A 224367-nucleotide genomic window follows, 5' to 3' on the forward strand; every position below is an offset into this window, starting at 1 on the left:
AACGTCAGCGTGGCGGCGCCAATGCCGACCGGGTCCATGTTCATGAAGAGCCCGAGGAGCGGCGCGGCGATCACCAGCGGCAGGACGCTCGCCGTCCAGTGCGCGAGGCATTTCACCAGCACCGCCAGCGCGAGCAGATGCCGTCCGCCGCTCATGATCAGGAGATCGAGGGAACCATCGTCGCGGTCTGCCTGGAACAGGCGGTCGAGCCCGAGCAGGCTGGCGAGCAGCGCGCCGATCCACAGGATCGCCGGGCCGATGCGCGCGAGTAGGTTCAGGTCCGGCCCCACGCCGAAAGGGATGACCGCCACGACCGCGAGGAAGAACAGGATGCCGACCAAGGCCCCGCCGCCGGCGCGGATACCGAGCCGCACGTCGCGGACGTAGAGGGCCAGCATCTCAGGCCCCCATCCTCAGCTCGTGCGTCCACTCCAGCCCGAGCGGCAGGTGGGTGGCGGCGAGAATCATGCCGCCGTCTTCGAGATGCGCCCGCATCAGATCCGCGAACTGCTTCTCGGAAGCCCGGTCGAGGCCGGCCGTCGGCTCGTCGAGCAGCCAGACCGGACGATAGCTCACCAGAAGCCGGGCGATGGCGATGCGCCGCTTCTGGCCGGTCGACAGGTAGCCGAGCGGCAGGTGGCCGATCTCGTCCAACCCCACCATCTCGAGCGCCTCGGTGACCGCAAGGTGCGGCTCTCCCATGTAGTCGCGCCAGAAGCCGAGGTTCTCGCGCACACTCAGCGCCGGCTTCAGCGCGTTCTGGTGGCCAAGATAGTGGCAGGCCGAGGCGATATCGGGCCATCGGGCGTCCGCGTCCTCGATCTCGATTCTCCCACCCGCCGACGGGAGCAGGCCAGCCACGATGCGGAGCAGCGTCGACTTGCCGGAACCGTTGGGGCCCGTGACGAGCAATCCCTCGCCATCGGCCACTCCGAAGGAGATGCCGGAAAACACCGGTTCGCCGCCGCGTTCGCCCGATAGATCGTTCGCCACGAGGCGCATGCCAGATCCGTTCCTCGCCCGCTGAAAGTCGCATTGCGATGCAGCATTATTCCCGCCCGCGACACTGGAACTCTCTTTAGAAATTCTCTAAGAGATCAGCAACCGTGCCAGCGGTCAGCATGGAAGCCAATTACGCCGAACGGCGCCACCTCCCCGCAAGGGGCGCGGTACCCAGGAGCGGATAGCGGAAATGACCGTACCCGCACCTTTGCTCACCTTGCACTGGCGTCCGTTTCCAATTCGGCAACAGACAGTTAGGGATCGCACGTGTCTAAATCTCTCGACAGCTTCAATTGCCGCCGCACCCTCAAGGTGGGAGACAGGGAGTACGTCTATTTCGACCTGACGGAGGCCGAGAAGAACGGGCTCGAGGGCGTGTCGCGCCTGCCCTTCTCGATGAAGGTGCTTCTGGAGAACCTGTTGCGCAATGAGGATGGCCGCTCGGTCACCAAGGCCGACATCGAGGCGCTCAAGGGGTGGCTGGACGACAAGGGTTCGGCCGGCCACGAGATCGCCTATCGCCCGGCGCGCGTGCTGATGCAGGATTTCACCGGCGTTCCCGCCGTCGTCGACCTCGCTGCCATGCGCGACGGCATCAAGGCGCTCGGCGGCGATCCCCAGAAGATCAACCCGCTGGTGCCGGTCGACCTCGTCATCGACCATTCGGTGATCGTCGACGAGTTCGGAACGCCGATGGCCTTTGCCCGCAATGTCGAGCTCGAATACGAGCGTAACGGCGAGCGCTACCGCTTCCTGAAATGGGGCCAGCAGGCGTTCCAGAATTTCCGCGTCGTGCCGCCCGGCACCGGCATCTGCCACCAGGTGAACCTCGAATATCTCGGCCAGACCGTCTGGACGAAGGACGAGGACGGCGCCACCGTCGCCTATCCCGACACCTGCGTGGGCACCGATTCGCACACCACCATGATCAACGGCCTGGGCGTACTCGGTTGGGGCGTCGGCGGCATCGAGGCGGAAGCCGCCATGCTCGGCCAGCCGGTGTCGATGCTCCTGCCCGAGGTCGTCGGCTTCAAGCTGACCGGCTCGATGAAGGAAGGCGTGACCGCGACCGATCTCGTGCTGACCGTCGTCCAGATGCTGCGCAAGAAGGGCGTCGTGGGCAAGTTCGTCGAGTTCTTCGGCGAGGGCCTCGCCTCGATGACGCTGGCCGACCGCGCCACGATCGGCAACATGGGTCCCGAGTATGGCGCGACCTGCGGGTTCTTCCCGGTCGACAAGGAGACGCTGAAGTATCTCACCATCTCCGGCCGCGATAAGGATCGCATCGCGCTGGTCGAGGCCTACTCCAAGGCGCAGGGCATGTTCTGGCAGCCGGGTGCCGCCGAGCCGGTGTTCACCGATACGCTGGAACTCGACCTCGGCGACGTGGTTCCCTCGATGGCCGGCCCCAAGCGCCCCGAGGGTCGCATACCGCTTCCGGGCATCGCCGCCGGTTTCGAGGAGGCACTGGTCAAGGAATACAAGAAGGACGCGTCCGAAGCCGACAAGCGCTGGAAGGTCGAGGGCGAGGATTTCGATCTCGGCCATGGCGACGTGGCGATCGCCGCCATCACGTCCTGCACCAACACGTCGAACCCGTCGGTGCTGATCGGAGCCGGGCTTCTGGCACGCAACGCCAACCGCCTCGGCCTGAAGCAGAAGCCGTGGGTGAAGACCTCGCTGGCGCCCGGTTCGCAGGTGGTCGCCGAATACCTGGAGAAGGCCGGCCTGCAGAAGGAGCTCGACCAGATCGGCTTCAATCTCGTCGGCTTCGGTTGCACGACCTGTATCGGTAATTCCGGCCCGCTGCCGCCGGCGGTGTCCAAGACCATCAACGACAAGGGCCTGATCGCGGCCGGTGTGCTGTCCGGCAACCGCAACTTCGAAGGCCGCATCTCGCCGGACGTCCAAGCCAACTATCTCGCCTCGCCGCCGCTGGTCGTCGCCTATGCGCTCGCCGGAACGGTCACCAAGGACTTGACCAAGGAGCCGATCGGCCAGGGCAAGGACGGCAAGGACGTCTTCCTGAAGGACATCTGGCCCTCCAACCAGGAGATCCAGGAGTTCATCCACAAGCACGTCACGCGCGATCTTTTCGTACAGAAATATGCCGAGGTGTTCACCGGCGACGAGAACTGGCAGGCCGTGCAGATCCCGGCCGGCGAGACCTACGCGTGGGACGACGATTCCACCTACGTCCAGAACCCGCCCTATTTCGCCGGCATGCCGAAGAAGGCGGGCGACGTCGGCAAGATCCAGGGTGCGCGCATCCTTGGCCTGTTCGGCGACAAGATCACCACCGATCACATCTCGCCGGCCGGCTCCATCAAGGCCGCTTCCCCGGCGGGACAGTACCTCACCGACCACGGCGTGGGCGTCGCCGACTTCAACCAGTACGGCACGCGGCGCGGCAACCATGAAGTGATGATGCGCGGTACCTTCGCCAACATCCGCATCCGCAACTTCATGCTGGGCGAAAACGGACGCGAGGGTGGCTACACGATCCACTATCCCTCGAAGGAGGAGATGTCGATCTACGACGCCGCCATGCAGTATAAGCAGGAGGGCGTGCCGCTGGTCGTCTTCGCCGGTGTCGAGTACGGCAATGGCTCCTCGCGCGACTGGGCGGCCAAGGGCACCAACCTGCTCGGCGTGAAGGCGGTCGTCGCGCAGTCCTTCGAGCGCATCCACCGCTCGAACCTCGTCGGCATGGGCGTCGTCCCCTTCGTCTTCGAGGAAGGCACGTCATGGGCCTCTCTCGGCCTCAAGGGCGACGAGAAGGTCACCATTGACGGGATAGACAACATCAAGCCGCGCCAGAAGATGAGCGCGAAGATCGAGTACGCGGATGGATCGACGGTGGACGTACCGATCATCTGCCGCATCGATACGCTGGACGAACTCGACTACTTCAAGAACGGCGGCATCCTGCAATACGTGCTGCGCGACCTCGCCGCCTGAGACTGGCGGCGCTGAAAAAAAAACGACCGGCGGGAGCGATCCCGGCGGTCGTTTTCATTTCATGGGCGGGAAGGCGAACCCGGCCGCCAAACCTGCGGTCGGGCGGCTCAGCGGCCGCGGCGTGCGACGTGCGGGATGTCCGCGCGCGTGATGCCGATGTCGTCGAGCTCGCGGGAGCTCAGGCGGCTGAGTTCGTCGATGGCGCTGCGATAGCGGCGCCAGTTGCGATAGTTCTGGAAAATGTTCATCTCTGCGTCTTTCTACGGCAAATGCGATTTCACAATGCGCAGATAGGTGTTTTTGTGCAGTGCGAGAAGGGACGAAAACGCATGGATCGCCTGCGTTTTTTGCAGATCGCTCATTAATTAATCAGAAACTCTTCGCGCTAGCGAAAGAGGCGCACCTGGTCAGAAGAGCGACCCTTGGCCGGCCGGCGGAGTTTTGGAAGATGGCGCTGCCTTGGGACGCGGCTTCGCGGGACCGCCTTCCCCGACGATCACCGCGCCGGTCGAGGCGTCGGCGAACTGCAGGGAGACCTGGTCCCCGGCCCCGAGCGTGGCGGCCCGTTTGACCGGCGCGCCGGAGGCGTCGTGGACAACCACGAAGCCGCGCTCCAGCACCGCCTTGTAGGAAAGCGAGGAATTGAGGCGCGCCGCCTGCGAGAGCCGGTCGGAAAGGCGTGCGAGCCGCACGTCCGCGGCCCGGTCGGCCCGGCGGCCGAGATTGGCCACGCGATCCTCGCAGGCCGACATGCGCCGCAGCAGCGGCTCCAGCCCCAGCCGCGCCGCGGAGCGGGCGAGCCGGTGGGAGCGGTCGCGCAGCAGCGCGGAATGCGCGCCGGGAATGCGCGCGCCGAGACGGACGAGGTGGCGGCCGGCCTCGGCCATGCGCCGCTCCAGCGTGGCAGGGGTCAGGCGCAGGCCGGCGAAGCGGGCGCGCTTGCGCTCGATACCGACGTCGAGGCAGCGGTCGAGCCGGGCCGAGGCCTCGTCGAAGCGGCGGCGCGGCAGGGCGAGCAGCTGGTCGGCCGAGGGCAGGGCGCGCGCGGCGGCGCGCAGTGCCTGGTGCTTGCGGTCGAAATTGCGCGAGGAGCAGTTCTTCAGCCGCGCGCCGAGGCTGGCGAGCGTTGCTTCGAGATCGGCCTTGACCGGCACCGCCATCTCGGCCGCGCCGGTCGGCGTCGGTGCGCGAACGTCGGCGGCGAGATCGATCAGTGTCCAGTCGGTCTCGTGGCCGACGGCGGAGATGACCGGGATGCCGGAGGCCGCGACCGCGCGCACGATCGCCTCGTCGTTGAACCCCCAGAGATCCTCCAGGCTGCCGCCGCCACGCGCCACGATCAGGACGTCCGGCCGGGGGATCGCGCCGCCGGGCGCCAGCGCGTTGAAGCCGGCGACCGCGTTGGACACCTCCATTCCAGTCGTCTCCCCCTGCACGCGCACCGGCCACACCAGCACATGAAGTGGATAGCGGTCCGAGATCCGATGGATGATGTCGCGGATCACCGCGCCGGTGGGGGAGGTGACGACGCCGATCACCCTCGGCATGAAGGGCAGCAGCTGCTTTCGCGCCTGCTCGAACAGGCCTTCCGCCGCCAGCCGGCGCTTGCGTTCCTCCAGCAGCGCCATCAGCGCGCCCGCGCCGGCGGGCTCGATGCTGTCGATGACGATCTGGTACTTCGACGACCCCGGGTAGGTGGTGAGCTTGCCCTGCGCGATCACCTCCATGCCTTCCTCGGGACGGAACTTCAGGCGCGCGAAGGTGCCTTTCCAGATCACCGCCTCCAGCCGGGCGCGGTCGTCCTTCAGCGCGAAATAGGCATGGCCGGAGGAGTGCGGCCCGCGATAGCCGGAAATCTCCCCGCGCACCCGCACGTTGCCGAAGGCGTCCTCGACGGTGCGCTTCAGCGCGCCGGAAAGCTCCGAAACGGTGAACTCGGCGGCATTGGTGGGAGAATCGGGAGAGAGGAGATCGGACATGGTAGCCGTTCTACCCCGGTGCGCGGGGAGGGGAAAGTGCAGGGGAGGCGCCGCGCCAGGCTGGTGCCGCCCCTACCAGTCGACGATCGTGCCGTCCGGGAGGACCGCGTTGGTCGTGTGGTAGACTTCCGGCGCGAAGGGATGCTTCGCGCATTCTTCCTCGTTCACCTCGATGCCGAGACCCGGCGTCTCCGGCACCTGCCAGTGGCCGTCCACCATGCGGATCGGGCCCTGCACCACGTCGAAGTACCAGGGCACGGCGCCGACCATCTCCTCCTGGATGATGTGGGATGGGGTCGAGACGGCGAAGTGCAGCGCCGCGGCGCCCGCGATCGGCCCGAGAGGGTTGTGCGGCGCCACCCCCATTCCGGCGGTCTCGGCCATGGCGGCGATCTTCTTGGCCTCCAGCAGCCCGCCGCAATGGCAGATGTCGGGCTGGACGATGTCCATAGCGCGCGCGTGGAAGTGGTCCTCGAATTCGCTGCGCTCGACGAGGCGCTCGCCGGTCGCGATCGGAACGGTCGACTTCTCGGTGATCATGCGCATGCCGCGCACGTCTCCCGGCTGGATCGGCTCCTCGACGAACATCGGATGGAACGGCGCGACGGCCTCGATGAAGGAGAGCGCGGTGGCGACGGAGCCGGGCTTGCCGTGGAAGTCGAGCATGATCTCGATATCCGGCCCCACCGCCTCGCGCAGGCGGCCCATCAGCCGTTCGACGTGGGCGACGGCTTTGCGCGGCGCATAAGCGTAGACATAGGGCAGGATGACGACCTTGAAGGCGGTGTAGCCGCGCGCGAGCACTTCATGCGCACGCTCGACCAGCGGATCGACGCTGTCGGTCTCATAGACGGCGCGCATGTCGCCGAAGCCGAGATGGGTGTAGACGTGGACCCTGTCGCGGGTCCGACCGCCTGCGAGCTGCCAGACCGGCACGCCGAAGTGCTTGCCAATGATGTCCCAGAGCGCCAGCTCGATGCCGGAGACGGCGCTCATGCCGATGGCGCCGAGGCGCCAGAAGGACTGCTTGCGCATCGCCCTGACCGCCTGCTCAATGTCAAGCGGATTGCGGCCGACGACCAGCGGTGCGAGGTCCTCGACGGCGCCCGCGACGCTCCTGGTCTTCCATTCCAGCGTCGCCTCGCCCCAGCCGTGCAGGCCGGGCACGTCCGTCTGGACCTTGACGAAGATCCAGTTGCGCATCTCGGCGTTGACGACGTGGGCGGTGACGGCGGTGATCTTCACGGCGGATGTCCGGTAGAGATCGCTACAGCGGCCAAATGGCGATTTGCGGGAAGAACAGGAGCAGCGCCAGCACCAGGAGTTGCAGCCCGATGAAGGGCAGCAGTGCGGTATAGATGTGCTTCAGCGTGATGTCGGGCGGCGCGACGCTCTTCAGGTAGAAGGCGGCCGGTCCGAAGGGTGGCGTCAGGTAGGACACCTGCATGTTGACCGCGAACAGGATGCCGAACCAGATCGGGTCGAAGCCGAGTTCCGTAATGATCGGCACGAAGATCGGCAGCGTCAGCAGCGCGATGCCGATCCAGTCGAGGAACATGCCGAGCACAAGCAGGATGAGCATCATCACCATGATGATGACGACCGGCGAGGCGTCGAGGCCCAGGATCGCGGCCGAGACGAAGCGGTTGCCGCCCATCAGGTTGTAGACGCCCACCAGCACGGCCGCCGCGATGCCGATCCAGATGATCATGCCGCAGGTTTCGAGCGTGTGGACCAGGCTCTCCTGCATCATGGCGAAGGTGAGTTCGCGCCTCAGCGCAGAGATGACGATCACCGACGAGACGCCGAGCGCGGCGGCTTCGGTGATGGAGGCGATGCCGCCATAGATCGAGCCAAGCACGACCAAGACGATGAAAAGCGGCGCGACGAGGGATTTCAGCGCGCTGCCGAGCGATTCCTCCGCATGTTCCTCTGCGCTCATTGGCGGGCCGAGCGAGGGATCGCGAAGGCAGCGGATCAAAACGTAGGCGATGTAGCAGCCGAGCAGGAGCAGCGCCGGCGTGATGGCGGCGACGAAGAGGTCCGCGATCGAGACGCCGGCGACGAGGCCGTAGATGATCAGGACGATCGATGGCGGCATCATGGTGCCAAGCGATCCACCCGCGCAGACCACGCCGATCGACAGGCTGCGATCGTATCCGAGCCGCAGCATCTGCGGCAGCGCCAGGATGCCGAGCAGCACGATCTCGCCGCCGATCACGCCCGACATGGCGGCCATCAGGATGGCGACGATCAGCGTCTGCACCGCCACGCCGCCTGGCAGCCTCCCGGCGAGCACGCGCATGCCGTTGAAGAGGTCCTTCGCTATCCCCGACCGGTCGAGAAGCGCCGCCATAAGGATGAACATCGGTATCGCGACCAGCGAATATTCGGTGATGAAGCCGAATATGCGCGAGGTGACGAGTGGTAGCGCGTTCCCACCGAACCATCCGAAGGTGAAGAGCAGGGCGACCAGACCGGTAACCCAGGCGAGCGGCAGGCCGGTCAAGAGCAGGAGGAAGATCAGGGCGACGAGCAGATACGTGCCGTTCTCGATGCCGAGCGCGCTGAGGCCCATGTCAGCGGTCTCCACGCGGTTCTTGCGGCAGGTCGCGCCGTAGCGCCTTGACGAGGTGAAGCGCCGACTGGACAAACATCAGTACCACGCAACCCAGGATGAGGATCTTCAGCAGCGCCGGTGTCGGCGGGTTCCAGGCCGTACCGGTGCCCTCGAAATGAATGTCGCCGGTGGGCGTGTGGGTCGCCTTCCATGCCATGATCCAGCCGGCATAGCCGAGCCCGGCGAAGAAGATCATCGCGATGATTGAATTGACCACGTCGAGCCAGCGCCGCGTCGCGGGCGAGACCGCGTCGTAGATCATGCGCACGCGGATATGCTTGTCGCGGGAGAGCGCGATGGGCCCGCCTACGAGGAAGATGGCGGCGATCAGGAAGGTCGTCGACTCGTGTGCCCAGTAGGTCGGGCTGTCGAAAACGTACCGGGCGATGACCTCGTAGACGCTGACGGCGAAGGCGACGAAGATCGCCCATGACAACGGCCTGGCCGAGGCGGCGACGACGCGGTCGAGCCGCGAGCGGATCTCGACGTCGCCGGTATCGGCCGGGCCGCGGGGTTGCGAACTATCCGACATGAAATTCCTCCCGTCGCAGACGACTGCGCCCGGCTGAAAGACCGGCCGGGCGCGGGTGATCGGTGGCGTCAGACGCTGGCGATCAGAGCAGGTTGCGTCCCTTCAGATAGGCCACGACCGCGTCGTAGTAGCGCTGGGTCATGGCGGTCTTTCCGGCCCAGGTCTCCCACTCCTGCTGGGCGATGCGGCGGAACTTGGCGCGCTCGTCGCCCGACCAGTTGATGATCTCGATTTCGGGGTTCGCCTTGGCCTTGGCGACGGCCTCCGCGTCGAGCTTGCGCACCGAATAGACGTGCTGGAAGATGAATGCGTCGACCGAGGCGTCGAGGATCGCCTTCAAATCGTCCGGCAGTTCGTCCCAGATCGACTTGGTCATCGAGATGTCGATCAGCGGCAGCGAGTGGAAACCGGGATAGAGCGGGTAGTGCGCGATGTCGTTCATGCCCTGCGCCTGGTTGGTGGCGAAGACGGTGTAGTCGGCGGCGTCGACGACGCCCTTGTCGAGGGCGGTGAAGACTTCCGAGCCCGGCAGCGCCACGGGCGAGGCGCCGGCCTTGGAGAAGATCTCGTAGACCATGCCTTCCGGCGCACGTAGCTTGATGCCCTTCAGGTCTTCGACGGTGCGGATAGGCTTGGAGGAGACGAAGGCCTCCGGCTCGGTCGCAGCCGCGCCGATGAAGTGCACGCCATAGGGCTCGACCAGTTCCGAATAGAGTTCGTGCCCGCCGCCGGACTGCATGAAGCCGAGCAGTTCGAACGGATCGCTCCAGGCGCCGACGAGATTGCCCATCATGGCGAAGGCAGGGTCCTTGCCGGCGAAGTAGCTCGGGTCGGTCAGGTGGCCCTGCAGGATGCCGCCGCCGACGGCTTCCAGCGTGTCGGTGTGCGGAACGACCGCGCCGATGGGCACGATCTCGATCTCGATGCGGCCGCCGGACAATGCCTTGACGGTCTCGGCCCACTTCTGCTTGTTGACGAACCCGGGTTCACCGGCGGTCTCCGACGTCTGGAACGTCCAGTTGTAGTCCGCAGCGTAGGCCACGCCGGACAGGACCAGCGTCGACACCGCGACGGCAGCGGTTGCGAGCAATTTTCTCATCATGAAGTCTCTCCTCCTCAAATCGATTAGATCACGGCACGTGATCCGGACGGCCAGCCAGTTTCCTCCGCGGCCGGTTCGCCCACATGTGCATGAATGGCAGCCGGGATCAACCGGATAGCGCGGTACGCGGCCGCGTCCCGAATGCCGAAACCGCCGGTCTCACGCGATCGTGGCAGGGCTTGCCCGCCGTCTGTGGAAAACCGGCTCCGCCCGCGTTGGCGACACGGAAATGCCGGCAAGCGGTGCGTGCATGGGTCCGTTCGACGGATTCCACGCTGTGACGGTCTTTCGCTCATACTTAGCCAAATGACGAAGTTTTTGCTTGCGCCGACGCCCGTAGAGCGATAGTTAGACACATGGCTAAGCATGATACCGATCTCTCGCTTCTGTTCCATGCGCTGGCGGATCCGACCCGTCGGTCGATTCTCACCCGGCTCGCGGAGGGACCCGCGCCGGTCACGGAGTTGGCGAACCCCACGGGATTGCGCCTGCCGACCGTGATGCGGCACCTCTCCGTGCTTGAGGAGGCAGGATTGATCGCGACGTCGAAGGACGGGCGTGTCCGCACCTGCGCGGTCGTGCCGGAGGCCCTGGTCCCGATCCGGACATGGCTCGACGAACAGCGGGCCATCTGGGAAGCGCGGCTCGACAGGCTGGATGCCTATGTGATGACGTTGATGAAGGAAACCGACGAATGACACTGGATATCGATCCGAGCGCCGACCCGAGTCTCTCCCATACACGGGCCGTTGCAGCGAATGGCCGTTTCGCGACCCTGACCTTCGATCGGGACGTCGCTGCGCCGCCGTCGACGCTGTGGGAAGCCTGGACGGCGCCCGCCGCCCGCGCGGTCTGGTCGGCGCCGACACCGGCCGTGACCGTCGAGTACCTGGAGGCCGACACGCGCATCGGCGGCCGCGAGGTCTCGCTCTGCAAGGTCGAGGGAGAGCCCGACGTGTGCTGCCAGATTGGCTGGCTGGACCTGCGGCCGCCCCTTCGCAGCGTAAACTACGAAGTGATCTCCCGCGAAGGCGAGAGTCTGTCGGTCGCGCTGGTAACCGCGGCGATAGAAGGGAACGGCGAGCGCAGCCGTATCGAGGTGACCGTGCAACTCACATCGCTGGCCGAAGACATGGAGGAGGGCTACCGGCAGGGCTTCGGCGCGGGGCTCGACAATCTTTCGGCCGTGGCCGGACGGACGATGATCCTGCAGCGCGTGATCGCGGCGCCGCGCAACCTTGTCTGGAAGGCCTGGATGAACGAGGAAACCCTGCCGCAATGGTGGGGGCCGGACGGGTTTTCCTGCCGGACGAAAAGGATCGACCTGCGGCAGGGCGGCGAATGGGTCTTCGACATGATCGGTCCCGACGGCACGGTATACCCCAACCACCACCGCTACGGCGAAGTCCGGACGGAAGAGAGGATGGCCTACGAGCTCCTGTGGGGCGAGAACGGGCCGAAACATGCCGATGCCTGGGCCATGTTCGATGACATGGGAGGCACGACGAAGGTGACACTCGGCATGGTCTTCAGCACCGCGGCCGAATACCAGACGGCGAAGGGTTTTGGGGCAGTGGAACTGGGGCTGCAGACGCTCGGCAAGCTGGAGCGGTTTTTGCTTTCCCGTTGACGAGATGCATGCCGCCCGAGACCTGGCGGCCTGTCGTCAGGCCTGGCCGCCCTTCATTCGCACGGCACCGAGCGCCTTTTCCAGCACCGCTTCCGCGCGGCGGCGGGCTTCGCCGTCCAGCTTGGTAATGTCGAGGAAGATCGAGAGGCCGTTGCCGCTTTCGTTGATGGTCTCGGCCGGCTGGCCCGTGGTCTCGTGGATGCCCTCAACCGCATAGGGTACGATCTCGCCCGAGATGCCCTTGAGTGTGATCGGATCGAGCCGGTGCACGCGTACGCGGTCCTGCACGTGTGCCCAGGTCTCGTAGGAGATGACGATGCCGCCCGGCTCGGCGACATGCTGGAGGCGGGCGGCGAGGTTCGCCTCGGCGCCGATGATCGTGTAGTCCATGCGGTCGGCCGACCCGAAATTGCCGACGTTGCAGTAGCCCGTATTGATGCCCATGCGCACCTCGAAGGGCTTTTCGATGCCGCGCCTGCGCCACTCCGATTTCAGCTCCACCATGCGCCGCTGCATGGCGATGGCCATGTCGAGGCAGGCATTGGCGTCCTCGCGCGCGCCCCTGGTCTCGGGGTCGCCGAAGAAGGCGAGGATGGCATCGCCGATGAACTTGTCGACGGTGGCGCCGTGCTCGTGCGCGATCTTCGACATTTCTGTGAAGTACTCGTTGAGCAGGCTGGTCAGTTCCTCCGGCTGCAGGTGCTCGGCCGTCTCGGTGAAATCCTTGATGTCGGAGAAGAAGATGGTGAGCTTCTTGCGCTCGGTGGAGATGACGACGTCCTTCTCGCCCGAGAAGATCGACTTGTAGATCTGCGGCGAGAGGTACTTCGAGATTTTCATGGAGATCGCGGCGAGGAAGCCGTTGGCGTCCTCGAGTTCGCGGTTCATGTGGCGGAAGGCGTTGGCCTGGCGCCACTGAAGGCCGGCGAACGCGATGCCGAAAGCGCCGGCGCCGGCGAAGTAGAGGAACAGGTACTTGAAGGAGAACAGGTTCTTGGCGATCGGCTGATGCACGGTGATGGCCTGGATGCCGCGCACGTCGCCGACCTGCCAGTCGCGCTTGGGGCTCTCGGGGTGGATGTTGTGGCAGGACACGCAGGCCTGGCCGAGCATGACCGGCACTGCCATTCGGATCTGGCGCTCGAACAGCGAACCGGTGATCTCGGTCGCCACCTGTTCCGGATCGCGCGAAGCGCGGAAATCGGCGAGCGCCTTGGTCTCGAAGCCGTCGAGATTGTGCGGCGCTCGGTTAGCAAAGGGGAAGTCCGAAACAAACCGGTAGGCGATGTCCTCGACGCCGCGCCCGGCGATCACGCTGCCAAGTTCGAGCGAAAGCGTGGCGGGAATGGGGATGGCGCCAGGCACGTCCTCGTAATTGTGCACGGCGACGGAATCGCCGTCGAAGCCCTGGACGCGGCCCACGACGTTGGCGGCGTAATAGCCGCGGATGTCGTTGAACATGCCGTTGAAGGTGCGTGCCTGGGTGGTCAGCGCGTTGTCGGACAGGTTCTTCAGGTCGAGCCAGACCGCCACGGGAAGGAGCGCGAGCGCCAGCACGATCAGCGAGGCAAACAGCCAAGGCTGCTCGGCGATCCTGAGCCAGAGGCGGTCGCCCGGACGCGTATGCTCCGAAAAGGGGGACAAGGCGATCTCCGGCTCCGCAAGGTCGACGGCGGAACTTTAGCGGAAACGGAAGCGGCTGACGAGCATCAACGAAGTGCCGTGGCGCGGATTCGGGATGGAGGTCCCGGAGCGCACGCTCGCCTACGAATTGAAAGGCCGGACCAGCCTGTCCTTGGAACCGACCGGCCTGCGCTGCCGCATCGAAATCCCGGTGACGGAACTGCGCATGCGCGGCAAGGCCTGGCCGGCGTCTTCCGCTACCAGCCCGCCATCGTACCAGGTTTCTGGCGCCGCCCGCGCATGGAGAACCCGATCGCCGCGAAGTCGAAACTGGCTCCGTCCTCTGGCACCGGAAGCGAGATGTTGTCGAGGCTCTCGGTTATGTGGCGCGCCAGTGCGTCGACGATTGCCGGCTGGGAGGAGTGGCCGCGCATGATGCCGATGCGGCAGTCGGGCAGGGCACCGAAGCCGTCGCTCTCGGTGAGTACCCGCATTCCGGGGCGAAGCGCGCATTCCGGCAGGACTGACACCGCCAGTCCCGACATGACCGCCGCGATGATGACGGTCGCCGACCAGCTGGTGAACAGGACGCGGTAGTCGCGCTCCATCTGGTCGAGCATGTCGGTGGCAGACCGCCGCCACACGCAGGTCGGGCGGCCGACGGCGAGCGGCAGGACATCCTCCTCGTGGACCGTGTGGTTCGCCGAGGCGACCCACAGCAGGGGTTCGCGTCGCACGATCTCCGAGGCGCCTTTCTCGTCGTCATGGGTGACGAGCGCGATGTCCAGCAGGCCGCGGCGGATCTGCTCGACGAGATTGACCGTCGGCTCGCAGATGACAGACATCTCGACGCGCGGATTGGAGCGGGCGAAACGTGCCATGATCTCCGGCAGGAAGCGATCGGCGTAGTCGTCTGGCGTGCCGATGCGGACCTGCCCTTCCAGGCGGTTGTCCTCGAAGGCGGCCAGCGTCTCGCGGTTCAGCCGGATCATGCGTCGCGCATAGGCGAGCAGGCGCTCCCCGTCCTCGGTCAGGCGGTTGGTGCGGCCGTCCTTCTCGAACAGTGCCCGGCCGATCCGTTCCTCCAGCCGCCGCATCTGCATGGAGACCGCCGACTGTGTGCGGAACACCTCCTCGGCGGCGCGCGTGAAGGAACCGGTGTCGGCGATCGCGACGAAGGTTTGGAGCTGGTCGAGGTCGAGCTGCGCGGCCATGGGGATCACACCTATCATGATCTTTGATGCTTAAGATTAAAAACATTCGTTCGACTTATCAATTGGGGTTTGAGATAAGAAAATCGTTCAACGACTGGACGCCACGAAGCAGCCGTCGGCCGGAATACTTTTTCGGCCGGAGGGCTTTGCGCGTCCTCGACAAAGCGAAGGAGAGCGACATGACCGCCCTGGAACACAGCGCCATCGAGAGGCCCGCCCGCGTGCGCCCGGCACTCGGGCTGCGTATCGTGAACGGGGTGGCGAAACTCATCCGTGCCTGGCGGAACCGCCGCGAGATCTACCAGCTCGGAGAGATGAGCGATGCGCAGCTTGCCGACATCGGGCTCGTGCGTGGCGATCTCCACGTCGCCTGGAACGCGCCGCTCGGCATCGACCCGACGGAACAACTGGGCTGGATCGCGCAGGCGCGGCTTCGCGCCGACGAAGCCGCCGCCCGGCGCATGATCTGACCCGCGTCCGCAGCGGACCGATACGGTTTCCCGCAGGCCGATACTCCCGCCGGCTCCCCCCGGCACGCCTGCCGACTGCCCGGCCTCATAACGAGGCCGGGCTTTTTCGTCAGGTGCCGGCCACGACCTGGCGCCCGTGCCGCGCATCCCGTCCCGGCGTGCCGTGCCAGGCGACGGATGCCAGGAGCACGGCGAGCATGGCGCCGTTGAGTGTGTGCCAGAGGAAATGGGTGCCGATCGGGAAGGCCTCGCAGATATCGGGATCGATCGTGCGGAAAAAGGCCGAGGCTACCAGCATTGCCGCGGCGACAAGATCGTACCACCCGGCAGGGTGGCCGCGCCAGATGAGGACAAGCCCCCAGAACGCGAGCGACAGGAGCGCCGGCAGGTAGCCAGACGTGCCGTTGGTGGCGACCCTGATCCAGTCGGGCAGCATTGCGGTGATCGCGCCCGCGATGGCGAAGAATCCGACCAGTGCCGCGAGCGAGAGGCCCCAGCCGAAACCGACCCAGCGGCGGATGTTGAACAGCGTCAGCGCCAGCGTGAAGGTGGCGATCGGCACCACATCGAACCAGATCGTCAGCCCGTTGGCGAAGGTGTGGAACAGCGCCGAGCCGATGCCGATGGCGATGACCCACCAGGCGAGCGCCACGGCAAAGGCGTCGCCGTTGCGTCTCCTGATCTCCAGCAGCCCCCAGATGCCCGCAAGGATGAACGCGAGGTTCGTCACCGCATTCAGCGGCTCGGACCAGAACTCGGGACCGGTGCGTTCGCAGTAGTTGTCGATGCTGGCAAGAATCGAATCATTCACGCTCCGCCCTCCTTTTTCCGGACGAGTATGCGGGAGAATCGTCTCACCGCAACGTGACTTCGGGTTGACCTGAGCATGCGCTTAATGTCGAAGCTGCATGAGAAGGCGGACCGGCAGCGTCCGCATTTCAGTCAGGATCGGACATGGGCATTTTCCGAAAGATCGGATTCCTGCTGGCGATGATCGCCTCGCCGGCCCTCCCGGCAGCCGCCCAGTCCGTCGACGGAAAGCCGCGCGCGGTGGTCGAACTGTTCACCAGCCAGGGCTGCAGTTCCTGTCCTCCCGCCGATGCCTACTTCGCCGATCTCGCGCGGCGCGGCGACGTCGTCGCGCTTGCCTATCACGTCGACTACTGGGACTATCTCGGCTGGGGCGATACGCTCGCTGATCCCGAGAACACCGCGCGACAGCGTGACTACGCGCGCGCGCTCGGGCAGCGGTCGGTCTATACTCCGCAGGTCGTGGTGAACGGGCGCGAGCACATGAACGGCGCCAACCGCGACAAGATCGAAGGCGCGGTCGCCGACATGGATGCCGCAGGCAAGGGCCTTGTGATCGACGTGAGCATCCGCCAGACCCCGGAGAGCATCATCATCGACACGGGCGCGGGCACGCACCGCAAGGGCAAGGCGAACGTCGTGCTGGTTTTCTTCGAACCGGCGACGCAGGTGGAGATCGCCCGCGGCGAGAATGCGGGCAAGTCCATCAGCTACTGGAATGCCGTTTCGGCGATCCAGTCCGCAGGCATGTGGCACGGCCGCGAGATGCGGCTGGAGATCCCGTCGAGCGAATTGAAGAAGAAGGGTGCCGGCGGCTGCGCCGTGCTGCTCCAGGCCATGGGCAAGGACGGTGCTCCGGGGCCTATCATCGGGGCCGCGATCCTCGACCACCCGATCATGTAACCCGCCGCCCGTATCGGGTCGGTCTTGGAAAAAGGTGTTGCCGAGGTTGGTTCGGCCCAGCGAAGACACCGTGGGCGGGGGGCTTGGGGTTACGGGGCCAGCGCCAGACCGAACCGTCTCAGGCAACGATTGGATGTTCGCCGCGCAATGGGGCGGCAAGCGGGATAATTCACGGCCGGAATGTGGCGGGCCATCACCAATTCGATCATCCTGTGCCGCTTCGTGACCGCCGGGTTAACCGGGCGTTAACAAACCGAAGCGCCGGCGGAGACCCTGCGTTCTTCGCAAAGGCGCTCTCCCATCTCCGCGCGCGGGGATCGCACCGCGTGGGCCTGCCCACCGCAGGCGATTGCATTCGCTGTCCTTGGTTCTCGCTTATCCGCCGGGGGCGGGGGTTGCAAAACCGGGCCGGAAAGACGACCTTTGAACCGTCGTGAAACTGTCACGGAAGGTGAGCTCATGGCCGAGCGTTCCAACGGTGCGGAGGATGGGGACAGCTCCGCAATATTGATCCCGCTTCACGAGGCACGGCGGGATCGTGAACGATTACCGGTCAGGTTCGACCGACGCGAACTCGATCAAATCCTGAGAATCTACGGGCGCATGGTCGCCGCCAACGAATGGCGGGACTACGCGATCGACCATCTGCAGGATCGTGCCGTCTTCTCCGTATTCCGGCGAACGAGCGAAGTGCCCCTGTTCCAGATCGTCAAGGACCCGAAGCTGGCTCGCAAGCAAGGCGCCTACTCGGTGGTGGCGGCGACGGGACACATCCTGAAGCGCGGCCACGAACTCGCGCGGGTGCTCAACGTCTTCGACAGGCACCTGAAGCTGGTCCACGCCTGACCGGCCAAGCAGGCACGGTCAGTTGCCGGCACGGAAGTTCTGCTCGGGCAGCGAGTTCGCATCGGGATCGGTGGCGGTTCCGCCGTTCATCGATAGCTGCATGAACACGGTGTCCAGCCAGCGGCCGTGCTTGAATCCGGACCCTTCGAGGATGCCGGTGTGGCGAAAGCCGACCAGGGCATGCAGACGCACCGAGGCGACGTTGCGGGTGCCGTCGCCGATGACGGCCGCCATCTGCCGGAAGCCCAGCTTGGCCGTTTCCTCGATCAGCATGGCGAGCAGCAGGCGGCCGATGCCCTTCCCGCGCGCTTCCGGTGCCATATAGATCGAATCCTCCACCATGAAGCGGTAGGCCGGCCGTGGCCGGAAGGGACCGGCATAGGCGTAACCTAAAACGCCCGACGGGTCTTCGGCCACGAGGTACGGATAGGCCCGCGCGGTCAACGCATCGAAGCGCGCCGCCATCTCGGCCTCGCCGGGCGGCTCGAGTTCATAGCTCGCCGTACCGTTGCGAACCGCATCGGCATAGATCGCCGTGATCGCGGCGATATCGGCACTCGTGGCAGATCGAAGGGCGACGACGCTCATTTTTCGTGCAGGGAATGGAGTTGCACGAACATTACGCGGAGTGCGCCGAAAAAGAAAAGGGCGGCCGTATTGGCCGCCCCGAAGGATCGATTGGTCCAGTCCGGCTATTCGCGGTTGCCCAGGAACTGCAGCAGGAACATGAACAGGTTGATGAAGTCGAGGTACAGGCGCAGCGCACCCATGATGGCCTTGCGGCCGGCCACGGTGGCGTCGTCGCCTTCGTAGTACATCTCCTTGATGTTCTGCGTGTCGTAGGCGGTGAGGCCCGAGAAGATCAGCACGCCGATCGCCGAGATGGCGAACTGCATCGCGGACGACTGCAGGAAGATGTTGACGATCATCGCGATGATCAGGCCGAACAGACCCATCACCAGGAAGGAGCCCATCGCCGACAGGTCGCGCTTGGTCGTGTAGCCATAGAGCGACAGGCCGCCGAAGGCGGTCGCGGTGATGAAGAAGGTCCGCACGATGCTCTCGCCGGTGTAGACGAGGAAGATCGTCGACAGGGAGAGGCCGACGAGGCCCGAATAGACCCAGAAGGCCGTCTGTGCCGCGGGAACGCTCATCTTGTTGATGCGGAACGACAGGAAGAACACCATCGCGAGCGGCGCGAGGATCACGACCCAGCGGAACGCGCTGGCGTAGATCAACTGCCCAAACGCGGTCAGCTGGCCATCGGCGACGGCGAAGTTGAAGCTACCCCAGGCGGCCAGGCCGGTGATGGCGAGGCCGAGCGCCATGAGGTTGTAGACCTTGAGCATATATGCGCGAAGGCCCTCGTCGATTCCGGTATCGGCACGGGTGCCGACGCCGGCGACGCGCGCATTGTAGTTGCGGATGTCAGCCATGATTTCCTCTTACAGCTTCTGTCCCGTCCGGTGTCGGGCGACATCGAACCCGATTCGCCCAGGCGCCGCTGGCGGGACTCCAGCATGCCTGACGGCGAATATGATGTGCCTTATCGCCAAGAACAAGAGCGCTTGTCCGCACGAAGGTTTGTGATCGCACGAAATTTATCGCTCCGGAACCTTGCTCCCGACATGGTTAACGTGGGCTCAAAGATTCCTGAGCACCGGCGCGGCCTTGTGGCCGAGCACCCGCCAGGTGCCGAGCAGGCCGAAACCGACCGTCAGGACCAGGGCGATGACGATCGTCGACACCGCCACTTCGGGCAGGAAGATCGCAGGAAGCCCCATGAGCCGGGATATGACGAACCACGCCGCGACGCCGCCCGCCGCGAGCGCGAAAATGGCCGTCGCGAGGCCGATCAGCATGTATTCGAGCGTGAACGCGGCCATCAGCGTGCGCCGTGTCGCGCCCAGCGTCTTCAACACCACCGCGTCGTGAATGCGCGCGCGATTGCCCGCCGCGAGCGCGCCGGAAAGGACCAGCACGGACGCGATCAGCGCGACGCCGGCCGCCGCGCGGATGGCGGTGGCGAGCTGCCCGATGAGGCGGTTGACGATGTCGAGCGCGTCCTTGACCCGCACCGTCGTCACCGCCGGGAAGGCCCGGGTGACCTCGTTCAGGATGCGGGCTTCCTCGGGCGCGGTCGATGAGCGGTCGAGCAGCGTGGCAAGCCATGCGTGCGGCGCACCGGCAAAGGTGTTGGGCGAGAACACCATGACAAAATTGATGCCGAGCGATTCCCACTCGACGTTGCGGAAGTTGGCGATCCGGGCGGTCACGTTGCGGCCGAGCACGTTGACGGTGATCGTGTCGCCGAGCTTCAGGCCGATTTCGCGGCCTTCCTCGGCGGAAAAGGAAACCAGCGGCTCGCCGGAGTAATCAACCGGCCACCATTCGCCTCCCGCGAGCGTGGCGTTTTCGGGGATGTTCTTTGCGTAGGTTATGCCGCGGTCGCCCCGCAGCACCCAGCGGCCTTCCGGCGGCACCTCGATCTCGCGCACGTCAACGCCGTTGATTTCCATCATGCGGCCGCGCAGCATGGGAACCCGCACGAGTTTACCGTCCGGCGCGAGGTCCTGGACGAGCGTGGCGAAATCCTCGACCTCGGTGTTTTGGATGTCGACGAAGAAGAAGTTCGGCGCGCGCTCGGTGAGGCTGCCGGCGATCTGGCTGCGCATGTTGCCGTCGACGAGCGCCAGCGTGACGAGCAGCGTCAGGCCGAGGCCGAGCGACAGGACCACCGACGGCGTCAGCGCGCCGGGACGGTGGATATTGCCGAGCGCCAGCCGCAGCGCCGTGGACCGCACGCGCGGGCTCCTGCGCGCCAGATACTGGACCAGCCGGCCGACCAGCCGCAACACGGCGAAGGAGAACGCGGTCGCGCCGACGAAGATCGCGGCGATCGACCGGTCGGTCGAGAACCACACCGCGAGGCCGGCCAGAAGCAGCCCGATCGCCGCCGCCGCCGCGACATAGGGCAGCCGGGGCAGGCCGGTCGTGTCGAAGCCCATCTCGCGGAACAGCGCGGTGGCGGGCACGTCGCGGGCCCGGCCGAGCGGTAGCAGCGCGAAGGCGAAGGTTACCAGCAGGCCGAACAGCGCGCCGATGCCGAGCGCGTCCCAGTAGATCGCCCCCCTCGTCGGCACGGGAAGCACGCCGGACAGGGCCGCGCTCGCGGCGAATGGCATCAGCGCGGCAAGTACCAGCCCGGCGACGATCCCGATCACGGAGATGATGGCGATCTGGACGAGATAGACGGCGAAAACGAAGCCTCCGGATGCGCCGAGGCTCTTGAACGTGGCGATCACCGCGCGCTTGCCTTCGAGATAGGCCCGCACGGCGTTTGCCACGCCCACCCCGCCAACCACGAGCGAGGTCAGGCCGACGAGGGTGAGGAACTGCGAAAAGCGTTCGATGTTGGCCGACAGGGACGGCGCGGCGTTGGCGCGCGAGCGGATGCTCCATCCGGCCTCGGGGAAATCGCTTCCCGCGCGCTCCTGGATTCTGGCGATATCGGCTTCGGAGGAGCCGGCAGGCAGGCGAACCTTGTAGGCGTACTCCACGAGACTGCCGGGCTGCACGAGGCCGGAAGCCTCGAGCGCCGGCATCGAGACCATCAGCCGGGGCGCGAAGCCGAATCCATCCGACACGAGGTCGGGTTCGTCATCGATCACCGCGCGCAGTTCGAACACCTCGCCGCCGAGCTTCAGGCGCGAGCCCGGTTCCAGCCCGAGCCGGTCGAACAGGAGCTGCGGCGCGGCGGCGCCGAAGGCACCGTCGCGCCGGCCAAACAACGCCTCGTGATTGAGCGAAGGCGTCGTCGCCAGCGTGCCGTAGAGCGGATACAATCCGTCGACGGCCTTCACCTCTACCAGCGTCTGGTCGGACCCGTCCTCCAGGCGGGCCATCGAACGCATGTTGGCGCTCTGCGCCACCGTACCGAGGCTCTGGAGGAAAGTTGCCTCGGCATCGCTCGTCTGGCGGTGGACCAGTTCGAAGCGGATGTCGCCGCCAAGCAGCGTCTGTCCTTCGTTCGCCACTCCCGAGGTTATGGAGCGCGCGACCGAGTTGACGCCGCCGATGGCCGCGACGCCGAGCGCGATGCAGGTGAGAAAGATCAGGAACCCCGAAAGGCCGCCACGCATCTCGCGCAGGGAGAATCGCACGGCGAGGTCGAGCATTCGTCCGGTTCGCACGGGCGGTCCCTCAGGCCGAGACGGCGGCGTGCAGCCGTCCGCTCTCGATACGGCCCGAGCGCATCGCTATCTGCCGGTCGCAGCGGCCGGCAAGCGAGACGTCGTGGGTGACGAGCACCAGCGTCATGCCGCGCTCGGCTGCCTTGGAGAACAACAGGTCGGAGATCTGACGGCCCGTCGCTTGGTCGAGATTGCCGGTCGGCTCGTCGGCAATGAGTATCTTCGGCTCGGGGGCGAGCGCGCGGGCGATCGCGACTCGCTGCTGTTCGCCGCCCGACAGTTCGCCTGGATAGTGGGTCACGCGGTCCCTGAGGCCGACGGCCTCCAGTTCGCGGGCAGCGACACCGAAGGGATCGCTGCGCCCGGCGAGTTCCAGCGGCACCGCGACGTTCTCCAGCGCGGTCATGTTCGGGATCAGGTGGAAGGACTGGAAGACGATGCCGATGTTGCTGCCGCGGAAGGCGGCGACTTCGTCCTCGCTGCGCCCGTCGAGGCGCTTGCCGGCGATCGTCACGGAACCGGCATCGACGCCTTCCAGTCCGGCGATCACCATCAGCAGCGTCGATTTTCCCGATCCCGACGGCCCGACGATGCCGGTCGCCTCGCCGGCGAAGATCTCAAGGCTGAGATCCTTCAGGACGTGGACCGACGTGGCCCCCTGTCCCAGTGTCAGCGAAACATTCTTGAGGTCGATCACTGTTTCTGTCACCGGGATTGGACCCTATATGGTTCGGGAATTGATGGGATGGACGGCGGCAGGCTGCTTTCGGTCCGGGTTCATATGGGTTCTGCAAGATGGGTTTCAAACCACGGATACGTGCAATCTCGGTCGCCGGATTGGTCATCTTCGCCTTTCTGGACCAGGCGATCGCAGAGAAGATCGACATAGTCGGGTTCGGCGACAGCCTCATGGCGGGCTATCAGCTCGAACCGGGGCAGTCTTTCCCGGAAAAGCTCCAGGCAGCTTTGCGGGCCAGAGGGCATGACGTGTCCGTCGCCAATGCCGGCGTCTCGGGGGACACCACCAGCGGCGGGCTCGGCCGGCTCGACTGGTCCGTTCCCGACGGGACGGACCTCGTCATCCTGGAACTCGGCGCCAACGACATGCTGCGCGGCGTCGCGCCGGCGATTGCCGAGAGGAACCTGGATGCGATGCTGGCGCGGCTGACGGAGCGCGGCATCGACGTCGTTCTTGCAGGGATGCTGGCCGCGCCCAACCTCGGGGCGGACTACGCGAAGGCCTTCAACGGCATCTTCCCGCGGCTTGCGGGGAAATACGACGTCACCTTCTTCCCGTTCTTCATGGAAGGGGTGGCGACGAACGGGCAGTTGCTGCTCGCCGATGGCCTGCACCCCAATGCCGAAGGGGTCGACCGCATGGTCTCGGAGGCCCTGCCATATGTCGAGGAGGCGATTTCCGGGCTCGACTGAGAGCGCGCAGGGTGTGGACGCCGCGCCGCACCCTGTCGTGAAAGGTCGAACGCGGACATATCGGACTTGCCGCAGGCAAGGATCGATGGTTCGCTGGGAAGGACGGAGCGATTCGAGGAGGTAGCCATGCCGCGACTTTTCACCGCCCTCGAGGTACCGCGTGATGCCACGCTCTCCCTGTCCCTGCTTCGGGGCGGCCTGCCCGGAGCGCGCTGGATCGACGTCGAGAACTACCACATCACCCTGCGCTTCATTGGCGACGTCGAAGGGCGGGTCGCCGATGACATCGTCAGCGGCCTCGACCGGGTCCGCAAGCCGGGCTTCGAGATCCGCCTCTCTAGCGTAGGCGCCTTCGGCACCAAGAAGCCGCACGCGCTCTGGGCCGGCGTCTCGCCTTCCCCGGAACTCACTGCACTGCAAGGCGAGATCGACCGCATCTGCTCGCGCAACGGCGCACCCTACGATCCGCGCAAGTTCGTGCCGCACGTCACGATCGCGCGGCTGCGCAACGCGAGCCCGCTTGATCTGGCATCCTATCTTTCCGGTCACGGCGGCTTCTCAACCGCGCCCTTCCGCGTCGGCCGCTTCGTCCTGATGTCGTCGCGCGATTCGGTTGGCGGCGGACCCTATATCGTCGAGGAAGCATGGCCGCTTGACGCGGAAAGGACGGGGCAGACCGGCGCATCGACGGCGGCCGCGGACGCGTTCCGCATGCCGCGCTAGGCTGCATCGGCCGGACCTCTGACGGTCGCGGTGTCCCGCGGCCGGCTCGATTTTTTCGGGCCGTGTCCTAAATCCAGCGGTGAGGCCAATCCAAAAGGGGGACGTCGCATGGCGAGACAGAAGCTCGACGCACAGGCGGTTCGGGACGCCCTGGCGGAACTCGAGGGGTGGGAATTGCAGGAGGGTCGCGAGGCGATCTGCAAGACCTATGTCTTCCGCAACTTCAGTGAAGCCTTCGGCTTCATGACGAGGGTCGCGCTCGCCGCCGAGAAGCTCGACCATCATCCGGAATGGTTCAACGTCTACAAGACCGTCAAGGTGACCTTGTCGACGCACGACGCGGACGGGCTGACCGAACTCGACTTCAATCTGGCCAGAAAGATGGACGCCTGCGCCCGCTGAACGGGACTTGCGACCAGCCATCGCGCCACCCAGATAAACCACATGAAGAAGACAGTTGACGCCGCCGCGATCGAGGAAGTGCTTGCCCCCGTCCCGTCCGACGAGAACCGGCGCAGGGAACATCGCGTGCGCCGCGACTTCTGGCGCACGGCGCGGCGCGCGGCCGGTCGTGTCCCCTTCATGGACGAGGTGGTCGCCGCCTACTTCTGCGCGCTCGACGAGAAGACGCCGGCGCGCGTGCGCGGCATCCTCCTTGCCGCGCTGGCCTATTTCGTCGTTCCCCTGGACATGATCCCGGATTTTCTCGTGGGTCTCGGCTTCACCGACGACGTCGCCGTCCTGACCGCCGCCCTCGGTGCCATCCGGTCGCACATTACGCCCGCCCACCGGGCCGCGGCGCGCAGCTTCCTGGACCAATAGGCGTCACGGCCTTTCCGTTGCCGATCAGGCTCGATGCGGCGTCGCCGCCTGCCGCCGACAAACTCTTGCCGCTTTCGTGACGTTGAGAATTGATCTGTGATGTGCCCGGTTGATGAGCAACACAGTGCCTGGTCGGGCCGGCCGGAGTGCAAAGCGCATCGGGGCGTGGGGTCAAAGCGGATTCATCCTTTGGTAACCCCGATTAACTTAAATTGAAGCGAATCCCGGTTCATCGCAACCGGTATCGATCTTCGATCAGGACACACAAGAACGGCAGGAAGAAATGCGTGCACTGATTCTACTCCTGGCAAGCGCCATCGCGGTGACGATCGCCGGCCCCGCCGCCGCGCAATCGGCCACAAAGATCAATCAGTTCAACGCCTGGGGGACCTATTCCTACCAGGGCGATTCCGGGAAGGTCTGCTACGTTCTGTCGGTGCCGACCGAAAAGCAGCCGCAGCAGCTCGATCACGGAGATATCTTCTTCTTCGTCAGCCAGAAGCCAGGCCAGAACGTCGCGTTCGAGCCGCAGTTCATCGCTTCGTACCCCTTCCAGGAAAACTCCAAGGTGGCTGTGAAGGTCGGCGACCGGTCCTTCTCGCTGTTCACCAAGGGCAAGTCGGCGTGGCTGGAGAACGCCGCCGAGGAGCCGCAGCTCGTCGCCGCGATGAAGGCCGGCTCGGTGATGTCCGTCGCCGCCAAATCCGGCCGCGGCAACGACACGAGCTACAACTTCTCCCTGCGCGGAATATCCGCCGCGCTCGATTCGATCTCGGCCTGCAAGTAGCCCGATCCGATCCGAGAAATTGCTCGGCGCGGCCGATGGCCGGGCCGGCACTCGCGACACGCGGGGGTGTCGAAACACGAGGCGTGCTTTCGCCTTTTGCCAAGCCATCGCGTGACTGACGCGCAAACTTCTGGTATGTCGCGCGAAAGATTGGAAATCGGCCGCGGCCGATAATATTTCCCCGACCATGGCACTATCGTTCGACATCACCTCCGCCGAAACGCGGAACGCGCTCCGTCCCGCGGTCAGGGAAAAGCCGCCGCTGGTCGGGCTTTCGCGCGCCGCGCTCGCCGAGTGGCTGGTTGAATCCGGTATCGTTCCCGAACGCCAGGCGAAGATGCGCGCCAGCCAGCTCTGGCACTGGCTCTACGTTCGCGGCGTCTCCGACTTCTCGGAGATGTTCAACATCTCCAAGGAGCTTCGCGCCGAGCTTGACCGGACCTTTTCTATCGCGCGACCGGAGATCGTCGAGGAGCAGGTTTCGTCCGACGGCACCCGCAAATGGCTGTTCCGCTTTCCGCCGCGCGGCGCGGGGCGCCCGGTCGAGGTGGAGACGGTCTACATTCCCGAGGAAGGGCGCGGCACGCTCTGCATCTCCAGCCAGGTCGGCTGCACGCTCACATGCTCCTTCTGCCACACCGGTACGCAGAAGCTGGTGCGCAACCTGACGGCAGAGGAAATCCTCGCGCAGCTGATGACCGCGCGCGATCGGCTCGGCGACTTTCCCGACCGCGATACCCCGGCCGGCGCTATCGTTCCGGCTGAAGGCCGCCGCATCACCAACATCGTCATGATGGGGATGGGCGAGCCGCTCTACAATTTCGAGGAAGTCAAGAAGGCACTGCTGATCGCGGCGGACGGCGACGGGCTGTCGCTGTCGAAGCGGCGCATCACGCTTTCGACCTCCGGCGTCGTGCCCGAAATCCACCGGACCGGCGAGGAGATAGGCGTCATGCTGGCGATCTCGCTGCATGCCGTGCGCGACGATCTGCGCGACATGCTGGTGCCGATCAACAAGAAGTATCCGCTGAAGGACCTGATGGCCGCCTGTCGCGCCTATCCGGGCTTGTCCAACGCGCGGCGCATCACCTTCGAATACGTGATGCTGAAGGACGTCAACGACAGCCTCGCGGACGCGAAGGAACTGGTACGGCTTCTCAAGGGAATTCCCGCCAAGATCAATCTGATCCCGTTCAACCCATGGCCGGGCACCAATTACCAGTGCTCCGACTGGGAAACGATCGAGAAGTTCGCCGATGCCGTCAACGCGGCCGGCTATGCCTCGCCGATCCGCACGCCGCGCGGTCGCGACATCCTTGCCGCCTGCGGGCAGCTCAAGTCGGAATCGGAGCGCATGAAGAAGAGCGACCGCCTGGCGCTCGAGGCCATGATGATCGCGGGGCACGGCGAGGCTTGAGCCGCGTCGGACTGATCCTCCTCAGGCTCTTTCTCATCGTCATCGGCTACGGGGTGGCGGCGCTCGTAGCGAGCGGCTTCCTGCATTTTGTCGCCTGGCCGATGTTCGCGGTGCCGGGCGAGGAAGCGCCGTGGCTGCTGATGGGCGGGCTGTTCATCTCGGTGCCACTGGTCGGGCTGTTCGTCGCCTATTTCGCGTTCGTCCCTTCCGCCGTGCTTGCCGGCCTCTCCGAAATTTTAGGCTATCGGAGCTGGCTCTATCACGCGCTCTCCGGCGGCGTGGCGGGTTTCGTTGCAATCATGATCGCGCGCCGCACGCAGGGACCGGCAGCCTATCCAGGCGAGGTCGGCCATTTCGATGCCGGGCTGCCGCTGATCTGGATGCCGGAGATCGCGACTGCCGCGATCGCGGCAGGTATCGTCGGCGGCACGGCATACTGGCTGGTCGCCGGCCGCTCCGCCGGGTTGGCGGACCGGCGCCCGCCGGACGACGGTCTACCCGGTTGACGGCTGGCCCGCCGAAGCGGGCCGCTCTCTCACCTCAGATGAAGTACTGGCCGCCGTTTGCCGTGATCGTCGATCCGGTGATGAAGCCGGCATCGTCCGACGCGAGAAAGACCACGCAACGCGCGATCTCGGCGGCCTCGCCGAGCCGTCCGACGGGGATCTGGGCGATGATGCCTTCCCGCACCTTTTCCGGCACCGCCATGACCATGTCGGTGGCGATGTAGCCGGGGCAGATCGCGTTGACGGTGATGCCGGCGCGCGCGCCTTCCTGGGCCAGCGCCTTGGTGAAGCCGAGATCGCCGGCCTTGGCCGCCGAATAGTTCGCCTGGGCGAACTGGCCCTTCTGGCCGTTGATCGAGGAGATGGTGATGACGCGGCCGAACTTGCGCTCGCGCATGCCGTTCCACAGCGGATGCGTCATGTTGAAGACGCCGTCGAGATTGGTCCGCATCACGTCGGTCCACTGCTCGCGGGTCATGCGATGGAAGGGCGCGTCGCGGGTGATACCCGCATTGTTGACGAGCACCTCGACCGGTCCGAGATCGGCCTCGACCTGTGCGATGCCGGCTGCGCAGGCGTCGTAATCCGCCACCGACCATTTGTAGACCGGGATGCCCGTCTCCGCGTTGAAGCCGCGCGCGGCATCGTCATTGCCGGCATAGTTGGCGGCGACCTTGTAGCCGGCATCTTTGAGCGCCATCGAGATGGCTGCCCCGATCCCGCGCGTTCCCCCCGTGACGAGTGCTGTTCTTGGCATGAATACTCCTCCCAGATTGTGGGAGTAGGGCAGTAGGGCAGTAGGGCAGTAGGTGCGGCTGCCGATCTGCCCTTTTTTGTTCCCTACTGCCTTACTGCCCTATTCCCCTACTGCCTATCAGAGCGCTTCCACGCACATGGCCACGCCCATGCCGCCGCCGATGCACAGCGTCGCGAGACCTTTCTTCGCGCCGCGGCGGTTCATCTCGAAGACCAGCGTGTTGAAGATGCGGGCGCCCGAGGCGCCGATCGGGTGGCCGATGGCGATGGCGCCGCCGTTGACGTTCACGATATCCGGGTTCCAGCCCATGTCCTTGTTGACGGCGCAGGCCTGTGCGGCGAAAGCCTCGTTGGCTTCCACGAGGTCGAGGTCGGCGGCGCTCCAGCCGGCCTTCTCCAGCGCTTTGCGCGAGGCGGGGATCGGGCCGGTGCCCATGATCTTGGGGTCGACGCCGGCGGTCGCCCAGGAGACGATCCGCGCCAGGGGCTTGATGCCCCGGCGCTCGGCCTCCGCCTCGGTCATGAGAAGGACGGCGGCCGCGCCGTCGTTGATGCCGGAAGCGTTGGCCGCCGTTACCGAGCCGTCCTTGTCGAAGGCCGGACGGAGCTTCTGCATGGCGTCGATCGTGGCGCCGTGGCGGATGTACTCGTCCTGGTCGACCACCGTGTCGCCCTTGCGGCCTTTGATGGTAACGGCGACGATCTCGTCCTTGAACCTGCCGGCCTTCTGGGCGGCCTCGGCCTTGTTCTGCGATGCGAGCGCGAAGGCATCCTGCGTCTCGCGCGTGATCTGGAACTGCCGTGCCACGTTCTCGGCCGTATTGCCCATGTGATAGCCGTTGAAGGCGTCCCACAACCCGTCCTTGATCATGGTGTCGACCATCTTGTAGTCGCCCATCTTCACACCCTGGCGCAGATGCGCGCAGTGCGTCGACATGGACATGGACTCCTGGCCGCCGGCGACGATGACGCGCGCGTCGCCCGTAGCGATCTGCTGCATGCCGATGGCGATCGAGCGAAGGCCGGAACCGCAGACCTGGTTGAGGCCCCAAGCCGTGGCGCCCTCCGGAATGCCGGCAGCGATGGCCGCCTGCCGCGCCGGGTTCTGGCCCTCACCGGCCGTGAGCACCTGCCCGAGAATGACCTCGTCGACCTCGGCCGCTTCGACGCCTGCGCGAGCCAGCACTTCCCTGACCACGACCGCGCCCAGTTCGTGCGCTGGCGTGGTGGCGAAGGCCCCGTTGAAGGAACCGACCGCGGTCCGCGCGGCGCTGGCGACGACGATGCTGTTGGAAGCGGCCATGTGTATCTCCCTGGAAGACGGATCGCTCGAACCGGCTCTCGGGCCGGATGTCGGCGACTTTTCTTGCCCTTTCCATGACCTGTGTCAAACCGGAATCGGCGGCGGCGGCTTTGCCTTTCGCAGGCGCATGGCCGGGCTCCGCGCCATCTTGGCGAGAAAGGCTGTCCGTCCGGCCCGGTCTCGTGCACTGCACAAACCGCTTTCAATCGGCGATGATTTAGGCATATCCTCATCGCCGGGCATGGCGCGTTCGACCGATCGCGCTTCATATTCCAAAGTCTGGGAGGGTCGCGTGCCTGTCAAAGACGATCCGGTGGTCATAAAAAAATATGCAAACCGCCGCCTCTACAACACCGGCACATCAACCTACGTCACGCTCGAAGACCTGGCCGAAATGGTCAAGAAGGGCGAGGACTTCAAGGTTCAGGATGCCAAGTCCGGGGACGACATCACCCACCCGGTGCTGACGCAGATCATCTTCGAACTGGAGAACAAGGACGGGCAGAACATGCTACCCGTGCCCTTCCTGCGCCAGCTCATCTCGTTCTACGGCGACCAGATGCAGATGGTCGTGCCGAGCTTCCTGGAACAGTCGATGATCGCCTTCGCCAAGGAGCAGGAGCGGTTCCGCGAGCAGATGAAGTCGACGATGGCGAAATCGCCGATGGAGATGATGAACGTCGCGACACCGATCAAGGCGCTCGAGGAACAGACCAGACGCAACATCGAGATGTTCCAGAACGCCATGCGCCTGTTCACGCCCTTTCCGCCTCAGGGCGGGCCGGCCGCCGGAGCGGAGCCGGAGGAACAGCCCGAACCGGCCGCCCAGAGCGGCGACGAGTTGAAGGAGCTGAAGGAACAGATCGCAGCCATGCAGCGCAAGATCGACCGGATGGGGTGAGGGCTGCTGGCTTAGCTGGAAGTACCTGAGACGGCCTTGTCCCGCCGGAGCAGGGACATCGGCCGCGCCGACAATATGGCCTGTCGTGCAGGCACTTCTACAAGCCGCCAGATTGCATAAGATGTAATGTAGATTACCAACAGGAGCATGATCGCCGCCGCAGACTGGTTCCATGTGGCGATCATCTTTGCCTGCGTTGCGTGTTTGAGCAGCAGCGAATGGACCATGTAAGTGGCGAAGCTGATTTCCCCAAGCCGTATAAGGATAGGATGCTCAAGGCTGCGGCGGATCACACCATTTCCCGCAGCGAGAACATAGATCAGGAAGGCAAAAGCCAGAAAACTTCCCGTTTGGCTGAACCAGGCCCCGTATGCCCCCGTGATGAAACCCATCAGGGCGACTGAGCCGATCACAGCGGCGATCGCACCGCATTCCAGCCACGTCGTGTCGTAGGAAATACTGCCGCGCGCTAGAAAAAGTCTGGCGGTTGCCATCCCGGTGAGGAACTCGAACAACCGCATTGGCGGGAAGTGAAGCATAATGTGATGCCATGTCCAGCTTCCCGGCGACGTCATGCCGAGCGGCGCACCCGTGATATGGATATAGGTCACGACGGCAAGGCTGACCGCGAATGCGAGCGCAGCGAGTAGGTAAATCCTGCGACAGAGAAGTGCTATCGGGAATGCGGCATAGAAGAACATTTCGGTCGAAATGCTCCACGAGACGCCGTTGAACGAGAAGACGAAGCCGTTCTTTGGTACCCACGACTGAAGCAGGAAGATATTGGCGAAGAGGAGCTTCAACCCGTTTTCGGTCATGGCCCCGGTCCCCAAGCTCGGCAGCAGGAACATGGCTAGGCCCAGTGTGAATATGTGGACCGGCCAGAGACGGGCGAAACGGGCGAGATAAAACCGACCGATCTTGTCATGCAGGACTGGGTAGTTATAGGTCAGGATAAAACCTGACAGAACGAAGAACAGCGATACTCCGTTTGCGAGACCGAACACATAACCGAACGGCATCAAGCCGCCCAGGTGGAAAAGCACGATCGCTCCCGCGGCGAAGAACCGAAGCGACGTCAGGGCATGAAGTGGCGGACGTTGCATGCTTTTTCTAATTCTGTACCGTGTTCAGTGTCACAGTCTCAGACAAATGAAACACGTCCCGATGGTGGACCATCTTCGTCCGGCACGCTTTGGCATCTGGTCGCTGTGACAATGTCTGCGATCTGGCCAATGAGCCAACCATCCCCGCCACGACGGCCAGTGAAGAAGAGTGCCGAGACTACAATCTCGACCGGTGCCGTCTTGGCAGGATACCGCACTGTAGGCAAGTACCAGTCATCGGAAAGCCGTGGAAGTAAGGACAACCTGGTCGGCGCGTCGTTCCGACAGTCACGCGAGAGAAAGGCATGTATGATGAACTGATCGTTTGAGCAGGCAAGCCTCTTTTCCTCATCGAGCGGGAACTACCACCCCAATGCACACCCATCCTTGCGTGGATCCGATCCGCCGATCAGGAATCCGCTTTCGTAGTCGATGGCTATGATTTGGGCGCCGCCCCAGGGGCCGAGGGCATCGCGTAGCGTGTGTCCCCTTGCGGCGAGTTCGGAGCGGACGCCGGCCGGTATGCCCGTCTCCGCTTCCAGCGTGCCGTCCTCGCCCCAGAACAGCCGCGGGAAGTCGACCGCCTGCTGCGGGTCCATGCCGAAATCGAGCATGTTCGACAGGACCAGCGCATGGCCCATCGGCTGGTAGGCGCCGCCCATGACGCCAAAGGCGCACGAGGGCTTCCCGTCCTTCGTCGCCATGCCCGGGATGATGGTGTGCATCGGACGCTTGGCCGGCGAGAGCTCGTTGGGGTGGCCTTCCTCCAGCGTGAAGCAGGCGCCGCGGTTCTGGAGCGCGATGCCGGAGGCAGGCGTGACGATCTTGGAACCGAAGCCGGAATAGAGCGAATTGATGAAGGAGACCGCGCGGCGGTCGCCGTCGACGACGCAGAGGTAAATCGTGTCTGAATTCGGGATCGGAGGAAGCGCGATGTTCCCGTTTCGGCGCCCGGGCATGTAGCCGCCTGCGAGCGCCTCCGTGTAGGCCGCGTCGAGCAGGTCCTTGGTTTCGCAGGTCATGGAGGCCGGATCGGCGATGTGGCGATCCCGCACCGCATAAGCGAGGCGCGCCGCCTCGATCATCAGGTGCCAGCGGTCGGGGCCGTCGACCGAGGTCCGCTCGACGCGCAGTTCGTTCATGAGGTTCAGCATGATAAGGGCAGTCAGGCCCTGTCCGTTCGGCGGTATCTCGAAGACGTCGTATCCGCGATAGCCCGTCGTGATCGGCTCGACCCAATCGGCGGAAACCTTCGCCAGATCCTCCTCGCTAAGGAAGCCGCCCTTCTCGCGTATTGTCCTTGCGATCTCGGACGCGACCTCGCCCTCGTAGAAGGCGGCCGAGCCCTTTCCGGCGATCCGGCGTAGCGTGGCGCCGAGTGCCGGCAGCCGGTGCCGCGAAAAGACCGCAGGTGTCCGTCCGTTCGACAGATAGTGGATCCGGCCGCCCTCGTCGGCGGCGAGTTCCGCCGCGTATCGCGCCCAGTCGCGGGCCACGCGCGGGTGGATCGCGAAACCCTCCTCCGCGTATCGGATAGCGTCGGTGAAAAGCGCCTCGAAGCCTCTGGTTCCGAAGCGCTGCGACAGCACCTCCCAGGCCTTGATCGCGCCGGGAACGGTCACGCTGTGCGGGCCGGTGGCGGGAATTTCCGTGAAGCCGCGTTCGCGATACCACGCCGCGTGCGCTCCAGCGGGCGCGCGGCCGGAGCCGTTCAGGCCATGCAGCGTGCCGTCCGGCTCGGCCACAATGACGAAGCAGTCTCCGCCGATGCCCGTCATGTGGGGCTCCACCACCGCCAGCGTCGCGGCGGCCGCGATCGCGGCGTCGACCGCGTTGCCGCCGTCCCTCAGGACCGAAATGGCGCTTGCGGTTGCCAGCGGGTGCGACGTCGCCGCCATCCCGTTCTCGGCGACGACGGGCGAACGGCCCGGCATATCGAATTTGCGCATAGCCGCGCCTCTTGTTCGTGACACAGGCAGTCGCAATAGTGCCGCCGACCGACTCACCGCGACTTTCTGGCACGGTTTGGCGGTGTGATCCATGGACGGAAGGACAGGTAGATGACCTCACTGACACTCGCCACTGCCAACGCCATCATCGAGGGGGCGTTCGCCCGGGGCGCGGAACTGGGGCTCAAGCCCCTCGGCGTTTCTGTGCTGGATGCGGGCGGGCACCTCGTCGCGTTCCAGCGTCAGGATGGTGCGTCCTTCCTCAGGCCGCAAATGTCGGCAGGAAAGGCCTACGGGGCGCTTTCGATCGGTGCGGGTTCGCGCCGGCTGGAAGCGTTCGCCAAGGAACGCCCGCACCTCATGGCTGGCGTGTCAGATGTTTCGGGCGGACGGATCGTCGCGGTTGCGGGGGGCGTGCTCATCCTGAACCGCGACGGAGAGATCGTGGGCGCGGTCGGAATATCAGGCGATACGTCGGACAACGACGAGGCTGCGGCGGTCGCCGGCATCGAAGCCGCGGGATTCGCGGCGGACGGAGGTTGAGCCGGCGGCCTCAGTTGAAGCTGACGTCGCGTCCCGCCGAGCGGATCGAGACGGAAAAGCCGGCCACGAGATCGACCAGGGCGATGACGAGCAGGATGAAGAAGACCGAATGCGCAGCGCCGCGCACCAGGAGGAATTCGACGAGATAGGCGACGAAGACGAAGGTCGAGAGGAGGTGGTCGATGACCGAGGCGTTCGACGTCCGCGTCGATTTCATGATCTCGACGAAGAGCAGGATGAGTGCGATCAGGATGGTCAGGTCGCCGAGCGTCATCGACCAGTCGCCACCCGACATCATCGGGATGGTGAAGAGCACCTGCTCCCACGGCCCGGCCGCTCCGCCTCCGAGCATTCCGGCAAGGCCGAGATTGAAAATGATGAACGGGACGATCAGCAGCGGGATGGAGGCCATTGCGCACTCGCTTTGTAAGGTCCGCACCGGTGTAGCGGGCCGGAACGCAGCGTCAAGATGATGCCCGGCCACAAACGCAAAAGACCGGCGCGAAGCCGGTCGATGCGCTACGGGAAAGAAGCCTGAAGGAGGCTCAGCTTTCCTTGGATTCGAGAACCTGACGGCCGCGATACATGCCGGTCTTCAAGTCGATGTGGTGCGGACGGCGAAGTTCGCCCGAATTCTTGTCCTCGACGTAGGTCGGGGCCTTCAACGCATCGGCGGCGCGACGCATGCCGCGCTTGGACGGCGAGGTTTTTCTTTTCGGTACAGCCATGGAACCTGCTCCATCGATCGGTCAAAGCCCGCCGCGCCCTCGTTTCGAAGAGCCAGTCGCGACAGGCTGTTTTTTGAAAGTCGCGTGCCTATACACGCTGGAGCCCGCTTTGGCCAGCGGGGTCGCCAAATTTTTGTCGCACCGTCGCGCTTGGCGACCTATTTGACGCAACGGATGTGGGAGCCGGCCTGTTGCGCCCGTTTCTCGATGACGCTGGCGAGCCTGTTCAGTCCGGGCGTCGGGCGTCCGGGCGTCCGGGCGATCGGGTTGGGAAGCGTCACCGCGAGAAGGGCCGCCTGCCGGCGCGACAGCTTGGCCGCCGATACTCCGAAATGGTGCTGCGCCGCGGCTTCGGCGCCATAGATGCCGGGTCCCCACTCCACGATGTTGAGGTAGATTTCCATCGTGCGCTTCTTGGAGACCGCCGCATCGAAGGCGAGCGCCATCGGGGCTTCCAGCGCCTTGCGCACGAAGGAGCGCCCCTGCCAGAGGAACAGGTTCTTGACCGTCTGCATGGGTATCGTCGAGGCGCCGCGGGTCTCCTCGCCCGCCAGCGCGCCGTCGATCACCTCGTTCAGCGCGCCCCAGTCGATGCCCCTGTGTGAGCAGAACTGGCCGTCCTCCGACATGATCACGGAGTGGACGAGGACCGGCGCGATTTCCTCCAGGGGAACCCATTCGCGCTCGTAGCCCTCGAGGGTGACGAGGTTCTTCGCCATCAGGGTCGAGATCGGATGGACGAAGGGCAGCAGATAGAGGAGCGTCAGGGCTACCGGTATGAGGGCGAGCGCGACCAGCGCCACCACGACGAGGCCCAGCCACCTGCGCAGCCTGGAACGGGATTGTCTCTGTTTCGCCGCGCGGCGCGCCATTGGGCCCTCCGCGGGCTCTGGGTCAATTTCGGGTGTTTCCAAAACGGGCATACTGTCGCTTCACCTGCCGTGGACATAAAGCGCGCGAACTCCCGGCGCAACGCCCGCACGCCGTGCTTGACCCCCGAAGAATTTGCGGCCATCGCTCGCCGCCATGCAAGCCGATGTCGAAACCCTCTTCGAAGCGACGCGCATGGCACATGCCGATGCCGTGGAATCCATGCTGCGCTCCCTTCTCGATGATCGCCCGCGCGACGGCGAAGTGGCGCGGCCGTCCGGCCTGATGCAGGCTATTCGCCATGGCGCCCTGAGCGGGGGAAAGCGGCTGCGGCCGTTCCTGTTGCTGGAGAGCGCCGCCCTGTTCGGCGCGACCGGTCCGGCCCCCCTGCGGGTCGCCGCGGCGCTCGAATGCGTCCATTGCTATTCGTTGATCCACGACGACCTTCCCGCCATGGACGACGACGACCTGCGGCGGGGACAGCCGACCGTGCACCGGGCCTTCGACGAGGCGACGGCGATCTTGGCCGGCGACAGCCTGCTGACATACGCTTTCGACATCATCGCCAGCGACGAGACGGAACTTCCGGCGGAACGACGTATCGAACTCGTCACCCGACTCGCGCGGGCGGCGGGCCTGGGCGGCATGGCCGGTGGACAGTTCCTCGACCTCACGGCCGAGCGGCAGACGCCCGGTGAGGAGGGCATTCTCCGGCTCCAGGCCATGAAGACCGGGGCGCTCATCCGCTTCGCCTGCGAGGCCGGCGCGATCGTCGGGCAGGCAAGCCCCGCCGATCGCGAGCGGCTGGCCGAATTCGGCTCCGCAGTCGGCCTCGCCTTCCAGCTTGCCGACGACCTTCTCGACCTGACGTCCGACGCCGCCACGCTCGGCAAGGCGGCGGGCAAGGACGCGGCGGCGGGAAAGGCGACACTCGCAGGCCTGCACGGCATCGATTGGACACGCCGGCAGCTGTCCGGCCTGATGGATCAGGCCAGCGACCTGCTGCGCCCGTTCGGCGCCGCGGGTACAATGCTTCGCACCGCCGCGCGTTTCGTCGTCGAGCGAAACCACTGATCCCGGTAGGGCGAAAAAGCCGAACGTTAAGCCCGGTTTAAGACGATTGCTCGATGTTTACGGACATTCGGGCGAGTTCAGTTTTCGGGTACGCCATGTCTTCAGTCATCACGCGTTCCTACATGCGCGGTCGGATCTACGCGATTCTCGCGGGGTTCATCCTGGCCGTTTCCGCAGGAACGGGCTTCATGATGTGGCAGTCCGAACTGGCCAAGACGAACGTGAAGTTCGGGGCGGTGATCGCCTCGATGGCCGACGCCACGAGCGACGTGCTCTACCAGACGATCCGGCTCGACAACACGCGCATCGGCAAATCGGCTTCCGTCGAGACGACCGGCCTCGGTTCCTCCGGCCAGGTGCAGGCCCTAGGCACTCCGGCCGAAATTTCGCTGATCCGCGCCGATTTGCGCGATGCGCTCGATCGTCTCCAGGCAGCCTACGAGGCACTGGAGCATGCGATCGAAGGGGATGTCATGGTCGGCGAAAGCCGTTCGATAACGGCGGGTGAAGAGTCTGGAAGTGTGCCCGCCGGCGAGGGACCGGACAAACACGCGCTTCTCAACACCATCATCGGCGTAGAAGCACCGAAGGCCGTCCGCGAGATCTGGGAGGGAGACGGCGCCGCATCCCTGAAACGCGACATTCGCGAGGTGCTCACCCATGCCGACCGGCTGGACATCTTCCGGGATTATTCGCAACCCGCCGCGCAGCGGGTCTTCCTGCAACTGAAGCAGCTCGCCAACGATCGCCTTCGCCCGAACCTGTCGCGGTCCCTCGACCAGCTCAACGAGGAGATGATCTCGCGATACGGGACGTTGCAGCTGTCGCTGCTCGTCGTGGCAATCGTCATGGTCGTGGCAGGCGGCCTGGTGGGGCTGCGCATCTTCGAACCGATGATGCGCAATATCTATCATGCGCACGAGGATCTGCGCCTGGCCAAGGAGACAGTGGAAGGCGCGAAGCTGAAGGCGGAGGCCGCCGATCGCGCCAAGTCGGAATTCCTGGCGAACATGAGCCATGAGATCCGTACTCCGATGAACGGGGTGATGGGCATGGCGGAACTGCTGGAGCGTACGGAACTCGATAAGCGGCAGTCGATGTTCGTCGACGTCATCCTGAAGTCGGGCAATTCGCTGCTGACGATCATCAACGACATCCTCGACTTCTCCAAGATCGATGCCGGGCAGCTGGAACTCGATCCCGCGCCGTTCCGCATCGGCGAGGCGATCGAGGACGTCGCGACGCTGGTTTCGGCAAAGGTCGCGGAGAAGGACCTCGAACTCATCGTCCGGGTCGATCCAGCGCTGCCGGTTTCCGTGGTCGGAGACGTCGGCCGCTTCCGCCAGATCGCCACCAACCTGGTCGGCAACGCCGTGAAGTTTACCGAGAAGGGACACGTCCTGGTCGATATCTCCGGCACGGTGCGCGGAGAGACCGTGGACATCACGCTGCGCGTCGAGGACACCGGCATCGGCATTCCGCAGGACAAGCTGTCCGCGGTATTCGACAAGTTCGCACAGGTCGATGCCTCGTCGACCCGCCGGCACGAGGGAACCGGGCTGGGGCTCGCCATCGCCTCGCGGCTGGTGGAACTGATGGGCGGGAAGATCGCGGTGGAGAGCTCGGTCGGGGAGGGATCGACCTTCTCGTTCACCATTTCGCTGCGGGTCGACAATTCGGGTGTCGCGTCCAGACCGGTCGTCCCGGTCGACGTCACAGGTGCGCGGGTGCTTGCGATCGACGACAATCCGGTCAACCGCGACATCCTCGTCGAACAGTTGAAGAGTTGGGGCTTCGACTGCGCCGCCGTCGAGAGCGGAGCGGTCGGCATCGCCTTCCTGGAGCGGGCGCGGCAGCTCGGCATTCCGGTCGACTGCGTCGTCCTGGACTACCAGATGCCGGGCATGAACGGTGGGGAGGTGGCAAAGTCCATCCGGGACAATCCGAAGATCGCCCCGGTTCCGGTCGTGCTTCTCACGTCGGTGGACCAGGCACAGACGGCGCGCCTGGCGATCGAGTTCGGCATCGCCGCGCACCTCCACAAGCCGGCACGCTCCTCGGCGCTGCTCGAAACGCTGGTGTCGGTCATGCAAAGGGCGAGGACGGCGATCCGGCCGGTGCGGACGTCGGAGACTGTTCCCTTCCCCACCCGCGTCCGTGTGGTCGAGCCGACCGAGCGCCGGATCTCTGCCCAGACCATCAACAAGCCGGGACCGCTGGACGTCCTCGTCGCCGAGGACAACGAGGTCAACCAGCTGGTTCTTCGCCAGATCCTCGAGGGCCTGGGGCTGAGCTACCGCATCGCCGGCAACGGCCGGTCGGCAGTCGAGATGCATCGGCTGCTCAAGCCGAGGATCATCCTCATGGACGTCTCGATGCCGGAGATGAACGGACTGGAAGCGACCCGCGCGATCCGCGAGGCGGAGCGCGGAACGGGCGTCCATACCCCGGTCATCGGCATCACGGCCCATGCGCTGAAGGGCGACAGGGAGAAATGCCTGGAGGCGGGGATGGACGACTATCTCTCCAAGCCGGTCTCGCCGAACAAGCTGTCGCTGAAGGTGGAGACCTGGATCGGCGGCGGCGAGATGGCGCGCACGGCCTGATCCCAACCGGATCACCTATTGCGCAGCACCACGCAGGAACCGCCCACGCCGCGCAGCTGGCGGCAGATGGCGTCGGCCTCGGCGCGATCGTCGGCGCCGATCCTCACGGCATAGATGCCGCGCCGGCCGATCGGGCTGCGTATACGGCTCACCACCGGCTCGTGGTCGGAAAGCAGCGCCGGGAAACGTGCCTTCACCCGCTGATACTGCCTCACTGCCGCCGCGCGGCGGAAGTTCCCGGCGACCTGGATTCCCCATGGCTTCACATGCACCGAAGCCATCGGCACGGTGGCGCTCATGGTGACCGGAAGCGCCTCGCAGGATTCCTCGAAATTCTTTTCCTCCTGGAGCGGCGGGACGACCACCGGAACGGAGCGGTCGATGAAGTTCTCGGCGGGCTCGCCCAGGATATCGAGGACGTAGTTTTCCGTTTCGAGCGGCAGGAAACCGCCTTGGCGCAGCCAGCGCCCCACGCGGCCTTCGCCAGCATTGTAAGCGGCCGCGGCCAGGCCGAGATTGCCGAACCCTGTTCGAAGCTCGCCAAGATAGGCGGCGGAAGCGGGAATTGCCTGCTCGACGTCGAAACTGTCGGCCAGGCCGCGCAGTTTCGCGGTGCCCGGCATGAATTGCGCGATGCCTTCCGCGCCGGCGGGGCTGACCGCGTTCGGATCGAAGCGGCTCTCCTTCCAGATCAGCCGCGCGAGGAACTCCGGGGGAAGCTCGTTGCTCTTCGCGTGCGTTTCGATCAGATCGCAGATGCGCTCGACGGTGACGGGTTGGGGCTTTTTCGGGCGCGGCCCCGGAGGATCGGCCGATGCTGGCGGAGAGGCAACAGCCGCAGCGGCCAGGATGATCCCCGCCAGCGCGCCCCGCGGCCGCACGGCTCTACTCCGCTGCGTGCCGCCCGCCCGCGCCGAAGCGCTGCTCGATGTAGTCGGCAACCATCTGCTGGAACTCCGCAGCGATCGCCGGACCGCGGAGGGTCGCGGCCTTGCGGCCGTCGACGAAGACCGGAGCGGTGGGCGTCTCGCCGGTTCCCGGAAGCGAGATGCCGATGTCGGCGTGCTTGGATTCGCCGGGACCGTTGACGATGCAGCCCATCACCGCGACCTTGAGTTCCTCGACGCCCGGATACTTCTCGCGCCAGACCGGCATGTTGCGGCGAAGGTCGTCCTGGATGGCTTGGGCGAGTTCTTGGAACACGGTGGATGTGGTGCGCCCGCAACCCGGGCAGGCTGCGACGATCGGCACGAACTGGCGGAATCCCATGGTCTGGAGCAGTTCCTGCGCCACCTGCACCTCGCGGGTGCGATCACCGCCGGGTTCGGGGGTAAGCGATATGCGGATCGTGTCGCCGATGCCTTGCTGCAGCAGGATGCCCATGGCTGCGGACGAGGCGACGATGCCCTTGGTGCCCATGCCGGCCTCGGTCAGACCGAGATGCAGCGCGTGGTCCGAGCGGCGCGCCAGTTCGGCATAGACGGCGATCAGGTCCTGCACCTGGCTGACCTTGGCCGACAGGATGATGCGGTTGCGCGGCAGCCCGATCTCCTCGGCGAGTTCGGCCGACAAGAGCGCCGACTGGACGATCGCCTCTCGCATCACCTCCACCGCGGTCAGCGGCGAGCCGGCGTTCTGGTTCTCGTCCATCAAGCGTGTCAGCAGGTCCTGGTCGAGCGACCCCCAGTTCACGCCGATCCGCACCGGCTTGTCGTGCCGGATCGCGGTTTCGACGATCGCCGCGAACTGGCGGTCCTTCTTCTCCTTGAAGCCGACGTTCCCCGGGTTGATGCGGTACTTGGCCAGAGCCTCGGCGCAGGCCGGATGATCGGCGAGGAGCTTGTGGCCGATATAGTGGAAGTCGCCGACCAGCGGCACGTCGACGCCGAGCCGCGCCAGGCGGTCGCGGATGCGGGGCACGGCCGCCGCGCTCTCGTCGCGGTCGACGGTGATGCGCACGATCTCCGATCCGGCACGGTGGAGGGCGGCGACCTGTGCGACCGTCGCGTCGATGTCGGCCGTGTCGGTGTTGGTCATCGACTGCACGACGACCGGCGCCGAGCCGCCGACCAGGACGCCGCCGACGTCGACGCCGACGGACTGGCGGCGCGGCGCGGGACCTTGCCCGGCGGCCTTCTGGATCGGCGCAATGGCGTTCATCTGTCGGCTCCGCGACGGTTCGGGATGCAATTCAGGTGGCGGAGCACCTCCGCCATGTCAAGCGTGAAGCAAAATGGCGACGATCCTGTGTCGGCAGGGGCCATCATAGGCATCAGGACCCGCCCCCCGCGACCGCCCGTGCCCTTTCGATGATAAGGCGGCGGTCCTCGGCGTCGAGCAGCTCGTCGTCGAAGAGCTTCATGCACAGAAGGCCTTCCATGGCGAAGAAGGCGACGAGGACGCCTGCGAGATCGTGCGTCTCCGCGCGCAGGCGCGCCAGCAGCCGGCGCCGGAACTGGTTGATCGGCGCCAAGAACTCCGGATCCTCGGCGATGGCTGAAAAGATCCAGGATGCGGGCGGGCGCTCCTCCGCCGAACTGCCCTCCATGAGGCGCATGTATGCGGCAAGCAGCGGCTCCCCGCGGGCCGCCGCGGCATCGAGCGACTGCTCCATTTCTCCGAGATGCTTCTCCACCAGCCCCTGAAGGAGCTTTGCCTTGGTCGGGAAATTGTAGAGCAGCCCTCCCTTCGATACTCCGGCCTGGTGCGCGATGGCGTCGAGCGACAGGCTGCCCGGTCCCGCATTGCGCGCAAGTTCGGCGGCTGCCGCAAGGATCCGTTCACGCGAATTTGCTTTGGTGGTGCTCAACCTGCGTCCTCCCTCAGGCGTGGTCGTGATTGACAATACCGTCCAGACGGTACAGTTATCAAGTGCTTCCTATGTGGGATGATGCCGCACCGACATGCGTCCCGCCGCTCGAACCCCGTCGCGGAGCCCTTCGTGATCAAACGCCTTCTCATCGCAATCGTTCTGCTGGTTATCGTCGTGGGCGGTATCGTCGGCTTCAACATGTTCCGCGACAACGCGATCGATCAGTTCTTCGCCGACATGCCCGTCGCTCCGACGACCGTTTCGACCGTGGAGGTCGAGCCGGCCACGTGGACGCCGGGGATCCAGGCGATCGGGACGGTGGGCGCCTCGCGCGGCGTCGATCTCTCGGTGGAGATCGCGGGCGTCGTCGAGGAGATCAACTTCGAGGCCAACGAGAAGGTGGAGAAGGGCGATCTGCTCGTCCAGCTCGACGACACGCAGCAGGCGGCCGATCTGGCGGCCCAGCGCGCACAGGCCGCGCTGGATGCCCAGAGCCTGACGCGGGCGCAGGAACTCCAGAAGCGCGGCGTGGGTTCCGAGACCACCGTCGAGCAGGCGCAGGCCGCCGCGTCGGCTTCCGCCGCGCAGGTCGACAAGTTGGAGGCGGTCCTCGAACAGAAGCGCCTGGTCGCGCCGTTCGGCGGCACGCTCGGCATTCCGCGGATCGATGTCGGGCAGTACATCGCACCCGGCACGGTCGTGGCCACGCTGCAGAACCTCGACGTGCTGCGCGCGGATTTCTCGGTCCCCGAGCAGAGCCTCGACCAGGTCGAGATCGGACAGCCGGTCCGTTTCGGGGTGACCGAGAATGACATGCCGTTCACCGGCAAGATCACCGGCATCGAACCGAAGGTCGACCCGTCGACCCGGCTGGTGCTGATCCGCGCCGAGATATCGAACCCGGACGGCAAGCTGGCACCCGGCCAGTTCGTGCAGGTTCGCGTGGAATTGCCGCGGGAGGACAATGTCATCGCCGTGCCGCAGACGGCGGTCGTCGTCAGCCTCTACGGCGACTACGTCTATGTCGTGCGCCCCGCCGAGAACGCTTCCGGCGAGGCGAAGGACGGCCTGGTCGCCCGCCAGGTCTTCGTGAAGACCGGGCGGCGCTCGGATGGCCGCGTCGAGATCACAGAGGGCGTGAGCCCCGGAGACCTCGTCGTGACGGCCGGTCAGAACCGCCTCAACAACGGCTCTCCCGTCGTCGTCGACAACACCGTCCGGCCGCAGCTGACGGCTGAGCAGGCGCCCGCGCAATGAACATCTCCACCGTCTTCATCCGCCGCCCGGTCCTGTCGACCGTGCTGGCCTTCCTGATCCTGCTGCTTGGAGCGCAGGGCATGTTCAGCCTGTCGGTCCGGCAATACCCGAAGGTCGAGGAGACGGTGATCACCGTCACGACGACCTATCCGGGCGCAAGCGCCGATCTCATCCAGGGGTTCATCACGGCGCCGGTCTCGGCCGCCGTCTCGACCACCGAGAACATCGACTACGTGACCTCGCAGAGCCGCCCCTCGGCATCGGTGGTCACCGTCCAGATGCAGCTGGGGGCAGATCCCGACGCCGCGCTGACCGAGGTGATCGCCAAGGTCAACCAGGTCCGTGGCCAGCTGCCGTCCGACGCAGACGATCCGGTCATCGTCAAGGGCACGGGCCAGCAGTTCGCCATCATGTACCTGGCGATGCAGAACCCGAACATGACCGCCGAGCAGTTGACCGAGTACATCCAGCGCGTCATCCGCCCGCGCATGTCGACGATCGAAGGCGTCGCCGACGTGCAGGTTCTCGGCGCGAAGGAATACTCGATGCGGGTCTGGGTCGACCCGGTGAAGCTCGCGTCGCGCGGCCTCACCGCGGCCGAGGTTCTGGCTGCGATCCGGGCGTCGAACTTCCTGTCCGCTCCCGGCAAGACGCAGAACACCTTCGTTTCCAACTCGATCACCGTCCGGTCGACCCTGCAGAACCCGCAGGCCTTCGGGCAGCTGCCGCTGAAATCGGACGAAGACGGCATCGTGCGGCTCTTCGACGTGGCGGACGTCGAACTGGCAGCCGAAAGCGAGGATACGGTCGTCAACTTCAACGGCGAGGAAGGCACCTTCATCGGCATCTTCCCCACACCCTCCGCCAATCCGCTCGACACCTCCGCCGACGTGATCGACGAACTGCCTGCGATCAGCGCCAGCCTGCCCGACGGCATGACGATCGAGCTGGTCTACGATTCGACGGAAACCATCAGCGCCTCCATCGAGGAGGTCTTCAAGACGATCGCCGAGGCGGTCGCGATCGTCGTCGTCGTCATCCTCTTGTTCCTGGGATCGTTCCGGTCGGTGGTGATGCCGGTGGTCACCATACCGCTGTCGCTGGTCGGCGTCTGCTTCCTGCTGTTCATGATGGGCTATTCGATCAACCTCCTGTCGCTGCTGGCGATGGTGCTGGCGATCGGCCTCGTCGTTGATGACGCGATCGTGGTCGTGGAAAACATCCACCGCCACATCGAGGAGGGACTGCCGCCTTTCCAGGCCGCCTACAAGGGGATGGCAGAGATCACATCCTCGATCGTGGCCATGACAATCACGCTCGCGGCGGTGTTCGCACCGCTGATGTTCACCGGCGGTCTTACCGGCTCGCTGTTTCGCGAATTCGCCTTCACCCTGGCGGGTTCGGTGATCATCTCCGGCATTGTCGCCCTGACCATCACGCCGATGATGTCCGCGCGCATCCTCAAGGCCGGCAACCACAGCCGCTTCCAGAAGGCGGTCGACCGGTTCTTCGACCGCTTCGCCAATGGCTACGAGCGCTGGGTCGGCGGGTCCCTGAATTACCGGCCGGTCACCTTGCTAATCGTCATCGCCCTCGTCTCGGTCACCGGCTTCATGTTCTTCAAGACCACGACCGAACTGGCACCGGAGGAGGATTCCGGAGCCCTGTTCGCGCTCATCACCGCGCCCCGCTATGCCACCACCGAATACACCCAGCTCTACGTCGACCAGATCCGTGAGCTGACCAGCGACATTCCGGAGGTCAAGGCCAACTTCTCGATCGTCGGCTCGGGCGGACAGACGAATTCCGGCTTCTCCGTCTGGGCGCTGAAGGACTGGTCCGAGCGTGAGCGGTCGCAGAAGGAGATCCAGGCCGACATCCAGGCGCGTCTCTCCAAGGTGGCGGGTGTCCAGGCGCTCGTCTTCGCCCCGCCCTCGCTGCCGGGCACCGGTGGCGGGCTGCCGATCTCCATCGTCATCCGCTCGACGGGCGATCCCGCGCGGGTCTACGAGGTGGCGGAAAAGATTCGCCTTGAGGCGCAGCAGTCCGGCCGGTTCATCGTCGTGCAGAACTCGCTCGCCTTCGACGCGCCGCAGATAACGGTGACGATCGACCGCGACCGCGCCGCCGCTCTTTCGCTGCCGATCAGCGACATCGGCACCACGCTGGCGCTGCTCGTCGGCGGTGGCTCCGTCGCTCAGTTCGACCGCGATTCCAACAGCTACGACATCATCATGCAGGTGCCGCAGGCCTTCCGGAACAATCCCGAGCGGCTCGGCGAGTTCTTCATCCGCTCGGTGTCCGGCGAAATGGTGCCGCTGTCGGCGGTGGTCTCCATCTCCACCAATGCCTCGCCCGCCTCGATAGAGCAGTTCAACCAGCTCAACGCCGCGACAATCTCGGCCCTGCCTATCCCGACCGTATCGAGCGGCGACGGCCTGACGACGATCGAGGAGATCGCCCGGCCGCTGCTGCCGGACGGCTTCTTCATCGACTATTCGGGCCAGTCGCGCATCGAGAGCCAGCAGGGCAACACCATCGTCATCGCCTTTGCGCTCGCCATCGTGGTCATCTACCTCGTACTGGCGGCGCAGTTCGAGAGCTTCCGCGACCCGCTTATCATCCTGATGTCGGTGCCGCTGTCGATCTTCGGCGCGATCCTGCCGCTCAACATCGGGCTCGGCACGCTGAACATCTACACGCAGGTAGGGCTGATTACGCTCGTCGGCCTCATCACCAAGCACGGCATCCTTTTGGTGGAGTTCGCAAACCAGCAGCGGCACCTGCACGGGCTCGGACGCCGCGAGGCGATCGTCGCCTCGGCCAAGACGCGCCTGCGCCCCATCCTGATGACGACCGCGGCTATGGCACTCGGTGTGGTGCCGCTCATCACCGCCTCGGGCGCGGGCGCCGCGGCGCGTTCGGCCATGGGCCTCGTCATCTTCGCCGGCCTGATCGTGGGCACCATGTTCACGCTGTTCGTCGTGCCGATGTTCTACACCTTCCTGGCCGCGCGCGATCTGCCGGCCGAACCGGAGACGCCGTCCTACGGGCCTCGCGCGGCGCCCGCCGAATGAAGCCGGCGGGTGCGTAGCTACTAGGGGCGGGGCGGCCAGTGCCCGTGTCAGTGGAGGTCGTCGTGCGACTTCAGTTCCGTCCCGACGCCCCGGCGCGTCGCGGGACGGACCACCATCCTGTGGACGCGCGGCGGTTCGGCGCCGCTGTGCAACGCGCGGATCGTGTCGCTGACGGACGCGTCGGCCTTGGTGGTGCGCTGGTTGTGGCGCACGTAGTCGAGCCAGGTCGGGACGTGGAAGCTCTCGATCCATTGCTCCGGCTTCTCGGTGTCGCGCATCAGTTCCCACTGGCGCGCGCCGTCGCGGCGGCGGATGCGGCGGCGCTCGGCCATGGCGTCGAGAAAAGCGGGGACATCCGTTTCCCGAATGACGTACTCTATCAGGATCACCATCGGACCGCTGCGTGACTGGAGATCGAGCGCCAGCGGCGGCGCCTTCCAGCGGTTCAGCGGGTCGAGGTCGAGCGACGAGCGATCGGGGAGGGCCAAGCGCAGCCCGACGGCAGCACCCGCGACCATGAAGACGGCCGCCGCCAGCAGCGATGCGGAAATCGAATACTCCTCGGCAACGAGACCCCAGACCCAGCTTCCCAGCGCCATTCCGCCGAAGGTCGCGGTCTGGTAGAGCGCCAGCGCGCGTCCGAGGACCCACCGCGGCGTTGAGAGTTGAACGGTGACGTTGAAGAGCGCCAGTGCCAGGACCCAGCAGGCACCACCGAGCCCGACTGCGAGCCCGGTCAGCCATGCCTGGCCGCTCCATGCGGTCAGCGAAGCCGAGACCGCGAATCCGATGAAGGCCATGCGGGCGATCGTCTCGTTGGACAGGAACTCCCGAAGCCGGCCGCCGAGAAACGCGCCGCCGACCGCGCCGATGCCGTAGCAGCCGAGCATCAGGCCATAGAGCAACGCGCCCCCATCCAGTATGTCGCGCGCCACCAGGGGCAGCAATGCAAGCACGACGACGGCCGTGAAGCCGAAAAGGAAGCCGCGCAGGAGAACCTTCTCGATATGCGGCGACATCGCCACGTAGCGAAGCCCGGCGGTCATCCCTGTCCACATGCGTTCTGGCGGCAGGCTGTTCGGCTGCGCGTCGGGCTTCCATCGCGACAGCACGAAGATCAGCGGCAGGTAGCTGACGGCGTTGACCGCGAAGGCGGCAGCCGCGCCCGCGGTCGCCACGATGAGGCCGCCGATCGCAGGACCGACGCTGCGTGTCAGGTTGAAGTTGACGCTGTTGAGCGCGACCGCCGCCGGAAGCGCGGAACGTGGAACCATGTCGCCCACCGATGCCTGCCAGGACGGGTTGTTGAGAGCCGTCCCGCAGCCGATGAGGAAGGTGAAGCCAAGCAGCAGCCAGGGCGACATCGTTCCTAACCAGGCGAAGAGCGCCAGCGCGATCGAGATCGTCAGCATGAACAACTGCGCCACGATCATGACGCGGCGTCGATCGAAACTGTCCGCGAGAGCGCCGGATGCCAGCGAGAAGATCATGACGGGAAGGGTCGTGGACGCCTGAACCAGCGCGACGAGATCGGCCGAAGCGGCGATCGAGGTCATGAGCCACGCCGCGCCGACCGCCTGGATCAGGGCGCCGAGGTTCGACGCCAGGCTCGCCACCCACACGTCCCGGAAAACGGGATGCGCGAACGGCGCAAGCGAGGATGTCCGCTCTGTCACCGCGACGATGTCCTTCCTGAAGACCCCGGGAATCTCTCCTCCACCATGTCATAGCGGGTTGGAGCGTCCCGCCAAGCCCGACGACGGCATTTCCCGCGCCGTTTCGGAGCAATTGCGAACGGGCGCCGCCGGGGTAAGTGTTTCTGCTGCATTGCGTTGTGACTGTCGCAACGCAATATGGCGCCGCAACGAAAGGAGACTGCCCACCATGAGTGCGTCACGCGAAAGCCGGAGGACCGCCGTCGTCACCGGGTCGACATCCGGGATAGGACTGGCCATCGCCGAGCGCCTCGCTTCCGGCGGCTTCAATATCGTGGTGAATTCCTACACCGATGCCGAAGCGGATCATGCGATCGCCGCCGGTCTCGCCCGTCGCTACGGCGTCGAGGCGATCTATGTCCGCGCCGACATGTCGAAGCCGGCCGAATGCAGGGCACTTGTCGAAGCGAGCGCATCGCGTTTCGGGTCGGTCGACATCCTCGTCAACAACGCTGGCATCCAGTACGTGGCGCCGGTGGAGGAGTTTCCGGTCGAGAGGTGGAACGCAATCATCGCGATCAACCTGTCATCCGCCTTCCACACGGCGGCCGCGGCGATTCCCGGCATGCGCGAGGCCGGATGGGGCCGCATCGTCAACATCGCCTCGGCGCACGGCCTGCGCGCCTCGCCCAACAAGTCCGCATACGTGGCCGCCAAGCATGGCGTCGTCGGGCTTACCAAGACGATCGCGCTGGAACTCGCGGGCAAGGGCGTGACCTGCAACGCCGTCTGTCCCGGCTTCGTACTCACGCCGCTTGTCGAGACCCAGATCCAGGATCGCGCGCGGGAGGCGGGCCTCGACCGGGAGACGACGATCCGCGACATCCTCCTCGAAAAGCAGCCGTCGAAGGAATTCGCGACGGTCGAGCAGATTGCCGGGGCGGCGGCGTTCCTGTGTTCGGAAGACGCCGCGCAGATCACAGGCACGACGCTGTCGGTCGACGGCGGCTGGACCGCGGCCTGACGATTTGCGAAACGCGAAGAAACCGGCTTACCGTACCGGCGCTGGCTTCTTCAGTTCCTTCAGGAGCGCCTTGTGGATCGCCTCGTTGCCGGCGACGATGCCGCCGGTGTCCAGCATGCCGGGGCCGCCGTCCCTGTCGCTGACGAAGCCGCCGGCCTCGCGGACGAGCAGGATGCCGGCCGCCATGTCCCAGGGCGAAAGCCCGTTCTCCCAGAAACCATCCATGCGGCCCGCCGCGACGTAGGCGAGGTCGAGGGCGGCCGAGCCCATGCGGCGGATGCCGGAAACCTCGCCCATGACGTTGCGCAATTCGATCAGCGCGTTGCCGTGGTGGCCGCGGCCGAGATGGGGGATGCCGGTGCCGATGACGCTGTCGGACAGTTTCGCGCGGCCAGCGACGCGCAGCCGGCGGTCGTTCATGAAGGCGCCGCCGCCGCGTTCGGCGGTGTAGAGTTCGTCCATGGCGGGATTGTAGACCAGGCCCGCCGTCAGCTGGCCCTGGCGCTCCAGCGCGATCGAGATCGAGAAGAGCGGAATGCCGTGCAGGAAATTCGTGGTGCCGTCGAGAGGATCGACGATCCAGCGGTGCTGGGCGTCCTCGCCCTCTACCACGCCGCGCTCTTCCATCAGGAAAGAGTAGCCCGGACGCGCACGCGCCAGTTCGGTGTAGATGATCTCTTCGGCCTTGCGGTCGGCCTGGCTGACATAGTCGCCCGGACCCTTCATGGAGACCTGGAGGTTTTGCACCTCGCCGAAATCGCGCGCGAGCGAGCGGCCCGCCTTGCGCGCGGCCTCCACCATGACCCTCATCAGCGCCGAATACGCCATCAGCCGAAACCCGCCTTCCCGATGATGCCGCTACTCGGCGCGGCGGATGTAGGTGATCTCGTTCGTGTCGACGAGGATCTTCTCGCCCGCCTCGATGAAGGGCGGGACCATGACGCGGATGCCGTTCTCGAGGATCGCGGGCTTGTAGGACGAGGCCGCCGTCTGGCCCTTCACGACCGGGTCGGCTTCCGTGATCGTCAGGGCGACCTGGTCGGGCAGCGAGATGCCGATCGGCTTTTCCTCGTAGAGCTCGACAGTCACCATCATGCCGTCCTGCAGGAAGGCCGCGCGGTCGCCGACGAAATCCTTCTGGAGCTCGAGCTGCTCGTAGCTCTCGGTGTCCATGAAGACCAGCGCCTCGCCCTGCTCGTAGAGGTAGGAGAAGTCCTTCTGCTCGAGGCGCACCTTCTCGACCGTCTCGGCGGAGCGGAAGCGCTCGTTGAGCTTGGTCCCGTCGATCAGGTTCTTCAGCTCGACCTGGTTGTAGGCGCCGCCCTTGCCCGGCTTCACCGCGTTCGTCTTAACCGCGACCCACAGGCCGCCATTGTGCTCGATGACGTTGCCGGGACGGATTTCGTTGCCGTTGATCTTGGCCATTGGGGTATTCCGGAAATGGGATTTCGCGCAAGCCGCGCAGTTCGGCGCTCCCAAGACCACAAATCGACTAGAGAGGCAAGGGAGCCTCCGCTATCCGATCGAAGTCTGCGCGGCCAAGCGGGTCATCACGCACGGCACGGCGGGGAGGGCGCGGCCCGCACCTGCCCCGCCGGAGTTCGATCGAACGAACCTACCGCGAGGCGAAGCGCGCCTTGGCCGCATCCGTCTGTGGCATGAATAGGGCCACCGCCGTGCCTTCCGGATCGCGGAACTGGACTGACCGGTTGCCCCACGGCATGGTCTTGGGCGGGTGCACCAGATCCAATCCGTCCTTCAACCGTTCGTAGGCGGCGTCGACGTCGTCGACCATGAACTCGATGATGACGGTCCGGTTGGCGCCGGGTTCGGCGCTGCCCTCGGCGAAGATCGCTACCGTTTCGGAACTGCCGATGGCGAGCGCCGCCGACGGCGTGACGATCTCGGCGAACTGCGGCGCCAGCCATTCGGCGGTCGTCTCCGTTACCCGCTCATAAAAGGCGACCATCTTCTCGATATCGGCGGCGATCAGGCGCACGGAAGCAAATTTCATGATGGGTCCCTCTGTGATGCCGCTGGGTCGCGGCTGGGGGACTTATCGCACGGGGCCTACTGACGCCGTTCTGGCAGCAGGGTTCAGCGCCTGCTCAAGGACCCGCCGCGTCAGCGCAGCCGGTTCGCCCGTTCGATCGCCGTCTTCTGCTGTTCGGGCGTGAGACCCTGGAGAAAATCGTCCATCTCGACGTCGCGAAGGCCTACCCGGCGGGCGATGATGTACCAGGCCGCGGCCAGGATCGGGTCCGGCTCTGTGCCGAGGCCGTAGACGTAGAGCTTTGCGAGACGGTTCTGCGCGGCGACGTTACCGCTTTCGGCGGCGCGCTTCATCCAGGCGAAACCCGCCTCGTAGTCGGGCTTGCCCAGCCGTCCCTCGATCAGCCAGGTCGCGAGGTCGAGTTGGGCGGTGTCGAAGTTCTGACGGGCGGCGAGCGTGAGGTAGGAGAGCGCCTTGGCGTCGTCGTTCAAGCCGCCGACGCCGTTTTCGTAGAGCTGCGCCATGGCGTACTGCGCATCGGCGAGCCCCGCCCTCGCTGCTTTTTCGTAGTAGGGGATCGCCCGTTCGAGGCCGCGCGGCCCCGGCTCGCGATCGATCAGCATCTGGGCGAGATTGAAGGCAGCCAGCCTGTGACCCGTATCGGCCGCGGATTTCATCAGTTCGAAGGCCCTCTCCGGGTCCTTACCCGCATACTTGCCGTCGATCAGGACCAGGGCGAACTGGAAGCGCGCCTCCGGGATGCCGGCCTCCGCGGCCTTGCCGTACCATTCCGCCGCTTCCGCAGGTTTGCGCGCGACGCCAAGGCCCCGCGAGAGAATCTCTGCGACCAGCGTCTGGGCCGCAGGATCGCCTTTTTCTGCGCGCGGGAGCGCCAGGTTGTAGGCGGTGATGTAGAGGCCACGCTGGAAGGCGCCGAAGGCGGCATCGGAGGTCTTTTTGCCGAAGCGGAGCAGATCCACGGCCGAACCGGCTGCGCCGCCGGCCTGTTGTTCCTGTGCTTTCTCCGGCTTGGCTGCCTTCGGCCCAGCCGGTTCCGCCGAAAAGGAGGCGGAAGGCACGATCGCGCAGACCGCCGCAGCCATGAACAGGGCGATCGGCTTCACGTTTCCTTCCCGGGTGCCTGCGCGGCCTCGTCGAGCAGGCGATTGGCCTCCGCGACCGCTGCGGCGGGATCGACGCCTTCGCCGAAGACGGCGCGCGACAGGGCTACGAACTCGGCCCCGGTCTCGGATACCTGGCGCACGGACGCAATCTCGCTCGAGCCCATGACGATGCAGGGGACCTCGATCATCTCGGCCCACCAGCGCCCGAGCGTCAGGTTGCGGGGATGCGGCTGCGGATCCGTGTCGTAGCCGAAGCGGCCGAAAAACAGGTAGTCCGGGCGCAGTTCGCCGAGTTCCAGCGCGTCGTCGCGCGTCTTGGCGCCGCCGGTCCCGACCATCATCTTGTCCTGCAGTCGGTCGATGGCATCGGCCAGCGCGGCGCGGCCGCCCTCGACATGGACGCCGTCGGCCTTGACGCGGGCGGCGACCCGCGTGTCGCCGGCGATCATGACGGCGGCGCCAGCTTCCTGGGCCACCGGCACGATCCGCTCCGCCAGCTTCTGGAACGCCGCGTCGTCGAGCCCGTACTGCGGCAGTATAAGCGATGCGACGTCTCCGCCCGAGAGAGCGGCGCGGATAGCCGCTTCCAGCACGGAGGCATCGTCCTCCTGCGGCGCGATCAGCACGAGCCGGCAGCGGTCGGGGATTATGGGTTGCATCGGGTCCATTCTGCGGCAGGCCTATGGCTCGGGATCGTGGTGGCAATTGGGCATAAAGGAGAGGCCGCCGCTTGGCCAGCGGATGCAGCGAGGTATCCGCGTCCGAGTTTCCCCTCGCAATGCTGTCGGTATGCGGCTAAGCGGGGGTGTCCTCCCACCGCGCGATCCAGAACGCCCTTGCTCTCCGATCCCCTCTTCTATGCCGTTGCGATCCCGGCGGTCGCCCTCGTCGGGCTGGCCAAGGGCGGGCTCGGCGGCGCGATGGCGCTGGTCGGCGTGCCGCTGATGGCGCTCGCCATGTCGCCGGTCCAGGCCGCCGCGATCCTGCTGCCGATCCTCGTCCTGATGGACATGGTCTCGCTCTGGTCGTGGCGAGGCTTCCTCGACCGACGGACACTGGTGATCATGCTTCCGGGCGCGATGGTCGGCATCGGCATCGGCTGGCTGACAGCCGCGATCGTGACGCCGGACATGGTGCGGCTGATCCTTGGCATCGTCACCCTGCTTTTCGTCTCGCGATGGTTCCTGCAGAAGCTGTCGCGCGCCGAGAACGCGCGGCCGCACAGCGTTCCGCGGGGGATCGTCTGGAGCACCGTCAGCGGCTTCACCAGCTTCGTCGCGCATGCCGGCGGCCCGCCCTTCCAGGTCTATGCCCTTCCGCTCAAGCTCGACCCCAAGGTCTATGTCGGCACCAGCGTGATCTACTTCGCCGTGATGAACGCGGTGAAGCTCGTCCCGTACTTCGCGCTCGGGGAGCTCGATACAACCAATCTCTCGGCATCGTTCGTGCTGATGCCCGTGGCCTTCGTCGCCACGCTCGCCGGCGTGTTCATCGTCAAGCGCATGAAGCCGGAATTGTTCTATTCGGTCACCTACGTCACCGTCGGGCTCGTCGCGGTGAAGCTGCTGTGGGACGGGGCGGTGGCAGTGTTCTGAATTGCTCCAACGGGTGCGCACAACTCCCTCGTGCGGGCCTGGCCAGGGCGCTCGGTCCCTGGCGAGCAGGATCTTGAGGACAGCCGGGCGACCATGTCGCACAACCCGCTCTCGAATAGTCCTTTCGATGCCGTCTCTCATTGCATGATCCCGCTTGCGAGGGGGCTGTCGACACGCCACTGTGGCGGAGCACGAAGGTGAGATGCGCGCCGAGATGCGAAATGAAGGGGAGGTTACATGGACAGGGAGCATTCCGGCCGCGCCGCGATGCCGGGCATCTATGACGAGGGGCTGGAGCGCAATCCAGCCAACCACCAGCCGCTGACGCCGCTGACCTATCTGGAGCGTGCGGCGCGAACCTTTCCCGACCAGACCGCTGTCATCCATGGATCGGCGAAGCTCAACTATCGCGATTTCTATGCCCGTACGCGCCAACTCGCTTCCGCACTCGCCGCACAGGGCATCGGCAAGGGCGACACGGTGACGGTGATGCTCTCCAACACGCCAGCGATGCTGGAGGCGCATTTCGGCGTGCCGATGGTAAAGGCGGTTCTGCATTCGCTCAACACCCGGCTCGACGCGGCCATCGTCGCCTTCCAGCTCGACCATGCCGAGACGAAGCTGCTGATCGTCGACCGCGAATTCTCCGGCATCGTCAGGCAGGCGCTGGGCATGGCGAAGGTGAAGCCGCTGGTCATCGACTACGACGATCCGGAACATGGCGCCGATGCGCCCTTTCCGAAGGGCGAGCGCATCGGGACGCTTGACTACGAGGAATTTCTCGGCTCGGGCGACGCCGAATTCGCCTGGGCGATGCCGGACGACGAGTGGGACGCTATCGCGCTCAACTACACGTCCGGCACGACCGGCAATCCCAAGGGCGTGGTCTACCACCACCGCGGCGCAGCTCTGATGACCTACGCCAACACCATCCACGCCGGCATGGGCCGTCATCCGGTCTATCTCTGGACCCTGCCGATGTTCCACTGCAACGGCTGGTGCTTTCCCTGGACGCTCGCCGTTCAGGCGGGCACGCATGTCTGCCTGCGCTGGGTCCGCGCGAAGGCCATGTACGACGCCATCGCCGACCACGGAGTGACCCATCTCTGCGGCGCGCCGATCGTCATGTCGACGCTGATCAACGCGCCCGACGAGGATAAGCGGGAATTCCCGCAGACCGTCACCTTCAACACCGCTGCCGCGCCGCCGCCGGAGAGCGTGCTTTCGGGCATGGCCGACGCCGGCTTTGCGGTGACGCATCTCTACGGCCTCACCGAGACTTACGGTCCGGCCGTGGTCAACGAGTGGAAAGGCGCGTGGGACGATCTCGAGAAGGGCGCGCGCTCGGCCCGGAAGGCACGCCAGGGAGTCCGCTACGCGGCGCTGGAAGGGCTCACGGTCATGGATCCGGAGACGATGGTTGAGACGCCGGCTGACGGCGAGACCATCGGCGAGGTGATGTTCCGCGGCAACATCGTCATGAAGGGCTACCTGAAGAACAGGGCGGCCACCGAGGAAGCGCTGGCCGGCGGCTGGTTCCATTCGGGCGACCTGGGCGTGATGCACCCGGACGGCTACATCCAGCTAAAGGACCGCTCCAAGGACATCATCATCTCGGGCGGGGAGAATATCTCGTCCATCGAGGTGGAGGACGCGCTCTACAAGCATCCGGCCGTCGCCTCCTGCGGCGTGGTGGCCAAGAGCGACGAGAAATGGGGCGAGACGCCGGTCGCCTATGTCGAGCTCAGGCCCGGCCGGACGGCGAGCGAAGCCGAGATCATCGAGCACTGCCGCACGCTGCTTGCCCGGTACAAGGTGCCCAGGCAGGTGGTCTTCGCCGAAATCCCCAAGACCTCCACGGGGAAGATCCAGAAGTTCCGGCTGAGGGAGATGGCAAAGGATCTGTGAGACGGGTCGCGGCGGAATTTTGCGTTGCGTGGAAAATGTAACAGTTTCCGTCACCCTGCCGCGTACAGGTGACACGGGGCGGATGCGACTCCCATGCTAGCAGACCGCCCCAGACGACCGGGCGCCGGACGGCGCCGCACGGTCGCCTGGACCTTCGATCTGGAAAGGAACTTTCGAAATGCAGGGCGCTGCACGCAACTTCTTCACCATTGCCATCGTCTACGGCATCCTCGGCATGTCGCTGGGGCTGCACATGTCGATCACCCACGACCACGGCCAGATGCCGGTTCACGCCCATGCCATGGTGGCGGGCTGGCTGATGTCGGCAGTGTTCGGGTTCTTCTACCATCTCTATCCCGCGGTCGGCCGATCGCTGCTGGCCCGGGTGCACTTCTGGGTCCAGTCGGTGAGCGGAGTATTCCTGCTCGTGGGGCTTTATTTCCTGTTGGCCGGCAACGAGGCCATCGAGCCGGTCGTGGCGGTTGCCTCGCTCGGCTTCTTCGGCGGCATGCTGATGTTCGCCTGGATCGCGCTCCCGGTTGTGTGGGGTCCGGTCGGACAGCGCGACCTGGCGACGGCCGGCGCGCGATGAGAGAAATGAAGATTTCGTTCGAGGCGTTAACCCAGCGTTAAGCTTTACGGCTGTTTACTATGTCCATCCAGTTCTCTGGATTCTGACTGAGCGGCTGGGGCTGCTCTGTTTGACGCCTCCCTGTTAAACTCCTGAGAGCCGCTTTGCGCGGCTCTTTTTTTTCGCCAGCGGCAAAGCGGAAGCCCGCGTTAACCCTTCGTTAAACATCGACTTGCCTACGCCGTGGAGAAATCGCATTTTCGCGCTGCCGGTCGTTGGGCGGGAACAGTGAACGCGTGATAGCGTTCGAGCAATTCGGAAATCCGGCGGCAAAAAGGGGTGGTGTCATGAGTGAGCCTGTCAGACAGAGTGCAACGACGATCAAGCTCGCCGAGCGCCGCGTCTTCTCGGCCTCCTTCAAGCCGCTCTACGACGAGGGCATGGGTCTGGTGGAGCAGACCGCCGAATATCTCGATGGCGACGGACGCGCCGCGGCGAAGGGCTTGTCGCGTATCGGTGCGACCCTCTACGCGGCCGAATCGATGCGGCTGACCACCCGCCTGATGCAGATCGCGTCGTGGCTCCTCCTCCAGCGCGCCGCCAATTCCGGCGAGATGACCCGCGAACAGGTCGCCGCCGAAAAGACCAAGGTGAGGCTCGACACCGCTTCCGCGCGGGACGGCGCGTCGGGCTGGGAGGAACTCCCCGCGGCGTTCAAGGCACTGGTGGAGCGCTCGCTCAGCCTGCAATCGCTGGTTCGACGCATGGACGACGAGATCTACGGCCACGGCGCCGAACCGGTCCAGTCTGCGCCGCGTCCAAACCCCGTTTCCGACCAGATAACGCTCCTGCGCACGGCGTTCGGCCGGAACTAGCCCGCTTCGATGGCGCCGGCGAGGGCGGCGAAGAGCGGCTGGACGGCGGGCAGCGCGAAGATCGCGGCCGCGACGATGAGAAGGAAGGTGACGCGGCGGTAGACCGCATCGCTCGCCCACCCGTACAGGTGCGAGCCGATTGCGAGGCCGGCGAAGTAGAACGGCGCCGCAACGACACCCAGCATCACCGCGTCCGCTTCGAAGAGCCCTGCCAGCCACAGGTTTGCGATGGAGAGGCCCTCGCCGATAAGGAAGAGGGTCAACAGATTCGCGCGCATGATCGCGGCAGGCAGGTTCGCCGCCAGCCAGTAGATGATGACCGGCGGGCCGGGGATGGAGGCGATGCCCGACAGCAGCCCCGCGACGCCGCCGACCGCGAAGGAGACCGGCGCGCCGCGCGGCCCGCGATAGCGCCAACCGCTCCACAGCGCCGCCGCGCAGGCGAGGATCGATAGCGAGATGCACCATCGCAGGGCGACCGGATCGCCGTGCTTCAGCACGTAGACGCCCGCCGGAAGAAGCAACGCCAGGCCGAGCGCCACTGGCAGGACCTCCTTCCACCGCGCGATCTTCAGAGCCGGCAGGGTGATCGGGAGGACCGGCAGCGAGTCCATGATGACGATCACCACCAGCGCGACCCTGGGACCGTAAAGCGCGGCGGCGACCGGAGCGACGATCATTCCGGTGCCGAAGCCCGACATGCCCCGCGCCACGCCGGCGACGGCGACCGTCGCGAGGAGCATGACGAGGGCGGCATCGAGGTCCGGCAGCGGTGGGAGCAGGGGAGGGTCTCCTGAGAAACGGCCGCGGAAGGTGCAGAATAGGCAATCCGGGGAGATCCGGTCGAACGAGCGGCGCAGTTTGTTTCTTATTTGTTCACATCCGGATGGCAATGGTCCTACGTCCGCATAGAGTAGGTCCATGGCTGAAACGATTCGCATCATCGGCATAGATCCCGGCCTGCGCCGCACCGGCTGGGGCATCGTGGAAGCGTGCGGGAATGCGCTTCGCTTCGTTGGCGCCGGTACTGTCGTATCCGATGCCAAGGCCGACCTCGCCTCCCGGTTGTGCGAACTGCATGACGGGCTGTCCGCCATCATCCACGCGCAGATGCCCGACGAAGCGGCAGTGGAACAGACCTTCGTCAACAAGGACGCGGTCGCCACCTTGAAACTCGGCCAGGCGCGCGGAATCGCGATGCTGGTCCCGGCGAAGGCCGGGCTGAGGGTCGCCGAATACGCGCCGAACGCGGTGAAGAAGTCCGTGATCGGGGTCGGTCACGGCGACAAGCGACAGATCCACATGATGGTGAAGGTGCTGATGCCACGCGCCGTCTTCGACACCGACGACGCCGCCGACGCGCTCGCGATCGCGATCTGCCACGCGCACCACCGGCAGAGCGTGACAGGCCGTCTGGCCGCCGCCGCGCGCGTGGCGTGACCGGTTTGTTCTTGACTTGTTCTACTGTACCGCGTAGGTAATACCGCAGAGGTATTACCATGCGCGTTACGTCCAAGGGCCAAGTGACCATCCCCAAGGAAATCCGCGAGCAACTCGGCATCCAGCCGGGCTCGGAGGTGGAATTCGTCAACGACAATGACGGCGAGGTGAAACTTCGCCTGCTGCCCTCTGTCGACAGAGACGTCGAACCGGCTGAATCCATCCGCAAGTGGACCGCCCGCGTGGCTGGCACATTGGACTTGGGAGGAATGACAGCCGACGAGTACTTCGAGTCTATCCGGGGCGAGCGCGATGACCTCGGTTCTCGTTGATTCCAATATCTTCTTCGACGTCATGCTTGGAAGCGATACGGCGGAATGGTCCGCAGGCAAGCTCGTCGAACTGGGGGGCAAGCGGCCGTTGGCGGTCAATCCGATCATCTGGTCCGAGATCGGCGCCAACTTCGCTTCGCCGGAGGCATTGAGCCGAGCACTCTCTGGCCTCGTTCTGGAAAAGCTGTCGCTCTCGTTCGAAGTTGCCTTTCGCGCCGGGCAGGCATATCGCGCCTATCGACGCGCCGGCGGTTTGCGCGAGCGCACTCTGCCCGACTTCCTGGTCGGAGCGCATGCGGAAGTGGAAGGGCACGCGCTTCTCACCCGCGATTCCAGGCGCTACGCCACCTATTTCCCATCCCTCGAGATCATCGCTCCAGAGACATATCCATGATCGGCAAGCTCAAGGGGACGCTGGACGAGATTGCCGAGGATCACTGCGTGGTGGACGTGCACGGGGTCGGCTACGTCGCCTTCTGCCCGACGCGGACCCTGGCCAGTCTTCCGGGCGTCGGCGAGGCGGTGACGCTGTTCATCGAGACCTACGTGCGCGAGGACATGATCCGGCTCTACGGGTTCGCCACCGCGCTCGAGCGCGAGTGGTTCCGGCTGCTGCAGAACAACGTCCCTGGCGTCGGCGCGAAGGTCGCGCTGGCGGTGCTGTCGACGCTGTCGGCATCCGAACTCGCCAACGCGGTCGCGCTGCGCGATGTGGCGATGGTGGCGCGGGCGCCCGGCGTCGGCAAGAAAGTGGCCGAGCGCATTGTCACCGAACTGCGCGACAAGGCGCCGGCCTATTCGGGCCCCGCATCCGGCACGATGGGCCTGAAGCAGGAACTCGGCGATGGCGTGGCGCCGGCCCCGGTGGCCGATGCCGTCTCGGCACTGACCAACCTCGGCTATTCGCGCGACGTTGCGGCGAACGCGATCGCGGCTGCGATGAAGGCGGCGGGTGAAGGGGCGGATTCGGCGAAGCTGATCCGGCTGGGGCTGAAGGAACTGGCGCGATAGCGGTTGTGCGCGGCGCTGGTTCTTACTATTCTCGTTTCGTAGGAAAAGATCCCGGGAGTAAGACATATGGGCGCTTATACTACGATGACGTCCAAGGGTCAGCTTACCATCCCGAAGGATGTGCGCGAGGAACTCGGACTTGGGGCAGGCACTCGATTTTACGTGACCGTTCGCAACGGCGAGGTCGTCGCCATGCCGAAGAACCGGAAGCTCGCCGACCTCGCGGGAATTCTTGGTCGCCCTCCGGCGGGTGCGGGAGCCACCATCGAGGACATGGACGATGCGATCGGCCAGGCCGTCGCGGAAGACGACGTCCGGATCGTGCGAGAATGGAACGAGGCGCACGGTAGAGGGAAATGAAGGCCGTCGATACCAACGTTCTCCTGCGGTTCGTCGTGCGGGATGACCCGAAGCAGTTCGAGGTCGCATCCCGGTTCCTGACCGCGCGCACCGCCGACGACCCGGCCTATGTCAGCCTCATCGTGCTTGCGGAAATGGTTTGGGCACTCGAACGCCGCTATGGATACCCGCGTGACTCGGTGCGCGGCGTCGTGCTCGCGCTGCTGGAGTCGGCTGAGGTCGTATTCGAGGAGGAGGCGTCCCTGTCGATGCTGATCGCCCAGAAGGCGAAAGGCGACATCGCCGATCACCTGATCGCGCTTAGCGCACGGCGAGCGGGATGTGCGACCGTGGCGACTTTCGACAAACGGGCCGCCAGGGCCATTCCGTCCATGGAACTCCTGACATGACCACCGCCCCCCGCCTGATCACGCCGGAAAAGCGCGGCGAGGACGTCGACGTCACGCTGCGCCCGCAGTCGCTGAACGAGTTCGTCGGCCAGGCGGCGGCGCGCGCCAACCTGAAGGTCTTCGTGGAGGCGGCCAAGTCGCGCGGCGAGGCGCTCGACCACGTGCTCTTCGTCGGCCCGCCGGGTCTCGGCAAGACCACGCTGGCGCAGATCATGGCGAAGGAACTCGGGGTGAACTTCCGCTCCACCTCCGGCCCGGTCATCGCCAAGGCCGGCGACCTTGCCGCGCTGCTGACCAATCTCGAAGACCGCGACGTCCTTTTCATCGACGAGATCCACCGGCTGTCGCCCGCCGTGGAGGAAATCCTCTATCCAGCCATGGAGGATTTCCAGCTCGACCTGATCATCGGCGAGGGGCCGGCGGCGCGTTCGGTCAAGATCGACCTCGCCCGCTTCACCCTGGTGGCCGCCACCACCCGCCTCGGCCTCATAACCAATCCCCTGCGCGACCGTTTCGGCATTCCCGTCCGGCTCGATTTCTACACGGTCGAGGAACTGGAACTGATCGTGCGGCGCGGGGCGCGCATCCTGGCGCTGCCGATGAGCGACGACGGCGCGCTGGAGATCGCGCGGCGCGCCCGCGGCACGCCGCGCATCGCCGGCCGGCTGCTCAGGCGCGTTCGCGACTTCGCCTCGGTGGCAGGCGCCGAGAAGGTGACGCGGACCGTGGCCGACGAGGCGCTGCTTCGGCTGGAGGTCGACGCTCTAGGGCTCGACAGCCTCGACCGGCGGTATCTGTCCATGATCGCCAGAAATTTTGGCGGCGGGCCGGTGGGCATCGAGACCATCGCCGCCGGCCTGTCGGAGCCGCGCGACGCCATCGAGGACATCATCGAGCCCTACCTCATCCAGCAGGGCTTCATCCAGCGCACCCCGCGCGGACGGATGCTGACCGGTAACGCCTGGAAGCACATGGGCCTCGAGCCGCCGCGCAATATGGCGGAAGTGCAAGGGCGGCTGTTCGAGGAAGAGTAGGATCTTCGTCTTCCTACCGTTCTAATGACGGGTTTCGGACTACCGCAGCCCCCGCACCACCCCCAGCACATCCTGTTCCGCCGGCCGGCCCTCGAACTCTTCCGCCACCCCGAACGCCCCGCCATAGCCCCACATCGACCACGCAAATCCGTGCGTCTCGGCGAGCGCGATCATGTCGCGGTAGTAGGCGGCGCGCCATTGTGGCGGCATGACGAAGTCGTTCTGCCATTCCTGGCGGATCATGCCGAATTCGCCGAGGATGATGTTCTTCGGATCGATGCCATGTTCGGCGGCCCATGCGGCGGCGGTGTCGAAGGGTTCGGCCATGGCGGCCGCGAGTTCCTCCTTCGTGTCGATCGCCGCGACCTGCTCGTCGAGATAGGCGAGCATGCCCGACTGGCGCAGCCATGGCGCCTCGGCCCGGATTTTTTCGCGTGCCTTCTCGACCGCCGCGTCCAGCTCGGCGCGCGGCACGGCATGGGGCGGGTAGGGAATGCCCGTGACGTAGCGGATGAAGTCGCCCGACCAGGTTGCGCCTTGGTGCGTCAGGAGGAAGGGCGCGTAGGTGTGGAAGGACCAGATGACGTTGTCGTCGGGGATCTGCGCCGGGTCGATGGCGGCGAGACCTTCGGCCGTGCCCCAGCAGGCGCCGGTGAGCACCAGCGTCAGCCGTGTGGCGGAGGCGCGCGCGGCCGCGTAGAGGCGCTGCAGCCGCTCGGGCCAAGCGGCGTCCTGTGGTCCGCATTCGGCCACTGGCTCGTTCATCAGTTCCAGTGCGATCCGTTCGGGATCCTCCGCCTTCAGCGTGCCTGCCATGCGCCGCACCACATCGAGGTAGCGGTCGAACAGCGCCGGATCGTCCATCACCTGGCCCATGCCGACTGATCCGCTGGAACCGGTCGGGAAGAGGTGCAGGTCGACGATGGCCTTCAGTCCCGCGTCTTCCACCAGGCGCACGGCGTCGAGCACCTCGCCGTAGAGCCGGTCGTGGAACCGCGCCGAACGGTCCGACAGGAAGGGTCGCGGATCGATCGGGATGCGCACGAAGTCGAAGCCGTCGGCCTTCAACTTCTCGAGGCCGGCGGCATCGAGCGTGCGGCGCCATTCGGGAAAGGGCAGGAGCACGCCTTCTTCGCCCCAGCGACTCTCGTCGGGCCAGGTGACCCAGATGTCGAGATTGATGCCGCGCTGCGCCTGGAAGGTCGCGGCGTGTGCCGGCAGGGCGATCAGCGCGATCGCGATCGCCAGTACCCAGCCGGCGAGCCGCCGCGCAACGTAGATCCGTCCCGTTCCCGGCCCGGCCTTGATCGAGGCGGGGCGAAATGCCATCGAGGTCGCAAGGTGCCGCATGCGGCGAGACATGGCAGAGCGAACCTTCGAAGGAAAGCGCGATGGCGGATCATGGTGAACGCGAGACCGGACTTTCGGGCGAACTCACCGCGGACGGCCACCGGCTGTCGGCGCGCGTCTACTATGCCGACACGGATTTCTCCGGCTTCGTCTACCACGCCCGCTATCTCGAATTTTTTGAGCGGGGCCGCTCGGATTTCCTGCGGCTCTGCGGCGTGCACCATACCGAACTGGCGGCCGGCGCCGAGGGCGAGAGGATCGTCTGGGTGGTGCGGCGCATGGAGATCGACTTCCGCTCGCCCGCGAGAATGGACGACGTGCTGACCATCGAGACCCGCACCGAAAACATCTCAGGCGCGCGCATCTTCATGGGGCAGCGCATCCTGCGCGGCGGCACCGTGCTGATCGAGGCGAAGGTCGAGGCGGCCATCGTGGGAGAGGACGGCAGGCCGCGCCGCTTCCCCAAGGCGTGGATCACGGCGTTCATGCCGGCCAGCACCGGATGACGGCCAAGCCGTCATCCTAACGCCTCGTTAACCATAATCCTCCATGAATCCGATCGGTAGAATGCCGACGATGCCGCGCGCCTTCGTTTCACCAAGATTCCTGCGGAAAAGGCCGCGATAGCGTCGGGAACGATGGCCGGAGAACCGTGCGGTTCCGGTCGAGCAGGGGCAAGTTGCGTGGGCGACCCGGCCGGCGGTTCACACTAGGACAGGACTTTCATGGAAACTCTCGCTCTCGCAGAGCCGTCAGCAAGCCTATCGGTGTGGGCACTCTTCTGGCAGGCCGGCTGGATCGTGAAGATGGTCATGATCGGACTGCTCGGGGCGTCGATCTGGACCTGGGCGATCATCATCGACAAGATCATCGCCTATGGCCGCATGCGCCTCGCACTCAACCGCTTCGAGCAGACATTCTGGTCCGGGCAGTCGCTGGAAGAACTCTACCGGACGCTTTCGGAGCGCAACACGACCGGGATGGGCTCGATCTTCGTCGCCGCCATGCGCGAATGGAAGAAGAGCTTCGAGAAGGGCGCGCGCGCGCCGCTCGGCCTGCAGACGCGCATCGACAAGGCCATGGACCTCGCTCTGACGCGCGAGATGGAGCGGCTCGAAGGCCGGCTCGGCTTCCTCGCCACCATCGGCTCGGCCGCCCCCTTCATCGGCCTGTTCGGCACCGTCGTCGGCATCATGACCTCGTTCCAGGCGATCGCCGGGTCCAAGTCGACCAGCCTCGCGGTCGTCGCGCCCGGCATCGCCGAGGCGCTGCTCGCCACCGCGATCGGCCTGCTGGCGGCCATTCCCGCGGTCGTGGCCTACAACAAGCTCTCGTCCGACGCCGGCAAGCTGGCGGTGCGGATGGAAGGCTTCGCCGACGAATTCTCGGCCATACTGTCGCGGCAGATCGATGAGAAGGTCGCTCAGCGCGCCTGAGGGAGATAGTTTGCCATGGGCATGTCTGTAGGACAATCCGGCGGACGGGGCAGCCGCGGCCACAGGCGCCGGGGGCGGCACCACAAGCTGATGTCGGAAATCAACGTCACGCCCTTCGTGGACGTGATGCTGGTGCTCCTGATCATCTTCATGGTGGCCGCGCCGCTGCTCACCGTCGGCGTGCCCATCGACCTGCCGGAGACGCAGGCGAAGGCACTGAACGCCGACACCCAGCCGATCACCGTGTCGGTCAACGACAAGGGTCAGATCTATCTCCAGGAGACCGAGATACCGCTCGAGGAAATCGTGGCGAAGCTCGAGGCCATTTCCAAAACCGGCTACGAGGAACGCATCTACGTGCGCGGCGACAAGAGTGCCGACTACGGAACGGTGATGCGCGTGATGGCGCGCATTTCGGCGGCGGGGTTCCACAATCTCGGCCTCGTCACCCTGCAGGAGCAGGACAGCTAGCCGCGATGAAGGCCGGTCTCGTCACATCGACGATCCTGCATGCGTTGCTGCTCTCCGTCGGGCTGTTCACGCTCTCGGCGCCGCGCGCTTTCGAGGTGATGGACGTGGAATCCTTCCCCGTCGAGATCGTGCCGATCGAGGAGATCAGCCAGGTGCAGGTCGGCGAGAGGGAAGCGCCCGTTGCCGAGGCGCCCGCGCCCGTGCCGACGACCCGTCCCGAGGCGGTGGAGAATGCCGAGCAGGTGGGCGACAACACGGTGGACACCCCCGCGCCGCCTACCCCCGATCCCAAGCCGCGTCCTGTCGAGACGGCCGCCTTGCCGGAGCCCGCGCCCGAACCTGCTCCGATCCCCGATCCCATCCCGGAGCCGGAACCGGCGAAGCCGGAGCCGAAGCCCGAACCCGTGCCGGCAACCGAGGTGACACCGCAGCCAGAGCCGCCGCAGGAGGTCGAGCCCGACCCGGCGCCGGAACCGGAGCCGCAGCAGGAAGCCGAACCCGAACCGTCACCGGAGCCCGTTCCCGCCGAAGCGGAGGAGGCGCAGGAGGCCGCGCTGCCCGAAAGCGCCCCGCGTCCCGAAGCGCGCCCGAGGCCGCAGCCGGCGCAGGCGCAGACCGCGAAGGCGCCCGAACGCAAGGATGCCGAGAAGCCGGCGCCGAAGCAGGCCCAGGCGCCCGCGCAGGAGAAGTCGGACGACCTGCTGCAGGACGTCGCCGCGCTTCTGAACAAGGAAAAGGCCTCGGGCGGCGGCGCGAAGCGATCCACGCAGGAGGCGGCCCTCGGCGGCAAGCGCAAGACGACGGGCGAGAAACTCTCGCAGAGCGAACTTGACGCGCTCAGGACCCAGTTCTCCGGATGCTGGAGTATTCCGGCGGGCGCGGAGGAGGCGTCGGACCTGCGCGCCTCCATCCGCTTCAACGTCGCGCCAGGCGGACGGCTGGAAGGCATGCCAGAAGTCATAGCATCCAGCGGCAATCGGCAGTTTGACGAAAGCGCGGTGCGCGCCGTCCAGAAATGCGATCAGAGGGGCTTCATCCTGCCGCAGGGCAAAGAGGATGTCTGGGCCGAGGTCGTGGTGAATTTCGACCCGAGCGACATGTTCTGATCATTGTTCGCGGCTACCGGCAACACACGGGATTTTCGCGGTTTCGGCCGCGACACGGAATGAAGAAGGGCAAGGCATGAAACGTCTCCTTAAACCCCTCCTGATCGCGGCGGCCATGATCGCAGCGATCTCGGGCGCGGCCATCGTCCCGGCGCGCGCCCTGGTCGAGATCGACGTCAACAAGGGCGTGGTCGAACCGCTGCCGATCGCGATCACCGACTTCCTGTCGGCCGACGCGCTCGGCGCCGAGATTTCGGGCATCGTCGCGGCGGACCTGCAGCGCTCGGGCCTGTTCGCGCCCATCGACCGCGCGGCCTTCATCGAGAAGATCTCCAATCCGGACGCCGCCCCCCGTTTCGAGGACTGGAAGGTGATCAACGCGCAGGCGCTGGTCACGGGACGGGTGAGCCAGGAACCGGACGGCCGCATCCGTGCCGAGTACCGTCTGTGGGACACTTTCGCCGGCCAGCAACTGTCGGGCGAGCAGTTCTTCGCCTCGCAGGCCAACAAGAGGAGGATCGCGCACATCATTGCCGACGCGATCTACGAGCGCCTGACCGGAGAAAAGGGCTATTTCGACACGCGCATCGTCTTCATCGACGAATCCGGACCGAAGAACCAGCGCACCAAGCGGCTCGCAATCATGGACCAGGACGGCGCCAACGCCCGGTTCCTGTCCGACGGACGCGCCATTTCGCTGACGCCCCGCTTCTCGCCGAACCGGCAGGAAATCACCTACATGTCCTACGAGAGCGGCCAGCCGCAGGTCTACCTGCTGCAGCTCGAAACGGGACAGCGCGAACTCGTCGGAAACTTTCCGGGCATGACCTTCGCGCCGCGCTTCTCGCCGGACGGCCAGAAGGTGATCATGAGCCTGCTGCGCGACGACGGCAATTCCAACATCTATACCCTCGACCTCAGAAGCCGCACGACGACACGCCTGACGGATTCGAGCGCGATCGACACGTCGCCGTCCTATTCTCCCGACGGCAGCCAGATCGTCTTCACCTCCGACCGTGGCGGACGGGCACAGATCTACGTCATGAACGCCGACGGCACGAACCAGCGGCGCATCTCCTTCGGCGAGGGGACCTACTCCACGCCGGTGTGGTCGCCGCGCGGCGACCTGATCGCCTTTACCAAGCAATCGGGCGGCGAGTTCCAGATCGGCGTCATGCGGATTGACGGATCGGGCGAGCGTATACTTTCCACCGGCTTCAGCCAGGAAGGACCGACCTGGGCGCCGAACGGCCGGGTCCTGATGTTCTTCAAGGAGCCGGCCGGGGCCGGCGGTCCGCGTCTCTATTCGGTCGATCTGACCGGCCGTAACGAACAGCCGATCCAGAGCCCCAATTTCGCCTCCGATCCGGCATGGTCGCCGCTGCTCGAGTGATCGGTGACAATGACGTGAAAGGCTATGTAGCGGCCCCAAATCACGCTGCGGACGCCTTTGCGTCGCGTTTCGGCCGTAATCCCGCATAGGGTGCGGCAAACCGCAGATCGGCCAGGAGGGCGGGGCGGATTCGAGGGGAATAAGCAAGCATTAACCGTGTTTCTTGTTCGCCGGTTAACCGAAAGGTGGTTACTGGAAAGTCAAAGTAACCCCTAGAATGCCAAGGAGTGGCAGTGATGCGCCGTATCGCAACACTTACCAGGAATCCCGCCGTCATCGCGCTCGTGATGGCACTTGCGGTGACCGGATGTGCTTCGAAGAAAATCCCGAACAATGCGGCCGACATAGGTCTCGGGGGCGCAGGCTCGGCCACGCCCGGATCGCAGCAGGATTTCACCGTCAACGTTGGTGACCGGATATTCTTCGACACCGATTCGTCCGCCATCCGCGCCGACGCTCAGGCGACGCTCTCCCGGCAGGCGCAGTGGCTGAGCCAGTACCCGACCTATGCGATCACGATCGAGGGCCATGCCGACGAGCGCGGCACGCGTGAGTACAACCTTGCGCTGGGTGCCCGCCGCGCCGCCGCGACGCGCGACTTCCTCGTCGCCCGCGGCGTTCCGGCGACCCGCCTGAGGACGATCTCCTACGGCAAGGAACGCCCCGTGGCGGTGTGCGACAACATCTCCTGCTGGTCGCAGAACCGCCGCGCGGTGACGGTTCTCGGCGGCGCCGGCAGCTGATTCCATGGCGTGAAGCCGGCGGGCCGACAACGGCCCGCCGAATTCCCGTGCTGTCCATCTCGCTTTGTGCCAAAACAAAATTTGGCCGAAGTCGCAAGGCTTGGTAAATTCGAGATCGAGGCGCGGCTGCGCCTCCGGCATTCGGAATTCCCAAAGCGAGATCGTCGATGAAATCCACCACGATATTTTGCGTTGCCCTGTCGCTGCCGCTTCTCGTCGGAAGCGTGGCGGGCGCGGCGCCGCTCAATGCCCAGTCGCCCGCCGGGACGGGTACGCTGCAGCGTCTCCTGCCGCAGAACTGGCTGCGCCAGCCGGACGAGGCGCCGCGGGTGCAACTCGCCCAGGCCGGCGATCCGCGCGTCGTCCAGCTCGAGGAGCAGATCCGGCAGCTGAACGGCAAGATCGAGGAGCTGAACTTCCTCCTACTTCAGACGCAGGACCAGATCCGCAAGATGCAGGAGGACAACGAGTTCCGTCTCCAGCAGCTTGAGGAAAAGCAGGGCGCCGTGAGGGCCAACCCTTCGCAGGACACGGCGCGCGACGGGCTCGGCGGCACCGATACGCTTGCTGGCGCGAGCGAAGGGTCAACCGCAACGGCGCAGCAGACCGGCGAGCTTCCGAAGACGCTCGGCACGATCACATTCGACGCCGACGGCAAACCGATCGGCGGCGCCGCGGACGCCGGCGAGGAGGACACCGCGTTCGCGGAGGATGCCGGACGTGTCGCGAGTGGCAGCTCGACCGACGGAACCCAGGTCGCGGCACTTCCCGCTACCGACAGCCCGGATGAACTCTACCGGAACGCCTACAACTTCATCCTGTCTGGCGATTACGCGACGGCTGAGGCCGGGTTCCGGGAACACATCGAGCGCTTCCCGAACGATCCGAAGGCCGCGGACGCCAATTACTGGCTGGGCGAAGCGTTGCTCGGCATGCAGGAATACCGGCAGGCGGCGGAAGTGTTCCTGGCGGCAAACCAGAGCTATCCGAATTCGGGCAAGTCGCCAGACATGCTCCTGAAGCTCGGCGTCTCCCTCGCCGCGCTCAATCAGCGAGACGTCGCCTGCGCGACCTATGCCGAGATCGGCAACCGATACCGTGATCTTTCCGCCGCGCTCAAGGAGCGGGTGAAGGCCGAGCAGGCCCTGGCCGGCTGCTGACGAGTTCGGTATCCGCCCGCGTCTCGAGCTTCGACCGGGCGCATGGAACCGATGTCCCGGGCCGCCGTTGTGGCCGGCCAGAGAGGGGAACGTATCCTGGACATCAGCCCAGACAGAGTCTTTTCCGGCATTCGCCTGACGGATGCGGTCCCTGTCATGGTAGCCGTTTCGGGCGGCAGCGACTCTCTCTCACTTCTGATCCTGCTCGACGCGTATCTTCGCGCCACCGGCGGCGAAATCCTCGCCGTGACCGTGGATCATGGCTTGAGGCCGCAGGCGGCGGATGAGGCGGCGATGGTGGCGCGCCTGTGCGCGCAGCGGGGGATCCGCCACCGGACGATAAGATGGGAAGGCGAGAAGCCCGCGACCGGCGTGTCGGCGGCATCCCGCGAAGCCCGGTATCGCCTGCTTGCAGAGGCGGCTGTCGAGGCGGGAACTTCCGTCGTCATGACCGGGCACACGATGAACGACCAGGCAGAGACCATCGCCATGCGGCGGGAGCGTGGCGACGGCCGCGGCCTGGCCGGGATGGCGCCTGCCACGCTCTACGACGGCAAGGTCTGGATCGTGCGGCCCCTCCTCGGTTGGCGCCGGTCCGATCTCAGGGCTTTCCTGGCGGAGGCCGGCGTTTCCTGGGTCGACGACCCCAGCAACGAGATGGCGCAGTACGAGCGGGTCGCGGCACGCCGTGCGCTGGCCGGTCCCGAGGAGGACGAAATCGTTGCCGCCCTCATTGAACAGGGTCGCCTCGCAGCGGAGGATCGGGTCGCCACGGGCGAACATGCAGGCGAAATCATCGCACGCTACGCAAGCCTCGTCTCGCCCGGTCTCGTGCGGCTAGATCCCGCCTTCGCGCAGGTGAACGACCGGCCGGGCGCTCGGCTTGCGCTGCGCATCCTGCTCGCCGCCGTCGGCGGCCGCGAACACCTTCCGGACGCCGCGCGGGCCAGAAAACTCTACGAGCGGCTCGAGGGCGCGGCCTTTCGCGGCACACTGGGCGGTACGGTCGTCGATCTCCGCAAGTCGGGAACGGCCTACCTGCACCGTGAAATGCGCGCAGGCTGGACCGGTGCCATGCCGGCGGCGGCCGGCGGCGTCTGGGATGGCCGCTACCGCATATCGGGCGGCGGACTGCCGGAAAACGCGGTGGTGGAAGCACTAGGCGGTACGCTTGCCGCCGCCCGTGTCCGCGACCGCAACGGAGCGCCGCAAGCCCTGATGCGCGCGGCGATGGCGGCGGAGCCTCTCGTCCATGTACGGCACGCAGAATCGGGCGGCGAAGGAAGCGGTCAGGGCGGTCTGCCCGAGCGGCTCCGGCGGCTGCCGGCGCCGTGGATCCGGTTCCTGCCGAGCTTCGATCTCGCCCCCGCGAGGGCGCTGGCGGAACTGCTCGACGGCGACCGGATTCCAGAGCCGCCATTGCGCAGCCACATTGCCGCATAAGGTCCTTAACCGAATGCCGGGCAAATGCTTGGCAATGGGTGTCGTGAACCCTATGTTAGCCTGAATTCTCCACGATGGACGCGCATCGCCAGCCGGATGCGCATGGGACCCGAAGATGAATCCAAATTACCGCAATCTCGCGCTGTGGGCGATCATCGCCGTTCTCCTGATTGCGCTGTTCAACCTGTTCCAGACGCCGCAACAGCGGGGCAGCGCACGCGAGGTCGCCTATTCGGAATTCATCAGCGACGTCTCGTCCGGCCGGGTCAAGTCGGTGACGATCGCCGGCGAGCGCATCACCGGCACCTATACCGACAACGGCGCCGGTTTCCAGACCTACTCTCCCGGCGATCCCTCGCTGGTAAGCCGGCTTGAGGATCGTGGCGTGACGATCAATGCCCGGCCGGAGAATGACGGCTCCAATTCGATATTCGGATATCTGATTTCCTGGCTGCCCATGATCCTGATCCTGGGCGTGTGGATATTCTTCATGCGCCAGATGCAGTCCGGCTCCGGACGCGCGATGGGCTTCGGCAAGTCGAAGGCGAAACTCCTCACCGAGGCGCATGGCCGCGTCACCTTCCAGGACGTGGCGGGCGTCGACGAGGCCAAGCAGGACCTCGAGGAGATCGTCGAGTTCCTGCGCGACCCGCAGAAGTTCCAGCGCCTGGGCGGCAAGATTCCGCGCGGCGTGCTTCTCGTCGGCCCTCCCGGAACCGGCAAGACGCTGCTTGCGCGCTCGGTGGCGGGCGAGGCGAACGTGCCGTTCTTCACCATTTCCGGCTCGGACTTCGTCGAGATGTTCGTGGGCGTCGGCGCCAGCCGCGTGCGCGACATGTTCGAGCAGGCGAAGAAGAATGCGCCCTGCATCATCTTCATCGACGAAATCGACGCCGTCGGCCGCCATCGCGGCGCGGGTCTCGGCGGCGGCAACGACGAGCGCGAGCAGACGCTCAACCAGCTTCTCGTCGAGATGGACGGTTTCGAGACAAACGAAGGCATCATCCTGATCGCCGCGACCAACCGTCCCGACGTGCTGGATCCCGCGCTGCTGAGGCCTGGCCGGTTCGATCGTCAGGTGGTCGTGCCCAACCCGGACATCACCGGTCGCGAGAAGATTCTCAAGGTGCATGCCCGAAACGTTCCCCTGGCGCCCAACGTCGACCTCAAGGTGCTGGCCCGCGGCACGCCGGGCTTCTCCGGCGCCGACCTTGCCAACCTCGTCAACGAGGCGGCGCTGATGGCGGCGCGGCGCAACAAGCGTCTCGTCACCATGGCCGAGTTCGAGGACGCCAAGGACAAGATCATGATGGGCGCGGAGCGCCGCTCGACCGCGATGACGCAGGCCGAGAAGGAACTCACCGCCTATCACGAAGGCGGCCATGCCATCATGGCGTTGAACGTGCCGGCCTCCGACCCGCTGCACAAGGCGACGATCATCCCGCGCGGCCGCGCGCTCGGCATGGTGATGCAGTTGCCCGAGGGTGACCGCTACTCGATGAGCTACAAGTACATGGTCTCCCGCCTTGCGATCATGATGGGCGGGCGTGTCGCCGAGGAGATCAAGTTCGGCAAGGAGAACATCACCTCGGGCGCGGCCTCCGACATCGATCAGGCGACCAAGCTCGCCCGGGCCATGGTCACGCGCTGGGGCTTCTCCGACAAACTCGGGCAGGTCGCCTACGGAGACAACCAGGAAGAGGTCTTCCTCGGCCATTCGGTGGCGCGCCAGCAGCACATGTCGGAAGAGACGCAGCAGATCATCGACGCCGAGGTTCGCCGGCTGATCGAGGAGGCCTACTCCGAGGCGCGCCGCATCCTGACCGAGAAGAACGACGAATGGATCGCGGTGGCCGAAGCGCTGCTGGAATACGAGACGCTGTCGGGCGACGAAATCCGGCAGGTGATCGCCGGGCAGAAGCCTAACCGCGACCTCGGCGACGATACCCCGCCCTCGCGCGGATCGGCGGTGCCGAAGGCCGGCGTGCATGGCAAGAAGAAGGGCGGTGAAGAGCCCGATGCCGGCATGGAACCGCAGCCGCAGGGCTGAGCGCATCCCCTAACTAGCGATCATGCATTGAGGGCCCGGGCATCGCTCGGGCCTTCGCTTTTGCGGCGACCGCTACTGGCAGAGCCGGTAGCCGCTGCTTCGTTCCGCCAGGTCGAAGTGCAGATGGTCGTCGTGATTCTCGTCCGATCCGGGGCCGAGCACGGTGGTGAAGTGCATGCAGGCGCCGGCGCGGACGGCGCGCTGGAAGGCCTCCTCGATCGTGCCCACGCCTACGCGCGGCACGACCGGAATCGGATCGTGGCCGTCGAATCCGAAGCCGGAGATGTCGATCGCGGAGCCGCGCGCATGTTCCGAAATCTTCGCGTCCGGCCGGTTGTTTCGGTTGCGGCAGACATAGGTGGAGGCGTGAGTGATCTCCGACAGCTCTACACCCATGCCCAGCGCCCTGGTCGCCGGCAGGACCTCGTTTCGCACCCAGCGGACGGTCGCGAGCGCGGAGGCGCAGGTCATCTCCGTTTCGGGTTTCACGGTGACCCCGGGTGCCGCCTCGCGCAGATTGTAGGGCCGGTAGACGCCGCAGGCCCCGTCGCCGTCGATGGTATCGCGTCGCTCGAAGACCGCGCCGAGAGCGCGCAGTTCCGTCTCGCACCGGGCGATCACCGCCTCGTCCACGGGCTCGGGCGGCCGGTCCGGCGCGGAAGCCGGATCGGGAGCCTCGGCCGCGTCTTCCGCGTCGTCGCCTCCGTCCGCCTCTGGTGCTCCATCAGCCGGCGCGTCTTCGGTTGAGAGATCGCCGATGGCGTTGTCGGTATTCCCGGATGCTGCCTCGCCAGCGGTCTCCGGCTGGCTGGAGGATGCTTCCGGCGCCCGAGGATTGTCCGGTGGAGCGGGTGCCGTCTCAGGCAGATCGGCGGAGGCAAGGAGCGCCAGGAGCGCCGGAAAAAGTATGAAGGTTCGCATCAGGCTGCTCCCCGCATCATGGATGGCTTGGAAAAGGATCGGATCAAGGCAATTCGGTGGTCGAATCTGACGGATCGATGTCGGGGAGCGTGAGATCAGAATACCTGGCGATCGAGACGTGCCCACGCCTTCGTTCTAGGGTGCAACTCGGAGAGTGGAAGGGAACAGTCCTGTGGTTCGCACATCGATGCGAGAATGGTACGCCCAAGGGGAATCGAACCCCTGTTTGCGCCGTGAGAGGGCGCCGTCCTGACCGCTAGACGATGGGCGCGTCCAAGAGCCCGCGATATAACCAGAGCCGCCGCGAATTGCAACCGGTGGCGAGGTGGGAAATTCGACCTGTCCTCTCGCGAAATCGTGACTCCGTTCCGCGGCAATAACGTGGCGTAATGGATATACGCCCGCTAACGCGTCGCTGACGGAGAACCTTTCATGTCCCTCTCCCGCGCTGCCGCCAACCTGCTTGCCGTCCTGTCCTGGCCGATCGCCGCGCTGGCGCAGAACGATCCCGTGCCGTCGAAATGCCTGGCGATCGCTCAGGGACTGCCGTCCGTCACCTACGCGAGCTTCACACCGGCGCAGACCGTGAGGGAAGTCTCCGAGGTGACGATCACCTATGCCGGCCATTCTACCTACATCATCGAGAGCCCGGCCGGTGTGCGCATCGCCACCGACTACAGCGGCGTCTACGGACGCGATCCGCTGCCGCGCGTCATCACCATGAACAAGGCACATACGACGCACTTCACCACCACTCCCGATCCGGCAATCGAATATGTCCTGCCGGGCTGGAACCCCGGCGGCGACGGCCCGGCGCGGCATGCCGTCGTCGTCGACGACGTCTATGTCCGCAACGTGCCGACCGACATCCGCCGCTACGGCGCGATGGAGAAGGACGGGAACTCGATCTTCATCTTCGAGGTAGCGGATCTGTGCATCGGCCATCTCGGCCACCTGCATCACGACCTCACCGACGCGCACTATGCCGCGATCGGGCGGCTCGACATCGTCATGGTGCCGGTCGATGGGGGAATGACGCAGTCGCTCACCAACATGAGCGAGATCACCACGCGGCTCTATTCCTCGATCGTTCTGCCGATGCACCGCCACTCGACACCCATGGGCGAGTTCCTGTCGATGATGGGCGAGGGTTACGAGATCGACTATCGCGAGGAACGCGGCTTCACCATTTCGCTGCGTGACCTGCCGAGGCGGCCGACGATCCTCATCCTGCAAGGGGTATGAGGTCCGTCATGGCCGGTCCGGGACGGCTGGTTTTCGCATTCCTGGCGCTGCTCTTGGCGGCCGCCCCCTTGCAGGCCGCGGACCCTGACGAACGAGAGCGGCTCTTCGAGGAACTGCTAAATGCGCCGACCGAGACCGCCGCGCGGACGGCCGAGGACGCCATCTGGCGGATGTGGATGGCGCAAGGACCGACTGCGCAGGTGCGCCGCGACGTCGCCGAAGCCATGCGGGCGCGTGAATCCTACGATTTCGATCAGGCCCTGCGCATCCTCGACGGCGTGGTGGCCGCGGCGCCCGATTACGCGGAAGGCTGGAACCAGCGCGCCTTCGTGCATTTCCTGAAGGAAAATCTCGACGACGCCCTTTCCGACATCGACCGCGCCCTGGAACTGGAGCCGAAACACTTCGCAGCCCTTGCCGGAAAGGCGCTCGTCCTGATGCGGCAGGGTCGCATGGAACTCAGCCAGCAAGCGCTGCGGGAGGCGATCGCGATCGATCCCTGGCTCAGGGAGCGCCACATGCTGATCCCCATGCCGGGGGAAGTTCTTCCCCGGCCCGGAGGCACGCCGATCTGAGGCCGGTCAGTGTCCGCCGCCGTCGCGGCCCGCGGCCTTGTCGGCCGCGCGTTTGCGGCGCGCCAGCATGTTGAGGCCTTCCACCAGGGCGGAAAAACCCATCGCGGCGTAGATGTAGCCCTTGGGGACATGGAAGCCCATGCCGTCGGCGATCAGCGTCATGCCGATCATCAGGAGGAAGCCGAGCGCGAGCATCACGATGGTCGGGTTCTTCGCAATGAACCGCGACAGGGGCTCGGCCGCGACCAGCATGACGGTCACCGCGCAGATCACGGCGATGTACATGATCGCGATCTCGTCGGTCATGCCGACGGCGGTAATGATGGAATCGATCGAGAAGACCAGATCGAGCAGCAGGATCTGGAGGATCGCGGCGCCGATGGACATCGTTACCGCCGACCCGATCATGTTGTCCTTGTGATCCTCCGGATCGACGGAGTGGTGGATCTCCTTCGTCGCTTTCCAGACGAGGAACAGGCCGCCGGCGATCAGGATCAGGTCGCGCCAGGAGAAGCCGTGGTCGAACAGCGTGAAGAGCGGCGAGGTCAGGCTCACGATGAAGGAGATCGTGGCAAGCAGGATGAGGCGCAGCACCAGGGCGGCGCCGATGCCGATGCGCCGCGCGTTCTTCTGCTGCTCGGCCGGAAGCTTGTTGGTCAGGATGGAGATGAAGATCAGATTGTCGATGCCGAGCACGATCTCAAGCACGACCAGCGTCGCCAGCGCGACCCAGGCGGTCGGGTCATCCAGCCATACGAAGTGCGGGGCTATGAACTCTGCGAAAGGCATGGGGAGGGATTTCCAAACGGAGCTGGCTGGATTGCCGGAGACTTAGGTTCTTCAACGCGGCCGGTCAATGACCGTTCCAGAAGGCCGGAACCGTCTCCTCGAGCCGCGGCCCCAGTCGCAGCGGTGCGACCTTTTCGGCGAGCCCGGTGCGGTCGGAAATCTCGACCCCGAGGCCGCAGATGGTCGCGGGACCTGCCGCTGCCTCGAAACGCCCCTTCGGCACCTTGGAGAGAAACCGGTTGAGCGGTTCGCTCTTGTCCATGCCGAGTGAGGAATCGTAATCGCCGCACATGCCGGCATCGGTCAGGTAGGCGGTACCTCCCGACAGGATCTGGTGATCCGCGGTGGGCTGGTGCGTATGGGTCCCCACGACGAGGCTTGCGCGCCCGTCGACGAAATGCGCGAAGCACATCTTCTCGCTCGTCGCCTCGGCATGGAAATCGATCACGACCGCGTCGGCCTGCTCGCCGAGCGGGCAGGCGGCCAGTTCGCGCTCCGCCGCCTGGAACGGATCGTCGAGTTCGGGATGCATGAAGACGCGGCCCATGATGTTGGAGACCATCACGCGGGCTCCGTTCTTCGCCGTGAAGAGGCCCGAGCCATGGCCGGGCGTGCCGGGCGGAAAGTTCGCCGGGCGCAGGAAACGCTCTTCGCGCGGGGCGAATTCGAGCGCCTCGCGCTGGTCCCAGACATGGTTTCCGGTGGTCACGACGTCGGCGCCGGCATCGAGCGTCTGGCGGAATATGTCCTCGGTGATGCCGAAGCCGCCCGCCGCGTTCTCGCCGTTGACGATGACGAAGTCGAGCCGGAAGTCCGAGATCAGGCCGGGCAGCCGGTCCCACACCGCGTTACGGCCCGTGCGGCCCACCATGTCTCCGAGGAAGAGAAGTCTCATGAGGCGAGCCTTACAGTCCGTCGGCGAAACGGCGCAAGCCGCTTTCGGTCAACAGTTCGGAGATGATCATGTCGTGCGGTTCGTCGGGCACGCGCTCGACCTCCTGGCAGTCGAAAGCCATTCCGGCGAGGCGGGGCGACAGACCGTTCGCATGCAGTTTCGAAATAGCGCGGTCGTAGTAGCCGGCGCCGTAGCCAATGCGGTGGCCGCGCGCGTCGAAGGCGGCTAGCGGGACGAGCATGATCGTCGGGTCGAGCACCTCGGCCTCCCCGGAAGGGCCCATGGTGCCGAAGCCCATGTCGACCAACGGTGCGCCGCGCACAAGTTCGCGAAAGACGATGGTGGTCTTGTCGAGGATCGCCGGCAAGCAGAGTCGAGCCCCCTTCTGGCGCAACGCATCCATCAGCGGGCGCGGATCGATCTCCGAACGGATCGGCCAGAAACCGGAGACCACGTCGCCCGGTCCGCACTGGATCGCTTCGGTGCCGGTCTCGGCGACCGAAAGCGAGGCCTCGATGCGGTATTGCGGTGCGAGCGCATCGCGGCGCGCGAGTGCTTCCTCGCGACGCCGTCGCTTCAGTTCCTTGAGGGGCTGCATCCGGTGTTTCCCGTTTTCCGGCGTGCAGGAACCCGAATGGCGGGGAGAAATCAACCTTGGAATCCGGGAGGCGAGGGAGAGCGACGATCCACGACAACCGGTGGAGAGGTTGATCCCGGGTGCCTACAAAGTAGGTGGGCGCCGTATGAGAGGACCCACGGGTCCCCCCAGGGACAGCTCCCTAAGGATCAATAAGGCCCCGGGGAAGTGTTACTCCTGCCGCGAAGCGCAGACCGTCGAACACAATATAGGACGGACCGATCGCGTCCGCTACAGGAAACCCCGCGCCCGGCTCGCGAACCCGCCGGGCGAGGGCCTCGCGCCGGCGCAGGTTACGGCTAGTGCAGGACCAGCTCGCCGTTCACGCTGCGCCATTCGTTCGGCGCGATCAGTTTCCGGTGCGTGTAGGAAACGGAATGCAGCGGTCCCTCGAGCTTCTCGCGCCAGAACTCGACGAACCTGAAGAGCGCCGGAAAGCGGGGAGCGAGATCGTATTCCTGCCAGATGTATGTCTGGAGAAGGTGGGGATGGTCGGGCATGCGGTAGAGGATCTGGGCGGTGGTCAGTCCATACCCGTTGAGGATCAGTTCCATTTCAGAAGCGTCACGCATGGCAGTCCTTCCGGTCGTCCGTTGCCTTGGTCGATTCTCCTCCAAGGAAAAAGTGTCGGACCGGAAGGTTAATCGTCTATTGACATTTTCGTGATGGAAGCCGAATTCTGTCGCTGATTCAATGTGTTGGCAGCCGCGTCAGGTGGCTGCTGACAAGAGGCGGAGCGTTGCGGTGGCCGACAGCGCGACACGTCGACACGCCCAACCCAAGGTCTAATGTTGTGGGGCGCGGCGAATTGATAATAATGCGGCCCGGGTCAGCGGGCCGGCGAGCGCGAGCCGCCATGCCGCCGCGAAATGTCCGAACGGGAGGGAAAGCATGTCCGACGTCCATGTCCATCGTGTCAAAGCCGAGTGGAAGAAGCGGGCGCTGATCGACCGCGACACGTATGACAAGTGGTACAAGGACAGCGTGAAGGACCCGGACAAGTTCTGGGGCAAGCACGGCAAACGCATCCACTGGTTCAAGCCCTACACCAAGGTCAAGAACACCTCCTTCAAGGGCAAGGTGTCGATCAAGTGGTATGAGGACGGCCAGACCAACGTCTCCTACAACTGCATCGACCGCCACCTGAAGAAGCGCGGCGACCAGGTCGCGATCCTCTGGGAGGGCGACAATCCCTACGACGACAAGAAGATCACCTATCGCGAGCTTTACGAGCATGTCTGCCGGCTCGCCAACGTGATGAAGGCGCACGGCGTCAAGAAGGGCGACCGCGTCACCATCTACATGCCGATGATTCCGGAGGCGGCCTACGCGATGCTCGCCTGCGCGCGCATCGGGGCGATCCATTCCGTGGTGTTCGGCGGCTTCTCGCCGGATGCGCTCGCCGGTCGCATCGTCGACTGCGAATCGACCTTCGTCATCACCGCCGACGAGGGGCTGCGCGGCGGCCGCACGATTCCGCTCAAGGAGAACACCGACAAGGCGATCGACATCGCCGCCAAGAACCACGTCATGGTCAAGAACGTGCTGGTCGTGCGCCGCACCGGCGGCAAGGTCGGCTGGGCCAACGGACGCGACCTTTGGTACCACGACGAGATCCGTGGGGTTAGGCCGGAGTGCGAGCCGGAGAAAATGAAGGCGGAGGACCCGCTGTTCATTCTCTACACCTCCGGGTCGACCGGCAAGCCGAAGGGCGTGCTGCACACGACCGGCGGTTATCTGGTCTACGCCTCGATGACGCACGAGTACGTCTTCGACTATCACGAGGGGGACATCTACTGGTGCACGGCCGATGTCGGCTGGGTCACCGGGCACTCCTACATCGTCTACGGGCCTCTGGCCAACGGCGCCACCACGCTGATGTTCGAGGGCGTGCCGAACTATCCCTCCGCTTCGCGCTTCTGGGACGTAATCGACAAGCACAAGGTCAACATCTTCTACACCGCGCCCACCGCCATCCGCGCCCTGATGGGGGCCGGCGATGAGCACGTGAAGAAGTCTTCGCGCAAGTCCCTGCGGGTGCTCGGTTCCGTCGGCGAGCCGATCAATCCGGAAGCCTGGGAGTGGTACTACAACGTGGTCGGCGAGAAGAAGTCGCCGATCGTCGACACCTGGTGGCAGACCGAGACCGGCGGCATCCTGATCACGCCGCTGCCCGGCGCAGTCGACCTGAAAGCCGGCTCCGCGACGCTTCCCTTCTTCGGTGTCCAGCCGCAGCTGGTCGACAATGACGGCAAGGTCCTCGAGGGTGCAGCGGACGGAAACCTCTGCATCACCGATTCCTGGCCCGGACAGATGCGTACGGTCTACGGCGACCACGAGCGCTTCATCCAGACCTACTTCTCGACCTACAAGGGCAAGTACTTCACCGGTGACGGCTGCCGCCGCGACGGCGACGGCTACTACTGGATCACCGGCCGGGTCGACGACGTCATCAACGTGTCGGGCCACCGCATGGGTACGGCGGAGGTGGAATCGGCGCTGGTCAGCCACGACAAGGTCTCGGAAGCAGCCGTCGTGGGCTATCCGCACGACCTGAAGGGGCAGGGCATCTACTGCTACGTGACCCTGATGTCGGGCGTCGAACCCACCGAGGAGCTGCGCAAGGAGCTGGTGGCGCATGTACGCCACGAGATCGGGCCGATCGCCTCGCCCGACAAGATCCAGTTCTCGCCCGGCCTGCCCAAGACACGCTCGGGCAAGATCATGCGCCGCATCCTGAGGAAGATCGCCGAGGACGATTTCGGCGCGCTGGGCGACACGTCGACGCTCGCCGATCCGGCGGTCGTGGACGACCTCGTCTCGAACCGGCAGAACAAGAAGAAGTAGCAGCAGTGGACCTCGCCTCCCTCGCCATCTTCGCCGGCGCGCTGATCGTGGCGGCCGGCTCCCCCGGTCCCAGCATCGCCGCGCTGGTGGCGCGCGTGCTGGCGCGCGGCCCCCGCGACGTGATGCCTTTCCTGGCGGCGATGTGGATCGGCGAGGCGATCTGGCTCTCTTTCGCGATCTTCGGGCTGGCGCTGATCGCGCAGAGCTTCCATGCCGTCTTTCTGGCGATCAAATGGGCCGGCGTCGCCTATCTCGCCTGGCTGGCCTGGAAAATGTGGACGGCACCCGTCGCCGCAGAGGGCGGGCAGGCGCCAGCTTCCGGCTCGCCGTGGAAGATGTTCGCCACGGGCATGGCGGTGACGCTCGGCAACCCCAAGATCATGATGTTCTACATGGCGCTGCTGCCGACCATCATCGACCTGGACTCGGTCACGCTGCTCGGTTGGGCGGAACTGACGTCGACGATGGTCCTGGTGCTGGTGGCGGTCGACCTCGGCTGGGTGTTGGCTGCCGGCGGTGCGCGAAAGCTCCTCCGGAGCGCGCGTGCGATGCGCGTCGCGAATCGTGCCAGCGCCACCATGATGGCAGGCGCGGCGGCGGCCATCGCGGCGCGCTGAGGCTGCCTGGCCTCGGCCGCTCAGCAGCCGATCGCCGTGCGGATCCTGTCGACCTGTTCCTTGGTCCTGCAGACGTTCTCGCAGGGGATCCCATCGCCATCACCGTCGGCGCGCCGGTATCCGCCGCACCACAGCCGCACCGCCTCCTCGCAGGATGACACCTCCTTGCAGGTGCGCGCGGCCACGGGAATCGCGAGAGTACCGGCGACGGGCTTGCTTAGCGGCGGCGAAGCGCTCGCCGGCGTGCAAAGGCCAGCGAAGAGCAGAAGGGTCGCTGTTGCGCGGGCTAGATGAAGTGCAACCCTAAAATCTCCAATCATCCGGAATTCTACCACGGGTAGATAGCCACGAAAACCGGCGGGTGACGCGGTGGCCGGCGTGCGGACCTGTTGCAGCGACGCCACTTGCATTCCAGGCCGGATCACCCCATCCTCTCTCTTGTGTTCAACGAACTGAAAGGAGGTGATCCGATGTCGAGTGGTTTCGTTTCCCAGAGCGTGGCTTCGGCGGATCGCCTTTGCGGGAAGCAGCCTTCCTGATGAAGGGCGTGACGCGCGGCTGACGGCCTTGCCGTCGCCACGAGCCGCGCCGCGGACGGAAACACGGGGGCCGCCTCATCGGGCGGCCCCTTTTCCTTGGTGTCGCCTTGCCGATGCGGGTCGAGGCGTAGCGTCGACTACTTGACGATCGCCAGGCGTTCGATGTTGGCTGCGATGGCCTGGAACGCTGCGTCGAGTTCGGCGCCGCTGCCCGCCTCGAAATAGTGCTTCGACGACGCATCGTCAGTTGACGCGCACTTCGCCATGACCTGCCTGGCGGCGCTCTCCTTGAGCATGAATCCGACGGTGAAGATCTCGATGCCGTCCTTCTTCATCTCCTCGCACAGCCTTTCGGCATGGTTGCGCGAGCGCGTCTGCTGCTGCGTGCGGGGCTGCTCCCAGCGGCCCACGCCGGCAAACGCGGTATTGAACTCCCCGTCGGTCATCAGGATCGCGAACTTGGCCGTCTTGTCGTCGGAAGCCCTGGCCGGCGCCGAGCCAGTGGGGAGGAAATCCTTCCACTCGCGTGACAGCATGTACCAGGTCCACTGGATGCCGATGTGTCCCGCGGTGGCACCGTCGGCCGAGAAGGAATCGATGCGGTTGTCGAGCCGCGCCTTGTCCGCCGTCAGCGGCGAAAGCTGCGCGCCCGGACAGAACTGCAGGCGATAATCGCGGCTCGGCATCGCCTTCCAAGGACTGGCGTCGGAGAACTGATAGCGGCCCTTGCGTTCCGTGGCGCAGGTGTCGGGACGGAAGGAGGACGAGGCGGAGCGCGCACTGTCGATGGCCGGCGGCTCGTCGGTCGTATAGCCGGTCTCCACGTTGACCGTGTTCGCCAGTGCTCCGACGTTGACGGAATCTGCATAGGGAACGATGGCGACGCGCACGCGCGGATCGTCGGGGTCCTGTCCGGTCAGGAACGTCGAAACAGCGCCCTTGGCTGCCTTCTTCAGGTCCTTGATCTTCTGGCCGGCCATCGAGCCGGTCACGTCCAGCATCATCGCCACCTCGATCCGCTTGTCGGAATAGAGCGCGGCGGATTCGACGGCGATACGGCGCGTGGTCGACGAGCGGAAGACCGGGAAGGCGAGATCGAGGACGACGCTCGCATGCGCCGTCACCATCCGGGTCGAGCGGTCGACCTCGACGCGGTCGAGCGTGACGCGGTCGGCCTGGGCGAACCCCCTGATCCCGTTCGCCTGCAGGAAAGCGGATACCATGGCATCTGCGTCCTCTGGGTCGATCTTGTGAGTGGTTAGGTCGCGGGCCGTGGACGTCACCGCCGAATCCAGCGCCTGCTGCAGGTTCGATTTCGTCAGCGTCAACTGGGCAATGTTGATCGCGAAACCGCCTGCCAGCACCAGAACGGAGATCGCCGCGCCGGTCGCGACGGCGAAGTTGCCGCTCCGGTCGCTCCAGAACCACTTCACCCATTCGACAGACGATTTCCTCGACATGACCTGACCCATCCGCGGCAGTCCGCTTCGCACAGGTCAAGCAAGTTCGCTGCCAGTCCCAGGCGCGGCCGGCGCCGGCCCGAGGCAGAGAGGCCAAGCCCTTGAGGAACAGAGGAACTTCTTCGGGGTATGGTTACCGGTTGGTTAACCGGCGCCGCTCGGAAGCAGCGCATAACCAGTGCTGGCTGCTGCCGGAAACCGGTTCGCGAAGGCGCTGTGCCGAATCGGCGCGGCGCAGGCTCAGCACCAGCCGGCCCGCCCGCCGCCCGCGTATGGCCTCACAAGGTCGGCATCGAGAAGCCGTTTTGCGACCAGGTCTCCCGCACCCGTGGTGACGTCGGCGACAACGCGGCCATAGAACTTGTCCGATGCAATGTTGGAGATCGTCACCGGCGCGTCGCCGTGGATCAGATCTTCGAGCGCATCGGTCGCGCGCACTGCCGCCTTGCGCTCTCCGTCGCAGCGGGCGCGCAACTCAGGCGCATCCACCCCGCGCAGACGAACGTTCACCGTCAGCACCTGGCCGGGCCAGATAAGTGCCTCCGCGGTGAAGGTGTCGCCGTCGATGACTTTCAGGACATGTGCCACGACCGGGCCGGGAAAGACGTCCGCCGCACGAGCGCCGTCAAGCGGGAGCGAGACGGAGAAGGCTATGACCGCGGCGGGCAAGAGCCGCGGATGCCACGCCGGGAAAGACCTTGGTCGGGGAATCGCCATAGGAGGAAAATAGTCCTATTTTCTTCTCCCGGCAAGAGTGTTCGGCCCGGGGCCCTAGAAATCGGTGGCCAGCCCCTTCACCTCCCAGTCGCCGTAGCGTCCGGGCTCCTTCCCCCCGCGCCCGCCGAGTTCCTTCGGCATCTCCGCCTCCTTGCGAAGATAGGCCTCACGCCGCGCCTCGGCTTCGGCAAGCGCGCGTCTGGCCGCTTCGCTCAGCGGCTTTTGCCGCGCGGCGTGTTCGTCTCCGCCGGATGCCTCGTCCTTCGCCGCAGTTCTTTCCGTCACGTCCGCACCGTCCCGAATATTGAAGTGGCAATCGCTGCTTCCCATCATATAGAGCGGTTCGGAATCCGGATCGAGCCCATGGCCGGACCGCAGGATCGGAGACGTCGATGAACATGATACGCACTGCGATGCTGCTGGCCGTCCTCACGGCGCTGTTCATGGGCATCGGCTACATGATCGGTGGTTCGGGCGGCATGCTCATCGCCTTCGTCATCGCTGCCAGCATGAACCTCTTCAGCTACTGGAACGCCGACAAGATGGTGCTGAGGATGCACCATGCGGTGGAGGTCGACGAGCGCAGCGCGCCCGAGTACTACGAGATTGTGCGCGGCCTGACGCAGAATGCCGGCTTGCCGATGCCGAAGGTCTACCTCATCCAGAACCCGCAGCCGAATGCCTTCGCCACCGGGCGAAATCCGCAGAACGCCGCGGTGGCGGCCACGACCGGGCTTCTGGAACGGCTTTCCTACGAGGAAGTCGCAGGCGTGATGGCGCATGAGCTCGCCCACGTCCAGAACCGCGACACGCTCACCATGACGATCACCGCCACCCTTGCGGGCGCGATCTCGATGCTGGGCAATTTCGCCTTCTTCTTCGGTGGCAACCGCGACAACAACAATCCGCTCGGCATCGTCGGCGTGCTGGCGGCGATGATCGTCGCGCCACTGGCCGCCATGCTGGTTCAGATGGCGATCAGCCGTACGCGCGAATACTCTGCCGACCGGCTCGGCGCGCAGATCTGCGGCAACCCGCTGTGGCTCGCGTCTGCGCTGGACAAGATCTCGACTGCGGCGAAACGCATCCACAATCCGGACGCCGAACGCAACCCGGCAACGGCCCACATGTTCATCATCAACCCGCTCTCGGGCGAGAGGATGGACAACCTCTTTTCCACGCACCCGAATACCGAGAACCGCATCGCGGCGCTGGAAGAGATGGCCGGCAACGGAATGATGCGGAGCGCACCGGCGCAGGCTGCGCCGGAAGGACCATGGAACGGAGCTGCCCGCGCCAAGACGCCGCGTGCTGCTCCCCGGGAGCCGTCGCGCACGTCCGTTCCCCGCGCCGGGCGTGAACGCCGCAACGACGACGGGCCGAAGGGCCCGTGGTCGTGAGGGCCGGGAACGGCCGCAAGTCCGCCACCCCGAACGAAAGCCATAGGGTTCTCCCCGGATCGGACAATGCCGCGCCGGGCCTGCCGGCGAGGAAGACGGCCGCGAGGCTGCTCGCCGCCGTGATCGACAAGAAGACGCCGCTCGACGGACTGACCGACAACGAGCACGGGCATCCGCAGTATCTGGCGCTGGAGGCGCGCGACCGGGCGCTCGTGCGCGCCATCCTTGCCACCGCGCTGCGCTATCGCAACACCATCGGCGCACTGATCGGAAGCCGCCTCGACCGGCCGCTGCCGGTCAACGCGACCGCGCTGGCGCATGTCCTGCACGTGGCGGCGGCGCAGATCCTGTTTCTCGACATCCCCGACAGCGCGGCGGTGAACCTCGCCGTCCTGCACGCCAAGGGCGACCCCCGCACGGCGCGGTTTTCCGGAGTGGTGAACGGTGTGCTGCGCGAACTCGCCCGGAGAAAGGAGCGCTCGCTTTCCGCCGCGCTTGCGGCAAACCGCGACGCGCCGGAATGGTTCGCGCATCGTCTGGAAGAGGTCTACGGCGCCGAGACGGCCACGGCTATTCTCGCCATGCACCGGGTCGAGGCGCCGGCCGATTTCACCGTCGTTTCCGATCCCGAAGGATGGGCGCGAAAGCTCGGCGGGATAGTCCTGCCGACCGGCGGCGTGCGCGTCGCCTCCCTGGACGGGGCGGTTCCGGACCTGCCCGGCTATGCAGAAGGCGCATGGTGGGTGCAGGACGCGGCGGCGTCGCTGCCGGCCCGCATGCTCGGCGACGTCCGCGGATCGCGCGTTGCCGATCTCTGCGCCGCCCCCGGCGGCAAGACAGCGCAATTGGCGAACGCGGGCGCCCATGTGACTGCGCTCGACGTGTCGGCGAGCCGGCTCAGGCGGCTGCGGCAGAACATGGAGCGGCTCCGGCTCGACGTGGAAATCGTCGAGGCCGACCTCATGAACTGGGAGCCGTCGGCCGCGTTCGACGCCGTGCTTCTCGATGCGCCCTGTTCGTCGACGGGGACGGTGCGCCGCCACCCGGACGTGCCGTGGACCAAGTCGCCGCAGGATATCGAGAAGCTGGCCGGCGTTCAGGCGCGGCTGCTCTCGCGGGCGGCCCTGCTGGTGCGACCGGGCGGGCGCCTCGTCTTCTCGAACTGTTCGCTCGATCCCGCCGAGGGCGAGGCGGTCATCGCCGCATTCCTTGCCGAATCAGCCGGCTACGAGCGCGATCCGCTGAAGCCGGGGGATGTTCCTGGAGCGGAGGATTTCATCAACGAACGGGGCGAACTCCGCACCACGCCGGCCGGGTTTTCCCTCGACGACCCCAGGATTTCCGGTCTCGACGGCTTCTTCGCCGCACGTCTCAGGCGAAAATCCTAGGACATCGCCCGTCGCTTCAAAAACGATGTCGCGCAGCGGTTTGAATCAGATAGACTCTTGCCGGGCGGGACGTTCGAGGGACAGGATCATTGGCGAAGGCGGGGGGGCATTCACCGCGCTTGTGGAGACTTGTCGCGAAGGAGGCATGGCGCCGTCTGCGTCGCCGCCTGCGCACGGGTCCCGCATATCGCTGGCGCTATGCCGGGCGCACGCCCGACCGCGTGCTGATCGCGCCACCCGATCTGCGGCTGGCGGACGCCTATCTCGCCTCGGAAATGTATCACGGCCGGTTTCCGCTCGCCGGACGCATGGTCGAGACTGGCGGAGAATCGCCTTTCGGCGTGGAAGGCGCGGGCGAGGCATGGCTGAAGTCGCTGCACGGCTTCCGCTGGCTGAGACACATGCGCGAGGCGGGCACGGACCTCGCATCGGCGAACGCCCGCGCGCTGATCACCGACTGGATCGACACGGACGGCTCGCGCCTGCGCGGCATTGCGTGGGAGCCCGACGTGACCTCCAAGCGGATCATCGCCTGGCTGCAGCATTCCACGATCGTCCTGCAGGGGGCCGAGTTCCAGTTCTACCGGGCCTTCCTGCGCTCGCTCTCGCTGCAGATCCGCTACCTGCGCGCCATGGTGCGGGAAATGCCGGATGGCGAGGAGCGGCTCAGGGCGCGCATCGCACTGGCCTTCGCCGCGCTGTCGCTGCCCACCGCTTCCACCACGTTGCGCAACGCCACGCGCAATCTGGCCCGCGAGCTCGACCGGCAGATCCTTGCCGACGGCGGCCACATCTCGCGCAACCCGCTGGCGATCCTGGAGCTTCTGGCCGATCTCCTGCCGCTGCGCCAGACCTACGCCAACCAGGCCGAGGCGCCGCCACCGGCCCTGATGGGTGCGATCGACCGGATGCTGCCCGCGCTCCGCTTCTTCCGCCACCATGACGGAAACCTCGCCCGCTTCAACGGAATGGGCGCCACCATTCCCGACAGGATCGTGGCGATCCTGCGGCATGACGATGCGATCGGCCAGCCGCTCCTGCACGCCCCGCATTCCGGCTTCGAACGCCTGACGATGGGCGCGACGACGGTCATCGCCGACACGGGCGCGCCGATCCGTCCCGAGGTGTCGACGCAGGCGCATGCTGGGTGCCTCTCCTTCGAATTCTCGTCGAAGCGAAGGGTTCTAGTTGTCAATTCCGGCGTCGACACTTACGGTCCCAAGGATTTTCTCGCGCTCGCCCGCGCGACGGCCGCGCATTCGACAGCCGTCCTCAACGACACGTCGTCCAGTCGCATTCTTTCGTCGCCGCGCCTGCGCGCGTTTCTTGGCCCGCTCCTGGTGGGCGGTCCGAACCGTGTGCGGTCGCGACGCACGGATGCCGGCGGCACCCAGGGCTTCGTCGCCTCGCACGACGGCTACGTCCCGCTGTTCGGCATCGTGCACGAACGCGAGCTTTCGCTCGGCGCGGAGGGAGCGGTGCTCGACGGCGTCGACCGGTTCCACCGACCGGACGGCTCGGCCCCCCGCGACCGCGACGACGCGGTGGCGATTCGCTTCCACGTCCACCCGGATGTCAACCTGCTGCGCGACAAGGCGCAGCGGCTCGTGCTCTCGGCCGGCGAGGACAATCACTGGCGGTTCGAGTGCGAGGCCGTGAAGCCCTCCGTGGAGGAATCGATCTTCTTTGCCGGTCTCACAGGGCCGCGGCGCAACCTGCAGATCGTCCTCCATTTCCGGGCTTCGCAAAGGCAGGAGGTGCGCTGGCGTTTCGCGCGCCTGCGCGGATAGGATTGCCGCCCGCCGCGCACCGCCCTCCAGCGTTTGTTTTCGTCGGCGCATATGCTAGGGCGCGGCGTCCCCGCATTCACGGAGTACCCCGCGCATGGCCGTCGCCTCCAAGAACATTCCTGCGCCGGATCTCGTCGCAGTTCGCCGCGCCCTCCTGTCCGTCTCGGACAAGACCGGTCTCGTCGAATTCGCCTCCGAACTCGCGCACCGAGGTGTCGAACTGGTCTCCACCGGCGGCACCGCCCGGGCAATCGCGGAGGCGGGGATCGCGGTGATCGACGTCTCGGACGTGACCGGTTTTCCCGAGATCATGGACGGCAGGGTGAAGACGCTGCACCCGCTGGTGCACGGCGCGTTGCTCGGCGTGCGCGACGACCCCGAACACGCAGCGGCCATGGATGAGCACGGCATAAGACCCTTCGACCTCGTAGTGATCAACCTCTATCCCTTCGAGGAGGTGCGGTTTGCCGGCGGAAGCCAGGCCGAGACGGTCGAGAACATCGACATCGGTGGCCCGGCGATGGTGCGCGCGGCGGCGAAGAACCATGCCTATTGCACGGTCGTGACAGATCCGGGCGACTATGCCGCCGTGCTGAATGCGCTGGAGATGAATACGGGCAGCCTGTCGCTCGAATTCCGCAAGAAGATGGCCGCCAAGGCGTTCGCCCGCACCGCCGCCTACGACGCGGCGATCGCCAACTGGTTCGCGGAAGCGCTCGACGTGGAACATCCCGCCTGGCGCTCCTTCGGCGGGCGGCTGGCGGAGGTCACGCGTTATGGCGAGAACCCGCACCAGCAGGCTGCGTTCTACGTGACCGGCGAGAAGCGCCCCGGGGTTGCGACCGCGCGCCAGGTGCAGGGCAAGCAGCTCTCCTACAACAATCTGAACGACACGGATGCCGCCTTCGAACTCGTCGCCGAGTTCGATCCGGCGCGCTCGGCGGCGGTGGCCATTATCAAGCACGCCAACCCCTGCGGCGTGGCGGAGGGCGCGAGCCTGAGACAAGCCTATCTGAAGGCGCTCGCCTGCGATCCGGTCTCGGCCTTCGGCGGCATCGTGGCGCTGAACCGGCCGCTCGACGCCGACGCGGCGGAGGAGATCGCGAAAGTCTTCACCGAGGTGATCATAGCACCCGGTGCCAGCGCTGAGGCGGAGGCGATCATCGCGGCGAAGAAGAACCTGCGGCTGCTCGTCACCGACGGCCTGCCCGATCCGCGCACGCCGGGGCTTGCCGCCAAGACCGTTTCCGGTGGTCTGCTCGTCCAGTCGCGCGACAATGGCGTCGTGGACGATCTCGACCTCAAGGTCGTCACGAAGCGCGCGCCAGGGGAGGCGGAATTGGCCGACCTGAAATTCGCATTCAGGGTGGCCAAGCACGTCAAGTCGAACGCCATCGTCTACGCCAAGGGCGGCGCGACGGTGGGTATCGGCGCCGGGCAGATGAGCCGCGTGGATTCCTCCCGGATCGCCGCGCGCAAGGCGCAGGACGCCGCAGAGGCCGCCGGGCTCCAAGAGCCGGGAACAGCCGGATCGGTCGTTGCCTCGGACGCCTTCTTCCCCTTCGCCGACGGGCTTTTGTCCGCAGTCGAGGCCGGCGCCACCGCCGTCATCCAGCCGGGCGGCTCGATGCGCGACGACGAGGTCATCGCCGCTGCCGACGCGCACGGGATCGCCATGGTGTTCACCGGGATGCGGCATTTCCGGCATTGAGGAAGCTTACGCCTCCGCCGGCACCTGATAGTCGCGCGACCGGACCATCGGCAACAGCACCAGCCCGATTACGAAGAGAAGGATGATCGGCGTGACGCCGAGACGCTGGGCGTCCTGGGCGGAGAAGCCGAAGGCTTCCGAGGCGAAGAAGCCGGTGGCGAGCGCGACGGCGAAAGGTCCGATGAAGGTCGTCGCCTTGCCGGAGAGGGCGTAGAGGCCGAAGGCTTCCGTGACCCGCTCCTTGTCCACCTGATCGACCAGCAACGTGCGCGACGCGGCCTGCAGCGATCCGCCCGCCGCGCCGATCAGCGCGCCGGCGCAGTAGAAGACGATGTCGGGAATGCCCGAGGCGTCTCCCGGAGCGGCCACCGTCACAAAGAGGACCTCCGTGTTCGTCGTCGAGATGACGATCAGGCAGCAGAACGCGAGCAGGGTGGCCGAGACCGCCACGACGAAGCGCGGGCCATACCGCTGGTCCAGGATGCCGCCGTACCATGCGCCGACCGCGCCGGTGAGGTTGGCGAGAATGCCGAAGATGCCGATCTGGATGATCGACCAGCCGAGCACGCCGGCGGCGTAGATGCCGCCGAAGGCGTAGAGCGCGTTCAACGCATCGCGGTAGAACATCGAGGACAGAAGGAAGCTGAAATAGCTACGCTGCGAGGGAAGCTGTTTCAGCGTGTCGCCGAGACGTCTTAGCCCGCGGCTCACCATGCCCTTGGCCGATGCGCGCCGGGCGACGTCGGGGGTGAAGAGGAACATCGGCAGCACGAAGACGACGTACCAGATCGCCGTGAACGGCCCGGCGGCGCGGTCGCCCTCGCGCATAGCGGGATCGAGCCCGAGGATCGGGTCGAGGCCGAGCAGGGTGCGGCCGCTCTCCGGCGATGCCGACATCAGGCCGAGTACGATCACCAGGGAGATCAGGCCGCCGGCATAGCCCAGGCCCCAGGCGGAGCCCGAGAGCCGGCCAAGTTCCGAACGCGGCACGAGCGTCGGCATCATGGCGTTGTTGAAGACGGCGGCGAACTCCATGCCGAAGACGGCGAGCGCGATGAAGAACAGGACCATCGCCATGTTCTCTGCGCCCGGCACGGCGAACCAGAGCATCCAGCAGCCCACGACGCCGAGAATGGAGAAGGCGACGATCCAGGGCTTGCGCGGCCCTGCCGCGTCGGCGATTGCGCCGAGGACAGGCGAGGAGAGCGCGATCAGCAGGCCGCCCGCGCCCGTCGCATAGCCCCAGAGCTCCTGTCCGCGCGCCGCGTCCGGCGCGACGGCGGATGCGAAGTAGGGCGCGAAAACGAAGGTGATGATCAGCGTATGGAAGGGCTGCTGCGCCCAGTCGAAGAGCATCCAGCCCCAGATGCCGCGCCGCGACGCCCGGTCGCCAGTCCCGTCACTCATTTCCGCCCTCCGCCCTGCCGGGCATGGATCGTCAGCCGGCGAGATCCGCCATGATGCCCGCCGCCACGGTGAGGCGCGACACGCTGATGTCGCCGCCCTCCGTCAGCGCCTGGAGCCTGTCGCGGGCACGCGCGAGCCGCTGTCCGCCGGCTTCGATCCAGGCCGCGACCGGATCCTCCTCGTTTCCATAGCCGGTCAGCACTGCCACCGCCATCCCACGCCGGGCGGCGCCGATCATGTCGTTGGCGCGCGAAAGCGCGAGCCCGTCGTAGTAGTCGGCGGGAACGACCGCGCGGGCCGCCTCCTCGATCCGGCCGATGCGGAAGGCTTCGCTGATCCGCAGGTAGATGCCGGCGGCGACCACGAGGTCGGCGCCGGCGTGGCGGGCGACAAGGTCGATATCGGGAATGAGCTCGGCCACATGCAGGAAGGCCAGTCTTTCGGCCAGCGCGGAAGGGGCACCGGCATCGGTCAAGCGTGCCAGCCGCTCGGCCATCCGTTCCTTCAGGAATGCAGGCAGCATGTCCGGCAGTTTCGGCTCCAGTGTCCCCCGAGCGCGGTGAAGTTCGTCGATCCTGCCGCTGACGGAGACGTCCCGGTCGGCGTTCTTCAGGTCCCAGTAGGAGGCGGCGTATATCAGCCGCACGACGGCCTGGTAGAAGGCGAGCTGCGCGGCTCCGTTCACATGGGTGTCGAGGGCGTCGATCTCGGCGAAGAGCGCCGGCAGTTCGAAGCCGTCTCGCACCACCGAGAAGGCCGCGACGACCTCGGAGGCTGGGCAGGCGGTGACGTCCTGCAGGCGGTTCACGAAGGAGGGGCCGCCGCGGTTGATGACGTCGTTGGCGAGCTGCGTGGCGATGATCTCGCGCCGCAGCCGGTGGCCTTCGATCTCGGCGCGATACTCCCTCGCCATCCGATCCGGGAAATAGGACAAAAGATCTTCATCGAAATGCGGCTCATCGGGCAGCTCGCTTTCGACGATGTCGGTGAAGAGCACGATCTTGGCATAGGCGAGCAGCACGCCGATCTCGGCGCGGGTCAGCGGTTCGCCGCGCGCGGAACGCTCGGCAAGGGCCGAGTCGCTCGGCAGGGTCTCCACGACCCGGTCGAGATCGCCGCTCGCCTCCAGTGCCGCCATGAAGCGCTGCTGGTGCGGCAGGTCGGCCATTCCGCGCAGTTGCGACAGCGAGATGGCGAGCGTCTGGTCGTAGTTGTTGCGCAGGACGAGTTCGCCCACCTCGCCCGTCATCTCGGCCAGGAACGCGTTTCGGTCTGGCCTGTTCAGCTTGCCGCTGCGCATGGCGGCGGCGAGCGCGATCTTGATGTTGACCTCGACGTCGGAGGAATTCACCCCGCCAGAATTGTCGATGGCGTCCGAGTTGCAGCGCCCGCCGTGCAGGCCGTATTCAATGCGCGCGCGCTGGGTCATGCCGAGGTTGGCTCCCTCGCCCACCACCTTGGCGCCGATCTCGGGCGCGGTGACGCGGATCGCGTCGTTGGCGCGGTCGCCGACCTCCGGGTTGGATTCGGGAGTGGCGCGCACATAGGTGCCGATGCCGCCGAACCACAGAAGGTCCACCGGCGCCTTCAGGATGGCGTTCATGATCTCTGTCGGCGAGGCGACGGTCTTGGTCATGCCTATCGCGCTCGCGGCGGCCTCCGTCAGGGTGATCGATTTCTGCGACCGCGGAAAGATGCCGCCGCCGGCCGAGATCGTCGACCGGTCGTAGTCCTGCCAACTGGAGCGGGGCAGGGCGAACATCCGCTCCCGCTCCGCGAAGGAGGCGGCCGGGTCCGGATCGGGATCGATGAAGATGTCGCGGTGGTCGAAGGCGGCGATGAGGCGGATTTCCTTCGACAGCAGCATGCCGTTGCCGAAGACGTCGCCCGACATGTCGCCGACGCCGACGACGGTGAAGGGTTCGTTCTGGATATCGCGGTTCATCTCGCGGAAGTGGCGCTTGACCGCTTCCCAGGCGCCGCGCGCGGTGATCCCCATCTTCTTGTGGTCGTAGCCGGCCGAGCCGCCGGATGCGAAGGCGTCGTCGAGCCAGAAATCATGCGCCTGGCTGATTTCGTTGGCGGTATCGGAAAAGGTTGCCGTGCCCTTGTCGGCCGCCACGACGAAATAGGGATCGTCGCCATCGTGCCGGACCACGCCTTCGGGCGGAACCACACTGTCGCCCTTGAGATTGTCGGTGATCGACAGCAGGCTGGAGACGAAGTTGACGTAGGCCGCCTTGCCGGCCTGGAAAATCTCGTCGCGCGTACCGCCCTGCGGCAGTTGCTTGGGGAAGAAGCCGCCCTTGGCGCCCACCGGCACGATGACGGCATTCTTCACCTGCTGCGCCTTGACCAGCCCCAGCACTTCGGTGCGGTAGTCCTGCGCCCGGTCAGACCAGCGCAGACCGCCGCGCGCCACCGGCCCGAAGCGCAGGTGCACGCCCTCCACCTCGGGGCCGTAGACGAAGATCTCGCGCCACGGCTTCGGGTCGGGCAGCCCCGTCAACTGCCGCGAATCGAGCTTGAAGGCAAGCGAACGCGTCTTTCCCGACTCCGGGGGCTTGAAGCTGTTGGTCCGCAGCGTCGACTGGATCAGGTTCAGGATGCGGCGGATGATGGTGTCCTCGTCCAGGACCGGCACGTCGTCGAGCGCCGCCTCGATCCTGCCGGTGAGTTCCTGCTGGTCGTGCGCGGACGTGCCATGGGGAACGGCGGGATCGAAGCGGACCGTGAACAGCCGGAAGAGGTCGGCGGCGATCCGTGGATAGCGATTAAGCACCGCCGCGATGAAGTCCTGGCTCTGCGGAATGCCGGCCTGCTGGAGGTAGCGGCCGTAGGCGCGCAGAATGATGATCTCGCGCGAGCGCAGCCCCGCCGTCTGGACGAGCCCGTTGTAGCCGTCATTGTCGGCCTTGCGGTTCCACACCGCCAGGAAGACGTCCTCGAACAGCGCCCCGTCGATGGCGAGGTTCACCGGCTTGCCGTAGGCGCTTTCGAGTTCCATGTCGTGGATGAAGACCTTGCCGCCGTCCTCCGGACCGGTCTCGAAGGTACGCTCGCTGATCACGCGGAAGCCCATGTTCTCCAGGAGCGGCACGCGTTGCGAGAGCGAGACGGCCGATGCGTGATGGAATATCTTCAGCGCGACCTGCTCCGGCGGCTGGTCGGCGTGGCGATAGAAGTCGATGGCGATCGGATTGGCGGCAGACAGGTCCCAGATGCGGCCCGCGTCGGCCAGGGCCTCCAAGGGCGCGAAGCTGTTGCGGTAGGCTTCGGGAAAGCGCTGCGCGATGGCTGCGAAGCGCGGGTCGGCCCCGGCTTCGACCGCTGCCTCGCGAAGGACGTCGTCCCAGGTGCGGACGATGTCGCGGATCGCGGCCTCGATCGTGGCGGCTTCGATTGCCGGCGTCTTGCCGCCCGAGCGCCCGATGATGAAATGGACGCGTGCGAGGGAGCCTTCCGGGAAGGCCGGGTAGTATGCGGAGAGACGTCCTTCGTAGACGGTCTTCAGATAGTCTCCGATTTCGGCGCGGACGCGGGAATCGTAGCGGTCGCGCGGCACGAACACGATCACTGAGACGAAGCGGTCGAACTGGTCGACGCGGACGAGGACCCGCACGCGTGGCCGCTCGCCGAGCGCCAGCACCGTCATGGCGTGCCGGCGCAACAGGTCCGTGTCCATCTGAAAGAGTTCGTCGCGCGGATAGGATTCCAGCACGTTGATCAGCGCCTTGCCGGAATGGTCGTTCTTGTCGAAGCCGGATGCGGCGATGACGGTCTCGGCCTTCGAGCGCAGATACGGAATTTTCAGGATCGAGCGCGTGTAGGCCGTCGAGGTGAACAGCCCGACGATTCGCAATTCGCCGGTGAGCTTCCCTTCGGGATCGAAGGTCTTGACGCCGACATAGTCGAGATAGGCCCGGCGGTGGACGAGCGAGCGGGCGTTCGCCTTGGTGACGATGAGCGGTTCGGGGCCGTTGAGGAACTCCAGGATCTCCGGCGTGGTCACCGAGGTCTGGGTGTTGCCGCGCAGCACGAGCAGGTTCGGATCCGATAGAATGCCGAGGCCGCGCTGGTCGGTCCTCTCGAGCGTTCCGCTGTTGCCTTCGCCGGTGAAGCTGTAACTGCGCATGCCGAGGAACGTGAAGTTGTCGTCGCGCAGCCATTCCAGGAATGCGACCGCTTCGGTCACGGCGCCCCGGTCGAGCGGGACGGGCATGTAGCGGTAGTCGGAGATCGTGTGTTCCAGCCGGGCCAGCATGGGCTTCCAGTCGCCGACCGCCGCGCGGACCTGGGTCAGGACGCGTCCGATGCGTGTTTCGAGATCCTGCGCCTCCGTCTCGCTCATTGCCGCGACGTGGACGTGGATGACGCTCAGCCGGTCGCTTCCGTCGCTGGCGTCGGCCTCGCCCTCGATCGAACGGACCCCTTGGGCATCATGCGTGACGTAGATGACGGGATGCGTCACCAGCAAGGGCGCCACGCCACCTTCTCCGATCTCGCCCATGATCGAATCGAACAGAAAGGGCATGTTGTCGTTGACGACGGTGATCACCGTCACCGGGCGATCCTCTCGCTCGACGCCGGATTGGTATTCGATCGCGACGATGCTCTCGCCCTTGTGGTGCCGTTCGACCGCCGCCCGGGCGAGTTCGGCGGCACGTTCGAGCATGGCCGCGTCATAGGCCGAGACGTCTTCGCGGGAGGCTCGCGAGAACAGCAGACCGGCGAAGCCGGCGAGCCTGGCAGCGTCGGACATGGTGGGATCGTTGTCGGCGTCAGTGCCGCCGCCGTCATGCGCCGCCATTGCATTTCCTCCGGGCAGTTCTTTTGGCTATCGTAACAGACAAAGTCGTGAATGCGACCCTGACGGCGCGCCGCGCGGCCAAAATGATACGGAGGGATGAAACGAAGATGACGGACATGAAAAGCAGGACTACGGCTCTCGATCTGCAGCCGGCCGCCGACCTGGGAGAGGGGACGAGGGCCTATTTCGCCAAGTGCGAGGAGAAGCTTGGCCTCGTCCCCAACGTTCTCCTCGCTTATGCGTTCGATGAAAAGAAGCTGCGCGCCTTCACCGACATGTACAACGATCTGATGCTCGGTGCCTCGGGGCTCTCGAAGCTCGAGCGCGAGATGATCGCGGTGGCGGTTTCGTCGGTGAACCACTGCTACTACTGCCTGACCGCGCACGGCGCAGCGGTGCGTCTACTGTCCGGTGATCCGAAGCTCGGCGAGATGATGGTGATGAACTATCGCGCCGCCGATCTCTCGCCGCGCCAGAAGGCGATGCTCGATTTCGCCGTGAAGCTCACCGAAACGCCCGACAAGATGGAGGAGGCCGACCGCGCCGCGCTGCGCGAGGCGGGCTTCACGGACCGCGACATCTGGGACATCACCTCCACTGCGGCCTTCTTCAACATGTCGAACCGGGTGGCCGCTGCGGTCGACATGCGCCCGAACGACGAATACCATGCCATGGCAAGGTAACCACAAAATAGAGTATCGTGTATAAGTCGTCGGCTCGCAATGGGCGTTGAGGTTGGGGATATCTGATATGAGGGAAATTATCGCGGCAATGGCAATCCTGTTTGGAGCGCTGACTATGATGTCTCATGCTGCGGCTGCATCTAAGCAATTGCTGAAGCGTTTCAACTTCCAGCAGGGCAGCATAAGCTTCTATGTCGATAAGACTTGGAAAAACGTCCGCAACGGAAAAACCGAGTCTGGCATATGGGAATGGCTCGATGCGAACCACGTATGTCCGGTGGAATGGACGTCAGAAAAGAGCAAGAAGCATTGCCGCTTCTACTACAAAGTTAAGTAGTAGCTATCCTAGATAATCCGAGTAGCATGTGGGCCTCTATGTGCCCTCGGATACTCTCTTGCGCACCCTCCTCCTCGGTAATCAGGTAGAGGTCCACCAAGGTCCCGAGAAGTACGTTGAGAAAGTGCAGCGCGTCGTCGTCGCGGGCGGCACCGATGCCGAAGCGCGCGAGGAAGGGCGAGAGCAGATCCTGCGCGATGCGGTTGCGATTCTCGTCGTCGTCCTGCTCGACCGAGCGGATTCGGCGCATGGCCCGCAGCAAGGCGGCGTGGCCCGGAATGGCGCGCGCGGCGGCGAGATAGACGTCGAGCAGGTGCCGCGCGGCATTTTCCACGCCGATGTCCGGATCGAGTTCGGTGAGCTCTGCGCCGCACGCCTCGACGATCCGCAGGACCGTCGCGTCGTACGCTGCCAGCAGCATGGCGTCCCGGTCGGCGAAGTAGCGATAGATCGTCCCCACTGCCACGCCCGTCTCGGCCGCGATGCGCGAGGTGGTCACCGCGGCCTCGCCTTCGGAGGCGGCCACCGCCTCGGTCGCAGCCAGAAGTGCCGCTTCGGTTCGCAGCGACCGCTTCTGCCGGGGCTTGCCCCGGGTATCCGCCGAAGGTCCGCCGCCGTTCAGCATCGTGCGCATGGAAAATGAAACTCTTTCATCTTTGTTGACTTGGCACCGGATCGGCGGCATCGTCAAGCTTTCTCGCGGAAGTGGAACAGCAAGATGCAATCCGGTTCGATTTTACTGCGCACGACGAAGCCCATCTCCTCTGCGGTGTTTGCCCTGTGCCTCGCCGGTTCCGCCTTCGCGGCCGAAATCACCGTAGAGCACGGCGAAGGAGCCAGCGAGAGGCTGCTCGAGGCGCTGATCATGGCCCAGCCCGGCGATACGGTGATGATCTCGGAAGGCAGGTACGAACTTACCGACGGTCTTTCCCTCGACGTCGACGACGTCACGGTGAGGGGCGCGGGCGCCGACCGGACGGTGCTCTCCTTCAAGGGCCAGACCGGATCGGGCGAGGGATTGCTGGTGACGTCCGACCGTGTGGTTCTGGAGGAATTCGCGGTCGAGGACACCAAGGGCGACGGCGTCAAGTCGAAGGGTTCCGACCAGATCACCTTTCGCAACCTGCGCGTGGAATGGACGGGCGGCCCGAAGGCCGAGAACGGCGCATACGGCGTCTACCCCGTCTCATCGAAGAACGTGCTGATCGAAGGCGTCACCGTACGCGGCGCATCGGACGCCGGCATCTATGTCGGCCAGAGCGAGAACATCATCGTGCGCAACAGCCGCGCCGAGTACAACGTCGCCGGCATCGAGATCGAGAACTCCTTCCGCGCCGACGTTCACCACAACGTCGCGGCCCACAACACCGGGGGTATCCTGGTTTTCGATCTCCCCAATCTGCCGGTACAGGGCGGCCACGACATCCGCGTCTTCGACAACGAGGTGGTGGACAACGACACGCCCAACTTCGCGCCGGAGGGCAACATGGTCGCCATCGTTCCGAAGGGCATGGGCATCATGGTCATGGCCAACCGCAACGTCCACGTCTTCAACAACAGGCTCGACGGTAACGCGACCGCGCACGTGCTCGTCGCCGCCTATCCGAACGAATACGAGGACGAGAACTACGTCTTCGTGCCGCGCGGCGTCTACGTCCACGACAACGTCTACGGCGAGGGCGGCTTCGAGCCGGACGGCGAGGTCGGCAAGACGATCTCGGACGTCTCGGGGACGCCGGTGCCGGACATCGTCTGGGACGGGGTAACCACGATCCCGGAGTATTTCTCCTGGACTGCGAGCGAGAACGGCGTCTACGTCGAGGAAGCCGAAGGAACGACCTTCGTCAATCTGAAGATGATCTCGCAGCTGTTGCTGCCCTGGGGCTGGTGGCCGGACACCGACATCTCGTCCCGGGCCGGCTCCCTGCCCGAACCCGAACCGGTGAAGCTGCCTCAGGATGGCGGTGCGTGAGCGGGCGACGGATGCCTGATACCGACCGCGTCGTCGGCGTCGTCACCGCAGCGCTCGCCGCCTTCCTCCAATTCACCAGCCTCGGCCACGCGGTGTCCGACGAGGCGATCCTTGCGGACAGGCCGCCGCAACTCCTCTCCGGGTTCGAATTCTTCGCCGATGCGGCCGCGCAGGTGCCGGCCGACGGCGTCATCCCCTACGATCTCAACACACCGCTCTTCTCCGACCACGCGCGCAAGCATCGCTTCGTCTACGTGCCGTCCGGCAAGGCCGCGACCTACGACCCGACCGAAGCCTTCGCCTTTCCCGTCGGTTCGGCGCTGGTGAAGACGTTCGCGTTTCCCGCCGCCCTCGATGCGCCGGACGTGGACCTCCGGCTGATCGAGACGCGGGTGCTGTTGCGCCGCGAGGACGGGTGGCAGGCCTGGGCCTATCTGTGGAACGACGAGCAGACTGATGCGGCGCTCAAGATTGCCGGCGCAAAGGTACCCGTCACGCTCTCCGGCATCGCCGACGGCCCGGTTTCCTTCACCTATTCGGTGCCGAACAAGAACCAGTGCAAGGGCTGCCATGCTCTGTCTGGCGAGATCGTCCCGCTCGGGCCCAAGGCGCGCAATCTCAACCGCGACTATGATTATCCAGAGGGAGCGCACAACCAGCTCGCCACCTGGAGCGAATCGGGAGCGCTGTCGGGAGCGCCGGATCCGGGGGATGCCCCGTCGGTGCCCGATTGGCGCGACGAATCAGCACCGCTGGAAGCCCGCGCCCGCGCCTGGCTGGACGTCAACTGCGCCCATTGCCACCGCCGTGAAGGCCCCGCCAGCAATTCGGGCCTCTTCCTCACTTTCGACGAAAGTGATCCGGTTGCGCTCGGCATCGGCAAGCGGCCCGTCGCGGCGGGGCGGGGTTCGGGCGACCGCGCGTTCGACGTGAAGCCGGGCGATCCGGACGGATCGATCCTGATCCACCGCGTCGAAAGCACCGAGCCTGGCGTGATGATGCCGGAACTGGGCCGCGTGCTCGCCGACCACGATGCGGTGAAACTTTTGCGCGAGTGGATTTCGTCGCTGCGTTAACCGGCCGTCAATTGGGTCCGGTCTATGCTCGGAAGCTGAATCTTCGGTTACACAGTCTCACATATTGTGATTCCGCTAGCAAACCGCTCTATGGCACACCGATTCGTGGGGCCGGAAGAAGCGGTGGGGAAACCGACAGGAATGGCAAAGCAGTATTTCGGTACGGATGGTATCCGGGGACGGGCCAATACCTTTCCGATGACCGCCGAGGTGGCGATGAAGGTCGGCATGGCAGCCGGCCTCTCCTTCCAGCGCGGCAAGCACCGGCACCGCGTGGTGATCGGCAAGGATACGCGGCTCTCGGGCTACATGATTGAGAACGCCATGGTCGCGGGCTTCTGCGCCGCCGGCATGGACGTGTTCCTGCTCGGACCGGTGCCGACGCCGGCCGTCGCCATGCTGTCGCGGTCGCTGCGCGCCGACATCGGCGTGATGATCTCGGCTTCCCATAACGCCTTCTACGACAACGGCATCAAGCTCTTCGGGCCTGACGGCTACAAGCTTTCCGACGAGATCGAAACGCGCATCGAGGGGATGCTCGACAAGGATCTCGGGGCGGAACTGGCGAGTTCGGAAGGGCTCGGACGCGCCAAGCGCATCGACGGCGTCCACGACCGCTACATCGAGTTCGCCAAGCGCACGCTGCCGCGTTCCATGTCGCTGGCCGGCATGCGCATCGTCATCGACTGCGCCAACGGTGCCGCCTATAAGGTTGCGCCGGCAGCGCTTTGGGAACTCGGTGCGGAAGTCTTCGCCATTCACGACGAGCCGAACGGCTTCAACATCAACGACGCGTGTGGATCGACCAGCCCCGCCAGCCTTTGCGAGAAGGTGCGCGAGGTGAGGGCCGACATCGGGATCGCGCTCGACGGCGACGCGGACCGGATGATCATCGCCGACGAGAACGGCGAGATCGTCGACGGCGACCAGATCATGGCCGTGATCGCGGAATCCTGGCACCAGGCGGGCCGGCTCGCCGGCGGCGGCGTGGTCGCAACGGTGATGTCGAACCTCGGTCTGGAGCGCCATCTGGGCGACCTCGGCCTGACCCTCCAGCGCACGAAGGTCGGCGACCGCTACGTCGTCGAACACATGCGCGCCCACGGCTTCAACGTCGGCGGCGAGCAGTCCGGGCACATCGTGCTCTCCGATTTCGCCACCACGGGCGACGGGCTTGTCTCGGCCTTGCAGGTGCTCGCCTGCATCAAGCGCTCGAACCGTCCGGCAAGCGAGGTCTGCCGCAAGTTCGAACCCGTTCCGCAGGTCTTGAAGAACGTGCGCTTCGATGGCGGCCGCCCGCTGGAGAGCGATCCGGTGCGCGCCATGATCGACGAGGCCCGCAGCCGTCTCGGCAAGCAGGGGCGTCTGGTGATTCGTCCCTCCGGCACCGAGCCGCTGATCCGCGTCATGGCCGAAGGAGACGATCCCGGGCTGGTCGAAAAGGTGGTCAACGATCTCGTCGGCGTGATCGGAAGCATCAAGACCGCCGCCTGAGCCTGCCGGAATTCCGTAGACCGAGTCCTGCCGAAACCCTTCCTCCGGGGGAGGCTTTCGTGTTTTTGCCGATGCTCAGTGGTAAACGAACACGGTTAAGGCCGCTTTAACTTTTCCCTTCCATTATCCTCGCGAGATTAACGGACCCGGTACGAAATCGTTTCCGGGGAATTGCAAGGATAGTCCTCATGCTGATGTCAGCCAGGCTGATGACCGGCGCGCTGTTCCTCTTGAGCGCGTCCACTCTGCACGCAGCGGATCTCTACGAGCCGCCGGTCGTGGAAATCCCGCCGCCGGTGGTCTACGAGCAGGTCGACCATGGTGCATGGTACATCCGTGGCGACATCGACTACCACTGGTCCAAGTTCAAGGGCTCGGACTACATCACCTATGGCTGCTGCACGCCGGACCCTGGCACGGGCAGCCTGGATGGTGACCTCGACGGGGCATGGTCCTTCGGCGGCGGCGTCGGCTACCAGGCGACACGCTACCTACGCGTCGACACCACGATCGATTACTGGGCCAAGTCGGACTTCGAGGGAACGACTATCGGAACCTGCGGCGGCACGACCTGCACGTCGGTCGACCAGACCAGCTATTCCGCGATCCTCCTGATGGCGAATGCCTACGCCGACCTCGGCACTTACTACGGCGTCACTCCCTATGTCGGCGCAGGCATCGGCGGCGCGCATCTCAAGTGGGACGACCTGCGCAACACGGTCGGCGGCGGCACCATCACGCACAAGGGCGCCAAGGACTGGCGCTTCGCCTGGTCGGTCATGGCCGGCGCCTCCTACTGCCTGACCAGCAACCTCCAGGCCGACGTCGGATACCGCTTCACCCACATCGAAGGTGGCCGGATGTTCGAGGAATTCACGCCCGGCGGTGTCTCGATCGGCGTCGGTCCCGGCTTCGACAGGGGCATAGACGCGCACGAGGTGAAGGCGGGTCTTCGCTGGACCTTCGGCGGCGGCAATCCGAACTGCGCGGCTCCTCAGCAGGTCGCCTACGAGCCCGAGCCGATCATGCCCGTCTACAAGTAACTTCCTGCGACCACCAGGTACTAGGAAGGCCGTCCGGTTCGCCGGGCGGCCTTTCGCTTTTGCGGGGACGCCGCGCCAAGCAATTGATTTCATTGGCGGCAGGCGAGGTCCATGCTTAACCCGCGTTTAACCAATATGGTTAACAATGCCTCTTAACGGTGCACGCGAGTATTGCGCGCCCGGCGGAACAATCCGGAGTGAGGCGATGAGATTGCTGTCCAGAATAGTGCTTTCGACCGTTGCGCTGGCAGGGTGGCCGGCCGCCCACGCGCTCGGCGCCGACTACGATCCGCCGATCTACGTCGAGGAAGCCCCGGAAGTCGTACCGGTGGAGGTAGGGTCGGGCTGGTATCTGCGCGGCGATCTCACCTACAACACCGACAATCCCTTCCGGAACCTGGACTACGGCGGTCCGACGATCGCGAACCCGTCCTGGGACGAATCGCACACCGCCCTCGGCGGCTCGGTCGGCTTCGGCTATCACTGGTCGGACTACTTCCGGACCGACGTCAATTTCGGCTTCCTCGCCAAGAACGACCAGAACCTCTCCTTCAGCAATCCGGGCGTCAGCACGACGACCGTGGGCGTCGAGAACCAGGCCTGGACCGGCATGGCCAACGCCTATGTCGACCTCGGCACCTATGTCGGCCTGACGCCATACATCGGGGCCGGCGTCGGGTTCGTCTACTCCAAGCGCGAGCAGGGGTACTATCAGAACTTCGTCGATCCCGCCGTGCTGGACATCGCGCTGACGGACGACAAGAACCAGTTCAGCTTCGCCTATACGCTGAACGCCGGGGCGGCCTACCGGCTGACCAACAATCTCTCGCTGGACGTCGGCTACCAGTTCCTGTCGGCACCCGACCTTGAATACTCCGAGATCAGCAACGGTTTGCCGGTCGTCCGTGAGGGCGTCGACATCCACCAGGTCAAGGTCGGCCTTCGCTACGACCTCTGGTAGGCGCATCCCGCCAGGATTGGAATTTCGGCGGCGACCTCGGCCGCCGTCTTTCGTTTTTCCGGCAGCGGAACAACTCCGGCCGTCGTTTCCGCAACGAGAACTTTGCCCTTGACGGCGCGGGGGTGAAGGGAATATCGCCGTCCGTGGGCCACCCCTCCCCAACGAGCGGGCTTACTATCTGGAAGGATAGACCACGATGACGATTTCCAAGCCCGGACTCCGTCCGGAATCCCCCAATTTCTCCTCAGGTCCCTGCGCCAAACGTCCCGGCTGGTCGCCCGAGGCGCTGAAGAACGCGCCGCTCGGCCGTTCGCACCGCGCCAAGGTCGGCAAGGCGCGCCTCGAACGGGCCATAGATCTCACCCGCGAAATCCTCCAGGTTCCCGCCGGCTACCGCATCGGCATCGTTCCCGCCTCGGATACCGGCGCGGTCGAGATGGCGATGTGGTCGCTGCTCGGCGAGCGCGGCGTCGACATGGTCGCCTGGGAGAGCTTTGGCGCCGGCTGGGTCACCGACGTGATCAAGCAGCTGAAGCTCAAGGACGCGCGCACCATCGAGGCGCCCTACGGCAAACTGCCCGACCTCTCGACGGTCGATTTCGACCGCGACGTGGTCTTCACCTGGAACGGCACGACCTCCGGCGTGCGGGTTCCCAATGCCGACTTCATTCCTGCCGACCGCAAGGGCCTGACGATCTGCGACGCCACCTCGGCGGCCTTCGCGCAACGGCTCGATTTTTCCAAGCTCGACGTCGTCACCTTCTCCTGGCAGAAGGTTCTCGGCGGCGAAGGCGCGCATGGGATGCTGATCCTCAGCCCCCGCGCGGTCGAACGGCTGGAGACCTACAAGCCGGCCTGGCCGCTACCAAAAATCTTCCGCCTCACCTCGGGCGGCAAGCTCATCGAGGGCATCTTCAAGGGCGAGACGATCAACACGCCCTCCATGCTCTGTGTGGAAGACTACATCGACGCGCTCGAATGGGCGAAGTCGGTCGGCGGGCTCGAAGGGCTGGTCGCCCGCGCCGATGCCAACTTCGGAGTGCTCGACCGGTTCGTCGAAGCTTCGTCCTGGCTCGGCCACCTCGCGGTCGATCCCGCGACGCGGTCCAACACCTCGGTCTGTCTGTCGATCGTCGATCCCGACATCATGGCGCTCGACATCGAAGCGCAAGCGATCTTCGCCAAGAACCTCTCAGCGACTCTCGAGAAGGAGGGGGCGGCCTACGACATCGGCGCCTATCGCGACGCGCCTCCCGGTCTGAGAATCTGGGCCGGCGCGACCGTCGAGACCTCCGACCTTCAGGCGCTGCTCCCCTGGCTCGACTGGGCTTTCGCCACGCAGAAGGCCGCGCTCAAGGCCGCGGCCTAGCCAAGATACCACTCATCCGGCCGCTTCGCGGCCACCTTCTCCCACAAGGGGAGAAGGGGCGCCGGCCTTAATCGTCCCGCCAGTCGCCGATGCAGGTGATTGGCAGAACCGACGGTGCAGCACCCCCCTTCTCCCCTCGTGGGAGAAGGTGCCTGAGCGAAGCGAAGGCGGATGAGGGGTGTTTCGCCACGAAACCCAAAGGATCAGACCCATGCCCCGCGTTCTCGTATCCGATGCCCTTTCCACGACCGCCGTGCAGATCTTCAAGGATCGCGGCGTGGAGGTCGACTACCTGCCGGAGATCGGCAAGGACAAGGACAAGCTCGCCGCCATCATCGGCCAGTATGACGGCCTCGCCATCCGCTCGGCCACCAAGGTGATGGCCAAGCTGATCGAAGCCGCGACCAATCTCAAGGTGATCGGCCGCGCCGGTATCGGCGTCGACAACGTCGACATCCCCGCTGCCTCGCGCAAGGGCATCATCGTGATGAACACGCCCTTCGGCAACTCCATCACCACCGCCGAGCACGCGGTGGCGCTAATGTTCGCCGTCGCCCGGCAGATCCCGGAAGCGAACGCCTCCACCCACGCCGGCAAGTGGGAAAAGAACAAGTTCATGGGCGTCGAGATCACCGGCAAGACGCTGGGCGTGATCGGCTGCGGCAACATCGGCTCGATCGTGGCGACGCGCGCCATCGGGCTCAAGATGCACGTCGTCGGTTTCGATCCGTTCCTGTCGGAGAGCCGCGCGGCCGAACTCGGCATCGAGAAGGTCGAGCTCGACGAACTCTTCGCCCGCGCCGACTTCATCACGCTGCACACGCCGCTGACCGACAAGACCCGCAACATCGTCAACGCCGCCTCGATCGCGAAGATGAAGGACGGCGTGCGCATCATCAACTGCGCCCGCGGCGGCCTGATCGTGGAAGCCGACCTCGTCGAGGCGCTGAAGTCCGGTAAGGTCGCGGGCGCCGGCGTCGACGTGTTCGAGGTCGAGCCGGCGACCGAAAATGCGCTCTTCCATATGCCGAATGTCGTCTGCACGCCGCATCTCGGCGCCTCTACCTCGGAGGCGCAGGAGAACGTTGCGCTGCAGGTCGCCGAGCAGATGTCGGACTACCTCATCAAGGGCGCGGTCTCCAACGCGATCAACATGCCCTCGATCACTGCCGAGGAAGCGCCGCGGCTGAAGCCCTTCGTCAAGCTCGCCGAGGTGCTTGGCGCCTTCGTCGGCCAGGTCACCGAGGATCCGATCAAGGAGGTCGAGATCCTGTTCGACGGCTCGACTGCCTCGATGAACACGAAGGCGCTGACCAGCGCCACGCTCGCCGGTCTGATCCGACCGCAGGTCTCGGACGTCAACATGGTCTCCGCACCGATCATGGTGAAGGAGCGCGGCATCATCCTGTCGGAGGTCCGGCGCGACAAGTCGGGCGTGTTCGACGGCTACATCAAGCTGACGGTCAAAACCGAGCACATGACGCGCTCGATCGCCGGCACCTGCTTTTCGGACGGAAAGCCACGCTTCATCCAGATCAAAGGCATCAATCTCGACGCCGAGGTTGGCCAGCACATGCTCTACACCACCAATGCCGACGTCCCGGGCATCATCGGCCTGCTCGGCACCATCTGCGGTTCGCGCGGCGTCAACATCGCCAACTTCCAGCTCGGCCGCGACCGGCCGGGCGGCGACGCCATCGCGCTGCTCTATCTCGACGAGCCCTTCCCGCAGGACGTGCTGGCCGAGCTGCGCGGCAACCCGAAGATCGATTCGGCGAAACCGCTGCGTTTCGACGTCAACGGGGGCTGAATCCGGGTGGATTCCCCGACTGGCCTGTTAAGGTTAGCCGCTCTTTAACGCTTCTGCGGCATCCTTTCCTATCACAGACCTGTGAAGGGGACGGAGCTGAGCGGGTGAAGAAGCGCGAGGTGGCGGCGGAGGCGAAAATGCCGCCGTCCGGCCAGGAGGACGAGAAGATCGCCGCGACCGCGAGGCTCGGCGGTGGCGGCTTTCCGTCCGGTACCGATCGTGACCGGACCGCGCAGCTCGTCGAGATCGGCAGCGACTGGCTCTGGGAGACTGACGCGGCCCATCGCTGGACCTGGGTCGGCGATGCGTGCATCGAACAGACCGGCATCAAGCGATCGGCCATTGTCGGCCGGTCGCGCATCCAGGCGCTGACGATGCGGGCGCAGGACGATCCGCTCGCGGCGGCGCATCTCTCGGACCTTGCCGCCCGGCGGCCCTTCCGCAGCTTCATCGACGAGGTCAGGGCCAGCCAACCCAACTGCAGATTCGTCGAGCTCTCCGGCGTTCCGCGCTTCGACGCGGCAGGGCACTTTGCCGGATACCAGGGCACCGCGCGCAACGTGACGCCGCTGATGGCGATGTCGGCGGCGCCAACCAGCGCAGCAGACAAACCCGCGGCCACCTTGGGCAGGGAGACCGCCGTCTCCCATGCCGAACGGCTGACGGCGGCGCTCGACCACATGGAAGATGCCTTCACCTATTGCGACGGCGACGATCGCATCGTGCTCTACAACGAAGCGTTCCTGACACTCTTCCGGGGCGTGGAGGACATCGTCCGCCCCGGTCTCCACTTCGACCGGTTCCTCGATGCCTGCCTCGAACGCGGGCTGTTCGACCTCGGCGGGATCGAACCCGACGAATGGCGGAAATCCCTGGCGGAAGCGCACAGGAAGGAGAACGCCGAACCGGCGATATGGCGTCTGGCCGACGGCCGGCAGCTTCTGCGGCGCGAGCACCGCACCGAGGACGGCGGATCCATCGCAATCTGTACCGACATCACCGCGCGGGAGGAAAAGGAGAACCAGACGAGGCAGGCGCTCGCGGCGGCGGAAGCCGTTCGGGAGCGGATGCAGGCGGGGATCGATGCGCTGCCGGACGGTTTCGTTCTGTGGGACAAAGACGACCGGCTCCTCGTCTACAATGATGCCTTCCGACGCGAATATGCGCTGTTGGAGGGTTCCAAACTGGGGCAAAGCTTCGAAGAACTCGTGTCGGAGTATGCACATTCCGGTGCGGTCAGCAGTTTGCGCGGGCGGGAAGCAGAATGGATCCGCGAACAGGTCGAGGCACGGACCAGGGAACTCGACCAGGAGATCCTATACGAAGCACCCGATGGTCGCTGGATGCTGCGCCGCGACCGCCTCACAGCGACCGGAGACCGCGTCGGAACGAGAACCGACGTGACCGAGATGAAGCGGCGGGAGGAGGAACTCGCGCAAGCCAAGAGCTGGGCCGAGCATCTTCTCGCAGACTTCGAGCATACGCTGAACACCATGCGGATGGGCGTCGTCCTTCTCGATCCCGACCTCGAGGCGGAGATAATCAACAAAGCGTTCTACGATCTCTGGAAACTCGATCCCGGCGATGTGAACGTCGGCGATCATTTCCGCGCGCTGATGGACGTGAACCGGCACAACGGGATCTACAACGTGTCGGAATCGCGGTGGGAGGAATACGTCGAGGAGCGCCTTGCAGAGATACGCCGGGGAGACGTGGCGCCGCGTGAGTTCCATCGTGCCGACGGATCGACGCTCATATACTCGGTGACCGCCCTTTCCGGGGGCAAGCGTCTCGTCTGTTACTACGACGTCTCGGAAATGAAGCAGCGGGAGGCGGCCCTCAACGTCGCCGTCGAGCGGATGGGACTTGCCGATGCCGTGATCAACGCGGTCAAGGATCCGATTTTCGTGAAGGACCAGGATCTGCGGTTCGTCTTCGTCAACAAGGCGTTCGCGGCAATGTTCGACAGGATGCCCGGCGAGATGCTTGGTCTGACGGGCGGCGACTTCGTCACGCCGGAAGAAGCCGAACTGTTCGAGGCGAACGAGCGGCGGGTTCTGGAGACCGGCGAACCGTACGAGGTGGAGGAGGATTTCGAGTTCAAGGGTATCGGGCGCTCGAGGGTGGTACGCAAGAACCGGGTGAGCACCGAGAGCGGCAACACCTATGTGAGCGGTTTCGTCTTCGACGTTACCGAAATCCGCCGTCGCGAGAGGGAAGCCGAACAGGCGCGCAACCAGCTTGCGCACGTTCTCGAAACGCTGCCCGCGGGCGTGATCATCTACGACGAGGACGACCGGTTCGTGCTGTCGAACCGGAGCATACACGAATCGCTCCCCGCGATCGCGCATCTCATGCGGCCGGGATGCGCGCTCCGTCCGGCTCTTGAGGAAGGCCATCGGGCCGGCTACTTCAGGCAGTCCGACGATCCCGCGCTCGACGCACTTTACGAGGTCGACCGCGAGGCGTGGATCGAGGGATACCTCCAGCGCTATCATGTCGACCATCACGTCTCGGAAAGGCAGAACGCTGATGGCCGCTGGTTTCAGGTTCACGATACGCGCACCAGGGACGGGCTCTTCGTCGGTGTGCGGGTCGACATCACGGAACTGAAAGAGCGCGAGGCCGCACTCAAGGAGAGCATGCGCGAGAACGAGCTGTTCCGCAGCCTCATCGACAGCGTCCCGGTGGCGATCTACGCCAAGCGCCCGGATCTCCGCATCGTCTACGTGAACCAGGGATGGTCGGACCTGACGGGTATCCCGAAGGAGAACGCGATCGGTCATACCGACGGCGAAGTCTTCGGACCCGACGGCGAAATCTTCATGGAAGGCGACCGCAAAGTCCTTGAAAGTCGCGAACTCCTGGAAATCGAGGAAGTCGCGACCGCGCCCGACGGCAGCATCCGGTACCAGATCGCCCGCAAGGGGCTGATGACCGCGTCCGACGGATCGCTCTATCTGATCGGATCGAGTTCCGACGTGACCGAGATGAAGCGGCGGGAGGAGGAACTTCGCGCCGCGGAACAGCGCGCTGTCCTGGCAGACCGCGCCAAGTCGGAATTTCTTGCCAACATGAGCCATGAGATCCGCACCCCGATGAACGGGGTGCTTGGGATGGCGGAACTGCTGGCGAAGACGGAACTGAACCAGAAGCAGAAGACGTTCACGGACATCATCACAAAGTCCGGCAACGCGCTGCTTACGATCATCAACGACATCCTCGACTTCTCCAAGATCGACGCCGGGCAGCTCGTGCTCGATCCCGCGCCGTTCCACCTGGGCGAGTCCGTCGAGGACGTCGCGACCCTGATGGCTACTCGCGCGAAGGAAAAGGATCTTGAACTCATCGTCCGGGTCGATCCGGAGTTGCCACGCACGGTCGTGGGCGATGCAGGCCGCCTGCGCCAGATCGTGACGAACCTCGTCGGCAATGCGGTCAAGTTCACCGATTCGGGACACGTGCTGGTCGATGTCTCCGGTGATGTCGTCGGCGAGAATGTCAAGCTGCGCTTCCGAGTGACCGATACCGGGATCGGCATTCCCGAGGACAAGCTCGGCCATGTGTTCGAGAAGTTCAGCCAGGTGGACGCCAGTTCCACCCGCCGCCACGAAGGCACCGGCCTTGGGCTGGCGATCACCTCGCGGCTCGTTGCGCTGATGGGCGGAGAGATCGGGGTGGAGAGCGAGTTCGGCAAGGGCTCCACCTTCTGGTTCGACATCCCCCTGCCGCTCGGCGACCTCGAGACCAGGCGCAAGGTTACCCCGCACGACGTGACCGGCGCGCGGGTCCTCATCGTCGACGACAATTCCGTCAACCGGGCGATCCTCATGGAGCAGATGAACGCCTGGGGCTTCGACGCCTGCGCGGCCGAGAACGGTCCAGAGGCGCTGGCCGTGCTCAAGGAGACGGCGCGGCTCGGGGTGCGGGTCGACTGCGTGGTGCTCGACTACCAGATGCCCGGAGTGAGCGGCAGCGACGTCGCCGCCGCCATGCGGACCGTGCCGGCGCTGGTTCACACGCCGATCATCATGCTGACCTCCGTCGACCAGTCCCTGAGCCTGGCGCAGAACCGCGATCTCGGCATCGGCACGCAACTCATAAAGCCGGCGCGTTCGTCGGCGCTTCTGGAAGCGCTCGTGTCGCATATTCAGCGCCACCACGACGACATCGCCATTCCAATCGTGTCCGGCGAACGGTCTCCCGCTGACGAGGAAATAGCTCGTCCCGCGGCGGAGCAGCTGCGGACGGCTCCCCCCGAGACCGCTTCGCCGTCAGGGTATCCGAGCCAGCAATCCCGAAGGCTGGACATCCTGGTCGCCGAGGACAACGAGGTGAATCAGCTGGTCTTCGCGCAGATACTCTCGGACACGCCCTACAGCTTCGAGATCGTCCGCAACGGCCGGCTCGCCGTCGAGGCTCACGCAGAGATGCGGCCGGGCTTGATCCTGATGGACGTCTCCATGCCCGAGATGAACGGGCTGGAGGCAACGAACGCGATCAGGCAGGCGGAGCGGGACACCGAGCACGTACCGATCGTCGGGGTGACCGCCCATGCGCTGAAAGGGGACCGGGAGCGCTGCCTCGCGGCCGGCATGGACGACTACATGTCGAAGCCGATCAGCCCCAACATGCTGCTCGAGAAAATCCAGCGCTGGCTGGAAGCGCCCGAGAGGGCGCTGCACAAGGCAGGCTGAAGCGGCGGAATTCACCTGGCGTCATGGTGTGATCGCACCATACAGCTTCGCGTGGCGGCGCGTTAGGCATAACATACTCATCTCCGGCAACGGGGATACACCGGGCAGATGAGCGACGGCGGGTTGAACACGGCTTCGCGAGCTCCAACCGATCCTGTTCCAAGAAAGACCCGCCGGTGCACGGCTCCTCGCTGTCGCACGGCTCCCCTGCCCGGCTTTTTCTCATCCCGCCACGCAAGCTTCATACGCCGGGATTCTGTCCGGGGATCGGGCCGCCAGCAGAGATCTAAGCTTAGCCGGCTATGAAGATGCCGCCGACGTCTTCCGGTGCGCTTCGGACGACTTCACCCGGGCGACACGAAACTGTCATGCAACTGTAACATGGGAAGGCTAATCGGGCCGCGGCGCTGCTCTCCAGCGCTGAAGGAAGGCGCCGGCAGAGGCGCCGTCGGATTTCCGAACAGGAGTAGGCCCCAATGAAGAAAGTTTTCCTCACGGCGTCGGCTGCGGCCATCGCCCTGACCGCTTCCGCAGGCATCGCTGCCGCGCGTGACCAGATCAAGATCGTCGGCTCGTCGACCGTCTTCCCGTATTCGCAGGCGGCCGCCGAAGAGTATGCGAACAAGACCGGCAACCCGGCTCCCGTCGTCGAATCGACCGGCACCGGTGGCGGCTTCAAGGCGTTCTGCGGCGGCATCGGCCCCGACTTCGCCGACATCACCGGCGCTTCCCGCGCCATCAAGTCGTCGGAAGTCGAACTCTGCGCCGCCAACGGCGTCGACGACATCACCGAAGCCCTCATCGGCTATGACGGCCTCTCGATCGCCCATGCGAGCAGCGCGCCCGACATGGACCTGACCGAGGAGCAGATCTTCAAGGCGCTCGCCGCCGAGCTTCCGGACGGCAATGGCGGCTTCGTCGCCAATCCGAACAAGAAGTGGTCGGACATCGACCCCTCGCTCCCCGACTTCGACATCATCGCCTTCGGCCCCCCGCCCACGTCCGGCACCCGCGACGCCTTCGTCGAACTCGTTATGCATGACGGCTGCAAGGACCTGCCGGGCATGGCCGAACTGAAGAAGTCGGATGCGGACAAGTGGGACGAGGTCTGCTCGCGCATGCGTCAGGACGGCCCCTTCGTCGAAGCCGGCGAGAACGACAACCTGATCGTTCAGCGCCTCGAGGCGGATCCGAACTCCGTCGGCATCTTCGGCTACTCGTTCCTCTACGAGAACTCGGACAAGCTGAAGGCTGTGAAGGTTGCCGGCGTCGAGCCGACTTTCGAAACCATCGCCGACTTCTCCTATCCCGTGGCCCGTCCGATCTTCTTCTATGTGAAGAACGCTCACCGCGACGTGATCCCCGGCATGAACGAGTTCCTCGAGGAGTACGTCTCCGAGGGGGCCCTGGGTGCTGACGGCTACCTGCCGGAGCGCGGCCTGACCCCGCTCTCGGAAGAGAAGCTCATGGAAGTGCAGAAGGCCGTCGCCGACGCCAAGAAGCTCGGCTCCTGATCGAAACCGATACTCCCGGCCGCCTCGAAACGGGGCGGCCGGCTTTCATCGACGAGTAAGGCAGTCCTACGGGGGACGTGATGGCGGGCTATCTGATCGGGCTGATGGCGCTTGCCGCGCTTGCTTCCGCATTTGTCGGCATCTGGCGCGCCCGCAACAAGCGCGACGCCGCGGGCGGAGCGAAATCGCATTCTCGTCCGATCTATCACGGCCTCAACGCGGCCATCTGGACCGGCGTGCCGGCTTTCGTCTTCATCCTGCTTTGGCTTCTGTTCCAGAACAGCGTCATCGATGCCCTCGTTATCGCTTCCTTTCCCGGATCCGATCAGCTCTCCGGTCCGCAACAGGACCTTCTGGTAAGTGAGATCCGCCAGGTCGCTTCCGGCAATATCTTCAAGGAACCATCGCCCGAGGTGCTGGCCGCGGTCGAGCATCTCCGCTCGCTGGAATCCCTCGCGACCTGGGCCATGGTGGCACTCGTCGCCGCCCTCGTCGCGCTTGGGGCTTATTTCGGTTTCCGCGCCATCGAGCATCGGTTCCGGGCGCGTCACAGCGTCGAGCGCTCCGTCACCTGGTTCATGATGTTCTCGTCTCTGGTCGCGATTCTGACCACGGCCGGCATCGTAGCGTCGCTCGTTTACGAGGCACTTCAGTTCTTCGCCCGCGTCCCCGTCACCGAGTTCCTGTTCGGGTTGCGCTGGGAGCCGCAGATCGCGATTCGGGCGGATCAGGTCGCAGGGCAGGGCGCCTTCGGCATGATCCCAGTGCTCTTCGGCACCTTCGTCATTTCGGCCCTTGCCATGGCGGTCGCCGTACCTACTGGCATCCTTTCGGCCGTCTATCTCACCGAATACGCCGGTGAACGCTTCCGAGCCGTCGTCAAACCGCTGCTTGAGATCCTCGCCGGCATTCCCACCATCGTCTACGGCTTCTTCGCTGTCCTGACGGTTGCCCCGGCCGTCCGCAGCCTCGGCCTCGCCATCGGAATCGATGCCGCACCCAACAGCGCGCTTGCTGCCGGCGGCGTCATGGGCGTGATGCTGATCCCCTTCATATCGTCCCTGTCCGACGACGCATTTGCCGCGGTGCCTCGCGCCATGCGCGACGGTTCCTACGCGCTCGGAGCCACCAAGGGCGAGACCATCCGCAAGGTGCTCCTGCCGGCGGCGCTGCCCGGCATCGTCGGCGGCGTGCTGCTCGCGCTCAGCCGGGCCGTCGGCGAAACGATGATCGTCGTCATGGCTGCGGGATTGATCGCCAAGCTGACGCTCAACCCCTTCGATTCCGTCACGACGGTGACCGTCCAGATCGTGACCCTGTTGATCGGCGACAGCGAGTTCGACAACCCGAAGACGCTCGCGGCGTTCGCGCTCGGGCTCATGCTGTTCATCATCACCCTGGGCCTGAACCTGATCGCCTTGCGTACGGTGCGCAAATACCGGGAGAAGTACTGATGGCTCTTTCTGACGGCGCCTCGACTGGATCCGGCGGGGCTGTTGCCTGGAAATCCGACGTCATGGCGGCGCGGCGCAAGGCGCGCTACGCAGCCGACCGGCGGCTGCAGATCTACGGCATGATTGCGATCGCTTTCGCGCTCGGATTCCTCGCGGTTCTCGTCGGTACCCTGGTCTATACCGGCTCCAATGCCTTCAGGCAGTCGATGGTGACCATCGAGATCGATTTCAGTTCGGCCGAACTCGACCGCGAAAACTTGATGGATTCGAACTGGCGCAACGTCTTTCGGGATGCTGTGCGCGACGACATCGGTGAACTCTCGCGGTCGGACGAGCGCGACTACTTCTCCATGTTCACGTCTTCGGCTCCGTTCCTCATCCGGGACCGCATCATGGCCGAACCGTCGCTGCTCGACGGGAGAGCGACCTTTATGGTCCCGCTGTCGGACCCGTTCGATCAGCTGGCCAAAGGTCTCGTGAACACCGATCTTCCGGAAAGCCAGCGCCGCGTGAGCGACCGGCAGATCGCCTTCTACCAAGCGCTCGAACGTAACGGAGCGATCTCGCGGCCGATCAACTGGGGCCTGTTCTTCAATTCCGACAGCCGGTTCCCGGAACTCGCAGGCCTTGCCGGCGCCATCTCCGGGTCCTTCTGGCTTCTCCTGGTATGTTTCCTGATCTCGTTTCCGGCGGGAATCGCCGCGGCGATCTATCTGGAGGAGTTCGCGCCGAAGAACCGCTTCACCGATCTGATCGAGATCAATATCAACAATCTCGCTGCCGTTCCGTCGGTCGTGTTCGGCCTGTTGGGCCTCGCCGTGTTCCTGGGCTGGTTCGGATTGCCGCGCTCTGCCCCTCTGGTTGGCGGCATGGTCCTTGCGCTGATGACGTTGCCAACGATCATTATCGTCACCCGCGCAGCGCTGACGTCTGTGCCTTCCGCAATCAGGGAAGCGGCATTGGGGATCGGAGCCTCGAAGCACGAGGCGATTTTCCATCACATCCTGCCGCTGTCGATGCCGTCCATCATGACCGGAACGATTATCGGTCTCGCACAGGCGCTGGGCGAGACCGCTCCGCTGCTGCTCATCGGCATGAACGCCTTCATCACCAGCCCGCCCGCCGGCGTGTTCGAGGCCTCGACTGCCCTGCCGACCCAGATCTACATCTGGGCCGACAGCCCCGAGCGCGGCTTCGTGGCGCGAACCTCCGCCGCCATTCTCGTGCTGCTCGGGTTCCTCATCGTGATGAACGGCATCGCCATCTTCCTGAGGCAGCGCTTCGAACGCCGCTGGTAATGGAGTAGAAGGACATGAACATGTTGACCGAAGCTGCCGTCGAGAAGAAGCTCATGACCCCGGACGCCGCCACCACGTACAAGATGCGGGGCGAGAAGGTCACCGTGCACTACGGGGAAAAGCAGGCGCTGTTCGACGTCGACCTGAACATTCCCGAAAAGCAGGTGATGGCGCTGATCGGCCCCTCCGGCTGCGGCAAGTCGACCTTCCTGCGCTGCCTGAACCGGATGAACGACACGATCGACATCGCCCGCGTCGGCGGCAAGATCACGCTCGACGGCGAGGACATCTACGACCCCAAGATCGACGTCGTGGAATTGCGCGCCCGCGTCGGCATGGTGTTCCAGAAGCCGAACCCGTTCCCGAAGTCGATCTACGAGAACATCGCCTACGGTCCGCGCATCCATGGCCTGACGAAGAACAAGGCAGAACTCGACGCCGTGGTGGAGTCCAGCCTCCGCAAGGCGGCGATCTGGAACGAGGTCAAGGACAGGCTGCAGGAGCCGGGCACCGGCCTCTCCGGCGGCCAACAGCAGCGGCTCTGCATCGCCCGCGCCATCGCGGTCTCGCCGGAGGTGATCCTCATGGACGAACCCTGCTCGGCGCTCGATCCGATCGCCACCGCCAAGGTCGAGGAACTGATCGACGAGCTTCGCCAGAACTACACGATCGTGATCGTCACGCACTCGATGCAACAGGCGGCCCGCGTCTCGCAGCGCACCGCCATGTTCCACATCGGCTACCTCGTCGAGGAAGGACCGACGGACAAGATGTTCACAAACCCGGACGACAAGCGCACCCAGGACTACATCACCGGCCGCTTCGGCTGATCCGGCACCAGGATACGAGGACAGGACCATGGGCGAGCACACCGTTGCCTCCTTCGACGAGGAACTTCAGAGCATCGATCGCCTCCTTTGCGACATGGGCGAACTCGCCGCCTCGATGGTGGACGACGCCACGCGGGCGCTGCTTTCGACCGACGCGGCACTCGCCCAGCGCATCATCTCCGACGATGCCATCATGGACGCCAAGCAGCGCGAACTCGACGACAAGGCGATCACGCTGATCGCGCGCCGGCAGCCGATGGCGCAGGATCTTCGTGCCGTCGTCAGTGCCATCCGTATGGCAGGCGACCTCGAGCGCATCGGGGACCTGGCCAAGAACATCGCCAAGCGAGTCGGCGCGGTCGGGCTAACATCGACGCCCTCGAGCCTTTCCTACTCGATCGAAACCATGGCGGAACTGGTGTATCACCAGGTCAAGAAGGTGGTCGACCTCTACGTCGCGCGCGAGGCCGAAGCCCTCGTCCCGCTACGCGTCGAGGACGAGAAGATTGACATCAAGTACACTGCGATCTTCCGCGAGCTCCTGACATACATGATGGAAGACCCGCGCAACATCACCGCCTGTACGCATCTCCTGTTCTGCGCCAAGAACCTCGAGCGAATTGGCGATCACGTCACCAACATCGCCGAGAACGCCTACTACGTGATGACTGGCAAACAATTGCCCATGGCGCGGCCAAAGATCGATGAAACGGCGGTAGCCGGCGTAGGTGCCTGAGGAAGACGCGGCATGATTGCGGCAAAGGTCATGGTTGTCGAGGACGAGGAACCGCTCTGCGTCCTCCTAAAGTACAATCTCGAAGCCGAAGGCTATCAGGTCGAGATCGTCACCCGCGGCGACGAGGCCGAGATCCGGCTGCAGGAGAGCGTGCCGGACCTGCTCGTCCTCGACTGGATGGTGCCGGCGATCTCGGGCATCGAACTGTGCAGGCGGCTCAGGATGCGGCCGGAGACGGAACGGCTGCCGATTATCATGCTGACGGCCCGCGGCGAGGAGAGCGATCGCGTGCGCGGCCTCTCGACGGGCGCCGACGACTATCTGGTGAAACCCTTCTCCACGCCGGAATTCATCGCGCGGGTGCGCGCGCTGCTGCGCCGCGCAAAGCCGGAAGTGCTCTCCAGCGTGCTCAAGGTCGGCGATATCGTGCTCGATCGCGAATCGCATCGCGTCTACCGCAAGAAGAGCGAGATCAAGCTCGGACCGACCGAGTTCCGCCTGCTCGAATTCCTGATGCAGCATCCCGGCCGCGTCTTCTCGCGCGGCCAGTTGCTCGACAACGTGTGGGGCGAGACGATCTACATCGACGAACGCACCGTCGACGTCCATGTCGGACGCCTGCGCAAGGCGGTCAACAACGGTCGGATGCCCGACGTCATCCGCACGATCCGCGGTGCGGGTTACGCGATCCGAGAGGCTTGACGTCGTCCGTACCGCGCCTGGAACGGCGCGACCTCGTCCCCGCGCATCCGGCTCCCCTTGCCTGCCAAAGACCGGACATGCTTATTGTGCGGCGTTCGGTGAGCGATTTTTGGGAGGCGCCGATGGGAACGATCCGCAAAATGGCGGCGACGTGCGTTCTTGCAATCGCCGCCTGCTTGTCCATTTCAGGCGGTAGCTTTGCGCAGCCAGCGACAACCTCGGCCGCCGACGTACTGGAGACATGGTACCGTCTGACGCTTGAACTCGTCCGGCACACTCCGACCTATTCTCCGCCGGTGGCAAGCCGCTCTCTCGCCTATCTCGGCGTCACGGCGTTCGAAGTGGTTGCCTCTGGCGATGGGGAATTGCAGTCGCTCGGAGGTCAACTGAACGAATTCGAGCAGCCCGTGCAGCGTGAGCCGGGGGCGGCCTACGATGAAGCGGTTGCGCTCGAATCGGCGATGTCGCATGCCATTCGCACCCTCTTCGCCAACACGGGGCCAACGGGACAGCGTGCGATGGCCGCGGTCGGAAAAAAGCTCTCTTCAGAGGTGTCCCGAGGCCTATCCCAAGAGGTTGTCGCGCGGAGCGAGGCTTACGGCCGAACGGTTGCGGAGCATGTGCTTGCATGGTCTGCCGGCGATGGCGGCGCGGTCGTCGAGAACATGGGCTTCCCGCTTGCATACGTGCTGAAGGAGGGCCCCGCCCACTGGGTGCCCACCAGCCTCGTCTCGCAGCAGCAGACCCCGCTCCTCCCCGACTGGGGCAGGAACCGGCCCCTCGTGATGCCGGACGGAGCCTCGTGCCCGCTTCCCCCGCCGCCGGAATACAGCGAGGAGAAAGACTCGAGGTTCTATGAGGAAGCGCTCGAAGTCTACGAGACCGTGAACGGCCTGAGCGAGGAGCAGCAGGCGATCGCCCGCTTCTGGTCGGACGACCCGATGCTGTCACCGACACCGCCCGGTCACTGGATGTCGATCGCCACACAAATCCTCGATCGGGAAGACGCCGGGCTTGCGCGAAGGGTCGATGTACTCGCCCGTCTCGGGCTCGCGCTTTCGGATTCGTTCATCGCTTGCTGGCACGCCAAGTACGAATTCGATCTGGTCCGCCCGGTTACCTATATCCGCCGGGTCATCGATCCCCGCTGGGTCCCTATCCTGAACACCCCCCCGTTTCCGGAATACCCGAGCGGCCACAGCACGCAGTCGGCCGCCGCCGCGGAGGTTCTTGCCGATCTCTTCGGAGATCCATTTGAATTCGTGGACGCCACCCACGAATCCGACGGTCTGCCGGCTCGACGGTATCGAAGCTTCCGCCACGCGGCGGACGAAGCGGGCATATCCAGACTCTACGGCGGTATTCACTTCCGCGCCGCAATCGAGCGTGGGCTGGAACAGGGCCGGTGCGTGGCGGCCTTTGTGAATGGCTTACGGACGAGGGAAACGAAAGGATGAGATCGTCACTTCTTCTTCGCCCCTTCACGGTTGCGCTCGTGCTTCTTGCGATCTCGCATCCGTCGTATGCCGAGGATGACATCACGATCCCGCACTTCATCGAAGAGACCGCGGCAAGCGGGATCGACAGCATCTATGAGGGTGAGTGGGAGTTCATGGTCGGCGGAGGGGTCGCCACATTCGATTGCAACGCCGATGGTTTCCCCGATGCGCTGCTCGCGGGAGGGGCTTCGCCGGCCAGGTTCTTCAGGAACGTCAGCGCGCAAGGCGGTCCGCTCCGCTTCGTGGCGCAGGAAAGCGGGCTTGAACTGGAGGCGGTCTCGGGCGCCTATCCCCTGGACATCGATTCCGACGGGAACCGGGACGTCGTTCTGCTTCGCGTCGGGGAAAACGTGCTCATGCGCGGCCTTGGCGGTTGCCGTTTCGAGCGTGCCAACGAGGCGTGGGGGTTCGACGGGGGAGACGCGTGGTCCACCGCATTCGCCGCCACATGGGAAAGAGGCGCCGCTTTCCCGACCCTTGCGATCGGCAACTACATCGATCGCGCTCAGGAAGCGTTTCCCTGGGGCTCCTGCACGGACAACTGGCTCCACCGGCCGGCATCCGACGGCGAGCCGCGTTTCGCGGAACCTCTTCCGCTTAGACCGAGCTACTGCGCGCTGTCGATGCTGTTCACCGACTGGAACCGCTCCAGCACGCCGGATCTGCGGGTCTCGAACGACCGCGAGTACTACAAGGGCGGCCAGGAGCAGCTCTGGCGTATTCCTCCCGACGAAGCGCCGGTTCTCTACGGCGAAAAGGACGGATGGAAGCGGCTCCTGATCTGGGGCATGGGGATCGCCAGCTACGACCTCGATTTCGATGGCTATCCCGAGTATTTCCTGACCAGCATGGCCGACAACAAGCTGCAGACGCTTGCCTCGGTCGACGCCGGCAAGCCTCAACCGGTCTATGCCGACATCGCTTTTGCCAAAGGCGCCACCGCGCACCGTCCCTATATCGGGGACGACGTAAAGCCCTCCACCGCTTGGCACACACAGTTCGAGGACGTCGACAATGACGGGCTCGTCGACCTCTTCATCGCCAAAGGCAACGTGGCGGAGATGCCGGATTTCGCGGCGGAGGATCCGAACAACCTCCTGCTTCAGCAAGCCGACGGTCGGTTCAAGGAGGTCGGGGACAAAGCTGGAATGGGCAGCACTGCGATATCGCGCGGCGCCGCACTTGCGGATTTCAACCTCGACGGTCAACTCGACCTTCTGGTCGTGAATCGGTGGAAGCCGGCGCAGCTATGGCGAAACGAAGGTACCGAAGGCAACTGGGTCGGCCTTGAACTCAGGCAAGCCGGTCCCAACCGCGAAGCCATCGGCTCATGGATCGAAACCCGGCGTGGTGACAAGATCATGCGGCGGGAGATAAGCGTGGGGGGTGGGCATGCGTCCGGCCACCTTGGCTGGTGGCATCTGGGGCTGGGTGCAGATCGTCAGGCCGAATTGCGTGTCGTCTGGCCCGATGGCGAAGCCGGCGCCTGGCAGCGGGTCGAGTCTGGCCGCTTCCATATCATCGAACGGGGCCGGCCGACGGTCGTGTGGAACCCATCATAGTTCGACAGTGAGGGAGCACCCCCAGCCGGCGGCATACTTTCCTCAGACGACCTCCTTTCCCGTGCGGTTGGAAACGGTTGTTGCGCCGGCTGCGAAGATCTCGCGGTCGATGAAGGCGAGGGCACGCAGGGCGCAACCCTCCCGGATCAGCGGCATCTCGTCCGGTTCGGTCTCGAAACTGGGGAGGTCGTGGTGCTGGCCGCCGGCGGTCTTGGCGAGTGCCTCCAGCATCGGTCCCTCCACGAGATCGAAGGCGAGCGCACCCTGGCCGACGATGGCGACCGGAGCCGGGTCGATCAGGGAAAAGAGGCTGCCTAGGCCGAAGCCGATCGCCTCGCCGGCACGCCGGAAGGCTTCACGCTCCGGGCCGGGATGGTCGCGGGCGGCCTGCGCGAGCGCGAGCATCTCCTCGTCGCTAATGTCGGTCGCGTAGGCGTCTTCCTCGTTCAAACTCTTGGCGTTGCGCCAGATCGCGTAGTTGCCGGCGTATGCCTCCACGCACCCCCGGCGCCCGCAGCGGCAGAGCGCGCCGTCAGGAATGTGGTTCATGTGGCCGAATTCGGCGCCCGAGGAGGTAGTGCCCGTGAAGAGCTGTCCATTCAGCATCAGCCCCATGCCGATCCCGTGCGACAGGAGGATCGCGATGAAGTTCTCGGAATATCGTTGCGGTCGCCTTGCGCGGAGGGCGACCGCTATCATGTTGCAGTCGTTTTCCACCGTGACGGAAATGCCGAATGCGTCTTCCAGCAGGTCGGCGAAGGCGATGTCCGTGTGGGGGGTGATCGGCGACCACAGGAGCTTGCGCGCACCCGAATCCGTGATGCCCTGCAGGCCGAAAGCGATACGGCGGACCCGCCGTCCGCTCTTGTTCGACCGGGAAACGAGTTCGCCGATCATGATGCTCGCCGCCTCGACGAGTTCCCCCTTCGATAGCCGTAGCGTCTCCAGCCGCTTCTGCTTCGCCTCGACGATCTCGCCAGCATAGTCGATGAGGGCCGCGGAAAGCGAGTTCATCGACAGCACCACCGCCACCACCGTCGCTGCGTCCGGGTTAAGGCCGAGTGCCACCTGCGGCCGGCCCCTGCGCGCCGTGGTCGCCTCGCCGTCGCGGATCTCACGGAGGATGTCCTCCTCGATCAGGTCGGCGGTGATGGCCGAGACCGTCGAAGCGCTGAGACCGGTCTGCGCGCAGATGTCTGTGCGGGAGAGGCGCCCGCCGCTTCGCAGCGTCGCAATCACCACCCTCCGGTTCTGCCGGCGCACGTCGTCCGACCGCGTCACCGCCGTCATCGCGGCGAATCCTCCCTGTCGCCATTAGGTTTGCAGCGCGGCATTTTGTTGTTGCACTGCAATACGTTAGGTCGATCGAGATTCATCTTGACACAGCGCAATGGGTGAGTCACTATTTTTTTCGAGCCTCGAATTAAAGGGGCTGGGCTGGCGAAAATCCCGCGCGCGGGACCGTCGGCATGTCATGTGCAACGATGCACCGGGAGGATAAGCATGAACAAGACGATGCTGGCGCTGAGCTGCGCCGTATTCAGCATTTCTTTCGCCGGCGGAGCGCTCGCCAAGGACAAGACCATCGGTGTTTCGTGGTCGAATTTCCAGGAAGAGCGTTGGAAGACCGACGAAGCTGCCATGAAGGCTGCCATCGAGGCAGCCGGCGACAAATACATCTCCGCCGACGCGCAGTCATCGGCTGCCAAGCAGCTGACGGACGTGGAAGCGCTGATCTCGCAGGGCGCCAACGCGCTCATCATCCTCGCCCAGGACGCCTCGGCGATCGGCCCCGCTGTCGAAAAAGCCGTCAACGAAGGAATTCCGGTGGTCGGCTATGACCGTCTGATCGAGAACGAGAACGCCTTCTACCTCACCTTCGACAACAAGGAAGTCGGCCGCATGCAGGCCCGCGAGGTCTTCAAGGTCCAACCGGAAGGCAACTACGCCTTCATCAAGGGTTCCTCGTCCGATCCGAACGCGGACTTCCTGTTCTCCGGTCAGATGGAAGTGCTCAAGGAAGCCATCGACAGCGGCAAGGTCAAGAACGTCGGCGAAGCCTATACCGACGGCTGGCTCCCGGCCAACGCCCAGAAGAACATGGAGCAGATCCTGACCGCCAACAACAACGACATCGATGCGGTCGTTGCTTCGAATGACGGTACGGCCGGTGGCGTCGTGGCCGCGCTTTCGGCGCAGGGCATGGCGGGCATTCCGGTTTCCGGTCAGGATGGCGACCACGCCGCGCTGAACCGGGTCGCGCTCGGCACCCAGACCGTCTCGGTGTGGAAGGATGCGCGCGAACTCGGCAAGAACGCGGCCGAGATCGCGTCTGCGCTCGCTGACGGAACCGAGATGGGCGCCATTGCCAATGCCGTGAAGTTCACGACGCCCGGCGGCAAGGAAGTCGACGCCGTGTTCCTGACCCCGGTCCCGATCACCAAGGACAATCTGAACGTCGTCGTCGACGCCGGCTGGATCTCCAAGGAAGCCCTTTGCCAGGGCGTTGACGCCGGCAAGGTCGCCGTCTGCGACTGATCTTTGCGTTCCAACGGAATCTGCGCCGCGGTTTGACGAAAGCCGCGGCGCAGGCTTAACTACCTTCAAGAACAATCCGGACCGCCGGAGACAGCCCCAGCGGGGGAGGAAACCATGTCCGAAGCGACCTCGACGGCGCCTGCCGATCGCGCCCGCGCCAATGAACTCGGCCCCGTCGGGAGCTTCCTCAAGGCCACCGAACTCGATACGCGCATGCTCGGCATGGTGGGCGCGTTGCTCATCATCTGGCTCGGTTTCCACATTTTCTCCGGCGGCATCTTCCTGACGCCGCGCAATCTGTGGAACCTCTCGGTTCAGTCCTCTTCCATCGCGGTGATGGCCACGGGCATGGTCCTGGTCATCGTCACGCGCAACATCGACCTGTCCGTGGGTTCGATCCTCGGCTTCGTCGGGATGATCATGGGCGTGACGCAGGCAGAGATCCTGCCGCAATATCTCGACTTCGGAAATCCGGCCATCTGGGTCATCGCCCTGGCTGCGGGCATCGTGGTCGGCGTCGTCATCGGCGGCCTGCAAGGCTACATCATCGCCTATCTCGGCGTTCCGGCATTCATCGTTACGCTCGGCGGCCTCTTGGTCTGGCGCGGTGCGGCATGGTGGGTAACCAGCGGGCGCACGGTGGCGCCGATGGACGAAACCTTCAGGCTGATGGGCGGTGGGCCCGCCGGCTCGATCGGCTCGACGGCGAGCTGGATCGTCGGCATCGTCGCCTGCGTGGCGGTGGTGCTGCTCCTCTATTTCGGTCGCAACCAGCGCAAGCGGTTCCATTTCCCGCTCCGGCCGGTGTGGGCAGAGGTGTTTCTCGGCGCGGTCGCCTGCGTGGTCATTCTGGGAGCGGTGGCGGTTGCCAATTCCTACCCGTGGCCGATCGGGATCGTGCGGCGCTATGCACAGGAGAACGATCTCACCATCCCCGACGGCGGCCTGTTCATTGCCCACGGCATCGCGATTCCGGTGCTGATCGCCATCGGGGTCGGAATCGTCATGACGTTCCTGTCCACGCGCACAAGCTTCGGCCGCTACGTCTTCGCGATCGGCGGCAATCCGGAAGCCGCGGAACTGGCCGGCATCAACACGCGCTGGGTCACCATGAAGATCTTCATGCTGATGGGCGGGCTCGCGGCGATCGGCGCGGCGATCTCGACCGCGCGGCTGAATGCGGCCACCAACGCTCAGGGCACGCTCGACGAACTGCTCGTCATCGCCGCGGCGGTCATCGGCGGCACCTCGCTCGCCGGCGGCTCGGGGACGGTCGCGGGCGCCATGCTGGGGGCGGTGCTCATGCAGTCGCTGGCGACCGGCATGATTCTGCTCGGCGTCGACACGCCGCTGCAGAACATCGTGGTCGGCCTCGTCCTGGTCGTTGCCGTATGGCTCGACACGATCTACCGCCGCACGGTCCAGTAGGACGGGAGAAGCAGGATGGAACAGACCGGAACGCCGCTCGTCGAACTGAAGAACATCTCGATCGCCTTCGGCGGCATCCGCGCCGTGGACGACGCCTCGGTCGATCTCCACGCGGGCGAGGTGGTGGCACTTCTCGGCCACAACGGAGCCGGCAAGTCGACGCTGATCAAGGTCCTGTCGGGCGCCTACAAGCGCGACCATGGGGAAATCAGGGTCAATGGGGAGCCGGCTCAGATCAGCAATCCGCGCGACGCCAAGAACTACGGGATCGAGACGATCTACCAGACGCTTGCGCTGGCCGACAACGTCGATGCGGCGGCCAATCTCTTCCTCGGTCGCGAGCTGAAGACGAGGTGGGGCACGCTCGATGATGCCGCCATGGAGTCGGAGGCGCGCAAGGTCATGGGCCGCCTCAATCCGCGGTTCCAGCGCTTCAAGGATCCGGTCAAGTCGCTCTCGGGCGGGCAAAGGCAATCGGTGGCGATCGCCCGCGCCATCCTGTTCAATGCCCGCATCCTGATCATGGACGAGCCCACCGCCGCGCTCGGACCGCAGGAAACCGCGCAGGTCGGCGAACTGGTGAAACAACTGAAGGCGGACGGCATCGGCATCTTCCTGATCAGCCACGATATCCACGATGTCTTCGATCTCGCGGACCGCGTCTGCGTAATGAAGAACGGCCAGGTGGTCGGCACCGCGAACACGAGCGACCTGACCAAGGACGAGGTGCTCGGAATGATCATTCTCGGTAAGTGCCCACCGGGCGCGGTGCCGGGGCCAGGCGCGATGGAGACGGATCGGGCAGCTTGAGCAGTATCTGGTGTTATGGACGAGCAAAGCGGACCCGGCACCTGGCCGGACCCGCTTCCAATCTGTAACGTCCGCCGATGTCAGTAGCAGCGGTCGTAAACGATCGCTCCGCTTCGCGTGCGATACTGACAGCGTCCGTCCGCCGTGCGGCCGATGAGATAGCCGCCGACACCGCCGGCCACAGCGCCGATGAGCGCGCCTTTTGTGCCACCCGCCGCGCCGCCGATGAGCGCGCCGCCGACGGCGCCGACGGTTCCCGCCTGCTCGGCCGTCGTGCAGGCCGTGCCGGTGAGCGAGATCGCTGCCAACGCCGCAAAAATTGTCTTCCGCATTTTCATTTCTCTCCTGGTTTACTGCTTGGAAGTCCCATCCGGCTTCAGTCTGCCGAATTAGTTGGCCGCAAATGTGTCACGTTCGCCACGATCGTGGCGCGGCCCGGTATCGGCAAGGGCCACCATCACGTCAAGCGCCTCGACCGCGGCATGCAGGGTGCCGTCCGAATTGATGTTCCACGCGAGTTCGGCATCTTCGTTCTCCAACGCCGGATCCACGCCCACGCACTTGAAGAAGGTCGTGTCGTAGCCGTGTCCATAGATGCGCTGGGCCGAAACGAGTTCGGCCGCACAATCCTGCCGCGTCTCGAAGACGGGCACATCGGTCGGAATCTCCTCGCAGGCCTTGAGATCGCCGGAACAGCCGATCACCAGCAGCAGTGCAGCAATGTGTTCCATGACCAACTCCTTCGGATTTCATAACGGATCGAGGCGCCGGTGGTTCCGTTTCCGACGGAAGGGGCGCCCGCCCGTCTCGAAAATACGTTCTAGTCGCGGGCGGTAACGCGCGCGCGTCGCGCCGGAGCGCGATCTGTATCAAACGGAAAGAATTTGCAGCTTCTTCAAGAAAAATTTGGGCGGGATGGAACCCGACCCAGTTTGCCTCGTTTTATCTTGGTAAAGCCCGCTGGCATGCACCCCCCATGCGCCGGCGCGCCGCGGAAGAAGACAGACCCGCCCCCCGCCAATGTCTTCTCCGCTTCATTCAAGCCGGCATCGCGCCGGCTTTCTTTTTCGCCCGGAGCAAACCTGGCTATCGGATGCCGCGCCTAGTCCAGTTCGAAGTTCTCGGCGGGGATGGTCAGACGGTAGGTGAGCCCGCCATCGTCGGTGGACAGCGATGCGGTCCCGTTGAGGGATGCGGGAACGACCTTCTCGAGAGCGACGCTGCCGAAGCGGCGGCCGCCGGAAAGGTCGGGCTTGGCGTGGGACTGCTCCCTCCACACCAGTTCGAGCACGGAGCGGTCGTCGCGGTCGGCCGTCGTCGCGGAAATGGTGACGACGCCATCGCCCCGGGAGAGGGCTCCGTAACTCACGGAATTCACCGCGAGTTCGTGAAGGGCAAGGCCTACGTGCAAGGCGGCATTGGGGTTCAGGTACGGGTTCGTTCCCTCCAGCCGCACGTTTCGGACTGGATCGGCACAGAACCGGACCACCTGACCGGCAATCAGTTCGTGCAGGTCGGCGCCCCGCCAGTTGGACGAGGTCACCAGATCCTGCGAAGCGGCGAGCGACTGCAGCCGGCCGCGGAACCGCACCAGGAAATCTCCCACGGTTCCGGAGTAGCGCCCAGTCTGGGTGGCAATCGACTGGATGATCGCAAGCAGGTTCTTTGAGCGGTGGCTCACCTCCCTCAGCAATGCTCGCAGGGTCTGCTCGCGCCTCTTCTGCTCGGTTATCTCCACGGCCGTGGTGACGATCCCCGCGATGGTTCCGGCCTCGTCGCGATCGGGGTCGATCCACATCTCGAACCAGCGAAAGCCGTCTTCGGCCCGAAGTTTGATCTCGATGCGTGCCTGTTCCCCCGTTTCCACGACGAGTTGCTTGGCTTCATTGAGCCGTTCCGCCTCCTGTTCCGGAAAGAGGTCCGCATCGGTAGTCCCAGGCAGAGGCACGTTCTTCCAGACGCTGGGAACGTTCTTCGACCACAGGTAGCGAAAGTCGCGATCCTGATAGAGAACCGAGATGCTGGTGTTTTCCAGGGCACGCAGCAGGTTGCGATCAAACCCCTCGGTCCCGCTGCTACCGGGACGCGTCGACGTGGCATCGGCACCGCGGGCCACGCCGTTCTCCGCTTTGGGACCCATGTTCGCCCTGTCTTGCTGACGTTGTGACAGGCCAACGAGCGATGCTCGCATTACGTTCCACAAGAAAACGCCGGCTCTCGGGCGGCGCTTGAGAACTCGCGAGCGTCAATAGCGGCGAAGGGGTGCGGCGCTCATCGCATTTCGGCCCAACGGTTCACCGGCCTACGTATGCGACAAGAGGTGTCGCGCGAAATACGAGCAATCCCGAACATCAGTATCTGCGACATCGACGTCGAGGCCAATTTTTCGTTCGTGACGTAATCATAACGAAAAAGCCGCCCGGAGGCGGCTTTCGAAAGTTGAGAGCGTCGCTGCGGCAGATCAGGCCGCAGCCTTTGCCTGCCGGTCGAAGAAGAGCGCCTGGCTGATCAGCGCCTTCACCATCTCCGGGTTGAAGGGCTTGGTCACCAGGAAGGCGGGCTCGGGACGCTCGCCGGTGAGCAGTCGCTCCGGGAAGGCGGTAATGAAGATGACGGGGACCGGGGTGTTGGCCAGAATCTCGTTCACCGCGTCGATCCCAGAGCTGCCGTCCGCCAGTTGGATGTCGGCAAGGACCATGCGCGGCTGGGTCTTGCGGAACAGAGCGGTTGCTTCTGCGTGGGTGCGGGCAGTGCCGACCACTCTGTGGCCCAGGCTTTCCACCATTTCCTCGATGTCCATGGCGATGAGCGGCTCATCCTCGATGATGAGGATGTCGGTCTCGACCTGACGCGAAATTTCCGTCGAGGCCTCTCTGAGTAGGGCGGCGAATTCCTCTTCGTCAACGTCGAGGATCTCGGCGGCCTCGCTGTCGCTGAAGCCTTCCACGGCGACGAGCACGAAGGCCTGCCTCGGCAGGGGCGAAATCGCCGAAAGGTTTGCCGCGGCACGGGCTTCCCATGCAGAAGACGGCGTTCCGGGGGGGACGTGTATGGCGATGGAGGAGAAGAGCTTGGCGAAGACCTTATAGAGCCCGACCTTGGGATTCGTTGCGTCCGGGAATATGCTGATATCGGCGATGATGGCTTCCAGCACCGCGCCGACCAGCGCGTCGCCGCTCGCCTGGGACCCGGAAACCGCTCGCGAGAAGCGGCGCAGATAAGGCAGATGCGGTGCAATACTTGCGGACAGGCTCATTCTCTGTAGTCTCCCTCACTCACGCCCGGACGGGAACGCCGTCACGGCATATCGCGTTTTAAACGGGCCGGCCGGAAAAAAGTTCCCGCCCCGGGGAACTTTTTCAGACATCGTCCATTATGGCCGGATATGGCGCTCGCGGTTTGGAGGGCCTCGTAAAAGAAGGGGTGGCGTAAGCCGCTTGTATCGGCAGGGGTGTTAACAGGCATGACAGAGCAAAAATCGGCAGCGGCTGGGCCGAAGCCGCGCCGCGGGGATGATCCCTTGGGCGCGAATTCGGAAATCGGGAAGAAATTGCGGGAGTATTATGACGGTCTGATGGCCGACGACGTACCGGACCGCTTCACCGACCTGTTGAGTAAGCTGGAACGCGCCGAGGCGTCGAAGGACAAGGATGGGAACGCTCAATGAGCGATGCATCCACATTCAAGACCGGCCTGCTCGGGGCCATCCCGAGCCTGCGCGCTTTCGCCGTATCCCTGTCGCATAACAGCGACAAGGCTGACGACCTCGTGCAGGAAACGCTTGTGAAGGCGTGGGACAAGCAGAGCAGTTTCCAGCCGGGGACCAACCTGAAGGCCTGGCTGTTCACCATTCTGCGCAACGAATTCTATTCGCAGATGCGCAAGAGGGGCCGGGAGGTGCAGGACAGCGAAGGCACGATGACGGCGCGGCTCGCCGTTCATCCCAGCCAGCATGGCACCCTCGACCTGAAGGATTTCCGCGCGGCGCTGGACACGCTTCCGGAAGACCAGCGGGAAGCGATCATCCTGATCGGCGCCTCCGGCTTCTCTTATGAGGAAGCTGCCGAGATCTGCGGTTGCGCCGTCGGCACGATCAAGAGCCGGGTCAGCCGGGCGCGCGTGCGCCTTCAGGAAGTCCTGTCGATCGATGGTGAGGGAGAATTCGGCCCTGACGCGATAGCTTCGCAGGTTCTCGGATCAGGCGCTGCGGCTTAGTTCGCCACTCTCTATGGCGGCGATGAGCGACTGAAGAAGCTCCTCGCCGGAGTAGGGCTTGGAAACGATCGCGACACCCGGAAAGCCCGTGGCGATCTCGTTGTGTTCGCTCATCCCGGTGGCGAACACGAACGGTATGCCCCGTGCATGCAGCCTGTGGGCAAAGTCCACGGTCGAACTGCCGCCCAGCCGCAGATCCAGGATAGCGCTGTCGAACTCGTGCTGGCGAAAAGGGTCCTCTCCCAGCTGGTCGAGTGCGCGGACGATTGTCACCTTGTCCGCGCCCCAATCGAGACAGGTCTGCTCCACGTCCATGGCAATCAGGAACTCATCCTCGAGAATGAGAATCGAACGTCCCGCAAGTTGGCGTTCGGCCAATATCTGTCTCCGATAAATCTTGTGGCGAAGGCGATTTCATGCCACCGGTGGCGCGCAATGTCATTTAAATAAGACGTACAGACCGCCGCGGGGCACCGCAACGCATGCGATGCGGCTCGCATCGTCGGCCAGCGGCGGGATTGTACAGGGGTAAACGCGTGAGCGAGCAGAGGCAGCAGGCGACGAGGAGGCATACGTGCGAGCGCTGCCCGTTGCGTCCACTGCCGATATTCAGGGATTTCGCCGAGAGCGAACTCGATTTCGTCGCTTCCTTCAAGAAGGGTGAACTGACCGCGGAACGCGGCGCCTCCGTGCTGATCGAAGGCAGCCACAACGCGCACCTCTACACCGTTCTTTCGGGATGGGGCTTCCGCTACAAGATGCTGCCGGACGGTCGCCGCCAGATACTGAACTACGTCATGCCTGGCGATCTCATCGGTCTGCAGGGAACCCTGATGGGCGAGATGCAGCATTCGGTGGAGGCGCTTTCGCCGCTCCTGCTGTGCGTGTTCGAACGCAACAAGCTCGAGCAGCTCTATAAATGCCACCCGGGCCTCGCCTTCGACATCACCTGGCTTGCCGCGCGCGAGGAACAGATGCTCGACGAGAATCTGCTCAGCGTCGGCAGGCGCACGGCGCTCGAGCGGGCTGCCTTTCTGATCGCATCGCTGACCATGCGCGCCAAGGCCGTCGGACTGAACGGCAACGGCGCGGTCGGCCTGCCCATCACCCAGCAACTCGTCGCCGACACGCTCGGACTTTCCTTGGTCCACACGAACAAGACCATGCGCAAGCTCGCCGACCGGGGGCTGATCCGCTGGCGCGACCGCGGTTGCGAGGTGCTGGACCTGGAACGTTTGAGGGAAATCGCCCATTCCGAGTTTCCCGAGGAAACCAAGCGGCCGCTGGTCTGATTCCTTCGACGATCCCTCCCGCTAAGACGATCTCTCCCGCTCGAGCTGGAGGCGCAAAATGCGCCAGGCTTAGGCTGGAAGTTTCGGAATGGCGGAAGCGCAGTCGGGCCCTCTACTGGTGTTCCCGTCTCAGCCGATTCTCGCCTCCGCCTTCATCGCGAGGCCGCCCTCCGCGTTCTCCGCCCAGAGCGAGACGTTCCCGTGGGCGTCGGGCGTGGCGCCATTAACCGCCATCCGGCGCCCGTCGAAGAGCGGCGCCATCGCGCGGAAGCAGAAGGCGTCGATCCGGCTCCCCGGGCGTTCCCGGCGCACGAGGTCCAGCAGGAGCGTCGCTATCAGCGGCCCGTGAACCACGAGGCCGGGATAGCCTTCTTCATGCGCGGTGTATTCGCGGTCGTAGTGGATGCGGTGGCCATTGAAGGTAAGCGCCGAGTAACGGAAGAGGAGGACGGGGTCGGGCACGATCTCGCGCCGCCATTCCCCTGAGGCCGGGGCGGCGATGGCGCTTTTCGCGGCAGCCCCGGCGAGGCCGCGGTAGACGATGTCGTGTTCGTCGATCACCAGCGCCGGTCCGCCGGGCTCGCCGATCTCGTGGCGCACCGTCACGAAGACCAGGCTGCCCGTCTCGCCTTCCTTCTGCTTCACGTCTGCGATCAGCGACCTTCGTTCGACCTCCATCCCGACGCGGAGGTCGCCGGGAAACTTGAGCCGGCTGCCCGCCCACATGCGCCGCGGCAGTTCGTGCACGGGGGGAAGGAACCCGCCGCGCCTTGCATGGCCATCGGGGCCTAGCGCAGACTGCGGCTCGCCCGGCAGGAACATGAGCCAGTGGGCGAGGGGAGGCGCCTGATCGCCGGGCTTCAGCGGCGGATCGGTGCGGTCCAGCGTCGCGGCGAGGCGGTCCAGCGGACCGGCGACGACGATGTCGCGTCGCGTCTCAGTCCTGCCTATCCACTGCCCGTAGTCGTCCATGACCCCAGCTCGTGCTCCTGCGTGTATGCTGGCCCTTCATCGCAGCAGCGAATTCGGAAGTCCACCGGCCGCGCAACGACACCGGAGGCTTAGCGGCGGATGTTCCTCAGATCCACCCGGCGCAAGGTGGCGGTGTGTTCCTCCGGCATCCACGGGATTCCGGGGATGATGTTCGCTGCAACCGAATAGAGGACGAGCAGCACGGGGATGGCGATGAAGCCGCCGAGCGGTCCCCAGATCCATATCCAGAAGGCAATCGACAGGATCACCACGAAGGGGTTCATCGTCATGGCGCGCCCGATGACGTGCGGCGTCACGAATTGTGCCTCGACCAGGTTGATCGCGAGGTAGACCAGCGGCGGAAGCAGGCTGCCGCCCAGCGTATCGAACTGCGTGAGGCCGACCGCGAAGAGGATCACCGCCATCACTGCGGGTCCGAGATAGACAACGAAGTTCAGGAGACCGGCCAGCGCGCCCCAGAGTGCCGGCGACGGCATCCCGATCGCCAACATGGCAATCGACACGGCGAAGCCGAGGCCCACGTTGATGATCGAGATCGACAGGAGGTAGCGGGAGACGCTGCGCTCGACGTCGCGGAAGATGTGCGCGACGCGCCAGCGCAGCTTGCGCGAGACGCAGACCTGCAGGATGGAGTGGCGCGTCTGATAGCGGGTGGCGACGAAGAAATAGAGACTGGCGAGGAAGAGCAGGACCTGGCCGATGATTGCCGGCGCAAGGGTAGCGACGCTTTCGACGGTGGAGCTTTCATCCACCGAAACCGTCACCCCGCCGTCGCCGACTGCCGTACGCAACTGGTCGCGGATGTCCTGAAGCGTACCGAGCGGTTCGCGCAACTGCGACAGGTGGATCTGCAACTCCTGCCAGATCTGCGGTGCCCGGTTCATCCAGGTCCCCAGCGGTGCCGCGAGCGCGGTTGCGGCGACTGCGAGAATGACGAGAAAGAGGATGACCACCGCCCCGGCCGAAACGGTGGCCGGCACTCCGTGGCGTTCCAGCCGCGTGGCGACCGGTCCGAGCATCAGGCCGATGACGATCGCAGTCGTTACGGGCGCCAGTACGAATTCCGCCGCGTCGAGTGCGAACACGACAGCGACGATGCCGACCGCGATCGCCGCCAGTTCCGCCGCCTTCGAAATCATGAGATCGATGTTGGATTTCGGCGGAAGCCGCAGGATGGGCGGCTTCTTGGGAAGGCGGGGCTGCATCAGGATATTTCCAGCTGGATTCCCGCCGCGAAACGAATTTTCATGTATACTGGTTCCCCGATCGACATTGCGGAACCCGACGGCGGCAGCCGCGTTTCGCCTTCTGTTTGTTAGAGGAAGAACGTTTTCATGAGCGCGACGCAAGCGAAAAGCGAAAAGCCGAGCAACGATCCGAAGGCGGAGAAGATCGATTCCCGCGAGGATTTCGAGGCGCAGATCGCCCTGCTGCGGGAAGAGATGGCACTCCTGAAGGCCCAGTTGTCGAGTTCCGGCGAGCGTTCGGCGGCGGCGGCCCGCCGTGCTGCAATCAGCGGCGCAGAGCATATTCGCGCCCAGGGCGAGGCTGCTCTGGACGACATTCGCGCCAGCGCGCGCGACATGGAAGCGCAAATCGTCATGACCGTCCGCGAAAAGCCAGTGACGTCGCTAGCCATCGCCGCTGGCGTCGGGTTCCTCTTCGCTCTGATCGCCCGCCGCTAGAGCCGGTTCGTGCTGGGCTCCATCTTTGACATGATCACCAATCTGGATGCGGCGCGCACGGCGCGGCGCATCCGGCGCGCCGTGATCGATTTCGCCTTCGCCGGCGTGGCGTTTCTGATGGGCTTCGGTTTTCTGATCGCGGCGGGCTTCATCTATACTGCCGAGCGCTACGGCGGATTCTACGCTGCCCTCTGGTTCGGATTCGGTTTTCTGGCGATCTCGGCCACGATCCTGATCGCCCATCGCGTGATCGCCGCGATGCGTACCCGGCGCCGCAAGCGCGAAGAACGGTCTGATCAGTTGCGGTCGATGGCGACGGCCGCCGCTGTGGCAGCGGCACCGGCGCTGATTCGCTCCGCCGGCTGGGTTGGAACCGTGGTCATCCCGCTGGCGGCGATCGCCGCTTACGTAATCTACCAGGAAAACCGCAGGCCGACCGGCGAATATCCGGACGAGCTTGACGACGACTACTGATCAGGTCGCGCTTCCGCCTCGGTCCTGCATCGTCGCTTCGGCAGAGGGGACCAGAACGCGCAAGGCCTTCGGGCGGATCTGGAGAACCGTCTCCCTTTCCATCGGCCTCAGTTCGCCGTCCATGACGCAAGGGTGGCGGCGCAAGGGGGACCGGATCTTCAGGATAGCCGTCTCGCACTCGTGGATCTCGACCATTTCCAGATCCTTCCAACGTCCTCTCAGCATGGCCAGGAAGAACCACAGTATCTCCAGCCGGTTCGCCGCGCTGGATATATAGATGCCCAGCACCCCTCCGTCCGGCTTGTCGGCATAAGGCAGATGACCCTCCCCGAAGACGTTGTTGGATATGCCGAGGCCGGTGGTCCGCGTGCGGATCTGGGTGCTGCCGATGTCGAGCGAGATGTCGATTGCCGGCGGGTGGGCCATCACGGCGAATGCCGCGCGCCAGGACGCCAGGATCTTGCCGAACCGTGACCCGTATTCGAAGCGGGATCTGAGCTGCACCATGCGGGCGTGAAGACCGATGGAGTACTGGTGGACGAACGGCTTTCCGTTCGCGGTGGCGATGTCCACGGCCCGTTCCTCGCCATGGGCGTAGCCGTCGATCGCCTCCTCCAATGTCAGGGGTATGTGGAGTCCGCGCGCGAAGAGGTTCATCGTCCCTGCCGGCAGGACGGCAAGAGCCTTGCCGGTGTCCATCAGCATCGCGGCAGCGGCCGAGATCGTTCCATCCCCGCCGCCGGCAAGCACGACGTCCACATCCTCACGTGCAACGGCTTTCTTCAACGCGTCCGAAATTTCGGCTCCGGCTACGATCTCGATCTCGATGCCATGGCCCGCCCGGCTCATGGACTGGCGCATGTAGTCGGACAACGCGTCAAGGTCGGTGGTCCGCAGTGTCCCGCCTTCGCGGTTCAGGATCGCGAGAAAATGCATTCAGGAGTTTCCCGGGTGAACAGGTTCAGAGTCTGGAATCGAACAGGCAGCAACGCAGGCGAGGCTGGCAGGTTCCCCAACGAATGCAGCTTCTGGGCGGCGTCAGAAAATGTACTGGAAGCATTTCGCGGCCGGAACAACTTCCGTGGACCCGCGTTGACCCGGCGTTGTATAGGCCGCGCCCCACCCCTCACAGCGACGATCGGACTGTTGCGCGGCCATGCATGTGAAATGCACAAGGAGAGACTAACATGATCCGCAACCTCTTGGCGACCACCGCGGTCGCAACCCTCATCTCGACTGGCGCGATCGCGCAGACGACCACCCCCGCACAGCCTGTCACGCAGGATCCCGCTGCCACGATGCAGCAGCAGGATGCCCCCATGCAGATCAAGGCTGAAGGCAATCTCGCGTCCAACATCATCGGCGAGGAAGTCTACAACGGCACCGGCGACGATGCCGAGAACATCGGCGAAGTCAACGACCTCGTCATCGGCAAGGACGGCAGCATCCAGGCCGTCGTGATCGGCGTCGGCGGGTTCCTCGGCATCGGCCAGAAGGACGTCGCCATCGAATACAACCTCGTCGAGTGGGTCGACCGCGACGACGACCGTTGGATGGTCGTCGAAACCACTGCCGACGCGCTGAAGGCGCAGCAGGAATTCGACCGTCTCGCCTATCAGCCGATGCCGGCTGACGCGAATGTTGCCGAGACCAAACCGGCCACCGCGGAAGACCTCGCCAACGCTCCGGTCGAAAACGACGACGAGGCCGAAGGCGACGTAGCCACCGTACCGGCTGATGGCGCCACCACGACCGAGACCGAAACCACGGCTGCCGCTCCGGCGAACGACGCTGCGACGGCGGACAACCAGAACATGGCCGCCGCCCCCGCTGAAGAGACCGCGCCGGCCGCCGAAGGCAAGTCCGACGTGGTCGTAGTCGAACCCGCCGAGGGCGAAGCTGCGAAAGAAGAGACCGCTCAGGCTCCGGCCGAGCAGGTGGCTCCGGCTGAGAACGACGCGGACGATATGGAAACCGCTGCGATCGACCGTTCGACGCTGCAGCCGCTCGACGCGACGGGTATGTCCGCCGAGGACTTCATCGGCACAACCGTCTATGGCGCCAATGATGACAACGTCGGCGAGATCGGCGACATCGTGCTCGGCCAGGACGGCAAGGTCGATGCCATCATCGTTGACGTCGGCGGCTTCCTCGGCATGGGCGAAAAGCCGGTCGCTATCGGCATGGACCAGCTCGAGTTCCTGACCGATGAGGACGGCGACAAGTATCTCTACACGAACTTCACGGAAGAGCAGCTCGAGGCCCAGCCGGCCTACGAGGAAGACTCCTACGCTGAGCGTCGCGACGAGATGCGGATGGTCGTTCCGAGGAGCTGATTTCCCTCCATACGTACTAGGCAAAGGACCCGTCGCATTCGCGGCGGGTCCTCTTTTTATCTGCCGCTTGCCAGGGCGTTGACCCCCAGGTCGGTTTCGCTGACCTGAGAATAATGAACGATTCCCATTCTATTGTTCACAAATTTCGAACGATGTATTCTTGTTCCGTGCGCTTTCATTCTGGTGGCAAAATCCGACATTGTGTCGCGAAGGGATCGCCTACCGCGGTCCATGAGTGAACCGGAAAGGAGCAAGACCATGCTCGACCAGATCAGGGGTCTGCATCACGTCACGTCGATGGCGAAGGAAGCGCGGCAGAACAACGCCTTCTTCACCGGAAATCTCGGCCTTCGCCGGGTGAAGAAGACCGTCAATTTCGATGCGCCGGACGTCTATCACCTCTACTATGGCAACGAGGTTGGCACGCCGGGCACGGTGATGACCTATTTCCCGTTCCCGAACATCGCGCGGCGCCACCCTGGTACCGGCGAGGTCGGAACGACGGTGTTTTCCGTCCCGCAAGGCACGCTCGGCTACTGGCAGGAACGTTTCGAAGGTGAAGGCGTAAACGGGCTGGCTCTCGACGAAAGCTTTGGCGAAAAGCGCCTGTCATTCGCCGGTCCGGACGGCGATGGGTTTGCCCTCGTCGAAACGAAGGATGATGCCCGCGCGCCGTGGACGAAGAGCGACGTCCCCGCCGACGAGGCGATACGCGGCTTCCATTCTGTATCGCTGCGGCTGAAGGACGGCGGCGCGACCGAGGAACTGCTGGGTTTCATGGGCTATCAGCCGGTCGATACGTCGGGAAATGTCAAGCGGCTGGCGATCCCCGGCGGCAACGGCGCAGACTTCATCGACATCGAGACGATGCCGGGCGGCAACCGCGCCGGACTTGGCGCCGGATCTGTGCACCACGTGGCCTTCGCCGTCGAGAACCGCGCCAAGCAGCTCGAAGTGCGCAAGGCGCTGATGGATACGGGCTATCAGGTGACGCCGGTGATCGACCGCGACTATTTCTGGGCCATCTACTTCCGCACGCCGGGCGGCGTGCTCTTCGAAGTCGCCACCAACGAGCCCGGTTTCGATCGCGACGAGGATACGGCCCATCTCGGCGAGGCGCTGAAGCTGCCGACCCAGCACGAGCACCTGCGCAAGTCGCTCGAAGCGCATCTGCAGCCGATCACGGATTGAGGACGGCAGCGGCGGCTTCGACCGCCGCCCCGTCAATGGAGCAGAAACATGTCCAGAGACAGTTACATCCACCGCATCGAGGCCGGCGTGCCCGGGCGTCCGCTCGTCTTCGCCCTCCATGGCACCGGCGGCGGCGAAGATCAGCTTCTGGCGCTCGCGCGAGACCTCGTTCCGGGTGGGACGATCGTCTCCCCGCGCGGCGATGTTTCGGAACACGGTGCCGCCCGCTTCTTCCGCCGCACCGGGGAGGGCGTCTACGACATGGACGACCTCGCCCGCGCCACCGGCAAGATGGTCGGCTTCGTGGAAGCGCACCGAGCGGAGGCTAGGGCCAACCGTACTTTCGGTATCGGCTATTCCAACGGTGCGAACATCCTCGCGACCACGATGTTCGCCCGACCTGACCTGTTTGACGCCGCCGTGCTCATGCACCCGCTCATCCCGTTCGAACCTCAGATCGAAGGTTCCCTCGCGGGCAAGCGCATTTTGATCACGGCGGGGCGGCGCGACCCGATCTGCCCGCCGAACCTGACGGCGCGGCTGGAATCCTGGCTCGTCGCGGCCGGCGCCGACGTGACGCTCGACTGGCATCCGGGCGGCCACGAGGTCCGGCCTGAAGAACTTTCCGCCGCGAAGGCATTTTTGGCCCACAGCCTGCCGGCACCCGCGCAAGGAGAACGAGCATGACCGAAGCACCCACGACCATCGAGCACGAGGACAACGGCTCCAAGGGCCGCTACTTCCTGCGCGCGCCCGGTGGCGCTATCGCCGAGACGACCTATACCAATGTCGGCCAGCACCAGATCATCATCGATCATACCGAGGTGCCGGACGCCTTCCGCGGGCAGGGGGCGGGCTTGCGGCTGGTTACCCGCGCCGTGGAGGACGCCCGCGCGGCCGGCAAGAAGATCATCCCGCTCTGCCCCTTCGCGAACGCGCAGTTCAAGAAGCATCCCGAATGGGCCGACGTCCTGAAGAGGTGAAGACATGACGGAGCAAGATATCCAGTTCGAAGCGACCCCGAAGGGCGGTCGCTACTTCATTCCCATGCCGAACGGCGAGGATTCGCGCCTGACTTTCGTGCGGGTGGGCGAAGACCGCGTAATCGCGGATCACACCTTCGTTCCGGTGCCCTATCGCGAGCAGGGGATTGCGGAGCGGATGGTCGAGCGGCTCATTGCCGATGCCCGCGCCGGCGGGTACAGGATCACGCCGACCTGCTGGTTCGTTGCCGACGAGTTCAAGCGCCATTCCCCCGACTGGGACGACGTCCTGGCGCGGTGATTTCCGTCGTTTCAGATTGCTGCGACCGGACCGCATTTGCTCCCTCCGCCGGCATCGGTTAGGAGGGTCGAGAGCCCGCGCGTTTCGCGTCGGCTCTTTCCGGATATTGAAACGCCCTCATGACTGAACGCGACCTCATCCCGGTCTTCGACGGCCACAACGACGTGCTGCTCAAGCTCATGAGCATCGGCGGTGCCGAGCCGGAACGCATGTTCCTGGACGGCACCCCCAAGGGCCATCTCGACCTGCCGCGCGCGCGGCAGGGCGGTTTCGCCGGCGGGTTCTTTGCCGTCTTTCCGCCGCCCGTCGGGAGACCCATGGACATTTCCGGCCCGCCGCCCGGCGCGGGCGAGAACGCAGGGCTTCCCGCGGAGCTTTCCCGCGCCGACGCGAGCCAGTCCACGCTCGCCATGGCCTCGATCCTCTTCCGGCTGGAGCGCGCCTCGGAAGGCGCACTGACGGTCTGCCGGAGCGCGGCCGACATCCGCTCGGCCATGGAGCGGGGTTCCATCGCCGCGCTGTTCCACATCGAGGGCGCGGAAGCGATCGATCCCGATCTCCACATGCTGGAAGTGCTGCACGCCGCGGGGCTGCGCTCGATCGGCCCCGTCTGGAGCCGCCGCAACATCTTCGGCGAGGGTGTCCCCTTCCGCTTCCCGTCCTCCCCGGACACCGGCGACGGGCTGTCGGATGCCGGCAAGGCGCTGGTGAAGGCCTGCAATCGGCTGAGCATCCTGATCGACCTGTCGCACCTCAACGAGAAGGGTTTTCGCGACGTGGCGGCCATCACCGACGCGCCGCTGGTCGCCACCCACTCCAACGTGCACGCCATCTGCCCCTCGGCCCGCAACCTCACGGACTGGCAGCTCGGCGCGATCCGGGAGAGCGGCGGCATGGTCGGGCTCAACTTCGCCACCGGCTTCCTTCGGGAGGACGGGCGCATGGTCTCCAACACCGGCATGGTCATCATGCTGCGCCACATCGATGCCCTGCTGGAAGCGCTCGGAGAGGACAGCGTCGGCTTCGGCTCGGATTTCGACGGCGCGCTGGTATCCGCCTCGATCCGCGATGTTACCGGTCTGCCGAGGCTGATCGACGCGATGCTGGAACACGGCTACGGCCGCGATCTCGTCGAGAAGATCGCCTGGCGGAACTGGGTGGGGTTGCTGGAGAGGACGATCGGGTGAGAAGGCGGGAGTAGGCAGTCGGGAAGAGTGGCAGGATCGGGAGCCGGAGAACGCCGGCCTGCGGGTCGTGGACGGCCATAGGGAATGTTCCTCTCCGACTGCCTACCCGCCCTCCATCTTTTCCAGCCACGCCTTACCCACGCCCCGGTCCCTGATGATAGACAGCGGATCCTGGTGATCGAGCCGCGAGCAGAGGCGGTAGACCTCAAGCGTGTCGGCGTTCATCTCACCTTTCTTGTAGAAGTACATGGCGGCGGCGTAGCGCGTGCGGCCGGACCAGGCTTCGCCGAGCGGCGTGCGGACCAGGTTCCAGTTCTCCGCGTCCTCGCGGGCGGCGTTTTCCGGTTCCTCGGGCATCTCAGAAGTCCGCCGGCGGCGTCGCCGTGCGCCGGTTGAGCTTGAAAAACGGGCGCGGCACCACCTTCGCCCGCTTCATCATCTTGACGTACTGCTGCTCGCGCATGGCATAGATCTCCACCCAGAGATCGTCCTTGCGCGTGTCGCCGGATGGACGCGCCAGGCTGGCGATGGCGATGTTGCGCTTGGCGAGCGGCGACCAGATCGCGGCCGAGACGAGGCCCGCCTCCTTCTTCCTTGCGTGATAGACGATCGCGTGCTCGGCCGGGACGTTCCCCTCGACCTCCAGCCCCACCAGGATGTGCTGCAGCGTGCCTTTCCGCCGCGCGTCGAGAATGGCGCGCCGGCCGTTGAAGAAGGGCTTTTCCGCGTCCACCATCCAGCCCAGGCCAATCTCGTCGGGCATGCGCACGCGGTCGGCGCGCACCGCATGTTCGGCCGTCACGAAGTCGGCATTGGCGACGATGAAGCCCGCCTCGATGCGCGCCCGGTTCAACGCCGCATAGCCGATGGCGCGCAGGCCGCGCAGCCGGCCGGCTTCCCAGAGCCGGTCCCACAGCGACAGCGCCGCTGCGGCGTCGACGAACAGTTCATAGCCCAGATCGCCGGTGAAGCCCGTGCGCGAGATCGTCACCGGGCCGCCCTCATGCGCGAACTCGGAGAGGTCGAACGCCTTCAGCCGCTCGATCCCCTCGAAACCGGCGTCGCGCAGCAGGGCGAACGATGTCGGTCCCTGCAAGGCCAGCCCCGCGATCTCGTCCGTCTCATCCGCGACCGTGACATCGAAGCCCGCCCCACTGCCCAGTAGCCAGGGCAGGTGCCGCTCCTGGCAGCAGAGCCGGAATTTTGTCTCGGAAAGCCGAAACAGCGTGCCGTCGTCGAGCACATGGCCTTCGTCGTCGCACCAGGCGGTGTAGTGCACGCGGCCGGGCTTGAGCTTGGACACGTTGCGCACCATGACGCGTTCCAGACAGGCCTCCGCCTCGGGTCCCTCGATCCGGTACTTGACCATCGGCGAGATGTCGAACAGCGCCGACTGGCTTCGGATGGCGAAGTATTCGAGTTCCTCGTCCCACAGCGAGTGCGGCGCCTTGCAGCCGGCCCAATTGTACCAGTCGTTCGTATGCGCGAGCGCCGCCAGCCGCGGGTGGAACGGGGTCTCGCGGCGAAGGGTGCGCCAGTGGTCCTGGGCGGTGAGGCGGGCGGGGACTCCGGCGTGGGAGTGTACTGTCATGACCGTGATCCTTCGCGCCCCCCTCTGCCCTGTCGGGCATCTCCCCCACGAGGGGGGAGATCGGCAGCTTCAACAGGGTCGCTCCTCTGGCGATTTTGAAGGTTCGCAAGTAGAGCCGCGACGGCTGATCTCCCCCCTCGTGGGGGAGATGCCCGACAGGGCAGAGGGGGGCAACGTAGGGTACCGGCCCTGAACATGGACTCCGACATCACTCTCACCCCCGCATCTCGATGATACGCTTGGCTGCGTTCCAGCCCGGCGCGCCGGAAATGCCACCGCCGGGATGCGAGCCGGCGCCGGCGAGGAAGAGCCCTTCCAGCGGCGTGTCGTATCCGTCGGCGCCGTGGACCGGCCGGTTCATCAGCATCTGGTCGACCTGCAACTCCCCATGGTGCCAGTGTCCGCCCGGCATGCGGAAGCGCGCCTCGATGTCGGTCGGCGTTAGCAGTTCTGCGAGGCGGACGGTCTTGCCGATGCCGGGCGAGTATCGCTCCAGCATGTCGAGAATCGCCGCCTGGAACTTCGGCTTGCCCGTTTCCCACCCTTCCTTCAGCGCATGCGGCGCGAACTGCACAACCGCCGAAAGCACGCAGGCGCCGCTCGGCGCGAGCGAGGCATCCGTCAGGCTGGGCAGGGTGATCTCCATCACCGGCTCGGGCGAGAATTCACCGTACTTGCAGGGATTGAAGGCGCGCTCGACTCGGTCGACGGACGGCGCGATCACCAGCCGCCCACGCAGCGCCTCCGGTCCCACCCCGGCAAACTTGGGCGGCCGGTCCAGCGCCAGATGCAGCTTGGCCGCGTCGCCCTTCATGCGGATGTTCGTCAGCGCCCGCACGAACCCGGTACCGACATGCCGCGCGCCGACGTGATCGAGGAAGGTCGTTCGCGGATTGATAGCCGAGACGATCGTGCGGGCGCGGATCTCCTCGCCGTCGTCGAGGATCACGCCCGCGGAGCGATGGTTCTCGACGATGATCTTCCGGACGTCGGCGCCGCAACGCACGGTGCAACCGGCGGCTCCCGCCGCGCTCGCAAGGGCTGCGGCCACCGCGCCCATGCCGCCCTTCGGCACTACTTGCGCGCCGGGGACACCCGCCATCTCGCCTGCCAACCGGTAGTAGAGCCCGAGCAGCGAGGTGGGCGAGCGCGGTCCCAGATGCGCGCCGAGCGTCGCGTCGAAGGCGATCAGGCCCTTCAGCCGGTCGTCGGCAAGATGCTCGTCGAGAACGTCCGCCACGTTCATCAGCACCATGCGCAGGAATTCGCGCATGTCTTCCTTGCCGAGACGGCGCAGCGAAAGCGCGGCCGACCCGAGGGCGGAAGCCTGCGACAGGTTCATGGAGGCGAGGTCCGGCGGGCGGCGCGACAGAAACGGCTTCAGGATGCCCGCCTGGCGGAAGAGCAGCGCCCGCAATGCGGACCATGCCGCCTTTTCCTTCCCATCCACCTCGCCCGCCAGCGTCTCGCCATAGGCGCCCGCAAGCGTCAGCGGGTTGCCGTCCGGAGAAAGCGCCGTCGTCGGCGCGCCGGGGCCGCTTTCGAATTCCAGGCCGTGGCGCGCGAGGTCGAGCCCCTTCACCATCTCGGGGTGCAGCCGGTTGACGATGTGGGCGAGGCCCGAGACGCGGAACCCGGGCGCGAATTCGCGCGTGCAGGCCCCGCCGCCCGGCGCGTTTGCCGCCTCGAGCACCACCACCCTGCGGCCGCTCCGCCCGAGCGCCGCGGCGCAGGCGAGGCCATTATGTCCGCCGCCGATGACGATCGCGTCCCACTTCGCCGCTTCAGATGACGTCATGGGCCGGGCTCATGTGCGTGGTGCCGCGCTTCAGGTCGCGCAGGATCTCGGCTGCCGCGTTGCGCCCGGGCGCGCCCATCACGCCGCCGCCGGGATGGGTCGACGAGCCGCACATGTAGAGCCCGTCGATGGGCGAGCGGTACTGTGCGTATCCCGGCACCGGGCGGTTGAAGAGCAACTGGTCGAAGGTCAGTTCGCCCTGGAAGATGTTGCCTTCGGTCAGCCCCACCTCGGCCTCCAGTTCGCGCGGCGTGCGCACCTCCATGTGCACGATGCGGTCGCGGAAGCCCGGCGAGTACTCGGCTATCTGCGAGATCACTGTTTCGCCGAAGGCGTCGCGGTCGGCGTCCGTCCAGTCGCGACCCTCCACCTTCGGCGGGCAATACTGCACGAAGCAGCTCATGAAGTGCTTTCCGGGTGGCGCCATGGTGGGGTCGAGCGTGGTGGGAATGACGACGTCGAGGAACGGATCGGCCGACCAGCGCCCGTCCTTCCAGTCGTCATAGGCGCGTTCCATGCGCTCGACGGAATCGGTGAAATGCAGGTCGGCCTGGAGGCAGGGAGATCCCTTGGGCAGGGCGGGGAATTCCGGCATCGAATCCAGCGCGATGTTGACCTTGCCCGACGAGCCCCGGATCTTGAAGTTCTTCACCCGGCGCAGGAAGACTTCGGGAAGGTCGCCCTCGTCCACGAGTTTCAGGAAGGTGCGCTTCACGTCGGCGTTCGACACGACCATCTTCGCGCGAATTTCCTCGCCACCGGTGAGCACCACGCCTTGTGCCTTGCCGTCGCGGACGATGACGCGGTCGACCCCGGCATCGGTGCGAATCGTCCCTCCGGATGCCTTGAAGGAGGACGCGAGCGCGTTGCTGACCGCGCCCATGCCGCCGCGGGCGAAACCCCAGGCGCCGACCGAGCCGTCGACCTCGCCCATGTAGTGGTGCAGCAGGATGTAGGCCGTCCCGGGCGAAATCGGACCGAGCGCCGTACCGATGATGCCCGACAGCGCGAAATAGGCCTTGATGACGTCAGTCTCGAAATACTCGTCGAGGAAATCGGCGATCGACATCGTCCAGAACCGCAGCGTCCTCGCCATCTCGTCGGCCCCGAGGCCCGCAAACTTGCGGCCGAGATACATGAGTTCGCCGAGGTCGCGCGGACGGAAACTGGTCGGATCGGGCGCGGTGCGCATGAGCAGGGGCTGTATGAAGCGACACTGGCGCGTCACGTCGCGCGAGTAGCGGTCGTATGCCTCCGCGTCGCGGACGGAAAAGCGGGCGAACTCGCGCCGGTGGGCATCGTGGTCGCGGTAGTTGGCGAGATAGTCGCCGTCCCGCGTGAACACCGCGCCGCCCTCGTAGGCGATCACCTGCAGCCCATGCCGGGGCAGTTCCAGATCGCGCATGATCTCGGGCCGGAAAAGCGAGCAGACATAGGAGCAGTTCGAGTAGGTGAAGTCGGGCGTGAGCGAGCGGCTAACCGCGGCGCCGCCGATCCAGTCGTTCTTCTCCACCACCAGCACGTCCAGACCGGCACGTTGCAGGTAGCACGCGTTGACGAGGCCGTTATGGCCCGCACCGATGACGATGACGTCCCAGCTCTTCATGCTTCTGCCTGGCGAAACCGGCTCTCCCTTGACAAATCTGGCACGGGCAATCCGCGCCTGTCCAGTCATTTTGAATGAATGTTCAACAAACGAGGTTGCGTTTTGGCCATGGTGCGCTAGGCTTTGCGGGACTTTCGACAGCCGCCGCACGAGATCGCAGACTGGGGAATCGGAGGATGGAAGAACCGCCGGTGAGCGAGCCCGAGTACGACGATGCCGCGATCCGCTTTCTCGAAGCGCTGTGGGGCGAAGGCTACCTGTCGCCAGGCGGTCCCGAGGAAGTCGACCGCGTACTGACCGGCATGTCGCTGATGGGCAAGACCGTTTTCGACATCGGCTGCGGAGCGGGCGGCATTACGATGCACCTGGTGGAGCGCCACGACGCCGCGCACGCGACCGGCTTCGATGTGGAGGAGCCGGTGATCGTGACGGCGCGCGACCGTGCGTGGAGGCGCGGCCTCTCGGGGCGGGTTGATTTCGTCCAGGCGCCGCCTGGACGGCTTCCCTTCCGCGACGCCAGCTTCGACGTGGTGTTTTCCAAGGATGCCCTGCTGCACGTGCCGGACAAGGACGCGCTCTTCGCCGACATCTTCCGCGTGCTGAAGCCGGGCGGCGAGTTCGCCGCCAGCGACTGGATGATCTCGCACGACGGTGAACCGTCCAAGGATATGAAAGCCTACATCGCCGCCGAAGACCTGAGCTTCGCCATGGCCTCTCCGAAGCGCTATCGCGAGGCAATGGAGAAGGCAGGCTTCGTTGCCGTCGCCACCGTCGACCGCAATCCCTGGTACCGCGATGTGGCCCGCGCCGAACTCGAAAAACTGAAGGGTCCGCTCTACGAACGCGCCGCCGCGGCGGTCGGCGAGGCCTATGTCGACAAGAACATCCGGACCTGGGAAGCCATGCAGAAGGTGCTTGACAGCGGCGAGCACCGTCCCACTCATCTGAGAGGGAGGAAGCCGGGCTGATGCTGCTCGCACCCATGGAGAGTGACGCAATCATGCCCGACACGACGGTCAGGGACCGCCGGCCCGATGCCGAGAAGAAGGGCCGCAAGGCCTCGAAGGAGGTCCGCAGGCAGCAGTTGATCGACGCCACGATCGATTCGCTCGCCAGGCGCGGCTACGCGGAGACCACGCTGGCCGATGTCGCCGATGGAGCCGGGCTGTCGCGCGGCATCGTCAACTTCCATTTCGAGAGCAAGGAAAAGCTGCTGGTCGCCACGCTCCAGTTCATGGCGGAGGAATACGCGGCGCACTGGCGCGCGGCGTTCGACAAGGCCGGCGACGACCCGGCGCGCCAGCTCTGGGCGCTCTGCGCGGCGGATTTCGACCGCGCCGTGTGCAGCAGACGAAAACTCGCCGCCTGGTGCGCCTTCTGGGGCGAGGCGAAGTCCCGCCCCACCTATCAGGCGCTCTGTGGCTCGCGCGACCAGACCTACCAGAACGTGCTCGTCGACATCTGCACGCGGCTGCGCGACCAGGGGAACTACGCCATCGAGCCGCGCGCCACCGCGCTTGCCATCAACGCGATGCTGGAGGGGCTCTGGCTTCGCCTGATGATGGGCACCGAAGAGGTTTCCCGCGAAACCGCCTTTGCGGCGGCTGCCGAGATGCTTTCCGCCACCTTCCCGAAACATTTCGCGCGCGAAGCCGGAGGGAAGATCAAGCCAGCATGAAGAGCAAACGAAAAATGGGAGCATGCATCATGAAGACTTTCAGGGAACGATTGAGACATTCCTCGGCGCTGGCGCTCGCCGGTGTCCTGACGCTGCCGCTGATCGGACCGGCCCTCGCGGCCGATGGCGAACTCGTCATCTTCGACTGGTCCGGCTACGAGGACCCCGCCTTCCATCCGCGCTACACCGAGAAGCACGGCGATTCCCCGACCTTCACCTTCTTCGGCGACGAGGACGAGGCGTTCGAGAAGCTGCGCTCCGGCTTCAAGGCGGATCTGTCGCATCCATGCTCGCAGAGCGTGTCGAAGTGGCGCGAGGCGGGCCTGTTGCAGCCGCTCGACACGTCCCGGATCGAAGGTTGGGACGATCTGCTGCCCGGTCTGATGTCGATGAAGGATCTTGCGACCACCGAGGACGGCAAGGCGTGGTTCATGCCGTGGGACTGGGGCAACACTTCCCTCACCTACAATACCGAGAAGGTCGCGCTCGAGGACGTCGGCAGCCTCAAGGCATTCGCCGATCCCAGGTTCCAGGACCGCGTCTCTCTTCCCGACAATGTCGACGACGCCTACGCGCTGGCCTCGCTCGCCATCGGGCTCAAGGACTGGACGCAGATGACGGACGAGCAGTTCAAGCAGGCGTCGGACTTCCTGCGCGAGGTGCACAAGAACGTGCGCATGTACTGGACCGACAACACCGAGATTGTCCAGGCGATGGGCGGCGGCGAGGTGGACCTCGCCTGGGCCTGGAACGACGCTGCGACCCAACTCCAGCTTGACGGCAAGCCCGTGGCCATGAACAAGGAAACCGAGGAAGGCGTGACCACCTGGGTCTGCGGCTACGTTCTCTTGAAGGATGCGCCCGGCAGCCTGGACAAGGCCTATGACTACCTGAGCGCCGTCAACGCCGACCCGGAAGTCGCCAAGTACCTCGTCAACGACTGGGGCTACGGCCACGGCAACGCCAAGTCCATGGCCGCCGTCGATCCCGAAGTGCTTGAGGAGAAGGGCTATGCGAGTGTCGACAAGTTCGTCGACAAGACGTTGTTCCAGTCGCCGCTGCCGCCGGAGCTCAAGCTCCGGATGATCGCCGAGTTCGAGAAGATCAAAGCCGGCTACTGATCTTTCGCGGGCGCCGCTGCCGGTCTTTGCGGGGGCGGATCGCGGCCGGCGCCCGTAGCGGGCCGTCGCATCACGTGTGCGATGGCTCGATCCTCTTGCCTGCCGCGTCGAAGGTGTGGAGCTTCGCCTCCGGCACGGAGATCGGGATGCTGTCGCCCGGCCTGGCGCTCGCGCGGCCTGAGACGCGCACGATCACTGGGCTTCCCGCCGCGTTGCCGTGCAGGAAGCTTTCTGCTCCCACCGGCTCCACCGCGATGGTCTGGAAGTCCAGCAACAGGCAGCCATCGCCCTGGCCGATCGCGACGTCCTCCGGTCGGAAACCGATCTGCGCCGCCTTGCTTCCTGCAAAACCGTTTCCGGCCACAGCGGAGCCGTCCGCGAACGAGAATCCTGACGAATTGACCGTCACCGGGAGCAGGTTCATCGGCGGCGCTCCGATGAAGCTCGCCACGAACGTGCTCGCCGGCTTCTCGTAGACGTCGAGCGGCGCACCAACCTGTTCGACCATGCCGGCATTCATGACCACGAGCTTGTCGGCCAGCGTCATCGCCTCCAGCTGGTCGTGCGTGACGTAGACGGATGTCACGCCGAGCGACCTCTGGAGGTTCTTGATTTCCACCCGCATCTGGCCGCGCAGCTTGGCGTCGAGGTTAGACAGCGGCTCGTCAAACAGGAACACCTTGGGGCTGCGCACGATCGCCCGCCCCATGGCGACGCGCTGGCGCTGGCCGCCGGAGAGTTCGCGGGGGCGCCGCTGCAGGAGGTTCGACAGTTCGAGGATCTTCGCCGTCTCGTTCACCCGCCTGTCGATCTCGTCCCGGGCCATGCCGCGGTTGCGCAAGCCGTAGGCCATGTTGTCGTAGACCTTCATGTGCGGATAGAGCGCGTAGTTCTGGAACACCATGGCGATGTCGCGTTCGGCCGGGCCGATGGCGTTCACCACCTTGCCGTCGATCGAGATGTCGCCGGCGGTGATCGTCTCCAGTCCCGCGATCATCCTGAGCAGCGTCGACTTCCCGCAGCCGGACGGCCCGACCAGCACGCACAGCGCTCCGTCGGCAATATCGATCGAAACGCCTTTGACGGCCTCGAAGCCTCCAGGATAGGTTTTCCTGACGTTCTTCAGTTCGACGGTTGCCATTCTTTCCGATCACTTCTCGGTTTCGACGAGGCCGCGCACGAACCAGCGCTGCATGAGCACCACGACCAGGACCGGCGGAAGGATGGCCAGCATGCAGGTCACCATCACCAGGTGCCATTCGGTATCGGCGTCGGCAAAGGAGATCATCTTGCGCAGTCCGATGACGATCGTGTTCATGTCGTTGCTGTTGGTCACCAGCAGCGGCCACAGATATTGCGTCCATCCGTAGATGAAGAGGATCACGAACAGCGCCGCGATGTTGGTCCGCGACAGGGGAAGCAGGATGTCCTTGAAGAAGCGCCACGGACCCGCCCCATCCACGCGCGCTGCCTCCAGTAGCTCGGCGGGGATCGTCATGAAGAACTGCCGGAACAAGAGCGTCGCGGTCGCCGAGGCGATCAGCGGCAGGATGAGCCCGGTATAGGTGTCGATCAGGTTCAGGTCGACCATCACCTTGTAGGTCGGCAGGATGCGCACCTCGACCGGCAGCATCAGCGTGATGAAGATCGTCCAGAAGAAGAACATTCTGAGCGGAAACCGGAAGAAGACGATCGCGTAGGCGGACAGGATCGAGATCGCGATCTTCCCCACCGCGATGCCCAGCGCCATGATGGTGCTGTTGATCAGCAGCCGGTCGACGCCCACGCCGCCAATCCGCCCTATGCCGCCGAACAGGGCGGCATAGTAGTTGTGGAAGAACTCGCCGCCCGGCAGCAGCGGCAATGGCGGCCGCAGGATCTCGCGCAGCGTCAGCGTCGAGGCGACGAAGGTGTAGTAGATCGGAAAGGCGACGATGAGGATCCCGACGATCATCACCAGATGCGCCACGACGGTGCGGCTGCGCGATTGTCCGATCATGGCGCCAGCCTTCCGCCGTGAAAGATCAGGCCGACGTCAGCCATAGTGAACCCTCTTTTCCACGTAGCGGAACTGCACGGCCGTCAGCGCGATGACGATGATCATCAGGATGACGGATTGCGCCGCCGAACTGCCGAGCTGCAGGTTCACGAAGCCATCGTTGTAGACCTTGTAGACCAGCGTCTCGGTGGCCTTGCCGGGTCCGCCGCCGGTCACGGCATGGATGATGCCGAACGTGTCGAAGAAGGCATAGGTGGTGTTGATGACCAGCAGGAAGAAGGTGATCGGCGCGAGCAGGGGAAAGACGATGGTCCAGAAGCGCTTCGTCTCGCCGGCGCCGTCGATCGCGGCAGCCTCGATGAGCGTCCTCGGAATGGACTGGAGCCCGGCCACGAAGAACAGGAAGTTGTAGCTGATCTGCTTCCAGGCGGCTGCCGCGATGATCAGGACCATGGCCTGGTTTCCGTTGAGCAGCGGATCCCAGTTGTAGCCCGTCGAGCGCAGCATGTAGGCGAAGGTTCCCATGGTCGGGTTGAACAGGAACAGCCACAGCATCCCGGCGATCGCAGGCGCCACGGCATAAGGCCAGATCATCAGGGTGCGATAGAGTCCGCGGCCTTTGACGATCTGGTCGGCCATGGTCGCCAGTAGGAGGGCGATCGCCATGGCGCTGACGGCCGTGGCGACCGAGAAGATCACGGTCACCTCGAGCGAGTTGAGATAGCTCGGCTCGCTGAGTACGCGCCGGAAATTGGCAAGCCCAACGAAACGCGACTTCAGCCCGAACGGATCCTCGCGCAGCAACGACTGATAGAGCGCCTGCGCGGCCGGCCAGTAGAAGAACACGAGCGTGATGGCGAGCTGCGGCGCCAGGAGCAGGTAGGGCAGCAGACGGTGGGGAAACGTGCCGCGTGCCGTCACGGGCTATCCTTCGCAAAAAATCGACGCCCGCCCGCGCGGTTCGAACGCGCGGGCGGGGAGGGATCGGATGCCGGCTTCTGTTAGTTGCCGAGCGCCTGCTGGATGGCCACGTTGCCGCGCTCCACCGCGTTGTCGAGCGCCTGCTGCGCGGTCTGTTCGCCGGCGAGCATCTTCTCGAACTCCTCGTTCTCGATGTCGCGGACCTGCGGCATGTTGACGATGCGGATGCCCTTGGAGTTCGCCGTCGGCTCCTTGCCCATCATCTGCGTGATCGGAGTCTCGCGGCCCGGATTTTTCTCGTAGAAGCCCGAAGCCTTCGTCGCCTCGTAGGCCTCCATGGTCACCGGGAGATATCCCGACGCCTGGTGGAGACGCTGCTGGATCTCGGGCTGCGAGAGGAACTGGAAGAACGCCGAAACGCCTTCATACTCGGCATCGTCATGGCCGGCGAAGACCCAGAGGCTGGCGCCGCCGGGAATGGTGTTCTGCGGCGCGCCTTCGAGGTCGGGATAGTAGGGCAGCTGGCCGATGCCGTAGTTGATGCCCGACTTCACGACGTCGCCCAGGCCGCCGGAGGATTCCGTGAGGATTCCGCATTCGCCCGACAGGAAGAGTTGCTTGGCCTCGGAGGTGCGGCCGCCGTAGCGGAAGACTTCCTCCTTCGCCAGGTCGGCGATGTTCTGGAAGTGCCGCACGAAGGGCTCGGTGTTGAACGTCAGCTCGATGTCGGTGCTCGCCAGACCGTTCTCGTTGGTGGCGTATTGCAGGTTGTTCCACGCCGAGAAGTTCTCGAGCCCGATCCAGGTCAGCCAGGTCGACGTGTAGCCGCACGCCGCCGCGCCGCTTTCCTTGATCTTGCGGGCGGCATCGAACACCTCCGGCCAGGTCTTCGGCGGGTTGGCCGCATCGAGTCCGGCTTTCTCGAAGATGTCCTTGTTGTAGTAGAGGATCGGCGAGGAGGAGTTGTAGGGGAATGAGAGCATCGTGCCGTCGGGCTTGGAGTAGTATGCGACGATGCCCGGCAGGTACTTGCTCTTGTCGAACTCGCCGCCGCCCATGGACAGGATCTCGGCGACCGGCTTCACGGCACCCTCGGCCGCCATCATCACGCCGGTACCGACGTCGAAGACCTGGATGATGTGGGGAGTCTGGTTGGCGCGGAACGCCGCGATGCCGGCGTTCAGTGTCTCGGGATAGGTGCCCTTGAACACGGGCGTGACCTTGTATTCGGACTGGCTCTCGTTGAACTCCTTCGACAGGGTCTCGACGACCTCGTTATTGGCACCCGTCATGGCGTGCCACCAGGAAATGTCCGTTACGGCTAGGGAAGGGACGGCGGAAAAGATCAGAAAGCCGGCTGACAAAGCCGCTGTCGTGGTGCGAAGAGACATGTTTCACTCCCGATGTCTTCATTGGCGGAGGGGAATTCCGCGGATGGGAGTATCGTTCGTGTGCGACGCCGGGACAACAGTTTTGTTTCACTTCGATGACATTCGCCGACTGACGAAAAGGAAGCGAACGCCATAACGATGCTGCGCCGCGCAAAACGTAGGAACGGCCGCTTGCCGTCGGTGCTGGCCAAAATCCCCGTCTGTGGATAAGCCGTACCGGAACGGGAAATCATGATGACGGACGTGATCGTCGTCGGCGCTGGGTTCGCCGGTCTTTCGGCTGCACGCGCGCTGGCGGAAAATGGTCTGCGCACGGTCGTGCTCGAGGCGCGCGGCCGCGTCGGTGGCCGCGTGGAATCGGCGGTGAACGCGCTCGGCGAGCGCTTCGATACGGGTGGCCAGTTCCTGTGCGACGACATGCCGGAGGTGATGGCCCTGGCGCGTCGCTACGGAAAGACGCTGGCGACGACCTCCTTCGAGGGCGAGGACGTCGCGCAGCCGCCGTTGCCGTCGCGGGAACTCGCCACGACCAGGCGGGGAGTGGTGGGACTGCGCGATCGGCTGAACGGAATCGAGCCCGCGGACGCCGCGATCGCCGGCCTCACCGTCGCCGACTGGCTGGCGAGGCAGCCGGAAAGTGCGGTTTTGAAAGCCGGCTTCCGTTCAATGATCGAGGGCCTCTGGTGCTATGCGCTGGAGGATATGCCGCTTTGGCACCTCGTCGAGACCGACCGGCGCATCACCAACGAGCAATCCGAGCTGCAGTACCAGATCGTGGAGACGATGCATTCGCTCGCCGAAGACCTTTCCATTGGCCTCGACATACGGCTGTGGCATGCGGCCGCGGGCGTCGAGCATGTCGGCGAGACGGTAGTGGTTCGGTCCGGGCAGTCGGTCTTCGAGGCTCGCGCCGTGGTGCTTGCCGTGCCGCCGACGGCGGCGGCGCGGATCGCTTTCAGCCCTGCGCCTGCGCCGGATTTGCGCCGAGCGCTCGAAGCCTGGTCCTCGGGCAGCGTCGTCAAGGCGGTGATACGCTACCGCCGCCGCTTCTGGCGCGAGGCGGGAAGGAGCGGCGTCGTGATGTGGCACGCCCCGACCGGGCTGTTCGCCTGCGACAGCAGCCCGGCCGACGACCGGCCGACCCTCTCCTTCTTCGCCGGCGGACCCGCCGCGCGGGGGATGAAGGGGCTGTCGGAAGAGCAGCTGAGAATGGACATTGCCGATCTGCTCGCCGCGGCACTGGGGCCAGAGGCCCACGCCCACGACGCCTTCAGCCTGCGTGGCTGGATGGCACCGGAGGATGGCGGCTATGGCGACGTGATCACGAATGTCGCTGCCCCGATGCCGAGACCGTGTTGCGCGCCGGCCTCCCGCGCATCCAGTTCGCCTTCTCGGAACTCTCGCCCAGCTTTCCCGGATATGTGGAAGGCGCCATCGTGGCGGGTCGGGCTTCGGCCGAGCGGGTGATGGCGCTCCTGGCGACGGCGTAAGCGGGGGTTCCTCCTGTCACTCGCTCATGTCGCGAAGGGTGTGCATCCTGACGATCTTCACCTTGCGCAGGCCGGGAAGGCGCACGATCCCCTTCTCCTTCAACCTGGAGAACACGCGTGACACGGTCTCGATGGTGAGGCCGAGATAGTCGCCGATGTCGCTGCGCGACATCGGCAGGTCGATCTCCTCCAGGTCACCCTGGCGGGCCGCCATGTCGAGCAGGAAGGCCGCCACGCGTTCGGCGGCGTTCTGTCGGCCGAGCACCAGAAGATGCTCCTGGGCCCGAACGAGGCTCTGGAGGGCGAGCGGCAGGAGTTCGCGCGAGAAGTCGATGCCGGCGTGCGGGCGCATCACCCGGATGCCGGTCGCGCCGATCGCCTCGGCGAAGAAGTGGTGCGTCTTGTCGGCCTCGAAGCCGAAGACCTCGCCGGAAAGATGGAAGGCGGAGATCTGGCGGCGTCCGTCGGCCAGGAGGCGGTAGACGCGGACCGCGCCGAACTCGACCTGATAGAGGTCTCCCGCCTTCTCGCCCTGAGCGTAGATTTCAGAACCGGAGGAATAGAGCGTCGCCGGTTGCAAAGGCGATGCCGGCAGCAACGCCTCGAAGCCCGTTCCGGCGCCGGTGCCGAGGAGAGTGGCGCTACGGAATTCCATGGAGGTGTGTATCGTCATCGGTCGCTCCCGTTCTTGGTGTCGGGAGGAAACTCGCCCAATCCGCGCGCGGGCGAAATTCGGTTATGTCCCTACGGATAACTACGTAGTGAGGATCGAAGCCGAGATCTCGGGTACCACGGCGGAGACCGCCTCTATGAGCGCGGGACCGAGGAGTGGCTTGGGCAGCTGCCTGAGGGCGAAGCTTCCAGGCAGCATCGCCATCCTGTCCAGAAGCACCACCACCGGACGGGAGGAACCGGCTATCTCCGCAAGCCGGGAGAGGTTCTGTTCGCCACCTTCGATCGCGTCCTCGTCAACGATCGCGCAGGAGAAGTCTTCAGCTTGCGGTGCTGCGAAAACCGTCTCGAACCCCTTGTGCGAATCGACCTTGAATCCTTCCGCCTCGAGCGTGAACTCGATCGATTTGCGCAGTTCCTCTCCGGGAACGACGACAAGGATCGTCTTGGGCGGCTGCAAGGACATTCTCCCGAACGAGGACGGCGGCCGGAGGATCAGGCCATAACGCTCTCGGGTACGCTTGCAGTGAAAGAGACGCCTTGCGCGAAATCAAACCCGGCGTCGCTGACGGGCTACTTCGATACGAATCCTGCGGCGAGCGCAATCCGCACCAGTTCGGGCAGGCTGCGGGCCTCCATCTTGGCCATGACGTTGGCGCGATGCACCTCGACGGTCCGGGGGCTGATGTCGAGATCGTAGGCGATCGTCTTGTTGGCGTGGCCCGCCACCACCCCCGACAGCACCTCGCGCTCGCGCTCGCTGAGTTGGGCGAGCCGCTCCAGGATCGCGTGGATGTCCTGGTCGCCCGCGTTCCGGTCCAGTTCCCGGGCGGCGCGTTCGATTGCCGCGATCAGGGTGTCGTCCTCGAACGGTTTCTCGATGAAGTCGAGAGCACCGGCTTTCATCGCTTCGACGGCCATCGGTACGTCCCCGTGGCCGGTGATCACGATGGACGGGATCCTGGCCGCAAGTTCCTTCAGCTTCCGGATCAGGTCGACGCCGCTGATGTCCGGCATGCGAAGGTCCGTCACCAGGCATCCGTTGCGGATCGTCGGCGCGGCCGCGAGGAAGGCGGTGGCCGAATCGTGCAGCCGCACCGCGAAGCCGGAAACGGTCAGCATGAAGGCCAGCGACTTGCGCACCGGTTCCTCGTCGTCGACGATGTGGACGATGTAGTCACCTCTCTCCATCGGTAGCCTCGCTTCGGATCGCCGGCAGGGTGAAGCGGAAGGTGGCTCCGCCGTCGGCGTTGCGGCTGGCCACCATCCGGCCGCCATGGGACTCTATGATTCGCTTCGAAATCGAAAGCCCGATGCCCATGCCGCCGGCCTTCGACGTGACGAAGGGCTGGAAAAGCCGCGCCGCGATCTCCTCCGATATGCCTGGCCCGGTGTCCGACACCTCCACGGCTGCCATGTCCCCGTCCGGCAAGGTTCGTATCGTCAGTTCGCGCCTCGTGCTGTCGCGCATGGCCTCCATCGCGTTGCGCATCAGGTTGATGAGCACCTGCTGGATCTGGACCCGGTCCGCAAGCACCATGTCGGCCCCCGGACGATAGTCGAAGACCGTTCGGACACCGCGTTCGCGCGAGCCGACCAGCGCCAGCGCGCCGGCCTCCTCGACCATCTTGCGGATGTCTTCGGCGGTCTTTTCCGTCTCGCCGCGCATCACGAATTCGCGCAGGTGCCGGATGATCTGTCCGGCGCGCAGCGACTGCCGGGAGATCTCCTCCAGGGCCTCGCGCATGCGGGAGGCCGTCTCGTCCCCGACATTGCGCAGCAGCCGGCTGCAACCTTGCGCATAATTGGCGATCGCCGAGAGCGGCTGGTTCAGTTCGTGCGCCAGCGTCGAGGCCATCTCGCCCAGTTCGTTCAGACGTGCCAGCCGCGCGAGTTCGCCCTGCACCTCCTGGAGGCGGGCTTCCGATTCTTCCCGCTCGGTCAGGTCGCGGATGAAGCCGGTGAAGTAGAGCCTGTCCTTGGCCTTCATCTCGCCGACCGCGAGCTTCATGGGGAACGTCGATCCGTCCTTCCTCCGGCCGACGACGACCCGGTCGATGCCGATGATCCGTCTCTCGCCGGTCATGAGGTAGCGATGCATGTAGCCGTCGTGCTCGCCGCGATAGGGTTCCGGCATCAGCACGCGCACGTTCTGGCCGATCACCTCGTCGGACCTGTAGCCGAACTGGCGGACGGCAGCCGAGTTGAACGACACGATCGTGCCGTCCTTCTCGATGACGACGGTGGCGTCGAGCACCGTGTCCAGGATCGACTTCAGATGCGCCTCCCGCTCTTCCAGCATCGCCTGGGTGCGGGCGGCGATGGTGCGGGCGCGGTGCACGCCCTCGCCGATCGCGATCGTCGCGAGACCCACCGCCGCGTAGATGGCGAGCTCGGTGGCGCCGATGGTCCCGGCGAGCGAGCCGAAGTACCAGGCACCGGCCAGCGAGAGCGCGAGCGAAAGGAGTGCCGGGCCGAGACCGCAGATGGTGGAGGCGATCAGAATTGCCGGAACGAACGGCGCGAAGACGGCGCCATGCTGCAGCAACCCATGGAGCAGATAGCGGATCACGAAGAGCGCCAGTACGGCGCCCGCCGCGACGGCGTAGGCGGTCACACCGCGGCATTCGGGGAGGAGCGTTCCGAACCTGTCACGCTCCACCGTGTCGGCGCCGGGGCTACCGTGCATGGACCCGTCCGGCCGCAGGCTCGCCGTGCACGCGCACGGCTTTGCCGCGAACTCCCTCGGGAGACGCTTCGACGAAAGGCAGACTAACGACCGGTATCAATGCGCAACCACTCCTCGATCTGCCAATACTCGCAACTTCCACCCGGCGTGGTCAATGATCCAGCGGGTGATCCCTGAAGAAGGCAGGTGTATCGGAGAAGATCGGTGGCACTGGCCCGGCAACCGCCCCAGTCGGCGGCTCCGGGCGGTGGCCCTAGGCTGCGCTAGGGCTTCTCGACGCGGGCCACCCGATAGGTGTGCATGGCACCGCCGCTGCTGACGGAGATGTATTCGCCGGTCACGAAACGTTCCTCGCCGAGCCGGAAGCCCACCTCGTCGTCGCGGTCGCCCTCGGCATAGTCGAAGTACCACTGGCCGCCCGGCTTGCGGCGGAGCCGGCCGATGCGGTCGTCCGCGCCATGGCGGAAATGCCTCACCCGACAGGCGTCCTGGTGCTTCTTCCATTCGGCGGGGTCGAGGTGGCCTTCGGTTTCGAGAGGAACGAGGATGTCGTAGCCTTCCTCGCGGTCGCCGTCCGGATGTCCCTTTTCCCGCGCGAGCAGGAGGCGCACGTGGCGGAACTTCGGGGTGAGATCCTTCAACTGTGTCATGGGTGGTTTCCTTTCCTGCCGCGACTGTTAGCGCGGGAGCAAAGCCGGGCCTTGATCGGAATCAAGAATCGCCGATCAGCCGGCCGGGAAGAGTGCCCGGACCAGATAGGGCGTGAGAAGAAATGCTCCGTAGCCGACCGCGGCCGCCGCGATGCTCGCCACCCCAAGCGGCATCCAGTATCGAACCGGGCCCGCCACGGCGGCGACGATGAGGCGGCCGAGCGCATTCGCCGCCAGCGCAAGGAGAACCGCGATCGCCACCGTCTCCAGCGAAACCGCCTGTCTTGCGAGTCGCAACGAACTGAGCACCGCGACGTCGACGTCGAACGTACCGGAAATCGCGGAAACCGCGATCAGGCCCCGGTCGTCGATCAGCCCGGCAATAGCGGCGCTTGCGGTGGACACGATCGCGAAGAGGATGGCAAACAGAAGCAGGGGCCCGATGTCGAACGGATTGCGGTTGGCGGGTTCGAGCGCGGCCCCGCTTGCCTCGCGGGTCAAGAGCAACGTGCCCGCCCCGGCGAAGATCGCGGCAGCGGCCAGGATCGGCAGTCCCGTGTGGGCGAGTACGCCCGGTTCTATGATCAGCGTAACGACCGCGACGCGCAGGACCGAGACCATGGCGGCGAAACAGGCCGCCCCCGCATAGCGCCCGGTCTCCGTCCCTGCCTCCGCCTTCGCCGCCCGGCCGAGCGCCAGCGTCACCGCGGTGGACGAGACGATCGCGCCCGTGAGAGCGCTGACGAGGAGGCCGCGGGTCGCGCCGAAGATCCGCGTCGCGGCATAACCGAGGAAGGAAATGGCCGCCGTGAGTACGGTGAAGAACCAGATCTCCCGCGGGTTGAGCCCGCCCCAGGGGTCGATGGTGCGGTCGGGCAGAATGGGAAGCACGATCGCGGTCATGACGGCAAGGACGAGCGCGGACCGAAGCTCGACCCAGGTGAGGCGGCGCAGCAGTCCGTGAAGCACCTCGCGGCTCGCCAGCACGGCGGCAAGGAAGGTACCGCCGGCCGCCGCCGCGACATAGTCGCCGGCCACCGCCAGAGCCCCGAGCGCGAAGACGGCGAGCCCAGCCACGACCCCGGTGACGCTGTAGTCCTTGTCATGGGTCGCCTCGCGCGCCTTGAACCAGGCAAGGACGGCGCCATAGCCGAGAAAGCCCGCGGCGAGAATCAGGCTGCTTTCGAATTCCTGCGCGAGCGCCGCGAAGATGCCGCCGGTGAGCCCCGAAATGCCATAGGTCCGGATGCCCGCCGTGCGGCTGCGGTCCGGCGCCTCTCGCTCGCGCCAGCCGCGTTCGAGGCCGACCAGAAGACCGATCGCCAGCGCCAGCCCGAGCCGCAGGATGAGGGGATCCATCGCCCCGGATGCGTCAGGCGTCCGCCATCGGCAGGCGGTCGCGGGTCCATCGGACGATCTGGGAGGCGTTCATCGCGCCAGAGGTGCGGCCGAGTTCCCTGCCGCCGTGATAGAGGATCATCGTCGGTATGCCACGGATACCCAGGTTGCCGGCGACCGACTGTTCGGCATCGGAGTTGAGCTTGATCAACCGGACCTGCGGCTCCAGTTCACGGGCCGCAGCTTCGAAGGCGGGTGCCATCATGCGGCAGGGGCCGCACCACGGTGCCCACACGTCCACGAGAACCGGCACTGTGCTGCGGCCGATCTGGCGCTCGAAGGTCGTCGCGTCCACGTCCTCGGGATGCCCCGAAAACAGCGGTGCATGGCACTTGCCGCACTTCGCCTCCTCCGCGCGGCGCGACGCCGGTATCCGGTTCACGCCCGCGCAACGGCTGCAGACGATCAGACTTTCACCACGCATCTCCATTTCTCCTTTCGCCCGGGATCAATCCTGGATGCTCTTCATATAGGTGACGAGGTCGTCGGCCTGCGTGGCATCGGGTTCGAAATCCGGCATCACCGCGTGGCGCAGGAACAGGGCGCCGCGCAAGTCCCGTCGAAGCGCCTCCAGCGGCCGCAGTTTGCCAATGTCCCTGAATGCCGGTGCCTTCGGGTTTGCGCTCACGTCGAACTGTGCGATGGCGTGGCAGTCGGCGCAGTTCGCCTCGGCAATGCGTCTGCCCCTGAACGCGCTCTCCGAGTCGCCCGCGCCGACCGGGCTGGACGCAAGCGCCAACGCGATACCCAGGGCAAGCTGCTTCGCCTTCATCGTCCAGTCCTTACCTCGGAAATGGTCACGGAACCTACGCCGGCAACCGAATTCGTCCTTGATTCTCGTCAAAGATCGGCTGCCGATCGGTGCCGCCCCGCAGCGCCCGCAGCGCGTTGACGATCACCGCAACGTCGATTCCCTCCTGCAGCAGGGCACCAGCAACGGGTTCTATGTAGCCGAGCGCGGCGAAGATCATTGCCACGCCCGAAAGACCGAGGCCGGCCAAGACGCTCTGATACGCGATCGCGCGCGTGCGGCGGGCGATGGTGACCGCTTCGGCCACGGGCCTCAGGCTGTCGGTCAGGATCACGATGTCGGCTGCCTGCGAAGATGCGGTCGCGCCGCGCGCTCCCATGGCGATGCCGACCGTGGCGGCGGCCAGTGCCGGCGCGTCGTTGATGCCGTCGCCGACCATCAGCGTGGGAGCCTTCGAGCGCTCCTCGCGCACGACCTCCACCTTGCGGGCGGGGCTTGCGCCGGCATGGACCTGGTCGAGGCCGAGAGGCCCGGCGACACGCTCCGCCACGTTCCTGTCGTCCCCCGTCAGCATCACGATCCGATCGATGCCGTTCCTGCGAAGCGCAGCAACGGTGGCGAGGGCGTCCGCCCGCGCCCCGTCTCCGAACACGAACAGGCCGATCAGCATCCCTTCCGCCGACAGGTATACGGTAAGCACCGGCTGGTCATCGTAGCGTTTGACGGTCCTTTCCGCCCAGAGCGGCAAAGGCTGGATACCGCCAGCGAGCGTTCGGGAGCCCGCGGTCAGCAGAACCCCGTCCACGATCCCCTGTATGCCGGCGCCGCGGTATTCCTTCACGTCCTTCGGCCGCGACAGAACCAGGTCGCGGCATCTGGCGGCTTCGACCGCCGCGACGGCGAGGACATTGCTGGAGGCTTGTTCCAGAGAACCAAGCAGCCGCAGTATGTCTTCCTCGCTCCGCCCGGGTGCGGGCTCGATCTCGATCAGTCCAGCGCCGCCTTGCGTGAGGGTCCCGGTCTTGTCGAAGACGACGGTGCGCGCCTGGGCGAGCGCCTCCAGCGCTGAGCTTCCCTTCATCAGGGCTCCTGCGCGCGCCGCCCGTGAGACGCCGCCGATGAATGCCACCGGGGCGGCGAGGATCAGCGGGCAGGGGGTTGCGACCACCAGCACGGCCAGCGCGCGGATCGGGTCGCCGGAACCCAGCCATGCGAGCGCGGCCACGATGAGAGTTGCCGGAAGAAGCAGGAGCGCGAAACGGTCCGCCATGCGCATGAAGGGAGCCTGGGCGGTCTGGGTGGCCTCGACCATTCGGACGATGCCGGCATAGGTGCTTTCCCGCGAGATGGCGGTCGCCCGCATCCGGAAGGTCTCGCCCGCGTTCACGGTGCCGCTGAAGAGCTCGTCGTTGCGCCGGCACCGCTCGGGGAGTGGTTCGCCCGTGACGGCGGATGCGTCGATCGATGCGCTCTCGTCGAGAAGGACGCCGTCGACGGGAAGCACCTCGCCGGCCCGCACGAGCAGTTCGTCGCCAACGAGCACGGCCTCGGCCGGTATCTCCTCCAGCCTTTCGCCCTCGAGACGCCGTGCGAACCGGGGCGACCGGTCGGTCAGCGCCTTCAGGCTGCGTTCGGCACGGCCCCTGGCATAATTTTCGAGCACGCTTCCGCCGGCATACATGATCGCCACCACCACCGCTGCGAGCGCCTGGTCGAGCAGAAGCGCCGCCGACATGGAGAGGAGGGCGATCAGATCCACGCCGAAACGGCCGATCCAGAAATCCCGCACGATCGAGACCGCGAGCGTCACGACAAGCGGCAGCGTCGCGGCGGTCCAGACAAGTTCGGGAGGAAGCCGATCGCTGCCGCTCGCGGGGAGAAGAAAGCCCGCGAGAAGGCCCGCCACCGCCAGCAGCAGCAACGCCCTGCGCAGGAAGGTCTCGTTGGATGCGCCCACGGCAGCCGATCGCCTCAGAGGCTGTCGACCACGTCGGAAAGCATGCTTCTGACCTTGGTCGCGACCTCCCCCAGGTAAGGGTTGTCGATCGCCTTCATGGACTCGACCGGATCGACGGCGGCGATCTCCACCTGGCCCGGCGCATGTTCGGTGACGATGACGTTGCAGGGCAACATGGTCCCGATCTTGTCCTCCGCCTGCAAGGCGCGCCAGGCGAGGTGCGGATTGCAGGCACCGAGGATCTTGTAGGGCTTGGATTCGACGCCGAGCTTGTTCTTCATCGTCGCCTTCACGTCGATGGTGGTGAGGACTCCGAAACCCTTGTCCGCGAGTGCTTTGGTGACGTGTTCGACCGCGTCGTCGAACGGCATCGCGACGGTCTTGCTGAAATAATAGCTCATGATCGTTTCCTCTGTTTGCGTCGTTCCGCGCCGGGTGACCAGCGCAGGTTCCATCCGCCTCGCACTTGCACGACGGTCACATTCGCTGCCTACATTGCTAGGCAACAAGCGGCTACCGGGCATTGATCCAGGACAACGACGCCCCGCACCGCCTCGCCGAATGAGACGACGCGAAGGAGAGCAGACAGGTGACCATCAGAAATCTCGAGTTCGCGGTGCGTCCCCGATCCGTCGCCATCATCGGTGCTTCCGTCAAGCCGGGGTCGGTTGGCCGTATCGTCACCGACAACGTCATCAACGGCGGCTTCGAGGGCGACATCTGGCCGGTGAACCCCAAATACGCTGAGGTCTCCGGCATTCGCTGCTACCCCGACGCCGCCACGCTCCCGGGTGTGCCCGATCTCGGCGTCGTCGTGACGCCGCCGCAGGTGGTGCCGGAGGTGATCCGCGAACTCGCCGAGAAGGGCACGCGCGCGGCCGTCGTCATCACAGCCGGGCTCACCCGCCAGAACGGGCTCAGGCAGGCGATGCTGGATGCGGCAAGGCCCTATCTCTTCCGCATCATCGGACCGAACACGCTCGGCCTCATGATCCCGCCGCTCAAGCTCAATGCCGGCTTCGCCCACATGGCGCCCCGAGCCGGCAAGATCGCGCTGCTCTCCCAGTCCGGGGCGATTGCGACCGCGCTGATCGACTGGGCCGCCGACAACAATCTCGGCTTTTCGCATCTCGTCTCGCTGGGCGACATGGCCGACGTCGACGTCGGCGACTATCTGGACATGCTGGCGGGCGACGCCGGCACGAAGGCGATCGTCATGTATCTCGAGTCGATCCCCAATCCGCGCAAGTTCATGTCCGCGGCCCGTGCGGCTTCCCGCATCAAGCCGGTCATCGTCGTCAAGTCGGGCCGCCACGAACAGGCTGCGGCCGCGGCCGCGACCCACACCGGCGCGCTTTCGGGCGCCGACCGTGTCGTGGACGCGGCCCTGTCGCGAGCCGGAATTTTGCGCGTCAACGGCCTGGCGGAACTCTTCGACGCCGCCGAGACGACGGCGCGGTTTTCGCCGCTGCAGCGCTCGCGCGTCGGTATCGTCACCAACGGAGGCGGTGCCGGCGTGCTCGCGGTGGACCGGCTGATCGACTGCAACGGCGAACTGGCGGAACTGTCGCCCGGGACGATCGAGAAGCTCAACGGCTCTCTGCCGGCGACATGGTCGCACGCCAATCCGGTCGACATAATCGGCGACGCGCCGCCCGAACGCTACGTCGCGGCGGTCCAGGCCGTGGCGGACGATCCGGGCACGGACGCGATAATGGTGCTCAACTGCCCGACGGGTCTGGCCTCGCCCGTCGATGCCGCCCGGGCGGTCGCGGCGCTGACGACCCGCGGCACGATCAATCGCAAACCGGTGCTCACCTGCTGGCTCGGCGAGCACACGGCGAGGGAAGGACGTCAGATCCTCCACGATGCCGGCGTGGCGAGCTACGCCACCCCGGCCGACACGGCGATGGCGGTCTCCTATCTCAGCGACTGGTCGCGCGCCCAGGAAGCACTCTTGCGCGTGCCGTCGAGCCGAAGCGAGGACGCGCCGAGAGACCGCGAGTCCGTGCTCGCGATCTTCCGCACCGTCGCCCGGGAAGGGCGGCGCATGCTGACCGAGCCGGAGGCGAAGGCGGTCATCGGAGCCTACGGCATTCCGGTACCGGAAACGATCGTCGCGAAGACGCCGGAAGAAGCGAGGGAAGCGGCGCGCAAGCTCCTCAAGGACTGGGACAGGGTCGTCGTGAAGCTCCTCTCAAAGGCGATCTCGCACAAGTCCGACATCGGCGGGGTTATTCTCGACATCGATGGCGAAGAGGCGGCCTTCAAGGCTGCCGAGACCATCCGCACGCGCGTTGCGAAGAAGGCGCCCGGCGCCGACATCGAAGGCTTCGCGGTGCAGCCGATGGTGGCGCGCAAGCAGGCGCAGGAGCTGATACTCGGGATGAGCCGCGACCCGATCTTCGGCCCCATTGTGCTGTTCGGCGCCGGCGGGACCGCCGTCGAGATCATGGACGACACCGCGATCGCGCTTCCGCCGCTGGACGACGTTCTGGCCGGGGACCTGATCGACCGGACGCGCATCGGGCGGCTGCTCGCGGGCTACCGGGACAGGAAGCCGGCGGACCGCGCCGGCATCGCCGCGGCCCTGAACGGCCTGTCGCAACTGATCGTCGACTTTCCCTGCATCGCCTCGCTCGACGTGAACCCGCTGCTCGCCGATCCGCAAGGCGTGATCGCGCTCGACGCGCGTGTCGAGATCGATCCCGGGCGGGTCGAGGAGGACGGCCCCAATCCCGATCTCGCGATCCGCCCCTATCCGGCGAAATGGGAGCAGACCTTTTCGGCGGGTGGAATGGGCTTCCTGATCCGGCCGATCAAGCCGGCCGACATCGCGCTCTATCCCGAATTCCTCGACAAGACATCGCCCGACGACATCCGCTTCCGCTTCCTAGCGCCGCGAAAAGGCTTTCCCGACGAAATGCTGAAGCGCCTGACCCAGCTCGACTACGAACGCGATATGGCGCTCGTGGCCATAAGGCAGGATACCGGCGAGCTTGCCGGCATCGGCCGCCTCTCGAGCGATCCTGACCGCGTCTCGGCGGAGTATGCGCTGCTGGTGCGTACCGACCTTCAGGGGCACGGCCTGGGCTTCGCGCTGCTGCGCCGCATCATCGACTACGCCCGTTCCGAAGGCATCCGTCGGGTGGAGGGCATCGTGCTTTCGGAAAACCGCAAGATGCTCGACATGTGCCGGGACTTCGGTTTCACGCTCGAAAGCAATGCGCAGGAAGCCGGCGTCTGCCACGCGAAGCTCGACCTCGCCTGAACGCCGCCGGATGGCGGGGACGTCAGTTCGGCTCGTGCAGCCGGCAGAGCGACAGGATCGCGTCGGCGATGTCGGCGACGGACCCGCCGGCGTCGATCCGGTGCCACGACATGTCTTCGACCTGCCGCTCCAACTGCCGTGCGAGGACGTCCACCGTCGCGTCCGAGGGGCCGCCTCGACGAGCGCCGACCCGCTGCCACAGCACGGCCGCATCGGCCTCCAGCCATATGCCGGTGAAAGGCACCCGCTCGTCGCTGGCCGCCTTTTCGATCGCCTCGCGATTATCCGTGCGGTCGAAGACGGCGTCGGCGACGACGGACCCGCCCTCGGCGAGGATCAGGGCCGACCGCCACGCCATCTCGCGGTAGACGCGCCTCGACACATCCGGCGTGTAGGACCTTGCCGGCAGGCGGGTCTCTGCCGCAACTCCGTACATGGCCTTGCGGATCCGGTCGCTCTCGATGATGCGCGAGCCCGGCGCAAGGCCGAGCCGCGGCGCGAGCGCTTCGGCGACCGTCGTCTTGCCCGTGCCACTCAGTCCGCCTATCGCGACGAGGCGCGCGGGCTGATTGCCCAGGAGCGTGTGAGCGAGGTCGAAATAAGACCGCGCCTCATCGGCCAGCTTTCCGGAGGTGCCGCCTTCCTCGATGCGCGTGGCCGTGACATGGGCGCGCACGGCGGCGCGAACCGCCATGAAGAACGGCAGCAGTGGGAAGCCGTCCTCGTCGTCCGCCTCGTCCAGATAGCGGTTCATGACGAGGTTGGCGTGTTCGGGAAAGCCCCGATGCCAAAGGTCCATCAGCAGGAAGGCGAGGTCGTAGAGAACGTCGACGGTGGCGATCTGGTCGTTGAATTCGATGCAGTCGAACAGGCGGGGAGCACCGTCCAGCAGGCAGATGTTGCGCAGGTGAAGGTCGCCGTGGCAGCGGCGGACCTTTCCCGCTGCCTCGCGGCGGTCGAGCAGCGGCGCATGGCGCGACAGCGCCTCGCGGAATGCGCGGTTCAGATCCACGACTTCCGCTTCGCCGAAGACATGGCTGCCGGCGAAGGCCGCCTCGTCGATGTCCAGCACGCCGCCGATGTTTTGCGAACCGCTCGTCATGTGGATCACCGGCGCGGTGCGGTGGAACTGCACGATCATGCGCGCGGTGCGGGTCATGAGTTCGTGCGTCAGGAGACCCGCGCCCGCCAGGTGGTCGAAGATGCACTCCTGGCCGAAGCGCTTCATCTCGACCACCGCGTCCACGAGTTCGCCTTGGCCATCGAATTCGCGCCCGCCATCAGCGGAACGGGTGATGCGGCGGACGCCGAGATAGATCTCCGGTGTCGTCGCCCCGTTCAGTTCGACTTCCTTCTCGCAGGCCGCGAGCCGAAGGGCGGGGGTCGAGAAATCGGCATAGGGCAGCTTCACCGCGCGCTTCATCTTGAAGGCATGGTCTCCGGCGAGGAAGACGAAGGAGATATGGGTGTCGATCGTCTCCACGGGCGAGGCCGAACCGAAGGAAGACGGATCCTCCAGAAAGGCCACCGTGGCGCTCTGGTCCTCGACGATCATCTGCGGTTCTCCGGACTGGCTGTCGCTGTCTCGTCTCCATCCGCACGGGCGGATGCGTTCACCTCTGCAGCGTCTCGATATAACTGGTCAGCTCGTGGATTCGTTCGGTGGTGATAAGTTCCCCGCCGTTCGGGCCGTAGGTCTTGGCGTCCTCCTCGATGAACTGCTGTCCCCAGACTGGCATCTCCCGGCCGCCATGTCCGGGAATGAGATAGCGGCCGTCGATGACGGCAAAGACACGATAGTACGGAAAGGCGCCCTTGTTTCCCTCGCTCAGCCGGGTCAGATCGGCCGGAGGCGTGGTCAGGATACTCGCCAGGGGACCGTCGCCCATTCCCCGTTCGCCATGGCATGCGGCGCACGAATTCACGAACTCGGCCTCTCCGTAGGACATCTCCTCCTGAGCGGCTACTTGTCCTCCCAACGCCGCGAGCATCGAAATGGCGACGGCGGTCTGCTTGATCATGAGCTTTTTTCCCGAAGAATGGATGGCCAAAACATATCCCGCGCCGCGCGTGCTGCCTTGACGCCGATCAATCCAGTCTTCGAGGCCGCTTACCGCTTTTGATCCAGCGCAATGAGCCTTTTCGAATGGCGGCCTAGAAACCTGCCCGTGCCGGCCGGATACCGGCGGGAACGGAGCTGTCGACATGAGCATCAAGACCATCCTTTCGGTTACCGGCGTGAACCACCGGGAGGGCGACCTGCGGCTCGCCGCCGGATTATGCGATCAGATGGCGGCACATCTTTCCGTGCTCGTGGTGGCGATCGCCCCGCCACCGCCGGCCGGCGAGTTCGCGGCGATGGTATCGGACGGCTGGATCCAGGAACGCCAGGAGGATCAAGAGCGGCTGCGGGAGAGGGAATCCTCCGTCTCGGCCTTCCTGAGCGGGACGGGGCTTTCGGCCGACGTGAGCACTGGCTATCCGGAGGAAGCATGGACCGACGAGACGGTCGGTCGGCGGGCGCGCTATGCCGACATCACGCTCATCGGACCGGAGACCCTGAAATCGGAGCGGCTGGGACCGAAGGTCGTCGAAGGCTCCCTGTTCTTCTCCGGCAGACCCGTGCTCCTGGTGCCGGAGAACGTCCAGCCCACGCTTTTGCCCAAGCGGGTCATGGTGGCGTGGGACGGCCGGGTCGAGGCCGCTCGCGCCGTCCGCGAGGCCATGGACATGATCGAGGGCGCGGAGGAGGTTCGGGTCGTGCTGGTAGACCCCGCCGAAGGCGAGGATGCCCATGGGGCGGAGCCGGGCGCCGACGTCGCGGCCTATCTCGCGAGGCATGGGGCAAAGGTCACCGTCGACCGGTTGCCCGGTGCCGATCAGCCGGTTGCCGAAGTCCTGCGCCGGCATGCGACCGATACCGCGGCCGAGCTTCTGGTGATGGGTGCATACGGACACTCGCGGTTCCGCGAGCGCATATTCGGAGGGGTGACGCGGGCGATGGTCGAGCGGCCGAGCCTGCCCATCCTGATGGCGCGCTGATCGCCGTCCCTATTCTCCCGCCGCCGGATCGGCCGGTTGATCCCGATCAACACGGCCGATGCGGGATGGGTCCAGAGTGAAATTGCAGGGCGGACGCATGCGACCGACCTCGGTCTTGGAATCGCCCTGCCGACGAAACGATAGAAAACCGAACAGGAGGCTTTCGATGACGAATTCGCTCGACCCGATTGGCGCTATGTTCCTGCAATCCTCTCCGGCGCTCGCCAACGCGCAGAAGTTCTTCTTCGCCGCCGCCCGGCTCCAGGGCAATGCCCTGAAAGCCGGCCTGCGCTACAATATCGAGACGCTGGCCTTCCTGAAGCAGCGGCTCGAGAAGGACATGAAGCTGGTGGACGATCTCGTCGCCTCGGACGGCTTCAAGGACGCCTTCGACATCTATGCCGGTTTCGTCGAGAACGCCGCGGCGGAGTATGCGGCGGAGAGCAGCAAGATCGCCGGCATCGGCTCCAGGATCGCTTCAGAGACCGCCAAGCGCGTGCGCGAGGAGGCCCAGGCCTCGATCGACGACATGGCCGCCCAGACGGTTTCCGCGTGACCGCCACGGCCTGAGCCGGCGCTGTCTGCTACGTAGGGTTCTCGCCTGGTTCGGAGGAAGACACCACATGCATCCCCGCGAGAAGCTCGGCAAGCGGGCGGGCGCCCCGCGCAGGACAAGAGCCGGAGCCCGGCTGACGCAGGTTCTTCCCCAGGTGGCGGATGCGCCGCATCGGGATATCCGCGCCGAATCTCAAACTGGACAGAGCGAGACGGTTGCTGACGACGGCTACAGGGATCTCGACCGTATCTATCATGCCTTGCTCGCCGGACAAGGATTCGGCATTTCGCCCATCAGTCTTGCGAGCGCCTGGCAGGATTGGGCACTTCATCTGGCCCTGTCCCCCGGCAAGCGGCTCGAACTGGCGGCCAAGGGGCTGGAGAAGGTCGAGCGGTTCCGCGGCTTCCTCGCCGCGTGCATGGCCGACGCGGCATCGAAGCCGGCCTGTATCACGCCCTTGCCTCAGGACAGACGGTTCGACCACCCCGGCTGGCAGGCGCCGCCGTTCAGCGCCCTCAGCCAATCCTTCCTGCTCTGGCAGCAATGGTGGCACAATGCGACCACCGGCATGCCGGGCGTGGCGGCCAAGCACGAGCGCCTGGTGGAGTTCTATGGCCGCCAGTTCCTAGACATGGTGGCTCCGTCCAATTTTCCGGCAACGAACCCGGCCGTGATCGAGAAGACCGTCCGGGACCGGGGTGCCAACCTCGTGGCAGGGTTCCAGAATTGGCTCGCGGACTTCTATCGCCTGGCGGCCCAGCTTCCTCCCGAAGGGATCGAGGACTTCCGACCGGGGATCGAGCTCGCCGCCACGCCCGGCGAGGTCGTGTTCCGCAACGAACTGATGGAGCTCATCCAGTACAGCCCGTCGACGGCCACGGTCCGGTCCGAACCCGTGCTCATCGTGCCCGCCTGGATTATGAAATATTACATCCTCGACCTGTCGCCAGGCAATTCGCTGATCCGCTATCTGGTGGGGGAGGGGTTCACGGTGTTCTGCATCTCGTGGCGCAACCCGGGTCGCGAACAGCGCGACGTCGGGTTCGACGACTATCGCAGGCACGGCGTCATGGCCGCCATCGATGCGGTCGAGGCGATTTCGGGCGATGGCCAGATGCACGCCGTCGGCTACTGTCTCGGCGGAACGCTGCTCTCGGTCGCGGCCGCGACCATGGCGCGGGACGGTGACACACGGTTGAAAACGCTGTCGCTGTTTGCCGCCCAGGTGGATTTCGACGAACCGGGCGAACTCGGCCTGTTCATCGACGAGAGCCAAGTCGCCCTCATAGAGGACGTCATGTGGAAAGAGGGCTATCTGGACCAGCGCAGGATGGCCGGCGCCTTCCAGATGCTGCGCTCGCAGGACCTCGTCTGGTCGCGCATGGTGAGCGAATACCTGATGGGCGAGAAGCCGCGGATGAACGACCTGATGGCGTGGAATGCCGATGCCACGCGCATGCCCTATCGCATGCATTCGGAGTATCTGCGCCAGTTGTTCCTGGACAACGATCTTTCGCAGGGCCGCTTCCGCGTCGAGGGGCGTCCCGTTCATGTGGAGGACATCGCGGTTCCCGTCTTCGCCGTGGGCACGCAGACCGACCACGTCGCGCCCTGGCGTTCCGTGTTCAAGATCACCCACCTGTTCGACACCGACGTCGATTTCGTCCTGACGAATGGCGGTCACAATGCCGGCATCGTCGCCGAGCCCGGCCATCCGCACCGGCGTTATCAGCTGCTCCGCTACCGTCACGGCGACCCGCATCCGGACCCTGCGAGCTGGACATCGGACGTGGCGGCCGTCGAGGGCTCATGGTGGCCGGCGTGGGCGACGTGGTTGCACGGACATTCTGGCGAGAACGTCGCGGCGCGGGTGGCGGGTGGCTCGCCGCTCTATCCGGCGATCTGCCACGCGCCGGGCACATACGTCCTCCAGAAGTGAAGGTCGACGACCGGAACTTTCCCCCTGCGTTCGGCCGTTCGCCCCTGAACTTGACCCGCGTCAAGGATCGGCGAAACGTCGAGGCGCTATGGCTCCCCGCATGAACGCCGAGATCTATCCAGCATCGCCGCAACGCGGACTGTCACAAGCCGACGCCGGCGAGCGCCTCCGCGAACACGGACCGAACTCACTTCCCGAAGGCAGGCCGCCGTCGCTGGCCTCCGTGTTCTTACGTCAGTTCCTCAGCCCGCTGATATATATCCTGCTCGCCGCGGCGCTCGTCTCCATCGCTCTGAGCGATGTGAGGGATGCGATCTTCATCGGTATCGTCCTGCTCCTCAACGGTATCATCGGAACAGTTCAGGAATTTTCGGCCGGCCGCGCCGCCGCGGCGCTGCGCAGCCTGGAGCAGCCGCATGCGACGGTCATCAGGGACGGCTTGCAGCGGGAGATCGATGCGCGCGATCTCGTCCCCGGCGATCTCGTGCTTCTCGAAGCCGGCAACCGCGTTCCGGCCGATGTGAGACTGCATTCGGCCGAAAACCTCCAGTGCGACGAATCGCTGCTGACGGGCGAGTCCCTCCCGGTGTCGAAGAAAATCGGCGAAATCGAAGAAAAAGGGGAGGGCACGCGCGCCTTCGCCGGCACCATGGTCACGCGCGGACGGGGACGGGGTGTCGTTTCCGCCACCGGCGCATCCACCGAGATCGGCAAAATTGCGGAGATGATCGCCACGCGATCCATCTCCCGGCCGCCGCTCATGGTTCGCCTGGACCGCTTCTCGCGCACCATCGCGATCACCGTCGGCGTGGCCATCGCCGCGCTCTTCGCGGTCGGCCTGCTGCGCGGCATGGGCTATCACGACCTTTTCCTGATGTCGGTCGGTCTGGCGGTCGCGGCGATCCCCGAAGGCCTGCCCGTCGCGATCTCGATCGCGCTCGCCATCGGCATGCGGCGGATGGCGCGCAGCAACGTGATCGTGCGGCGCATGGCCGCGATCGAGGCGCTGGGCTCCTGTACGATCGTGGCCACGGACAAGACCGGCACGTTGACGATGAACGAGCTGACGGTCACCGAGGTGCGGCTGCCGGACGGTACGATCGTGACCTTCGAGACAGGCGAGGACCTTGAAGCCTGCGCGCTGCGTTCCCCGCATGTCGGAGACGAGCGCGCCGGCGAGCGGGCGGCCGAACTCCTGAAAGCCGCCGTGCTGCCGAATGAAGCCCTTCTCCGGCGCGAGGTGGACGGCTGGAAGGGCATGGGCGACACCGTCGACGTCGCTTTGCTCGCGGCCGCCAGGAAGGGCGGTCTGGCCAAGGAGAACGTGCCGGAGCACGACCGTCTGATCGGGCGCATCCCGTACGAACCGGACCTGAAATACGCCGCCTCCTTTCACCAGGCCGAGGAAGATGTGCGCATCTTCGTCAAGGGTGCGCCCGAAACGCTGATCGACATGGCCAGCCGCATGGATCGCGACGGCGAAGCGGTCGCGATCGACCGAGACTCGCTCCTCGCCCAGAAGGAGGAACTCGCCGCGCGCGGGCTGCGCGTGCTTGCCTTCGCGGAGGGACGGATCGCGCGGCAGCCGAATGGAGACTATGGTCACGGCCATCTGGTCGATCTCGTCTTCCTCGGTCTGGCGGGAATGCAGGATCCGCTTCGCCCCGGCGTCACCGAGGCGATCGCGGCCTGCGCGGGGGCCGGCATCGAGGTCGCCATGGTCACGGGCGACGATCCCAGGACCGCGAGCGCGATCGCGCGGGACGCCGGCATTCCCTTCGAGGACGATCAGGTGGTTACGGGCCATGCCGTGCGCGACGCGGAGGCGAAGGGCGAAAGCGCACTGGACGATCTCACCCGCCGCGCCCGCATCTACGCGCGCGTCGAGCCTGCCCAGAAGCTCGCGATCGTGTTGTCCCTGGCCCGCAACGGCCACTTCGTGGCGGTCACCGGCGACGGTGTCAATGACGCGCCGGCCCTCAAGCACGCCCACGTCGGCGTCGCCATGGGCCGCAAGGGGACGGACGTCGCGAAGGAAAGCGCCGACATCATCGTCACCGACGACAATTTCGCTTCCATCGTCGCGGGCATACGCGAGGGCCGCGTCTCATACGCCAACATCCGCAAGGTCGTGTTCCTGCTGGTCTCCACCGGCGCCGCCGAAATGGTGCTCTTCCTGCTGGCGATCCCGCTCGGCATGCCCCTGCCGCTGACGGCGGTTCAGCTGCTGTGGCTCAACCTCGTCACCAATGGTGTTCAGGACGTCGCCCTCGCCGCGGAGGGCGCGGAGGGTGACGAACTGTCGTATCCACCGCGGAGTCCGCGCGAACCGATCTTCAATCGCGTGATGCTGCGTCGCGTCCTGCATTCGACGATCGTCATGGGCGTCGGCGGCTTCGGCGTCTTCTGGTGGCTGCTCGCAAACGGCCATACCGAGTCGGAAGCGCGCAACCTTCTGCTCCTGTTGTTCGTGCTCTTCGAGAACGTCCAGACGTTCAACAGCCGATCCGAGCATCATTCGATCTTTCGCCAGGGTCTCGTGCGCAACCCGTTCCTGGTCGTCGGTGTCGTCGGCGTACAGGCGCTGCACATCGCGGCCATGCACGTTCCCGTGCTGAGCGACACGCTCGGCATCGCGCCCGTATCGCCGGCCCAGTGGAGCGTCCTCCTGCTGATCGCCGCCTCGCTCATCGTCGTCATGGAAATCGAGAAGCGGTGGGACAAGCGTATGACGAAACTGCCTTAGGGGTTGCAGGGATGGGCAGCGGCTGACCGTGGGAGACGTCAGTTTCTTCAATGGGCGAGGGATCGGTTCGCGGGCCGTCGTCGCGCTGTTGTCCTGCGGTCTCTCGATGGCCGGTTGCACGCACGTCCCGTCGAAAGATGGCCTGACGGCCGCGGCGGAGAAGGGCCCTTGCTGCGTCCACGTGGAACGCTATCCATCCTGGCTCGTCGCCATTGCGGAACCCGTGGCGCCGCTTGTCGGCCGGACCATCGCCCACGTTGTCTGGCGCGAGGGATACCTGGCCGGCGAGGCGGAGAGGGAAATCCTCGCGCAACTGCGGCCGCTCGACGTCTTGCTCGTGAGTTCGAAGGGGCGATTATCCGGACACGTCATTCCCGGGCTCTTCGGCCACATGGCCGTCTATCTCGGCAACGAGGCCGAGTTGCGGGCGATGGGGGTCTGGAACGAGCCGTCCGTGCGCCGCCACCGCGACGCGATCCGCGACGGCGCGACCGTGATCGAGTCCGACCACAAAGGGGTACACCTGTCGCGGCCGTCTCGCGTGCTGAACGGCGACCGGGTGGTGGTCCTTCGGCCGCGGCTTTCTTCTGCCGCCAGACGGCGGGTGCTGGAAGCGTTCTACGACCATCTTGGCGGCCGGTTCGACTTTCATTTCGACAGCGGGGACTCCGAGTGCGTCTACTGCGCGGAACTCATCGACCACGTGGCGCCCGAACTGCACCTGCCGCGTCGGATCGCCTACGGCCGCCAGACGATCATCCCTGACGACGCTGCGATCCGTGCCGCGCGCGGCCTGATACCTTTCCACTTCCTTCTGTACGTCGAAGGAGACGGGAAGGGATCGCGCCGGAGCACACGCAGCAAGCTCATCTCCGACATCGAGGCGGAGTGGTTGGGACGAGCGCTTGACGGAAATCAATCCGGTCCCCGCATTGCGTGGTAGTGTGGGTCATGGTTCATCTTGCGCTAGAGACTCTCGGTCCCCGTTGCTCCGTCATGGGCGCCGTCCTGGCGTTGGCGTGGCTCCTTCCTTCTGCCGCGCTCGCCGAAGACCAGGTGGCTTATGGAAAGGCGCTAGTCGAGACGAACTGCGCCCGCTGCCATGCGGTGGGCACGACCGACGAAAGCACGCATCCCGAGGCTCCGCCCTTCCGAACCCTGTCGGAACGCTACCCGCTCGACGCGCTGGAAGAGGCCTTCGTGGAAGGGGTCTCGACCGGTCACCCCGACATGCCCGAATTCCAGGCATCGCCGGAGCAGATCGGCGCGATCATCGACTACATGGACACGCTCCAGCCCGAGTGAGCCCGGACGACCGCCGCGTCAGCCGTTGCCTGCGCCGGAACGGGTCACGACCTCGCCGTCTTCCTTCTCGAAGCGGCCCACCGGGTCGGGCAGGATTTCGAGCACTTTCTCCGAGGGGCGGCAAAGCGTGGTCCCGAGCGGCGTCACGACGATCGGCCGGTTGATCAGGATCGGGTGCTGCATCATGAAGTCGACGATCTGGTCGTCGCTCCATCTCGGATCGTCGAGCCCGAGTTCGTGATATGGCGTTCCCTTCTCGCGCAGGAGTTGGCGCGGCGTAATCCCCATCGCGGCGATGAGCTCGACCAGCCTCTCGCGCGAGGGCGGCGTCTTCAGGTACTCGATCACCTCCGGCTCCTCGCCCGACTGGCGGATCATGGAGAGCGTGTTGCGGGACGTCCCGCAGGCGGGATTGTGATAGATGGTGATCGTCGTGCCGCTCATGCCTTCGGGAACCAGTGTTGGGTGCGATTTGCGAAGGCGACCAGCGACAGCATCACCGGAACCTCCACCAGGACGCCGACGACGGTGGCGAGCGCGGCGCCCGAGCTCAGTCCGAACAGGCTGATGGCCACCGCGACGGCGAGTTCGAAGAAGTTCGAGGTTCCGATCAGGGCGCAGGGCGCCGCGACGTTGAACGGCACTTTCCATGCCTTCGCCGCCGCATAGGCGATGAAAAAGATGCCGTAGGACTGGATCAGCAGCGGCACCGCGATAAGCACGATCAGCAGCGGATTGCCGGTGATGACGTTTCCCTGGAAGCCGAACAGGAGCACGACCGTCGCCAGCAGGCCGATCACGGACAGGGGCTTCAGGCGCCCGGTGAAGTCCGAGACTGCCGCCTCTGCCTTCGGACCGCCGCCGGCCCGGTCCAGCAGCCGCTTGCGGGTGAGCGCGCCGGCGATGAGCGGGATCACCACGTAGAGGGCGACCGACAGGAGCAGCGTCTCCCAGGGCACGGCGATGTCGGTCACGCCGAGCAGCAGCGCGACGATCGGAGCGAAGGCGAAGATCATGATGATGTCGTTCACCGAAACCTGCACCAGGGTGTAGTTGGGATCCCCCTTCGTCATCTGGCTCCAGACGAACACCATCGCGGTGCAGGGTGCCGCGCCGAGCAGGATGAGACCCGCGATGTACTGCTGCGCATCGGCGGGCGCGATCCACGGCGCGAAGACGTATTCGAAGAACAGCACGCCCAGAGCGGCCATGGTGAACGGCTTGATCAGCCAGTTCACGACGATCGTCAGCACCAGTCCCTTGGGCCGGTCTCCGACATGACTGAGGCTGGCGAAGTCGACGTTGACCATCATCGGGAAGACCATCGCCCAGATGAGCACCGCGACCACGAGGTTGACCGACGCGAACTCCAGGCCAGCCAGGGTGCCGAACAGGCCGGGCAGCAGGTTGCCGAGAACGATGCCGGCCACGATGCACAGCGCCACCCAGGCCGAAAGCCATTTTTCGAAGAAGCCGATCCCGCCGGCCGCGGTCGAAGCGTCGAATGTCCGATCCGTCATGTCGCCGGTCGCCGTCCTGTCGTTGATCATCCCGCCTTCGGCAGGTTCCTACCGATCTCGTCCAGCCGCTTCTGCAGCGCCAGGCGATCCAGCGAATTCATGGGAAGGCTGGTGAAGATCGAGATACGGTTGTTGAGCATGCGGTAGGCGTCGGCGAAGGCGAGGCGCTTCTCCGCCTCGGTCCCTTCCACCGCCGCCGGGTCGGGCACGCCCCAGTGCGCGGTCATGGGCTGGCCCGGCCACACCGGACAGGCCTCGTTGGCGGCGTTGTCGCAGACGGTGAAGACGAAGTTCATCTCCGGGGCGCCCGGCTGCGCGAACTCCTCCCAGTTCTTCGAGCGGGCGAACGAGGTGTCGTGGTTGAGGCTCTTCAGGAGGTCCAGCGAATAGGGATGCACCTCGCCTTTCGGCTGCGAACCAGCCGAGAAGGCCCTGAAGCGGCCCTGTCCGACGCGATTGAGAATTGCCTCGGCGAGAATGGAGCGGGCCGAATTGCCGGTGCAGAGGAATAGCACGTTGTAGACTTGGTCGCTCATTGCGAAACTTTCCCTAACAATCGCAGGTGATGGCGTTGATGACGGGCCGGCAGAGGTCCGGAGAACCGTTGCAGCAGTCCTCCATCAGGTAGGCGAGCAGGTCGCGCAGGCCGGTCATGTCCGCGAGATAGCGGATCGTGCGGCCGTCCCGTTCCGGCCGGATCAGGCCCGCGTGAGCCAGCACCTTCAGGTGCGCCGACATCGTGTTCTGGACGATGTCCAGCCGCGCGGCGATCTCGCCGGCGGGAAGGCCGGCCTCCCCGCTCTTCACCAGAAGGCGGAACACCTCCAGACGGGTGTCCTGACCGAGAGCGGCCAGCGCGGCAAGGGCAGCAGTTTTATCCATATATCCAAGTTTCCAGAATAACGGCTTGGATACCGAGGCCCCATGCCGCGGTCAAGCGGAATCCAAAACGGCGGCCCGGGCGAGGGCCGCCGAATGACATTAAAGTGGTCGCGAAGGTCTACGGTCCTTCGGATCAATCGACGATAACGATCCGCATGTTCGCCGATCCATGGGACTTCACGAGACTGTAGAGGCTCGCCGCATTTTTCGGATGCAGGCGGACGCAGCCATGGGATGCCGGCTGGCCCAGCCGCTTCACGGCGTCGGTTGCATGCACGGCATATCCGCCATGGAAGAAAATCGAATGCGGCATCGGCGCGTTGTCGTATTTGCGCGAATACCACATCTTGTGCATGCGGGTGGGCGAGAATGTCCCGCGCGGCGTGCGGTAGCCGCGTCCGGCGGTCGAGACTTTCCATTCGTAGGTTGGCTGGCCGTCCACAATGACCTGCATCGTCTGGTCGGAGACGTCGATCCTTGCAACGACCGTGGAGGCCGCCGCCGTGCTGGCCGCGGCTGCCATCCACAGGGCTGCGCCACCAATCGTCAAGGCCGCGATGTTGATCAGTCTCGTTGCCAGGTTCTGTTTCATTCCCGCCTCCATCTGTTTTGTTCGTTCGATGTTCGATGGCCGAACAATCTGCCATGGAGGTTTCATGGAAATTTCGTTCACCAGTAGAAATGGTTTCGTTTCTGTTTCCAAATTGGCCTTCGACGAAACAAACAGTCTCATCTGCCTTCACTATTTCTTTCGCACTCTCGGTGGCGCGAATTTCCCATGCGGCTGCAAAGTCTTGAGCCCCGCATGCGCTGCAACCCGGAGCCGGTCCAGCGGCATGGTCCCGATACAGAACCGGTCGATGTTGCATCCAACAGGGTCGCTTCCGCGATCTCCGAAGTTCGAAGGAATGGAAAATGCGTAGCCGGTTTGCGGGAATGGTTCTCAATGCCCTCCTGGCGGGGCAGGTCGCCTTCGGCGCCGCCGCCGTCGCGGCACTTGCGATGAAGGACGAAACGCCGCGGCGCATGGCGGTCGAAAGACAGACCCTCGCCGCCGCCGAAACCGGCGCCGTGGTGCGGTGATGGTCCCGCGCGGGCTATTCTCGCGCCTGACGGACGCTTGGCGCACCGTGCTCGGTGCCGCCTTGATCGCCATGGCGCTTCTCGCGGGTGGATTGCCGGCCGGCGCGGCGGTGGACGATCCCGATGCCATCGACGCGCTGAAGGCAGCGAAGCCTTTCGTCTCCATGGTTATCGTTCAGGACCGGCCCTGGTCGCCCGAGACGCACGTGATGCTGGGAAACAAGATCTCCGGCTACATGCGCTACGCGCTCGGCGGCCAGCTTGTGCGCGACATCCCGGAGGCGTCGGGCATGAAGGTGCGCGTCGTGCTCGTCTCGGATGCTGCGCCGTCCGCGGACGACGTCGTCGTGCTCGAGGAATTCCGCCGGCAGATGGCGGGCGCCAGCGTCGACTTCGTCTGGGGCGGCGAGACTGACCTTCTGTCGCTGGTGGGCGAGTGATGCGTGCGGATGCGGCAGGGGCGGCCGCGTCAGACCGGCGGATCGAACCGATAACCCGCGCCGCGTACCGTCACGATGCTTTCGGTGTCGAGCTTGCGGCGCAGCCGCACGATGCGCGAATCGACGGAGCGGTCGAAGGCGTCGAAGCTCTCCGCCGGTGCCGCAGCCATGATGTCCTCGCGGCCGAGCACCCGGCCCGGATTGCCGACAAACAGGCGCAGCAGGGCGATCTGCCCCGGCGAGAGCTGTTCCTCCTCACCCGAATTGCGCATGACCAGCGCCGCCTTCATGTCGACGCTGGAATTCTCCAGCATCACAAGGTCGCCGATTGGATGTCCGCGCCGGGCAAGCAGTCGGTTGAGGCGGCTCGCCAGTTCGCGCGGCACGACCGGAGCGTCGAGGAAATCGGCCGCGCCGAGTTCCAGCGCCAGGATGCGGTCGACCGGCTCGCAATTCCTGCCGATCATGACGAAGGCCGTCGATCCGCCGCCGGAGAATTTTCGCAACAGGTCGGTTCCGCTGAGACCGTCGAGTTGCAGGTCGACCAGCGCCACGTCGACGTCGTTGGCGCCGAGAAGGGCCATCGCGCTCCATTCCTCGTGCGCGAATCGCACGTCGTAACCGCGCCGGTCGAGATAATCGGCCAGCGCTTCGTCGGTTTCGTTCTTGCTGCAGATACGCGCGACGACCGGTCTTCGACCCACTTGCGGATCCCTGAAACAAACGCCCGATGAACAGGCTGGACAATATGTTTATACCCAATCTACTTATTGCGGGAAACCAGGGGGATACCGCGATGCGGTCGCGTATCGCAGTTGTCGACGACGAGCCCGATCTGCGGGATGCGGTGGCGGAATATCTCGCGGCGAGCGGATACGACGTGATGACCGCAGCGAGCGCGGCGGAGATGCGCGAACTGGTCGCCGTGCACAGTTTCGATCTCGCGATCCTCGACATCGCCATGCCTGGCGAGGACGGGCTGGCGCTCGGGCGATGGCTTCGCTCGCAGATGCCGCTCGGCATCATCTTCGCCACCGCCGCCGGCACCTCAATCGACCGCATCGTCGGCCTCGAACTCGGCGCCGACGACTACATCGTCAAGCCCTACGAACTGCGCGAACTCCTGGCGCGGGTTCGAAGCGTGCTGCGGCGGGTGCCGCCGGCCTCCGCCGCGGCTGCCGCCCCGCCGGCGCCGGCCAAGCGGGTGGCCAACAAGATCATATCCTTCGGTTCCTACAGCGCCGATCTCGACGGAAGGCTGGTCATCGGTCCGGACGGCTCATCCATCGAACTCGCCAAGAGCGAGTTCGATGTGCTGGAAGTTTTCCTGACCCGACCGAATCGCCTGTTGACCCGCTCGGCCATCTCGGAAGCGATCGGCTTCAGCGAGGATCTTGAATCCTCGCGCGCCCTCGACATCCGCATCATGCGCCTGCGCAAGAAGATCGAGCCCGACCCCGCGAGCCCGCGCTTCCTGAAAACAGTCCGCGGGGAAGGCTACGTCTTCTCGCTTCCCGGCGGGGAAAGCCGCTGACGACGTTATCGCCTGGCAGGGAGATCGCGACGGCATGATCGAAGGCGCGGCTGTCCCGGTTCCGACCCGATCGCGCGCGATGAGCCTGCCGGTCGCGATTTCGCGTATCGCACGCCGGCTTCGCGAGGCGAACGAGTGGCTGCAGGAGATCGACGACGTCCTGGCCATCCTGGGTCAGGCGCTGGACTGCCACCGCACCATCGTCTTCCAGCTCAAGCCGATGCCGAAGGCCGGCTTCTCGCAGTCCATCGCCTCCTACTGGGTCGATCTCGCGGTGCTGAAGTCGGCCGAGCGCCCGACATTGATCCGCGAAGCGATCCTGGTGGACGACCCGCTCCTCAAGCGAATCGGTGAGGAGGAGAGGCAAGGCAAGGTCTTCTCGGGCCATACGCGAAACCTCGAAGGCTTCCTGCGTGCCGATTTCGAGAAGAACCTGATCCTGTCGTTCCTGTCGGTCCCGATCTTCGCGCACGGCTATCTTTGGGGCACGCTCGCCATCAACGATTGCGTCAGGGAACGCGAATGGACCGAGGACGAAGCCGCGGCGGTGGAACTGGTCGCATCCGCGATCGGTGACGCGATCGAACATTCCTCCTCCGAACAGCATGTCAGCGAGGTCTTCCGGACCACGATGGTGCAGGCCGCCCTAGACGGCGTCGTCGTCATCGACGAATCGGGCGGCATCATCGAGTTCAATCCGGCCGCCGAAGCCATGTTCGGCTGGTCCAAGGCGGAGTTGCTCGGCAAGAACATCGCCGGGACCCTGATCCCGCAGGAACACCGCAAGGGCCATACGAAGGGCATCCGCCGATATCTGGAGGGCGGGCCCGCGATCATGATCGGCCGCCGCGTCGAGACCCAGGCGATCAATGCCTCGGGAGAATCCTTTCCGATCGAACTGACCATCTCGGAGGTGCGCGCCGCCGACCGGCGCCTGTTCGTCGGGTCGATCCGGGACCTGAGGGAGCGGCAGCGCGCCGAGGAGGAGATCAACCGGCAGCGCGACAGGCTGCACCAGAACGAGAAGATGGCGGCGATGGGATCGCTGCTCGCCGGCGTCTCGCACGAGCTCAACAATCCGCTCGCCGTGGTGGTGGCCCAGTCGACGCTACTTTTTGAGTTCGCCAACGACCCGCAGGTGAAGTCGCGCGCCGAGAAGGTCCGCGCCGCCGCCGAGCGCTGCGGACGCATCGTCAAGAGCTTCCTCGGCATGGTGCGCCTGCACCCCGCGCAACACGAGGAGACGGACCTCAACCAGGTCATCCGCGCGGCCCTCGAAGTGACCGCCTATGGCGCGCGCAGCACCGGCGTGACGGTCGAGACGGACCTCGCTCCCGGACCGCTGACGGTGTTCGTCGATGCCGACCACATCACCCAGGTCGCGGCGAATTTTCTCGTCAACGGCCAGCACGCGCTGACTGCAGCTTCGGGCGAACGGAAGATTCGCGTCCGAACCTGGCGCAACACCGACGCGGTCGGCTTTTCGGTCGAGGATACCGGTCCGGGAATCCCGGCCGAGATCGCGCAGCGCATCTTCGAGCCCTATTTCACCACCAAGCCTGTCGGCGTCGGCACCGGCATCGGTCTGTCGATTTCGCGCTCGATCGTCGAGCGTCACAACGGCCGGATCTGGTTCGATGACGTCGAGCCGCACGGCGTGCGGTTCTGCGTCGAGCTGCCGCTCGCGCAGGCCCATGCGGACGCGGCGCGGACGGTGGCGGCGCGGACCACCGGCATCGCGCGGGCGCTGATCATCGACGACGAGCCGGACGTCGCGAGTTCGCTCGCCGACATCCTGGAGATGATGGGCGTGAAGGCCTCGGTCATCACCCGCTGGACGTCGGTCGACGACGTCCTGGCGGGAGCCATGCCGGACATCATCTTCAGCGACCTGCGCATGCCCGAGGCGAGCGGGATGACGATCTACCAGCAGTTCCGCGACCGCTCGCCCTCACTGGCGCGCCGCTTTGTCATCGTCACGGGTGACATGCTGGGTGCAAAGGGAGAGATCGAGGCGCTGCCGCTCGACTTGCGGCCGCTCGTGCTGGAAAAGCCCTTCAGTACGCTGGAACTGCGCGGAGTGCTGGCCTTGCTGGCTGACCGGACCGGTCAGTGACGGCATAGTGCGGACCGCCTCCGTGCGAGGGAAGGCGATCCGGCTTGACGCGGCTCAGTTGATGGTCATCACGACGACGTCGTCGTCACGGTCGAAACGCGGTTCGCGCGCCGGGAAGGGGAATTCGCAATCCAGATCGGCCAGATCCTGCCGTCGCACGTCGGACGCCTTCATCAGTTCACAGGCCGCACGCGCCGCCTGGAAGGCGCTGTAGGGAATATTCTCGCGAAGCTTAGTCATCTTCGATTCCTCCAACGGCCGCCATTCAAGCGCCAGATATTGTCCTTATTCTGGCAGAGATCGTCTTTCCGCCATCTTTCGAGATCGCGACCAGACATTTCGTCGTTTCGTTGCCCCAGGACTGGCCCGAACAGGCGAGATCGATCTCGCTCGCCGGCATCATCCCGTCCTCCGCCGGAGCGATCCTCTGCTCCTGCGTGCCCGTTCCGGAAGGCGACAGGGCAACCGCGCTGGTCAGGGGGAGCATTATCGAGGCGAGTGCTGCTGTCGCGACGGCCGCGAACATGCCCATTGGATGCCGGGATGCGCCGCGGCGGAGCCGGCCCAGCGAGTAGGCTCGATCGCCAGGGGCGGCTGCCTTGGTCGGGGAGTCCATCATGTCCTGTTCGCGTGTCATCTGAAGCGCCTCGGAATTCATCATCGTTAGGATGGTGTTAACCTCCGGGCGTTTCGCCTGAATGCCGAAAACTTCACACAATTGTTTCGACCGGTAACGCGAGCCACGGCGCCAGCGTCGCAAAGGCTCCGCGGGCGAGGTCGGCTCCTCGGCGGTTCAGGGCTAAGTCGCGGTGCCGCCAGCGCTTTTTCGGGCGGAATGCCAGAGCTTGTAGGGAACCGTGTTGAAATCTCTAACCCATTGCAATTGATCGATAAATGTGTTTATGTTGAATGAACATTCAGCAATGATGGGAGCAATACCGTGAACCGCCCGCTTCGTGACGTGGCGATCCCGAACGATTGGGACCGTAGCGGACTCCCCGGCTGGACCTATCACAGCCCAGCTTTGCTCGAGCTTGAAAAGGAGCAGGTCTTCCGCAGCCACTGGCAGATCATCGGCCACGTGTCGGACGTGCCGGAGGCGGGCGACTATCTCACCATGGACGTCGTCGGCGAGCGCGCGCTGGTGGTTCGCGGCAAGGACGGGGTGGTACGCGGGTTCCACAATCTGTGCCGCCACCGCGGCAGCCGCGTCGTGGCGGACGAGCAGGGAAGCTGTAAGAACGCGCTGGTCTGCCCCTTTCACGGCTGGGTCTACAATCTTGACGGCACGCTACGCGGCGCGGCCCGGCCGCGCTCCTTCCCGGAACTCGACAAGGTGGAGTTCGGGCTGAAGCCGATCGATCTCGAAGTCTGGATGGGCTTCATCTTCATCCGTTTCCGGCAAGGTCCGCAGCCTTCGGTCGCGGAACTGATGCGGCCGGTCGAGGCTGAGATGGCGCATTACCGCGCCGCCGAGATGATGCCGGCGTGGGGGATCTGGACCCAGCAATCGGCGGTGAACTGGAAATCGGTGCGCGACGTCGACAATGAAGGCTACCACGTCGCCATGGCGCACCCGGCGCTCCAGGACCTCTACGGCGCGACCTACTATGACGAGCCATTCATCAACGGCGTGTCGCGGTCCTACGCCACCTACAATCCGCACGCGGGACGGCGCTGGAGCGTACGCAACTACGTCAAGATCGCGCCGGCGCCCGATCACCTGCCGGACAATCTGAAAAGGGCCTGGCTCTACTACGGCATATTCCCCAACACCGTGCTCGCCATGACGCCCGAGACCGTGCAGTTCTATCAGGAGTTTCCCCTGTCGACGGGCGAGACGATCCTGCGCGGCGCGATCTACCGCTATGCGGTCGAGACCCGCGAGCAGGCCGCCGCGCGGTATCTCGCCTTCCGGATCGACCGCGACACGCAGGCCGAGGACGTACAGCTCACGGTCTGGTCGAACGAATCCATGCAGTCGGAGGCCTTTGACGGCTTCTATCTCTCCGACCTCGAATACGGCGTGCGTTCGCACCATGACCATCTGCGCCGCCTCCTTCCGGTCATGAATCTCGAAACTCCGCCCGACGACAAGGACGTCTGGAACCTCAACGAGGCTCTCCTCAGCCGGTCCTGAGCAACGGACTGGGCCGTTCGGCGCCGGACGGGATCAGGTGCGGCCCGGCACTGGCCCGACATAGCGGGCGCGCGGACGGATCAGCGTTCCCGTCGCGAGCTGTTCCATCGCATGCGCCACCCAGCCGGCTGTGCGGGCGATAGCGAAAAGCGCCAGTTCATGCCCGATGGCCAAGCCGAGCGAGCGCATCATCACCGCCAGTGCGAAATCGATGTTGGGATGCAGTCCCGTCGCCTCGGTGATCATCGCGGGTGCATCCACGGCCAGCCGCTGCTGGTCGCCAGATTTCGCGAGTTCGGCCAGGAGGTGTTCGGCGCGCGGATCGCCGCGCTCGTACACGGTGTGGCCGAAGCCGGGCATCGGCTCGCCCAGCGCCACGCGCTCTCGGATGTTCCGCGCCATGTCGCCCTCCGCGAGGTCGGCGACCAAATGGGCGGCGAGCGGTCCGGCGCCGCCATGCTTCGGGCCCTTCAGTGCCACGAGGCCGGCGATGGTGGCATCGTAGAGGTTGAGCCCGGTCGAGGCGGCGCAGCGCACGGTGAAGGACGAGGCGTTGAGCTCGTGGTCGGCCAGAAGCACCAGCGCCCGCCGGAAGAGGTCCTCCGCCTTGCGATCGTCCGGCGTCCAGGCCTGCGCCACTTGGCGGTGCAGCGGGGCACTCCCAGGCGCGCGCTCGAGGATCGCCGAGGTCACCAGCCGCATGACGCGCGCGCCGACCTGCGCGCGGCCGTCACGCGTCCGGTTGAAGGCGCGCGGGTCGCCGTCGCCGGCAAGTGACAGGACCGCCACCGCGCGAGCGATGGGGGAGGGCTTCTCGATGGCGCCGGCGACGATGCGCATGGCGCCGCTCAGTTCGGGCAGGTTGTCGGGCTCGAAGGGATCGATGCTGTCGATGCCCCAGAGCAGCGTCGCCGCCTGCTCCAGCGTGCCCTGTTCCGCCAGCGCTACGGCGGGAACGCCCCGGTAGATAGGCCCGGCCTCGGTGATGGTCGAGATCGACGATTCGATCACGGGCATGTCGCTGGCCGGCTCCCGCGCCGTCCCCGATGGCGCGCGGCGGTTCTTCAGTGCCCGCACGTCGTCGGCCCTGTAGCGCCGGGCGCGCGTGTCCGGCACCGGCTCGGAGCGGATCAACCCCCGACTGACATAGGCGTAGAGGGTGGCGGGCGAGACACCGAGTTCGCCGGCCGCCTCGCGGGCGTTGAGATAGAGCGGCTCTTCGATTTTTTTCATATTGATCATGCTAATCAAGATTGATCAATATAGAAAGGGTCTCCAATCTCTTCGGCACAGCAAAAGGAGATCCCACCATGACCCTGCACTCGAAAACCCCGATCGGGCTGGACGGCGTCGTCGCCGCTGCCACGGCGCTGTCGCACGTGGACGGCGAGCGCGGCGAACTCATCATCGCGGGGCAGCGTCTCGGCGAACTGGCACGGTCGGCTTCTTTCGAAGAGGTGACGACGCGGCTCTGGTCGCTCGCGCATGGCGAGGAGATCGATCCCGATGGGGTGAAGACGGGATTGGGCGTCGCCCGCGAACGCGCCTTCGAGACTCTGCCGCGCATCCTCGCGGCAAGCGACGGCCTGCCGGTGATCGCAGGATCCCGTGCGGGCGTGGCAGCGCTCGGTCCGGTCGACGGTCTGTCGGATGAAACCGCCATCATCGGAGCGATGCCGGTGATCGCGGCCGCACTTGCGAGGCGTGTTAACGGATTGGCGCCGGTGGCTCCCGACCGGTCGCTCGGCCATGCGGCCGACACGCTGCGCATGCTGCGCGGCGAGGCTCCCACGGAGGCCGAGGCGAAGGCGCTCGATGCCTATCTCGTCACCGTCAGCGACCACGGCATGAACGCCTCGACCTTCGCGGCGCGGGTCGTCGCGTCCACCAATGCCGACCTCTTCATGGCGGCGACAGCGGGATACTGCGCCCTGACGGGGCCACTGCACGGCGGGGCGCCGGAGCCCGTGCTCGCCATGCTCGACGCCATCGGATCGCGCGACAACATCGCCGGATGGATCGACGCCGCGCTTGCCCGCGGCGAGCGGCTGATGGGCTTCGGCCATCGCATCTATCGCGTGCGCGATCCCCGTGCGGACGTGCTGAGGACGGCGGTCGGCCTGCTCGGCGGGCGCGGCGTCGATCTCGGCTTCGCGGCCGAAGTCGAGGCCTATGCCCGCGTCGCGCTGGCGAAGGCCAAGCCCGACCGGCCGCTCGATACCAATGTCGAGTTCTACACTGCGATCCTGCTCGATGCCCTGCGCATCCCCCGCGCCGCCTTCACCCCCATCTTCGCGACCGGCAGGGCGGCCGGGTGGACCGCGCACGCGCGCGAACAGCAGCGGACGGGTCGCCTGTTGCGGCCGGCCTCGCTCTACACGGGCGTGGCCCCGGGATAGGTTGAGCGGCCGATCCGATTCCGGCTAGGTCCGTGGCCGTACCGGGCCCTGGCCGTCCCATCCGCGCGCGGCCTCGCGGAATCCGGCGAACATCTTGGCGGTCGCCGGCAGAAACTCGATTACCTCGATCATTGCCGGCAACGCGCCTTTCGTATCGAAGTATCCTACCCGCGCTCCGTTTGCGACTTCGGCTTCGTAAGCCAGTTCGAAACCGGCCGAAGCATAGTGTTCGAGCGCGGCTCCATAGTCCTCCGCGGCCATGCCGAAATGGTGCAGTCCCGGTCCGGTACGGTCGAGTATCTCGCGGTAGACGGACGGCGTATCGTCGAGTTGCTGGATCAGTTCGAACTGCATGTCCCCGGCGTAACCCATGGCGATCGCCAGCGCGGTACTCGTCGGCTTTCCCCGATAGCTCTGACGGGGGAAGACGCCGCGCTCTCGCAGGAACCATGGGCCGACGCCCAGGCGGCGCGTCATCTCCTTCATCGTGGAATGAATGTCGAGCGTGACGAAGGCCGTCTGGACGAGGCGGCCGGCGGAAGCCACGGGGCTGAACGATCCTGCGGGATCCATGAGCAACTCCCCCAATATCAAGCGGCACGAACTCGATAAAAGCGGTTGCGGACCTCCGCAAGCCTCTTGCTCAGTCGTTGCACATTTGGTCGCGTCCTGGCTGCGCACGACGCCCGCCGCAACGTCAGCCCTGCCAGACGCCTTCGGCGCGCAGTTCATCCATCGTGCGCGATATTCCCTCGTGGAGGATGGCGACCATGTGGTCGACCTGCTCGCGCGTGATCGTGAGCGGTGGCGACATCACACACATGTTGATCAGCGGCCGCACCAAGAGGCCGAGTTCGTGGCAATGCCGGTCGATGCGCTTGCCGACGTCGTTGTCGAGTGCCAGCGGGTTGCGGCTCTCGCGGTCGGCCACGCATTCCACGCAGGCCATCAGGCCGGCGCCGCGCACCTCGCCCACCAGCGGCAGGTCCTCCAGCGTCTTCAGGCGCTCCTGGAAGTACGGCCCGACCTGCCGCGCGTGCTCCAGGATGCCGCCTTCCAGCAGGTCGAGGTTCTTCAGCCCCACGGCGCAGCCGATCGGGTGGCTCGAATAGGTATAGCCGTGGCCGAACATGGCCGCGGCATGGTTGGACTTGCGCAGCACCTCGGTCAGGCGCGACGAGATCATCACCCCGCCGAGCGGGAAATAGCCCGACGTGACGCCCTTGGCGAAGGTGATCATGTCAGGTTCGATCCCGAACACCTTCTCCGACGCAAAGACTTCGCCGAGCCGGCCGAAGGCGGTCACGACCTCGTCGGAGATGTAGAGGATGTCGTTCTCGCGGCAGATTTCGCGGATGCGCGGGAGATAGCCGGGCGGCGGAACGATGACGCCGCCGGAGGCCTGCACCGGCTCTCCGACGAAGGCGCCTATCCTGTCGGCGCCGCGACTAGTGACGGTTTCGCGGAACTCGTCGACCAGGAAGTCCGTGAAGCCTTCGATGCTCATCCCCGCCGGCCGGCGGAACGGGTTCGGGCAGGTCAGCTTGATCACCAGGTCGTCGGCGCCGTCCATCCAGTCGCGGTCGCGCGGGCGGCCGTTCAGCGACGCCGAAAGATAGGTGGAGCCGTGGTAGGCGCCGCCGCGCGAGATGATCAGCTTCTTCTCCGGCCGGCCGCGCACGTTGTTGAAAAACTGCATGAAGCGCAGCGCGGTCTCGACCGCCGACGACCCGCCGGTAGTGAAGAAGACGTGGTCGAGATCGCCGGGCGCGTGGGCTGCCAGCCGTTCGGCGAGCTCCGCCGACGGATCGCTCATCGTGTACCAGGGTGTGTTGTAGGAGAGCGTCATCGCCTGATCGTACATGACGCGCGCGAGTTCCTCGCGGCGGTGGCCGACGTTCACGCACCACATGCCGGCCGGTCCGTCGATCAGCCGCCGTCCTTCGCCGTCTGTTATGTAGATGCCGTCGCCGCTGCCGATCGGCGTGCGCGCCTCGTTGCCGATGGAACCCGCATAGGGCCAGGGCTGGATCAGATGTCGCTCGGCGCTTCGCTTCAGCCCGTCGCGATGCTCGGAAGCGGCATCGCCGCGCCTGAATTCTGCCTTCTCGACGGCCGCCATTTCCTTACCTCGATGATCTCTTGCCGTCCCGGCCAAGATGCACGCCGCAAATCACCGGAAAACCGACGGAAATCCGGCACATATTGAATATCCGTTCAATCAATATCGCAGAAATAGCGCTTGATTTCAATCCGCGGATGCGCTCTTGATTGCCGAATGCGCGGTGGCAGGGGAACCGCGTGTCTCGCGACCGGGGAGACAAGTGACGCCGAGTCCCTCGCCCACACAAATCATCGCGCCCGGAGAGCCGCATTGACGACGGCCGCGGAAGGCGCGGGCGGACTCGCCGCCGGGAGGGCGCCGCGCCGCGGCTCCTTCCTGCGATCGGAGGAAGCCCGGGGCTTCGCCCTGATCAGTCCGACCTTCCTGTTCGCGCTCGCCATGCTGGCTGCGCCCATCCTCGTCATCGTCGCGCATTCCTTCTGGACGCAGGATTATCTCACGATCGACCGGACCTTCACGCTCGAGAACTACCGGATCGCGCTGACGGAGCCAATCTACCGCGATCTTCTCGGGCGCTCGCTGGTCCTGTCCTTCACGGTGAGCACGCTCACCGTGCTGCTCGCCTATCCGGTCGCCTACTACATCTCCTTCCACGGCGGGCGGCACAAGGCGCTGCTGCTCTTCCTCGTCACCATCCCGGCCTGGACGAGCTACCTTTTGCGCGTCATGTCCTGGAAGGTCATCCTCGGCTACAACGGCGTGCTCAATTCGGCACTGCTTGGCGTCGGCGTCATCGACGAGCCCTCCACGGCCTTTCTCTACAACACCAACGCGGTGCTGATCGCGCTCACCCATGCCTGGGCGGTGTTCGCCATCCTGCCGATCTACGTCTCCCTGGAGAAAGTCGACCGGACCCTGCTCGAAGCCGCAACCGACCTCGGCGACGGACCGGTCCGCCGCTTCCTGCGCGTGACGCTGCCGCTGACGATGCCGGGCATCATTGCGGCGCTGATCATCGTGATGATCCCGACGGTCGGCGACTACGTCACGCCGCGCCTCGTCGGCGGCAAGGACGGCGTCATGATCGCCAATGCGATCGAGGTGCAGTTCAAGAAGGGGGCGAACTGGCCGCTCGGCTCCGCGCTGTCGGTGACCACGATGGTCGTCATCACTCTCATGGCGGGCGCCTGCGTAGCGGTGCTGCGCTGGGCCGCGAGGCGGATCCGATGAGGGCAGGGCGGATCTTCGGCGGAGCGAACGGGCTCAGGCTCTACGCGGCACTCTACGTCGCCTTCCTCTATCTGCCGGTCCTCCTGCTTCCGCTATTTTCGGTCAACGATTCCGCCGTTCCGAACTTCCCGCTCACGGGCTTCACGTGGAAATGGTACGAGAGCCTCGCCGATACGCCCGTGCTGCTCGACGCGGCCTGGAACAGCGCCATGGTCGGAACCGCCGCAGCCGTCATCGCCACCCTGCTCGGCATCTGCGCCGCCCGCGCGATGACGCGCTACCGTTTCCGCGGCCAGAAGGCGATGAGCGGCCTCATCATGGCGCCGCTGGTGCTGCCGGAGATCATCATCGCGGTAGCGCTGCTGGTCGTGCTTTTGCGCCTCGGCCTCGAACTCTCGCTCCTGTCGGTGGTGCTCGGACATGTGCTGATCTGCGTTCCCTATTCGGTGACGGTGCTCATTGCCGGCTTCGAGGGCTTCGACCGTAGCCTGGAGGAAGCCTCGACCGACCTCGGCGAGACGGCGTTCGGGACCTTCCGGCGCGTGACGCTGCCGATGGTGGCCCCTGCCATCGTCTCCAGCCTGCTCGTCTCCTTCACCATCTCGCTTGACGAATTCATCCTCGCCTTCTTCCTGACCGGCACGGATTCCACGCTGCCGGTCTACATCTGGGGACAGTTGCGCTTCGCAGCGCGCCTTCCCACCGTACTGGCGCTCGGCACGGTCATGCTGGTTGCCTCCTTCATCCTTCTCACCATCGCCGAAATCTTCCGCCGGCGCAGCGCGCGCCGTACCCAAGTCGAGGGAGGCCTGTTTGCCTGAACGGCCGATGATCGACGTCGATCACGTCACCAAGACCTACGGCAATTTTAACGCCCTCGACGACGCCTCGCTCGCCATCCACGCCGGCGAGTTCTTCTCGCTGCTCGGGCCGTCCGGCTGCGGCAAGACCACGCTGCTGCGGATGATCGGCGGTTTCGATTCCCCCACGCGCGGGTCGATTGCGATCGACGGCCAGCCGATGGACGGAATCCCCGCCAACCGGCGCCCCACCAACATGGTGTTCCAAAGCTATGCCATCTTCCCGCATCTCAACGTCGAGCAGAATGTCGGCTACGGCTTGAAGCGGCTGAGGCTCGATGCCGCCGAGGAGAAGCGCCGGGTGGGCGAGGCGCTGGCGCAGGTTTCGCTCGCTGGATACGGCAAGCGCGCCGCGCACGAGCTTTCGGGCGGCCAGCGGCAACGCGTGGCGCTCGCCCGCGCGCTGGTCATGCGCCCCAAGGTTCTGCTTCTCGACGAGCCGCTTTCGGCGCTGGACAAGAAGCTGCGCGAGCAGATGCAGGTGGAGCTCAGGAGCCTCCAGAAGGCGGTCGGCATCACCTTCGTCCTGGTCACCCACGACCAGTACGAGGCGCTCGCCATGTCAGACCGCATCGCCGTGATGTTCGGCGGCAGGATCGCCCAGACGGCGACGCCGAAGGAGATCTACCAGAGGCCGGTGAACCGCCAGGTTGCCGATTTCCTCGGCGGCATGAACTTCATCAAGGCCGAGATCGTCGGTGAGAACGGCAAGTCTATCGTCGTGGAAACGCAGAGCTTCGGCCGCATCACGACGGACCGGCCGGCCCAATGGGCGCCGAACGGCAATGCCGCCACTGTCGGCATCAGACCCGAGCGGCTGCGCGTCCTATGGGACGGCGAGACCGCCGCGCGCGAACTCGCCGGAAAGGTGGTCGACCGACATTATTTCGGCGAGATCACCCATCTCGTGGTCGAGATTCCGGGCATGGAAATGCCCCTTTCGGTGACCGAGACCAACGATTTCGGCGCCGACGACATTCCCGTCGGGGCCGATATCCGGCTCGCCTACGATCCCGACGCGCTGGTGGCGATGGCCGATTGACGGGCTGGTGCGACGCGCTCGAAAAGTGTGATCGCCGACCCGCGCGACACACTGCTGTTACCTTACTTTAGGAGATTGCGGTCGACGCGTTTCATGCCCCCGCGTCGAACCCTCGGCCCGGCTGCTTCGGCAGTCGGGTCTTGTTTTTTCAAGCCCGTTTGCCGCGAGCGATCAAATGGCGCCCGCCGCATCCTCGATCATGCTGACATGCGCCGCCGCGACCTTCCAGCCGTCGGCCGTCCGGATCCAGGTCTGCATCTGCCGCCCCACCTGTCCGGGAAAGTCGTCGCGCCGGAACAGCGTCGAGGCGATTGCCAGGTCGTGCCCGTAGGTGGTGATGAGCGTGCGGGAGAGCGTACGCGTGAAGGGCGACTGGACCGAGCGGAAGCGCCGGATCTCCTCGATCCCGTACTGAATTTCCGCAACGCCATACCGGACCGTGGCATCCGAGTGCAGGAACATGGCATCCAGCGTTGCGGCGTCGTTTTCCAGCAGCGCGGTCTCGTAGGCATGAAACACCGCCGTCACCTGCGCCAGCGTCTCGGGATCGTCGACCACCATCCTCAAACCCCCGCCCGTCGCGCCAGCATCCGGTCGCGCAGGCGCGACAGGAATGGGATTGTCTCGAACTGGTCCTGCCGCACCTTGTCCCACGACACGCCTTGTGGCCGGGGCATCGCGTTACGGGTCTCGATCAACTCCAGCTCCGTGGCGACGAAGTCGAGCGGCGTGTCGTGAGCCTCGATCACCACCCGCTCGTCGGGAACGATCTGGACGGAATGCACCGTCGTCGCCATCGGCGTGTCGGCGGTCACGATGCCGAGTTCGCGAAATATGCCGGTCTCGAGATCGGCGAAGCCGGCACCCTTGCCGGTGCGTCCTCCCGCCCGGCCGACGGCGACCGAGCCGACGACGCAGAAGTCGAGCGGCTCTATGTCCTCGAACTCAATCCGCTCGCCATGCTCCATGAAGCCTTGCGCGGTCGCGGCGAGTTCGTAGGAGATACCGTCGGCGGCGAGCGTCTTCGGGTCGAGCCGCAAATAAGGGAATTCGCGCGTCAGGTACGGCACCGGCGTATAGACCGTCTTGCCTTCGTAAAGCGCCCGGATGCGGATGGGGATCTGCGGGTGGTCCGGGTTCGTCTTGACCGTCTTCGCGTCCTGCCAGGCCTGCGTCTGCGCCAGGCGCCAGGCCGCGACGTCGGCGCCGACGAAGTTCGGGATCATGCTCCAGGCGGGACCGATCGCCACGCCCTCGTCTTCCAGCCTGCGCCAGATGTCGTGGCGCACGGCGTCCTTGCCCGGGTTGCGCCCGGCCCAGCGGCCCTTTTCAGGCATGCGCGATCTCCTGCGAAAGAGCCTGCTCCAGGCTGGCAATCCCCGCCGTCCAGCCGACGATGCCGCCCTGCGCGACGATCATCTCTATTGCCGCCGCCTTGAACTCAGGGAAGTAGCTTTCGGTGGCCTCCTCGATCAGCAGGCATTCGTAGCCGCGGTCGTTGGCCTCGCGCATCGAGGTCTGGACGCAGACCTCCGTCGTCACCCCGGCGAAGACGAGCTGCGCGATGCCCATCTCCTGCAGGCGCTCGTGCAATCCCGTCGCCCAGAACATGCCCTTGCCGGGCTTGTCGATCTCGATCTCGCCGGGTATCGGTGCGAGTTCCGGCACGATCTGGTTGCCAGGTTCTCCCGCGATCAGGATTCGTCCCATCGCGCCGTCGTCCCCGATCCGCAGCCCGGGTTTGCCGCGCAGTCGTTTCGCGGGAGGACAATCCGAGAGATCCGGCCGGTGCGCCTCGCGGGTGTGGATCACGGGCCAGCCCCGGTCGCGGAACAGTTCGAGCAGCCTTGCCACCGCCGGAATGGCCGGCAGCAGGCGCGACACGTCGTTGCCGAGCACGGCGCCGAACCCGCCCGGCTCGATGAAGTCGCGCTGCATGTCGATCACCACCAGCGCGACGCGCTGCGGGTCGAGGCTGAAGTCGTAGGGGCGGGCGGGGATAGAGATGGCCATCCTCAATGCCCCGCCATGTGCTGGCCGATCGTGTTGCGGTCGGTCTCGCCGATTGGCGCGACGTAGCTGATCGTGCCGCCCGACATCACCGCCACCCGGTCGGCGAGTTCCAGGATCTCGTCCAAATCCTCGCTGACCAGCAGCACCGCCGCGCCGCGGTTGCGCTGCTCCATGATCTGGCTGCGGATTTCCGAAACCGAGGCGAAGTCGAGGCCGAAGCACGGATTGGCGACGATCAGGACGTCGACGTCGCCCGACAGTTCGCGCGCCAGCACCGCGCGCTGCACATTGCCTCCCGACAGCGCCTCGATGGGCGAGTCCGGCGAGGTCGTCTTCACGCGGTAGAGCGCGATCAGTTCCTCCGCCTTCTTGCGCATCGGCCCTGGCGACAGCCACCAGCCGAGGCTCGCCACGGGAGGCTTGTCGAAGGAGCGGAAGGCCATGTTCTCGGCAACGCTCATGCGCGGAACCGTGGCGTTCTTCAGCGGCTCCTCGGGCAGGCCGAAGACCTTGAACCGGTCGAAATCGGAACGCTTGGGCTCGAATGGCTTGGCGTGGATGAAGATGCGCCCGTCCGACAGCGGCCGCTGACCGGCCAGCGCCTCCACGAGCGCGCTCTGTCCGTTGCCCGATACGCCCGCGATGCCGACGATCTCACCGGCGCGGACCTTGAGGTTGACGACGTCGATCGCCGGCCGTCCTTCCTCGTCCTGTGCGCAGAGCCCGGCAAGCTCCAGCACCACCGGCTGGTCGTTGTGGATGCGGCGCTCGGCGCGCTCGCGCACCTCGGTGTCGCCGATCATCATGCGGCTCATCTCGGCGACGGTGGCGGAGCGGGCGTCGCCGGTTCCCGTCAGCCGTCCGCGCCGCAGCACGGTGAAGCTGTCGCAGAAGGCCTTCACCTCGCGGAACTTGTGCGAGATCATCAGGACGGTGATCTCGCCGCGCGATGCCATTTCCCCCAGCAGCCCGAGCACCTCGTCCGCCTCGCCGGGAGTCAGCACCGACGTCGGCTCGTCGAGGATCAGGACGCGTTGGTCGAGATAGAGCAGCTTCAGGATTTCCAGCTTCTGCTTTTCGCCGGCCGAGAGCGTCGAGACCTGCGCGTTCAGCGGCACGCGGAACGGCATGCGGTCCATGAAGGCTTCGAGCTTCGGTTTCTCTGACTTCCAGTCGACGATCGCCGGGGCGTCCGCCCGCGAGATGACGAGATTCTCGGCAGCGGTGAGGCAGGGAACGAGAGTAAAATGCTGGTAGACCATGCCGATACCGAGATCGCGCGCGTCGCGGGGGCTGCGGACCGCCGCTTCCTGTCCGTCGAGCAGCACGGATCCGCGCGTGGCGGCGTAAAAGCCCATGATGCATTTGACGAGCGTCGACTTGCCCGCGCCGTTCTCTCCAAGCAGCGCGTGGAACGAGCCGGACTTGACGTCGATGGACACATCGTCGAGCGCCACCAGCGGCCCGAAGATCTTGGTCATGCCGATGGTCTGGAGCGAGGGCGCGCGCCTGGCTTCCGTCGCCATGTCCAACGAGGTCGCGGCGCTCATGGCAGTGCCTCCAGGAATGCACCGGACGTGGCGACGGCGCCGAACACGCCGCCCTGCATCTTGATCATGTCGATCGCCGCGAGGTGGTTTTCGAGCTTCGTCGCCGCGCAGCAGTCCTCCAGCAGAAGGCATTCGTAGCCCCGGTCGTTGGCGTCGCGCATGGTCGTGTGCACGCAGACGTCCGTGGTGACGCCGGACAGCACGATGTTGCGTATGCGCTTGTTCCGCAGCACCAGCTCGAGGTCTGTCGCCAGGAACGAGCCCTTGCCCGGCTTGTCGATGATCGCCTCGCCCGGCTCGGGCTGCAGTTCCGGGATGATCTCCCATCCGGGCTCGCCGCGCACGAGGATGCGCCCGCACGGACCCTGGTCGCCGATGCCGGCGCCGATGCGCTGCGACCGCCAGCGCTTGTTCGCCGGCAGGTCGGAAAGGTCCGGCTTGTGGCCCTCGCGGGTGTGGATGATCGGGTAGCCCTTGGCGCGAAGCGCCTCCAGAACCTTCGCGATCGGCACGATCGGCGCGCGGGTCAGCGAGATGTCGTAGCCCATGGAGTCCACGTAGCCGCCGGGAGCGCAGAAGTCGGTCTGCATGTCGATGACGATGAGGCACGTATTGTGCGGGCCGATGTCGCCGTCGAACGGCCAGGGATAGGGATCGGCGGCAACCGTGACGGCTCCGGCCACCAGGGCTTTTTCGATCCGTTCGTCGACGAGGCTCATGGTGTCTTCCTCACTTCACGATGGAGAGTTCGCCCGGCACTTCACGCGCCGCGCTCTTGGAGCGGGCCGAGGCGATCATGATGAAAAGGGTCAGGATGTAGGGGGCGGCATTGAAGAAGTAGTAGCCCTGGCTGATGCCGACCGATTGCAGCGCGGGCCCGATGGCGCCCGCCGCACCGAACAGGAGTGCGGCGAAGATGCAGCGTATCGGGTCCCACCGCGCGAAGATGACCAGCGCCACGGCCATCAGGCCTTGCCCAGAGGACAGGCCCTCGTTCCAGCTTCCGGGATAGTAGAGCGACAGGAAGGCGCCGCCGACGCCGGCGAGGAAGCCGCCGGCCGAGGTCGCCAGCAGGCGCACGAGATCGACCGAGACGCCCATCGCCTTGGCCGAGGCGGCGCTGTCGCCGGTCATACGTACGATCAGGCCCCAGCGCGTGGTGCGGAACGCCCATGCCATGAAGGCGGCGAGCGCGATGCCGACGAAGAACAGCGGGTTGACCTGGAGCGCCTGCGCGACCAGCGGATCGCCGGACCAGTCGGCCAGATGGATGGCTTCGAGCCGTGGCGCGGTCGGCTGGATGTAGGGCTTGCCGAAGAAGAAGGCGAGGCCGGTGCCGAAGCTCATGAAAGCGATGCCGACAGCGATGTCGTTCACCTTCGGCAGCTTGCAGATATAGCCGTGCATGGCGCCGAGCACGAGGCCGGAGCACCCGGCCATGAGGACGCCGAGCCACGGGCTGCCGGTCGAATAGGAGCCGGCATAGGCCACCATGGCGCCGAGCACGAGATTGCCCTCCAGCCCGAGGTTGATGCGCCCGGATTTCTCGGTCAGGCATTCGCCCAGCGCCACGAACATGAAGGGCGTCGAGACGCGGATCGCGCCGCCCAGCATGGCGATCAGCACGATGAAGAGTTCGCCGCCGCTCATGTCCGGTCTCCCGTGGTGCGCGCCTGCAAGAAGGGGATGCGTCCGTAGAAGGTCTCGCTGACCAGAAGCACCACGAAGATGATGCCCTGCAGCACCAGCACGGTGGCGTCGGGCATTCCCATCCGCCGCTGGATCAACCCGCCCGAGGCGGCGAGCGCGCCGAACATGATGGCCACTGGAACCACCGCCAGCGGGTTCTGCCGGGCGAGGAAGGCGACGAGTATGCCGGTGAAGCCGTAGCCCGCGACCAGCGAGGCATTGGCCTGCCCGTGCACGGCCGCGACCTCGAAATAGCCGGCGAGCCCGGCACAGGCGCCTGCGATGGCGCAGCAGGCGACGACGAGGGGCCCGACCGGCAACCCTTGTGCCTGGGCTGCGCGCACGTTGCCGCCGGTCATCCGCGCGGCGAAGCCGAAGGTGGTGCGCGACATCAGGATATAGAGCACGACCGCGAGCAGGATGCCCGCCGCCAGTCCCCAGTGGACCGAGGTCCCGGGGATGGCGCCGACCCGGTAGGCGTCGCCGATCGGCATGGTGGACGGCTTGTTGGCAGAGGCCGGATCGCGTAGCGCGCCTTCCACGAAGAAGTTCATGATGGCGATGGCGATGTAGGTCAGGAGCAGCGACGATATGGTCTCGTTGACGCCGCGATAGTGCCGCAGCCAGCCTGCGAGGCCGATCCAGACGGCGCCGGCAGCCATGGCCGCGAGCGCCATGATCGGCATGGTCAGTACCGGCGACCAGCCGCCGCCGACCAGCGGGATGGCCACCGCGGCGGCGCAGAAGCCGCCGAGCACGAGCCCGCCTTCCGCGCCGATGATCGTCAGGCCGATGCGGGCGGGAATGGCGAAGGCGAGCCCGGTCAGCACCAGCGGCGCGCTGCGCTGCAAGGTGTTCTGGATCGAAAAGCTGGAGCCGAAGCCGCCGGTCCAGATCAGGCTGAAGAAGGTCGCTGGCGATTTCCCCAGCGCGAGAAGGAAGACCGAGAACAGGATCGCCGAGGCGACGAGCGCCCCGAGCGGGATCACCAGCGCCTCGACGGCGCGCATGGCGCTCGGGCCGAGGCTGATTTGCCGGGTGGCGGGGGGAGAGACGATGGCGGTCATGAGAATACCCCTCGTCTGGCCGTACCTCTACCCCTGACCCCTCCCCACAAGGGGGAGGGGGAGGCGGCGTCGCTCCGCGCTTCCACTGAAGGAGACTTTGCGGTCACAGAGTCCCCTTCCCCCTCGTGGGGATAGGTCAGGGGTGGAGGTATCGACATATCCGCTGCCCTCGAATCTGTTTGCCGGAAAGCGGCGGCGAGAACCGCCGCTCAGTAAGCTCGCATCAGGTGGTCGAGCCCTGGACGCCTTCGAGCAGGTAGCCCATTCCGTCCAGCACCGGGTCGTAGTTGTCCATCGGGCCTTCGATGACGAGTTTGCCCGTGTTGTCCTTGAGGGGGCCGACATAGATCGGCTTGCCGGCCTTGAGGCCTTCGATCGCCGCGTCGGCCGCCTTGATCGCCTCCGGCGTCGCGCCGGCGCCGTAGGGCGTGTTGCGGATCATGTCGTTGTGGTAGCCGCCGACGATGAAGTTCGGCAGTGCCTCGCCCTTGGCCAGTGCGTCCGCGTAGAGCTTGTAGATTGTCTCCCACTTATATTCCGCGCCGGTGATGAAGCCCTTCGGAGCGAGCGGTGCCTGGCTGGCATTGTGGCCGCAGGTCTTCACGCCGCGTCCCTCCGCGGTCTCGACCACCACCTTCGGCCCGTCGACATGGCAGGTGATGACGTCGCAGCCGGCGTCGATCAGCGCGTTCGCGGCTTCCGCCTCGCGCACCGGCAGCGACCATTCGCCGGTGAAGATCACTTGGACCGTCGCCTCCGGATTGACGCTCCTTGCACCGAGCAGCACCGAATTGATGTTGGACAGCACCGACGGTATCGGCTTGGCGGCGACGAAGCCGATCTTGTTCGTGGTGGTGGAGAGGCCGGCAGCGACGCCGTTCACGTAGTGCGCCTGGTTCAGGTAGCAGAAGTAGCTGCCGGCATTCGTCGGATCGCCTTCCTTCCACAGCGGCGCGGCGTGGCGGAACTGGACGTCGGGGTACTTCTTCGCCGACTCGACCACGAAGGGGTTGTAGTAGCCGAAGGAGGTGGCGAGGATCAGGTTCGCGCCGTCGAGGTTGATCATCGATTCCATCGACTGCGAGACCGCGTCGGTCTCGGGAACGTTCTCCTCCTCGATGACCGTGACGCCTGGCACCTGCTTGAGGATGTCCATGGCCACCGCATGGGCCTGGTTCCAGCCGAAGTCGTCGCGCGGTCCGACATAGACGGCGCCGAGCACGATGGGCTGTTGCGCGCGGGCGGCCAGGCCGAGCGGTAGGGCCGATGCGGCGAGGCCGGCGGCGCCGGCCTTGAGGATGGATCGGCGGGAGAGAAATTGCGTCATGAGATGCTCCACGGGTTAGCGGTTGAGTTCGAATTGCCGGTTGCGCGGCGGCCATCCTGCTTCAGGGAGGCAAGCCGTATGCCAGCCGGCGCAGCCATGCCGGGCGCCGGCCAAGTCATTGTCACGAAAGATTCTTTCGCGGCTGCGGCCGGTCTTTCCGGCAGCCTGCAGCACGCCGCTAGCACAAGCTTTGTGCACCGATCGTTTGATGCCTGCGGACTAGGCATGGGTCTTCGATGCCTCCTTTGCGCCTTTGCCGAGCCCGGATGTCTCGTAGGTCGGCGACAGACGGCTGAGCAGGAAGGCGTCGCCGCGGATCGGCACGTATCGCGCCGGCCGGTCGTCGCTGGCACAGTTCGGCAGGCAGGCAATCTCGGCCTCCGGGTTGGGGTCGAGAAAGAAGGCAATCGAGAAGCGTTCGCGCCCGCTCGGGCTAACGACGCGATGCGGCGTGGAGACGTAGATGTCGTTCGTCCAGCGCATCAGGCAGTCGCCGATGTTGCACACGAACGCGCCCGGAACGTGCGGCGCCTTCAGCCATTCGCCCGCCCGGTTGCGCACCTCCAGCCCGCCGACGCCATCGGTGGCGAGCAGGGTCACGCAGCCGTAGTCGGTGTGTTCGCCGGCGCCGAGTTGCCCTTCGTCGAGGCGCTCTGGCGCGGGCGGATAATGCAGCAGCCGCAACACCGCCATCGGCCGGTCGAGCTTGTCCTCGAAGAAGTCCTCGTCGATCCCGATATCGATCGCGAATGCGCGATGGATGGCGCGTCCGAGCCCGTGGCAGGCATCGAAATAGGCGAGCATGGTGTCGCGGAAGCCCGCCATCTCGGGCCAGCGGTTCTCCGCCCGGAACATGCGGCCCTCGACGATCTCGGGATCGTCGGGCGGCAGCTCCAGCCCGATGTTGAAGGCTTCCTTCAGGTCGGCGGGCTTGGTGGGATCGAGTGCCTCCCCCTTCATCGGAACGTAGCCGCGATTGCCGCTGGCCGAATAGACGGACCGCATCTTCTTCGCCTCGTCGCGGGCGAAGAAATCCGCAGACGCTTCGAACGCGCGATCGATCAAACCTGCGGGAACAGAATGGTTCGTCACGTAGAAGAAGCCGATGTCGCGGCAGGCGCGGCCGATTTGTGCCGCCAGCGCCTCGACCGCGGCCGGGCTCCCGCCGTCAAGGGCGGAGACGTCGATCAGGGGGATGTTCCCGCTCATGGAGCCTTCCTCCATGTGATCCCGTCGCGCGATTCCATGCGATGAGCCTGCGGTCTAGACGGCATAGGCCCGCGCCTCCCGTGCCGGCGGCTGCGACTGCATGCGCAGGTAGCCGCGCCAGCCGCCTAGCCGGCTGATGTCCTTGGCACCCTCGAGGCCCGAACTCTCGCAGAGAAAGCCCTTCACGCTGGTGCCGTCCTCAAGGGAAACACTTCCGATGCAGAGCGGCGCGGGGATGCCGGCGATGAAATCCCCGAAACGCTTGCGCGGCAGCGCCCACACTTCCAGCTCGATGGCGGTCGCTTCGCCCGGGCTGCGGACCAAGCCCGGCCGGAATGGCGGGCCGCCGGGCAATGCATGCAGCGTGTAGCCGGGTGCCGTCCTGCATGCGCGCAGGAAGCGCCCATCGCGCGCGGTGAGTTCGCGGTTGAGCGGCAGGCCCGACATGTGTGCTCCGCAGACCGCCACCGCGATCTCGTCCGCCGCGACATCCGAGATCTTCGCCGAGGCGGTGGCACGCGGTCGTCCGGTGGCGCCGAGCAGTCCTTCCTCGACCTTCGCCGCCACGGCCGCGGCCAGCGCATCCCGTCCCTTGCGCGCGAGCATGGTGACGCTGCCTGGACGTCCGTCGGACCGCACTCCGGCGGGCACCGCGATGCCGCACATGTCGAGGAGGTTGACGAAGTTGGTGTAGGTGCCGAGCCGGCTGTTCGGACCGATCGGGTCGGCGGCGATCTCGGCCATCGAGACGAAGGTCGGGATTGTCGGAACGCAGATCACGTCCGCATCCTGGAGCAGTTCCTCGCAGCGGCGCTGCAATTCCTTCAGGCGGTAGAGACCGCCGAACGCATCCACCGCCGTCAGGCCGAGGCCGGGTTCGAGGATGGCGCGCGTGGTCGAATGCAGCGTCTCAGGCGCCTCGACCAGCCGGTCGCCGACAGCCGCCACGCGTTCCGCGAGCCACGCGCCCTCGTAGAGCATCCGCGCGACGGCATAGAACGGCTCGAAATCGATCTCCTTGACGGCGGCGCCACCGGTCTGCAGGCGCGCGATCGTCGCGCGGAAATGATCCGCCTGCGCGGTGTCGCCGAAGGTTTCCAGGCTTGCCGCGTCGGGAACCGCGATGCGGATGGCGGGCGGCGGCGGGGAGGCGACGGGCGCGGGCAGGACGCGCGAATAGGGATCTGCCGCATCGTAGGCGGCGGCTGCCTCAAAGACCTCCCATGCATCGCTGACGGTGAAGGCGAAGACCGAGATCGTGTCGAGCGTCCGGCAGGCCGGCACTACGCCGGTGGACGAAAGCGCCCCCAGCGTCGGCTTCAGCCCGACGATGTTGTTCAGTGCTGCCGGCACGCGGCCGGAGCCGGCCGTGTCGGTGCCGAGAGCGAACGCCGCGATGTCGTGCGCGACGGCGACGGCCGAACCCGACGACGAGCCGCCCGGCACGAGTTCCGGGTCGATGGCGTTGCGCGGAGCCGGGTAGGGCGTGCGCACGCCGACGAGGCCGGTCGCGAACTGGTCGAGATTGGTCTTGCCGAGGCAGATCGCACCCGCCGCCTTCAGCCGCGCGACGGCGAAGGCGTCGCCCTCCGCCCGGTAGGCAAAGTCCGGGCAGGCGGCCGTGGTCGGCATTCCCGCCACGTCGATGTTGTCCTTGACCGCGAAGGGGACGCCCCAGAGCGGGAGATCGGAGAAGGCGCCGAGCGCCCGCGCCGCGGCCAGCGCCGCCTCCCGCGCCTCGTGGATGAAGATACCGGGATCCGCCACCGCATCGAGCCGGCGGAACGCCTCCCGCACGACGTCCTCGGGCCGCATACCGGCGGCATAGGCCTCTCTCAGGGCGGCGAGGGTGAAGGGGAGGTCTTCGAGTTTCAATGCACTGTTTCCGTATGTCTGTCGTTCATGCCCCGCGGCGGCATTGCGCCTGCGGAGTGGGGCCGGACACGAGGAGTTGTCGTCTGGTGATCTGCATCGGCGGAGCCCCTCTCGAACATGAAAAGACGTTCACGGGCAGCTTGCAGCTTTTCCCGTTCGCTCAAACTGCTATGATTTCACCGATGCGGTGCAAAAAATGCACCGGCTGCGTGAAAGGCAAGCCGCATGAGGCACTTGCAGACGTTTCGCCTGATCGAGGCCGTTGCCCGCGCCGGATCGATGCGGAAAGCCGCGCAGGACATGAACATCACCGCCTCGGCGCTCAACCGGCGCATCAACCGTTTCGAGGACGAGTTCGGCGCCGAGATCTTCGAGCGGCTCGCCGGCGGCGTGCGGCTCAATCCCGCGGGCGAGCTCGTCCTGCACCACTACCGCGCCACGCTGTCGGACCTGTCGCGCGTGCAGGGGCAGGTCGCCGACCTCTCGGGCGAGCGGCGCGGCCACGTCTCCATCGCCTGCTCGCAGGCGCTGCTGCCCTATTTCCTGCCGCGGCAGATCGCCCGCTACCGCGCCGAGCACCGGGGCGTCACCTTCAGCGTCAACGTGCGCGACCGCGCCCAGGCCGAGCAGGAACTGGCCACCTATTCGAGCGACCTCGCGCTGGTGTTCGAGCCGGTCTACCTCGTCGATTTCGAGGTCGTGCACGTCGCGCCGCAGGCGGTCAACGTGGTGATGCGGGCCGACCATCCCCTCGCGCGCAAGCCGGAGTTGCGGCTTCGCGATTGCCTCGACACGCCGCACGTGGCGCCCTCGGCCAAGTTCGGCGTGCGACACCTGCTCGATTTCGCCGCCCGCCGCGGCACGCGCCGCGTCTCGCCGGTGGTCGAGACCGAGAGCTTCGAACTCATCCGCCACTACGTGCTGCACGAGGGCGTGATCGGCTTCCAGATCCCCATCGGCCTGCGCGATCCCGGCGACGGCTCGATCGTCTTCCGCCCCATCTCCGAACGCGACCTGCCGCCCGGCAACCTCATCCTCGGCCAGATGCGCGGCCGCACCCTCCCCGTCGCCTCGGCCCGCTTCGCCATGCAGCTGGCAACGGCGCTGAAGGACTATCCGGGGGAAATGCGCTGACGGTGGCAGGAGCGGGAGGCTCCGCGCCCCGCGCATTCGGATCGCATCAGAACCTTTGAAAAAATGGTGATCCCGACAGGATTCGAACCTGTGACCCTCAGATTAGGAATCTGATGCTCTATCCTACTGAGCTACGGGACCCCGGGCGCTTCAATACCCTCTCGCGGCGGATTCGCCAATAGGTTCGCGCCATTTCGGCGGCAATGCGCCGCTATCGGCGACGCATCTTGCGTAAGGCGCCGATGCTGCCGGCGGGCCGCCGGTCAGGCGGCCAGCGACTTCTCCGCAAGCCGCACCCAGTAGGAGATGCCGTGCGGGATTGCCTCGTCGTTGAAGTCGTAGGCGGGGTGGTGGAGGTTGGCCGTGTCGCCGTTGCCAATGAAGATGAAGGCGCCCGGCCGGGCCTCCAGCATGTAGGAGAAATCCTCGCCGCCCATTACCGCCGGCATGTCGTCCTCGACGTTCGGCTCGCCCGCCACTTCCCGGGCCACCGCGACGGCGAAGGCGGTCTCGTCGGCATGGTTGAAGGTGACGGGATAGTTGGCGTCGTACGCGATCTCGGCCACCGCATCGCCGGCCTCGGCGATGTTGGCCACGATCGTGCGGATCCGCTTTTCAGCGAGTGCGGCGACGTCCTTGCGAAGGGTGCGCACGGTGCCGGCGATTTCGGCGGTCTCGGGGATGACGTTGTAGGCGTCGCCGGCGTGGAACTTGGTCACCGATACGACCAGCGCCTCGAGCGGGTCGCTGCTGCGCGACACCACCGTCTGCATGGCGCCGACGATCTGGCTGGTGATCACGATCGGGTCGACCGTCTGGTGCGGGAAGGCGGCATGCCCGCCCTTGCCTCGCACGGTGATGGTGAATTCGGCGGTCGAGGCCATGATCGGGCCGGTGCGGGTCGCGAACTGGCCCACCGGCAGGCCGGGCTCGTTGTGCATGCCGTAGACGCGCTCGATGCCGAAGCGCTCCATCATGCCCTCCTGAACCATGACGTTGCCGCCGCCGCCGCCCTCTTCGGCCGGCTGGAAGATGACCGCCACCCGGCCGGCGAAGTTGCGCGTCTCGGCGAGGTATTTCGCGGCGCCCAGGAGCATGGAGGTGTGGCCGTCATGGCCGCAGGCATGCATGGCCCCGGCATTCTGCGATGTGTGCTCGACGCCGCTGGCCTCCCTGATCGGCAGGGCGTCCATGTCGGCGCGCAGGCCGAGCGTCGGGCCGGAGCCGAGGCGGCCGTTGATGATGGCGACGACGCCGGTCTTCGCTATCCCGGTCACCACCTCGTCGCAGCCGAATTCGCGCAGCTTGTCGGCCACGAAGGCGGAGGTCTTGAAGAGGTCGAAGTTGAGCTCGGGGTTGCGGTGGAGATGGCGGCGCCACTCCGCCACTTCCTTCTGCATCTCGGCGGCCCGGTTCAGGATCGGCATGTTCGGTGATACTCCGTCTGATGCGCGCCGCGTCCGGCCGCCCCGCGATTTCGTGATCGGCGGAGTTTTGCCATTCCGGCGCCACATGCGATAGATACGAGCGCAATGCCCGCGGTTCGGCCTCATGGCCGGATTTGGGCAACCGTATCGCAATTCCCTCACGAGGCGAAAGTGAAATCGACCAGACCGATCGCCCGGCAGTTCGCCGAGAATTTCGCCAAGCATGTCGCCGGAGCGGCAGTGACGGCCATGCTGATCGCCACCGGCCCCGCCATGGCGGGACCTTCAATCCTCGTCGACCTCGACAGCGGCAAGGTGATCGAGCAGGAGGACGCCTTCAAGCGCTGGTATCCGGCCTCGCTGTCGAAGCTGATGACGACCTATGTCGTGTTCCGCGCCATCCAGGCCGGGGAGGTGACGCTGCAATCGCCGGTGCGCATCACCAAGCGCGCGGCCAAGGAACCGCCGAGCAAGATGGGTTATGCGCCGGGCTCGGAACTCACCCTCGACAGCGCGCTCAAGATCATCATGGTCAAGTCGGCAAACGACGTCGCCACCGCCATCGGCGAGAGCATCGCCGGATCGGAAGAAGCCTTCGCCGCGAGGATGAACGCCGAATCGGCCCGCCTCGGAATGACCGGGTCGCATTGGGTGAATGCACACGGCCTGCATTCGGATGAGCAGTATTCCACCGCGCATGATCTCGCGGTCCTTGCGCGGGCGCTGCGCACGGAATTCCCCCAGCATGCGACCTACTTCAAGCTCGAAGGCATCGTCGCCGGCAACGCCAAGATAAAGAATCACAACGACCTGATCCGCCGGTTCGACGGCACCGACGGCATGAAGACCGGCTATACATGCCCGGCGGGCTTCAACCTCGTGGCAACGGCCACGCGCGACGGTCGCACGCTTCTTGCCGTGGTCATCGGCGAGAGGTCGTCGGAGGAACGCGCGGTGAAGGCCGCCGACCTTCTGGCCGCGGGGTTCGGCAGCAGCGTCGCGGACGCCCCGACGCTCTCGGCCATGGAGCCGCGGGGCGAAGGGCTGGACCAGCCGACCAACATGCGCGATCGGATCTGCACGAAGGCTGCCTACAAGGCGCGCCTCGATGCCGGCGAGGTCGACAAGAACGGCAAGGTGATCATCGATTCGCCCCACCTGCACGAGCCGACGCGAGATCCTGTTCTCGTCGCCGTCGGTCTCGGCGGCGCGACGGGGCCGCGCTCTCCCTTCGCCGCCCCGGTCGAGTATGCCGACGTTCCGATCCCGACGCCTCGCCCGGACTACACGCCCGTTCAGGCGAGCGCGGTCCGGTAGTGCGGCGGTGAACACTCCCGGCGCGCCGATACCCGTCACCGTGCTTACCGGCTTTCTCGGGGCCGGCAAGACGACGCTGCTCAACCGCCTGCTCAAGGATCCGGCGCTCACCGACACCGCCGTCATCATCAACGAGTTCGGCGACGTCGCCATCGACCATCTGCTGGTCGAGCAGTCGTCCGATGGCGTCATCGAACTCTCCGACGGGTGCCTGTGCTGCACGGTGCGCGGCGAACTGGTCGATACGCTGGCCGATCTCGCGGACCGCATGCAGACCGGCCGCATCCAGCCGCTCAAGCGCGTGATCGTCGAGACGACCGGGCTCGCCGATCCGGTGCCCGTGCTGCAGTCGATCATGGCCCATCCGGCGATCGTGGCCGCCTATCGCCTCGACGGCGTCGTCGCGGTCGTCGACGCGGTCAACGGTGCCGCGACGCTCGATCGTCACGCGGAGGCGGTGAAACAGGTCGCGGTTGCCGACCGGATCGTGCTCACGAAGACGGATCTCGCGCAGGAAGCGGCGGTCGCGGAACTGAGATCGAGGATTGCAGCGCTGAACCCCGGCGCCCCGGTCCTCGGGCCCGACGCGGGGCCCGGCGCGCTGCTGGACTGCGGCCTCTACGATCCGGCGACCAAGAGCGTCGACGTGGCGCGCTGGCTGCGCGACGAGGCCCTTCACGCCCAGGCGCACGATGGTCACGGCCACGATCACCACGACCATGACCACGAGCACGGCCAACTACACCGGCACGACGCGCGCATCCGGACCGTTTCGCTGGTGCTGGACCGGCCGCTGCCGCTGGCGACGGTGGAAAACTTCCTCGATCTCCTGCGCTCGACCCATGGCGACCAGCTGCTGCGCATGAAGGGCATCATCGAAACGGTCGAATGGCCCGACCGTCCGCTCGTCATCCACGGCGTCCAGAAGGTGCTGCATCCGCCGGTGCGGCTGGAGCGGTGGCCTGAGGGGCCGCGCGGCGTGCGCATCGTGATGATCACGCTCGACATGCCGGAGGATTACGTCAGGCGGCTGTTCGACGCCTTTGCCGGGCAGCCGCGGATCGACGCGCCAGACCGGGCGGCGCTGGAGGACAATCCGCTGGCGATCGCCGGCTTCAGGGGCTGAGCCTAGCTTCCTTTCAACCCCGTTCTATCAGAAACCGGTGCCCCCCGGCCACGCTCAGGCTCTCGACGAGCCGGTGGCCGCTCTCAGTGCAGAAGGCGGGGATGTCGATGACGGCGAGCGGGTCCGTGGTCTCGACCCAGAGGAGGCCGCCCGGCGGCAGGTCGGCGAGACGCCGCCGTGTCTTCAAAACGGGCAGGGGACAGTTGAGCCCCCTGAGGTCGTAGACGTCCTGCGGCCCGGCCACGGGGAAGGCGTCAGCTGCCGAACAGGTTGCCGAACGACCCGACGCGCTTGCGCACCGCGCCGAAGAGGCCGCCTCCCGCCTCGTCGGTCTCGACCGTCTCGGCGGCGGGCGCGGGCTCGGCCGCGGCGGTTTCGGCGGCTTTCGCCGCCTCCTCCGCCTGGGCGGCCGCAATCTTCGCGGCTTCCGCCTCGGCGGCCTTGAGGGCTGCCGCGGCCTTTTTCTGTTCCTCGGCCTTCCTCGCTTCGGCTTCCTTCGCCTCGATCTCGGCCATGCGGCGTCCGGCGGGCGAATCGATGCGTCCCATCTGCGCCGTGGTCAAGACCACGGTGCCGTCGGGGGCGAGCGACGGCGGCTCCATCGGCACGCGTTCGCCGCGGGAACGCTTCTTCGACCATTCGGCGACGAGTTTCGCTTCCTGAAGGCCGCCGATGGTGGGGCGCGGCGGATTGGACGCGCCTCTGGCGGCATGCGAGGCGAAGGCGTTGTCGAACTGGCTCTTGTAGCTCTGGTAGGCCGACATGAGGGCCTCCGGCTGGCTCATCGGCGGGCAGGCCGCCGTCGGCTGGAAGGTCGCGCCGTTTTCCGGGATGCGGTTGAAGACGTAGCGCTTGTCGCAGACGTCGACCTTGGGCGGAACCTTCGTGATCTCGAAGTGGTCGTAGCCTTCCTTCAGCATGCTCCAGAACGCGTAGTTCGGATCGTCTTTGTAGCGCGCCATGTTCTCGGGCGTCATTCGGAAGGGAAAAGCCTGGATCTGGAACTCGGTCTGGCCGCCGCGGAAGGCGTCGCGGGCGAAGGCGTAGATTTCCTCGACCTGCGCGTCGGTCATGGAATAGCAGCCCGAAGACGAGCAGGCGCCGTGCACCATGAGGTTCGAGCCGGTGCGGCCGTGGGCGCGGTCGTAGGCGTTGGGATAGCCCATGTTGAACGCCAGATGATAGCTGGACTGCGGGTTCAACTGGGAAGGCCGCACGTTATAGAAGCCCTCCGGCGCCTGCCGGTCGCCTTCGACGAACTTGGGTCCGAGCTTGCCGGACCATTTGCAGATGTCGTAGGTCGCGATGAGATCGTAGCGGCCGGACTTCTTCTGCTTCCAGATCTCGAGCTTGCCCTCTTCCTTGAAGACACGCGCCATCACCGGCGCGTCCTTCTCCATCCCCTTGGCCTGCATGGAGGCCAGGATTTGCTCGGGAAGCTGCTTGTTGGCCTTGATCCCGGCGGAGTTCAGGGTGGTTTCGGTGCAGCCCGCAACCGCGAGCGCGGCGGCTAGCAAGCTGATCCGGGTGATGCTGGCAATCATGCTCAAGACTTCAAACCTGCGTTCGCGGTAGCGGAGGCCGGGCAGACGCCGCGGCCGATCCGCGGGAACGTTAAGGCCGTTAACCTTGAGAATTGCTTACTGCAAGGTCCGGTCCGCCCCTCTCACGCAAACGTCATAGAGCCATAGGATTGTCGATTTTATGGCGGGAGCGCTGCATGGCCGCATACGGCGGAGGGTTCGTTCCGCCAGAGCGGCTAAATGTCCCGCCCGATCGACAGGAACTTCTCGCGGCGGTGCTCGCGGTAGTCCATGTTCGCGCCAGCGAGTTCGCCGAACGCCTTTTCGATCTGTTCGCCCACGGACTTGATCGCCGTTTCGGGTCCGCGGTGGGCGCCGCCCAGCGGTTCGGCGACAATGCCGTCGATTACCTTCATGTCGAGGAGATCCTTGGCGGTGATCTTCATCGACGTCGCGGCGTCGCGGGCGCGGGTGGAATCGTGCCAGAGGATCGAGGCCGCTCCCTCCGGCGAGATGACCGAATAGATCGAGTGCTCGAGCATGTAGACCTTGTTGGCGGTGGCGATCGCGATGGCGCCGCCCGAGCCGCCTTCGCCGATGACGACCGAGACCACCGGCACCTTGAGGCCCAGCGAGGCCGAGGTCGAGCGGGCGATCGCCTCGGCCTGCCCGCGTTCCTCGGCGCCGATGCCGGGATAGGCACCCGCCGTATCCACCAGCGTCACGAGGCGGACCTTGAACCTGTCGGCGAGTTCCATGATGCGTACGGCCTTGCGATAGCCTTCTGGCCGCGCCATGCCGAAATTGTGTTGCAGGCGGCTCTTCGTATCGGCGCCCTTCTCCTGACCGAGGATCGCCACCGGTTCGCCGCGGAACCGCGCGAAGCCGCCGATGATGGCCTCGTCGTCGCCGTAGAGGCGATCACCGGCAAGCGGTGTGAAGTCGGTGAACAGGGCGCCGACGTAGTCGAGGCAGTGCGGCCGGTCCGGATGACGGGCCACCTGCGCCTTCTGCCAGGGCTGGAGCGCCTTGTAGATGTCGCGCAGCGCGTCGTTCGAACGCTTCTCGAGCCGCGCTATCTCGTCGGCGACATCGACGGACTCGCCGCTCTCCGAGAGCTTCTTCAGCTCCAGGATCTGTCCTTCCAGATCGGCAACGGGTTTTTCGAATTCGAGATAATTATACATTCGCTACTGGACCGACGCCGCCTCGGGCCCGTGAAATCGCATACCGGGACGTTGGCTCAACGTCCCTACGGGCTGAAAAGTTGCCCCCACATAGCGTTCGGGGGCTTAGTCGGCAAGCGGATGGTGGTCATTCACCAGCCTGACCAGCCGTTCCTCCAGCACGTGTGTGTAAATCTGCGTGGTCGAGATGTCGGCGTGGCCGAGCAGCAGCTGCACGGCCCGCAGATCCGCGCCGTTTTGAAGAAGGTGGCTGGCGAACGCATGGCGAATGACGTGCGGCGAGATGGCCGCCACGGGAACGCCCGCGCGCGCGGCAAGCGCCTTCAGGTCGCGCGCGAAAACCTGCCGCGGCAGGTATCCCGTCTCCGAGCGGGCCGGGAAAAGCCAGGGGCTTTCGGCATGAGCCGGATCTTCCGCTCTCACGCGTAGCCAGGCCGACATGGCCGCCCGCGCCTTGGCCGACAGCGGCACCATGCGCTCCTTGTCGCCCTTTCCCCGCACGACGAAGAAGCGGTCGTCCCGCAGCGCCACCCCAAGCGGCAGCCCGACGAGTTCGGTGACGCGCAGGCCGGTGGCGTAGAGCACCTCGACGAGCGCATGCAGCCGGACAGCCGCCTCCCGCGAAATGCCAGGCGGGGGTGCTGCCGCTTCCGCCTCGGCGAGTTCGATGAGACGGCCGGTATCGGCCTCGTTCAGCGTCTTGGGCAGGGACCTCGGCTTCCGCGGACCTTCCGCCGTCCCGGTCGGGTCGTCCGGCCGAATGCCCTCCGAATAGAGGAAGCGGAAGAACTGCCGCAGCGCGGAAAGCTTCCTCGCCTGCGTCGAGGCCGCGAAGCCCTGCGCTGCGATCCCTTCGAGATGCGCCCTGACGTCGAGCACCGAGGCGTGCGCCAGGCCGCGGTCCTTCGGCATCGAGGCATGGGCATCCTCGAGATCACGGCGATAGGCGTCGAGCGTGTTGGCCGCGGCCCCCCGTTCGGCGCTCATCATTTCCAGGAATGCTTCGATCGCGGCGTTGCTGTTCATGGCCGGGGAGTGCGCGTCATTCGCGCGGGTTGAGCCTTTCGGCAGGAATGCGCACGGTCATCTCGCCCTTGTTGGGCTCGACGAAGGTGACGAGCGCGAACATCGCGCCATAAGCGATCCCGACCAGTATTGCGATCGTCACAAGAAACCGAAAAAGGGTCGGCATTTTTTTGTTGTAACCCCATTCACGTCCCGCCGCTTTCCTTATGCGTTGCGGGTCAGGCTATTTCAACCCTCGCAGGGGGTGGCGGCTTGCTTGACGCCGCCGGCCTTTTCATGTGCATACCTCGCTTCGAGGGAAAGAGACCGATGAACGCCGTGGCCGAAGCCGCCGACCTGAAGCTGCGAGAAAAGCTCGGCAGCCGCTCGATCGTCTTCGTGGGGCTGATGGGAGCGGGCAAGACGGCGATCGGGCGCAAGGTCGCGCAGATTCTGGGCATGCCCTTCATCGACAGCGACCACGAGATCGAGACCGTTTCGCGCATGACCATCCCGGAACTGTTCGACCTGTACGGCGAACCGGAGTTCCGGTCCCTGGAGCGCCGCGTGATCGCCCGCTTGATCGAGGAAGGCGGCCGTGTCGTGTCCACGGGCGGCGGCGCCTTCATGAACGAGGAGACGCGCAGCGCGATCGCCGCGAACGGCGTCTCGATCTGGCTGAAGGCGGATCTGGACGTGCTCATGGAGAGGGTCGTCAAGAACCGGAACAGGCCGCTTTTGAGGAATCCGGACCCGAGGGCGGTGATGCAGCGGCTCATGAACGACCGCTATCCCGTCTACGCGCTAGCCGACGTCACCGTCCTCACCCGCGCCGAGTCCAAGGAAGTCATCGCCGACGAGGCGATCGCGGCGCTGGCCGCGTACCTCGATGGTTCGCGAACGGTGAAGGACGACGCGTGATGGGCAATCCTGTCGACGGCGAACCCGTACGGGTGGAGGTGGGGCTCGGGGACCGCGCCTACGACATCCTTATCGGCTCCGGCCTCGCCGGACGGGCGGGACTGGAGATCGCAGCGCGCATGCCCGGCGTGCGCGCGGCAATCGTCACCGACGAGAACGTCGCGGCTGCGCATCTGGACGCGTTTTCGAGCGGTCTCGCATCGGCGGGGATAACTTCCACGCCCATTATTCTCGCTCCTGGCGAACGCACCAAGAGTTTTGAGTGTCTTGAGGAGGTCGTGAACGGTGTCCTGTCCGCCCGGCTGGAGCGCCGTGACATCGTCGTCGCGCTCGGCGGCGGCGTGGTCGGCGACCTCGCCGGTTTCGCCTCCGGCATCGTGCGGCGCGGCATGCGCTTCGTTCAGGTGCCGACCTCGCTGCTCGCCCAGGTGGACTCCTCCGTCGGCGGCAAGACCGGCATCAACACCGCGCAGGGAAAGAACCTCGTCGGGCTCTTCCACCAGCCGCAACTCGTGCTCGCCGATACCGACGTGCTCGACACCTTGCCGGAGCGCGAGTTCCGGGCCGGCTACGCCGAAGTGGCCAAATACGGGCTCATCGACCGGCCGGCCTTCTTCGAGTGGCTGGAGGCGAACTGGCGAGAGGTCTTCGCCGGCGGTCCGGCGCGCACGCGGGCGATCGCCGAATCCTGCCGCGCGAAGGCCGAAGTGGTGGCGCGCGACGAGTTCGAGACCGGCGACCGCGCGCTGCTCAACCTAGGCCACACCTTCGGCCACGCCCTGGAGGCGGCGGTCGGCTACGACGGCTCGCGGCTGGTACACGGGGAGGGCGTGGCAATCGGCATGGCCCTGGCCCACCGCTTCTCCGCGCGGCTCAATCAGTGCAGCCCGGACGACGCCGCGCGGGTTGAAAGACACCTGTCTACCGTGGGACTGCCCACCCGCATGGCAGACATTCCGGGCGGGCTTCCTGACGCCGAGCGCCTCCTGTCCTATATTGCACAGGACAAGAAGGTCACGCGCGGCGCACTGACCTTCATCCTGACCCACGGAGTCGGGCAGTCCTTCATCGCGAAGGACGTGCCGGCTTCCGAAGTCCTATCGTTCCTATGGGAGAACCATCCAGGATGACGACGGAATTATGGGTGGTCGGCGGCATCATTCTCGTGCTGATCATCTTCTCGTTCCTATTCTCGGGGACGGAGACCGGGATGACGGCCGTCTCGCGGGCCCGCCTTCACTCGCTGGCAGCGGGGGGAGATCCCCGCGCCACCGTCGTGGAGCGCCTGATCGAGCGCAAGGACCGGCTCGTCGGGGCGCTGCTGATCGGCAACAACCTCGTCAACATCCTGGCGTCGGCGCTCGCCACCAGCGTGCTCTTGTCGATCTTCGGGGACAGCGGCGTTGTCTATGCCACCATCGGCATGACCGTGCTTCTCGTCATCTTCTCCGAGATCCTGCCGAAATCGCTGGCGCTGTTTCGGCCGGAGCAGTTCGCGCTTTTCGTCTCGCCCTTCGCGCGGGTCATCGTCTTCATCCTCGGCCCGGTCTCCAGCATGGCGAACCTCGTCGTGCGCGGCATCCTGCAGCTCTTCGGCATCAACCTGGGACGGGACGCGCCGATGGTTTCCGCCCACGAGGAACTGCGCGGCACCGTGGAGGTCCTGCACCGCGAGGGCGCCTTCGTGAAGCAGGACCGGGACAGGGTCGGCGGCCTGCTCGACCTCGCCGAGCTCGAGGTCTCCGACATCATGATCCACCGGACGGCCATGCGGATGGTCAATGCCGACTCTCCGGCCGACGTCGTGGTGCGTGACATCCTGCAGAGCCCATACACACGCATGCCGCTCTACAAGGGCGAGACCGACAACATCGTCGGCGTCGTCCACGCCAAGGATCTGCTGCGCGCGCTGCACGAAATCGGCAATGATCCGACGCGGATCGACATCATGGAAGTGGCGAGAAAACCCTGGTTCGTGCCCGACACGACCACCCTGCGGGATCAGCTAAACGCCTTCCTCAGGCGCAAGGCGCACATTGCCATCGTCGTCGACGAATATGGCGAGGTCGAAGGACTGGTCACGCTGGAAGACATCATCGAGGAGATCGTCGGAGAGATCGCCGACGAACACGACATCGACATGCAGGGCGTCAAGCAGGAGGCGGACGGCTCCGTGGTGGTCGATGGCGGGGTACCGATCCGCGACCTGAACCGTGCGCTCGACTGGAACCTGCCTGATGACGAGGCGACCACCATCGCCGGCCTCGTCATCCACGAGGCGCAGATGATCCCGGAGGAAAAGCAGGCCTTCACCTTCCACGGCAAGCGCTTCATCGTCATGAAGCGCAACCGCAACCGCATCGTGAAGCTCAGGATCCGGCCACTGGAAACGAGCCTGGTGAAGGGGGTCTAGCGCGGACTGCTGCGCTGTCCAGTCGTATTTGACCCTGGTCATTGACCATGGTCACTGCTGGTCTTATCCTTTTTGGGACGTAAGGAATGCGGCGATGGCCGAGCATGTCTCAAAGTCCAGGTTCAAGGCAAAGGCGCTCGAGTATTTCAGGCGAGTGGAGGCCAGTGGCGAACCCATCGTAATCACCGAGCGGGGAAAGCCGACGCTCGAGCTACGACGCCTTCAAGCCGATCGACCTGGTCCCAGCGAAGCACTCAAGGGCAGCGTGCTGTGGTATGATGATCCATTCGCTCCTGCCGTGGACGAAGAGGAGTGGGAATCGCTGGGATGATCCTGCTGGATACGCACGTGTTGGTATGGTGGGCGGGAGGCGACATCCAGAAACTGAGCGAACAGGCTTCGCGTGCGTTGGTGGCGGCGCAGGACGACGGGCGAATATATGTCTCGGCGATTTCCGCCTGGGAGATTGCAGCACTTGTGGCACGCGGCCGGATTGGCTTGGCTCTGGAGCCGCAGGCTTGGCTTGATGAGGTTGGTCGGTCGAAGGCCGTCGAATTTGTCCCCTTGGACAATTCGATCGCCGTCCAATCTACGCGCCTGCCCGGCGATTTTCACAAGGATCCGGCCGATCGCTTCATCGTGGCCACCAGCCGCCACATTGGTGTTCCGGTGGTGACGGCCGACGACAAGATCCTTCACTACGAGCATGTGAGGACTATCTGGTAGTCCCGTTCACCACCGCGTGGGTTCGCCCGGCGCGGCGGGTTCCACGGCCAGCGCATGCACGCCGCCTGCCAGTTCGTCGGCCAGAAGTTCGTTGACCGCGCGGTGACGCTCGATGCGGCTCATCCCGGAGAAGGCGGGCGCGACGATGCGGACGCGGAAATGGGTCTCGCCCTTGCCGTCGAATTCCTCGTGGTGGCCGGATTCGACATGATGGTGGCCGGCGTGCAAATGACTTTCGTTCATCACCGCGAGGCGTTCGGGCGAGAACCTGTCCCGGAGCTTGGATTCGATGCGCGACTGTATGGACATGAGGGTGTACTCCCACCATATGCGAAAATCTCTGCGCCGGGGGGCGCAAATCGGGGGTTAGGGGCATCCTTCCCGAAAAGTCAATTCTTGTATCGCGGTGCGAAGCACCCATAATCGGTCCGCCATGAAGCCGAACTCGAAACTCTTCGACCGGATTCGCATCCGCCCCGACCCGGATGCGGAAGTGAAGTCGCGTTCGCCGCAATGCCAGTGGGACGGCTGCGCGGAGGCGGGGCTGCACAAGGCGCCGGTCGGCCGCATGAAGGAAGGGGAGTACTTCCGCTTCTGCCTCGACCACGTGCGCGCCTACAACAAGGGCTACAACTACTTTTCCGGGCTCGGCGACACAGATATCGCGCGCTTCCAGAAAGAAGCCCTGACGGGCCATCGCCCGACCTGGACGATGGGGATCAACAGCAGCGCCAAGAGCAGCCCCGACTTCGCGCAGAAGCGGTCGGGCCGTGCGGCCTACTACAGGAACGTGCGCGATCCCTTCAACCTGTTCGGCGGAGAGGAACGCCTGCAGCCGAAGCCGCGCCGGGCCAAGCCGCTTGAGGCCAAGGCGCTGGAAACGCTTGGTCTTGACGACAAAGCGACTGGCGCCGACATCAAGGCGCGCTATAAGGAACTGGTGAAGCGCCATCATCCCGATGCGAATGGTGGCGACCGGGGTTCGGAAGACCGGTTCCGCGACGTGGTCCAGGCCTACCGTGTGCTCAAACAATCGGGTTTCTGTTGAGCGCGGCGTCTGCTAAGGACAGCCCCCGAAAAGCAAGGACAATATGAACGGCAGCGCCCGTACGGCCGGTGCGCCGGAGGCATGATGAACAAGATCGATCGCGATATCGCCAATCTTCCCGACACCACCGTATCGGTCAAGGAGGTCTTCGGATTCGAATCCAGCATGGTGGTGCCGGCCTACTCGGTCGCCGACCCGCACGTGCCGGACGTCGATCCGGACTACCTGTTCGACCGCGAGACGACCATGGCCATCCTGGCCGGCTTCGCCTTCAACAGGCGCGTCATGATCTCGGGCTACCACGGCACGGGCAAATCGACCCACATCGAGCAGGTGGCCGCGCGGCTCAACTGGCCGATGGTGCGCGTCAACCTCGACAGCCATGTCAGCCGCATCGATCTCGTCGGCAAGGACGCGATCGTGCTCAAGGAAGGCAAGCAGGTCACGGAGTTCCGCGACGGTATCCTGCCCTGGGCCTACCAGCACAACGTGGCGCTCTGCTTCGACGAGTACGACGCCGGACGGCCCGACGTCATGTTCGTGATCCAGCGGGTGCTGGAATCCTCCGGGCGCCTGACGCTGCTCGACCAGAGCCGCGTTATCCGGCCGCACCCCGCCTTCCGCCTGTTCGCCACCGCCAACACGGTGGGCCTCGGCGACACGACCGGCCTCTACCACGGCACCCAGCAGATCAACCAGGCGCAGATGGACCGCTGGTCGATCGTCACGACGCTGAATTACCTGCCGCACGACAACGAGGTGAACATCGTGCTGGCCAAGGCCAAGCACTACCGCAACGACAAAGGCCGTGACATCGTCAACAGGATGGTGCGCGTCGCCGACATGACCCGCTCGGCCTTCATGAACGGCGATCTGGCCACCGTCATGAGCCCGCGCACCGTCATCACCTGGGCCGAGAACGCCGAGATCTTCGGCGACGTCGGCCACGCCTTCCGCCTCACCTTCCTCAACAAGTGCGACGAACTCGAACGCGCGCTGGTCGCCGAGTTCTACCAGCGCGTCTTCGGCGAGGAACTGAAGGAAAGCGCGGCGAACGTGGTGCTGGGGTAGCCAGCCGCGATCATGGCAGGTCCCGGAGACAATCAGCGCGGCGGCAAGCCGAAATCGGGCGGCGAAGGCGAGGCCTTCAAGCGCGCCGTGACCGTTTGCATGCGTGCGATCTCCGGCGACCACGACATGGAAATCTCATTCGCCAAGGACAAGCCGGCGCTCGCGGGTCACCGTGCAAGGCTGCCCGAACTGCCCAAGCGGCCTACGAAAGCCGACATAGCCATCACCCGCGGGCTCGGCGATTCCATGGCCCTGCGCCGCGCCTGCCACGACAGCGCGGTCCACAATCGCCTCGCGCCCGAAGGCAAGCAGGCGCGCGCCATCTTCGACGCCGTCGAACAGGCGCGCGTGGAAGCCATCGGTTCGCGCGCCATGACGGGCGTGGCCGACAACATCGCCTCCATGTTGGAGGACAAGTTCCAGAAGGCAAACCTCGCCGGCGTCACCGAGCAGGCCGACGCGCCGCTCGAGGAGGCGGTCGCCCTCATGGTGCGCGAAAGGTTGACCGGGCGGGCCGCTCCGAAGAGCGGCGAGAAGCTGGTCGGCCTGTGGCGCGACTGGATCGAGGACAAGGCCGGCGAGGACATCGACGGACTTGCCGGCAAGCTGGACGACCAGAACGCGTTCGCCCGCGTCGTGCGCGACATGCTCGCCTCCATGGACATGGCGGAGGAGCTCGGCGACGAGGACCAGTCGGACGATAGCGACGATAGCGACGACCAGCCCGAAGGCGAGGATCAGAGCGAGGAAGGCGGCGAGGAGGACAAGGGCGCGGACCAGTCCGAATCGGAAGAGTCCGACCAGTCGAGCGAGGACCAGGAGGCCGGCGAGAGCGAGGCGAGCGACGCCGACGCCGAGGACGTGGTGGACGAAGAGGACGTCGACGCCGAGACGCCCGGCGAGGCCAAGCGACCCGACTTTCCGTATTCGAACCTGCCGCCCGACTTCGACTACAAGATCTTCACCACCGCCTTCGACGAGATGATCGGCGCCGAGGAGCTCTGCGACGAGGAAGAGCTCGACCGGCTGCGCGCGTTTCTGGACAAGCAGCTGACCAACCTGCAAGGCGTTGTCGGGCGACTGGCTAACCGGCTTCAGCGCCGCCTGATGGCGCAGCAGAACCGCTCCTGGGACTTCGACCTGGAAGAAGGGTATCTCGATCCGGCGCGCCTCGTGCGCGTCGTCATCGACCCGATGCAACCGCTTTCCTTCAAGCAGGAGCGCGACACCAAGTTCCGCGACACCGTTGTTACCCTTCTTCTCGACAATTCGGGCTCGATGCGCGGCCGGCCGATCACGGTCGCCGCCACCTGTGCCGACATCCTGGCGCGCACGCTGGAGCGCTGCGGCGTCTCGGTCGAGATTCTTGGCTTCACCACGCGCGCCTGGAAAGGCGGGCAGGCGCGCGAGAAGTGGCTGAAGGACGGCAAGCCACCCAATCCCGGCCGCCTCAACGACCTGCGCCACATCATCTATAAGTCGGCCGATGCGCCCTGGCGCCGCGCGCGGCGCAATCTCGGCCTGATGATGCGCGAGGGGCTGCTGAAGGAGAACATCGACGGGGAGGCGCTCTTGTGGGCGCATCAGCGCCTCATCGCGCGGCGCGAGCAGCGCAAGATCTTGATGATGATCTCCGACGGTGCCCCGGTCGACGATTCGACGCTGTCGGTGAACCCCGGCAACTACCTCGAACGACACCTGCGCGCCGTCATCGACCTGATCGAGACTCGGTCGCCGGTGGAACTCATCGCCATCGGCATCGGCCACGACGTCACGCGCTACTACCGCAAGGCGGTGACCATCGTCGATGCCGAGGAGCTTGCCGGCGCCATGACCGAGCAGCTCGCTTCCCTGTTTGCCGACGAGGGAGCCGAGGCTCCGCGGCGCGGGGGCGTTCCGATGCGCCGCGCCGGCTGACACCCTTGGCAGCCCGACCGCTTTTCCGCGTCGCAGCGATCTTCCTGGCTTCGGCATGCGCGTTCGGCGCAATGCCAAGGGCGATGGCGGAGCCCGCCGAAGTCGAACGCCTCACGATCAGGGCCTGGCCGATAAAGCAGTTCAGGATCGGTTCTGACGAGACGCGTTTCGGTTCGCTGGAATTCGCCGGTGGCCTTGAGATGACCTCCCGGGACCGGGATTTCGGCGCGCTCTCGGCCTTCCGCTTCCTCGAACCCGGAACCCGCTTCGTCGGCGTGGCCGACACCGGCTTCTGGTTCTTCGGCACCGTCGCGCGGGACGAGACCGGCCGGCCGACCGGTTTCGAGAATTTCACCATGCAGCAGATGGTGGACGACGACGGCGACGTCATCGGAGAAAAGTGGAACACCGACGCGGAGGGCCTGGCGGTGCGCGACGGCATCGCCACCGTCGGTTTCGAGCGGGAGCACCGCGTCTCCGAGTTCCGGCTGGCACCCGAGGACATGAAGGCGCCGCTGCGCGACGTCGATTTCCTCGTTCCCGCCCACGAATTGCGCCGCAACCGAGGCTTCGAGACGATCACCTTCGCCCATCCGCACGGCATCCACGAAGGCGCGCGGGTGGTGGTGTCGGAGAAGAGCCTCGACACGAAGGGCAACATCTTCGCCGCGATCATCGAGGGTCCGGCCAGGGGCGTCTTCACGGTCGCCCGCCGAGGCGAGTTCGACATCACCGACGGGGCATTCCTGCCCGACGGCGACCTCCTGCTCCTCGAGCGAAGCTATTCCGTTGGTAAGGGCGTCGGCCTAAGGCTGCGCCGCATCTATGGCGAGAGCATCATGCCCGGCGAACTTGCCGACGGGCCGATCCTGATGGAAGCTGACATGGGCTACCAGATCGACAATATGGAAGGCATGGACGTCTGGCGCCGCGACGACGGCGCCCTGATGGTGTCGCTCGTCTCGGACGACAACCACTCGCTGCTGCAGAGGAACCTCTACCTGGAGTTTATCCTGCACGAAGATTGAGAGTGGAGTGGCCCCACTGCGTCCGCTCACGCCGGCCTGACCGCCACCCACACCACATGCCGCGCGCCGCGCTTGCCGGTAGCACGCACCTTTTCTTCCGTGACCTCGAAGCCCGCCCGCAACAGTCGGCGCGTGAAACCCGCGTCCGGTCCCGAAGACCAGACCGACAGCACCCCGCCCGGCCGCAGGGCACGGAACGCGGCGCTTAAGCCGGCGGCGGCGTAAAGCGCGTCGTTCGAGCTGCGGCTGAGACCTTCGGGGCCGTTGTCTACGTCGAGAAGGATGGCGTCCCAGGCGCCCGCGGCGGCGCGGATCGGAAGGCCGACATCGGTCTCCTCCACGCTCACGCGCGGATCGTCGAGGCAGCCTTGCAGAACCACCGCCATCGGCCCGCGCGCCCAGGCGACCACGGCCGGCACCAGTTCGGCTACCGTCACGCTCGCGGGGCCGAGTTCCGCGAGGGCCGCTCGGAGCGTAAAGCCCATGCCCAGCCCGCCGATGAGGATCGCCGGTTCCGGGCGGTCGCCGAGCCTTGCCAGCGCGAGCCTCGCCAGCGCCTCCTCCGAGCCGCCCATGCGGCTGTTCATCAGCTCGTTCGTGCCCAGCATAATGGAAAACTCGGCGCCGCGCCGCTTGAGGCGCAATTCCGCTCCGGGCTCGCCGGGCACCGGCGCCGAGTCGAGCTGGACCCAGGGGATCACGGGCTGTTCGGCGCGTAAGCCGCGCAGGCGGCGGACGTCGCTGCTTGCTCGACCGAGGCCCGCGTCATCTACCGCGATGCCGCGTAAGGCTCGGGCCGCAGCACCGAAAGCAGGGCGCCGTAGGGCACCAGCATGGCGAGCCCGATCAGGATCTTGACGCAGAAGTCGCCGATGGCCAGCGACACCCACAGCGGCACCTCGCCGCCCAGGAAGGCCACGGGGAAGGCGAGCGACCCGTCCTCCATGCCGAACACGGCGTCGATGCCGGAGAAGGCGGCCGAAAAGGCGAGACCGAAGAAAAGGACCGTGTCCAGCACCGAGCCGATCAGTGTCGAGATGAACGGCGCCTGCCACCACGCGTTGCCGCGCAGCCGGTCGAAGATCGAGGCGTCGAGCAACTGCGCCGCCAGGAACGCCGTGCCGGAGGCGAACGCGATGCGCGGCGTCGCCAGCCAGACCGAAAGGACGACCGCGATGACGAAGCCGGCCAGCACCACCTTGCGCGCGGCGCGGGGGCCGAAGCGGCGGTTGGTCAGGTCGTTGACGAGGAAGGCGACCGGATAGGTGAAGGCACCCCATGTCAGGATCTCGCCCAGCCCGAAATGCGCGAACGGATACTGGACGAGGAAGTTGGAGGCGGCGACCACGGCCGCCATGGCCACGACGAACGGCAGGATGCGATGCGTGCTTGTCATTTTTTTATCCTGGGTGATGGAACCAGAAAGGCGGGCTACGGCCCGCCTTGCGCGATGAACCGGACGGAAGAGGGCGGATCAGGCCGCCTGCTGTTCCGCCAGCTTCTTGGTGATCTGCTTCTTCAGCAGGCGGGCCCGCTGCGAGAGCTCGGCATTGTCGGCCTTGATCAGGAAGGCGTCGAGGCCGCCGCGATGCTCGACCGAACGCAGCGCGTTGGCGGAGATCCGCAGGCGCACGTTCTGGTTCAGCGCTTCCGAGATCAGCGTCACGTTGACGAGGTTCGGGAGGAAGCGGCGACGCGTCTTGTTGTTGGCGTGGCTCACATTGTTGCCGTACAGGACGGCCTTGGCGGTCAGTTCGCAAGCGCGTGACATGGTTTCTTACCTTCGGTTCTCTGCCGGACCAATCGACCCACCCGCGCCAGACCGGTTGGCGCGCGGGAAATGTCAGGCGGCCTCATTGGAAAAAGTCGCGCCTGCATAGTGGCAAACGGCCGGATCGTCAAGCGAGATGCCGTTCCTTATGTGCCCTACCGAGAACTGGAAGAGTTCAAGAGCAAGCTTGGTTCTCCGTTTCCTCGCCAGTGGCAACGTCCATGACGTGGTCGGCCTTTCCGATCGGCGGCGAGGCGCCTCTCTACTCTAGGGTCCGATCGGCCTCCTGTTCGATGATGACATCGAGTGTGACCATCCCTGCATCCAAATCGGTGGCGGCAGTGTGAATTATGCGCTGTACCCGGTACAAATCGGCAAGAAGCACTCCTGCTTCATCGCGCTTCCCGTCGCGCGAAAACGCGACAAACTCCCCGACACGCGGCACCTCCTGGAACGTTCGCACCACCAGCCATCCCGCTGCGGAAACGCCGTCTCCATCTCCAATCTTGATATGACAGCTTACCGACATGAACACTCCCTCGCTTTCGGCTAAAGTACATGAGAATTCGGAAGCCGTCGCGGCACTCGCGTCCACCACGCATGACCCGACCTGGGTTCCGCCATCGATACGCCATACCAAACCTTTGCCGCATTCGAACCGCTACTGGGTCTCCAAGGGATGAAGTAGCGCCGGTCGCGCCCTATCTCCGGATGATGATCAAGATGACACGACTTCCCTTCGTGGCTGGTGCCGCGTATGCAACCCTGCTCGCAGGCACCGCTTTCCAGGCCGGCGCCGCGGCGCCCTCCACCGTCCAGTCGGAATACGCCGTTTCGCTCTATGGCCTGACGCTGGCGAAATCGAGCTTCCGCAGCACGATCACCTCGGGAGGCTACGAACTCGACG

Annotated in this window: 219 protein-coding genes, 2 tRNA genes and 1 other RNA gene (2 of these 222 cut by a window edge); 113 read left to right on the forward strand and 109 right to left on the reverse strand. The window is 65.5% G+C overall.

Annotation, left to right across the window (positions count from 1 at the left end):
• Together ccmB and ccmA are read right to left on the reverse strand one after the other, a co-directional pair.
• A protein-coding gene (ccmB, locus tag ABGN05_RS11000) for a heme exporter protein CcmB (RefSeq protein ID WP_072607755.1) crosses the window boundary here: on the reverse strand, positions 1–398 show its 5' portion. It extends 268 nt beyond the left edge of the window; only the first 398 of its 666 coding nucleotides appear in the window; it begins with the start codon at positions 396–398; the stop codon falls past the left edge of the window.
• A 1-nt stretch (position 399) separates the two neighbouring features.
• Positions 400–1002: a heme ABC exporter ATP-binding protein CcmA gene (gene ccmA / locus ABGN05_RS11005; RefSeq protein WP_367954053.1), complete on the reverse strand. Its 603-nt coding sequence runs from the start codon at positions 1000–1002 to the stop codon at positions 400–402.
• A 267-nt stretch (positions 1003–1269) separates the two neighbouring features.
• Here ccmA and acnA point away from each other — a divergent pair, with 267 nt between their 5' ends.
• A complete protein-coding gene (gene acnA, locus ABGN05_RS11010) occupies positions 1270–3963 on the forward strand; it encodes an aconitate hydratase AcnA (RefSeq protein ID WP_367954054.1) in 2694 nt (897 codons plus the stop codon).
• A 107-nt stretch (positions 3964–4070) separates the two neighbouring features.
• On the opposite strand, the gene ABGN05_RS11015 is transcribed toward acnA, so the two are convergent.
• The 6 genes from ABGN05_RS11015 to ABGN05_RS11040 form a co-directional block, all read right to left on the reverse strand.
• The gene (locus ABGN05_RS11015; protein ID WP_072607751.1) at positions 4071–4211 is read right to left on the reverse strand and encodes a DUF1127 domain-containing protein; all 141 of its coding nucleotides are present in this window, start codon (positions 4209–4211) and stop codon (positions 4071–4073) included.
• A 159-nt stretch (positions 4212–4370) separates the two neighbouring features.
• Positions 4371–5942 (reverse strand): exodeoxyribonuclease VII large subunit, encoded by a 1572-nt coding sequence (gene xseA / locus ABGN05_RS11020; RefSeq protein WP_367954055.1) that lies wholly within the window; start codon positions 5940–5942, stop codon positions 4371–4373.
• Between the two features lie 72 nt (positions 5943–6014).
• A complete protein-coding gene (dgoD, locus tag ABGN05_RS11025; protein ID WP_367954056.1) occupies positions 6015–7187 on the reverse strand; it encodes a galactonate dehydratase in 1173 nt (390 codons plus the stop codon).
• A 22-nt stretch (positions 7188–7209) separates the two neighbouring features.
• The gene (locus ABGN05_RS11030) at positions 7210–8520 is read right to left on the reverse strand and encodes a TRAP transporter large permease (protein ID WP_367954058.1); all 1311 of its coding nucleotides are present in this window, start codon (positions 8518–8520) and stop codon (positions 7210–7212) included.
• Between the two features lies 1 nt (position 8521).
• Positions 8522–9094 carry a TRAP transporter small permease subunit gene (locus ABGN05_RS11035; RefSeq protein WP_367954059.1) on the reverse strand — a complete coding sequence of 191 codons (573 nt, stop codon included), beginning with the start codon at positions 9092–9094 and terminating at the stop codon, positions 8522–8524.
• 82 nt (positions 9095–9176) lie between these two features.
• The gene (locus tag ABGN05_RS11040) at positions 9177–10196 is read right to left on the reverse strand and encodes a TRAP transporter substrate-binding protein (protein WP_367954060.1); all 1020 of its coding nucleotides are present in this window, start codon (positions 10194–10196) and stop codon (positions 9177–9179) included.
• Positions 10197–10552: 356 nt separating this feature from the next.
• Here ABGN05_RS11040 and ABGN05_RS11045 point away from each other — a divergent pair, with 356 nt between their 5' ends.
• Both ABGN05_RS11045 and ABGN05_RS11050 read left to right on the forward strand, forming a co-directional pair.
• Positions 10553–10894: an ArsR/SmtB family transcription factor gene (locus tag ABGN05_RS11045; protein WP_367954061.1), complete on the forward strand. Its 342-nt coding sequence runs from the start codon at positions 10553–10555 to the stop codon at positions 10892–10894.
• Positions 10891–11826 carry an SRPBCC family protein gene (locus ABGN05_RS11050; RefSeq protein ID WP_367954062.1) on the forward strand — a complete coding sequence of 312 codons (936 nt, stop codon included), beginning with the start codon at positions 10891–10893 and terminating at the stop codon, positions 11824–11826. The genes ABGN05_RS11045 and ABGN05_RS11050 overlap by 4 nt, the downstream gene beginning before the upstream one ends.
• Before the next feature lie 36 nt (positions 11827–11862).
• On the opposite strand, the gene ABGN05_RS11055 is transcribed toward ABGN05_RS11050, so the two are convergent.
• Positions 11863–13401: an adenylate/guanylate cyclase domain-containing protein gene (locus tag ABGN05_RS11055; protein ID WP_373695929.1), complete on the reverse strand. Its 1539-nt coding sequence runs from the start codon at positions 13399–13401 to the stop codon at positions 11863–11865.
• A 305-nt stretch (positions 13402–13706) separates the two neighbouring features.
• Entirely contained in the window at positions 13707–14663 is a 957-nt protein-coding gene (locus tag ABGN05_RS11060; RefSeq protein WP_367954063.1) for a LysR substrate-binding domain-containing protein, read from the reverse strand.
• 179 nt (positions 14664–14842) lie between these two features.
• Here ABGN05_RS11060 and ABGN05_RS11065 point away from each other — a divergent pair, with 179 nt between their 5' ends.
• Positions 14843–15133: a DUF1127 domain-containing protein gene (locus ABGN05_RS11065; protein WP_367954064.1), complete on the forward strand. Its 291-nt coding sequence runs from the start codon at positions 14843–14845 to the stop codon at positions 15131–15133.
• Positions 15134–15242: 109 nt separating this feature from the next.
• On the opposite strand, the gene ABGN05_RS11070 is transcribed toward ABGN05_RS11065, so the two are convergent.
• Positions 15243–15944: a ceramidase domain-containing protein gene (locus ABGN05_RS11070; RefSeq protein WP_367954065.1), complete on the reverse strand. Its 702-nt coding sequence runs from the start codon at positions 15942–15944 to the stop codon at positions 15243–15245.
• A gap of 143 nt (positions 15945–16087) precedes the next feature.
• Between ABGN05_RS11070 and ABGN05_RS11075 the strand changes: the two genes are divergently transcribed.
• Together ABGN05_RS11075 and ABGN05_RS11080 are read left to right on the forward strand one after the other, a co-directional pair.
• The gene (locus ABGN05_RS11075; protein WP_367954066.1) at positions 16088–16846 is read left to right on the forward strand and encodes a DUF1223 domain-containing protein; all 759 of its coding nucleotides are present in this window, start codon (positions 16088–16090) and stop codon (positions 16844–16846) included.
• 459 nt (positions 16847–17305) lie between these two features.
• Positions 17306–17692, forward strand: coding sequence for a DUF2794 domain-containing protein (locus ABGN05_RS11080; RefSeq protein WP_367954067.1), 387 nt, complete (start codon positions 17306–17308; stop codon positions 17690–17692).
• 18 nt (positions 17693–17710) lie between these two features.
• Here ABGN05_RS11080 and ABGN05_RS11085 read toward each other — a convergent pair whose 3' ends face one another.
• The 4 genes from ABGN05_RS11085 to ABGN05_RS11100 all read right to left on the reverse strand — a co-directional run bounded on the left by ABGN05_RS11085 (position 17711) and on the right by ABGN05_RS11100 (position 22594).
• Positions 17711–18280, reverse strand: a complete 570-nt coding sequence (locus ABGN05_RS11085; protein WP_367954068.1) for a GNAT family N-acetyltransferase — start codon at positions 18278–18280, stop codon at positions 17711–17713.
• Positions 18281–18384: 104 nt separating this feature from the next.
• Positions 18385–19128 carry a Bax inhibitor-1/YccA family protein gene (locus tag ABGN05_RS11090; protein WP_367954069.1) on the reverse strand — a complete coding sequence of 248 codons (744 nt, stop codon included), beginning with the start codon at positions 19126–19128 and terminating at the stop codon, positions 18385–18387.
• 207 nt (positions 19129–19335) lie between these two features.
• The gene (locus ABGN05_RS11095; RefSeq protein ID WP_367954070.1) at positions 19336–21870 is read right to left on the reverse strand and encodes an ABC transporter permease; all 2535 of its coding nucleotides are present in this window, start codon (positions 21868–21870) and stop codon (positions 19336–19338) included.
• 25 nt (positions 21871–21895) lie between these two features.
• Positions 21896–22594 (reverse strand): ABC transporter ATP-binding protein, encoded by a 699-nt coding sequence (locus ABGN05_RS11100; RefSeq protein WP_367954071.1) that lies wholly within the window; start codon positions 22592–22594, stop codon positions 21896–21898.
• Between the two features lie 86 nt (positions 22595–22680).
• Between ABGN05_RS11100 and ABGN05_RS11105 the strand changes: the two genes are divergently transcribed.
• From ABGN05_RS11105 to ABGN05_RS11135, 7 genes are all read left to right on the forward strand, one after another.
• A complete protein-coding gene (locus tag ABGN05_RS11105) occupies positions 22681–23316 on the forward strand; it encodes an arylesterase (RefSeq protein ID WP_367954072.1) in 636 nt (211 codons plus the stop codon).
• 126 nt (positions 23317–23442) lie between these two features.
• Positions 23443–24039 (forward strand): RNA 2',3'-cyclic phosphodiesterase, encoded by a 597-nt coding sequence (thpR, locus tag ABGN05_RS11110; protein ID WP_367954073.1) that lies wholly within the window; start codon positions 23443–23445, stop codon positions 24037–24039.
• A 108-nt stretch (positions 24040–24147) separates the two neighbouring features.
• A complete protein-coding gene (locus ABGN05_RS11115; RefSeq protein WP_367954074.1) occupies positions 24148–24441 on the forward strand; it encodes a 4a-hydroxytetrahydrobiopterin dehydratase in 294 nt (97 codons plus the stop codon).
• A 42-nt stretch (positions 24442–24483) separates the two neighbouring features.
• Positions 24484–24861, forward strand: coding sequence for a YkvA family protein (locus ABGN05_RS11120; protein ID WP_367954075.1), 378 nt, complete (start codon positions 24484–24486; stop codon positions 24859–24861).
• Between the two features lie 283 nt (positions 24862–25144).
• A complete protein-coding gene (locus ABGN05_RS11125) occupies positions 25145–25648 on the forward strand; it encodes an invasion associated locus B family protein (protein WP_367954076.1) in 504 nt (167 codons plus the stop codon).
• Between the two features lie 187 nt (positions 25649–25835).
• Positions 25836–27065 carry a dual-specificity RNA methyltransferase RlmN gene (gene rlmN / locus ABGN05_RS11130; protein ID WP_367954077.1) on the forward strand — a complete coding sequence of 410 codons (1230 nt, stop codon included), beginning with the start codon at positions 25836–25838 and terminating at the stop codon, positions 27063–27065.
• On the forward strand, positions 27062–27571 hold the full coding sequence (locus tag ABGN05_RS11135; protein WP_367954078.1) for a hypothetical protein: 510 nt from the start codon (positions 27062–27064) through the stop codon (positions 27569–27571). The genes rlmN and ABGN05_RS11135 overlap by 4 nt, the downstream gene beginning before the upstream one ends.
• 34 nt (positions 27572–27605) lie before the next feature.
• On the opposite strand, the gene phbB is transcribed toward ABGN05_RS11135, so the two are convergent.
• Positions 27606–28328, reverse strand: coding sequence for an acetoacetyl-CoA reductase (gene phbB / locus ABGN05_RS11140; protein ID WP_367954079.1), 723 nt, complete (start codon positions 28326–28328; stop codon positions 27606–27608).
• Between the two features lie 117 nt (positions 28329–28445).
• Positions 28446–29630, reverse strand: a complete 1185-nt coding sequence (locus tag ABGN05_RS11145) for an acetyl-CoA C-acetyltransferase (protein ID WP_367954080.1) — start codon at positions 29628–29630, stop codon at positions 28446–28448.
• A 292-nt stretch (positions 29631–29922) separates the two neighbouring features.
• On the opposite strand from ABGN05_RS11145, the gene phaR reads away from it, so the two are divergent.
• Entirely contained in the window at positions 29923–30531 is a 609-nt protein-coding gene (phaR, locus tag ABGN05_RS11150; RefSeq protein WP_367954081.1) for a polyhydroxyalkanoate synthesis repressor PhaR, read from the forward strand.
• An 11-nt stretch (positions 30532–30542) separates the two neighbouring features.
• Here phaR and ABGN05_RS11155 read toward each other — a convergent pair whose 3' ends face one another.
• Both ABGN05_RS11155 and ABGN05_RS11160 read right to left on the reverse strand, forming a co-directional pair.
• Positions 30543–31637 (reverse strand): acyltransferase family protein, encoded by a 1095-nt coding sequence (locus ABGN05_RS11155; RefSeq protein WP_367954082.1) that lies wholly within the window; start codon positions 31635–31637, stop codon positions 30543–30545.
• Between the two features lie 362 nt (positions 31638–31999).
• On the reverse strand, positions 32000–33586 hold the full coding sequence (locus ABGN05_RS11160; RefSeq protein ID WP_367954083.1) for a gamma-glutamyltransferase family protein: 1587 nt from the start codon (positions 33584–33586) through the stop codon (positions 32000–32002).
• Positions 33587–33697: 111 nt separating this feature from the next.
• Here ABGN05_RS11160 and ABGN05_RS11165 point away from each other — a divergent pair, with 111 nt between their 5' ends.
• Entirely contained in the window at positions 33698–34129 is a 432-nt protein-coding gene (locus ABGN05_RS11165; RefSeq protein WP_367954084.1) for a GlcG/HbpS family heme-binding protein, read from the forward strand.
• Positions 34130–34139: 10 nt separating this feature from the next.
• On the opposite strand, the gene ABGN05_RS11170 is transcribed toward ABGN05_RS11165, so the two are convergent.
• The 3 genes from ABGN05_RS11170 to mtgA all read right to left on the reverse strand — a co-directional run bounded on the left by ABGN05_RS11170 (position 34140) and on the right by mtgA (position 35780).
• Positions 34140–34541, reverse strand: a complete 402-nt coding sequence (locus ABGN05_RS11170) for a hypothetical protein (RefSeq protein ID WP_367954085.1) — start codon at positions 34539–34541, stop codon at positions 34140–34142.
• 133 nt (positions 34542–34674) lie between these two features.
• On the reverse strand, positions 34675–34857 hold the full coding sequence (gene rpmF, locus ABGN05_RS11175) for a 50S ribosomal protein L32 (protein ID WP_072607725.1): 183 nt from the start codon (positions 34855–34857) through the stop codon (positions 34675–34677).
• Positions 34858–35015: 158 nt separating this feature from the next.
• Positions 35016–35780 (reverse strand): monofunctional biosynthetic peptidoglycan transglycosylase, encoded by a 765-nt coding sequence (gene mtgA / locus ABGN05_RS11180; RefSeq protein ID WP_373695912.1) that lies wholly within the window; start codon positions 35778–35780, stop codon positions 35016–35018.
• A 142-nt stretch (positions 35781–35922) separates the two neighbouring features.
• Between mtgA and ABGN05_RS11185 the strand changes: the two genes are divergently transcribed.
• Both ABGN05_RS11185 and ABGN05_RS11190 read left to right on the forward strand, forming a co-directional pair.
• Complete coding sequence (locus ABGN05_RS11185) at positions 35923–36801, forward strand: polyprenyl synthetase family protein (RefSeq protein ID WP_367954087.1); 879 nt, start codon at positions 35923–35925, stop codon at positions 36799–36801.
• Positions 36802–36896: 95 nt separating this feature from the next.
• The gene (locus tag ABGN05_RS11190) at positions 36897–39407 is read left to right on the forward strand and encodes a response regulator (RefSeq protein WP_367954088.1); all 2511 of its coding nucleotides are present in this window, start codon (positions 36897–36899) and stop codon (positions 39405–39407) included.
• Positions 39408–39418: 11 nt separating this feature from the next.
• Here ABGN05_RS11190 and ABGN05_RS11195 read toward each other — a convergent pair whose 3' ends face one another.
• The 3 genes from ABGN05_RS11195 to ABGN05_RS11205 all read right to left on the reverse strand — a co-directional run bounded on the left by ABGN05_RS11195 (position 39419) and on the right by ABGN05_RS11205 (position 42216).
• The gene (locus ABGN05_RS11195; protein WP_367954089.1) at positions 39419–40288 is read right to left on the reverse strand and encodes a lytic transglycosylase domain-containing protein; all 870 of its coding nucleotides are present in this window, start codon (positions 40286–40288) and stop codon (positions 39419–39421) included.
• 4 nt (positions 40289–40292) lie between these two features.
• Positions 40293–41567 carry a flavodoxin-dependent (E)-4-hydroxy-3-methylbut-2-enyl-diphosphate synthase gene (gene ispG, locus ABGN05_RS11200; protein WP_367954090.1) on the reverse strand — a complete coding sequence of 425 codons (1275 nt, stop codon included), beginning with the start codon at positions 41565–41567 and terminating at the stop codon, positions 40293–40295.
• A 112-nt stretch (positions 41568–41679) separates the two neighbouring features.
• A complete protein-coding gene (locus tag ABGN05_RS11205) occupies positions 41680–42216 on the reverse strand; it encodes a TetR/AcrR family transcriptional regulator (protein WP_367954091.1) in 537 nt (178 codons plus the stop codon).
• 132 nt (positions 42217–42348) lie between these two features.
• On the opposite strand from ABGN05_RS11205, the gene ABGN05_RS11210 reads away from it, so the two are divergent.
• On the forward strand, positions 42349–43476 hold the full coding sequence (locus tag ABGN05_RS11210) for an efflux RND transporter periplasmic adaptor subunit (RefSeq protein WP_367954092.1): 1128 nt from the start codon (positions 42349–42351) through the stop codon (positions 43474–43476).
• On the forward strand, positions 43473–46553 hold the full coding sequence (locus tag ABGN05_RS11215) for an efflux RND transporter permease subunit (protein ID WP_367954093.1): 3081 nt from the start codon (positions 43473–43475) through the stop codon (positions 46551–46553). Before ABGN05_RS11210 ends, ABGN05_RS11215 begins: the two co-directional genes overlap by 4 nt.
• A gap of 47 nt (positions 46554–46600) precedes the next feature.
• On the opposite strand, the gene ABGN05_RS11220 is transcribed toward ABGN05_RS11215, so the two are convergent.
• Positions 46601–48229, reverse strand: a complete 1629-nt coding sequence (locus ABGN05_RS11220; RefSeq protein WP_367954094.1) for an MFS transporter — start codon at positions 48227–48229, stop codon at positions 46601–46603.
• Positions 48230–48437: 208 nt separating this feature from the next.
• Between ABGN05_RS11220 and ABGN05_RS11225 the strand changes: the two genes are divergently transcribed.
• Positions 48438–49232 carry a 3-hydroxybutyrate dehydrogenase gene (locus ABGN05_RS11225; protein WP_367954095.1) on the forward strand — a complete coding sequence of 265 codons (795 nt, stop codon included), beginning with the start codon at positions 48438–48440 and terminating at the stop codon, positions 49230–49232.
• Positions 49233–49259: 27 nt separating this feature from the next.
• Here the strand turns inward: ABGN05_RS11225 and ABGN05_RS11230 are convergent, their stop codons facing one another.
• The 5 genes from ABGN05_RS11230 to ABGN05_RS11250 form a co-directional block, all read right to left on the reverse strand.
• The gene (locus ABGN05_RS11230) at positions 49260–50060 is read right to left on the reverse strand and encodes an inositol monophosphatase family protein (protein ID WP_367954096.1); all 801 of its coding nucleotides are present in this window, start codon (positions 50058–50060) and stop codon (positions 49260–49262) included.
• A 30-nt stretch (positions 50061–50090) separates the two neighbouring features.
• Complete coding sequence (efp, locus tag ABGN05_RS11235) at positions 50091–50657, reverse strand: elongation factor P (protein ID WP_367954097.1); 567 nt, start codon at positions 50655–50657, stop codon at positions 50091–50093.
• Between the two features lie 190 nt (positions 50658–50847).
• A complete protein-coding gene (locus ABGN05_RS11240) occupies positions 50848–51246 on the reverse strand; it encodes a VOC family protein (RefSeq protein WP_367954098.1) in 399 nt (132 codons plus the stop codon).
• Positions 51247–51356: 110 nt separating this feature from the next.
• Positions 51357–52349 carry an SEL1-like repeat protein gene (locus ABGN05_RS11245; RefSeq protein ID WP_367954099.1) on the reverse strand — a complete coding sequence of 331 codons (993 nt, stop codon included), beginning with the start codon at positions 52347–52349 and terminating at the stop codon, positions 51357–51359.
• On the reverse strand, positions 52346–53008 hold the full coding sequence (locus ABGN05_RS11250) for a thiamine phosphate synthase (RefSeq protein ID WP_373695913.1): 663 nt from the start codon (positions 53006–53008) through the stop codon (positions 52346–52348). The genes ABGN05_RS11245 and ABGN05_RS11250 overlap by 4 nt, the downstream gene beginning before the upstream one ends.
• Before the next feature lie 177 nt (positions 53009–53185).
• Between ABGN05_RS11250 and ABGN05_RS11255 the strand changes: the two genes are divergently transcribed.
• The 4 genes from ABGN05_RS11255 (at position 53186) to rcdA (ending at position 57298) form a co-directional block, all read left to right on the forward strand.
• Positions 53186–53944, forward strand: coding sequence for a sulfite exporter TauE/SafE family protein (locus tag ABGN05_RS11255; protein WP_367954101.1), 759 nt, complete (start codon positions 53186–53188; stop codon positions 53942–53944).
• Positions 53945–54211: 267 nt separating this feature from the next.
• Entirely contained in the window at positions 54212–55852 is a 1641-nt protein-coding gene (locus ABGN05_RS11260) for an acyl-CoA synthetase (protein ID WP_367954362.1), read from the forward strand.
• A gap of 178 nt (positions 55853–56030) precedes the next feature.
• Positions 56031–56444: a hypothetical protein gene (locus tag ABGN05_RS11265; protein ID WP_367954102.1), complete on the forward strand. Its 414-nt coding sequence runs from the start codon at positions 56031–56033 to the stop codon at positions 56442–56444.
• A 326-nt stretch (positions 56445–56770) separates the two neighbouring features.
• A complete protein-coding gene (gene rcdA / locus ABGN05_RS11270; protein ID WP_367954103.1) occupies positions 56771–57298 on the forward strand; it encodes a protease adaptor protein RcdA in 528 nt (175 codons plus the stop codon).
• On the opposite strand, the gene ABGN05_RS11275 is transcribed toward rcdA, so the two are convergent.
• Positions 57295–58041, reverse strand: a complete 747-nt coding sequence (locus ABGN05_RS11275) for a TSUP family transporter (protein WP_367954104.1) — start codon at positions 58039–58041, stop codon at positions 57295–57297. The genes rcdA and ABGN05_RS11275 overlap by 4 nt on opposite strands.
• Positions 58042–58219: 178 nt before the next feature.
• On the opposite strand from ABGN05_RS11275, the gene ruvC reads away from it, so the two are divergent.
• The 7 genes from ruvC to ruvB all read left to right on the forward strand — a co-directional run bounded on the left by ruvC (position 58220) and on the right by ruvB (position 61864).
• Positions 58220–58738, forward strand: coding sequence for a crossover junction endodeoxyribonuclease RuvC (gene ruvC / locus ABGN05_RS11280; protein ID WP_367954105.1), 519 nt, complete (start codon positions 58220–58222; stop codon positions 58736–58738).
• Positions 58739–58797: 59 nt separating this feature from the next.
• The gene (locus ABGN05_RS11285) at positions 58798–59070 is read left to right on the forward strand and encodes an AbrB/MazE/SpoVT family DNA-binding domain-containing protein (RefSeq protein ID WP_367954106.1); all 273 of its coding nucleotides are present in this window, start codon (positions 58798–58800) and stop codon (positions 59068–59070) included.
• Entirely contained in the window at positions 59051–59464 is a 414-nt protein-coding gene (locus tag ABGN05_RS11290) for a type II toxin-antitoxin system VapC family toxin (protein WP_367954107.1), read from the forward strand. The genes ABGN05_RS11285 and ABGN05_RS11290 overlap by 20 nt, the downstream gene beginning before the upstream one ends.
• The gene (gene ruvA, locus ABGN05_RS11295; protein WP_367954108.1) at positions 59461–60081 is read left to right on the forward strand and encodes a Holliday junction branch migration protein RuvA; all 621 of its coding nucleotides are present in this window, start codon (positions 59461–59463) and stop codon (positions 60079–60081) included. The genes ABGN05_RS11290 and ruvA overlap by 4 nt, the downstream gene beginning before the upstream one ends.
• Before the next feature lie 66 nt (positions 60082–60147).
• A complete protein-coding gene (locus ABGN05_RS11300) occupies positions 60148–60441 on the forward strand; it encodes an AbrB/MazE/SpoVT family DNA-binding domain-containing protein (protein WP_367954109.1) in 294 nt (97 codons plus the stop codon).
• Positions 60438–60830 (forward strand): type II toxin-antitoxin system VapC family toxin, encoded by a 393-nt coding sequence (locus tag ABGN05_RS11305; protein WP_367954110.1) that lies wholly within the window; start codon positions 60438–60440, stop codon positions 60828–60830. The genes ABGN05_RS11300 and ABGN05_RS11305 overlap by 4 nt, the downstream gene beginning before the upstream one ends.
• Positions 60827–61864, forward strand: a complete 1038-nt coding sequence (gene ruvB / locus ABGN05_RS11310; RefSeq protein WP_367954111.1) for a Holliday junction branch migration DNA helicase RuvB — start codon at positions 60827–60829, stop codon at positions 61862–61864. The genes ABGN05_RS11305 and ruvB overlap by 4 nt, the downstream gene beginning before the upstream one ends.
• 39 nt (positions 61865–61903) lie before the next feature.
• On the opposite strand, the gene ABGN05_RS11315 is transcribed toward ruvB, so the two are convergent.
• Positions 61904–63226: a glycoside hydrolase family 5 protein gene (locus ABGN05_RS11315; RefSeq protein ID WP_367954112.1), complete on the reverse strand. Its 1323-nt coding sequence runs from the start codon at positions 63224–63226 to the stop codon at positions 61904–61906.
• A 29-nt stretch (positions 63227–63255) separates the two neighbouring features.
• On the opposite strand from ABGN05_RS11315, the gene ybgC reads away from it, so the two are divergent.
• The 9 genes from ybgC (at position 63256) to ftsH (ending at position 73016) form a co-directional block, all read left to right on the forward strand.
• The gene (ybgC, locus tag ABGN05_RS11320) at positions 63256–63720 is read left to right on the forward strand and encodes a tol-pal system-associated acyl-CoA thioesterase (RefSeq protein ID WP_367954113.1); all 465 of its coding nucleotides are present in this window, start codon (positions 63256–63258) and stop codon (positions 63718–63720) included.
• A gap of 219 nt (positions 63721–63939) precedes the next feature.
• Positions 63940–64650, forward strand: a complete 711-nt coding sequence (tolQ, locus tag ABGN05_RS11325; RefSeq protein WP_367954114.1) for a protein TolQ — start codon at positions 63940–63942, stop codon at positions 64648–64650.
• A gap of 15 nt (positions 64651–64665) precedes the next feature.
• Positions 64666–65121 (forward strand): protein TolR, encoded by a 456-nt coding sequence (gene tolR / locus ABGN05_RS11330; RefSeq protein ID WP_367954115.1) that lies wholly within the window; start codon positions 64666–64668, stop codon positions 65119–65121.
• 5 nt (positions 65122–65126) lie between these two features.
• Positions 65127–66227, forward strand: a complete 1101-nt coding sequence (gene tolA, locus ABGN05_RS11335) for a cell envelope integrity protein TolA (RefSeq protein WP_367954116.1) — start codon at positions 65127–65129, stop codon at positions 66225–66227.
• Between the two features lie 115 nt (positions 66228–66342).
• Positions 66343–67620, forward strand: a complete 1278-nt coding sequence (gene tolB, locus ABGN05_RS11340) for a Tol-Pal system beta propeller repeat protein TolB (protein WP_367954363.1) — start codon at positions 66343–66345, stop codon at positions 67618–67620.
• A gap of 236 nt (positions 67621–67856) precedes the next feature.
• The gene (gene pal, locus ABGN05_RS11345; protein WP_367954117.1) at positions 67857–68363 is read left to right on the forward strand and encodes a peptidoglycan-associated lipoprotein Pal; all 507 of its coding nucleotides are present in this window, start codon (positions 67857–67859) and stop codon (positions 68361–68363) included.
• Between the two features lie 167 nt (positions 68364–68530).
• Positions 68531–69523: a tol-pal system protein YbgF gene (gene ybgF / locus ABGN05_RS11350; protein WP_367954118.1), complete on the forward strand. Its 993-nt coding sequence runs from the start codon at positions 68531–68533 to the stop codon at positions 69521–69523.
• A gap of 156 nt (positions 69524–69679) precedes the next feature.
• Entirely contained in the window at positions 69680–70966 is a 1287-nt protein-coding gene (gene tilS, locus ABGN05_RS11355) for a tRNA lysidine(34) synthetase TilS (RefSeq protein ID WP_367954119.1), read from the forward strand.
• A 115-nt stretch (positions 70967–71081) separates the two neighbouring features.
• The gene (gene ftsH / locus ABGN05_RS11360) at positions 71082–73016 is read left to right on the forward strand and encodes an ATP-dependent zinc metalloprotease FtsH (protein WP_367954120.1); all 1935 of its coding nucleotides are present in this window, start codon (positions 71082–71084) and stop codon (positions 73014–73016) included.
• A 72-nt stretch (positions 73017–73088) separates the two neighbouring features.
• Here the strand turns inward: ftsH and ABGN05_RS11365 are convergent, their stop codons facing one another.
• Together ABGN05_RS11365 and ABGN05_RS11370 are read right to left on the reverse strand one after the other, a co-directional pair.
• Positions 73089–73937, reverse strand: coding sequence for an extensin-like domain-containing protein (locus ABGN05_RS11365; protein ID WP_367954121.1), 849 nt, complete (start codon positions 73935–73937; stop codon positions 73089–73091).
• Between the two features lie 196 nt (positions 73938–74133).
• Positions 74134–74208, reverse strand: a tRNA-Glu gene (locus tag ABGN05_RS11370).
• Positions 74209–74369: 161 nt separating this feature from the next.
• Here ABGN05_RS11370 and ABGN05_RS11375 point away from each other — a divergent pair.
• Together ABGN05_RS11375 and ABGN05_RS11380 are read left to right on the forward strand one after the other, a co-directional pair.
• The gene (locus ABGN05_RS11375; RefSeq protein WP_367954122.1) at positions 74370–75182 is read left to right on the forward strand and encodes an MBL fold metallo-hydrolase; all 813 of its coding nucleotides are present in this window, start codon (positions 74370–74372) and stop codon (positions 75180–75182) included.
• 8 nt (positions 75183–75190) lie between these two features.
• On the forward strand, positions 75191–75757 hold the full coding sequence (locus ABGN05_RS11380; protein WP_367954123.1) for a tetratricopeptide repeat protein: 567 nt from the start codon (positions 75191–75193) through the stop codon (positions 75755–75757).
• Positions 75758–75763: 6 nt separating this feature from the next.
• Here ABGN05_RS11380 and ABGN05_RS11385 read toward each other — a convergent pair whose 3' ends face one another.
• The 5 genes from ABGN05_RS11385 to ABGN05_RS11405 form a co-directional block, all read right to left on the reverse strand.
• Positions 75764–76546 carry a TerC family protein gene (locus ABGN05_RS11385; protein WP_367954124.1) on the reverse strand — a complete coding sequence of 261 codons (783 nt, stop codon included), beginning with the start codon at positions 76544–76546 and terminating at the stop codon, positions 75764–75766.
• A gap of 64 nt (positions 76547–76610) precedes the next feature.
• Positions 76611–77441 carry a TIGR00282 family metallophosphoesterase gene (locus ABGN05_RS11390; protein ID WP_367954125.1) on the reverse strand — a complete coding sequence of 277 codons (831 nt, stop codon included), beginning with the start codon at positions 77439–77441 and terminating at the stop codon, positions 76611–76613.
• A 10-nt stretch (positions 77442–77451) separates the two neighbouring features.
• On the reverse strand, positions 77452–78039 hold the full coding sequence (locus tag ABGN05_RS11395) for a 5-formyltetrahydrofolate cyclo-ligase (protein WP_367954126.1): 588 nt from the start codon (positions 78037–78039) through the stop codon (positions 77452–77454).
• 81 nt (positions 78040–78120) lie between these two features.
• A non-coding RNA gene (gene ssrS, locus ABGN05_RS11400) (6S RNA) lies at positions 78121–78277 on the reverse strand.
• A 100-nt stretch (positions 78278–78377) separates the two neighbouring features.
• Positions 78378–78650, reverse strand: a complete 273-nt coding sequence (locus ABGN05_RS11405) for an usg protein (protein ID WP_367954127.1) — start codon at positions 78648–78650, stop codon at positions 78378–78380.
• 319 nt (positions 78651–78969) lie between these two features.
• Here ABGN05_RS11405 and acs point away from each other — a divergent pair, with 319 nt between their 5' ends.
• Positions 78970–80925, forward strand: coding sequence for an acetate--CoA ligase (acs, locus tag ABGN05_RS11410; protein ID WP_367954128.1), 1956 nt, complete (start codon positions 78970–78972; stop codon positions 80923–80925).
• Between the two features lie 5 nt (positions 80926–80930).
• Positions 80931–81542, forward strand: a complete 612-nt coding sequence (locus ABGN05_RS11415) for a LysE family translocator (protein ID WP_367954129.1) — start codon at positions 80931–80933, stop codon at positions 81540–81542.
• Positions 81543–81562: 20 nt separating this feature from the next.
• Here ABGN05_RS11415 and ABGN05_RS11420 read toward each other — a convergent pair whose 3' ends face one another.
• From ABGN05_RS11420 to ABGN05_RS11435, 4 genes are all read right to left on the reverse strand, one after another.
• Positions 81563–81946, reverse strand: a complete 384-nt coding sequence (locus ABGN05_RS11420; RefSeq protein WP_367954130.1) for an excalibur calcium-binding domain-containing protein — start codon at positions 81944–81946, stop codon at positions 81563–81565.
• A gap of 272 nt (positions 81947–82218) precedes the next feature.
• Entirely contained in the window at positions 82219–83541 is a 1323-nt protein-coding gene (locus ABGN05_RS11425) for a pilus assembly protein TadG-related protein (RefSeq protein ID WP_367954131.1), read from the reverse strand.
• 240 nt (positions 83542–83781) lie between these two features.
• Positions 83782–84210 carry a thermonuclease family protein gene (locus tag ABGN05_RS11430; RefSeq protein WP_367954132.1) on the reverse strand — a complete coding sequence of 143 codons (429 nt, stop codon included), beginning with the start codon at positions 84208–84210 and terminating at the stop codon, positions 83782–83784.
• A 102-nt stretch (positions 84211–84312) separates the two neighbouring features.
• Positions 84313–84591, reverse strand: a complete 279-nt coding sequence (locus ABGN05_RS11435) for a DUF1674 domain-containing protein (RefSeq protein ID WP_367954133.1) — start codon at positions 84589–84591, stop codon at positions 84313–84315.
• 59 nt (positions 84592–84650) lie between these two features.
• Here ABGN05_RS11435 and htpX point away from each other — a divergent pair, with 59 nt between their 5' ends.
• From htpX to purH, 4 genes are all read left to right on the forward strand, one after another.
• Positions 84651–85658, forward strand: a complete 1008-nt coding sequence (gene htpX / locus ABGN05_RS11440; RefSeq protein ID WP_367954134.1) for a zinc metalloprotease HtpX — start codon at positions 84651–84653, stop codon at positions 85656–85658.
• On the forward strand, positions 85655–87046 hold the full coding sequence (locus ABGN05_RS11445; RefSeq protein ID WP_367954135.1) for an RsmB/NOP family class I SAM-dependent RNA methyltransferase: 1392 nt from the start codon (positions 85655–85657) through the stop codon (positions 87044–87046). Before htpX ends, ABGN05_RS11445 begins: the two co-directional genes overlap by 4 nt.
• Before the next feature lie 89 nt (positions 87047–87135).
• Entirely contained in the window at positions 87136–88836 is a 1701-nt protein-coding gene (locus ABGN05_RS11450; RefSeq protein WP_367954136.1) for a heparinase II/III family protein, read from the forward strand.
• Between the two features lie 94 nt (positions 88837–88930).
• Positions 88931–90547: a bifunctional phosphoribosylaminoimidazolecarboxamide formyltransferase/IMP cyclohydrolase gene (purH, locus tag ABGN05_RS11455; RefSeq protein WP_367954137.1), complete on the forward strand. Its 1617-nt coding sequence runs from the start codon at positions 88931–88933 to the stop codon at positions 90545–90547.
• A 6-nt stretch (positions 90548–90553) separates the two neighbouring features.
• Here the strand turns inward: purH and ABGN05_RS11460 are convergent, their stop codons facing one another.
• Together ABGN05_RS11460 and ABGN05_RS11465 are read right to left on the reverse strand one after the other, a co-directional pair.
• A complete protein-coding gene (locus tag ABGN05_RS11460; RefSeq protein ID WP_367954138.1) occupies positions 90554–91954 on the reverse strand; it encodes an MFS transporter in 1401 nt (466 codons plus the stop codon).
• Between the two features lie 31 nt (positions 91955–91985).
• Positions 91986–96716 (reverse strand): NAD-glutamate dehydrogenase, encoded by a 4731-nt coding sequence (locus tag ABGN05_RS11465; RefSeq protein WP_367954364.1) that lies wholly within the window; start codon positions 96714–96716, stop codon positions 91986–91988.
• A gap of 164 nt (positions 96717–96880) precedes the next feature.
• Between ABGN05_RS11465 and ABGN05_RS11470 the strand changes: the two genes are divergently transcribed.
• Complete coding sequence (locus ABGN05_RS11470) at positions 96881–97447, forward strand: peroxidase-related enzyme (RefSeq protein ID WP_367954365.1); 567 nt, start codon at positions 96881–96883, stop codon at positions 97445–97447.
• A 67-nt stretch (positions 97448–97514) separates the two neighbouring features.
• Complete coding sequence (locus ABGN05_RS11475; RefSeq protein WP_367954139.1) at positions 97515–97784, forward strand: hypothetical protein; 270 nt, start codon at positions 97515–97517, stop codon at positions 97782–97784.
• Here ABGN05_RS11475 and ABGN05_RS11480 read toward each other — a convergent pair.
• Positions 97777–98418, reverse strand: coding sequence for a TetR/AcrR family transcriptional regulator (locus ABGN05_RS11480; protein ID WP_367954140.1), 642 nt, complete (start codon positions 98416–98418; stop codon positions 97777–97779). The genes ABGN05_RS11475 and ABGN05_RS11480 overlap by 8 nt on opposite strands.
• Before the next feature lie 84 nt (positions 98419–98502).
• On the opposite strand from ABGN05_RS11480, the gene ABGN05_RS11485 reads away from it, so the two are divergent.
• The 16 genes from ABGN05_RS11485 (at position 98503) to ABGN05_RS11560 (ending at position 121801) form a co-directional block, all read left to right on the forward strand.
• Positions 98503–99756 (forward strand): parallel beta-helix domain-containing protein, encoded by a 1254-nt coding sequence (locus tag ABGN05_RS11485; RefSeq protein ID WP_367954141.1) that lies wholly within the window; start codon positions 98503–98505, stop codon positions 99754–99756.
• An 11-nt stretch (positions 99757–99767) separates the two neighbouring features.
• Positions 99768–100832, forward strand: coding sequence for an SO2930 family diheme c-type cytochrome (locus ABGN05_RS11490; RefSeq protein WP_367954142.1), 1065 nt, complete (start codon positions 99768–99770; stop codon positions 100830–100832).
• Positions 100833–100973: 141 nt separating this feature from the next.
• Positions 100974–102326 (forward strand): phosphoglucosamine mutase, encoded by a 1353-nt coding sequence (glmM, locus tag ABGN05_RS11495; RefSeq protein ID WP_072607528.1) that lies wholly within the window; start codon positions 100974–100976, stop codon positions 102324–102326.
• A gap of 188 nt (positions 102327–102514) precedes the next feature.
• Positions 102515–103369 carry an outer membrane protein gene (locus tag ABGN05_RS11500; protein ID WP_367954143.1) on the forward strand — a complete coding sequence of 285 codons (855 nt, stop codon included), beginning with the start codon at positions 102515–102517 and terminating at the stop codon, positions 103367–103369.
• Between the two features lie 205 nt (positions 103370–103574).
• On the forward strand, positions 103575–104330 hold the full coding sequence (locus ABGN05_RS11505; RefSeq protein WP_367954144.1) for an outer membrane protein: 756 nt from the start codon (positions 103575–103577) through the stop codon (positions 104328–104330).
• Positions 104331–104526: 196 nt separating this feature from the next.
• Positions 104527–105699, forward strand: coding sequence for a phosphoserine transaminase (locus tag ABGN05_RS11510; RefSeq protein ID WP_367954145.1), 1173 nt, complete (start codon positions 104527–104529; stop codon positions 105697–105699).
• Between the two features lie 211 nt (positions 105700–105910).
• Entirely contained in the window at positions 105911–107509 is a 1599-nt protein-coding gene (gene serA / locus ABGN05_RS11515; protein ID WP_367954146.1) for a phosphoglycerate dehydrogenase, read from the forward strand.
• 104 nt (positions 107510–107613) lie between these two features.
• Positions 107614–112206, forward strand: a complete 4593-nt coding sequence (locus ABGN05_RS11520) for a PAS-domain containing protein (protein ID WP_367954147.1) — start codon at positions 107614–107616, stop codon at positions 112204–112206.
• 476 nt (positions 112207–112682) lie between these two features.
• Positions 112683–113720 (forward strand): substrate-binding domain-containing protein, encoded by a 1038-nt coding sequence (locus ABGN05_RS11525; protein ID WP_367954148.1) that lies wholly within the window; start codon positions 112683–112685, stop codon positions 113718–113720.
• An 80-nt stretch (positions 113721–113800) separates the two neighbouring features.
• Positions 113801–115174, forward strand: a complete 1374-nt coding sequence (gene pstC, locus ABGN05_RS11530; protein WP_367954149.1) for a phosphate ABC transporter permease subunit PstC — start codon at positions 113801–113803, stop codon at positions 115172–115174.
• Positions 115174–116472: a phosphate ABC transporter permease PstA gene (pstA, locus tag ABGN05_RS11535; RefSeq protein WP_367954150.1), complete on the forward strand. Its 1299-nt coding sequence runs from the start codon at positions 115174–115176 to the stop codon at positions 116470–116472. Before pstC ends, pstA begins: the two co-directional genes overlap by 1 nt.
• Before the next feature lie 14 nt (positions 116473–116486).
• Positions 116487–117302, forward strand: a complete 816-nt coding sequence (gene pstB, locus ABGN05_RS11540) for a phosphate ABC transporter ATP-binding protein PstB (protein ID WP_367954151.1) — start codon at positions 116487–116489, stop codon at positions 117300–117302.
• A 28-nt stretch (positions 117303–117330) separates the two neighbouring features.
• Positions 117331–118038, forward strand: a complete 708-nt coding sequence (gene phoU, locus ABGN05_RS11545) for a phosphate signaling complex protein PhoU (RefSeq protein WP_367954152.1) — start codon at positions 117331–117333, stop codon at positions 118036–118038.
• 12 nt (positions 118039–118050) lie between these two features.
• The gene (gene phoB, locus ABGN05_RS11550) at positions 118051–118740 is read left to right on the forward strand and encodes a phosphate regulon transcriptional regulator PhoB (RefSeq protein ID WP_072607518.1); all 690 of its coding nucleotides are present in this window, start codon (positions 118051–118053) and stop codon (positions 118738–118740) included.
• Positions 118741–118862: 122 nt separating this feature from the next.
• The gene (locus tag ABGN05_RS11555) at positions 118863–120197 is read left to right on the forward strand and encodes a vanadium-dependent haloperoxidase (protein WP_367954153.1); all 1335 of its coding nucleotides are present in this window, start codon (positions 118863–118865) and stop codon (positions 120195–120197) included.
• The gene (locus ABGN05_RS11560; protein ID WP_367954154.1) at positions 120194–121801 is read left to right on the forward strand and encodes a CRTAC1 family protein; all 1608 of its coding nucleotides are present in this window, start codon (positions 120194–120196) and stop codon (positions 121799–121801) included. The genes ABGN05_RS11555 and ABGN05_RS11560 overlap by 4 nt, the downstream gene beginning before the upstream one ends.
• Positions 121802–121843: 42 nt before the next feature.
• Here the strand turns inward: ABGN05_RS11560 and ABGN05_RS11565 are convergent, their stop codons facing one another.
• Positions 121844–123091 carry an ROK family protein gene (locus ABGN05_RS11565; RefSeq protein ID WP_367954155.1) on the reverse strand — a complete coding sequence of 416 codons (1248 nt, stop codon included), beginning with the start codon at positions 123089–123091 and terminating at the stop codon, positions 121844–121846.
• A gap of 213 nt (positions 123092–123304) precedes the next feature.
• On the opposite strand from ABGN05_RS11565, the gene xylF reads away from it, so the two are divergent.
• From xylF to ABGN05_RS11580, 3 genes are all read left to right on the forward strand, one after another.
• On the forward strand, positions 123305–124339 hold the full coding sequence (gene xylF, locus ABGN05_RS11570; RefSeq protein ID WP_367954156.1) for a D-xylose ABC transporter substrate-binding protein: 1035 nt from the start codon (positions 123305–123307) through the stop codon (positions 124337–124339).
• Between the two features lie 114 nt (positions 124340–124453).
• Positions 124454–125767 (forward strand): sugar ABC transporter permease, encoded by a 1314-nt coding sequence (locus tag ABGN05_RS11575; RefSeq protein WP_367954157.1) that lies wholly within the window; start codon positions 124454–124456, stop codon positions 125765–125767.
• Between the two features lie 15 nt (positions 125768–125782).
• Positions 125783–126577 (forward strand): ATP-binding cassette domain-containing protein, encoded by a 795-nt coding sequence (locus ABGN05_RS11580; protein ID WP_367954158.1) that lies wholly within the window; start codon positions 125783–125785, stop codon positions 126575–126577.
• 80 nt (positions 126578–126657) lie between these two features.
• Here ABGN05_RS11580 and ABGN05_RS11585 read toward each other — a convergent pair whose 3' ends face one another.
• From ABGN05_RS11585 to ABGN05_RS11600, 4 genes are all read right to left on the reverse strand, one after another.
• Positions 126658–126909, reverse strand: a complete 252-nt coding sequence (locus tag ABGN05_RS11585) for a YMGG-like glycine zipper-containing protein (RefSeq protein WP_367954159.1) — start codon at positions 126907–126909, stop codon at positions 126658–126660.
• A gap of 57 nt (positions 126910–126966) precedes the next feature.
• Positions 126967–127308, reverse strand: a complete 342-nt coding sequence (locus tag ABGN05_RS11590; RefSeq protein ID WP_367954160.1) for a hypothetical protein — start codon at positions 127306–127308, stop codon at positions 126967–126969.
• 371 nt (positions 127309–127679) lie between these two features.
• Positions 127680–128693, reverse strand: coding sequence for a sensor histidine kinase (locus ABGN05_RS11595; protein ID WP_373695914.1), 1014 nt, complete (start codon positions 128691–128693; stop codon positions 127680–127682).
• A gap of 345 nt (positions 128694–129038) precedes the next feature.
• Entirely contained in the window at positions 129039–129833 is a 795-nt protein-coding gene (locus ABGN05_RS11600; protein WP_367954161.1) for a response regulator, read from the reverse strand.
• Between the two features lie 207 nt (positions 129834–130040).
• Here ABGN05_RS11600 and ABGN05_RS11605 point away from each other — a divergent pair, with 207 nt between their 5' ends.
• The gene (locus tag ABGN05_RS11605) at positions 130041–130244 is read left to right on the forward strand and encodes a NepR family anti-sigma factor (protein WP_367954162.1); all 204 of its coding nucleotides are present in this window, start codon (positions 130041–130043) and stop codon (positions 130242–130244) included.
• The gene (locus ABGN05_RS11610) at positions 130241–130792 is read left to right on the forward strand and encodes a sigma-70 family RNA polymerase sigma factor (RefSeq protein WP_367954163.1); all 552 of its coding nucleotides are present in this window, start codon (positions 130241–130243) and stop codon (positions 130790–130792) included. The genes ABGN05_RS11605 and ABGN05_RS11610 overlap by 4 nt, the downstream gene beginning before the upstream one ends.
• Here ABGN05_RS11610 and ABGN05_RS11615 read toward each other — a convergent pair.
• Entirely contained in the window at positions 130775–131170 is a 396-nt protein-coding gene (locus ABGN05_RS11615; RefSeq protein ID WP_367954164.1) for a response regulator, read from the reverse strand. The two genes, ABGN05_RS11610 and ABGN05_RS11615, sit on opposite strands and share 18 nt — an antisense overlap.
• A gap of 212 nt (positions 131171–131382) precedes the next feature.
• Between ABGN05_RS11615 and ABGN05_RS11620 the strand changes: the two genes are divergently transcribed.
• Positions 131383–132084: a Crp/Fnr family transcriptional regulator gene (locus ABGN05_RS11620; protein ID WP_373695915.1), complete on the forward strand. Its 702-nt coding sequence runs from the start codon at positions 131383–131385 to the stop codon at positions 132082–132084.
• 129 nt (positions 132085–132213) lie between these two features.
• Here ABGN05_RS11620 and ABGN05_RS11625 read toward each other — a convergent pair whose 3' ends face one another.
• Positions 132214–133056, reverse strand: coding sequence for an HTD2 family dehydratase (locus ABGN05_RS11625; protein ID WP_367954166.1), 843 nt, complete (start codon positions 133054–133056; stop codon positions 132214–132216).
• Between the two features lie 89 nt (positions 133057–133145).
• The gene (locus tag ABGN05_RS11630; RefSeq protein WP_367954167.1) at positions 133146–134282 is read right to left on the reverse strand and encodes an AI-2E family transporter; all 1137 of its coding nucleotides are present in this window, start codon (positions 134280–134282) and stop codon (positions 133146–133148) included.
• Between the two features lie 129 nt (positions 134283–134411).
• Here ABGN05_RS11630 and ABGN05_RS11635 point away from each other — a divergent pair, with 129 nt between their 5' ends.
• Together ABGN05_RS11635 and ABGN05_RS11640 are read left to right on the forward strand one after the other, a co-directional pair.
• Positions 134412–134762: an ElaB/YgaM/YqjD family protein gene (locus ABGN05_RS11635; protein ID WP_367954168.1), complete on the forward strand. Its 351-nt coding sequence runs from the start codon at positions 134412–134414 to the stop codon at positions 134760–134762.
• Positions 134763–134792: 30 nt separating this feature from the next.
• The gene (locus ABGN05_RS11640) at positions 134793–135236 is read left to right on the forward strand and encodes a hypothetical protein (protein WP_367954169.1); all 444 of its coding nucleotides are present in this window, start codon (positions 134793–134795) and stop codon (positions 135234–135236) included.
• Here the strand turns inward: ABGN05_RS11640 and ABGN05_RS11645 are convergent, their stop codons facing one another.
• A complete protein-coding gene (locus tag ABGN05_RS11645) occupies positions 135237–136172 on the reverse strand; it encodes a diacylglycerol/lipid kinase family protein (RefSeq protein WP_367954170.1) in 936 nt (311 codons plus the stop codon).
• 251 nt (positions 136173–136423) lie between these two features.
• Here ABGN05_RS11645 and ABGN05_RS11650 point away from each other — a divergent pair, with 251 nt between their 5' ends.
• The 6 genes from ABGN05_RS11650 (at position 136424) to ABGN05_RS11675 (ending at position 141234) form a co-directional block, all read left to right on the forward strand.
• A complete protein-coding gene (locus ABGN05_RS11650; RefSeq protein ID WP_367954171.1) occupies positions 136424–137572 on the forward strand; it encodes a PRC-barrel domain-containing protein in 1149 nt (382 codons plus the stop codon).
• A 258-nt stretch (positions 137573–137830) separates the two neighbouring features.
• Complete coding sequence (locus ABGN05_RS11655) at positions 137831–138763, forward strand: VOC family protein (RefSeq protein ID WP_367954172.1); 933 nt, start codon at positions 137831–137833, stop codon at positions 138761–138763.
• A gap of 48 nt (positions 138764–138811) precedes the next feature.
• Entirely contained in the window at positions 138812–139450 is a 639-nt protein-coding gene (locus ABGN05_RS11660) for an alpha/beta hydrolase (protein ID WP_367954173.1), read from the forward strand.
• Positions 139447–139746, forward strand: coding sequence for a GNAT family N-acetyltransferase (locus ABGN05_RS11665; RefSeq protein WP_367954174.1), 300 nt, complete (start codon positions 139447–139449; stop codon positions 139744–139746). Before ABGN05_RS11660 ends, ABGN05_RS11665 begins: the two co-directional genes overlap by 4 nt.
• Positions 139747–139750: 4 nt before the next feature.
• Positions 139751–140047 carry a GNAT family N-acetyltransferase gene (locus tag ABGN05_RS11670; protein WP_367954175.1) on the forward strand — a complete coding sequence of 99 codons (297 nt, stop codon included), beginning with the start codon at positions 139751–139753 and terminating at the stop codon, positions 140045–140047.
• Between the two features lie 119 nt (positions 140048–140166).
• Complete coding sequence (locus ABGN05_RS11675; RefSeq protein WP_367954176.1) at positions 140167–141234, forward strand: dipeptidase; 1068 nt, start codon at positions 140167–140169, stop codon at positions 141232–141234.
• Between the two features lie 102 nt (positions 141235–141336).
• On the opposite strand, the gene ABGN05_RS11680 is transcribed toward ABGN05_RS11675, so the two are convergent.
• The 4 genes from ABGN05_RS11680 to ABGN05_RS11695 form a co-directional block, all read right to left on the reverse strand.
• Positions 141337–141591 (reverse strand): hypothetical protein, encoded by a 255-nt coding sequence (locus ABGN05_RS11680; protein ID WP_367954177.1) that lies wholly within the window; start codon positions 141589–141591, stop codon positions 141337–141339.
• 1 nt (position 141592) lies between these two features.
• Positions 141593–142825: an aminomethyl transferase family protein gene (locus ABGN05_RS11685; protein ID WP_367954178.1), complete on the reverse strand. Its 1233-nt coding sequence runs from the start codon at positions 142823–142825 to the stop codon at positions 141593–141595.
• A gap of 214 nt (positions 142826–143039) precedes the next feature.
• A complete protein-coding gene (locus tag ABGN05_RS11690; protein WP_367954179.1) occupies positions 143040–144623 on the reverse strand; it encodes a phytoene desaturase family protein in 1584 nt (527 codons plus the stop codon).
• A complete protein-coding gene (locus tag ABGN05_RS11695; RefSeq protein ID WP_367954180.1) occupies positions 144610–146229 on the reverse strand; it encodes a phytoene desaturase family protein in 1620 nt (539 codons plus the stop codon). The genes ABGN05_RS11690 and ABGN05_RS11695 overlap by 14 nt, the downstream gene beginning before the upstream one ends.
• A 176-nt stretch (positions 146230–146405) precedes the next feature.
• Here ABGN05_RS11695 and ABGN05_RS11700 point away from each other — a divergent pair, with 176 nt between their 5' ends.
• From ABGN05_RS11700 to ABGN05_RS11710, 3 genes are read left to right on the forward strand one after another with little or no spacing between them, the layout of a single operon-like run.
• A complete protein-coding gene (locus tag ABGN05_RS11700; protein ID WP_367954181.1) occupies positions 146406–147197 on the forward strand; it encodes a methyltransferase domain-containing protein in 792 nt (263 codons plus the stop codon).
• Between the two features lie 14 nt (positions 147198–147211).
• Positions 147212–147907 (forward strand): TetR family transcriptional regulator C-terminal domain-containing protein, encoded by a 696-nt coding sequence (locus tag ABGN05_RS11705; protein WP_367954367.1) that lies wholly within the window; start codon positions 147212–147214, stop codon positions 147905–147907.
• A gap of 29 nt (positions 147908–147936) precedes the next feature.
• Positions 147937–149028: an ABC transporter substrate-binding protein gene (locus ABGN05_RS11710; RefSeq protein ID WP_367954182.1), complete on the forward strand. Its 1092-nt coding sequence runs from the start codon at positions 147937–147939 to the stop codon at positions 149026–149028.
• Between the two features lie 70 nt (positions 149029–149098).
• Here the strand turns inward: ABGN05_RS11710 and ABGN05_RS11715 are convergent, their stop codons facing one another.
• The 4 genes from ABGN05_RS11715 to ugpB form a co-directional block, all read right to left on the reverse strand.
• Positions 149099–150169: a sn-glycerol-3-phosphate import ATP-binding protein UgpC gene (locus ABGN05_RS11715; protein WP_367954183.1), complete on the reverse strand. Its 1071-nt coding sequence runs from the start codon at positions 150167–150169 to the stop codon at positions 149099–149101.
• Between the two features lie 9 nt (positions 150170–150178).
• The gene (gene ugpE, locus ABGN05_RS11720; protein ID WP_367954184.1) at positions 150179–151027 is read right to left on the reverse strand and encodes a sn-glycerol-3-phosphate ABC transporter permease UgpE; all 849 of its coding nucleotides are present in this window, start codon (positions 151025–151027) and stop codon (positions 150179–150181) included.
• A 36-nt stretch (positions 151028–151063) separates the two neighbouring features.
• Positions 151064–151948, reverse strand: coding sequence for a sn-glycerol-3-phosphate ABC transporter permease UgpA (ugpA, locus tag ABGN05_RS11725; RefSeq protein ID WP_367954185.1), 885 nt, complete (start codon positions 151946–151948; stop codon positions 151064–151066).
• Positions 151949–152028: 80 nt separating this feature from the next.
• Positions 152029–153339: a sn-glycerol-3-phosphate ABC transporter substrate-binding protein UgpB gene (gene ugpB / locus ABGN05_RS11730; protein ID WP_367954186.1), complete on the reverse strand. Its 1311-nt coding sequence runs from the start codon at positions 153337–153339 to the stop codon at positions 152029–152031.
• 231 nt (positions 153340–153570) lie between these two features.
• Here ugpB and ABGN05_RS11735 point away from each other — a divergent pair, with 231 nt between their 5' ends.
• Complete coding sequence (locus ABGN05_RS11735) at positions 153571–154806, forward strand: flavin monoamine oxidase family protein (RefSeq protein WP_367954187.1); 1236 nt, start codon at positions 153571–153573, stop codon at positions 154804–154806.
• A 39-nt stretch (positions 154807–154845) separates the two neighbouring features.
• On the opposite strand, the gene ABGN05_RS11740 is transcribed toward ABGN05_RS11735, so the two are convergent.
• The 10 genes from ABGN05_RS11740 to ABGN05_RS11785 form a co-directional block, all read right to left on the reverse strand.
• Positions 154846–155502: a helix-turn-helix domain-containing protein gene (locus tag ABGN05_RS11740; protein WP_367954188.1), complete on the reverse strand. Its 657-nt coding sequence runs from the start codon at positions 155500–155502 to the stop codon at positions 154846–154848.
• 81 nt (positions 155503–155583) lie between these two features.
• The gene (locus ABGN05_RS11745; protein ID WP_367954189.1) at positions 155584–155961 is read right to left on the reverse strand and encodes a hypothetical protein; all 378 of its coding nucleotides are present in this window, start codon (positions 155959–155961) and stop codon (positions 155584–155586) included.
• A 113-nt stretch (positions 155962–156074) separates the two neighbouring features.
• Entirely contained in the window at positions 156075–156692 is a 618-nt protein-coding gene (gene fixJ, locus ABGN05_RS11750) for a response regulator FixJ (protein ID WP_367954190.1), read from the reverse strand.
• Complete coding sequence (locus ABGN05_RS11755) at positions 156679–158190, reverse strand: sensor histidine kinase (RefSeq protein WP_367954191.1); 1512 nt, start codon at positions 158188–158190, stop codon at positions 156679–156681. The genes fixJ and ABGN05_RS11755 overlap by 14 nt, the downstream gene beginning before the upstream one ends.
• A 263-nt stretch (positions 158191–158453) precedes the next feature.
• The gene (locus ABGN05_RS11760) at positions 158454–158840 is read right to left on the reverse strand and encodes a hypothetical protein (protein ID WP_367954192.1); all 387 of its coding nucleotides are present in this window, start codon (positions 158838–158840) and stop codon (positions 158454–158456) included.
• Between the two features lie 75 nt (positions 158841–158915).
• Entirely contained in the window at positions 158916–160199 is a 1284-nt protein-coding gene (locus tag ABGN05_RS11765) for an MgtC/SapB family protein (RefSeq protein WP_367954193.1), read from the reverse strand.
• 13 nt (positions 160200–160212) lie between these two features.
• A complete protein-coding gene (trxC, locus tag ABGN05_RS11770) occupies positions 160213–160662 on the reverse strand; it encodes a thioredoxin TrxC (protein ID WP_367954194.1) in 450 nt (149 codons plus the stop codon).
• 24 nt (positions 160663–160686) lie between these two features.
• The gene (locus tag ABGN05_RS11775; protein WP_367954195.1) at positions 160687–161010 is read right to left on the reverse strand and encodes a c-type cytochrome; all 324 of its coding nucleotides are present in this window, start codon (positions 161008–161010) and stop codon (positions 160687–160689) included.
• Between the two features lie 34 nt (positions 161011–161044).
• Positions 161045–162946 carry a heavy metal translocating P-type ATPase gene (locus tag ABGN05_RS11780; RefSeq protein WP_367954196.1) on the reverse strand — a complete coding sequence of 634 codons (1902 nt, stop codon included), beginning with the start codon at positions 162944–162946 and terminating at the stop codon, positions 161045–161047.
• A gap of 14 nt (positions 162947–162960) precedes the next feature.
• Positions 162961–163347 (reverse strand): DUF302 domain-containing protein, encoded by a 387-nt coding sequence (locus ABGN05_RS11785; protein WP_367954197.1) that lies wholly within the window; start codon positions 163345–163347, stop codon positions 162961–162963.
• A 188-nt stretch (positions 163348–163535) separates the two neighbouring features.
• On the opposite strand from ABGN05_RS11785, the gene ABGN05_RS11790 reads away from it, so the two are divergent.
• Positions 163536–166217, forward strand: coding sequence for a bifunctional acetate--CoA ligase family protein/GNAT family N-acetyltransferase (locus ABGN05_RS11790; protein ID WP_367954198.1), 2682 nt, complete (start codon positions 163536–163538; stop codon positions 166215–166217).
• Positions 166218–166239: 22 nt separating this feature from the next.
• Here the strand turns inward: ABGN05_RS11790 and ABGN05_RS11795 are convergent, their stop codons facing one another.
• Both ABGN05_RS11795 and ABGN05_RS11800 read right to left on the reverse strand, forming a co-directional pair.
• Positions 166240–167772, reverse strand: a complete 1533-nt coding sequence (locus tag ABGN05_RS11795) for a bifunctional aminoglycoside phosphotransferase/ATP-binding protein (RefSeq protein ID WP_367954199.1) — start codon at positions 167770–167772, stop codon at positions 166240–166242.
• Between the two features lie 58 nt (positions 167773–167830).
• Positions 167831–168238 carry a c-type cytochrome gene (locus ABGN05_RS11800; protein WP_367954200.1) on the reverse strand — a complete coding sequence of 136 codons (408 nt, stop codon included), beginning with the start codon at positions 168236–168238 and terminating at the stop codon, positions 167831–167833.
• 184 nt (positions 168239–168422) lie between these two features.
• On the opposite strand from ABGN05_RS11800, the gene ABGN05_RS11805 reads away from it, so the two are divergent.
• From ABGN05_RS11805 to ABGN05_RS11830, 6 genes are all read left to right on the forward strand, one after another.
• Complete coding sequence (locus ABGN05_RS11805; RefSeq protein ID WP_367954201.1) at positions 168423–169259, forward strand: universal stress protein; 837 nt, start codon at positions 168423–168425, stop codon at positions 169257–169259.
• A 166-nt stretch (positions 169260–169425) separates the two neighbouring features.
• Complete coding sequence (locus tag ABGN05_RS11810) at positions 169426–169815, forward strand: phasin family protein (RefSeq protein ID WP_367954202.1); 390 nt, start codon at positions 169426–169428, stop codon at positions 169813–169815.
• A gap of 67 nt (positions 169816–169882) precedes the next feature.
• Positions 169883–171754: a PHA/PHB synthase family protein gene (locus ABGN05_RS11815; RefSeq protein WP_367954203.1), complete on the forward strand. Its 1872-nt coding sequence runs from the start codon at positions 169883–169885 to the stop codon at positions 171752–171754.
• Between the two features lie 100 nt (positions 171755–171854).
• On the forward strand, positions 171855–174500 hold the full coding sequence (locus ABGN05_RS11820) for a cation-translocating P-type ATPase (protein WP_367954204.1): 2646 nt from the start codon (positions 171855–171857) through the stop codon (positions 174498–174500).
• A 28-nt stretch (positions 174501–174528) separates the two neighbouring features.
• Positions 174529–175443 carry a YiiX/YebB-like N1pC/P60 family cysteine hydrolase gene (locus tag ABGN05_RS11825; protein WP_367954205.1) on the forward strand — a complete coding sequence of 305 codons (915 nt, stop codon included), beginning with the start codon at positions 174529–174531 and terminating at the stop codon, positions 175441–175443.
• Between the two features lie 53 nt (positions 175444–175496).
• Complete coding sequence (locus ABGN05_RS11830) at positions 175497–175805, forward strand: c-type cytochrome (protein WP_367954206.1); 309 nt, start codon at positions 175497–175499, stop codon at positions 175803–175805.
• 18 nt (positions 175806–175823) lie between these two features.
• Here ABGN05_RS11830 and arsC read toward each other — a convergent pair whose 3' ends face one another.
• From arsC to ABGN05_RS11855, 5 genes are all read right to left on the reverse strand, one after another.
• Positions 175824–176249, reverse strand: a complete 426-nt coding sequence (gene arsC, locus ABGN05_RS11835; RefSeq protein ID WP_367954207.1) for an arsenate reductase (glutaredoxin) — start codon at positions 176247–176249, stop codon at positions 175824–175826.
• The gene (gene arsB, locus ABGN05_RS11840; protein ID WP_367954368.1) at positions 176246–177325 is read right to left on the reverse strand and encodes an ACR3 family arsenite efflux transporter; all 1080 of its coding nucleotides are present in this window, start codon (positions 177323–177325) and stop codon (positions 176246–176248) included. Before arsB ends, arsC begins: the two co-directional genes overlap by 4 nt.
• 26 nt (positions 177326–177351) lie before the next feature.
• Positions 177352–177861 (reverse strand): arsenate reductase ArsC, encoded by a 510-nt coding sequence (locus ABGN05_RS11845; protein WP_367954208.1) that lies wholly within the window; start codon positions 177859–177861, stop codon positions 177352–177354.
• 13 nt (positions 177862–177874) lie between these two features.
• Positions 177875–178207: an ArsR/SmtB family transcription factor gene (locus tag ABGN05_RS11850; protein ID WP_367954209.1), complete on the reverse strand. Its 333-nt coding sequence runs from the start codon at positions 178205–178207 to the stop codon at positions 177875–177877.
• Positions 178208–178340: 133 nt separating this feature from the next.
• The gene (locus ABGN05_RS11855) at positions 178341–178799 is read right to left on the reverse strand and encodes a L,D-transpeptidase (protein ID WP_367954369.1); all 459 of its coding nucleotides are present in this window, start codon (positions 178797–178799) and stop codon (positions 178341–178343) included.
• A gap of 323 nt (positions 178800–179122) precedes the next feature.
• On the opposite strand from ABGN05_RS11855, the gene ABGN05_RS11860 reads away from it, so the two are divergent.
• On the forward strand, positions 179123–179290 hold the full coding sequence (locus tag ABGN05_RS11860; RefSeq protein WP_367954210.1) for a hypothetical protein: 168 nt from the start codon (positions 179123–179125) through the stop codon (positions 179288–179290).
• Positions 179290–179730 carry a DUF6572 domain-containing protein gene (locus tag ABGN05_RS11865; RefSeq protein ID WP_367954211.1) on the forward strand — a complete coding sequence of 147 codons (441 nt, stop codon included), beginning with the start codon at positions 179290–179292 and terminating at the stop codon, positions 179728–179730. Before ABGN05_RS11860 ends, ABGN05_RS11865 begins: the two co-directional genes overlap by 1 nt.
• Before the next feature lie 29 nt (positions 179731–179759).
• On the opposite strand, the gene ABGN05_RS11870 is transcribed toward ABGN05_RS11865, so the two are convergent.
• Complete coding sequence (locus ABGN05_RS11870; RefSeq protein WP_367954212.1) at positions 179760–180434, reverse strand: response regulator transcription factor; 675 nt, start codon at positions 180432–180434, stop codon at positions 179760–179762.
• 92 nt (positions 180435–180526) lie between these two features.
• Between ABGN05_RS11870 and ABGN05_RS11875 the strand changes: the two genes are divergently transcribed.
• Together ABGN05_RS11875 and ABGN05_RS11880 are read left to right on the forward strand one after the other, a co-directional pair.
• Positions 180527–181264, forward strand: a complete 738-nt coding sequence (locus ABGN05_RS11875; protein ID WP_367954213.1) for a response regulator — start codon at positions 180527–180529, stop codon at positions 181262–181264.
• A gap of 34 nt (positions 181265–181298) precedes the next feature.
• A complete protein-coding gene (locus ABGN05_RS11880) occupies positions 181299–183380 on the forward strand; it encodes a PAS domain S-box protein (protein WP_367954214.1) in 2082 nt (693 codons plus the stop codon).
• 54 nt (positions 183381–183434) lie between these two features.
• Here ABGN05_RS11880 and ABGN05_RS11885 read toward each other — a convergent pair whose 3' ends face one another.
• Positions 183435–183620 (reverse strand): hypothetical protein, encoded by a 186-nt coding sequence (locus ABGN05_RS11885; RefSeq protein WP_367954215.1) that lies wholly within the window; start codon positions 183618–183620, stop codon positions 183435–183437.
• 25 nt (positions 183621–183645) lie between these two features.
• Positions 183646–184017, reverse strand: coding sequence for a hypothetical protein (locus ABGN05_RS11890; RefSeq protein ID WP_367954216.1), 372 nt, complete (start codon positions 184015–184017; stop codon positions 183646–183648).
• Between the two features lie 303 nt (positions 184018–184320).
• On the opposite strand from ABGN05_RS11890, the gene ABGN05_RS11895 reads away from it, so the two are divergent.
• Positions 184321–185520, forward strand: coding sequence for an aromatic ring-hydroxylating oxygenase subunit alpha (locus ABGN05_RS11895; protein ID WP_367954217.1), 1200 nt, complete (start codon positions 184321–184323; stop codon positions 185518–185520).
• 33 nt (positions 185521–185553) lie between these two features.
• Here ABGN05_RS11895 and ABGN05_RS11900 read toward each other — a convergent pair whose 3' ends face one another.
• Positions 185554–186753, reverse strand: a complete 1200-nt coding sequence (locus ABGN05_RS11900) for a citrate/2-methylcitrate synthase (RefSeq protein ID WP_367954218.1) — start codon at positions 186751–186753, stop codon at positions 185554–185556.
• 77 nt (positions 186754–186830) lie between these two features.
• Between ABGN05_RS11900 and ABGN05_RS11905 the strand changes: the two genes are divergently transcribed.
• Complete coding sequence (locus ABGN05_RS11905; protein WP_367954219.1) at positions 186831–187919, forward strand: citrate synthase/methylcitrate synthase; 1089 nt, start codon at positions 186831–186833, stop codon at positions 187917–187919.
• A gap of 24 nt (positions 187920–187943) precedes the next feature.
• Here the strand turns inward: ABGN05_RS11905 and ABGN05_RS11910 are convergent, their stop codons facing one another.
• A complete protein-coding gene (locus tag ABGN05_RS11910; protein WP_367954220.1) occupies positions 187944–188492 on the reverse strand; it encodes a VOC family protein in 549 nt (182 codons plus the stop codon).
• Between the two features lie 124 nt (positions 188493–188616).
• Positions 188617–190041, reverse strand: coding sequence for an aminotransferase (locus tag ABGN05_RS11915; protein ID WP_367954221.1), 1425 nt, complete (start codon positions 190039–190041; stop codon positions 188617–188619).
• Positions 190042–190293: 252 nt separating this feature from the next.
• On the opposite strand from ABGN05_RS11915, the gene ABGN05_RS11920 reads away from it, so the two are divergent.
• The 3 genes from ABGN05_RS11920 to ABGN05_RS11930 are packed head-to-tail and all read left to right on the forward strand — an operon-like array spanning position 190294 to position 193116.
• Positions 190294–191214, forward strand: coding sequence for an ABC transporter permease (locus ABGN05_RS11920; protein WP_367954222.1), 921 nt, complete (start codon positions 190294–190296; stop codon positions 191212–191214).
• Positions 191211–192035 (forward strand): ABC transporter permease, encoded by an 825-nt coding sequence (locus ABGN05_RS11925; RefSeq protein WP_367954223.1) that lies wholly within the window; start codon positions 191211–191213, stop codon positions 192033–192035. The genes ABGN05_RS11920 and ABGN05_RS11925 overlap by 4 nt, the downstream gene beginning before the upstream one ends.
• Positions 192036–192042: 7 nt before the next feature.
• Entirely contained in the window at positions 192043–193116 is a 1074-nt protein-coding gene (locus ABGN05_RS11930; RefSeq protein WP_367954370.1) for an ABC transporter ATP-binding protein, read from the forward strand.
• Positions 193117–193287: 171 nt separating this feature from the next.
• Here the strand turns inward: ABGN05_RS11930 and hpxZ are convergent, their stop codons facing one another.
• The 10 genes from hpxZ to atzF all read right to left on the reverse strand — a co-directional run bounded on the left by hpxZ (position 193288) and on the right by atzF (position 203846).
• Positions 193288–193677, reverse strand: coding sequence for an oxalurate catabolism protein HpxZ (gene hpxZ, locus ABGN05_RS11935; protein WP_367954224.1), 390 nt, complete (start codon positions 193675–193677; stop codon positions 193288–193290).
• Positions 193678–193679: 2 nt separating this feature from the next.
• On the reverse strand, positions 193680–194453 hold the full coding sequence (locus tag ABGN05_RS11940; protein ID WP_367954225.1) for a 5-formyltetrahydrofolate cyclo-ligase: 774 nt from the start codon (positions 194451–194453) through the stop codon (positions 193680–193682).
• Positions 194446–195129, reverse strand: a complete 684-nt coding sequence (locus ABGN05_RS11945; RefSeq protein WP_367954226.1) for a cysteine hydrolase family protein — start codon at positions 195127–195129, stop codon at positions 194446–194448. Before ABGN05_RS11945 ends, ABGN05_RS11940 begins: the two co-directional genes overlap by 8 nt.
• Before the next feature lie 2 nt (positions 195130–195131).
• Entirely contained in the window at positions 195132–196655 is a 1524-nt protein-coding gene (locus tag ABGN05_RS11950) for an ABC transporter ATP-binding protein (protein WP_373695930.1), read from the reverse strand.
• A 20-nt stretch (positions 196656–196675) separates the two neighbouring features.
• Positions 196676–197398 (reverse strand): biuret amidohydrolase, encoded by a 723-nt coding sequence (gene biuH / locus ABGN05_RS11955; protein ID WP_367954227.1) that lies wholly within the window; start codon positions 197396–197398, stop codon positions 196676–196678.
• 10 nt (positions 197399–197408) lie between these two features.
• Complete coding sequence (locus ABGN05_RS11960; RefSeq protein ID WP_367954228.1) at positions 197409–198329, reverse strand: ABC transporter permease; 921 nt, start codon at positions 198327–198329, stop codon at positions 197409–197411.
• Positions 198326–199435, reverse strand: a complete 1110-nt coding sequence (locus ABGN05_RS11965; protein ID WP_373695916.1) for an ABC transporter permease — start codon at positions 199433–199435, stop codon at positions 198326–198328. Before ABGN05_RS11965 ends, ABGN05_RS11960 begins: the two co-directional genes overlap by 4 nt.
• A gap of 223 nt (positions 199436–199658) precedes the next feature.
• Positions 199659–200762 (reverse strand): BMP family ABC transporter substrate-binding protein, encoded by a 1104-nt coding sequence (locus tag ABGN05_RS11970; RefSeq protein WP_367954229.1) that lies wholly within the window; start codon positions 200760–200762, stop codon positions 199659–199661.
• 219 nt (positions 200763–200981) lie between these two features.
• Positions 200982–201971 carry an isopenicillin N synthase family dioxygenase gene (locus ABGN05_RS11975; protein ID WP_367954230.1) on the reverse strand — a complete coding sequence of 330 codons (990 nt, stop codon included), beginning with the start codon at positions 201969–201971 and terminating at the stop codon, positions 200982–200984.
• Positions 201972–202025: 54 nt separating this feature from the next.
• Positions 202026–203846 carry an allophanate hydrolase gene (atzF, locus tag ABGN05_RS11980; RefSeq protein ID WP_367954231.1) on the reverse strand — a complete coding sequence of 607 codons (1821 nt, stop codon included), beginning with the start codon at positions 203844–203846 and terminating at the stop codon, positions 202026–202028.
• A gap of 225 nt (positions 203847–204071) precedes the next feature.
• Here atzF and ABGN05_RS11985 point away from each other — a divergent pair, with 225 nt between their 5' ends.
• Positions 204072–204980, forward strand: coding sequence for a LysR family transcriptional regulator (locus ABGN05_RS11985; protein ID WP_367954232.1), 909 nt, complete (start codon positions 204072–204074; stop codon positions 204978–204980).
• A gap of 64 nt (positions 204981–205044) precedes the next feature.
• On the opposite strand, the gene ABGN05_RS11990 is transcribed toward ABGN05_RS11985, so the two are convergent.
• Positions 205045–205121: transfer RNA gene (locus ABGN05_RS11990), tRNA-Arg, on the reverse strand.
• Between the two features lie 122 nt (positions 205122–205243).
• Positions 205244–206407, reverse strand: coding sequence for a M20 aminoacylase family protein (locus tag ABGN05_RS11995; protein WP_367954233.1), 1164 nt, complete (start codon positions 206405–206407; stop codon positions 205244–205246).
• 171 nt (positions 206408–206578) lie between these two features.
• On the opposite strand from ABGN05_RS11995, the gene ABGN05_RS12000 reads away from it, so the two are divergent.
• Both ABGN05_RS12000 and ABGN05_RS12005 read left to right on the forward strand, forming a co-directional pair.
• On the forward strand, positions 206579–207724 hold the full coding sequence (locus ABGN05_RS12000) for a D-alanyl-D-alanine carboxypeptidase family protein (RefSeq protein WP_367954234.1): 1146 nt from the start codon (positions 206579–206581) through the stop codon (positions 207722–207724).
• 7 nt (positions 207725–207731) lie between these two features.
• Positions 207732–208850, forward strand: coding sequence for a CobW family GTP-binding protein (locus tag ABGN05_RS12005; RefSeq protein ID WP_367954235.1), 1119 nt, complete (start codon positions 207732–207734; stop codon positions 208848–208850).
• A 13-nt stretch (positions 208851–208863) separates the two neighbouring features.
• Here the strand turns inward: ABGN05_RS12005 and ABGN05_RS12010 are convergent, their stop codons facing one another.
• The 5 genes from ABGN05_RS12010 to ABGN05_RS12030 all read right to left on the reverse strand — a co-directional run bounded on the left by ABGN05_RS12010 (position 208864) and on the right by ABGN05_RS12030 (position 212752).
• Positions 208864–209094, reverse strand: coding sequence for a sulfurtransferase TusA family protein (locus ABGN05_RS12010; RefSeq protein ID WP_367954236.1), 231 nt, complete (start codon positions 209092–209094; stop codon positions 208864–208866).
• Positions 209095–209104: 10 nt separating this feature from the next.
• Complete coding sequence (locus ABGN05_RS12015) at positions 209105–210394, reverse strand: L,D-transpeptidase family protein (protein ID WP_367954237.1); 1290 nt, start codon at positions 210392–210394, stop codon at positions 209105–209107.
• A gap of 215 nt (positions 210395–210609) precedes the next feature.
• Positions 210610–211560, reverse strand: coding sequence for an acetyl-CoA carboxylase carboxyltransferase subunit alpha (locus tag ABGN05_RS12020; RefSeq protein WP_367954238.1), 951 nt, complete (start codon positions 211558–211560; stop codon positions 210610–210612).
• Positions 211561–211665: 105 nt separating this feature from the next.
• Complete coding sequence (locus ABGN05_RS12025; protein ID WP_367954239.1) at positions 211666–212586, reverse strand: site-specific tyrosine recombinase XerD; 921 nt, start codon at positions 212584–212586, stop codon at positions 211666–211668.
• Positions 212587–212602: 16 nt separating this feature from the next.
• Positions 212603–212752 carry a histidine kinase gene (locus ABGN05_RS12030; protein ID WP_072607438.1) on the reverse strand — a complete coding sequence of 50 codons (150 nt, stop codon included), beginning with the start codon at positions 212750–212752 and terminating at the stop codon, positions 212603–212605.
• A gap of 143 nt (positions 212753–212895) precedes the next feature.
• On the opposite strand from ABGN05_RS12030, the gene ABGN05_RS12035 reads away from it, so the two are divergent.
• The 5 genes from ABGN05_RS12035 (at position 212896) to ABGN05_RS12055 (ending at position 216625) form a co-directional block, all read left to right on the forward strand.
• Positions 212896–213486: a shikimate kinase gene (locus tag ABGN05_RS12035; protein WP_367954240.1), complete on the forward strand. Its 591-nt coding sequence runs from the start codon at positions 212896–212898 to the stop codon at positions 213484–213486.
• The gene (aroB, locus tag ABGN05_RS12040; protein ID WP_367954241.1) at positions 213486–214616 is read left to right on the forward strand and encodes a 3-dehydroquinate synthase; all 1131 of its coding nucleotides are present in this window, start codon (positions 213486–213488) and stop codon (positions 214614–214616) included. The genes ABGN05_RS12035 and aroB overlap by 1 nt, the downstream gene beginning before the upstream one ends.
• Positions 214613–215899: an HlyC/CorC family transporter gene (locus tag ABGN05_RS12045; protein WP_367954242.1), complete on the forward strand. Its 1287-nt coding sequence runs from the start codon at positions 214613–214615 to the stop codon at positions 215897–215899. The genes aroB and ABGN05_RS12045 overlap by 4 nt, the downstream gene beginning before the upstream one ends.
• 94 nt (positions 215900–215993) lie before the next feature.
• Positions 215994–216230: a type II toxin-antitoxin system Phd/YefM family antitoxin gene (locus tag ABGN05_RS12050; RefSeq protein WP_367954243.1), complete on the forward strand. Its 237-nt coding sequence runs from the start codon at positions 215994–215996 to the stop codon at positions 216228–216230.
• On the forward strand, positions 216227–216625 hold the full coding sequence (locus tag ABGN05_RS12055) for a type II toxin-antitoxin system VapC family toxin (RefSeq protein WP_367954244.1): 399 nt from the start codon (positions 216227–216229) through the stop codon (positions 216623–216625). Before ABGN05_RS12050 ends, ABGN05_RS12055 begins: the two co-directional genes overlap by 4 nt.
• A gap of 6 nt (positions 216626–216631) precedes the next feature.
• On the opposite strand, the gene ABGN05_RS12060 is transcribed toward ABGN05_RS12055, so the two are convergent.
• On the reverse strand, positions 216632–216934 hold the full coding sequence (locus ABGN05_RS12060; protein ID WP_367954245.1) for a BolA family protein: 303 nt from the start codon (positions 216932–216934) through the stop codon (positions 216632–216634).
• Between the two features lie 124 nt (positions 216935–217058).
• Here ABGN05_RS12060 and ABGN05_RS12065 point away from each other — a divergent pair, with 124 nt between their 5' ends.
• The 4 genes from ABGN05_RS12065 (at position 217059) to ABGN05_RS12080 (ending at position 221689) form a co-directional block, all read left to right on the forward strand.
• Positions 217059–217673: a J domain-containing protein gene (locus tag ABGN05_RS12065; protein ID WP_367954246.1), complete on the forward strand. Its 615-nt coding sequence runs from the start codon at positions 217059–217061 to the stop codon at positions 217671–217673.
• Between the two features lie 84 nt (positions 217674–217757).
• On the forward strand, positions 217758–218744 hold the full coding sequence (gene cobS / locus ABGN05_RS12070) for a cobaltochelatase subunit CobS (protein ID WP_367954247.1): 987 nt from the start codon (positions 217758–217760) through the stop codon (positions 218742–218744).
• A gap of 12 nt (positions 218745–218756) precedes the next feature.
• Complete coding sequence (gene cobT / locus ABGN05_RS12075; protein ID WP_367954248.1) at positions 218757–220661, forward strand: cobaltochelatase subunit CobT; 1905 nt, start codon at positions 218757–218759, stop codon at positions 220659–220661.
• Positions 220662–220732: 71 nt separating this feature from the next.
• On the forward strand, positions 220733–221689 hold the full coding sequence (locus ABGN05_RS12080) for an esterase-like activity of phytase family protein (protein WP_373695931.1): 957 nt from the start codon (positions 220733–220735) through the stop codon (positions 221687–221689).
• A 26-nt stretch (positions 221690–221715) separates the two neighbouring features.
• On the opposite strand, the gene ABGN05_RS12085 is transcribed toward ABGN05_RS12080, so the two are convergent.
• The 4 genes from ABGN05_RS12085 to ABGN05_RS12100 all read right to left on the reverse strand — a co-directional run bounded on the left by ABGN05_RS12085 (position 221716) and on the right by ABGN05_RS12100 (position 223989).
• On the reverse strand, positions 221716–222390 hold the full coding sequence (locus ABGN05_RS12085; protein WP_367954250.1) for a spermidine synthase: 675 nt from the start codon (positions 222388–222390) through the stop codon (positions 221716–221718).
• A 68-nt stretch (positions 222391–222458) separates the two neighbouring features.
• Positions 222459–223085, reverse strand: a complete 627-nt coding sequence (locus tag ABGN05_RS12090) for a queuosine precursor transporter (protein WP_367954251.1) — start codon at positions 223083–223085, stop codon at positions 222459–222461.
• A gap of 78 nt (positions 223086–223163) precedes the next feature.
• Positions 223164–223460, reverse strand: a complete 297-nt coding sequence (gene rpmB, locus ABGN05_RS12095) for a 50S ribosomal protein L28 (protein ID WP_367954252.1) — start codon at positions 223458–223460, stop codon at positions 223164–223166.
• A gap of 262 nt (positions 223461–223722) precedes the next feature.
• Positions 223723–223989 carry a hypothetical protein gene (locus ABGN05_RS12100; protein WP_367954253.1) on the reverse strand — a complete coding sequence of 89 codons (267 nt, stop codon included), beginning with the start codon at positions 223987–223989 and terminating at the stop codon, positions 223723–223725.
• A 194-nt stretch (positions 223990–224183) separates the two neighbouring features.
• Between ABGN05_RS12100 and ABGN05_RS12105 the strand changes: the two genes are divergently transcribed.
• Positions 224184–224367, forward strand: the 5' portion of a protein-coding gene (locus ABGN05_RS12105; protein WP_367954254.1) for a DUF3108 domain-containing protein. Its footprint extends 611 nt past the window's final position; the window shows 184 of its 795 coding nt (coding positions 1–184); the start codon lies at positions 224184–224186; its stop codon lies beyond the right edge, outside the window.

The sequence above is a fragment of the Aquibium pacificum genome (assembly GCF_040839445.1).
Lineage (GTDB): Bacteria > Pseudomonadota > Alphaproteobacteria > Rhizobiales > Rhizobiaceae > Aquibium > Aquibium pacificus.

Bases quoted from the DNA above. Each gene is read 5' to 3' on its own strand.
- ccmA (WP_367954053.1), bottom strand. From the start codon at position 1,002: ATGCGCCTCGTGGCGAACGATCTATCGGGCGAACGCGGCGGCGAACCG.
- ABGN05_RS11015 (WP_072607751.1), bottom strand. From the start codon at position 4,211: ATGAACATTTTCCAGAACTATCGCAACTGGCGCCGCTATCGCAGCGCC.
- xseA (WP_367954055.1), bottom strand. From the start codon at position 5,942: ATGTCCGATCTCCTCTCTCCCGATTCTCCCACCAATGCCGCCGAGTTC.
- ABGN05_RS11030 (WP_367954058.1), bottom strand. From the start codon at position 8,520: ATGGGCCTCAGCGCGCTCGGCATCGAGAACGGCACGTATCTGCTCGTC.
- ABGN05_RS11035 (WP_367954059.1), bottom strand. From the start codon at position 9,094: ATGTCGGATAGTTCGCAACCCCGCGGCCCGGCCGATACCGGCGACGTC.
- ABGN05_RS11040 (WP_367954060.1), bottom strand. From the start codon at position 10,196: ATGATGAGAAAATTGCTCGCAACCGCTGCCGTCGCGGTGTCGACGCTG.
- ABGN05_RS11045 (WP_367954061.1), top strand. From the start codon at position 10,553: ATGGCTAAGCATGATACCGATCTCTCGCTTCTGTTCCATGCGCTGGCG.
- ABGN05_RS11050 (WP_367954062.1), top strand. From the start codon at position 10,891: ATGACACTGGATATCGATCCGAGCGCCGACCCGAGTCTCTCCCATACA.
- ABGN05_RS11060 (WP_367954063.1), bottom strand. From the start codon at position 14,663: ATGGCCGCGCAGCTCGACCTCGACCAGCTCCAAACCTTCGTCGCGATC.
- ABGN05_RS11065 (WP_367954064.1), top strand. From the start codon at position 14,843: ATGACCGCCCTGGAACACAGCGCCATCGAGAGGCCCGCCCGCGTGCGC.
- ABGN05_RS11075 (WP_367954066.1), top strand. From the start codon at position 16,088: ATGGGCATTTTCCGAAAGATCGGATTCCTGCTGGCGATGATCGCCTCG.
- ABGN05_RS11080 (WP_367954067.1), top strand. From the start codon at position 17,306: ATGGCCGAGCGTTCCAACGGTGCGGAGGATGGGGACAGCTCCGCAATA.
- ABGN05_RS11085 (WP_367954068.1), bottom strand. From the start codon at position 18,280: ATGAGCGTCGTCGCCCTTCGATCTGCCACGAGTGCCGATATCGCCGCG.
- ABGN05_RS11090 (WP_367954069.1), bottom strand. From the start codon at position 19,128: ATGGCTGACATCCGCAACTACAATGCGCGCGTCGCCGGCGTCGGCACC.
- ABGN05_RS11095 (WP_367954070.1), bottom strand. From the start codon at position 21,870: ATGCTCGACCTCGCCGTGCGATTCTCCCTGCGCGAGATGCGTGGCGGC.
- ABGN05_RS11105 (WP_367954072.1), top strand. From the start codon at position 22,681: ATGGGTTTCAAACCACGGATACGTGCAATCTCGGTCGCCGGATTGGTC.
- thpR (WP_367954073.1), top strand. From the start codon at position 23,443: ATGCCGCGACTTTTCACCGCCCTCGAGGTACCGCGTGATGCCACGCTC.
- ABGN05_RS11115 (WP_367954074.1), top strand. From the start codon at position 24,148: ATGGCGAGACAGAAGCTCGACGCACAGGCGGTTCGGGACGCCCTGGCG.
- ABGN05_RS11120 (WP_367954075.1), top strand. From the start codon at position 24,484: ATGAAGAAGACAGTTGACGCCGCCGCGATCGAGGAAGTGCTTGCCCCC.
- ABGN05_RS11125 (WP_367954076.1), top strand. From the start codon at position 25,145: ATGCGTGCACTGATTCTACTCCTGGCAAGCGCCATCGCGGTGACGATC.
- rlmN (WP_367954077.1), top strand. From the start codon at position 25,836: ATGGCACTATCGTTCGACATCACCTCCGCCGAAACGCGGAACGCGCTC.
- phbB (WP_367954079.1), bottom strand. From the start codon at position 28,328: ATGCCAAGAACAGCACTCGTCACGGGGGGAACGCGCGGGATCGGGGCA.
- ABGN05_RS11145 (WP_367954080.1), bottom strand. From the start codon at position 29,630: ATGGCCGCTTCCAACAGCATCGTCGTCGCCAGCGCCGCGCGGACCGCG.
- ABGN05_RS11155 (WP_367954082.1), bottom strand. From the start codon at position 31,637: ATGCAACGTCCGCCACTTCATGCCCTGACGTCGCTTCGGTTCTTCGCC.
- ABGN05_RS11160 (WP_367954083.1), bottom strand. From the start codon at position 33,586: ATGCGCAAATTCGATATGCCGGGCCGTTCGCCCGTCGTCGCCGAGAAC.
- ABGN05_RS11165 (WP_367954084.1), top strand. From the start codon at position 33,698: ATGACCTCACTGACACTCGCCACTGCCAACGCCATCATCGAGGGGGCG.
- ABGN05_RS11170 (WP_367954085.1), bottom strand. From the start codon at position 34,541: ATGGCCTCCATCCCGCTGCTGATCGTCCCGTTCATCATTTTCAATCTC.
- rpmF (WP_072607725.1), bottom strand. From the start codon at position 34,857: ATGGCTGTACCGAAAAGAAAAACCTCGCCGTCCAAGCGCGGCATGCGT.
- mtgA (WP_373695912.1), bottom strand. From the start codon at position 35,780: ATGCCCGTTTTGGAAACACCCGAAATTGACCCAGAGCCCGCGGAGGGC.
- ABGN05_RS11185 (WP_367954087.1), top strand. From the start codon at position 35,923: ATGGCACATGCCGATGCCGTGGAATCCATGCTGCGCTCCCTTCTCGAT.
- ABGN05_RS11190 (WP_367954088.1), top strand. From the start codon at position 36,897: ATGTCTTCAGTCATCACGCGTTCCTACATGCGCGGTCGGATCTACGCG.
- ispG (WP_367954090.1), bottom strand. From the start codon at position 41,567: ATGAACGCCATTGCGCCGATCCAGAAGGCCGCCGGGCAAGGTCCCGCG.
- ABGN05_RS11215 (WP_367954093.1), top strand. From the start codon at position 43,473: ATGAACATCTCCACCGTCTTCATCCGCCGCCCGGTCCTGTCGACCGTG.
- ABGN05_RS11225 (WP_367954095.1), top strand. From the start codon at position 48,438: ATGAGTGCGTCACGCGAAAGCCGGAGGACCGCCGTCGTCACCGGGTCG.
- ABGN05_RS11230 (WP_367954096.1), bottom strand. From the start codon at position 50,060: ATGGCGTATTCGGCGCTGATGAGGGTCATGGTGGAGGCCGCGCGCAAG.
- efp (WP_367954097.1), bottom strand. From the start codon at position 50,657: ATGGCCAAGATCAACGGCAACGAAATCCGTCCCGGCAACGTCATCGAG.
- ABGN05_RS11240 (WP_367954098.1), bottom strand. From the start codon at position 51,246: ATGAAATTTGCTTCCGTGCGCCTGATCGCCGCCGATATCGAGAAGATG.
- ABGN05_RS11250 (WP_373695913.1), bottom strand. From the start codon at position 53,008: ATGCAACCCATAATCCCCGACCGCTGCCGGCTCGTGCTGATCGCGCCG.
- ABGN05_RS11260 (WP_367954362.1), top strand. From the start codon at position 54,212: ATGCCGGGCATCTATGACGAGGGGCTGGAGCGCAATCCAGCCAACCAC.
- ABGN05_RS11265 (WP_367954102.1), top strand. From the start codon at position 56,031: ATGCAGGGCGCTGCACGCAACTTCTTCACCATTGCCATCGTCTACGGC.
- rcdA (WP_367954103.1), top strand. From the start codon at position 56,771: ATGAGTGAGCCTGTCAGACAGAGTGCAACGACGATCAAGCTCGCCGAG.
- ABGN05_RS11275 (WP_367954104.1), bottom strand. From the start codon at position 58,041: ATGCTCCTCGCGACGGTCGCCGTCGCCGGCGTGGCGCGGGGCATGTCG.
- ruvC (WP_367954105.1), top strand. From the start codon at position 58,220: ATGGCTGAAACGATTCGCATCATCGGCATAGATCCCGGCCTGCGCCGC.
- ABGN05_RS11285 (WP_367954106.1), top strand. From the start codon at position 58,798: ATGCGCGTTACGTCCAAGGGCCAAGTGACCATCCCCAAGGAAATCCGC.
- ABGN05_RS11290 (WP_367954107.1), top strand. From the start codon at position 59,051: ATGACCTCGGTTCTCGTTGATTCCAATATCTTCTTCGACGTCATGCTT.
- ruvA (WP_367954108.1), top strand. From the start codon at position 59,461: ATGATCGGCAAGCTCAAGGGGACGCTGGACGAGATTGCCGAGGATCAC.
- ABGN05_RS11300 (WP_367954109.1), top strand. From the start codon at position 60,148: ATGGGCGCTTATACTACGATGACGTCCAAGGGTCAGCTTACCATCCCG.
- ABGN05_RS11305 (WP_367954110.1), top strand. From the start codon at position 60,438: ATGAAGGCCGTCGATACCAACGTTCTCCTGCGGTTCGTCGTGCGGGAT.
- ruvB (WP_367954111.1), top strand. From the start codon at position 60,827: ATGACCACCGCCCCCCGCCTGATCACGCCGGAAAAGCGCGGCGAGGAC.
- ABGN05_RS11315 (WP_367954112.1), bottom strand. From the start codon at position 63,226: ATGTCTCGCCGCATGCGGCACCTTGCGACCTCGATGGCATTTCGCCCC.
- ybgC (WP_367954113.1), top strand. From the start codon at position 63,256: ATGGCGGATCATGGTGAACGCGAGACCGGACTTTCGGGCGAACTCACC.
- tolQ (WP_367954114.1), top strand. From the start codon at position 63,940: ATGGAAACTCTCGCTCTCGCAGAGCCGTCAGCAAGCCTATCGGTGTGG.
- tolR (WP_367954115.1), top strand. From the start codon at position 64,666: ATGGGCATGTCTGTAGGACAATCCGGCGGACGGGGCAGCCGCGGCCAC.
- tolA (WP_367954116.1), top strand. From the start codon at position 65,127: ATGAAGGCCGGTCTCGTCACATCGACGATCCTGCATGCGTTGCTGCTC.
- tolB (WP_367954363.1), top strand. From the start codon at position 66,343: ATGATCGCAGCGATCTCGGGCGCGGCCATCGTCCCGGCGCGCGCCCTG.
- pal (WP_367954117.1), top strand. From the start codon at position 67,857: ATGCGCCGTATCGCAACACTTACCAGGAATCCCGCCGTCATCGCGCTC.
- ybgF (WP_367954118.1), top strand. From the start codon at position 68,531: ATGAAATCCACCACGATATTTTGCGTTGCCCTGTCGCTGCCGCTTCTC.
- tilS (WP_367954119.1), top strand. From the start codon at position 69,680: ATGGTAGCCGTTTCGGGCGGCAGCGACTCTCTCTCACTTCTGATCCTG.
- ftsH (WP_367954120.1), top strand. From the start codon at position 71,082: ATGAATCCAAATTACCGCAATCTCGCGCTGTGGGCGATCATCGCCGTT.
- ABGN05_RS11365 (WP_367954121.1), bottom strand. From the start codon at position 73,937: ATGCGAACCTTCATACTTTTTCCGGCGCTCCTGGCGCTCCTTGCCTCC.
- ABGN05_RS11375 (WP_367954122.1), top strand. From the start codon at position 74,370: ATGTCCCTCTCCCGCGCTGCCGCCAACCTGCTTGCCGTCCTGTCCTGG.
- ABGN05_RS11380 (WP_367954123.1), top strand. From the start codon at position 75,191: ATGGCCGGTCCGGGACGGCTGGTTTTCGCATTCCTGGCGCTGCTCTTG.
- ABGN05_RS11385 (WP_367954124.1), bottom strand. From the start codon at position 76,546: ATGCCTTTCGCAGAGTTCATAGCCCCGCACTTCGTATGGCTGGATGAC.
- ABGN05_RS11390 (WP_367954125.1), bottom strand. From the start codon at position 77,441: ATGAGACTTCTCTTCCTCGGAGACATGGTGGGCCGCACGGGCCGTAAC.
- ABGN05_RS11395 (WP_367954126.1), bottom strand. From the start codon at position 78,039: ATGCAGCCCCTCAAGGAACTGAAGCGACGGCGTCGCGAGGAAGCACTC.
- ABGN05_RS11405 (WP_367954127.1), bottom strand. From the start codon at position 78,650: ATGCGTGACGCTTCTGAAATGGAACTGATCCTCAACGGGTATGGACTG.
- acs (WP_367954128.1), top strand. From the start codon at position 78,970: ATGTCCGACGTCCATGTCCATCGTGTCAAAGCCGAGTGGAAGAAGCGG.
- ABGN05_RS11425 (WP_367954131.1), bottom strand. From the start codon at position 83,541: ATGTCGAGGAAATCGTCTGTCGAATGGGTGAAGTGGTTCTGGAGCGAC.
- ABGN05_RS11435 (WP_367954133.1), bottom strand. From the start codon at position 84,591: ATGATGGGAAGCAGCGATTGCCACTTCAATATTCGGGACGGTGCGGAC.
- htpX (WP_367954134.1), top strand. From the start codon at position 84,651: ATGAACATGATACGCACTGCGATGCTGCTGGCCGTCCTCACGGCGCTG.
- purH (WP_367954137.1), top strand. From the start codon at position 88,931: ATGGCCGTCGCCTCCAAGAACATTCCTGCGCCGGATCTCGTCGCAGTT.
- ABGN05_RS11460 (WP_367954138.1), bottom strand. From the start codon at position 91,954: ATGAGTGACGGGACTGGCGACCGGGCGTCGCGGCGCGGCATCTGGGGC.
- ABGN05_RS11465 (WP_367954364.1), bottom strand. From the start codon at position 96,716: ATGTCCGACGCTGCCAGGCTCGCCGGCTTCGCCGGTCTGCTGTTCTCG.
- ABGN05_RS11470 (WP_367954365.1), top strand. From the start codon at position 96,881: ATGAAAAGCAGGACTACGGCTCTCGATCTGCAGCCGGCCGCCGACCTG.
- ABGN05_RS11475 (WP_367954139.1), top strand. From the start codon at position 97,515: ATGAGGGAAATTATCGCGGCAATGGCAATCCTGTTTGGAGCGCTGACT.
- ABGN05_RS11480 (WP_367954140.1), bottom strand. From the start codon at position 98,418: ATGCGCACGATGCTGAACGGCGGCGGACCTTCGGCGGATACCCGGGGC.
- ABGN05_RS11485 (WP_367954141.1), top strand. From the start codon at position 98,503: ATGCAATCCGGTTCGATTTTACTGCGCACGACGAAGCCCATCTCCTCT.
- ABGN05_RS11490 (WP_367954142.1), top strand. From the start codon at position 99,768: ATGCCTGATACCGACCGCGTCGTCGGCGTCGTCACCGCAGCGCTCGCC.
- glmM (WP_072607528.1), top strand. From the start codon at position 100,974: ATGGCAAAGCAGTATTTCGGTACGGATGGTATCCGGGGACGGGCCAAT.
- ABGN05_RS11500 (WP_367954143.1), top strand. From the start codon at position 102,515: ATGCTGATGTCAGCCAGGCTGATGACCGGCGCGCTGTTCCTCTTGAGC.
- ABGN05_RS11505 (WP_367954144.1), top strand. From the start codon at position 103,575: ATGAGATTGCTGTCCAGAATAGTGCTTTCGACCGTTGCGCTGGCAGGG.
- ABGN05_RS11510 (WP_367954145.1), top strand. From the start codon at position 104,527: ATGACGATTTCCAAGCCCGGACTCCGTCCGGAATCCCCCAATTTCTCC.
- serA (WP_367954146.1), top strand. From the start codon at position 105,911: ATGCCCCGCGTTCTCGTATCCGATGCCCTTTCCACGACCGCCGTGCAG.
- ABGN05_RS11525 (WP_367954148.1), top strand. From the start codon at position 112,683: ATGAAGAAAGTTTTCCTCACGGCGTCGGCTGCGGCCATCGCCCTGACC.
- pstC (WP_367954149.1), top strand. From the start codon at position 113,801: ATGGCGGGCTATCTGATCGGGCTGATGGCGCTTGCCGCGCTTGCTTCC.
- pstA (WP_367954150.1), top strand. From the start codon at position 115,174: ATGGCTCTTTCTGACGGCGCCTCGACTGGATCCGGCGGGGCTGTTGCC.
- pstB (WP_367954151.1), top strand. From the start codon at position 116,487: ATGAACATGTTGACCGAAGCTGCCGTCGAGAAGAAGCTCATGACCCCG.
- phoU (WP_367954152.1), top strand. From the start codon at position 117,331: ATGGGCGAGCACACCGTTGCCTCCTTCGACGAGGAACTTCAGAGCATC.
- phoB (WP_072607518.1), top strand. From the start codon at position 118,051: ATGATTGCGGCAAAGGTCATGGTTGTCGAGGACGAGGAACCGCTCTGC.
- ABGN05_RS11555 (WP_367954153.1), top strand. From the start codon at position 118,863: ATGGGAACGATCCGCAAAATGGCGGCGACGTGCGTTCTTGCAATCGCC.
- ABGN05_RS11560 (WP_367954154.1), top strand. From the start codon at position 120,194: ATGAGATCGTCACTTCTTCTTCGCCCCTTCACGGTTGCGCTCGTGCTT.
- ABGN05_RS11565 (WP_367954155.1), bottom strand. From the start codon at position 123,091: ATGACGGCGGTGACGCGGTCGGACGACGTGCGCCGGCAGAACCGGAGG.
- xylF (WP_367954156.1), top strand. From the start codon at position 123,305: ATGAACAAGACGATGCTGGCGCTGAGCTGCGCCGTATTCAGCATTTCT.
- ABGN05_RS11575 (WP_367954157.1), top strand. From the start codon at position 124,454: ATGTCCGAAGCGACCTCGACGGCGCCTGCCGATCGCGCCCGCGCCAAT.
- ABGN05_RS11580 (WP_367954158.1), top strand. From the start codon at position 125,783: ATGGAACAGACCGGAACGCCGCTCGTCGAACTGAAGAACATCTCGATC.
- ABGN05_RS11585 (WP_367954159.1), bottom strand. From the start codon at position 126,909: ATGCGGAAGACAATTTTTGCGGCGTTGGCAGCGATCTCGCTCACCGGC.
- ABGN05_RS11590 (WP_367954160.1), bottom strand. From the start codon at position 127,308: ATGGAACACATTGCTGCACTGCTGCTGGTGATCGGCTGTTCCGGCGAT.
- ABGN05_RS11600 (WP_367954161.1), bottom strand. From the start codon at position 129,833: ATGAGCCTGTCCGCAAGTATTGCACCGCATCTGCCTTATCTGCGCCGC.
- ABGN05_RS11605 (WP_367954162.1), top strand. From the start codon at position 130,041: ATGACAGAGCAAAAATCGGCAGCGGCTGGGCCGAAGCCGCGCCGCGGG.
- ABGN05_RS11610 (WP_367954163.1), top strand. From the start codon at position 130,241: ATGAGCGATGCATCCACATTCAAGACCGGCCTGCTCGGGGCCATCCCG.
- ABGN05_RS11625 (WP_367954166.1), bottom strand. From the start codon at position 133,056: ATGGACGACTACGGGCAGTGGATAGGCAGGACTGAGACGCGACGCGAC.
- ABGN05_RS11630 (WP_367954167.1), bottom strand. From the start codon at position 134,282: ATGCAGCCCCGCCTTCCCAAGAAGCCGCCCATCCTGCGGCTTCCGCCG.
- ABGN05_RS11635 (WP_367954168.1), top strand. From the start codon at position 134,412: ATGAGCGCGACGCAAGCGAAAAGCGAAAAGCCGAGCAACGATCCGAAG.
- ABGN05_RS11640 (WP_367954169.1), top strand. From the start codon at position 134,793: ATGATCACCAATCTGGATGCGGCGCGCACGGCGCGGCGCATCCGGCGC.
- ABGN05_RS11645 (WP_367954170.1), bottom strand. From the start codon at position 136,172: ATGCATTTTCTCGCGATCCTGAACCGCGAAGGCGGGACACTGCGGACC.
- ABGN05_RS11650 (WP_367954171.1), top strand. From the start codon at position 136,424: ATGATCCGCAACCTCTTGGCGACCACCGCGGTCGCAACCCTCATCTCG.
- ABGN05_RS11655 (WP_367954172.1), top strand. From the start codon at position 137,831: ATGCTCGACCAGATCAGGGGTCTGCATCACGTCACGTCGATGGCGAAG.
- ABGN05_RS11660 (WP_367954173.1), top strand. From the start codon at position 138,812: ATGTCCAGAGACAGTTACATCCACCGCATCGAGGCCGGCGTGCCCGGG.
- ABGN05_RS11665 (WP_367954174.1), top strand. From the start codon at position 139,447: ATGACCGAAGCACCCACGACCATCGAGCACGAGGACAACGGCTCCAAG.
- ABGN05_RS11670 (WP_367954175.1), top strand. From the start codon at position 139,751: ATGACGGAGCAAGATATCCAGTTCGAAGCGACCCCGAAGGGCGGTCGC.
- ABGN05_RS11675 (WP_367954176.1), top strand. From the start codon at position 140,167: ATGACTGAACGCGACCTCATCCCGGTCTTCGACGGCCACAACGACGTG.
- ABGN05_RS11680 (WP_367954177.1), bottom strand. From the start codon at position 141,591: ATGCCCGAGGAACCGGAAAACGCCGCCCGCGAGGACGCGGAGAACTGG.
- ABGN05_RS11685 (WP_367954178.1), bottom strand. From the start codon at position 142,825: ATGACAGTACACTCCCACGCCGGAGTCCCCGCCCGCCTCACCGCCCAG.
- ABGN05_RS11690 (WP_367954179.1), bottom strand. From the start codon at position 144,623: ATGACGTCATCTGAAGCGGCGAAGTGGGACGCGATCGTCATCGGCGGC.
- ABGN05_RS11695 (WP_367954180.1), bottom strand. From the start codon at position 146,229: ATGAAGAGCTGGGACGTCATCGTCATCGGTGCGGGCCATAACGGCCTC.
- ABGN05_RS11700 (WP_367954181.1), top strand. From the start codon at position 146,406: ATGGAAGAACCGCCGGTGAGCGAGCCCGAGTACGACGATGCCGCGATC.
- ABGN05_RS11705 (WP_367954367.1), top strand. From the start codon at position 147,212: ATGGAGAGTGACGCAATCATGCCCGACACGACGGTCAGGGACCGCCGG.
- ABGN05_RS11710 (WP_367954182.1), top strand. From the start codon at position 147,937: ATGAAGACTTTCAGGGAACGATTGAGACATTCCTCGGCGCTGGCGCTC.
- ABGN05_RS11715 (WP_367954183.1), bottom strand. From the start codon at position 150,169: ATGGCAACCGTCGAACTGAAGAACGTCAGGAAAACCTATCCTGGAGGC.
- ugpE (WP_367954184.1), bottom strand. From the start codon at position 151,027: ATGATCGGACAATCGCGCAGCCGCACCGTCGTGGCGCATCTGGTGATG.
- ugpB (WP_367954186.1), bottom strand. From the start codon at position 153,339: ATGTCTCTTCGCACCACGACAGCGGCTTTGTCAGCCGGCTTTCTGATC.
- ABGN05_RS11735 (WP_367954187.1), top strand. From the start codon at position 153,571: ATGATGACGGACGTGATCGTCGTCGGCGCTGGGTTCGCCGGTCTTTCG.
- ABGN05_RS11740 (WP_367954188.1), bottom strand. From the start codon at position 155,502: ATGACGATACACACCTCCATGGAATTCCGTAGCGCCACTCTCCTCGGC.
- fixJ (WP_367954190.1), bottom strand. From the start codon at position 156,692: ATGGAGAGAGGTGACTACATCGTCCACATCGTCGACGACGAGGAACCG.
- ABGN05_RS11755 (WP_367954191.1), bottom strand. From the start codon at position 158,190: ATGCACGGTAGCCCCGGCGCCGACACGGTGGAGCGTGACAGGTTCGGA.
- ABGN05_RS11760 (WP_367954192.1), bottom strand. From the start codon at position 158,840: ATGACACAGTTGAAGGATCTCACCCCGAAGTTCCGCCACGTGCGCCTC.
- ABGN05_RS11765 (WP_367954193.1), bottom strand. From the start codon at position 160,199: ATGGATCCCCTCATCCTGCGGCTCGGGCTGGCGCTGGCGATCGGTCTT.
- trxC (WP_367954194.1), bottom strand. From the start codon at position 160,662: ATGCGTGGTGAAAGTCTGATCGTCTGCAGCCGTTGCGCGGGCGTGAAC.
- ABGN05_RS11775 (WP_367954195.1), bottom strand. From the start codon at position 161,010: ATGAAGGCGAAGCAGCTTGCCCTGGGTATCGCGTTGGCGCTTGCGTCC.
- ABGN05_RS11785 (WP_367954197.1), bottom strand. From the start codon at position 163,347: ATGAGCTATTATTTCAGCAAGACCGTCGCGATGCCGTTCGACGACGCG.
- ABGN05_RS11795 (WP_367954199.1), bottom strand. From the start codon at position 167,772: ATGATCGTCGAGGACCAGAGCGCCACGGTGGCCTTTCTGGAGGATCCG.
- ABGN05_RS11800 (WP_367954200.1), bottom strand. From the start codon at position 168,238: ATGATCAAGCAGACCGCCGTCGCCATTTCGATGCTCGCGGCGTTGGGA.
- ABGN05_RS11805 (WP_367954201.1), top strand. From the start codon at position 168,423: ATGAGCATCAAGACCATCCTTTCGGTTACCGGCGTGAACCACCGGGAG.
- ABGN05_RS11810 (WP_367954202.1), top strand. From the start codon at position 169,426: ATGACGAATTCGCTCGACCCGATTGGCGCTATGTTCCTGCAATCCTCT.
- ABGN05_RS11815 (WP_367954203.1), top strand. From the start codon at position 169,883: ATGCATCCCCGCGAGAAGCTCGGCAAGCGGGCGGGCGCCCCGCGCAGG.
- ABGN05_RS11820 (WP_367954204.1), top strand. From the start codon at position 171,855: ATGAACGCCGAGATCTATCCAGCATCGCCGCAACGCGGACTGTCACAA.
- ABGN05_RS11830 (WP_367954206.1), top strand. From the start codon at position 175,497: ATGGGCGCCGTCCTGGCGTTGGCGTGGCTCCTTCCTTCTGCCGCGCTC.
- arsC (WP_367954207.1), bottom strand. From the start codon at position 176,249: ATGAGCGGCACGACGATCACCATCTATCACAATCCCGCCTGCGGGACG.
- arsB (WP_367954368.1), bottom strand. From the start codon at position 177,325: ATGACGGATCGGACATTCGACGCTTCGACCGCGGCCGGCGGGATCGGC.
- ABGN05_RS11845 (WP_367954208.1), bottom strand. From the start codon at position 177,861: ATGAGCGACCAAGTCTACAACGTGCTATTCCTCTGCACCGGCAATTCG.
- ABGN05_RS11850 (WP_367954209.1), bottom strand. From the start codon at position 178,207: ATGGATAAAACTGCTGCCCTTGCCGCGCTGGCCGCTCTCGGTCAGGAC.
- ABGN05_RS11855 (WP_367954369.1), bottom strand. From the start codon at position 178,799: ATGAAACAGAACCTGGCAACGAGACTGATCAACATCGCGGCCTTGACG.
- ABGN05_RS11860 (WP_367954210.1), top strand. From the start codon at position 179,123: ATGCGTAGCCGGTTTGCGGGAATGGTTCTCAATGCCCTCCTGGCGGGG.
- ABGN05_RS11865 (WP_367954211.1), top strand. From the start codon at position 179,290: ATGGTCCCGCGCGGGCTATTCTCGCGCCTGACGGACGCTTGGCGCACC.
- ABGN05_RS11875 (WP_367954213.1), top strand. From the start codon at position 180,527: ATGCGGTCGCGTATCGCAGTTGTCGACGACGAGCCCGATCTGCGGGAT.
- ABGN05_RS11880 (WP_367954214.1), top strand. From the start codon at position 181,299: ATGATCGAAGGCGCGGCTGTCCCGGTTCCGACCCGATCGCGCGCGATG.
- ABGN05_RS11885 (WP_367954215.1), bottom strand. From the start codon at position 183,620: ATGACTAAGCTTCGCGAGAATATTCCCTACAGCGCCTTCCAGGCGGCG.
- ABGN05_RS11890 (WP_367954216.1), bottom strand. From the start codon at position 184,017: ATGACACGCGAACAGGACATGATGGACTCCCCGACCAAGGCAGCCGCC.
- ABGN05_RS11900 (WP_367954218.1), bottom strand. From the start codon at position 186,753: ATGAAAAAAATCGAAGAGCCGCTCTATCTCAACGCCCGCGAGGCGGCC.
- ABGN05_RS11905 (WP_367954219.1), top strand. From the start codon at position 186,831: ATGACCCTGCACTCGAAAACCCCGATCGGGCTGGACGGCGTCGTCGCC.
- ABGN05_RS11910 (WP_367954220.1), bottom strand. From the start codon at position 188,492: ATGGATCCCGCAGGATCGTTCAGCCCCGTGGCTTCCGCCGGCCGCCTC.
- ABGN05_RS11915 (WP_367954221.1), bottom strand. From the start codon at position 190,041: ATGGCGGCCGTCGAGAAGGCAGAATTCAGGCGCGGCGATGCCGCTTCC.
- ABGN05_RS11925 (WP_367954223.1), top strand. From the start codon at position 191,211: ATGAGGGCAGGGCGGATCTTCGGCGGAGCGAACGGGCTCAGGCTCTAC.
- ABGN05_RS11930 (WP_367954370.1), top strand. From the start codon at position 192,043: ATGATCGACGTCGATCACGTCACCAAGACCTACGGCAATTTTAACGCC.
- hpxZ (WP_367954224.1), bottom strand. From the start codon at position 193,677: ATGGTGGTCGACGATCCCGAGACGCTGGCGCAGGTGACGGCGGTGTTT.
- ABGN05_RS11940 (WP_367954225.1), bottom strand. From the start codon at position 194,453: ATGCCTGAAAAGGGCCGCTGGGCCGGGCGCAACCCGGGCAAGGACGCC.
- ABGN05_RS11945 (WP_367954226.1), bottom strand. From the start codon at position 195,129: ATGGCCATCTCTATCCCCGCCCGCCCCTACGACTTCAGCCTCGACCCG.
- ABGN05_RS11950 (WP_373695930.1), bottom strand. From the start codon at position 196,655: ATGGCGACGGAAGCCAGGCGCGCGCCCTCGCTCCAGACCATCGGCATG.
- biuH (WP_367954227.1), bottom strand. From the start codon at position 197,398: ATGAGCCTCGTCGACGAACGGATCGAAAAAGCCCTGGTGGCCGGAGCC.
- ABGN05_RS11960 (WP_367954228.1), bottom strand. From the start codon at position 198,329: ATGAGCGGCGGCGAACTCTTCATCGTGCTGATCGCCATGCTGGGCGGC.
- ABGN05_RS11965 (WP_373695916.1), bottom strand. From the start codon at position 199,435: ATGACCGCCATCGTCTCTCCCCCCGCCACCCGGCAAATCAGCCTCGGC.
- ABGN05_RS11970 (WP_367954229.1), bottom strand. From the start codon at position 200,762: ATGACGCAATTTCTCTCCCGCCGATCCATCCTCAAGGCCGGCGCCGCC.
- ABGN05_RS11975 (WP_367954230.1), bottom strand. From the start codon at position 201,971: ATGAGCGGGAACATCCCCCTGATCGACGTCTCCGCCCTTGACGGCGGG.
- ABGN05_RS11985 (WP_367954232.1), top strand. From the start codon at position 204,072: ATGAGGCACTTGCAGACGTTTCGCCTGATCGAGGCCGTTGCCCGCGCC.
- ABGN05_RS11995 (WP_367954233.1), bottom strand. From the start codon at position 206,407: ATGCCGATCCTGAACCGGGCCGCCGAGATGCAGAAGGAAGTGGCGGAG.
- ABGN05_RS12015 (WP_367954237.1), bottom strand. From the start codon at position 210,394: ATGATTGCCAGCATCACCCGGATCAGCTTGCTAGCCGCCGCGCTCGCG.
- ABGN05_RS12020 (WP_367954238.1), bottom strand. From the start codon at position 211,560: ATGTATAATTATCTCGAATTCGAAAAACCCGTTGCCGATCTGGAAGGA.
- ABGN05_RS12025 (WP_367954239.1), bottom strand. From the start codon at position 212,586: ATGAACAGCAACGCCGCGATCGAAGCATTCCTGGAAATGATGAGCGCC.
- ABGN05_RS12030 (WP_072607438.1), bottom strand. From the start codon at position 212,752: ATGCCGACCCTTTTTCGGTTTCTTGTGACGATCGCAATACTGGTCGGG.
- ABGN05_RS12035 (WP_367954240.1), top strand. From the start codon at position 212,896: ATGAACGCCGTGGCCGAAGCCGCCGACCTGAAGCTGCGAGAAAAGCTC.
- aroB (WP_367954241.1), top strand. From the start codon at position 213,486: ATGGGCAATCCTGTCGACGGCGAACCCGTACGGGTGGAGGTGGGGCTC.
- ABGN05_RS12045 (WP_367954242.1), top strand. From the start codon at position 214,613: ATGACGACGGAATTATGGGTGGTCGGCGGCATCATTCTCGTGCTGATC.
- ABGN05_RS12050 (WP_367954243.1), top strand. From the start codon at position 215,994: ATGGCCGAGCATGTCTCAAAGTCCAGGTTCAAGGCAAAGGCGCTCGAG.
- ABGN05_RS12055 (WP_367954244.1), top strand. From the start codon at position 216,227: ATGATCCTGCTGGATACGCACGTGTTGGTATGGTGGGCGGGAGGCGAC.
- ABGN05_RS12060 (WP_367954245.1), bottom strand. From the start codon at position 216,934: ATGTCCATACAGTCGCGCATCGAATCCAAGCTCCGGGACAGGTTCTCG.
- ABGN05_RS12065 (WP_367954246.1), top strand. From the start codon at position 217,059: ATGAAGCCGAACTCGAAACTCTTCGACCGGATTCGCATCCGCCCCGAC.
- cobS (WP_367954247.1), top strand. From the start codon at position 217,758: ATGAACAAGATCGATCGCGATATCGCCAATCTTCCCGACACCACCGTA.
- cobT (WP_367954248.1), top strand. From the start codon at position 218,757: ATGGCAGGTCCCGGAGACAATCAGCGCGGCGGCAAGCCGAAATCGGGC.
- ABGN05_RS12080 (WP_373695931.1), top strand. From the start codon at position 220,733: ATGCCAAGGGCGATGGCGGAGCCCGCCGAAGTCGAACGCCTCACGATC.
- ABGN05_RS12090 (WP_367954251.1), bottom strand. From the start codon at position 223,085: ATGACAAGCACGCATCGCATCCTGCCGTTCGTCGTGGCCATGGCGGCC.
- rpmB (WP_367954252.1), bottom strand. From the start codon at position 223,460: ATGTCACGCGCTTGCGAACTGACCGCCAAGGCCGTCCTGTACGGCAAC.
- ABGN05_RS12100 (WP_367954253.1), bottom strand. From the start codon at position 223,989: ATGTCGGTAAGCTGTCATATCAAGATTGGAGATGGAGACGGCGTTTCC.